Origin of the sequence: Massilia putida (assembly GCF_001941825.1) — a bacterium.
Taxonomy (GTDB): domain Bacteria; phylum Pseudomonadota; class Gammaproteobacteria; order Burkholderiales; family Burkholderiaceae_D; genus Telluria; species Telluria putida.
Window position 1 is genome coordinate 2922882 of record NZ_CP019038.1, and the last position, 230686, is coordinate 3153567.

General features: G+C 65.7%; 193 protein-coding genes and 4 tRNA genes (2 of these 197 only partly in view). 93 read left to right on the forward strand and 104 right to left on the reverse strand.

The window, feature by feature from the left end; genetic code table 11:
- Positions 1-399: the 3' portion of a 2OG-Fe dioxygenase family protein gene (locus tag BVG12_RS15205; RefSeq protein WP_075793132.1), read on the forward strand. Its footprint begins 354 nt before the window's first position; the window shows 399 of its 753 coding nt (coding positions 355-753); its start codon lies beyond the left edge, outside the window; its stop codon occupies positions 397-399.
- A 221-nt stretch (positions 400-620) separates the two neighbouring features.
- Here BVG12_RS15205 and BVG12_RS15210 read toward each other — a convergent pair whose 3' ends face one another.
- Complete coding sequence (locus BVG12_RS15210) at positions 621-1871, reverse strand: DUF1501 domain-containing protein (RefSeq protein ID WP_075793133.1); 1251 nt, start codon at positions 1869-1871, stop codon at positions 621-623.
- A gap of 19 nt (positions 1872-1890) precedes the next feature.
- A complete protein-coding gene (locus tag BVG12_RS15215; protein WP_075796382.1) occupies positions 1891-3450 on the reverse strand; it encodes a DUF1800 domain-containing protein in 1560 nt (519 codons plus the stop codon).
- 269 nt (positions 3451-3719) lie between these two features.
- Between BVG12_RS15215 and BVG12_RS15220 the strand changes: the two genes are divergently transcribed.
- Positions 3720-6125, forward strand: a complete 2406-nt coding sequence (locus BVG12_RS15220; RefSeq protein ID WP_156895648.1) for a WD40/YVTN/BNR-like repeat-containing protein — start codon at positions 3720-3722, stop codon at positions 6123-6125.
- 63 nt (positions 6126-6188) lie between these two features.
- Here BVG12_RS15220 and BVG12_RS15225 read toward each other — a convergent pair whose 3' ends face one another.
- From BVG12_RS15225 to pepN, 6 genes are all read right to left on the reverse strand, one after another.
- Positions 6189-6908: a hypothetical protein gene (locus tag BVG12_RS15225; protein WP_075793135.1), complete on the reverse strand. Its 720-nt coding sequence runs from the start codon at positions 6906-6908 to the stop codon at positions 6189-6191.
- A 250-nt stretch (positions 6909-7158) separates the two neighbouring features.
- A complete protein-coding gene (locus BVG12_RS15230) occupies positions 7159-8439 on the reverse strand; it encodes a hypothetical protein (protein ID WP_075793136.1) in 1281 nt (426 codons plus the stop codon).
- A gap of 14 nt (positions 8440-8453) precedes the next feature.
- Positions 8454-9986, reverse strand: a complete 1533-nt coding sequence (locus BVG12_RS15235) for an MBOAT family O-acyltransferase (RefSeq protein WP_075793137.1) — start codon at positions 9984-9986, stop codon at positions 8454-8456.
- A gap of 186 nt (positions 9987-10172) precedes the next feature.
- Positions 10173-10248: transfer RNA gene (locus tag BVG12_RS15240), tRNA-Thr, on the reverse strand.
- 177 nt (positions 10249-10425) lie between these two features.
- Positions 10426-11427 carry a class 1 fructose-bisphosphatase gene (locus tag BVG12_RS15245; RefSeq protein WP_075793138.1) on the reverse strand — a complete coding sequence of 334 codons (1002 nt, stop codon included), beginning with the start codon at positions 11425-11427 and terminating at the stop codon, positions 10426-10428.
- A gap of 169 nt (positions 11428-11596) precedes the next feature.
- A complete protein-coding gene (pepN, locus tag BVG12_RS15250) occupies positions 11597-14257 on the reverse strand; it encodes an aminopeptidase N (protein WP_075793139.1) in 2661 nt (886 codons plus the stop codon).
- Between the two features lie 220 nt (positions 14258-14477).
- Here pepN and BVG12_RS15255 point away from each other — a divergent pair, with 220 nt between their 5' ends.
- Positions 14478-15119 carry a DUF4136 domain-containing protein gene (locus tag BVG12_RS15255; protein ID WP_075796383.1) on the forward strand — a complete coding sequence of 214 codons (642 nt, stop codon included), beginning with the start codon at positions 14478-14480 and terminating at the stop codon, positions 15117-15119.
- Positions 15120-15237: 118 nt separating this feature from the next.
- Here BVG12_RS15255 and BVG12_RS34555 read toward each other — a convergent pair whose 3' ends face one another.
- Genes BVG12_RS34555 through BVG12_RS15270 form a run of 4 tightly spaced genes read right to left on the reverse strand, consistent with a single transcriptional unit; the run spans position 15238 to position 17717 of the window.
- Complete coding sequence (locus BVG12_RS34555; protein ID WP_169926820.1) at positions 15238-15384, reverse strand: hypothetical protein; 147 nt, start codon at positions 15382-15384, stop codon at positions 15238-15240.
- Positions 15381-16361 (reverse strand): quinone oxidoreductase family protein, encoded by a 981-nt coding sequence (locus BVG12_RS15260; protein WP_075793140.1) that lies wholly within the window; start codon positions 16359-16361, stop codon positions 15381-15383. The genes BVG12_RS34555 and BVG12_RS15260 overlap by 4 nt, the downstream gene beginning before the upstream one ends.
- Before the next feature lie 19 nt (positions 16362-16380).
- Positions 16381-16761, reverse strand: coding sequence for a methylglyoxal synthase (locus BVG12_RS15265; RefSeq protein WP_075793141.1), 381 nt, complete (start codon positions 16759-16761; stop codon positions 16381-16383).
- Between the two features lie 29 nt (positions 16762-16790).
- Positions 16791-17717, reverse strand: coding sequence for a DMT family transporter (locus tag BVG12_RS15270; RefSeq protein WP_075793142.1), 927 nt, complete (start codon positions 17715-17717; stop codon positions 16791-16793).
- Positions 17718-17885: 168 nt separating this feature from the next.
- Here BVG12_RS15270 and BVG12_RS15275 point away from each other — a divergent pair, with 168 nt between their 5' ends.
- The 3 genes from BVG12_RS15275 to purD all read left to right on the forward strand — a co-directional run bounded on the left by BVG12_RS15275 (position 17886) and on the right by purD (position 20802).
- Complete coding sequence (locus BVG12_RS15275; protein ID WP_075793143.1) at positions 17886-18665, forward strand: DUF2182 domain-containing protein; 780 nt, start codon at positions 17886-17888, stop codon at positions 18663-18665.
- 95 nt (positions 18666-18760) lie between these two features.
- Positions 18761-19486: a YebC/PmpR family DNA-binding transcriptional regulator gene (locus tag BVG12_RS15280; RefSeq protein ID WP_075793144.1), complete on the forward strand. Its 726-nt coding sequence runs from the start codon at positions 18761-18763 to the stop codon at positions 19484-19486.
- Between the two features lie 44 nt (positions 19487-19530).
- A complete protein-coding gene (gene purD / locus BVG12_RS15285; RefSeq protein WP_075793145.1) occupies positions 19531-20802 on the forward strand; it encodes a phosphoribosylamine--glycine ligase in 1272 nt (423 codons plus the stop codon).
- Positions 20803-21208: 406 nt separating this feature from the next.
- On the opposite strand, the gene BVG12_RS15290 is transcribed toward purD, so the two are convergent.
- Entirely contained in the window at positions 21209-21790 is a 582-nt protein-coding gene (locus BVG12_RS15290) for a PEP-CTERM sorting domain-containing protein (protein ID WP_075793146.1), read from the reverse strand.
- A gap of 60 nt (positions 21791-21850) precedes the next feature.
- On the reverse strand, positions 21851-24220 hold the full coding sequence (locus tag BVG12_RS15295) for a sialidase family protein (RefSeq protein ID WP_075793147.1): 2370 nt from the start codon (positions 24218-24220) through the stop codon (positions 21851-21853).
- Between the two features lie 479 nt (positions 24221-24699).
- Here BVG12_RS15295 and hemF point away from each other — a divergent pair, with 479 nt between their 5' ends.
- From hemF to BVG12_RS15330, 7 genes are all read left to right on the forward strand, one after another.
- Positions 24700-25611, forward strand: coding sequence for an oxygen-dependent coproporphyrinogen oxidase (gene hemF, locus BVG12_RS15300; RefSeq protein WP_075793148.1), 912 nt, complete (start codon positions 24700-24702; stop codon positions 25609-25611).
- On the forward strand, positions 25608-26267 hold the full coding sequence (locus BVG12_RS15305) for a nicotinate-nucleotide adenylyltransferase (RefSeq protein WP_229503890.1): 660 nt from the start codon (positions 25608-25610) through the stop codon (positions 26265-26267). Before hemF ends, BVG12_RS15305 begins: the two co-directional genes overlap by 4 nt.
- Positions 26267-26953, forward strand: a complete 687-nt coding sequence (gene rsfS / locus BVG12_RS15310; protein WP_075793149.1) for a ribosome silencing factor — start codon at positions 26267-26269, stop codon at positions 26951-26953. Before BVG12_RS15305 ends, rsfS begins: the two co-directional genes overlap by 1 nt.
- Positions 26954-26959: 6 nt before the next feature.
- The gene (rlmH, locus tag BVG12_RS15315) at positions 26960-27430 is read left to right on the forward strand and encodes a 23S rRNA (pseudouridine(1915)-N(3))-methyltransferase RlmH (protein ID WP_075793150.1); all 471 of its coding nucleotides are present in this window, start codon (positions 26960-26962) and stop codon (positions 27428-27430) included.
- Between the two features lie 4 nt (positions 27431-27434).
- A complete protein-coding gene (locus tag BVG12_RS15320) occupies positions 27435-28055 on the forward strand; it encodes a Maf family protein (protein WP_075793151.1) in 621 nt (206 codons plus the stop codon).
- 143 nt (positions 28056-28198) lie between these two features.
- Complete coding sequence (rng, locus tag BVG12_RS15325) at positions 28199-29674, forward strand: ribonuclease G (RefSeq protein WP_075793152.1); 1476 nt, start codon at positions 28199-28201, stop codon at positions 29672-29674.
- Between the two features lie 301 nt (positions 29675-29975).
- Positions 29976-31079 (forward strand): glycosyltransferase family 9 protein, encoded by a 1104-nt coding sequence (locus tag BVG12_RS15330; RefSeq protein ID WP_075793153.1) that lies wholly within the window; start codon positions 29976-29978, stop codon positions 31077-31079.
- Between the two features lie 109 nt (positions 31080-31188).
- Here the strand turns inward: BVG12_RS15330 and BVG12_RS15335 are convergent, their stop codons facing one another.
- From BVG12_RS15335 to BVG12_RS15365, 7 genes are all read right to left on the reverse strand, one after another.
- Positions 31189-31998: an ABC transporter substrate-binding protein gene (locus BVG12_RS15335; protein WP_075793154.1), complete on the reverse strand. Its 810-nt coding sequence runs from the start codon at positions 31996-31998 to the stop codon at positions 31189-31191.
- A gap of 17 nt (positions 31999-32015) precedes the next feature.
- A complete protein-coding gene (locus BVG12_RS15340; protein ID WP_083685074.1) occupies positions 32016-32747 on the reverse strand; it encodes an energy-coupling factor ABC transporter ATP-binding protein in 732 nt (243 codons plus the stop codon).
- On the reverse strand, positions 32744-33454 hold the full coding sequence (locus BVG12_RS15345) for an ABC transporter permease (RefSeq protein WP_075793155.1): 711 nt from the start codon (positions 33452-33454) through the stop codon (positions 32744-32746). Before BVG12_RS15345 ends, BVG12_RS15340 begins: the two co-directional genes overlap by 4 nt.
- Before the next feature lie 9 nt (positions 33455-33463).
- Positions 33464-34330, reverse strand: coding sequence for a formate dehydrogenase accessory sulfurtransferase FdhD (locus BVG12_RS15350; RefSeq protein WP_075793156.1), 867 nt, complete (start codon positions 34328-34330; stop codon positions 33464-33466).
- Positions 34327-37137: a formate dehydrogenase subunit alpha gene (gene fdhF / locus BVG12_RS15355; protein ID WP_075793157.1), complete on the reverse strand. Its 2811-nt coding sequence runs from the start codon at positions 37135-37137 to the stop codon at positions 34327-34329. Before fdhF ends, BVG12_RS15350 begins: the two co-directional genes overlap by 4 nt.
- The gene (locus BVG12_RS15360; protein WP_075793158.1) at positions 37134-38837 is read right to left on the reverse strand and encodes an NAD(P)H-dependent oxidoreductase subunit E; all 1704 of its coding nucleotides are present in this window, start codon (positions 38835-38837) and stop codon (positions 37134-37136) included. The genes fdhF and BVG12_RS15360 overlap by 4 nt, the downstream gene beginning before the upstream one ends.
- Before the next feature lie 98 nt (positions 38838-38935).
- A complete protein-coding gene (locus BVG12_RS15365) occupies positions 38936-40612 on the reverse strand; it encodes an OFA family MFS transporter (protein ID WP_075793159.1) in 1677 nt (558 codons plus the stop codon).
- Between the two features lie 109 nt (positions 40613-40721).
- Between BVG12_RS15365 and BVG12_RS15370 the strand changes: the two genes are divergently transcribed.
- Positions 40722-42230, forward strand: a complete 1509-nt coding sequence (locus BVG12_RS15370; protein ID WP_075793160.1) for a class I adenylate-forming enzyme family protein — start codon at positions 40722-40724, stop codon at positions 42228-42230.
- Positions 42231-42386: 156 nt separating this feature from the next.
- Here BVG12_RS15370 and BVG12_RS15375 read toward each other — a convergent pair whose 3' ends face one another.
- The gene (locus tag BVG12_RS15375) at positions 42387-42623 is read right to left on the reverse strand and encodes a hypothetical protein (RefSeq protein ID WP_075793161.1); all 237 of its coding nucleotides are present in this window, start codon (positions 42621-42623) and stop codon (positions 42387-42389) included.
- A gap of 188 nt (positions 42624-42811) precedes the next feature.
- On the opposite strand from BVG12_RS15375, the gene BVG12_RS15380 reads away from it, so the two are divergent.
- Complete coding sequence (locus BVG12_RS15380; RefSeq protein WP_075793162.1) at positions 42812-45064, forward strand: family 1 glycosylhydrolase; 2253 nt, start codon at positions 42812-42814, stop codon at positions 45062-45064.
- 232 nt (positions 45065-45296) lie between these two features.
- Complete coding sequence (locus tag BVG12_RS15385; protein ID WP_075793163.1) at positions 45297-46241, forward strand: DUF535 family protein; 945 nt, start codon at positions 45297-45299, stop codon at positions 46239-46241.
- A gap of 188 nt (positions 46242-46429) precedes the next feature.
- Here BVG12_RS15385 and waaF read toward each other — a convergent pair whose 3' ends face one another.
- The 3 genes from waaF to BVG12_RS15400 are packed head-to-tail and all read right to left on the reverse strand — an operon-like array spanning position 46430 to position 50470.
- The gene (gene waaF / locus BVG12_RS15390; protein WP_083685077.1) at positions 46430-47497 is read right to left on the reverse strand and encodes a lipopolysaccharide heptosyltransferase II; all 1068 of its coding nucleotides are present in this window, start codon (positions 47495-47497) and stop codon (positions 46430-46432) included.
- The gene (msbA, locus tag BVG12_RS15395) at positions 47494-49224 is read right to left on the reverse strand and encodes a lipid A export permease/ATP-binding protein MsbA (protein WP_229503891.1); all 1731 of its coding nucleotides are present in this window, start codon (positions 49222-49224) and stop codon (positions 47494-47496) included. Before msbA ends, waaF begins: the two co-directional genes overlap by 4 nt.
- The gene (locus BVG12_RS15400) at positions 49217-50470 is read right to left on the reverse strand and encodes an O-antigen ligase family protein (protein WP_075793166.1); all 1254 of its coding nucleotides are present in this window, start codon (positions 50468-50470) and stop codon (positions 49217-49219) included. Before BVG12_RS15400 ends, msbA begins: the two co-directional genes overlap by 8 nt.
- A gap of 178 nt (positions 50471-50648) precedes the next feature.
- On the opposite strand from BVG12_RS15400, the gene BVG12_RS15405 reads away from it, so the two are divergent.
- Positions 50649-51485, forward strand: coding sequence for a glycosyltransferase family 2 protein (locus BVG12_RS15405; protein ID WP_075793167.1), 837 nt, complete (start codon positions 50649-50651; stop codon positions 51483-51485).
- On the opposite strand, the gene BVG12_RS15410 is transcribed toward BVG12_RS15405, so the two are convergent.
- From BVG12_RS15410 to BVG12_RS15425, 4 genes are all read right to left on the reverse strand, one after another.
- Entirely contained in the window at positions 51436-53058 is a 1623-nt protein-coding gene (locus BVG12_RS15410) for a methyl-accepting chemotaxis protein (protein ID WP_083685731.1), read from the reverse strand. The two genes, BVG12_RS15405 and BVG12_RS15410, sit on opposite strands and share 50 nt — an antisense overlap.
- Before the next feature lie 194 nt (positions 53059-53252).
- Positions 53253-56747, reverse strand: coding sequence for a DNA polymerase III subunit alpha (gene dnaE / locus BVG12_RS15415; RefSeq protein WP_075793169.1), 3495 nt, complete (start codon positions 56745-56747; stop codon positions 53253-53255).
- 180 nt (positions 56748-56927) lie between these two features.
- Positions 56928-57797 (reverse strand): MipA/OmpV family protein, encoded by an 870-nt coding sequence (locus BVG12_RS15420; RefSeq protein WP_075793170.1) that lies wholly within the window; start codon positions 57795-57797, stop codon positions 56928-56930.
- Between the two features lie 155 nt (positions 57798-57952).
- On the reverse strand, positions 57953-59065 hold the full coding sequence (locus BVG12_RS15425) for an acyltransferase family protein (protein WP_075793171.1): 1113 nt from the start codon (positions 59063-59065) through the stop codon (positions 57953-57955).
- A gap of 126 nt (positions 59066-59191) precedes the next feature.
- Between BVG12_RS15425 and BVG12_RS15430 the strand changes: the two genes are divergently transcribed.
- Positions 59192-60058 carry a sulfurtransferase gene (locus BVG12_RS15430; RefSeq protein ID WP_075793172.1) on the forward strand — a complete coding sequence of 289 codons (867 nt, stop codon included), beginning with the start codon at positions 59192-59194 and terminating at the stop codon, positions 60056-60058.
- Between the two features lie 118 nt (positions 60059-60176).
- Here BVG12_RS15430 and BVG12_RS15435 read toward each other — a convergent pair whose 3' ends face one another.
- The 6 genes from BVG12_RS15435 to BVG12_RS15460 all read right to left on the reverse strand — a co-directional run bounded on the left by BVG12_RS15435 (position 60177) and on the right by BVG12_RS15460 (position 71241).
- Entirely contained in the window at positions 60177-60752 is a 576-nt protein-coding gene (locus BVG12_RS15435) for a DUF4214 domain-containing protein (protein ID WP_169926821.1), read from the reverse strand.
- Between the two features lie 200 nt (positions 60753-60952).
- Positions 60953-62299, reverse strand: coding sequence for a TolC family outer membrane protein (locus BVG12_RS15440; RefSeq protein WP_075793174.1), 1347 nt, complete (start codon positions 62297-62299; stop codon positions 60953-60955).
- A 16-nt stretch (positions 62300-62315) separates the two neighbouring features.
- On the reverse strand, positions 62316-63674 hold the full coding sequence (locus BVG12_RS15445; RefSeq protein WP_075793175.1) for an HlyD family type I secretion periplasmic adaptor subunit: 1359 nt from the start codon (positions 63672-63674) through the stop codon (positions 62316-62318).
- Positions 63674-65470 (reverse strand): type I secretion system permease/ATPase, encoded by a 1797-nt coding sequence (locus tag BVG12_RS15450; protein WP_075793176.1) that lies wholly within the window; start codon positions 65468-65470, stop codon positions 63674-63676. Before BVG12_RS15450 ends, BVG12_RS15445 begins: the two co-directional genes overlap by 1 nt.
- Positions 65471-65871: 401 nt before the next feature.
- On the reverse strand, positions 65872-69444 hold the full coding sequence (locus BVG12_RS15455) for a DUF4214 domain-containing protein (protein WP_075793177.1): 3573 nt from the start codon (positions 69442-69444) through the stop codon (positions 65872-65874).
- Between the two features lie 411 nt (positions 69445-69855).
- Positions 69856-71241: a FecR family protein gene (locus tag BVG12_RS15460; protein ID WP_229503892.1), complete on the reverse strand. Its 1386-nt coding sequence runs from the start codon at positions 71239-71241 to the stop codon at positions 69856-69858.
- Between the two features lie 284 nt (positions 71242-71525).
- On the opposite strand from BVG12_RS15460, the gene BVG12_RS15465 reads away from it, so the two are divergent.
- The 11 genes from BVG12_RS15465 to BVG12_RS15515 all read left to right on the forward strand — a co-directional run bounded on the left by BVG12_RS15465 (position 71526) and on the right by BVG12_RS15515 (position 86502).
- A complete protein-coding gene (locus BVG12_RS15465) occupies positions 71526-73280 on the forward strand; it encodes a CHASE2 domain-containing protein (RefSeq protein ID WP_229503893.1) in 1755 nt (584 codons plus the stop codon).
- A complete protein-coding gene (locus tag BVG12_RS15470; protein WP_075793179.1) occupies positions 73277-74527 on the forward strand; it encodes a tetratricopeptide repeat protein in 1251 nt (416 codons plus the stop codon). The genes BVG12_RS15465 and BVG12_RS15470 overlap by 4 nt, the downstream gene beginning before the upstream one ends.
- Position 74528: 1 nt before the next feature.
- A complete protein-coding gene (locus BVG12_RS15475) occupies positions 74529-75653 on the forward strand; it encodes an acyltransferase family protein (protein ID WP_075793180.1) in 1125 nt (374 codons plus the stop codon).
- Between the two features lie 123 nt (positions 75654-75776).
- Positions 75777-76100, forward strand: coding sequence for a VanZ family protein (locus tag BVG12_RS15480; protein WP_229503894.1), 324 nt, complete (start codon positions 75777-75779; stop codon positions 76098-76100).
- 35 nt (positions 76101-76135) lie between these two features.
- Positions 76136-76861 carry a Crp/Fnr family transcriptional regulator gene (locus BVG12_RS15485; RefSeq protein ID WP_156895649.1) on the forward strand — a complete coding sequence of 242 codons (726 nt, stop codon included), beginning with the start codon at positions 76136-76138 and terminating at the stop codon, positions 76859-76861.
- A gap of 160 nt (positions 76862-77021) precedes the next feature.
- Positions 77022-77828 (forward strand): ABC transporter permease, encoded by an 807-nt coding sequence (locus BVG12_RS15490; RefSeq protein WP_075793183.1) that lies wholly within the window; start codon positions 77022-77024, stop codon positions 77826-77828.
- Positions 77828-79048, forward strand: a complete 1221-nt coding sequence (locus BVG12_RS15495; protein WP_075793184.1) for an ABC transporter ATP-binding protein — start codon at positions 77828-77830, stop codon at positions 79046-79048. The genes BVG12_RS15490 and BVG12_RS15495 overlap by 1 nt, the downstream gene beginning before the upstream one ends.
- Entirely contained in the window at positions 79045-80292 is a 1248-nt protein-coding gene (locus BVG12_RS15500; RefSeq protein ID WP_075793185.1) for an FkbM family methyltransferase, read from the forward strand. The genes BVG12_RS15495 and BVG12_RS15500 overlap by 4 nt, the downstream gene beginning before the upstream one ends.
- A gap of 3 nt (positions 80293-80295) precedes the next feature.
- Positions 80296-83193, forward strand: coding sequence for a glycosyltransferase (locus tag BVG12_RS15505; protein ID WP_075793186.1), 2898 nt, complete (start codon positions 80296-80298; stop codon positions 83191-83193).
- 6 nt (positions 83194-83199) lie between these two features.
- A complete protein-coding gene (locus BVG12_RS15510; protein WP_075793187.1) occupies positions 83200-84720 on the forward strand; it encodes a hypothetical protein in 1521 nt (506 codons plus the stop codon).
- Positions 84721-84801: 81 nt separating this feature from the next.
- On the forward strand, positions 84802-86502 hold the full coding sequence (locus tag BVG12_RS15515) for a histidine kinase famiy protein (protein ID WP_075793188.1): 1701 nt from the start codon (positions 84802-84804) through the stop codon (positions 86500-86502).
- Between the two features lie 178 nt (positions 86503-86680).
- Here the strand turns inward: BVG12_RS15515 and BVG12_RS15520 are convergent, their stop codons facing one another.
- A complete protein-coding gene (locus BVG12_RS15520; RefSeq protein ID WP_075793189.1) occupies positions 86681-88144 on the reverse strand; it encodes a DEAD/DEAH box helicase in 1464 nt (487 codons plus the stop codon).
- Between the two features lie 363 nt (positions 88145-88507).
- Between BVG12_RS15520 and BVG12_RS15525 the strand changes: the two genes are divergently transcribed.
- Entirely contained in the window at positions 88508-89185 is a 678-nt protein-coding gene (locus BVG12_RS15525; protein ID WP_075793190.1) for an EF-hand domain-containing protein, read from the forward strand.
- A gap of 1 nt (position 89186) precedes the next feature.
- Here BVG12_RS15525 and BVG12_RS15530 read toward each other — a convergent pair whose 3' ends face one another.
- Positions 89187-89804 (reverse strand): LON peptidase substrate-binding domain-containing protein, encoded by a 618-nt coding sequence (locus tag BVG12_RS15530; protein ID WP_075793191.1) that lies wholly within the window; start codon positions 89802-89804, stop codon positions 89187-89189.
- Positions 89805-89853: 49 nt separating this feature from the next.
- Positions 89854-90303, reverse strand: a complete 450-nt coding sequence (locus BVG12_RS15535) for a cupredoxin domain-containing protein (RefSeq protein WP_156895650.1) — start codon at positions 90301-90303, stop codon at positions 89854-89856.
- 166 nt (positions 90304-90469) lie between these two features.
- Here BVG12_RS15535 and BVG12_RS15540 point away from each other — a divergent pair, with 166 nt between their 5' ends.
- Positions 90470-92743 (forward strand): CHASE domain-containing protein, encoded by a 2274-nt coding sequence (locus BVG12_RS15540; protein WP_229503895.1) that lies wholly within the window; start codon positions 90470-90472, stop codon positions 92741-92743.
- Positions 92740-94026, forward strand: a complete 1287-nt coding sequence (locus tag BVG12_RS15545) for a cytochrome P450 (RefSeq protein ID WP_083685080.1) — start codon at positions 92740-92742, stop codon at positions 94024-94026. Before BVG12_RS15540 ends, BVG12_RS15545 begins: the two co-directional genes overlap by 4 nt.
- Positions 94027-94179: 153 nt before the next feature.
- Here BVG12_RS15545 and BVG12_RS15550 read toward each other — a convergent pair whose 3' ends face one another.
- Entirely contained in the window at positions 94180-94635 is a 456-nt protein-coding gene (locus BVG12_RS15550; RefSeq protein WP_075793193.1) for a glycine zipper 2TM domain-containing protein, read from the reverse strand.
- Positions 94636-94905: 270 nt separating this feature from the next.
- On the opposite strand from BVG12_RS15550, the gene BVG12_RS15555 reads away from it, so the two are divergent.
- Genes BVG12_RS15555 through BVG12_RS15565 form a run of 3 tightly spaced genes read left to right on the forward strand, consistent with a single transcriptional unit; the run spans position 94906 to position 99283 of the window.
- On the forward strand, positions 94906-96930 hold the full coding sequence (locus tag BVG12_RS15555) for a TonB-dependent receptor plug domain-containing protein (RefSeq protein WP_075793194.1): 2025 nt from the start codon (positions 94906-94908) through the stop codon (positions 96928-96930).
- A gap of 2 nt (positions 96931-96932) precedes the next feature.
- Positions 96933-97421, forward strand: coding sequence for a YfiR family protein (locus BVG12_RS15560; protein ID WP_075793195.1), 489 nt, complete (start codon positions 96933-96935; stop codon positions 97419-97421).
- Complete coding sequence (locus BVG12_RS15565) at positions 97418-99283, forward strand: putative bifunctional diguanylate cyclase/phosphodiesterase (RefSeq protein WP_075793196.1); 1866 nt, start codon at positions 97418-97420, stop codon at positions 99281-99283. The genes BVG12_RS15560 and BVG12_RS15565 overlap by 4 nt, the downstream gene beginning before the upstream one ends.
- A 4-nt stretch (positions 99284-99287) precedes the next feature.
- Here the strand turns inward: BVG12_RS15565 and BVG12_RS15570 are convergent, their stop codons facing one another.
- Positions 99288-99671 (reverse strand): hypothetical protein, encoded by a 384-nt coding sequence (locus tag BVG12_RS15570; RefSeq protein ID WP_075793197.1) that lies wholly within the window; start codon positions 99669-99671, stop codon positions 99288-99290.
- Between the two features lie 125 nt (positions 99672-99796).
- Here BVG12_RS15570 and BVG12_RS15575 point away from each other — a divergent pair, with 125 nt between their 5' ends.
- On the forward strand, positions 99797-100378 hold the full coding sequence (locus BVG12_RS15575; RefSeq protein WP_075793198.1) for a DJ-1/PfpI family protein: 582 nt from the start codon (positions 99797-99799) through the stop codon (positions 100376-100378).
- A 37-nt stretch (positions 100379-100415) separates the two neighbouring features.
- Here BVG12_RS15575 and BVG12_RS15580 read toward each other — a convergent pair whose 3' ends face one another.
- Both BVG12_RS15580 and BVG12_RS15585 read right to left on the reverse strand, forming a co-directional pair.
- Positions 100416-102413: an alpha/beta hydrolase family protein gene (locus BVG12_RS15580; protein WP_075793199.1), complete on the reverse strand. Its 1998-nt coding sequence runs from the start codon at positions 102411-102413 to the stop codon at positions 100416-100418.
- 94 nt (positions 102414-102507) lie between these two features.
- A complete protein-coding gene (locus BVG12_RS15585) occupies positions 102508-103896 on the reverse strand; it encodes a GGDEF domain-containing protein (RefSeq protein WP_156895651.1) in 1389 nt (462 codons plus the stop codon).
- Positions 103897-104062: 166 nt separating this feature from the next.
- Between BVG12_RS15585 and BVG12_RS15595 the strand changes: the two genes are divergently transcribed.
- Entirely contained in the window at positions 104063-104728 is a 666-nt protein-coding gene (locus tag BVG12_RS15595) for an endonuclease III domain-containing protein (protein WP_075793202.1), read from the forward strand.
- Between the two features lie 157 nt (positions 104729-104885).
- On the opposite strand, the gene BVG12_RS15600 is transcribed toward BVG12_RS15595, so the two are convergent.
- Together BVG12_RS15600 and BVG12_RS15605 are read right to left on the reverse strand one after the other, a co-directional pair.
- Positions 104886-105350 carry a DUF1579 domain-containing protein gene (locus BVG12_RS15600; RefSeq protein ID WP_229503896.1) on the reverse strand — a complete coding sequence of 155 codons (465 nt, stop codon included), beginning with the start codon at positions 105348-105350 and terminating at the stop codon, positions 104886-104888.
- A gap of 10 nt (positions 105351-105360) precedes the next feature.
- Positions 105361-106065: an NIPSNAP family protein gene (locus BVG12_RS15605; RefSeq protein WP_075793204.1), complete on the reverse strand. Its 705-nt coding sequence runs from the start codon at positions 106063-106065 to the stop codon at positions 105361-105363.
- Positions 106066-106144: 79 nt separating this feature from the next.
- On the opposite strand from BVG12_RS15605, the gene BVG12_RS15610 reads away from it, so the two are divergent.
- The 3 genes from BVG12_RS15610 (at position 106145) to BVG12_RS15620 (ending at position 111536) form a co-directional block, all read left to right on the forward strand.
- Entirely contained in the window at positions 106145-107110 is a 966-nt protein-coding gene (locus BVG12_RS15610; protein ID WP_075793205.1) for a helix-turn-helix transcriptional regulator, read from the forward strand.
- Between the two features lie 326 nt (positions 107111-107436).
- Positions 107437-110079 carry a type VI secretion system Vgr family protein gene (locus tag BVG12_RS15615; RefSeq protein ID WP_075793206.1) on the forward strand — a complete coding sequence of 881 codons (2643 nt, stop codon included), beginning with the start codon at positions 107437-107439 and terminating at the stop codon, positions 110077-110079.
- Positions 110076-111536, forward strand: coding sequence for an alpha/beta hydrolase (locus BVG12_RS15620; RefSeq protein ID WP_179966270.1), 1461 nt, complete (start codon positions 110076-110078; stop codon positions 111534-111536). The genes BVG12_RS15615 and BVG12_RS15620 overlap by 4 nt, the downstream gene beginning before the upstream one ends.
- 12 nt (positions 111537-111548) lie before the next feature.
- On the opposite strand, the gene BVG12_RS15625 is transcribed toward BVG12_RS15620, so the two are convergent.
- From BVG12_RS15625 to ybiB, 9 genes are all read right to left on the reverse strand, one after another.
- On the reverse strand, positions 111549-112799 hold the full coding sequence (locus tag BVG12_RS15625; protein WP_075791135.1) for an IS256 family transposase: 1251 nt from the start codon (positions 112797-112799) through the stop codon (positions 111549-111551).
- Between the two features lie 50 nt (positions 112800-112849).
- Positions 112850-113206 carry a hypothetical protein gene (locus BVG12_RS15630; protein WP_075793207.1) on the reverse strand — a complete coding sequence of 119 codons (357 nt, stop codon included), beginning with the start codon at positions 113204-113206 and terminating at the stop codon, positions 112850-112852.
- Positions 113207-113369: 163 nt separating this feature from the next.
- A tRNA-Ile gene (locus BVG12_RS15635) sits at positions 113370-113448 on the reverse strand.
- 111 nt (positions 113449-113559) lie between these two features.
- On the reverse strand, positions 113560-115770 hold the full coding sequence (rpoD, locus tag BVG12_RS15640; RefSeq protein ID WP_075793208.1) for an RNA polymerase sigma factor RpoD: 2211 nt from the start codon (positions 115768-115770) through the stop codon (positions 113560-113562).
- Between the two features lie 269 nt (positions 115771-116039).
- The gene (gene dnaG / locus BVG12_RS15645) at positions 116040-117842 is read right to left on the reverse strand and encodes a DNA primase (protein ID WP_075793209.1); all 1803 of its coding nucleotides are present in this window, start codon (positions 117840-117842) and stop codon (positions 116040-116042) included.
- A 149-nt stretch (positions 117843-117991) separates the two neighbouring features.
- Positions 117992-118441 (reverse strand): GatB/YqeY domain-containing protein, encoded by a 450-nt coding sequence (locus tag BVG12_RS15650; RefSeq protein WP_075793210.1) that lies wholly within the window; start codon positions 118439-118441, stop codon positions 117992-117994.
- 129 nt (positions 118442-118570) lie between these two features.
- Positions 118571-118783: a 30S ribosomal protein S21 gene (gene rpsU / locus BVG12_RS15655; RefSeq protein WP_005665410.1), complete on the reverse strand. Its 213-nt coding sequence runs from the start codon at positions 118781-118783 to the stop codon at positions 118571-118573.
- Positions 118784-118889: 106 nt separating this feature from the next.
- The gene (locus BVG12_RS15660) at positions 118890-120101 is read right to left on the reverse strand and encodes a BaiN/RdsA family NAD(P)/FAD-dependent oxidoreductase (protein ID WP_075793211.1); all 1212 of its coding nucleotides are present in this window, start codon (positions 120099-120101) and stop codon (positions 118890-118892) included.
- A 56-nt stretch (positions 120102-120157) separates the two neighbouring features.
- Positions 120158-121138 (reverse strand): DNA-binding protein YbiB, encoded by a 981-nt coding sequence (ybiB, locus tag BVG12_RS15665; protein ID WP_075793212.1) that lies wholly within the window; start codon positions 121136-121138, stop codon positions 120158-120160.
- 112 nt (positions 121139-121250) lie between these two features.
- Between ybiB and BVG12_RS15670 the strand changes: the two genes are divergently transcribed.
- Together BVG12_RS15670 and tsaD are read left to right on the forward strand one after the other, a co-directional pair.
- Positions 121251-122309, forward strand: a complete 1059-nt coding sequence (locus BVG12_RS15670; protein WP_075796389.1) for a 3-deoxy-7-phosphoheptulonate synthase — start codon at positions 121251-121253, stop codon at positions 122307-122309.
- Between the two features lie 182 nt (positions 122310-122491).
- Positions 122492-123529 (forward strand): tRNA (adenosine(37)-N6)-threonylcarbamoyltransferase complex transferase subunit TsaD, encoded by a 1038-nt coding sequence (tsaD, locus tag BVG12_RS15675; protein WP_075793213.1) that lies wholly within the window; start codon positions 122492-122494, stop codon positions 123527-123529.
- A gap of 18 nt (positions 123530-123547) precedes the next feature.
- On the opposite strand, the gene BVG12_RS15680 is transcribed toward tsaD, so the two are convergent.
- The 3 genes from BVG12_RS15680 to BVG12_RS15690 are packed head-to-tail and all read right to left on the reverse strand — an operon-like array spanning position 123548 to position 126477.
- Positions 123548-124354: an ABC transporter ATP-binding protein gene (locus tag BVG12_RS15680; RefSeq protein WP_075793214.1), complete on the reverse strand. Its 807-nt coding sequence runs from the start codon at positions 124352-124354 to the stop codon at positions 123548-123550.
- Between the two features lies 1 nt (position 124355).
- Positions 124356-125219 carry a nitrate ABC transporter permease gene (ntrB, locus tag BVG12_RS15685; RefSeq protein ID WP_075793215.1) on the reverse strand — a complete coding sequence of 288 codons (864 nt, stop codon included), beginning with the start codon at positions 125217-125219 and terminating at the stop codon, positions 124356-124358.
- 31 nt (positions 125220-125250) lie between these two features.
- Positions 125251-126477 carry a CmpA/NrtA family ABC transporter substrate-binding protein gene (locus BVG12_RS15690; protein WP_075793216.1) on the reverse strand — a complete coding sequence of 409 codons (1227 nt, stop codon included), beginning with the start codon at positions 126475-126477 and terminating at the stop codon, positions 125251-125253.
- A 333-nt stretch (positions 126478-126810) separates the two neighbouring features.
- Here BVG12_RS15690 and BVG12_RS15695 point away from each other — a divergent pair, with 333 nt between their 5' ends.
- The 3 genes from BVG12_RS15695 to BVG12_RS15705 all read left to right on the forward strand — a co-directional run bounded on the left by BVG12_RS15695 (position 126811) and on the right by BVG12_RS15705 (position 130590).
- Positions 126811-128907 (forward strand): bifunctional 2',3'-cyclic-nucleotide 2'-phosphodiesterase/3'-nucleotidase, encoded by a 2097-nt coding sequence (locus BVG12_RS15695; protein WP_075793217.1) that lies wholly within the window; start codon positions 126811-126813, stop codon positions 128905-128907.
- Between the two features lie 6 nt (positions 128908-128913).
- On the forward strand, positions 128914-129624 hold the full coding sequence (locus BVG12_RS15700) for a tetratricopeptide repeat protein (RefSeq protein WP_075793218.1): 711 nt from the start codon (positions 128914-128916) through the stop codon (positions 129622-129624).
- Between the two features lie 120 nt (positions 129625-129744).
- Positions 129745-130590, forward strand: a complete 846-nt coding sequence (locus tag BVG12_RS15705) for an endonuclease/exonuclease/phosphatase family protein (protein WP_075793219.1) — start codon at positions 129745-129747, stop codon at positions 130588-130590.
- 11 nt (positions 130591-130601) lie between these two features.
- On the opposite strand, the gene BVG12_RS15710 is transcribed toward BVG12_RS15705, so the two are convergent.
- From BVG12_RS15710 to ybaK, 3 genes are all read right to left on the reverse strand, one after another.
- Positions 130602-131270 carry a DsbA family oxidoreductase gene (locus BVG12_RS15710; protein WP_075793220.1) on the reverse strand — a complete coding sequence of 223 codons (669 nt, stop codon included), beginning with the start codon at positions 131268-131270 and terminating at the stop codon, positions 130602-130604.
- Between the two features lie 137 nt (positions 131271-131407).
- Positions 131408-132049 carry a glycerol-3-phosphate 1-O-acyltransferase PlsY gene (gene plsY / locus BVG12_RS15715; RefSeq protein ID WP_075793221.1) on the reverse strand — a complete coding sequence of 214 codons (642 nt, stop codon included), beginning with the start codon at positions 132047-132049 and terminating at the stop codon, positions 131408-131410.
- A gap of 83 nt (positions 132050-132132) precedes the next feature.
- Positions 132133-132624, reverse strand: coding sequence for a Cys-tRNA(Pro) deacylase (ybaK, locus tag BVG12_RS15720; protein ID WP_075793222.1), 492 nt, complete (start codon positions 132622-132624; stop codon positions 132133-132135).
- A gap of 38 nt (positions 132625-132662) precedes the next feature.
- On the opposite strand from ybaK, the gene BVG12_RS15725 reads away from it, so the two are divergent.
- The 3 genes from BVG12_RS15725 to BVG12_RS15735 all read left to right on the forward strand — a co-directional run bounded on the left by BVG12_RS15725 (position 132663) and on the right by BVG12_RS15735 (position 138192).
- Positions 132663-133634: an endonuclease/exonuclease/phosphatase family protein gene (locus BVG12_RS15725; protein ID WP_075793223.1), complete on the forward strand. Its 972-nt coding sequence runs from the start codon at positions 132663-132665 to the stop codon at positions 133632-133634.
- Between the two features lie 232 nt (positions 133635-133866).
- Positions 133867-135072, forward strand: a complete 1206-nt coding sequence (locus BVG12_RS15730) for an efflux RND transporter periplasmic adaptor subunit (RefSeq protein WP_075793224.1) — start codon at positions 133867-133869, stop codon at positions 135070-135072.
- A gap of 3 nt (positions 135073-135075) precedes the next feature.
- Positions 135076-138192 carry an efflux RND transporter permease subunit gene (locus BVG12_RS15735; protein ID WP_075793225.1) on the forward strand — a complete coding sequence of 1039 codons (3117 nt, stop codon included), beginning with the start codon at positions 135076-135078 and terminating at the stop codon, positions 138190-138192.
- Between the two features lie 118 nt (positions 138193-138310).
- On the opposite strand, the gene BVG12_RS15740 is transcribed toward BVG12_RS15735, so the two are convergent.
- The 4 genes from BVG12_RS15740 to BVG12_RS15755 form a co-directional block, all read right to left on the reverse strand.
- Entirely contained in the window at positions 138311-138490 is a 180-nt protein-coding gene (locus BVG12_RS15740; protein ID WP_075793226.1) for a hypothetical protein, read from the reverse strand.
- A 74-nt stretch (positions 138491-138564) separates the two neighbouring features.
- Complete coding sequence (xerD, locus tag BVG12_RS15745) at positions 138565-139470, reverse strand: site-specific tyrosine recombinase XerD (protein ID WP_075793227.1); 906 nt, start codon at positions 139468-139470, stop codon at positions 138565-138567.
- Positions 139443-139973: a methylated-DNA--[protein]-cysteine S-methyltransferase gene (locus BVG12_RS15750; RefSeq protein ID WP_075793228.1), complete on the reverse strand. Its 531-nt coding sequence runs from the start codon at positions 139971-139973 to the stop codon at positions 139443-139445. Before BVG12_RS15750 ends, xerD begins: the two co-directional genes overlap by 28 nt.
- Positions 139974-140379: 406 nt before the next feature.
- The gene (locus BVG12_RS15755; protein ID WP_075793229.1) at positions 140380-141405 is read right to left on the reverse strand and encodes a TRAP transporter substrate-binding protein; all 1026 of its coding nucleotides are present in this window, start codon (positions 141403-141405) and stop codon (positions 140380-140382) included.
- A gap of 123 nt (positions 141406-141528) precedes the next feature.
- On the opposite strand from BVG12_RS15755, the gene BVG12_RS15760 reads away from it, so the two are divergent.
- The 3 genes from BVG12_RS15760 (at position 141529) to BVG12_RS15770 (ending at position 144807) form a co-directional block, all read left to right on the forward strand.
- Positions 141529-143532 carry a sensor histidine kinase gene (locus BVG12_RS15760; protein ID WP_075793230.1) on the forward strand — a complete coding sequence of 668 codons (2004 nt, stop codon included), beginning with the start codon at positions 141529-141531 and terminating at the stop codon, positions 143530-143532.
- Between the two features lie 45 nt (positions 143533-143577).
- Positions 143578-144171 (forward strand): response regulator transcription factor, encoded by a 594-nt coding sequence (locus BVG12_RS15765; RefSeq protein WP_075793231.1) that lies wholly within the window; start codon positions 143578-143580, stop codon positions 144169-144171.
- A 306-nt stretch (positions 144172-144477) separates the two neighbouring features.
- Positions 144478-144807: a DUF3052 family protein gene (locus BVG12_RS15770; RefSeq protein WP_229503898.1), complete on the forward strand. Its 330-nt coding sequence runs from the start codon at positions 144478-144480 to the stop codon at positions 144805-144807.
- Here BVG12_RS15770 and queG read toward each other — a convergent pair.
- Positions 144804-145898, reverse strand: coding sequence for a tRNA epoxyqueuosine(34) reductase QueG (gene queG, locus BVG12_RS15775; protein WP_075793233.1), 1095 nt, complete (start codon positions 145896-145898; stop codon positions 144804-144806). The two genes, BVG12_RS15770 and queG, sit on opposite strands and share 4 nt — an antisense overlap.
- A 30-nt stretch (positions 145899-145928) precedes the next feature.
- On the opposite strand from queG, the gene tsaE reads away from it, so the two are divergent.
- From tsaE to BVG12_RS15795, 4 genes are all read left to right on the forward strand, one after another.
- Complete coding sequence (gene tsaE, locus BVG12_RS15780; RefSeq protein ID WP_075793234.1) at positions 145929-146417, forward strand: tRNA (adenosine(37)-N6)-threonylcarbamoyltransferase complex ATPase subunit type 1 TsaE; 489 nt, start codon at positions 145929-145931, stop codon at positions 146415-146417.
- Complete coding sequence (locus BVG12_RS15785; RefSeq protein WP_075793235.1) at positions 146381-147787, forward strand: N-acetylmuramoyl-L-alanine amidase; 1407 nt, start codon at positions 146381-146383, stop codon at positions 147785-147787. Before tsaE ends, BVG12_RS15785 begins: the two co-directional genes overlap by 37 nt.
- Positions 147788-147821: 34 nt before the next feature.
- Positions 147822-148640: a D-hexose-6-phosphate mutarotase gene (locus tag BVG12_RS15790; RefSeq protein WP_075793236.1), complete on the forward strand. Its 819-nt coding sequence runs from the start codon at positions 147822-147824 to the stop codon at positions 148638-148640.
- Between the two features lie 104 nt (positions 148641-148744).
- Positions 148745-148978 (forward strand): hypothetical protein, encoded by a 234-nt coding sequence (locus BVG12_RS15795; protein WP_083685089.1) that lies wholly within the window; start codon positions 148745-148747, stop codon positions 148976-148978.
- 12 nt (positions 148979-148990) lie between these two features.
- On the opposite strand, the gene BVG12_RS15800 is transcribed toward BVG12_RS15795, so the two are convergent.
- Positions 148991-150046 (reverse strand): carbonic anhydrase, encoded by a 1056-nt coding sequence (locus tag BVG12_RS15800; RefSeq protein ID WP_075793237.1) that lies wholly within the window; start codon positions 150044-150046, stop codon positions 148991-148993.
- A 146-nt stretch (positions 150047-150192) separates the two neighbouring features.
- The gene (locus tag BVG12_RS15805; protein ID WP_075793238.1) at positions 150193-150837 is read right to left on the reverse strand and encodes a VTT domain-containing protein; all 645 of its coding nucleotides are present in this window, start codon (positions 150835-150837) and stop codon (positions 150193-150195) included.
- A gap of 180 nt (positions 150838-151017) precedes the next feature.
- Here BVG12_RS15805 and BVG12_RS15810 point away from each other — a divergent pair, with 180 nt between their 5' ends.
- The 6 genes from BVG12_RS15810 (at position 151018) to BVG12_RS15835 (ending at position 155836) form a co-directional block, all read left to right on the forward strand.
- The gene (locus BVG12_RS15810) at positions 151018-151938 is read left to right on the forward strand and encodes a peptidylprolyl isomerase (RefSeq protein WP_370662838.1); all 921 of its coding nucleotides are present in this window, start codon (positions 151018-151020) and stop codon (positions 151936-151938) included.
- A 16-nt stretch (positions 151939-151954) separates the two neighbouring features.
- Positions 151955-152461 carry a cupin domain-containing protein gene (locus BVG12_RS15815; protein ID WP_075793239.1) on the forward strand — a complete coding sequence of 169 codons (507 nt, stop codon included), beginning with the start codon at positions 151955-151957 and terminating at the stop codon, positions 152459-152461.
- Positions 152462-152605: 144 nt separating this feature from the next.
- On the forward strand, positions 152606-154570 hold the full coding sequence (gene mutL / locus BVG12_RS15820) for a DNA mismatch repair endonuclease MutL (RefSeq protein WP_075793240.1): 1965 nt from the start codon (positions 152606-152608) through the stop codon (positions 154568-154570).
- An 8-nt stretch (positions 154571-154578) separates the two neighbouring features.
- Entirely contained in the window at positions 154579-155532 is a 954-nt protein-coding gene (gene miaA / locus BVG12_RS15825) for a tRNA (adenosine(37)-N6)-dimethylallyltransferase MiaA (RefSeq protein ID WP_075793241.1), read from the forward strand.
- A gap of 86 nt (positions 155533-155618) precedes the next feature.
- A tRNA-Met gene (locus BVG12_RS15830) sits at positions 155619-155695 on the forward strand.
- Positions 155696-155759: 64 nt separating this feature from the next.
- Positions 155760-155836, forward strand: a tRNA-Met gene (locus BVG12_RS15835).
- Between the two features lie 72 nt (positions 155837-155908).
- On the opposite strand, the gene BVG12_RS15840 is transcribed toward BVG12_RS15835, so the two are convergent.
- The 5 genes from BVG12_RS15840 to BVG12_RS15860 are packed head-to-tail and all read right to left on the reverse strand — an operon-like array spanning position 155909 to position 161044.
- Positions 155909-156235, reverse strand: coding sequence for a putative signal transducing protein (locus tag BVG12_RS15840; protein ID WP_075793242.1), 327 nt, complete (start codon positions 156233-156235; stop codon positions 155909-155911).
- A gap of 14 nt (positions 156236-156249) precedes the next feature.
- Complete coding sequence (locus tag BVG12_RS15845) at positions 156250-157533, reverse strand: DUF445 domain-containing protein (protein WP_075796392.1); 1284 nt, start codon at positions 157531-157533, stop codon at positions 156250-156252.
- Between the two features lie 28 nt (positions 157534-157561).
- Positions 157562-158716, reverse strand: coding sequence for a CaiB/BaiF CoA transferase family protein (locus tag BVG12_RS15850; protein ID WP_075793243.1), 1155 nt, complete (start codon positions 158714-158716; stop codon positions 157562-157564).
- The gene (locus tag BVG12_RS15855; protein ID WP_229503899.1) at positions 158716-159852 is read right to left on the reverse strand and encodes an acyl-CoA dehydrogenase family protein; all 1137 of its coding nucleotides are present in this window, start codon (positions 159850-159852) and stop codon (positions 158716-158718) included. Before BVG12_RS15855 ends, BVG12_RS15850 begins: the two co-directional genes overlap by 1 nt.
- Positions 159853-159862: 10 nt before the next feature.
- On the reverse strand, positions 159863-161044 hold the full coding sequence (locus BVG12_RS15860; protein WP_075793245.1) for a lipid-transfer protein: 1182 nt from the start codon (positions 161042-161044) through the stop codon (positions 159863-159865).
- Positions 161045-161162: 118 nt separating this feature from the next.
- Between BVG12_RS15860 and BVG12_RS15865 the strand changes: the two genes are divergently transcribed.
- Together BVG12_RS15865 and BVG12_RS15870 are read left to right on the forward strand one after the other, a co-directional pair.
- Positions 161163-161798 carry a TetR/AcrR family transcriptional regulator gene (locus BVG12_RS15865; protein ID WP_075793246.1) on the forward strand — a complete coding sequence of 212 codons (636 nt, stop codon included), beginning with the start codon at positions 161163-161165 and terminating at the stop codon, positions 161796-161798.
- Positions 161799-161889: 91 nt separating this feature from the next.
- A complete protein-coding gene (locus BVG12_RS15870; RefSeq protein WP_075793247.1) occupies positions 161890-163584 on the forward strand; it encodes a cation:proton antiporter domain-containing protein in 1695 nt (564 codons plus the stop codon).
- On the opposite strand, the gene BVG12_RS15875 is transcribed toward BVG12_RS15870, so the two are convergent.
- The gene (locus BVG12_RS15875) at positions 163561-164148 is read right to left on the reverse strand and encodes a copper chaperone (RefSeq protein WP_075793248.1); all 588 of its coding nucleotides are present in this window, start codon (positions 164146-164148) and stop codon (positions 163561-163563) included. The genes BVG12_RS15870 and BVG12_RS15875 overlap by 24 nt on opposite strands.
- On the reverse strand, positions 164145-164939 hold the full coding sequence (locus BVG12_RS15880; protein ID WP_075793249.1) for a DUF899 domain-containing protein: 795 nt from the start codon (positions 164937-164939) through the stop codon (positions 164145-164147). Before BVG12_RS15880 ends, BVG12_RS15875 begins: the two co-directional genes overlap by 4 nt.
- A gap of 212 nt (positions 164940-165151) precedes the next feature.
- On the opposite strand from BVG12_RS15880, the gene BVG12_RS15885 reads away from it, so the two are divergent.
- The gene (locus tag BVG12_RS15885; RefSeq protein ID WP_075793250.1) at positions 165152-166372 is read left to right on the forward strand and encodes a helix-turn-helix domain-containing protein; all 1221 of its coding nucleotides are present in this window, start codon (positions 165152-165154) and stop codon (positions 166370-166372) included.
- 9 nt (positions 166373-166381) lie between these two features.
- Positions 166382-167011 carry a Vgb family protein gene (locus BVG12_RS15890; protein WP_075793251.1) on the forward strand — a complete coding sequence of 210 codons (630 nt, stop codon included), beginning with the start codon at positions 166382-166384 and terminating at the stop codon, positions 167009-167011.
- 93 nt (positions 167012-167104) lie between these two features.
- Here BVG12_RS15890 and BVG12_RS15895 read toward each other — a convergent pair whose 3' ends face one another.
- The gene (locus BVG12_RS15895) at positions 167105-169081 is read right to left on the reverse strand and encodes an AAA family ATPase (protein WP_075793252.1); all 1977 of its coding nucleotides are present in this window, start codon (positions 169079-169081) and stop codon (positions 167105-167107) included.
- A 518-nt stretch (positions 169082-169599) separates the two neighbouring features.
- On the opposite strand from BVG12_RS15895, the gene BVG12_RS15900 reads away from it, so the two are divergent.
- Positions 169600-169872 (forward strand): hypothetical protein, encoded by a 273-nt coding sequence (locus BVG12_RS15900; protein WP_229503900.1) that lies wholly within the window; start codon positions 169600-169602, stop codon positions 169870-169872.
- A gap of 146 nt (positions 169873-170018) precedes the next feature.
- Here the strand turns inward: BVG12_RS15900 and BVG12_RS15905 are convergent, their stop codons facing one another.
- Complete coding sequence (locus BVG12_RS15905) at positions 170019-170570, reverse strand: DUF1697 domain-containing protein (RefSeq protein ID WP_075793253.1); 552 nt, start codon at positions 170568-170570, stop codon at positions 170019-170021.
- A gap of 100 nt (positions 170571-170670) precedes the next feature.
- Here BVG12_RS15905 and BVG12_RS15910 point away from each other — a divergent pair, with 100 nt between their 5' ends.
- Together BVG12_RS15910 and BVG12_RS15915 are read left to right on the forward strand one after the other, a co-directional pair.
- A complete protein-coding gene (locus BVG12_RS15910) occupies positions 170671-171003 on the forward strand; it encodes a hypothetical protein (RefSeq protein ID WP_075793254.1) in 333 nt (110 codons plus the stop codon).
- Positions 171000-171842, forward strand: coding sequence for an HDOD domain-containing protein (locus tag BVG12_RS15915; protein ID WP_075793255.1), 843 nt, complete (start codon positions 171000-171002; stop codon positions 171840-171842). The genes BVG12_RS15910 and BVG12_RS15915 overlap by 4 nt, the downstream gene beginning before the upstream one ends.
- A gap of 110 nt (positions 171843-171952) precedes the next feature.
- Here the strand turns inward: BVG12_RS15915 and BVG12_RS15920 are convergent, their stop codons facing one another.
- Entirely contained in the window at positions 171953-172369 is a 417-nt protein-coding gene (locus BVG12_RS15920) for a hypothetical protein (RefSeq protein WP_075793256.1), read from the reverse strand.
- Between the two features lie 732 nt (positions 172370-173101).
- Here BVG12_RS15920 and miaB point away from each other — a divergent pair.
- The 3 genes from miaB to ybeY are packed head-to-tail and all read left to right on the forward strand — an operon-like array spanning position 173102 to position 176017.
- On the forward strand, positions 173102-174466 hold the full coding sequence (gene miaB / locus BVG12_RS15925) for a tRNA (N6-isopentenyl adenosine(37)-C2)-methylthiotransferase MiaB (protein WP_075793257.1): 1365 nt from the start codon (positions 173102-173104) through the stop codon (positions 174464-174466).
- On the forward strand, positions 174463-175563 hold the full coding sequence (locus BVG12_RS15930; RefSeq protein WP_075793258.1) for a PhoH family protein: 1101 nt from the start codon (positions 174463-174465) through the stop codon (positions 175561-175563). Before miaB ends, BVG12_RS15930 begins: the two co-directional genes overlap by 4 nt.
- Positions 175544-176017 carry an rRNA maturation RNase YbeY gene (ybeY, locus tag BVG12_RS15935; protein WP_075793259.1) on the forward strand — a complete coding sequence of 158 codons (474 nt, stop codon included), beginning with the start codon at positions 175544-175546 and terminating at the stop codon, positions 176015-176017. The genes BVG12_RS15930 and ybeY overlap by 20 nt, the downstream gene beginning before the upstream one ends.
- A 114-nt stretch (positions 176018-176131) precedes the next feature.
- Here the strand turns inward: ybeY and BVG12_RS15940 are convergent, their stop codons facing one another.
- Positions 176132-178384 carry a xanthine dehydrogenase family protein molybdopterin-binding subunit gene (locus BVG12_RS15940; protein ID WP_229503901.1) on the reverse strand — a complete coding sequence of 751 codons (2253 nt, stop codon included), beginning with the start codon at positions 178382-178384 and terminating at the stop codon, positions 176132-176134.
- A 14-nt stretch (positions 178385-178398) separates the two neighbouring features.
- Positions 178399-178854 carry a (2Fe-2S)-binding protein gene (locus BVG12_RS15945; protein WP_075793260.1) on the reverse strand — a complete coding sequence of 152 codons (456 nt, stop codon included), beginning with the start codon at positions 178852-178854 and terminating at the stop codon, positions 178399-178401.
- A gap of 153 nt (positions 178855-179007) precedes the next feature.
- Between BVG12_RS15945 and BVG12_RS15950 the strand changes: the two genes are divergently transcribed.
- The 7 genes from BVG12_RS15950 (at position 179008) to BVG12_RS15980 (ending at position 186955) form a co-directional block, all read left to right on the forward strand.
- A complete protein-coding gene (locus BVG12_RS15950) occupies positions 179008-179886 on the forward strand; it encodes a CorC family transporter (RefSeq protein WP_075796396.1) in 879 nt (292 codons plus the stop codon).
- 13 nt (positions 179887-179899) lie between these two features.
- On the forward strand, positions 179900-181477 hold the full coding sequence (gene lnt / locus BVG12_RS15955) for an apolipoprotein N-acyltransferase (protein WP_229503902.1): 1578 nt from the start codon (positions 179900-179902) through the stop codon (positions 181475-181477).
- A 98-nt stretch (positions 181478-181575) separates the two neighbouring features.
- The gene (gene glyQ, locus BVG12_RS15960; RefSeq protein ID WP_075793261.1) at positions 181576-182499 is read left to right on the forward strand and encodes a glycine--tRNA ligase subunit alpha; all 924 of its coding nucleotides are present in this window, start codon (positions 181576-181578) and stop codon (positions 182497-182499) included.
- A 23-nt stretch (positions 182500-182522) separates the two neighbouring features.
- Positions 182523-184619 (forward strand): glycine--tRNA ligase subunit beta, encoded by a 2097-nt coding sequence (glyS, locus tag BVG12_RS15965; protein WP_075796397.1) that lies wholly within the window; start codon positions 182523-182525, stop codon positions 184617-184619.
- Between the two features lie 23 nt (positions 184620-184642).
- Positions 184643-185206, forward strand: a complete 564-nt coding sequence (gene gmhB, locus BVG12_RS15970) for a D-glycero-beta-D-manno-heptose 1,7-bisphosphate 7-phosphatase (RefSeq protein ID WP_075793262.1) — start codon at positions 184643-184645, stop codon at positions 185204-185206.
- 10 nt (positions 185207-185216) lie between these two features.
- Entirely contained in the window at positions 185217-185999 is a 783-nt protein-coding gene (locus tag BVG12_RS15975; RefSeq protein ID WP_083685096.1) for a lysophospholipid acyltransferase family protein, read from the forward strand.
- A 44-nt stretch (positions 186000-186043) separates the two neighbouring features.
- Positions 186044-186955: a M48 family metallopeptidase gene (locus tag BVG12_RS15980; RefSeq protein ID WP_075793263.1), complete on the forward strand. Its 912-nt coding sequence runs from the start codon at positions 186044-186046 to the stop codon at positions 186953-186955.
- A 66-nt stretch (positions 186956-187021) separates the two neighbouring features.
- Here the strand turns inward: BVG12_RS15980 and BVG12_RS15985 are convergent, their stop codons facing one another.
- The 6 genes from BVG12_RS15985 to BVG12_RS16010 form a co-directional block, all read right to left on the reverse strand.
- A complete protein-coding gene (locus BVG12_RS15985) occupies positions 187022-187576 on the reverse strand; it encodes a YcxB family protein (protein ID WP_229503903.1) in 555 nt (184 codons plus the stop codon).
- A gap of 45 nt (positions 187577-187621) precedes the next feature.
- Positions 187622-188884, reverse strand: a complete 1263-nt coding sequence (waaA, locus tag BVG12_RS15990) for a lipid IV(A) 3-deoxy-D-manno-octulosonic acid transferase (protein ID WP_075793264.1) — start codon at positions 188882-188884, stop codon at positions 187622-187624.
- Positions 188884-189855: a lipopolysaccharide heptosyltransferase I gene (gene waaC, locus BVG12_RS15995; protein ID WP_075793265.1), complete on the reverse strand. Its 972-nt coding sequence runs from the start codon at positions 189853-189855 to the stop codon at positions 188884-188886. The genes waaA and waaC overlap by 1 nt, the downstream gene beginning before the upstream one ends.
- Positions 189855-191237 carry a phosphomannomutase/phosphoglucomutase gene (locus tag BVG12_RS16000; protein WP_075793266.1) on the reverse strand — a complete coding sequence of 461 codons (1383 nt, stop codon included), beginning with the start codon at positions 191235-191237 and terminating at the stop codon, positions 189855-189857. Before BVG12_RS16000 ends, waaC begins: the two co-directional genes overlap by 1 nt.
- 202 nt (positions 191238-191439) lie before the next feature.
- Positions 191440-191766: an H-NS histone family protein gene (locus BVG12_RS16005; protein ID WP_075793267.1), complete on the reverse strand. Its 327-nt coding sequence runs from the start codon at positions 191764-191766 to the stop codon at positions 191440-191442.
- Between the two features lie 86 nt (positions 191767-191852).
- Positions 191853-192947, reverse strand: a complete 1095-nt coding sequence (locus BVG12_RS16010) for an MraY family glycosyltransferase (protein ID WP_075793268.1) — start codon at positions 192945-192947, stop codon at positions 191853-191855.
- A 306-nt stretch (positions 192948-193253) separates the two neighbouring features.
- On the opposite strand from BVG12_RS16010, the gene BVG12_RS16015 reads away from it, so the two are divergent.
- Entirely contained in the window at positions 193254-194087 is an 834-nt protein-coding gene (locus BVG12_RS16015; protein ID WP_075793269.1) for a symmetrical bis(5'-nucleosyl)-tetraphosphatase, read from the forward strand.
- A gap of 101 nt (positions 194088-194188) precedes the next feature.
- On the opposite strand, the gene BVG12_RS16020 is transcribed toward BVG12_RS16015, so the two are convergent.
- From BVG12_RS16020 to BVG12_RS16045, 6 genes are all read right to left on the reverse strand, one after another.
- A complete protein-coding gene (locus BVG12_RS16020) occupies positions 194189-194959 on the reverse strand; it encodes a lysophospholipid acyltransferase family protein (protein ID WP_075793270.1) in 771 nt (256 codons plus the stop codon).
- 82 nt (positions 194960-195041) lie between these two features.
- On the reverse strand, positions 195042-196328 hold the full coding sequence (locus BVG12_RS16025) for a dihydroorotase (RefSeq protein WP_075793271.1): 1287 nt from the start codon (positions 196326-196328) through the stop codon (positions 195042-195044).
- Positions 196325-197290, reverse strand: coding sequence for an aspartate carbamoyltransferase catalytic subunit (locus tag BVG12_RS16030; protein WP_075793272.1), 966 nt, complete (start codon positions 197288-197290; stop codon positions 196325-196327). The genes BVG12_RS16025 and BVG12_RS16030 overlap by 4 nt, the downstream gene beginning before the upstream one ends.
- On the reverse strand, positions 197283-197816 hold the full coding sequence (gene pyrR / locus BVG12_RS16035) for a bifunctional pyr operon transcriptional regulator/uracil phosphoribosyltransferase PyrR (RefSeq protein WP_075793273.1): 534 nt from the start codon (positions 197814-197816) through the stop codon (positions 197283-197285). Before pyrR ends, BVG12_RS16030 begins: the two co-directional genes overlap by 8 nt.
- Positions 197800-198195, reverse strand: coding sequence for a Holliday junction resolvase RuvX (gene ruvX, locus BVG12_RS16040; protein WP_075793274.1), 396 nt, complete (start codon positions 198193-198195; stop codon positions 197800-197802). Before ruvX ends, pyrR begins: the two co-directional genes overlap by 17 nt.
- Positions 198196-198333: 138 nt before the next feature.
- Complete coding sequence (locus BVG12_RS16045; RefSeq protein ID WP_075793275.1) at positions 198334-198990, reverse strand: YqgE/AlgH family protein; 657 nt, start codon at positions 198988-198990, stop codon at positions 198334-198336.
- Between the two features lie 180 nt (positions 198991-199170).
- Here BVG12_RS16045 and BVG12_RS16050 point away from each other — a divergent pair, with 180 nt between their 5' ends.
- Positions 199171-200619: a cryptochrome/photolyase family protein gene (locus BVG12_RS16050; RefSeq protein WP_075793276.1), complete on the forward strand. Its 1449-nt coding sequence runs from the start codon at positions 199171-199173 to the stop codon at positions 200617-200619.
- A 128-nt stretch (positions 200620-200747) separates the two neighbouring features.
- Here BVG12_RS16050 and BVG12_RS16055 read toward each other — a convergent pair whose 3' ends face one another.
- The 6 genes from BVG12_RS16055 to BVG12_RS16080 form a co-directional block, all read right to left on the reverse strand.
- Entirely contained in the window at positions 200748-206318 is a 5571-nt protein-coding gene (locus tag BVG12_RS16055) for a hybrid sensor histidine kinase/response regulator (protein WP_075793277.1), read from the reverse strand.
- 20 nt (positions 206319-206338) lie between these two features.
- Positions 206339-208720: a methyl-accepting chemotaxis protein gene (locus BVG12_RS16060; protein ID WP_075793278.1), complete on the reverse strand. Its 2382-nt coding sequence runs from the start codon at positions 208718-208720 to the stop codon at positions 206339-206341.
- A 116-nt stretch (positions 208721-208836) separates the two neighbouring features.
- Entirely contained in the window at positions 208837-209364 is a 528-nt protein-coding gene (locus BVG12_RS16065; RefSeq protein ID WP_075793279.1) for a chemotaxis protein CheW, read from the reverse strand.
- 1 nt (position 209365) lies between these two features.
- A complete protein-coding gene (locus BVG12_RS16070; protein WP_075796400.1) occupies positions 209366-209734 on the reverse strand; it encodes a response regulator in 369 nt (122 codons plus the stop codon).
- Positions 209735-209756: 22 nt separating this feature from the next.
- On the reverse strand, positions 209757-210155 hold the full coding sequence (locus tag BVG12_RS16075) for a response regulator (RefSeq protein WP_075793280.1): 399 nt from the start codon (positions 210153-210155) through the stop codon (positions 209757-209759).
- Between the two features lie 163 nt (positions 210156-210318).
- On the reverse strand, positions 210319-210471 hold the full coding sequence (locus tag BVG12_RS16080; RefSeq protein WP_029755924.1) for a rubredoxin: 153 nt from the start codon (positions 210469-210471) through the stop codon (positions 210319-210321).
- 117 nt (positions 210472-210588) lie between these two features.
- Here BVG12_RS16080 and thiD point away from each other — a divergent pair, with 117 nt between their 5' ends.
- From thiD to BVG12_RS16105, 5 genes are all read left to right on the forward strand, one after another.
- Positions 210589-211410, forward strand: a complete 822-nt coding sequence (gene thiD, locus BVG12_RS16085) for a bifunctional hydroxymethylpyrimidine kinase/phosphomethylpyrimidine kinase (protein ID WP_075793281.1) — start codon at positions 210589-210591, stop codon at positions 211408-211410.
- 54 nt (positions 211411-211464) lie between these two features.
- On the forward strand, positions 211465-212763 hold the full coding sequence (gene hemL, locus BVG12_RS16090) for a glutamate-1-semialdehyde 2,1-aminomutase (protein ID WP_156895653.1): 1299 nt from the start codon (positions 211465-211467) through the stop codon (positions 212761-212763).
- A gap of 161 nt (positions 212764-212924) precedes the next feature.
- Positions 212925-214202 (forward strand): NRAMP family divalent metal transporter, encoded by a 1278-nt coding sequence (locus BVG12_RS16095; protein WP_075793283.1) that lies wholly within the window; start codon positions 212925-212927, stop codon positions 214200-214202.
- A gap of 83 nt (positions 214203-214285) precedes the next feature.
- The gene (locus tag BVG12_RS16100) at positions 214286-214699 is read left to right on the forward strand and encodes a cytochrome-c oxidase (RefSeq protein ID WP_075793284.1); all 414 of its coding nucleotides are present in this window, start codon (positions 214286-214288) and stop codon (positions 214697-214699) included.
- Positions 214700-214755: 56 nt separating this feature from the next.
- Positions 214756-215364, forward strand: coding sequence for a heme-degrading domain-containing protein (locus tag BVG12_RS16105; RefSeq protein ID WP_229503904.1), 609 nt, complete (start codon positions 214756-214758; stop codon positions 215362-215364).
- Between the two features lie 154 nt (positions 215365-215518).
- On the opposite strand, the gene corA is transcribed toward BVG12_RS16105, so the two are convergent.
- The 8 genes from corA to mpl all read right to left on the reverse strand — a co-directional run bounded on the left by corA (position 215519) and on the right by mpl (position 224086).
- Positions 215519-216484 (reverse strand): magnesium/cobalt transporter CorA, encoded by a 966-nt coding sequence (gene corA, locus BVG12_RS16110; protein ID WP_075793286.1) that lies wholly within the window; start codon positions 216482-216484, stop codon positions 215519-215521.
- Between the two features lie 326 nt (positions 216485-216810).
- Positions 216811-217551 (reverse strand): monofunctional biosynthetic peptidoglycan transglycosylase, encoded by a 741-nt coding sequence (gene mtgA, locus BVG12_RS16115; protein ID WP_075793287.1) that lies wholly within the window; start codon positions 217549-217551, stop codon positions 216811-216813.
- Complete coding sequence (gene aroE, locus BVG12_RS16120) at positions 217548-218369, reverse strand: shikimate dehydrogenase (protein WP_075793288.1); 822 nt, start codon at positions 218367-218369, stop codon at positions 217548-217550. Before aroE ends, mtgA begins: the two co-directional genes overlap by 4 nt.
- 11 nt (positions 218370-218380) lie before the next feature.
- On the reverse strand, positions 218381-219232 hold the full coding sequence (locus tag BVG12_RS16125; protein WP_075793289.1) for a TonB family protein: 852 nt from the start codon (positions 219230-219232) through the stop codon (positions 218381-218383).
- A 171-nt stretch (positions 219233-219403) separates the two neighbouring features.
- A complete protein-coding gene (locus BVG12_RS16130) occupies positions 219404-221485 on the reverse strand; it encodes a ribonuclease catalytic domain-containing protein (RefSeq protein ID WP_075793290.1) in 2082 nt (693 codons plus the stop codon).
- 2 nt (positions 221486-221487) lie between these two features.
- On the reverse strand, positions 221488-222069 hold the full coding sequence (locus BVG12_RS16135) for a chorismate--pyruvate lyase family protein (RefSeq protein WP_075793291.1): 582 nt from the start codon (positions 222067-222069) through the stop codon (positions 221488-221490).
- The gene (locus BVG12_RS16140; RefSeq protein WP_075793292.1) at positions 222066-222719 is read right to left on the reverse strand and encodes a YqiA/YcfP family alpha/beta fold hydrolase; all 654 of its coding nucleotides are present in this window, start codon (positions 222717-222719) and stop codon (positions 222066-222068) included. Before BVG12_RS16140 ends, BVG12_RS16135 begins: the two co-directional genes overlap by 4 nt.
- The gene (gene mpl / locus BVG12_RS16145) at positions 222716-224086 is read right to left on the reverse strand and encodes a UDP-N-acetylmuramate:L-alanyl-gamma-D-glutamyl-meso-diaminopimelate ligase (RefSeq protein WP_075793293.1); all 1371 of its coding nucleotides are present in this window, start codon (positions 224084-224086) and stop codon (positions 222716-222718) included. Before mpl ends, BVG12_RS16140 begins: the two co-directional genes overlap by 4 nt.
- An 88-nt stretch (positions 224087-224174) precedes the next feature.
- On the opposite strand from mpl, the gene BVG12_RS16150 reads away from it, so the two are divergent.
- The 8 genes from BVG12_RS16150 to BVG12_RS16185 all read left to right on the forward strand — a co-directional run.
- Positions 224175-224804, forward strand: a complete 630-nt coding sequence (locus BVG12_RS16150) for a hypothetical protein (RefSeq protein ID WP_075793294.1) — start codon at positions 224175-224177, stop codon at positions 224802-224804.
- Positions 224797-225351, forward strand: coding sequence for a TlpA family protein disulfide reductase (locus BVG12_RS16155; protein WP_075793295.1), 555 nt, complete (start codon positions 224797-224799; stop codon positions 225349-225351). Before BVG12_RS16150 ends, BVG12_RS16155 begins: the two co-directional genes overlap by 8 nt.
- Positions 225352-225468: 117 nt before the next feature.
- Positions 225469-225906 (forward strand): type II 3-dehydroquinate dehydratase, encoded by a 438-nt coding sequence (gene aroQ / locus BVG12_RS16160; protein ID WP_075796401.1) that lies wholly within the window; start codon positions 225469-225471, stop codon positions 225904-225906.
- An 88-nt stretch (positions 225907-225994) separates the two neighbouring features.
- Positions 225995-226456, forward strand: coding sequence for an acetyl-CoA carboxylase biotin carboxyl carrier protein (gene accB, locus BVG12_RS16165; protein WP_075793296.1), 462 nt, complete (start codon positions 225995-225997; stop codon positions 226454-226456).
- A 73-nt stretch (positions 226457-226529) separates the two neighbouring features.
- Entirely contained in the window at positions 226530-227939 is a 1410-nt protein-coding gene (gene accC / locus BVG12_RS16170; protein ID WP_075793297.1) for an acetyl-CoA carboxylase biotin carboxylase subunit, read from the forward strand.
- On the forward strand, positions 227936-228886 hold the full coding sequence (prmA, locus tag BVG12_RS16175; protein ID WP_075793298.1) for a 50S ribosomal protein L11 methyltransferase: 951 nt from the start codon (positions 227936-227938) through the stop codon (positions 228884-228886). Before accC ends, prmA begins: the two co-directional genes overlap by 4 nt.
- A gap of 3 nt (positions 228887-228889) precedes the next feature.
- Positions 228890-230308, forward strand: coding sequence for a DUF3426 domain-containing protein (locus BVG12_RS16180; RefSeq protein ID WP_075793299.1), 1419 nt, complete (start codon positions 228890-228892; stop codon positions 230306-230308).
- 8 nt (positions 230309-230316) lie between these two features.
- Positions 230317-230686 carry the 5' end (the start) of a carbohydrate kinase family protein gene (locus BVG12_RS16185; protein WP_075793300.1) on the forward strand. It continues 569 nt past the right edge of the window, so 370 of the gene's 939 nt are visible here — the first part of the coding sequence; the start codon lies at positions 230317-230319; its stop codon lies beyond the right edge, outside the window.

Sequence of the window (230686 nt, forward strand, 5' to 3'; positions counted from 1 at the left end):
AGATTGCTGCGCGCACTGGGCGCCGTGTGCTCGCAAGCGCGCGGCCCGCAGACCTGGTACGTCGAAGCGCACCAGTTCCGCATCGATACGGCCGACGGCATCGGCCGCCCGACGCCGGAAGGCGCGCACCGCGACGGCGTCGATTTCGTCGCCGTCATCCTGATCGGCCGTGAGAACATCAAAGGCGGCGAGACGCGCGTGTTCGAAGCGCACGGGCCCCGGGGCCAGCGCTTCACGATGACAGAGCCGTGGACCCTGCTGTTGCTGGACGACGCCGCCGTCATCCACGAATCGACGCCGATCCAGCCCGTGGGCCCCAACGCCCACCGCGATACGCTCGTCCTGACCTGGCGCGCCGGCGCCTTCCAGGGCGACGACGCCGAGACGACGGGCGCCTGAGCCCTCGCACCGCGCGGCCATGACGGCCGCCGTCGTGCACGCCTGCGAATGTTAGCGCCAGACACCTACAGATAAAAAAAAGCCCGCATCCTTGCGGTGCGGGCTGAATCCAGATTTTCGGAGAAAAACTGGAGGAGACAGTTCCAACTATATTCCTATTTTTTGTGCACCGCAATACAGTAGAACTACTATATGTAGAGGATGACCTCTATAGCGGGAACTTACGTACCGACGATACGAAATCCAGCACGTTTTTGCGGCATTGCGGGAAAGACCTGTTCCAGACGCTGATCGCCTAACATTAAATGTTCTTCAGAAATCTGCGCTAACACCGAACGAAAATCGGTTGTGACGGGCAAATCGCGGCCCTCGTTCAGTTTCGCGTCGCCGACCCCTTCCCACTCGCCGTACACCTTACCTCCACGCACTTTTCCGCCCAGGACCCACATCACGTTGCCGTGGCCGTGGTCGGTGCCGCCGTTACCGTTCTCGCGCGCCGTGCGGCCGAATTCCGACATCACGACGACGACCGTGTCGTCGAACAGCGGACCGAGCCGTTCGGCCAGCACCGCCAGGCCCTGCCCCAGCGGCGCGAGGCGGTTCGCCAGCTGCCCCCCCGCCGCGCCCTGGTTCGCATGTGTATCCCAGCCGCCCAGCGAGACGAACGCCAGCTGGATCTTCGGGTCGTTGCGCATCAGGCCGGCCAGGCGGGCCGCGTCGTCGGGAAAACCGTTCGGCAGCGGCGCGCCGCGGTCGGCGGCCTCCATCTCGCGTTTCATCTCTCCCTTTTCCAGCGCTTCCATGACTTCCAGGTGCGCCGCGCGCCCGTCCGCGTACGCGCGCCCGAAGCGCGGGTGATTGGCATACAGTTCGTCGAAGGCGGCCTTGACGGCCGGGCGGTCGAGCAGGTCGGCGCGCGCCGCGCCCGCGACGTTCGGCAGGTTCACGGCGGCGGCCTGGCCCGACAGGATGCGCGGCAGCACGGGGCCGATGCCCAGCAGCCGGCTGGGCGCCTGCGGGCCGGGCAGCGCGGCCACGAGGCGGTTCATCCAGCCGTCCGGCGTGCTCTTGCGGCCCGGCGTCGCCGATTCCATATAGTCCTGCGCGTCGAAGTGGGAGCGCGTCGCATCCGGCGAACCGCTGGCGTGCACGAATGCCAGCTTGCGTGCCCGCCACAGCGGCTGCAGGCTGGCCAGCGCGGGATGCAGGCCGAAATAGCCGTCCAGATCGAGCGCCCCGCCGTCCATGCCGGGCGCCGCGAGACCGATCGTCGGGCGCAGGCGCAGATAGTTCTCGTCGCCGACGGGCGCGACGACGTTCAGGCCGTCGACGGCGCCGCGCAGCATCACGACGACGAGTTTCTTGCCGGTCGGGCTGGCGGCGGGCCCGCCGACGGCCCAGGCGCTGCGCCCCACGGGCAGCAGGATGCCGGCGCCCAGCGCCAGCGCGTTGAGGAAGTGCCTGCGATGCATGTCGTTCTCCGCGGTGGAATCAGCGCTGCATGAAATCGGGACTGCCGAGCAGCATGGCCGCGCGCAGGTTGTCCGGATTGCGCTGGACGATGGCCTGCGTGCGCGCCGAGATCGATCCGGCCAGCGTCGCCTGCAGGCGGGCCGGGTCGAGCGGCACGGGCTTCGGATCGACCGGCGCCGCCACCGGCAACGGCACGACGTCGCTCCCGGCCATATTGGGCTCCATCATCGCCGGCCGCGCATCCGCCGGCAAGGTGGCCAGCGGCAGCCTGCCGCCCGCCAGCGCCGTGGCGAACGCGATGCGCCGCGTCAGCGCGTCCGGGTTGAGCCACGCGTCCTGCGTGTTCTTGTACCCGTCCGGCGTCTGGCAGCCGTACAGCGGCATGCCCAGCTGGTTCATCGTGTTCACGAGCGGTCCCACGTTCGCGACCGGGGCGCCGCTGGCCCGGACCGCCGAGACCACGTACTGGTACGGCGTCTTGAACTTGGCGCCGACGGTGCCGGCCGCCATAAATTCGCGGCTCGCGAACAGCGTCGCCAGCACGGCGCGGATGTCGCCCTGCGATGCCAGCCACGTCGCCGCCATCCGGTCGACGAGGGCTGGCGGCGGCTCGTCGCTGACGAAGTACTGGGCCAGCTCGCGGCTCACGTGGCGGGCCGTGGCCGGATGCATCGCCAGCACGTCCAGCGCGTATTCTCCTTCCTGCTGGCCGGCGGGCGCGATGGCGTGCCCGAGCCAGGTCTTGGCGCCGGCGTCGTGGCGGCCGGCGTCGAAGCGGAACGTCTCGCCCGTGCTGGCCAGACGGCGCTGGTCGAACGTCCAGCCGGTCAGCATGCGCGCCAGTTCCGTCACGTCGCGCTGCGTGTAGCCGCCGTCCGCGCCCAGCGTGTGCAGCTCCATCAGTTCGCGCGCATAGTTTTCGTTCAGGCCGCGCGCCTTGCCCTTCGGGTCCGGCCGCGGCGCCGACGACACGACGTTATCGAGGTAGAACAGCATCGCCGGATGCTTGGCCGTCGCCCCCAGCAGCGCGCGGAAGGAACCCAGCGCGTACGGGCGGATCGCGTCGCGCTCGTAGCTCGTCACGAGGGCGCGGTCGATGCCTTTGCCGGCGAACACGTTGAAATGGTTGTACCAGAAGTCGACCATGACTTCTTCCAGCTGGCGCGGACTCTCGACGGCCCGCAGCAGCCGCGCTTCGGCGGCCTGGCGCGCCACGCGCATTTCGGTCTGGCGGCGGCGCTGTTTCGCGCCCTCGTCGTCCAGCTTCACTTCGCGGCGCAACTCCAGGAATTCGGCCAGCGAGTCGCCGGCGCCACGGTTGACCGTGTCCAGCGCGGCCAGGCGCGCGCTCAGGTCGGCCGGCAGCGGGATCGTCTCGGGATGCAGCTGCTCGTCGATCCAGCGCTGCACGCCCATGTTCGCCACGCGCTCGACGTCGCCGGGACGCGGACCGAACGCCAGCCGGTTCAACACGTGCAGGGCCTGCGCCTGCGCATCCGGCGCGGGCGCGGCCGCCGATGCGGCGCCCGTCGCCATCAGGACGACAGTCAGCAGGGACAGCGTTGCGCGGTGGATCATGATGAACACTCCTCGTTGACTGACATTTAACCGTGAATGGATGAGCAAGAATATCGATACGACGTTTCAATGGTAAGGATTTGTAACGGGCTGTTCTGGCCCTGCGGTGAAATAATGCTCACAAAAAAACCACACGTGGGCATGCATCTGCATACAAATTTTGTAACAGCTGCTGACAGGCACACGAGTCAATCATAGCCTTTTGCTACGCGGATACGGCTCACCAGCTTGTCTGCGCGACAACGACAACTCACAAAGTGGGAGATATGATGACTTGGTTACGCAAGGCAACCTGGCTGGGCGGTCTGTGCGCCGCGGCCGGCACGATGTCGCTGGCCCAGGCCCAGACGGCGACTGACGACAGCGGTTATCGCAGCACCCAGACGTTTCGTTCGTTCCAGGCCGCGGGCGGCGGCGAAGAAGACCGGCCGACGGTCATGGGCCGCCTCGAATGGCTCAAGGCGCGTTACGGCGCGACCCGCCCCGCCGACTTTTCGCGCCGCATCGCGCAGGAATGGGCGAAGCAACGCAACACGTATCCCCAGCTCGCACCCGGCGCCACCCCGCCGGCCGGCGTGCCGCAATGGCAGTCGATCGGTCCGACCCGCGCCGTCAAGACCCAGAACGACATCCAGCTGAGCGTCACCGACAGCGGCCGCCTGCGCAACATCCTGCCCCACCCCTCGGACCCGAATACGGTCTACCTGCTGTCGTCGTCGGGCGGCATCTGGAAGACCAGCAATTTCGAGTCGCCCTATCCCACCTGGACCCCGATCACGGACAAGGTCATCACGACGAGCGGCGGCGCTGCGGCACTCGGCCGCAGCCCGCAGACGCTGTACTACGGCACCGGCGATCCGTTCGACGGCATCCCCCTCGTCGGCGGCGCGATGCTCAAGACGACCGACGGCGGCAACACGTGGTCGCCGTTCGTCTTCCTCGGCAATTCCGGCATCATTACGGACGTCAAGGTGGATACCCGCGGAACGACCGACGTCGTGCTGGTGTCCACCGACACGGGCGTCTATCGCTCCGCGGACGGCGGCAACACCTACACCCAGGTGCTGAACGCCGGCCGGGCCTGGAGCCTCGCGCGCACCAGCACCGGCTGGCTGGCGACGGTGGCCGCCAGCGGCTACTACAGCCCGGCCACGCTGTACTGGTCGGGCGACGGCATCACATGGTCGCCGCTGTCGGCGCCCAACCTGACCGGCGGCGCCGGCCGCATCACGCTGGCCGTCGGCGCGCCCGGCGACAGCGTCGTGTACGCGTACGCCGCCAACTCCTGCAGCGCCGGCTGCGACCAGAAGGATTTATACCGTTCGGCCGACGGCGGCTACACGTGGACGGCGCTGGGCCTGAACAGCAAGGCTCCCGTCAATCCGAACGAAGAAAATCCGACCATGGCATTGATGGGCGGCCAGGGCTTTTATAACCACATGATCGTCGTCGACCCGAGCGACCCGACGCGCAACACGGTCTACCTGGGCGGCCAGCTGAACACGGGCAAGACGACGGACGGCGGCAAGACGTGGCGCCTGATGACCAACTGGCTCGCCCAGTTCGGCCTGCCGTATGCGCACGCCGACCATCACACGGCCGTGGTCTCGACGGCGGGCGGCAAGAAGCGCGTCATGATCGGCACGGACGGCGGCCTGTTCCTCAGCTACGACGAGGGCAAGACGTGGACCGACCAGAAGAACACGGGCCTCGTCGACCACCTGATCTACTCGATGGCGACGTCGGGCTCGGATCCGAACATCGTGCTGATCGGCCTGCAGGACAACGGCACGCGCATCCGCGTGGGCACGACGAGCGTGTTCAACCAGAGCTTCGGCGGCGACGGCTTCGGTGTCGGCTGGAGCCAGTCGAGCAACGTGACGGCCCTCGGCAGCTATGTGTACGGCTACATCTATTACGCGCAGATGGATCCGAACATTCAAAAGAAATGGACCGATCCCGCGTTCGACGACGCCACCTGCACGTACAACGGCATCAATGCCTGCAACGCCTACTTCGTGACGCCGATCGCGACGCCGTCCGCCCAGGCCGACCCGGGTGGCAAGACGTATTTCACGAACACGGCGAGCCTGATCTACCGCACCGACGACGCCGGCGCCTCGTGGAAGCCCATCTTCAGCGGCAACACGACCGCGACCTACATCCGCGGCGCCTCGCACAGCGTGGCCGTCAGCCCGATCGACCTGAACCACGTGGCGGCCGTGTCGCCAGGCGGCCGGGTCCTGATCACGGCGGATGGCGGCGCGACGTGGAAGCAGCGCAGTACGCTCGTGCCGGGCCACGTCGGCTACAACAGCAGCGTTGCCTGGGCCAATAACTCGGTGCTGTACGTGGCGTCGGAAAATCCGTTCGGCCAGAGCGTGTGGGTGGTGAAATCGACGGATGGCGGCGCCACCTGGGCCGCGGCCGGCAACGGCTTGCCGAACGTGCCGATCCAGAAGCTGTTGGCGGCGCCGAACGATTTGTCGGGCAATACCGTGTACGCGGCCACCTGGCTCGGCGTGTACCGCACGACGAACGGCGGCATCAGCTGGAGCCAGTTCGGCGCCGGCCTGCCGACGGTCGAAGTGAGCGACCTGTACATGCCGGCGGACGGCAGCTTCCTGCGCGCCTCGACCTATGGCCGCGGCGTGTGGGATCTGTCGCTGCGTTGATTTTTGCTCACCCAAAAAGAAAACCGGCGCGAGCCGGTTTTCTTTTTGCGGACAGCGCCTCGATCAGTAATCGCGGCTGCGGCCACCCAGCAGCTTGGCCAGCACGAAGCCGGCGGCGGCCGCGATGGCGATGGCGGTGCCCGGTTTCTGGCGCACGTACTCGAAGCTGGCTTCCTTCCACTGGCCGTAGGCGTCGGTCAGCTGCTGCTGGCGCTGCCCCAGGTTGACGGTAGCGCCGCTCAGCATGCCCTGCAGCTTGTCCACGCCGGCGTGGGCGCTGGTGGCCAGGCGGTCGACGACCGGACGGGCCGCATCGGCGGCCTTGTCGACCATCGGGCGGGCGGCGTCGGCGGCCTTGTCGATCGACTGGTGCAGGTCCTGTGCGCGTGCGTTCACTTGCGCGCCCAGGTCTTTCGAATCGCCACCCACGCCCGAACCGGTGGCAGCGCCGGCGCTCTGGCTGTTCTGGCTGCCGCTGCCGCTCGATCCCAGCGAGCTGCCGCCGATGCTGGAGTTCGTGCCGCCGGTGGTCGAGCCCGACGCGCTCATCGAGCCCATCGAGCCCATGCCCGTCGACGACGCGGTGGCGCCGCCGGTGCTGCTGCCGGTCGTCGAGCTCTGCTGGTCTTTGCCCTGGTTCAGCGGGCTGCTCTTGCTCAGGCTGCCCGAACCGGTGGTGCTCCCCAGGTTGCCCGAGCCGCTGGCGTTCGGCAGATTGTCCTTGCCCTGGTTACCGGAACCCAGGTTGCTGCCTTTTGCTTCGCTCGACTTCTGATTATCCATGATGAATTCCTTTTGTAAGATTTTGACCAACGCGGATAGACCGATCTTCTTGACCGTGCATCCGTTCAAAAGTTCGACCGATAGCCGGTCCCTTCGCGTCGCGCAATGCGCGATGTCGGAGCGACACCGTCGGAATGCGGCGTCCCAATAAAAAAAATATAACTTTTTGTCAGGCCGGACTGTGCGCTGCATAACAAAGACAGGACAGACGGGAGATGGGACCGGCGCGGCGGCCAGTCCCCGGTGAAGATCAGGGCGAGGACGCGCGGGCGCTGGCGATCAGATCGTGCGCGCCGCCAAAGACTTGCGGATAGGCGCCGGCGCATTGCGCGCGCTCGGCGGCGATGCGCCGGCGGTTGGCGTCGAGATTGTCCGCGGCGAGACGGACACCGAACGGCGTGTCGTCGCCCAGGATGCGCTGCAGGATGCGCTCGCCCAGCGCGGACTTGAAGTGGCCCGCTTCCCAGTACCACTGCGTCGTGGTGCGTGTGTCGCCGGGGGCGGGGATGCGCTCGCAGCGCATCGTGGCGTAGCCGCTGAAGTCCCACACGCTGACGCGGGCGCCCGGGTAGCGGCCGCGCACGGCGTCGGCCTCGCGCACGAGCACGCGCTTCCATTCATCCATCGTCGGCTGCAGGCCGGCTTCATCGAACATCGCCATCATCTGCGCGTGGTACGGGTAAATCACCAGGTGCACCTCGGTGCGGTCGCGCGCCATCGTGTCCAGCAAGGCGCGCAGGCGATCGATGCTTGGCGAGCCGTCCGTGCCGGCCACGAACAGGTTGTGCGGCTTGCGCACGATATTCTTCGCGTTTTCACCGGCCTTCTGCTGGAAGATCGAGTAATAACCCTCCGCGCGCGCGTACCGGTTGTAGTCGCGCAGCGGCGTCTGGCCGCGCTGCGTCATGGTCTCCGGATCGGCGGCCTTTTGCAGGCGCACCGTGCGCAGCGCATCCGACACGGACTTGATCGAGAACAGCGTGTCGAAGCGCCATTGCCACGGCAGGGGTCCGTTCGTTGGCGCGGGGACCGGCGCGCTGTCCGGCTTGACGAGGAAATCGAGGAATTCGACGCCGATCACGGCCAGCGCGGCCGGTGCCGCATCCGTCCGCAACTTGGCGTACATGCGCTCGTTGACCGCCAGGGTCGTGCCCGCCAGTGCCATGTTGTAGGCCGTGCGGCCATGCCCGCTCAGCTGGGGACTGTCCGGATCGAGGCCGACTTCGACCCGCGAATTCCCCAGCAGGATCAGGTCGGGCCGCACGGCCGTGGCCTGCGCCAGCTTGATCTGTTCGCGGTATTGCTCCGGCAGCGGCTTCACGTGGTTCAGGCTCGTGCTGTCGACGAAGCCGTACAGGTGGTAAGGGTCGATGATGGCCACAAAGGCCGCGAGCAGCAGCGCGCCACCGCCCACGACGGCCGCGCACCATGCGGTGAAGCGCTGGTACGACACCTGCGACCGCGCCGCGTTGGCCGCATGGGCGCCGGCCGGGACGATGACCTCGTCGTCGTAACGTTCGATCTGTTCCATTGGGCTCCGCCGGATTAAAACTGGAAATACAGGAATTCGGCGGGGCGGCTGAGCGACAGCAGGCTGCCGATCAGGATCGCCCCGATATAAAGGCTCCAGCGCCGGGACGGCTGCCAGAGTTGCCAGCGGGCGGCGAGCCGCGGTCCGGCCATCGTGCCGAGCGCGGTCTCGTAGCGGCCCATGATCTGCTGGGTGTTGGGCAGGAAGAAGGCGATGCAACCGCCGATGACGACCCACTGCCATGTCTCCATGAAGCGCGAGCCGCCGCCCAGGTAGAACGATACGCCCCATTGCTCCAGCAGTCCTTTCAACGGTCCGAGCTGCAGGCCGATGGACGCCGGCAGGCCGATCCCGTCCATGCCCGCCATGCCGTGCAGGATCGTGGTCGCCTTGTCGAAGCTGGTGGCGCGGAAAAATACCCACGCCACGCACACGGCCATGAACGTCAACGCCATGCTGAACACACCCCAGACGCGGCCGCGCGGCAGGCGCAGCGTGTCCGCCACCGCGTTCCAGCCGTGGTTGATCGCCAGGTAGACGCCGTGCAGCGCGCCCCAGACGACGAAATTCAGGCCCGCGCCATGCCACAGGCCGCCCAGCAGCATCGTCAGCATCAGGTTGACGTAGCGGCGCACGGGGCCCTTGCGGTTGCCGCCCAGCGGCACGTACAGGTAGTCGCGCAGGAAGCGCGACAGCGTCATGTGCCAGCGGCGCCAGAAATCGATAATGTTGGCGGCCTTGTACGGCGAATCGAAATTCAGCGGCAGGCGGATGCCGAACAGCAGCGAGATGCCGATCGCCATGTCGGAATAGCCGGAGAAGTCGAAATACAACTGGAACGCGTACGCCAGCACGCCGCCCCACGCGCTGGCGAACGAGAGCATGTCCGATTTGTCGAACAGGAAGTTCGCGTGCGGCGCCAGGTTATCGGCAATCAGGACTTTCTTGGCCAGGCCGATCGCGAAGATGCTGAGCCCCACCGCGAGGTTCTGGTACGAGAAGCGGTAGCTGGCCGGTTTGTCGAACTGCGGCATCATTTCCGCGTGGTGCAGCACCGGGCCCGCGATCAGGTGCGGGAAATACGTGATGAACAGCACGTAGTGCAGGAAGCGCGCTTCCTTGACCTTGCCCTGGTAAGTGTCGACCAGGTAGGCGATCTGCGTGAACGTGAAGAACGAAATGCCGATCGGCAGCACGACGTGCAGCGCGGGGATGTCCGCCGCCGCCAGCCAGTTCACGCCCGAAATGAAAAAGTCCGCGTATTTGTAATAGGCGAGCAGGCCGAGGTCGATGACCACCGCCGCCGTCAGCCAGCGCTTGCGCGCCGGGCCGGCCGCCTGGCCGATGCGTTGCCCCATCCAGTAGTTGAATACGATCGAGCCGGCCAGCAGCGGAATATAAAAATAGCTCCACCAGCCATAGAACGTCAGCGACGCGAGGGCCAGCCAGCCGGCGGCCCGGACGTGGCTCCTGCGTGCCAGCAAGAAGTAGCCGATGGCCGTGATGGGCAGGAACAGGAACAGGAACGTAAAGGAATTGAAGAGCATGGCGACCGGTCGGAAACGAGGAAACGGCTGGAGATGCGATAGCCCAGGACGGTCTCATCCTTGGCCATCCCGCCAATATAACATCGTTGTCTTGCAAAAAAAACAGCGCGACGCGGCCTGACAACAAGCGAAACGGGGCCGCAAAGCAAAAAGGGCCACCCTGCTGGGTGGCCCTTCTCACTGTCTTGGTGCCGCTGACCGGAATCGAACTGGTGACCTTCGCATTACGAATGCGCTGCTCTACCGACTGAGCTACAGCGGCTAAACCGGAACAACCGTTTAACCTGTGTCCGCACTACCTGCCATCAGACTGCTGGCGGCCCGAAGGCCTTGCTGTTGCCCCGCTGAACGGGCTGCATCGCAAAGGAGCCCGCATTCTAACAACAACTTCGCAAACTTGCTAGTCCGGCTCGGCAATTTTATGCGGACACGTTAAAAATCATTCCTGGTGGTAGCTCGTCACGCGTTCCACCTCGCTCTTCGAGCCCAGGAACACGGGCACGCGCTGGTGCAGTTTCTGCGGCGCGATGTCGAGGATGCGCTGGTGGCCGTCCGTCGCGGCGCCGCCCGCCTGCTCGACGATGAAGGCCATCGGGTTCGCTTCGTACATCAGACGCAGCTTGCCCGGCTGCGACGGGTCGCGCTGGTCGGCCGGGTACATGAAGATGCCGCCGCGGTTCAGGATGCGGTGCACGTCGGCCACCATCGAGGCGATCCAGCGCATATTGAAATCCTTGCCGCGCGGACCGGTTTTACCGGCCAGCATTTCGTCGACATAGCGCGTGACGGGCGGATACCAGTGGCGCTGGTTCGACATATTGATGGCGAATTCCTTCGTCTCTTCCGGGATCTGCATGTCCTTCTGCGTCAGGACCCAGGAGCCCATCTCGCGGTCCAGGGTGAAGCAGTTGACGCCGTTGCCGGTGGTGAGCACGAGCATCGTCTGCGGGCCGTACACGGCATAGCCGGCCGCGACTTGCTGGCTGCCGGCCTGCATGAAGTCGGCTTCGGTCGGCTGCGTCATGCCTTCCGGCGCCTTCAGCACGGAGAAGATGGTGCCGATCGAGACGTTGACGTCGATGTTCGACGAGCCGTCCAGCGGATCGAACAGCAGCATGTATTCGCCCATCGGATACCGGTTCGGGATCGGGTGGATCGATTCCATTTCTTCCGATGCCATCGCCGCCAGGTGGCCGCCCCATTCATTGGCTTCGAGCAGGATCTCGTTGGAGATCACGTCGAGCTTCTTCTGGACTTCGCCCTGGATGTTCTCCGTGTTCGCGCTGCCGAGGATATCGCCGAGCGCACCCTTGCCGACCGAGTGGGAGATGGTCTTGCAGGCGCGGGCCACCACCTCGATCAGGAGGCGCAGCGATGCGGGGATGTTGCTGTGGAGACGCTGCTCCTCGACGAGGTATTGCGTCAGGCTGACACGTTTCATGGACTTCCTTCAGTTTATGAAAATTCGTTATGGCGACCAGGGCCGCCGCTTTTGTAGGGTGGGCACTCTGTGCCCACGCGTTCAACGTCCGCCAGTACGGTCACGACATACCCGATGTCGCGTACCGCCGCGTGGGCACGTGGTGCCCACCCTGCTGGCGGGCATCCCATTAATTGGCGAGGGCCTTGCTGACCACTTCGCGCACGTCGTTCGACAGCTTGGCCTGCCCCGCCACCTGCTGCAGCGCCCGCTTCATATGGGCTTGCAGGTCGGGCGTGTACCGGCGCCAGCGGTCCATCGCGCGGGCCAGGCGGCTGGCCACCTGCGGGTTCAGCGCATCCAGCGCGATCACCTGCTCGGCCCAGAACGCGTAGCCGCTGCCGTCCGGCGCGTGGAAGCCCACCGGATTGCCGGCGCAGAACGTGGACACCAGGCTGCGCGCGCGGTTCGGATTACGCAAGGTGAAGGCCTTGTGCGTCATGAGGTCGCGCACGCGGTTCACGTCCGTCGTCGGGGCCGAGGCCTGCATCGCGAACCATTTGTCCACGACCAGCGCTTCGCCCTGGAATTCGTCGTAGAAGCGCTGCAGGGCGTCGGCAGCGGCGGGCGCGCGCGCATGCACGAGGGCCGACAGGGCCGCCACGCGGTCCGTCATGTTCGTCGCCCCGTCGAACTGGCGCTGGGCCAGGGCCAGGCTGTCGTCGTCCGGTGCGGCGCACAGATAGGCCAGCGCCAGGTTTTTCAAGGCGCGCTTGCCGATCGAGCCGGCGTCCGGGCTGTATTCGCCCGGCGTCTGGTTGGCGTCGTACTGGGCCCGCAATTCGGCGCGCAGGCGGGTGCCGATATTCGCGCGCACGAACTGGCGCGCCAGGTGGATGGCGAGCGGGTCGACGACGTCCAGCTGGTCGGCGATCATCGTTTCCGACGGCAGCAGCAGCGCCTGCTCGCGGAAGGCCGGGTCGAGCGTGTCGTCCGCGAGGATCTTGCGCATCGCGTCGACGAACACGTCGTCCAGGTCCAGCTTCGCACCCGCATTGGCCGGGTCGGCGGCGACCTGGCCGGTCAGCTTCAGCAGGCGGCTCATCGCGAGGCGCTGGCCCGCTTCCCAGCGGTTGACGGGGTCGCTGTCGTGGCTGAACAGGTGCACCAGTTCGGCGTCGTTGTAGCCGTATTTCAGGATCACGGGCGCGGAGAAATCGCGCAGGATCGAGGGCGTCGGCTGTTCAAGCACGCCGGTGAAGACGAAGGTCTGGTCCGCGTCCGTCAATTCCAGCACCGCGGTCGTCCCGTGGTCTTTGCCATCGACCGTCAGCGGCAGGTCGCGGCCGTCACGGCCCAGCAGGCCGACGGCGACGGGGATGTGGAACGGCAGCTTCTCCGGCTGGCCCGGCGTCGGCGGGCACGACTGGATCAGGCGCAGCGTGTATGTCTGCGCCTGGTCGTCGTAGCGGGTCTCGGCCTGCACGACCGGCGTGCCGGCCTGGCTGTACCAGCGCTCGAACAAGGTCAGGTCGCGGCCGTTGGCGTCGGCCATCGCCATGCGGAAGTCGTCGCAGGTGACGGCCTGGCCGTCATGGCGCTCGAAGTACAGGTCCATGCCTTTGCGGAAGCCCTCGCGGCCCAGCAGCGTCTGGTACATGCGCACGACTTCGGCGCCCTTTTCGTAGACGGTGACCGTATAAAAGTTATTGATCTCGACAAAGGAGTCGGGACGGACCGGGTGGGCCATCGGGCCCGCGTCTTCCGGGAACTGGGCCTGGCGCAAGGTGCGCACCTGGTCGATGCGGGTGACGGCGCGCCCGGTATTCGTGCCGATCATGTCGGCCGAGAATTCCTGGTCGCGGAACACGGTCAGGCCTTCCTTCAGCGACAGCTGGAACCAGTCGCGGCAGGTGACGCGGTTGCCCGTCCAGTTGTGGAAGTATTCGTGGCCGACGACGGCCTCGATGCCCTGGAAGTCGACGTCCGTCGCGACGCGCGGATTGGCCAGCACGAACTTCGTGTTGAAGATGTTCAGGCCCTTGTTTTCCATCGCCCCCATGTTGAAGTCGCCCACGGCGACGATCATGAAGCGGTCGAGGTCGAGTTCGAGGTTCCAGCGTTCCTCGTCCCAGCGGATACTGTGCTTGAGCGACTGCATCGCGTAATCCGTCTTGTCGAGGTTGCCCTCTTCCACCCAGACCTGCAGCAGGGCCGTGCGGCCGTCGGCCAGTTCGAAGTCCTCTTCCTGGCACACGAGGCGCGCGGCGACGAGGGCGAACAGGTACGACGGTTTCTTGAACGGGTCTTCCCACAGCGCGTAATGGCGGCCGTCGGGCAGGTCGCCTTCCTCGACCAGGTTGCCGTTCGACAGCAGCACCGGATACTTGTCCTTGTCGGCGCGCAACATGACGGTGTAACGGGCCATGACGTCCGGACGGTCCGGGAAATAGGTGATGCGCCGGAAACCTTCGGCCTCGCATTGCGTATAAAAGCTGCCATTGGACGTGTACAGGCCGCTGAGGGTAGTATTGCTTTCGGGAATGCAAACGGTTTCGATTTCCAGCGTCGCCTCTTCCGGCGCGTTGGGGATGCGCAGCAGATTGCCCTCGACGGCGTAGTCGCCCTCGACCAGCGTCCTGCCGTTCAGGCGCAGGGCCACCAGTTCGATATCTTCGCCGTACAGCTCGATTTCGCGCTGGGCACTGGCGGGATTGCGGCGGACCGTCATCCGGTTGGCAACGACGGTGCGGGCGGGGTCGAGGTCGAAGCCGAGTTCAACGGTATCGACCAGATAACTGGGGGCGGTGTAATCCTTCCGGTAGATCGTCTGGGGCGTATCGGTGCGCATGGTCAGGTCCGCAAAGCCGTTGGTGGGATGCTTATTTTACCAACAAGCTTCGCGCCGCAATCCGTCCGACCTTTCTTTTGTATCGCCATGTATAGGCAGTAACCGCGCGTAAATATATCGACGAACATCACGCATCAGGAATAATATGGTCTCCTGAACAAGACCGATTACAGGATTTGAAATCCGACAGACAGGGAATACCGAATCGATGGAGCGCATCATGAAACGTACCATGATCACGGCGGTCGCCGCGCTGAGCCTGTTGCTGGGCGGCTGCGCGACGACGATCCGCAGTGACGTCACCACCTTCAACCAGTGGCCCGCCGAGCTGCCCGACAAGAGCTATGCGTTCGAGACGCCGCCCCCGCAGGACAATACGCTGGAGCTGCAGAGCTACGAAAACCTCGTGCGCGCCCAGCTGAGCCGCCTCGGCTTCCACGAGGCACAGCAAGCGCCCGCGCTGAAGGTATCGATGCGCTTCTCGACCATCGACGTGCCGACGCAGGTCATCTACCCGACCTTCGCGCCGATGTACGCCTACTCGCCCCGCTTCGCCTATATGGGCTGGCGCCGGCGCTACTGGGGCGGCTGGTACAGCCCGTTCTACGACCCGTTCTGGGGGCCGTACCCGGCCTATGACGTGCAGGAAGAGCACCGCTACCACCGCCAGGTGCAGATATCGATCGCGTCGGCGACGGACGGCAAGCGGTTGTTCGACGTGACGGTGCGCAACGTGAGCCGGCAGATGTCGACGCCGGCCGTGATGCCGGCCCTCGTGCAGAGCGCGTTCGAAGGGTTTCCGGGGCCGAATGGCGGCTCGCGCGTGATCGAGTTGAAGCAGGATCCGCGGCAGGACGGTTAAGAGATACCGTCGCCCCCGACCTAGCTGGCCGCCTTGGCGGGGGCCCAATTTTGCCAGCGATTCGCAGGCGCAAACAGTACTTGGGTCCCCGCCTTCGCGGGGACGACGTATTTAAGCCTCAGCTTAAATACGCCTCCGACAGAAACGTAATCCCCACAATCAAGAGCACCGCCAGCATCAGCACCACCAGCAACCGCCCGAAACGCGGCTCCGTCGCCGGTTGCGGGTCGATCGGCGGTTCGTTGTCGTCGCTGAATTCTCTCATGGCAGCAGGATCGTCTTGCCGGTCGTGCGGCGGCCTTCGAGGGCGATGTGAGCCTGGGCCGCGTCGGCCAGGGGGAAGCGCTGGTGGATCTCGATGCTCACCTGGCCGCTCGCCACCACGCCGAACAGATCGGCCGCCATCGCCTCGCGCTGCGCGCGCGTGGCCGCATACGATTGCAGGGTCGGGCGCGTGATGTACAGCGAGCCGCGCGCCGACAATTCGTTCAGCGAGAACGGCGGCACCGGCCCGGACGAGTTGCCGAAGCTGACCATCAGCCCGCGCGGCCGCAGGCAGTCCAGCGAGCGCGTGAACATGTCCTTGCCGACCGAATCGTAGACGACGGGCACCTTCTCCCCGTTCGTGATCTCTGTTACCCGCTGCACGACGTCCTCGGTGTTGTAGTTGATGACGTGGGCGGCGCCGTGGTGCCGCGCCAGCGCCGCCTTCTCGTTTGACCCCGCCGTCCCGATGAGGTTCACGCCCAGCGCGCGCGCCCACTGACACGCGATCAGGCCGACGCCGCCGGCCGCCGCGTGGAACAGGATCGTCTCGCCCGGTTTCACTGCATAGGTCTGCTTGAGGAGGTATTGCACGGTCAGGCCCTGCAGCAGCATCGCGGCGCCCGTCTCGAACGAGATGTCGTCCGGCAGGTGCACGAGGACGTCCGCCGGCATCGTGCGCAGCTGGCTGTAGGCGCCGTTCGGGCGCGCCGCATAGGCCACGCGGTCGCCCGGCCTGACGTGCGTGACGCCCTCGCCCACCGCCTCGACGACGCCCGCCGCCTCCTGGCCGAGGCCATTGGGCAGGTCGAGCGGGTACAGCCCGGAGCGGAAATACGTGTCGATGAAGTTCACGCCGATCGCGTGATTGCGCACGCGCGCCTCGCCCGGGCCGGGGTCGCCGACCTCGACGTCGACGTATTCCAGCACCTCGGGGCCGCCGGTACGCGTGAAACGGATCGCCTTTGCCGTCGTCATGGCCGACCTCCTGGATGGATCAGTTCGCCGTCGCCTGCAGTTGCGACAGCACGAGATGGGCGCTCGCCACATTGGTGGCGCACGGGATGTTGTGCACGTCGCAGGCGCGGACCAGCGCATTGATGTCCGGTTCGTGCGGCTGCGGGGTCATCGGGTCGCGCAGGAAGATCACGCAGTCGACCTCGCCGTTGACCAGCTGGGCGCCGATCTGCAGGTCGCCGCCGACGGGGCCGGAATGCATGCGCGTCACCTCGAGCCCAAGTTCGTTGATCAGGCGCCCGCCCGTGGTGCCGGTGGCCGACAGCGTGCAGCCGCGCAGGAAGTCTGCGTATTCGGCGGCGAGCGCGATCATGTCGTCTTTTTTCTTGTCGTGGGCGATCAGGGCGATGCGAGGTTTCATGTTCCGTTCCGTTCTGGCGTTCTGGTTGATCAAGGTTGTTTTTTCAGCGACAGCAGATAGATCCCGGCCAGCACCAGGCCCGTTCCGGCCAGTTGCACGGTCGTGATCGGCTCCCCCAGCATGGCCCAGCCCAGGAACAGCGTCGACACCGGACCGATCATGCCGGCCTGCGAGGCCGTCGTCGCACCGATGCGCTGGACCGCGGCCATCGTCATGAAGACAGGGAAGATGGTACAGAATATCCCATTCACGAGCGAGAGCCCGTAAACCGGCAGCGGCTGCACGAGCATGCTCGCGGGACGCAGCACGAAGAATTGCACGACGCACGCCACGCTCGACACGCACATCGCGTACGCCACCAGGCGCAGCGAGCCGATGCGGCGCACCATCTCGCCCGTGCCCAGCAGGTAGGCCGCATAGCAGGCCGCCGAACCCAGCACGAGCAGCGAGCCCGTCACGGTACTGCCGGCGCCGCCTTTGAGGTCGTGCGCGAACACGAGCACGATCCCGCAATACGACAGGCCCAGCGCGATCCATTCGGCGCGGCCGATGCGGCGCTTGAGGCCCAGCGCCGTGATCAAAAGGACGAAGGTCGGCGTGAGGAACAGGATCAGGCGCTCCAGGCCCACCGAGATGTATTGCAGGCCGAGGAAATCCAGATAGCTCGACATGTAATAGCCGATCAACCCGAGCCCGACGAGGCGCCAGCGGTCGCGCACGGACAGCGGCGGCTCGGTCCGCATCTTCCACACGGCGACGGCCGCGAACACCGGAAACGAGAACAGCATCCTGAACGCGATCAATGTGACGGCATCGATGTGGTAGCGGTACAGCAGTTTGGCGACGACCGCCTTCGTGGAAAACAGGACCGCGCCGCCGATGGCGATCGCCAGGCCGCCCAGCACGGACGGACGTGGGGTCGACGCAACGGAAATATCGCTTGCAGATGTGCTCATCCGACGATTGTACGGGGAATCCATAACGTCGGCTGAGGACGCCCCCGAACCCGGCCGGCCGCGCGCGGTCCAACTGCCATCACTGCTCAACATTGATCGGAGGATGTCCATGGCACATTGCCGTACCCGTTCGCGCCCGATGGCGCAACCGGCTGGAGGCCGCACGCGATGAGCCGCGCCAGCGGCGTCGGCCGTCCCGGTGCCGATCGCACCGTCGTCATCGCCCTGCTGGCGCTGCTCGCGGCGCTGTGCTGGGCCTGCCTGCTGTTTTTGCTGTTCCGGGCCGGCCGCCTGTCGCCGCTGGGGCTGGCTACCGGCGGGCACATCCGGGTCGGGCCGTACCACGCGGCCGACCTCGCGGGCCTGCTGGCGTTATGGATCGTCGTCATCGCCGCGATGATGCTGCCGGCCGCGGCGCCGTCCGTGCTGCTGTACGCGCGCGTCAAGCGGCTCGTGCGCGAGCGCTGGCTCTACCCGTCGACGTTCCTGTTCATGCTGGGCTATCTGTTCGTCTGGATCTGTTGCGCCGTCGCGGCCACGCTGGCCGACTGGCAGCTGCACGACGCGGGCGCGCTCGACGAGACGATGGCCATCGCGCACCCGACGGTCGGCGCCCTCGCCCTCGTCGCGGCCGGGGTCTACCAGTGGACGCCGGCCAAGCATGTGTGCCTGGACAACTGCCGCGCGCCGCTGGCGTTCGTCCTCACGCACTGGCGGCGCGGGACATGGGGCGCGTTCCGCATGGGCGTCACGGATGCGCGCTACTGCACGGGCTGCTGCTGGCTGCTGCTGGCGCTCGTGCTGCCGGCCGGCGTGCTGAACCTGCCCGTGATCGCCGGCCTGATCGCGCTGATTCTTGCCGAAAAACTGCTGCCCGGAGGTCACCTCGTGGCATGCGCGACGGGGCTGGGACTGGTCGGGCTGGGCACCGCGTTGTTGTTTCCCTGACAGTATTTAGACGGGGGTGCCTATGCTAAAATGTCGAGGATTATCATCTCCGGGGCCTCGTTTTGCCGAGGTCCTCTGCTCAAGGAAGACTCGACATGGCTGGACACAGCAAATGGGCCAACATCAAGCACAAGAAAGCCGCGACTGACGCCAAGCGCGGCAAGATCTGGACCCGACTGATCAAGGAAATCACCGTCGCCGCCCGCATGGGTGGCGGCGACGCCAATACCAACCCGCGCCTGCGCCTCGCCATCGAGAAGGCGGCGGACGCCAATATGCCGAAGGATAACGTCAACCGCGCCGTGCAGCGCGGCTCGGGCGGCCTGGAAGGCGTCAACTACGAAGAAATCCGCTATGAAGGCTATGGCATCGGCGGCGCCGCGATCATCGTCGACTGCATGACCGACAACCGCGTGCGCACCGTGGCCGAAGTCCGCCACGCGTTCAGCAAGTTCGGCGGCAATATGGGCACCGAGGGTTCCGTCTCGTTCATGTTCAAGCACGTGGGCCAGTTCCTGTTCGCGCCGGGCGTCGACGAAAACAAGCTGATGGAAGCGGCGCTGGAAGCCGGCGCCGACGACGTGATCGCGGACGACGAAGGCGGCTTCGAAGTGCTGTGCGATCCGAACGCCTTTGCCGGCGTCAAGGAAGCGCTGGAAGCGGCCGGTTTCAAGGCCGATTCCGCCGAAGTCATCATGAAGCCCGACACCGAGACGGTGTTCACCGGCGAAGACGCGCTCAAGATGCAGAAACTCCTCGACGCCCTGGAAAACCTGGACGACGTGCAGGAAGTCTATACGAACGCAGTCATCGAAGAGTAATCAAGTACGTACAAACAGGCAACGCCTGGCAGCGAAAGCAATCCATGAAAATCCTGGTAGTCGGCTCTGGCGGCCGTGAACATGCCCTGGCCTGGAAACTGGCCCAATCCGATCGCGTCCAGATGGTCTACGTCGCACCGGGCAACGGCGGCACCGCGCGCGATGCGCGCCTGGTCAACATCGACATCATCGATCCGGCCGCGCTGGCCGACTTCGTCGTCGCGGAACACGTCAACCTGACGCTCGTCGGGCCGGAGCAGCCGCTGGCGGCCGGCATCGTCAACCTGTTCCGCGCGCGCGGCCTGAAGGTCTTCGGCCCGACCAAGGAAGCGGCCCAGCTGGAAAGCTCGAAAGACTTCGCCAAGGCCTTCATGCACCGCCACGGCATCCCGACGGCGCAGTACCAGACCTTCACCGACGTCCAGCAGGCCCACGCCTACATCGACGCCCAGGGCGCGCCCATCGTCATCAAGGCCGACGGCCTCGCCGCCGGCAAGGGCGTCGTCGTCGCCATGACGCTGGAAGAAGCGCACCAGGCGGCCGACGACATGTTGTCGGGCAACCGCTTCGGCGACGCCGGTGCGCGCATCGTGATCGAGGAATTCCTGGCCGGCGAAGAAGCGAGCTTCATCGTCATGTGCGACGGCAAGAACGTCGTCGCCCTGGCCACGTCACAAGACCACAAGCGCCTCAAGGACCACGACCAGGGCCCGAACACGGGCGGCATGGGCGCGTACTCGCCGGCACCGGTCGTCACGCCGTCGATCCACGCGCGCGTGATGCGCGAGATCATCAACCCGACCATCCAGGGCATGGCCAAGGACGGCATCCCGTACAGCGGCTTCCTGTACGCGGGCCTGATGATCGACGCGGCCGGCGTACCGAAGGTCATCGAATTCAACTGCCGCATGGGCGACCCGGAAACGCAGCCGATCATGACGCGCCTGAAGAGCGACTTCGTGACGGTGCTGGAACATGCCTGCAACGGCACGCTGGACAAGGTCGAACTGGAATGGGACCGCCGCACCGCGGTGGGCGTCGTGATGGCGGCGGCCGGCTATCCGGACGCACCGGCCAAGGGCGACGTCATCGACGGCATCCCGGCCGAAACGCCGGAATGCGTCACCTTCCACGCCGGCACCCAGCTCGTCGGCGGCACCTTGCAGACGTCGGGCGGCCGCGTGCTGTGCGTCGTCGGCCTGGGCGACAGCGTCAAGATGGCGCAGAAGCAGGCATACGAGACCGTTGAGAAGATCCACTTCAACGGCGCGCAGTATCGGCGCGATATCGGGTGGCGCGGTATCAAGCAGGCGTGACGGCATAAAAAGAACGGGACAGGACCGACGACCTGATCCCGTTTTTTGTTGCCAGACACGCTTCACGAGGTCGCTCGTCACACCAACATAGAGCGTTCCGTTCAAGCCACTCGCCAGATGTCTACGTAGCTCGACTTGTCCATGTCTGAGTCCTCGATGCCGAAGGTGGCATGGTCAAGCAGTGGACTCGTTTTGCTGCTGAGATGCCGCAAAACGGTGGGTGGAGCGAAAACAGAGCGTCGTTCCCGCGCAAGCGGGATAGCGCCACCGGCGCCATCCCCCGTGCTGAGCTGCCGAAATCAGTCTATCGAGCAACGCTGCGGCACTTCAAGGATGCGGATTCTGTCACTCAGCATGGATTCCCGCTTGCGCGGGAATGACGGTTCGCGTGCGCTGGAATGACCGTTTATTGACGGCGGCGACGCGCCAACCCGCCCGCGGCCAGCCCGCCCAGCATCAACGCCAGCGTACCCGGCAGCGGCACAGCGCTCGCAGCCGCTTCCACGTCGACGTTGTCGATCTGGCCGTAGGAGCCCGAGCTCAGGCGCAGCTCGGTGATACCGGTCAGCCCCGTGGCCCACGTATTCTCGCCCACGATGGTGCCGACCAGTGTGCCGTCGGCGGACACATCGATCGCATCGGTCTTGTAATCAAAGCTGTTCAGGTTGAACTTGCCGCCGCCCACGCGGGTCAGCGTCACGAACGTGCCCGGGCCGTTGTCGATACCGTCCAGCCAGTTGTACGTCTGCGGCTCGAACGTGCCGGTGCCGATGTTCGTCATGCCGGCGCCCGCGTTCGGCGCATTCAGGGTCACTTGGAAGCCCGATGCCACATAGGTCAGGTTCGTGCCGTCATAAGCCATGTTCGTGGCCAGCGGGAAGCCGTCGCCGTACATCATCTCGGTCAGGTCGTCGAAGGTCAGGACGGTGGCGCTGGCGCTGCCTGCGGCCATGAAGGCGACGGCGGCGAGGATGGTTTTGAATTTCATTTGAGTCTCCGAAAATAGTCGATACCGCCGGCCCCGATGCGGGGGCCGGCGTTGCAGTCATCAATAGCTGAAGATCACGCCACGGCCGTTGCCGCTGGCATACACGCGTCCGGGCACGACCTGGTCGGCGGCCAGGTTGCCGATGCCGGCGTACTGGTGCTTGTCGTCGTTGATCCGGCGCCAGTGCGCGGCACCGTCATCCGAGCGGTACACGCCCCACACGCCGTTGATCACGCCCACGATGTAGATGGAAGACGAGTACGGCGCACCGACGGGCGGCTTGCCCAGCGCGATCGAGGTCGCGCTATACACTTCCGGGTACAGCCAGGTCGGGTTCTTGCCCCAGATCGGCGTCGTCGCGTTCAGGTTGGTCCAGGTCACGCCCGAGTCGGTGGAGTGCAGGACGTTGTAGCCGTCCGCCACCCAGATATCGCCTTCGGCATTCGGATTGACGGCGACCGACGAACTCCAGAAACTCGTCACGCGCGCGCCCGCGCCCACGAACGTCGTGCTTTCCGTGAACGTGTGACCGCCGTCCGTCGAGTACCAGAAGTGCGAGGTGTCCGACCACTGGTTCCACCATGCGCCGCCCGAGTTGAAGGCATACACCTTGTTCGGGTTCTTGCGGTCGGCGACGACACGGTAGGCGCGGCCGACGCCCACGCCAGACAGGGCCGGCAGGTTCGTGTACGTCCAGGTCGCGCCATTGTCGGTCGTGTAGGCCGGACGCGAATTCGACGGCGCCCAGACGGCCTTGCCCGGTGCGGTCACGGCGATGCTCGCTTCGTCCGAGCCCCCTGCCCGGGTCGTCGCATCCGGGTGTTCGCTCGCGAACTTCGTCCAGGTCACGCCGGAGTCGGTCGAATAGATGCCGTGGATGCCGGACTGGGTATAGCCGGGATTGCCGATCGCCGCGATGTAGGCCGGATTCGACCAGGCCGTATCGATGCCGACGCCGTTGGCGAACACACCGTGCGGCTCGCGCGTGGTTTTCTTGAGAAGCTCGGTCTGCACGTGCACGCCGATGTCGCCCGAGGCGTTCAGCAAGGTGTACGACGCGCCCTTGGGCGGCGTCATCAGCGCGATCGTGGCATTTTCCTCGATGCCGTTGTTGAGCTGATTCCACGACGGGGTCGGAGCCGACGCGTTCTTCGTTTCCCACAAGCCGCCGCCGGTCACGTGCATGATGTGGTCCGGATTGTTCGGGTCGATCTCGACGTCGTCGACCCAGCCGGAGAAGCCCTCGTCCGGCGTGTGCGGCATCTGCGTCGCGATCTCGCGCCACGTCTGGCCGGCATCGTCCGACATCTGGACGATCGGCAGGCCCTGCCAGTTACCCCAGGTATTCGAGATCCCCAGCGCGATGCGGGTGGTCGGCCCCGAACCGGAGACGGACAGGCCGCCGATGCCCCAGTTCGTCCATTGCCCCGGATCGTAGCTCTTCAGCAGCGTCCAGCTGGTGCCGTCGAACTTGTACAGCCGGCACGGACCGCCGGCGCCCGGCCCGATGTCCTTGGTGAACGCCACGTAGATCATGCCGTCCTTGGCGCGGACCATGTGCGGGATGTGGAAGCCCTTCTCGGGGGTCGTCACGCCGGTCCAGGTGGCGCCGCCGTCGGTCGACTTGTACATGCCGTAGTTCAGGCCGGCCGCGTTGGCGTAATCCGGCCCCACGGCCGCGTAGATGGTCTGCGTGGCCGTGCCGGTGCCCTTGGTCGACGTGTCGAACAGCACGCCTTCGATGCCGCCCGACGTGCGTCCGGGCAGGGAACCGATCTGGTCGCCCGGGTACTGGAACGACGTGAGGGACGTCACCTGGTTCCAGGTCTGGCCGTAGTCCTCGCTCTTCCACAGGCCCGACGTGCGCGTGCCGTAGTACAGGACCGACGATTTGTTCGGGTCGACCATCAGGCGCTCGCCGATGGCACGGCCCGGGTCGTTGGCACCGGTGCGGAACGGCAGGTCGACGTGCGTCCAGTTATTCCCGCGGTCCGTGGAAATATACAAGCGCCCATTGCGGCCGTCCCAGTCGTACAAGCCCGTGCTCATGTACACGCGCTGGTCGTCGTTCGGGTCCAGGGCCATGCTTTCGCTACCCATGTAGAAACCATCCGTGATGCCCAGGCCATCCGTGATCGCCACCCAGGTCGACGTCGTGGCGTCCCAGCGGTAGGCGCCGCCGATGTCCGTGCGGGCGTACAGGACGTTCGGGCTGGTCGGGTGGAAGATCAGGCCGGGGACATAGCCGCCGCCGCCATACTTCACGCTTTGCCAACGGGTGCCCGACGTCGCGACGTCGGCGCCGCCGCCGGACACGCTGCCGACCATGGCGGCAAAGGAAGGCGACCGCGAGGACGGGCTGCTGTCGCCACCGCAGGCTGCCACCATGCCGGCCACGAGGCAGGCAAGGGCGAGGGTTTGCTTCTTCATGCGTGAACTCCAAGAAAAGTGATGAATCGTTTGCTGCAGTGCATCACCCCGGCGCGCACGGCCAAAGGCTGTCCGTTCGTGCCGGAGATGTGAATCGTTGAAGGAAGAATGGGTGGCGTCGCCGCCGTCGCGCGGTGTGCGCTACGGTCGTGGCCGATGTGGGATCGTGTGCGTCATGGCGGTCTCCGGTCGATTTTTGTTATGTCTTCCCGATCCGCCGATGCGGCAGGCGAGAAATCGGTTTCATGAGCCAAGACTATTCGCAAAGAATGCGCAGTGCTTATATTTACGACTACGAAATTTAGAAATGTGCAGAAACTTCTATATGTTTACGCAGTATTGATAGAGGCACAGGGAACGATGGGATGGGACCGTGGTAGTGGTTTCCTCGCGGCAACTTACGCTGTGATCAGTCGCCTATCACGATCCATCGCATCAGTGTACAATCCTCCGTTCGCTTTTTTCTCTCACATTTCCACATGTCAACTCCGAACCCCGCCGCCGTCAAGGCCTGGCTGCTCGACCTCCAGGCGCGCATCGTGCAAGCGCTGGAAGACGTCGACGGCAAGCCCTTCCTGCGCGATACGTGGGAACGGCTCGAGGGCGGCGGCGGCGTGTCGCGCCTCGTCGAAGGCGGAAATGTGATCGAGCGTGGCGGCGTGAATTTCTCGCACGTGCGCGGCGCCAGCCTGCCGCCGTCGGCGATGGCCGCGCGGCCGGAACTCGCGGGCCGCGCGTGGGAAGCGATGGGCGTGTCGCTCGTGCTGCACCCGCACAACCCGTACGCACCCACCGTGCACATGAACGTGCGGTTTTTCGAAGCGACGGCCGAAGGCAAGGACCCCGTCTGGTGGTTCGGTGGCGGCATGGACCTCACGCCCTATTACGGCTTTGAGGCCGATGCGCGCCACTTCCACCAGGTCTGCCACGATGCGCTGGCGCCGTTCGGGGACGAGCTCCATCCGCGCTTCAAGCGCTGGTGCGACGATTATTTCTACCTGAAGCACCGCAAGGAAGCGCGCGGCGTCGGCGGCATCTTCTTCGACGACTTCAACGAACTCGGGTTCGATGCGTCGTATGCGCTGGTGCAGAGCGTCGGCAACGGCTTCCTCGACGCCTACCTGCCGATCCTGCAGCGCCGCAAGGACCAGCCCTACGGCGAACGCGAACGCGATTTCCAGGCCTACCGGCGCGGACGCTACGTCGAGTTCAACCTCGTGTGGGACCGCGGCACGCTGTTCGGCCTGCAGTCGGGCGGGCGCACGGAAGCGATCCTGATGTCGATGCCGCCGATCGTCAAATGGCGCTACGACTGGCATCCGGAACCGGGCAGCCCGGAAGCGGCCCTGTATTCCGACTTCCTTCCCCACCGGGACTGGCTGGCCCCGTGACGCGTTGTGTCGCCCTACTGGGAGGCAGTTTCGATCCGCCGCATTACGGCCACGTCGCGCTGGCCGAATTATTCGCGCGCCTGCTCCGTCCGGACGAGCTGTGCGTGATGCCGGCCGGCCAGCCGTGGCAGAAAACGAGTGGCCTGGAAGCGGGCGATGCCGACCGGGTGGCGATGCTGGAACTGGCGTTCGCGGACAGCACCGCCCCCGTGACGATCGACACGCGCGAAATCGACCGTCATGGCGCGACCTACACGGTCGAGACCTTGCGTGAAGTGCGCGCCGAGGTTGGGCCTGCCGCCTCCATCGTGTTCGTGATGGGCGCGGACCAGCTGCAAAAACTGAATACCTGGCGCGACTGGCAAGACCTGTTCGCGCTCGCCAATTTCGGCGTCGCCGCCCGCCCCGGCTACCGGCTCGACGATGCCGCGCTGCCACCCGCCGTGGCGGCGGAACTGGCGAACCGGCGCGCGTCGTTCGACGACGTGCGCGCCAGCCCGGCGGGCAAAGTCTGCCTCGCGCACACGCTGGCCGTCGACGTATCGGCGACCCAGGTGCGCGCGGCATTGCACGCGGTGCCCCGTACTGACATAAGCGCGCTCGTTGCGCCGCAAGTGCTAGACTATATTCAACAACATAACTTATACAAAAGCTAATGGATATCAAGAAACTGCAAACGCTCGTCGTCGACGCCCTCGAAGACGTCAAGGGCCAGGAGATCGTCCTGTTCGACACGACGCACCTGACCAGTCTGTTCGACCGCATCGCGGTCGTGTCGGGCACGTCGAATCGCCAGACCAAGGCGCTGGCCGCCTCGGTCCGCGACAAGGTCAAGGAAGCAGGCGGCGACGTGGTCGGCCTGGAAGGCGAAGACACGGGTGAATGGGTCCTCGTCGACCTGGGCGACATGATCGTCCACATCATGCAGCCGGCGATCCGCCAGTACTACCGTCTGGAAGAAATCTGGGGCGACAAGCCGGTGAAACTGGGCGCCGCCAAGCGCAAGTCGACGGCCGAAGGCCAGGACGCGGACGCGCCCAAGACCAAATCGAAGCACCTGGCCGCGAACCAGGAACAGGAAGAAGCCAAGCCGGTGCGCGAGCGCAAGCCGGCTGCGAAGAAATCCACCGATGCCAAGCCGGCCGCCAAGAAACCGGCCGCGAAGAAGATCCCGACGGGCGCCACCGTGAAGGTCGCCGTGTCCAAGACCGCCGCCGCCGACGCGAAGGCCGCCAAGGCAGCGAAAGCCGCCGCCGCACCGAAGCGCGCCACCAAGGCCGCGGCCGAAGGCGAAGCACCGGCCAAGAAAGTCATCCGCCGCATCAAAAAAGCCGACGAATAAGCTGCAATGCAGTTGATCATCGCCGCGGTCGGCCACAAGATGCCGGCCTGGATCGAGACCGGCTTCGCGGAGTACGTCAAGCGCATGCCGCCCGAGTTGCGCATCGTGCTCAAGGAAATCAAGCCGGTCGAGCGCTCCGGCAGCAAGACGGCGGCCACCGCGATGGCGCTCGAGCGCGAGCGCATCGAAGCCGTGCTGCCGAAAGGCGTGCGCATCATCGCCCTCGACGAGCGCGGCAAGGATCTGACCAGCGTCGGCCTGTCGCAGCAGTTGGAGGCATGGCAGCAGGACGGCCGCGACGTGGCCTTCCTGATCGGCGGGGCCGACGGCCTCGATCCGGAACTCAAGGCGCGGGCCGACGGGCTGATCCGCATTTCCAGCATGACGCTGCCGCACGGTATCGTGCGCGTGATGCTGGCGGAACAGTTATATCGTGCCTGGTCGATCACCCAAAACCATCCCTACCATCGGGTATGAGCCGATGAAACAGCTCGACAAGAAAATCTACCTCGCCTCGAAGAGCCCGCGCCGGCGCGAACTGCTGCGCCAGGTCGGCATCGACTTCGACATCCTGAGCCTCCGCACCGACCCGGCACGGGGCATCGACGTCAGCGAAGACACGTTCGCGGGCGAGCCCGCGCAAGACTATGTGGCCCGGGTGGCGCGCGAAAAAGGCGCGTTCGCGTGGAACGTGCTGCACTTGCGCCGCATGCCGCTGCGCCCCGTGCTGTCGGCCGACACGACCGTCACCATCGACGGCGAGATCCTCGGCAAGCCGACGGACCGCAAGGAAGCCATCGCCATGCTGGAACGCCTGTCGGGCCGCACGCACCAGGTGCTGACATCGGTCGCCCTGCACTACACCGACGTGTTCGAGCAGGTGACGCAGGTGTCGGACGTGCGTTTCGCGAAGCTGACCCCGGGCATGATCGAGGCATACTGCGCCACGCCCGAGCCCTACGACAAGGCGGGCGCCTACGGCATCCAGGGCTTGGCCGCCCTGTTCATCGAGCATATCGAAGGCAGCCATTCCGGCATCATGGGATTGCCCGTGTTCGAGACGGCGCAGTTATTGCAGAAAGCGGGCCTCAGCGTTTTGTAGGCATTCGAGGCCGGGGCCTCAACTCAAATGAATGCCGTTCGTTGGCGTAACGCGTGGGCACGTTCGTATGTGAGGCCACCGGCCTCACATACCCCACCCTGCGTGTATGATGTGACCCTGGACAACAATTAAAACCTGGCCACATGACCGAAGACATCCTGATCAATATCAACCCGCAAGAAACACGGGTCGCGCTGGTGGTACAGGGTGCCGTACAAGAGCTGCACATCGAGCGCACGCTCACCCGTGGCCTCGCCGGGAATGTCTATCTCGGCAAGGTCGTGCGCGTGCTGCCAGGGATGCAGTCGGCCTTCATCGACATCGGCCTGGAACGCGCCGCCTTCCTGCACGTGGCCGACATCTGGGAAGCCAAGCCGCACGACGGCAGCAATGGCGCCAGCAGCGCGTCGCCGACCCCCATCGAAAAAATCCTGTTCGACGGCCAGGTCTTGACCGTGCAGGTGATCAAGGACCCGATCGGCACGAAGGGCGCGCGCCTGTCCACGCAGATTTCCATCGCCGGCCGCATGCTCGTCTATCTGCCGCAGGATAAACACATCGGCATCTCGCAAAAGATCGAGAAGGAATCCGAGCGCGAAGCCCTGCGCGCGCGCCTCGCGGGCCTGCTGCCGCCGGACGAGAACGGCGGCTACATCGTGCGCACGCAGGCCGAGGACGCGTCCGACGCCGACCTCGCCGCCGACATCGACTACCTGCGCAAGACCTGGGGCGCGATCACGAAGGGCGCGCGCACGCGCCCCGCGACGAGCCTGCTGTACCAGGACCTGAGCCTGGCCCAGCGCGTGCTGCGCGACTTCGTCCACGACGAGACGGCCGCGATCCTCGTCGACTCGCGCGAGAACTACCTGAAGCTGGTCGAATTCGCCCAGGTGTACACGCCCAGCGTGCTGTCGCGCCTGCAGCATTACACGGGCGAGCGGCCGCTGTTCGACCTGTACGGCGTCGAAGAAGAGATCCTGCGCGCGCTGGGCCGGCGCGTGGACTTGAAATCGGGCGGCTACCTGATCGTCGACCAGACCGAGGCGATGACGACCATCGACGTCAATACGGGCGGCTTCGTCGGCGGACGCAATTTCGCCGACACGATCTTCAAGACGAACCTGGAAGCCGCGCACGCCATCGCGCGCCAGCTGCGGCTGCGCAATCTGGGCGGCATCATCATCCTCGACTTCATCGACATGGAGAACAACGAGCACCGCAACGCCGTGCTCGCGGAGCTCAAGAAAACCCTGTCGCGCGACCGCACGAAGGTGTCCGTGAGCGGGTTCTCGGCGCTGGGCCTGGTCGAAATGACACGCAAGCGCACGCGCGAATCGCTGGCCCACATCCTGTGCGAGCCCTGCCCCGCCTGCGGCGGCAAGGGCCAGGTGAAAACGAGCCGGACGATCTGCTACGAAATCCTGCGCGAGCTGCTGCGCGAGGCCAAGCAGTTCAACCCGCGCGAATTCCGCATCGTCGCGTCGCAGGAAGTGGTCGACCTGTTCCTCGAAGAAGAATCGCAGCACCTGGCCATGCTGGGCGATTTCATCGGCAAGAAGATTTCGCTGCAGGTCGAGCGGGGCTATCATCAGGAGCAGTACGACGTCATCCTGATGTGACGTCCGATGTCAATTTAATACGCCAGTTTCGCCGGCTTCCGGACAAGGATTTGTCATCCTGTTCAATAGCTGTTGCTCGCGCATGACAATGCGTCTAAAAATATGGCTGGGGGCAACGCAGCGTCCCGGTTTGGACTACAATTCGAGACAATTTATTGAAGATTTCGAGAGTTGGCGGTAGTGTGCATCCCCACCACACTTAGGATGCGCAGCCAGCCGACCGGTTAGCGCTGCTGATCGCAGACTCTGATACACCGCTGGCGGCGTCGGACAACAACTGGCAGGCGACCCGTAAGAGACAATGAACGTACCTCTCATTCCTTCCGATCTGCTGAAGACATCGGACAAGATCCTGTTCATCGCCCACCTGGCGTTGGGCGATTACACGTATTTGCAGAACTGCTTCCAGGCGTTCGCGCGCGCCTACCCGCATCTGAAACTGCACCTGTGGGTGGACGAGGTCCGCCGCACGAGCGACGCGTCGCAGTGGCCGCACCTGAAAAAGAACGTCCTGTACGACTGGCTCGACGCCTGCGACTTCATCGAGAAGGTGTACAAGCAGAATTACTCGCCCGAGCTGTTCCAGGCGTCCGTCAAGGAAGCGCAGCAGGAACACTATCCGATCGTCGTCTCGCTGGGCACCCTGCGTCCGCACTTCTACGCCGACCTCGCGCGCGAGATCAGCCCGGACGGCTTCGTGTTCGGCCTCAAGAAGCCGCTCGGCCTCCTGGGCCTGCGTCACTGGTTCAGCTTCCGCAAGCTCGACGCCAGCCTCGACCCGGACGTGGCCGACCGCACCAGTGCTCCGCACATCAGCGACGTGCATGCGGAATGGTTCCGCCAGCTGGCCGCCGTGGACATCCCGCCGGCCGAGCGCATCCCGTTCGTGCACATCCCCGAGCAATTCGCCCTTGGCGCGAAGGCGCGCCTGCGCGAGTGGGGCTTCGACGGCCGCCGGGGCAAGCTCGTCTTCATCAACCCGTTCGCCAAGACGCGCAAGCGCTGCTGGCCCGTCGAGCGCGTGGCAGAACTGATCGAGACGATGCGCGAGCAGCCGGAATGGCGCGACGCCTGCTTCATCGTCAACGCGGTGCCGCAGGAAGTCGACAACGTGAAGGCCATGCTGACGCGCCGCCAGCTGGACCGCACGGAGCTGTTCAGCGCCAACGAGAACTTCTTCCAGCTGCCCGCGATGCTGGCGCAGTGCGACCTGATCGTGTCGGTGGAAACGGCCGTGATGCACCTGGCGAACGCCGTCGGCGTGCCGGTCGTCGCGCTGATGCGCCAGAAGACGCCGGAATGGGCGCCCGTCGACAAGGCCAACAGCACCGTCATCACGGCCGATCAGCGCCGGGACTGGGTCAAGGCGATTCCGGTGGATGCGGTGATGCACGCGCTGGCGTGACGCCTGCCGTTTTTGATTCCGACAAGGCCGCATTTGCGGCCTTTTGTTTTTCGTTGAACGCGTGGACGGCCGAGCCGTCCACGCATCCGACGCACGCATGAACATGGGTTTATTTCGCGTCCGGGAAAAACAACTGCTCCCCCGCCGGCTTGAACGATGCGATTTTCGCCTGCCCCTCCGGCGACGTGATCCAGTCGATCAGCGCCTTCGCGCCCTTGTAGTTGATCCCCTTGTGCTTCGCGGGGTTCACGGCGATGATCCCGTACGGATTGAACATCCGCTTGTCGCCCTCGACGAGAACGGCCAGGCCCGTCTTGACCTTGTACGCGCCGTACGTCGCGCGGTCCGTCAGGGTGTACGCCCCCATCTCGGCCGCCATGTTCAGCACTTCGCCCATGCCCAGGCCGGCCGACACGTAGTTGGCGCCCGCCGGCCGGGTGCCGGCCTGCTCCCAGTAGCTCTTCTCCATCACGTCCGTGCCCGAATTGTCGCCGCGCGAGATGAACTTCACGTTGGCCGCCGCGATCTTCTTAAACGCGGCGATCACGTCGTGGCTGCCCTTCACGCCGGCCGGGTCGGCGGTCGGGCCCGCGACGATGAAGTCGTTGTACATCACGTCGTGGCGGTCGATGCCCCAGCCTTCGGCCACGAATTTGTCTTCCAGCTTGCGGGCGTGGACGAGCGTCACGTCGACGTCGCCGTTCTTGCCCAGCTCCAGCGCCTTGCCGGTGCCGACGGAAATCACGTTGACCTTGATGCCCGTCTTCGCTTCGAAGGCCGGCAGCAGGTAGCCCAGCAGGCCCGAGTTCTCGGTGCTGGTGGTGGTGGACAGGCGCAGCACCTTGTCGGACTGCGCTTGCGCGAACGGCGTCGCGACGGTCAAACAGGCGATAAAGCCGAGGATGGAACGGCGTTGCATGGTTTCTCCTTGTGGTATCAGCGGTATTCGAGATGCCCGTCGCGCAGCTTCAGCCGCTGCACGCCAGGCAGGTTGATCAGGTCGCGGTCGTGGCAGGCGATGACGATGCTGCTGCCCGCGTCGACCATCGTCGGGATCAGCGCGATCACCTGTTCGCGCGCGGCGCCGTCCAGGTTGGCCGTCGGCTCGTCCAGCAGCAGCAGGCGCGGTTGCAGCACCTTCGCGCGCGCCAGCGCCACGCGCTGCTTTTCGCCGCCCGACAGCTTGGTCGGATCCGTGTCGCGCAGATGCGCCACGCCGGCCCACGCCATCGCCTCGTCGACGACGGGACGCACGGCCGCGGGCGGCTCGCCGCGCACGACGAGGCCGTAGCCGATGTTGTCGGCGACGCTCGTCGAAAACAGGATCGGATGCTGGTGCACGTAGACGATGGCCCGGCGCAGCGCGCGCGGGTACGGGTGCACGCGCAGGACGTCCTCGCCGGCGAAGCGCAGGCTGTCGATCTCGGCCCGCTCCAGGCCGCCGAGCACGCGCAGCAGGGTGCTCTTGCCGGCGCCGTTCATCCCCGTCAGCACGTACGCGCTGTGCGTCGCGATCTCGAGCTGGTCGATGTCGAACAGCTTGCGCTCGCCGTGGCGCTTGCGCAGCCCGCGCACGCCCAGCAGGGCCTTGCGGCGCTCGTCGCGTTGCGGCGCGTTCGCGTTCTCGTACACGGCCGCCGTGATCTGCGCATGGATGCCGATGCTCATGCGCGCTCCCGGACCGTGTGGGCGTCGCCCTGCAGCAGCATCAGCGCGCCGTTCATCAGCAGCGCAATCGAGACCAGCACGATGCCGAGCGCGATGCCCTGGGCGAACTCGCCCTTGCTCGTCTCCAGCGCGATCGCGGTCGTGATCGTGCGCGTCTCGCCTTCGATATTCCCGCCCACCATCAGCGCGCAGCCGACTTCCGAGATCACGCGGCCGAAACCGGACAGCACGGCCGCCATCACGCCGAAGCGCGCCTCGTGCAACACGCGCACCATCACCTGCAGCGGCGACGCACCCAGCGCGATCGCGGTCTCGGCGTAGCGCGGATCGAGCCCCTGCACGGCCGCCAGCGTAAAAGCCAGCAGCACGGGCAGCGCGACGACGCACTGGCCGAACACGATGCCCGGCTGCGAGAACAGCCATTGCAGGCCGCCCAGCGGCCCGTGGCGCGACAGCAGCAGATACAGCAACAGGCCAATCAGGACGGTCGGCAGCGACAGCGCCGCCTGCGCCAGCCAGATGACGATGCGCCGTCCGGCAAAGCGCCGCATGGCGACGACGTAGCCGATCAGGATGGCGGGCGGGGTGGCCAGCAGCAGGCCGACGATGCTCGTCTTGAGCGACACCCAGACGATGCGCCACAGGCTTGGGTCGCCCGTGAACAGCAGCGCGAAGGCGCGCTGAACGGCATCCGCAATGTCATTCATAGGCGAACGTCAGGCCGTCCGCAAGGTGCGCGCCGTCTCCAGGGCGGCGAGCCAGTCCGGCTCGAACACGAGGCGCTCTTCCCCGGGCAGCAGCAGGAAGTGGTGGCCGCTGCAGCGCGCCAGCAGCGACATGCCGACCTGCTCCGCCACCGCATGCCCCATCTGCGTCGTGCCGGAGCGCGACAGCAAAAACGGGATGCCCATCTGCGCGCCCTTGATCACCATCTCGGACGTCAGGCGGCCCGTCGTATAAAAGACCTTGTCGGCGCCCTCCATCCCTTCGAGCCACATCAGGCCCGCGATGGCGTCCACGGCGTTGTGGCGGCCCACGTCCTCGATGAACCACAGCAGTTCGCCGGCGTTCGTGAACAGCGCGCAGCCGTGCACGGAGCCGGCCTGCTTGTACACCGATTGCTGGGAGCGCACCGTCTCGACGATGCGATGCACGACGGACTGTTTCAAACGCGCGTCGGGCGGCAGCACGATGCGGTCGACTTCGTCCATCAGCCCGCCGAACACGGAACCCTGGCCGCAACCCGTCGTGACGACCTTCTTCGCCGTACGCGCCTCGACATCCTGGATGCCGCCGCGTGTCACCACCGCCACGGCATCCACCGACCAGTCGACCTGCACGGATACGACGTCGTCCAGCGACCGCACGAGGCGCTGGTTGCGCAGATAGCCCAGCGTGAGCGCTTCCGGCGCCGCGCCCAGCGTCATCAAGGTGACGAGCTCGCGCTTGTCGACGTAGACCGTCAGCGGGCGCTCGGCCGGAATATGCAGCGTCTCGCGGCGCCCGCGCTCGTCGATGGCCGTCACGGGATGCGTGAGGCCGGCACTGGTCTGGGACAGCTGGGGACGATAGAAAGATGTCATGTCTGCAATTGTGCCATGTCGCCCAAAATCTGGCCGCCACCGTAGGAACCCTGGTGTGCGACATGGCCGCCCAGCTGCACGCGCACGGCGCAATACTTGAATTCCGGGATCTTGCCGAACGGGTCCAGCGCCGCATTCGTCAGCCGGTTGATCGCCGCCTCGTAATAGCAGAACGGGACGAACACGGCGCCGCGCGGCGTGCCGTCGTCGGCCCTGGCGTACAGCGCGACCTCGCCGCGGCGCGACGCGATCGTGATCACGTCGCCCGGCCTGCCACCCAACGCCTCCAGGTCGAGCGGGTGCACGAGCGCGACCGGGTCCGGTTCCAGCGCGTCCAGCACGCCGGCGCGGCGCGTCATGCTGCCCGTGTGCCAGTGCTCGAGCTGGCGGCCCGTGATCAGCACGACGGGGTATTCGGTGTCGGGCCGCTCGTCGGCCGGGATGATGTCGGCCGGGACGAAGCGCGCGCGGCCGCCTTCGCGCGGGAACGTCTCCGTGAAGACGACGGGCTCGCCCGGATCGCCCTCCGCGCGGCACGGATACGTCACAAAGCCGTCGCGCTCCAGGCGGTCCCACGTGATGCCGGCGATGCTGGGCATCAGCAGCCGCATCTCGTCGAACACGTCGGCCGGCCCGGCGTAGTCCCACGGCAGGCCGAGCTTGCGCGCCAGTTGCTGGATGATCCACAAGTCCTGGCGCGCGTCGCCGGGCGGGTCGAGCGCCTGACGGCCAAGCTGGACGACGCGGTCCGTGTTCGTGAAGCTGCCCGTCTTTTCGGCGAAGGCGGATGCGGGCAGGATCACGTCGGCCAAGTAGGCCGTCTCGGTGAGAAAAATGTCCTGCACGACGAGGTGTTCCAGCGCCGCCAAGGCTTCGCGCGCATGGTTCGCATCCGGGTCGGACATGGCCGGATTTTCGCCCATGATGTACATGCCCCGGAGTCTGTCCTCGCCGCCGGCGAGGATGTCGTCCATGATCTCGACGACCGTCAGGCCCGCTTTACCGTCCAGCTTTTGCCCCCACGCGGCCTCGAACGTCGCCCGCGCCGACGCATCGTCGACCCGGCGGTAGTCCGGATACATCATCGGGATGAGGCCCGCATCCGACGCGCCCTGCACATTGTTCTGGCCGCGCAGCGGATGCAGGCCCGTGCCGGGGCGGCCGATCTGGCCCGTCATCAGCGCGAGCGCGATCAGGCAGCGCGCATTGTCCGTGCCGTGCACGTGCTGCGACACGCCCATGCCCCACAGGATCATCGCGCCCTTGGCCGTCGCGTACAGCCGCGCCACGTAACGGATCGTCTCGGCGTCGATGCCGCAGATGGGCGCCATCGCTTCCGGGCTGTAGTGCGCGACGTTCGCGGCGAGCGCGTCGTAACCGCTCGTGCGGTCGGCGATGAACGCCGGATCGACCAGGCCCTCTTCCACGATCGTGTGCATCATCGCGTTGAGCAGCGCGACGTCCGTGTCCGGCTTGAATTGCAGGAAGCGGTGCGCGTGGCGCGCGAGGTCGGAGCGGCGCGGGTCGGCCACGATGAGTTTCACGCCCGTGCGCGCCGCGTTCTTCATCCACGTGGCGGCCACCGGGTGGTTGACGGTCGGGTTGGCGCCGATGACGAGCACCACCTCGGCCCGCGTCACGTCCATCACGGGGTTCGACACGGCACCGGAGCCGATCCCTTCCAGCAGCGCGGCCACGGACGACGCGTGGCACAGCCGCGTGCAGTGGTCGACGTTGTTGCTGCCGAAGCCCGTGCGCACGAGCTTCTGGAACAGGTACGCTTCCTCGTTGCTGCCCTTGGCCGAGCCGAAGCCGGCCAGCGCCCGGCCGCCGTGCGCGTCGCGGATGCGCGCGAGGCCGCCGCCCGCCGCGGCCAGCGCTTCTTCCCACGTCGCCTCGCGGAACACGTCCAGCACGCGGTCCGGGTCTATCGTGAAGTCGCCGCGTTTCGGCACGCCCTCGCGCCGGATCAGCGGCGTGGTCAGGCGCTGCGGGTGGTGCGCGTAGTCGTAGCCGTAGCGGCCTTTCACGCACAGGCGGCCGTGGTTCGCGGGGCCATCCCGGCCTTCGACGCGGACGATGCGGTTGTCCTTCACGTGGTACGTCAGCTGGCAACCCACGCCGCAATACGGGCAGACGGAATCGACTTGTTTGTCGGGCACGGCGAGCGCCGCGCCGCGCGCCGGCGCCAGCGCGCCCGTCGGACAGGCCTGCACGCACTCGCCGCAGGCCACGCAGGTCGAGGCGCCCATCGGATCGCCCTGGTCGAACACGATGTGGGTGTTCTCGCCGCGGCCCGCGAGGCCGATCACGTCGTTGACCTGCTCGTCGCGGCAGGCGCGCACGCAGCGTGTGCACTGGATGCACGCGTCGAGGTTCACCTCGATGGCCGCATGGCTGACGTCCGCCGGCGGCACCGCGCGCGTGGCGGGGAAGCGCGGCGTACCCACGCCCAGTTGATCGGCCCAGTACGCGACCTCGTCGTCGCGCTTGCGGCTTGTTTCCGGCAGGTCGGACAGCAGCAGTTCCACCACCATCCTGCGGGCCGCGACGGCGCGGTCGCTGTCCGTGCGCACCTTCATGCCGGGCGCCGGATGGCGGCAGCACGACGGCGCCAGCGTGCGTTCCCCAATGACTTCCACCACGCACGCGCGGCAGTTACCGGCCGGCTCCAGGCCGTCCTTGTGGCACAGGTGCGGCAATGGGATACCCGCGCGGGCGGCCGCGTCGAACAGGGTCTCGAAGGCCTTGGCCTGGACTTCGCGGCCGTCGATCTCGAAGGTCACGGTCGGCACGTTCGCGTTCATGAGGCCTCCAGCTCGTGCGGAAAGTATTGGATGACGCAATCGAATGGATTCGGCGCGGCCTGACCCAGGCCGCAGATCGACGCGTCGCGCATCACCTGCGACAGCTCGGCCAGCAGCGCCGTGTCCCAGACGTCCCGCTCCATCAGCGCGACGGCCTTCGCCGTGCCGGCGCGGCACGGCGTGCACTGGCCGCACGATTCATCGCGGAAGAAGCGCAAGGTGTTCAGCGCGGCGGCACGGGCGGTATCGCGGTCGGACAGCACGACGACGGCGGCCGAGCCGATGAAGCAACCGTAGCGCTGCAGGGTGTCGAAATCGAGCGGGATGTCGGCCATGCTTGCCGGCAGGATGCCGCCCGACGCGCCACCCGGCAGGTAGGCATAGAACGTGTGCCCGTCCTGCATGCCGCCGCAATATTCATGCAACAGTTCCTGCATCGTGATGCCGGCCGGCGCCAGCTTCACGCCCGGCTCGCGCACGCGGCCCGACACCGAGAACGAACGCAGCCCGCGCCGGCCGTGGCGGCCCTGGTTCGTGAACCATTCGGCGCCCCGTTCGAGGATGTCGCGCACCCAGTGCAAGGTCTCCAGGTTGTGTTCCAGCGTGGGCCGCCCGAACAGGCCCACTTGCGCCAGGTACGGCGGACGCAGGCGCGGCATGCCGCGCTTGCCCTCGATCGATTCGATCATCGCGGACTCTTCGCCGCAGATGTACGCGCCGGCGCCGCGGCGCAGGACGATCTCCGGCATGTCCGGCACGGGCGGATCGGCGCGCAGCCGGTCGAGCTCCTGCGCCAGCATGGCGCGCAGGCCGTGGTATTCGTCGCGCAGGTAAAGATAGATCGTTTCGATGCCGACGGCCCATGCGGCGACGAGCGCCCCTTCGAGGAAACGGTGCGGATCGCGTTCGAGATAGTGGCGGTCCTTGAACGTGCCCGGCTCGCCTTCGTCGATGTTGACGGCCATAAGGCGCGGCCCCGGTTCGTTCCTCACGATGCGCCACTTGCGCCCGGCCGGAAAGCCCGCGCCACCCAGGCCGCGCAGGCCGGACGCCATCAGGGTCACGATCACGCTCTCGGGATCGAAGCGTCCTTCGGTGCAGGCGCGCAGCAAGCGGTAGCCGCCCGCCTCGCGGTAGGCGTCGTAATCGATGTGGCCTTCGTGCCGGTCGCCGGTGGCGCGCGCGGTGACGGCGTCCCGCACCGCGTCAAGGCTGGCGTGCGTGACGGGCCGCTGCCCGACCAGCGCCGCCGGGGCCTTGTCGCAGCGGCCGATGCAGGGCGCGGCCAGCACGCGGACTTCGGTGCCGAGGATGGCCGGCAGGCGGTCCAGCAGGTCGCGCGCGCCCGCCAGTTCGCAGGACAGGCCGGCGCACACGCGCACGGTGAGCGCCGGCGGCGCATCCTCGCCGTCGCGCAGCACGTCGAAATGGTGGTAGAACGTGGCCACCTCGTAGACCTCGGACTGCGCCAGCTTCAATTCCTGCGCGAGCGCGGCGAGATGGGGCGCGGACAAGGCGCCGTAGCGGTCTTGAATCTTGTGCAGGTGCTCGATCAACAGGTCGCGCCGGCGTGGCGCCTCACCGAGCGCGGCCCGCACGTCGGCGACGGCCTGCGGGTCGACGCGCCTTCCTTTGGGTGCCTCGCGTTTGCGCTGGCGGCTCGGGGCTTGCGCGGCGATGGGGATGACGGGGTGGTTCATGGTCGATCCTGCGTTATGTTGAATGAGCGGCCGCATCGAAGCCGGTTGAACGCGTGGGCACGGGGTGCCCACGCGTTCAACCGGCATTTACACATCCATCACTTGAACAACACGATAGCCTTCTGCAGCGTGATCCACACGCCGATCAGCAACGGCACGCCGACCACGGCCCACGCCAGCATCGCGACGAGCGGGTTGCCAGTCGCGACGGGCAGCGCCACGGCCGCGCCGCCGGCGATGCCGGCCACGCCGGGTGTGCCTGCGGGGGCACGGCCGGGCGCGCCGTCGCGCTCATGCGCCAGGCGTTTTTCGTCCGCCAGCTCCTGCTCGCTCATGAAGTAGCGCGCGGCCACCGGGCCCACCATCAGGTTGCACAGGAAGCCCAGCACCAGGAGGCCGGCCAGCACATACATCACCGTATCATACGCCTGCGCCTTCGGCACGCCATGGGCGATCTGGTACTCGCGGATGTAGTTGATCAGGCTGGTGCCGACGACGCCGGCCGCGGCCCAGGCGGTCAGCAGGCGGCCGTGGATCGCGCCCACCATCTGCGTGCCGAACAGGTCGGCCAGGTAGGCCGGCACGGTCGAGAAGCCGCCGCCGTACATCGACAGGATGATGCAGAAGAAAACGACGAACAGGGCGAGGTGGCCGCCATGCGCCAGCGCGGGAATCGATGCGTAGAGCACGAAGCCCAGCACGAGGAACACGAAGTACGTGGCCTTGCGGCCGATGTAGTCCGAGCACGAGGCCCAGGCGAAGCGGCCGCCGATGTTGAAAAGAGAAAGCAGGCCCGTGAAGCCGGCCGCGATCGTCGCGATCTGCGCCTTCTGCGCCGCGTTCAGGTCATTGAAGGCGGCCGTGACGCCGATCAGGCGGCCGCCGAACACTTCCTGCAGCAGCGGCGACGCCATCGCCAGGATGCCGATGCCGGCCGAGACGTTCAGGAACAGCACCAGCCACACGAGCCAGAACTGCGGCACCGACCACACGCGGCTCACGTGCACGTGGCGGTGGGTGATCATCGCATTCGAACCCTTGGCGGCCGGCGGGGTCCAGCCTTCCGGCGTCCAGCCCGAGGCGGGCACGCGGTACGACAGCGCGCCGCCCATCATGAAGACGAAATAGATCGCGGCCAGCGCGAGGAACGTCTCCCACACCCCCACCGACGTGGCGGTGGCGAAGTGCTTCATGAGGCGGTCGGCCAGCGGCGCGCCGATCATGGCGCCGCCGCCGAAGCCCATGATGGCCATGCCGGTTGCCATGCCGCGCCGGTCGGGGAACCATTTGATGAGGGTCGAGACGGGCGAGATGTAGCCGAGTCCGAGACCGATGCCGCCGATGACGCCCGAGCCGAGCCACATCAGCCAGATCTGGTGAGAATAGATGCCCAGCGCGGAGATCACGAGGCCGCCGCACCAGCACAGGGCCGACACGACGCCGGCCTTGCGCGGCCCGGCATGTTCGAGCCAGCCGCCGAACAGCGCGGTCGACAAGCCCAGAAACACGAAGAACAGCGTGAACATCCAGCCCAGCATCGAGATCTTCCAATCGCAGGTCGTCGCGGTGATCTCGGCCAGGAAACTCATGCTGGGGGGGCAGGCGATCGATTCCTTGATGCCGACCGCCTTCGACAGCGGCAGCCAGAACACCGAGAACCCGTAGGCCATGCCGATGCACAGGTGGATCGCAAGCGCGGCGGGCGGCACGAGCCAGCGGTTGAAACCGGGCTGCGCGACGGTGTGTTCCTTGTCCAGCTTATCCAGTAAAGCCATATGTCCCCTCCGTGAATGTTGTTGTTCAGAGCGTATACTTACGGAAACTTTTACTGCAACGCGAGCGTATCATGAGTGCGCGCATTGCCAAATATTTACAAGGTTTACGATGAGCGACATCCCTTCCCTGCTGGCCGCGCTGCCCGCGCGCATCGACGCGATCCCGAGAAATGCATGCGCGCGCGCGCCGGATGCGCCGGCCCTCGTCGACGCCGGCCGCCTGCTAACCTACCGCGACCTCGTCGACCTCGTCGACCGCCGCGCCGCGCAATTGCGCGCGCACGGCGTGCGGCCGGGGGACCGCGTGCTGCTGGCGAGCGAGAATTGCGCGGACCAGGTCGCGCTGATCTTCGCCGCCGCGAGCGTCGATGCGTGGATCGTCAACGTCAACCCGCGCCTCACCGCGCCCGAGCTGGACGCGATCCGCACGCACAGCGGCGCACGCATCGCGCTGTACACGGCAGCCGTCTCGCTTGACGCGGCCGCGCACGCCGCCCGCGCGCACGCCGTGCTCGACGACGGCATCATGGTCGGTCCGCGCAACGACGACTGCGTGCCGGAACAGGACGGCGACGTCGCCGCGCTCGTCTACACGACGGGCACCACCGGCAAGCCGAAAGGCGTGATGCTGAGCCACCGCAGCCTGCTGTTCGTGGCCGCCGTCTCCAGCCGCCTGCGCGGCCTCGCCCCGGCCGACCGTGCCTGGGGCGTGCTGCCGATCTCGCACGTGTACGGCCTGACGTCCGTAATGCTGGGCACGCTCAGCGCGGGCGCCTGCCTGCACCTGGTGCCGCGCTTCACGCCCGAGGGCATGCTGTCCGCCATCCGCGACGACGGCCTGTCGATCGTACAGGGCGTGCCCGCGATGTATGCGCGGCTGCTGGAACTGGTCGGCGCCGACACCCGGCTGCCGTCGCGCCTGCGCTTCGCATACGCGGGCGGCTCGCCGCTCGATCCGGTATTGAAGGCATCCGTCGAGCGCCTGCTGGGCGTACCGCTGCACAACGGCTACGGTCTGTCCGAGGCGGCGCCGACGGTGAGCCAGACCCGGCTGGATGCGCCGCGCGCCGACACGTCCGTCGGACAACCCATCCCCGGCGTCGAGGCGCGCGTCGTCGACAAGATGGGGCGCGACCTGGCGGATGGCGAGGCGGGAGAATTGTGGGTGCGTGGACCGAACCTGATGCGGGGTTACTACCGCGACCCGGCGGCAACAAACGCGGCGCTGCGCCCCGGCGGCTGGCTGAACACGGGCGACATGGCGCGCCGCGATGGGGACGGCGCCTTATTCATCGTCGGCCGCACGAAGGAATTGATCATCCGGTCGGGTTTCAATGTGTTTCCGCTGGAAGTGGAGACGGTGCTGAACGCGCACCCGGGCGTGACGCAGTCGGCCGTCGTGGGCCGTACGGTCGCCGACGGCGACGAGGAAGTCATCGCGTTTGTCCAGCCGGACCCGCGCCGGCCGCCGCCGGAGGCCGAGCTGCGCGCCTGGGCCGCAGAACGGCTGGCGCCGTACAAGCGGCCGGCGCGGATCGTCATGATGGATGCGCTGCCGGCGGCGGCGAACGGGAAGGTGCTCAAGCATGTGCTAAAGGAAAGAGCCGCTAACCTCTGAACTCGTCGTTCCCGCGAAGGCGGATAGCGCCACCGGCGCTATCCCCATGCTGAGCAACGGCATTCGGTGCGTCGGACACTCCAGCATATTGTTTGGGGCCTGACTTCGGGGACTCAGCATGGATTCCCGCATGCGCGGGAATGACGTGGCATCCGGCTACCTCCGCCTTTTCTTCCAGTTGTACTCCGGCCCCGTCACATCCACCCCCGGATGCCCCACGACGTCCGGATGCTCCGAACACATCGTCACGAAGCGCACGCCCTCGCCTTCGCGCTGGCGCCGCCGCAGGTCTTCCATGAAGCGCATCGCCTCCACCATCTGCGTGGTCGCGAACGGTTGCGCGTGCGGGGTCTGGCGGTCCCCGTCCTCGATCGTCCAGTACACCATGTACATGTGCTTTCCTCCTGAACGCATCGTGTGGGCGCACGCGCGGCGTGTCAAGACGAGCGCGTTCCGCGTCATAGCCATTACCGATAGTACGTAGGACTTGTCCTAAATCCGGCCTATATGTTCGCCATCCCACACAAGAAGCCGGGCTCGCCGACTAGGCTTACGTCTTGGATCAACAGCGGGACAAGCACATGAATTTCAACAGTCATATCCAGCCAGCAAGCTCTCCGCTCCAACTGTGGGGCGGCCTCGAATGCACCGTCAACCGCGTACGCGATCAGTACTTCTCCCAAATGGAACGCAACGGCCATGCCGAACGGCTTCAAGACCTGGAGCGGTTCGCTTCGCTCGGTATCCGCGCCATCCGCTACCCCGTCCTGTGGGAACGGACCGCTCCCGACGGCATCGACTCTGCCGACTGGTCGTGGTCCGACGAACGCCTGCCCGTGCTGCAACAGCTGGGCGTAACGCCCATCGTCGGCCTCATCCACCACGGCAGCGGCCCGCGCCACACGAGCCTCGTCGCCCCCGACTTCGCCGAGAAACTGGCCGAGTATGCGGGCGCCGTCGCGCGCCGCTATCCGTGGGTCGAGTACTGGACGCCCGTCAACGAACCGTGCACGACGGCCCGCTTCTCCGGGCTCAACGGCGTATGGTATCCGCACGATACGAGCGAGGAAGGCTTTATCCGCGCCCTCATCAACCAATGCCGCGCCGTCGTGCTGTCGATGCGCGCGATCCGCGCCGTAAACCCGAATGCGAAGCTCGTCCAGACCGACGACTTGTCGCGCACGTACGGCACGCCTGAGATGGCGGAGATCGCGAATTTCTTCAACGAGCGCCGCTGGCTGGCGTGGGACATGTTGTGCGGGAAGATCGACCCCGGTCACGCCCTGTGGGACTATCTGCTCGACAACGGCGCCGACGCCGACGAGCTCCTGTGGTTCAAGGACAATGCCTGCCCGCCCGACATCATCGGCGTCAACTACTACATCACGAGCGAGCGCTGGCTCGACCATCGCGCGGAGCGCTATCCGGAAAGCCACCGCACCCGTTACCGCGGCATCCCGCACGCCGACATCGAATGCCCGCGCGTGCTGGCCACGCCGACGCCCGGCATCGGCCCGCTGCTGCAGGAGACGTGGGACCGCTACGGTCTGCCCGTCGCCGTCACCGAGGCGCACATCGACGCCAACCGCGAAGATCAGCTGCGCTGGCTCGTGGAAATCTGGAACGCGGCCAAGAAGGTGCAGCAGGGCGGCGCCGACATCCGCGCCGTGACCGTGTGGGCGCTGCTCGGCTCGTTCGACTGGAACTGCCTCGTCACGGAATGCCGCGGCTACTACGAGCCCGGCCCGTTCGACGTGCGCGGCCCGCAACCCCGCCCGACCGCGGTCGCGAACCTGATGCGCGAACTGGCCAGCGGCCGTCCGCTCTCGCATCCGGTGCTGCAGGGCCAGGGCTGGTGGCGCCGTCCGGGCCGTTTCCTCGCCAAGCCGGTCGCGACGCGCACGGCCGTGGCCGACATCGCCGAGCGCGGTGCGTTCCGCTCGACGTTCCCGCAGCCGATCCTGATCACGGGCGCGACGGGCACGCTGGGCCGCGCCTTCGCCCGCATCTGCGAGCGGCGCAATCTCGCGTACCACGTGCTCACGCGCCAGGAGATGGACATCGCCGATCCGGCCTCCGTCGAGGCGGCGATCGTGCGCTTCAAGCCGTGGGCCATCATCAATGCGGGCGGCTATGTGCGCGTCGACGATGCCGAGGGCGACATCGACCGCTGCATGCGCGAGAACGCCCACGGCCCGACCGTGCTGGCGCTGGCCGCCATCCGCCACGCGCTGCGCTTCATGACGTTTTCCAGCGACCTCGTGTTCGACGGTACGCTGGACCGCCCGTACGTGGAATCCGACAAGCCGGCGCCGCTGGGCGTGTACGGCCGCAGCAAGGCCGACGCGGAGCGGCGCGTGCTCGACTCCGACCCGCAAGCCCTCGTCATCCGCACGAGCGCCTTCTTCGGTCCGTGGGACCAGCACAACTTCGTCACGCAAGCCCTCGACGCGCTCGACGCGGGCCGGCCGTTCGCGGCGGCGGGCGACCAGGTCGTGTCGCCGACGTATGTGCCGGACCTCGTCAACGCCTGCCTCGACCTGCTGATCGACCGCGAATCCGGCCTCTGGCACCTGACCAACGGCGCCGCGATGAGCTGGGCCGACCTGGCCAGGTGCGCCTGCGCGGCGGCCGGGGTCGACGACGGCCGGCTGGAAGAACGCACGACCGAAGAACTCGGCCTGCGTGCGGCGCGTCCGCGCAACAGCGCCATGAGCAGCGAACGCGGCCTGCTGCTGCCGTCCTTCGACGATGCGCTGGCCCGCTACCTGCGCGAGCGCGAGACGGCGGCGGAACGGGCGGACAACGTCGAATCGGCACATTACGCCAGCTGAAAAGCCACAGCCGTGTGTTTTCCAACACGGCTGTGCTAGCGCGCCCTTAAATCTGATGCAAGCTTATTTACCGGAGGGAGTTCTTTAGATACACTACGTTACTTGGCGTTACTTTACGCAACCGTGGTGTGACCGACATGTCCGACTTCCCTTGCCAGCCGCTACCCGTGGTGTCCGGCACCTATGCTGGCTACTGCCCGCTCTTCCTTGTCGCTGCGGCCGGACGGCGGACATGAAACTCTATCGCGAAGAACATGGCTGGACCGAGCGGCTGATCGCGTCCGCCTCCCCGTCCGTGACCCTGCGCTCGGCCGTGCCGCCGCACCTGACCGGCTTCAAGTCGGTGCGCGAGCTTGCCAAGATCCAGCTGCGGGCCGTTCTGCACCCGCGCCAGACGCCGCGCTGGCTGCATCTGCTGAACTCGCACCCGGCGTTCTCGGAATATGTGCGCAACTGCCCACGCTTCCTGTACAAGGTGTACCGCCCTTACATCAGCCACGTGCTGGATGCGAACGCGCGCCTGGAAGCGATCCGCGCGCACTACGACCTGATGTTCCGGCGCGGCCTGGGCCAGACGCTGGCGCGCGCCAGCCTCGGTCCCGTCGTGCTGGCCGAGGCGGCAGGTAAAAGCGGTGTGCCCTACCAGATCCAGCTGCGCACCGTGAACATGTTCGACCGCGAGGGCGAACTGGTGCTGCAGCTGACCCAGGACGACAAGGCATTGTTCACCGTGGCGTTCACGGTGGCGCCGCGCGACGGCCGCCCGGCCGTCAGCATCGGTTGCATCCAGGGCGGCAAGACGGAAGACGCGCGCGAGGCGATCCGCACGGCCACGCGCGAACTGCACGGCATCCGCCCCAAGCAATTGATGGCGACTCTCGTGCGCCAGCTGGGACACGAATACGGCTGCGAACGCATGCTGATGGTCTCGAACCGCAACCGCGTGATCTACAAGGCGATCCGCCACGGCCGCGTGCTGGCCGATTACGACCAGCTGTGGCAAGAACTGGGCGCACGCCAACGGCAGGACGGCGACTGGGAACTCGATTGCGCGCCGGTGGCGGCGCCGGACCTGGACAGCATTCCGTCGAAGAAACGGTCGGAGGCGCGCAAGCGGCATGAGGTGGTGAGCCGGCTTGCCGACGAGGTGTGCGTGGCGTTGCGCGCGCGACCATAAACCGTCATTCCCGGCACTGTCCACCGGCGTCCGGAATAAAATTTCGAAAAAAGTTACGTCATTCCCGCGCAAACGGGAATCCATACTGCCCGATCGAAGCTGCTCAGCATGAGGGATAGCGCCGGTGGCGCTGTCCCGCTGTCCCGCTTTCGCGTGGAGTCATTTCCGGCAATGCCGGGAATGACGATTCAGGCTACCGCATCATTCCGCGCCGGCATCAGAATCGGCACCAGTTCGCTCCACACCCTTTCCACGCTCATCTTGTTCATGCAATCGTGATGCCCCAGCGGGCACTCGCGCTTGCGGCACGGCGAGCACTCCAGGCGCAGCGACACCGTCCGCGCCACTTCCGACAGCGGCGGCGCGTAATCCGGATCCGTCGAGCCGTACAAGGCCACCACGGGCCGGTTCAGCGCCGACGCGATGTGCAGCAATCCTGAATCGTTGGAGACGACCGCGCTCGCCTGCGCCAGCAGGGCGATGGCGTCGTCGAGCGATGTCTGGCCGGCCAGGTTCAGCACCGCGGAACCGGCCGCGCCGGCGTGCTGCTGCACCTGCTCGCACGCCTCGCGGTCGTTCGGGGAGCCGAGCAGCACGACCTGCACGCCCGGCACGGCGTCGACGACCTTCGCGGCAAGCAGCCCGTAATGCGCGGGCGGCCAGCGCTTGGCGATGCCGAATTCCGCACCCGGCGCGAACGCGACGAGCGGGCGCGTGAGGTCCACGCCCAGGCGTTTCCCGACCTGCTCCGTCTCTTCCCCGCCGACGACGAGATAGGGACGCGCCAGCTTGCCCGGCAGCGGCAGCTCGGGCTCGCGCGCGAGGGCCGCGTAGAACGGCACCATCGAACGGGGCGGCGTTTCGTCGTGGTGCATGACGTTGACCATCCCGTAGCGCATTTCTCCCTTGTAGCCCACGCGGCGCGGGATGCGCGCCAGCCACGGGATCAGCGCGTACTTCAGCGTGTTGGGCAGCACATAGGCGTCGCTGTAGCCGCGTTCCTTGAGCAGGCGCGCATAGCGCCAGCGCTCGCCCAGCTGCAGGGCGCGGTGGCGGAACGGCGTCACCAGGATGTCGTCCGCCTCCTGGATGCGGCGCCACACGGGCACCACCTGCGGCGGCGCCAGCACGTCGATGGCGCGCTCCGGGTGGGCCTGCTTGAGCAGGCGCAGCAGGGGCTGGGCCATCACGGCGTCGCCGATCCAGTTCGGCGAAATGACCAGGGTCCGCGCCCGCATCTCTCGTTCCCCACTCATGTTTCTTCCACCAAGGCGGAGAACTGCAGCCGGTACAGGTTGGCGTACATGCCGCTCCGGGCGAGCAATTCGTCGTGCGTGCCTTGCTCGACGATGCGGCCGTGTTCCATCACGACGATCAGGTCCGCGCCTTCGATCGTCGACAGGCGGTGCGCGATGACGAACGTGGTGCGGCCCGCCATCAGGGTATCGAGGGCGGCCTGCACGGCGCGTTCCGATTCGTTGTCCAGCGCCGACGTGGCCTCGTCCAGGATCAGGATCGGCGCATCCTTGTAGATGGCGCGCGCGATGGCCACGCGCTGGCGCTGGCCGCCGGACAGGCGCATGCCGTTCTCGCCGATCATCGTGTCGACGCCTTCCGGCAGGCGCGCGACCACGTCAATCAGGTGCGCGGCGTGGATGGCGGCGGCAAGGCGCGCCTCGTCGACGTGTTCGGCGCCGTAGGCGATGTTGGCGCGCAGCGTGTCGTCGAACAGCACGACGTTCTGGCTCACGAGCGCCAGCTGGGCGCGCAGCGACGCCAGCTTGATGTCCTGGTACGGAATGCCGTCCAGCAGGATGCGGCCGGCTTCCGGCTCGTAGAAGCGCGTGACGAGGTTCACGAACGTCGACTTGCCGCCGCCCGACATGCCGACCAGCGCGACGGTCTGGCCGGGCTTCACGTCCAGCGAAACGTCGTCCAGCGCGAGCGACTGGGCGTTCGGGTAGCGGAACTTCACGTGGTCGAAGCGCACATGGCCTTGCGCGCGCGCGAGGGTGCGCGTGCCGGGGTCGTGCTCGACGGGCGCGTCGATCAGTTCGAACACGGTTTCGGCGGCGGCGATCCCGCGCTGCATCGGGCCGTTCACTTCGGCCAGCGCCTTCAGCGGCGTCAGGAGCATCAGCATCAAGGTGACGAACTGGGTGAATTCGCCCACCGTCATGTCGGCCCGCAGCGCCAGCACCACCACGAGCGACAGCGCCAGCGACGTGGCGATCTGGGTCACGGGCGTCGTGGCCGCGAACGCCACCGTCATGCGCTGCGAAAAGCCGCGCAACGCCTCGCTGCGCAGGTAGAAGCGGCGGTTTTCGTACTTCTCGCCGGAGAACACGCGGATCACCTGGTGGCCGCGCGCCGCTTCCTCGACGACCTGGGTCATCTCGGCCGTCACGCGCTGGTTCTCGCGGTTCAGGTGGCGCAGGCGGCGGCTCGTCGTGCGCACGATCACCGCGGTCAGCGGCACGACGACGATGGCGACGAGGGTCAGCTTCCAGTTCAGCCACAGCAGCGAACCGAGCAGGCCGATGACGACCAGCACGTCGCGCACGAACGAGATGAACACGGAGTTGATCATGTCCACGACCTGGCGCACGTCGCCGACGACGGTGTTGATCACCTTGCCGGTCGACTCTTCGTGGAAGCGCGCGACCGGCAGGCGCAGCAGCCGTGCGAAGGCCTGGGCGCGCAAGTCGTTCAGGACGCGGGACAGCACCCAGTTGTTGTAATAGGCGGTGGCGAACGTGCCGATGCCGCGCAGGACGAAGATCGACACCAGCACGCCGGGGATCCACCACAAGCTGAACGGCACCTTGTTCTTGAAACCCATATCCATCAGCAGTTGCAGGGCCTTGCCCAGCAACGGCTGGGTGGCGGCCGTCAACGCCATCGCGAGCAGCGACAGGAAGGCGCGCCCGCGATAGGGTTTCAGGATCGCCCACAGGCGCTTGATGATGACACTGTTATCCAATTTTTTCTTTCGCATTCAGGCAGAAGCCCATGAGCAGGAACACCATGAGCGCATAGAACAGACTGCCCTTCATAGACCAGAAAATCACTTCCGTCAGGCCGAAGCCGACATAGCCGAGCACCACGAGCGCCCCGGCCAGCGCGACCGCGAACTGCGGCGCGCGCGCATCCTGTTCCGATTCCCGCCCCAGCCGGCGCAGGAAAAACCGCAGGGGCGCGGCCAGGGTGGCGGCCCAGATCATGAAACCGATCACACCGCCCGTCGCCAGCACCTGCAGCCCATCATTATGCAGGTGCGGCAGCTCGAGCACCATCGGATCGAGCCGGCCGGCCTGCGCATACTCGGCCAGGCGGGCGCGGCAGGCCTCGAAATCCATGCCGAACAGCGGGTGTTCGCGGATCAGCATGACGGCGCCCTTCCACAATTCCAGCCGGGTGCCGACATTGGTCCACACCGTGCCGCCCTCGTACCAGATGCGGGCGTCGTGGACGCCTTCGGCGAAGCGCTCTTGCACGCCGAGCACCGGCGTGAACCACGCCGCCGCCAGCACGGCCACGCCCACCGCCAGCAGGGCGCGCCCGCGGCGGCTGTCGATCCGGCCCACATGGCGTCCCAGCACGAGCGCCGCCAGCACCAGCGCCGCCCAGCCGCCGCGGGTGCCGGTCAGCACAGAGGCGGCGAGGCCCGCCAGCGCGCCGACGCCGGCCAGCAGCGCGTCGCGCGGACGGTCGCGCATGTCGATCGCGCCGGCCAGCGCCAGCAGCGCGAGCAGCATGGCGAGGTCGCCGAACGTGATCGAATTGATGAATCCGCCCGGCCGGTCGATGTGCAGCACGAAGCGCTGCCAGGCGATGAACGGCAGCGCCGCCACCGCGCCGGCACTCGCGCCCCACCACAGCGCCCGGCGCGGCGCGCGGCTGGCCACCACGGCGGCCAGCACGGTCACGGACAACAAGGTGCGCACAGGCTTTTCCACCACATTCATCTTGTCGCCGCGCAGCAGCGCGCAGGCGAGCACGAACAGAAAATGCAGCAGGAAGGCTAGCACGACCCAGCGCACCTCCGGCCAGTGGCGCACGAGCGCATCACGGCTCGGCTTGAGCAAAATCAAAGCGCTGACCAGGAAAAGAAAACTGGCAAGATTCACGCCGAACGAGGTGACGAGGCTCGAAAAGGGTAACAGGAAGGCCAGGGTGCCGATCCAGACCCGCATCGGCTCCCTCGTATTCGTCGGATTACTGTTCATTGATGTTCTTGTGGGATACTCATGCCCCTAAGGGCACCTCGAAAAACCCTCGCGAGCGGCGGCAATGTCGTTCGAGAAGCGCAGCTGTACGAAAGTACAGTGAGCATCGCAGGACGACAGTGCAACGCGCAGCAGGTTTTGCGACGTGCCCGGAATATAGCAGTGTACATCGGACCTTATGACGCGCGCACAGACAATCTCGGTCGTGATCACCACCTATAACCGGCCAGACGCGCTGGAAGCGGTGGTGCGGGCATGTTTTATGCAGAACGACAAGAATTTCGAAATCATTATCGCTGATGATGGCTCGACTGCCAACACACGTGCCTGCGTGGAGAGGCTGCAAGCGGCGTCACCGGTGCTTCTGCGCCACGTCTGGCAACCCGACGAAGGTTTTCGCGCCGCCATGGCACGCAATCGCGGCACCCTGGCCGCGACCGGCGAATACATCGTCTTCCTGGACGGCGACTGCATCCCGCAGCGCGATTTCATCGCCCGCCACCGCGCATTGTCGCGGCCCGGCTACCTCGTGTCGGGCAGCCGCATTCTGTTGTCGGAGGCGCTGACGCGCCGGGTTTTGGAAGAGAACATCGATCTGACCGCCACGTCCCCGCTCACGCGCCTGGGGTGGCGGTTGCGCGGCGACCTGAACAAGACCTTGCAGCCGCTGGGGTTGCGCTGGCCCGACGTGGGGCGCACGTCGCGCAAGTTTTCCTGGCGCCGCATCAAGAGCTGCAACCTGGCCGTGTGGCGCAGCGATCTTGAACGCGTGAACGGCTTCGACGAGAGTTTCACGGGCTGGGGCCACGAGGATTCCGACCTCGTCGTGCGCCTGTTCCATGCGGGGGTGCTGCGCAAGGACGGCGCCTTTGCCACGGAGGTGTTCCACTTGTGGCACCGGGAGGCACAGCGCGACCAGGAGACGAGCAACCGCAACCTCGTCCTGGAACGCGCTGCCGCCAAGGTTACGCAGGCAACGATCGGGTTGCGCGAGCACGCAAGACCGGCGACGTAACGGGCGCGCGGGCCGGAGCCGGAGCCGGGGCCGGGGCCTCGATCCGGAACACGCTGACGACCTGCGCCAGCTTCGCCGCCTGCTCCTGCATCGCTTCCGACGCGGCCGCCGCTTCCTCGACCAGCGACGCGTTCTGCTGCGTCACCTGGTCCATCTGGGTGATGGCCTGGTTGATGTGCTCGATGCCCTCGCCCTGTTCCCGGGTGGCGCTGCTGATCGCGCCGATCATCGTGCTGACCTTGTTCACGCTGGCCACGATCTCCTGCATCGTGGCGCCGGCTTCCGCCACCAGCTTCGCGCCGCTGTCCACGCGCGCGACGGAATCGCCGATCAGCGCCTTGATTTCCTTGGCCGCCGCGGCGGAACGCTGCGCCAGCGTGCGCACTTCGCCCGCCACCACGGCAAACCCCCTGCCCTGCTCGCCCGCGCGCGCCGCTTCGACCGCCGCGTTCAGCGCCAGGATATTCGTCTGGAAGGCGATGCCGTCGATGACGCTGATGATGTCGACGATCTTGCTCGACGAATCATTGATCGATGCCATCGTGTCGACGACCCGCGCCACGACCTCGCCGCCGCGGCCCGCCACCTCGGCGGCCGAATCGGCCAGCCGGCTCGCTTCGCGCGCGTTCTCGGCGCTGTGCTTCACGGTCGACGTCAGTTCTTCCATCGACGCGGCCGTCTCTTCGAGCGAGCTGGCCTGCTCTTCCGTGCGGCTCGACAGGTCGAGGTTGCCGCTGGCGATCTCGCGCGACGCGGTGGCGATCAGGTCCGTCCCCGCACGCACGTCGCCCACGATGCCGGCCAGCGCGTCGCGCATGCGTTTCATGGCGGCCATCAGGCTGGCGTCATCGCCGGCACGCACGGCGACGCTCATGCCGAGGTCGCCGGCGGCGATGCGCTGCGCCACCGCGACCGCATCCTCCGGATCTCCGCCGATCGAGCGTTCCACGCTGCGCACGACGAACCAGACCAGGGCCGTGAGCAGCGCGCCGATCACGGCCAGCCAGACGGCGGCGCCGGCCAGCTGGGCACGGAAGGCGCGGTCCAGGTCGTCGATGTACAGGCCCGTCATCAAATACCAGCCCCACGGTTGATAGGCCGCGATATAGGTCAGCTTGGGCTCCGGCTTCTGCGACCCCGGCTTCGCCCACAGATACTGGACGAAGCCGCCGCCGGCCCGGGTGGCGGCGATGCCTTCCATGTAAGGCTTGTGGCCTTCCGGATCGACGGTCTGGTCGATCGCGGTGCCGACCAGTTCCTGCTTGATCGGGTGCATCAGCACGGTCTTGTCGTCGTAGACGACGAGGTAGCCGCTCGCGCCGAAACGCAGCGCGCGGATGCGCGCGAGCGCCTGCTTCTTGGCCTCGTCGAGCGGCAGCGTGCCGGCGGCGGCGAGGGCCGCGTAGTCCTTGGCGATCGATGCGGCGATGTCGCCGGCGTTCGACAACTGGATCTGGCGCTCTTCGAGGCGCAGTGCGCGGCTCTGCATGGCGTTCACGGTGAACACGGCCAGCAGGCAGATCCAACTGAGGAAAAGGGGAAGGAAAAGTTTTTGGCGGAATGTAAGTTTCATATTGGTCAGCGCCGTCATTCAGGCGTCAAAAACGTGGATATTTTCCACAGGCCAATATTTACCGATGAGCGCCGCGCAAACTCAATGGCAGGAATGCAATTACACCTAAATATACATATTTCGACTATGAAAAAGCGGCAACGGTACAACGCAGTTGGCAAATAGTCTTGCCTTGCATGTATCCGTTGCCGCGTTCAATACTCGACCGCGACTTCTTTCGCGCCAAGGTGCAATTCGAGCGCGTATTTCAGTTCGTCCGACGGCGCCACGCGCCAGGCGTCGCCCAGCTGCAGCGTGCACGGGATGCCCTGCGGCGTCACGCGCAGGCTGACCGGCAGGCCGTTCTCGTGGCGGTAAGGCTGCAGGATCTCGGCCAGCTTCGCCGGCGCGATGGTGCAGGCCACGTCCATCTCCAGCTTGTGGCCGTACTGGATGCGCGCCGTCGCGATGTCGAACGCCTTCTCCGCCGTGATGCGCAGGCCGCCGTTGAAGCGGTCTTCCGACACCTTGCCGACGACGAGCAGGAATTCGTCTTCGCGGAAGATGTTCTTGTTCGCTTCGAACAGCTCGTTGTAGATCGTGACCTCGACGACGCCGGACTTGTCGTCCAGCGAAACGATGAGGATCTTGCCGCGCTGCGTGAGCTGCGTGCGCACGCCCGTGATCACGCCGCACAGCATGCGCGGATCGCGCGACGGTTCCAGGTCCTTCAGCTTCGTCTTGGCGAAGCGGCGCACTTCCTGCGCGTACGAGTCGAACATATGGCCCGACAGGTAGTAGCCCAGCGCGGTCTTCTCCTCGGACAGCTTCTGGCGGTCCGTCCACGGCGTCGCCTTCACGTAGTCGGGCGGCGCGACGAGGTCGGAATCGTCGCCGCCGAACAGGCTCACCTGGTTCGCGGACGCCGCGGCCTGGTCGGCCACTTCGACCGCGAACGCCACGGAGGCCAGCAGCACGGCGCGGTCGACGCCGAAGCAATCCATCGCGCCCGCGCGGATCAGCGATTCGATCGTGCGGCGGTTGATCTGCTTGCGGTCGACGCGCTTGCAGAAGTCGAACAAGTCCTTGAACTTCCCGCCCGATTCGCGCGCCGCGATGATCGCCTCGATCGCGCCCTGCCCCGCGCCTTTCACGCCGCCGAGACCGTAGCGGATGTTCTTCACGGGCTTGCCCGTGACGGACGGCGGCGGGCCTTCCGGCGTGAAGCGGAACTGCGATTCGTTGACGTCCGGCGGCAGAATCGTCAGGCCGCACATGTCGATCGAATCCTCGACCAGGATCTTGATCTTGTCCGTGTCTTCCATGGCCAGCGACATGTTGGCTGCCATGAACGCGGCGGTGTGGTGGACCTTCAGGTAGGCCGTGTGATACGACAGCAGCGCGTACGCGGCCGCGTGCGACTTGTTGAAGCCGTAGCCCGCGAACTTCTCCATCAGGTCGAAGATCTCGTCGGCCTTTTCCTGCGACAGGCCGTCCTTCGCGGCGCCGGCGCGGAAGATCTCGCGGTGCTGCGCCATCTCTTCCGGCTTTTTCTTACCCATCGCGCGGCGCAGCATGTCCGCGCCGCCCAGCGAGTAGCCGCCGACGATCTGCGCCATCTGCATCACCTGCTCCTGATAGACCATGATGCCGTAGGTCTCGGACAGGATGCTCTCTGTTCTCGGATCGGGATAGTCGAACTTCTCGCCGTGTTTCCGTTTGCAGAAGTCGGGGATCAGGTCCATCGGGCCCGGACGGTACAGCGCCACGAGCGCGATGATGTCCTCGAAGCGGTCGGGGCGCGCATCCTTCAGCATGCCCTGCATGCCGCGGCTTTCAAGCTGGAACACGGCGACGGTCTTCGCATCCGTCAGCAGTTTATAGGTCGACCGGTCCGTCAGCGGCAGCTTGGCGAGATCGAAATCCTTGTCGGCCGGATCGAGCGCACGGATGTAGTTGACGGCGCGGTCGAGGATGGTCAGCGTGGTCAGGCCCAGGAAGTCGAACTTCACCAGGCCGGCCGCTTCGACGTCGTCCTTGTCGTACTGCGACACGACGCCGGCGTCGCCGCCCTGCGTGTACAGCGGGCAGAAGTCGGTCAGCTTGCCGGGGGCGATCAGCACGCCGCCGGCGTGCATGCCGATGTTGCGGGTGATGCCCTCGACCTGCTGCGCGAGCTCGATCAGCTGCTTCACTTCTTCCTCGTTCTCGAGGCGTTCCTTGAGCATCGGCTCTTCTTCGATCGCCTCGGCGATCGACACCTGCTTGCCCGGCTTGAACGGGATCAGCTTCGAGATGCCGTCGCAGAAGTTATAACCGAAGTCGAGCACGCGGCCCACGTCGCGGATCGCGCCCTTCGCCGCCATCGTACCGAACGTGGCGATCTGCGACACCGCGTCGCGGCCATACAGATCCTTCACGTGCTGGATCACCAGTTCGCGCTTCTCCTGGCAAAAGTCGATGTCGAAGTCGGGCATCGAGACGCGTTCCGGGTTCAGGAAACGTTCGAACAGCAGGTTGTATTTCAGCGGATCGAGGTCGGTGATCTTGAGCGCGTACGCGACGAGCGAACCCGCACCGGAACCGCGGCCCGGGCCGATCGGCACGCCGTTGTTCTTGCCCCACTGGATGAACTCCGCCACGATGAGGAAGTAGCCCGGGAACTTCATCTTGATGATGGTGTCGTTCTCGAACTGCAAACGGGCTTCGTAGCGCGGCCGCTCCTTCTCGCGCTGCACCGGGTCGGGGTACAGCTCGACGAGGCGCTCTTCCAGGCCCTTCTTCGTTTCGGCGACGAGGAATTCGTCGATCGTCATGCCCGGGGTCGGGAAGTTCGGCAGCTGGGGCTTGCCGAGCGTGAGCGTCACGTTGCAGCGCTTGGCGATTTCCACGGAGTTGGCCAACACGTCCGGCAGGTCCTTGAACAGCTCCGCCATCTCGGCCTGCGACTTGAAGCACATGCCTTCGTTGAAGCGGCGCACGCGCTTGGCGTTGGCCAGCATCTCGCCCTCGGCGATACAGACGCGTGCCTCGTGGGCAATGAACTCGTCCTTGCTGATGAACTGCACCGGGTGCGTCGCGACGACGGGCAGCGCGAGCCGGTTCGCCAGCGCCACCGAGTGACGCACCTGCTGTTCCTGGTTCGGCTGGCCGGCGCGCTGGATCTCCACGTAAAAATGGCCAGGGAAAATCCGGGCCCAGCGGCGCGCGCACGCCTCGGCCTTGTCCAGGTCGCCGTTGTCGATGGCTTGGCCGATGTCGCCGAACTGCGCGCCCGACAGCACGATCAGGCCGTTCGACTGGGGCACCTCCGGCTCCAGCGTGGAGACGGACGTCGCCAGCGCTTCCAGCCACTCGATGCGCATCTCGGCCCGGCCCTTGTACTGGTTGGTGAGCCACGCCTTGGACAGCAGTTCGCACAGCTGCAGGTAGCCGGTCTTGTTCTTGCACAGGATGAGCAGGCGGAACGGCTTGTCGCGGTTCTCGTCGTTCGTGATCCAGGCGTCGACCCCGACAATCGGCTTGACGCCCTTGCCGCGCGCCGCTTTATAGAAGCGCACGAGGCAAAAGGCGTTCGCCAGGTCGGTCACACCCACCGCCGGCTGCTGGTCCTTGACGGCGGCAGCCACGAGGTCGTCGATGCGGACGAGGCCGTCGACGATCGAGTATTCGGTATGGACGCGGAGGTGGGTGAAGATCGGGGAAGTCATCCTGTCATTTTACCTCGGACGGCAGGAATGGAGGGTTGCATCCAGGCACGGTGTTTCTCTTGACAAGACCTCGATGCGTCGTTCCCGTGCAGGCGGGAATCCATACTGAGCGTCCTTGGTCGGCCCAGTATGGTCCCCGCCTGCGCGAGTCGTTTCCGGCAATGACGGAACGATGGGATGTCAGAACGTATAGTTGATGGCACCCCCGAACACCCACTGGTTCTGACTCCCGCGCCGGTCGACGATCGGACTGTCCTTCGCATCCCCCAGCAACCTTTCGTAGCGCCCGGCCAAGGTCAGGCCCCAATGCCGGTCGAACTGCGACGTCACCTGGAACGGGATCCGGATCGACGTCAGCCCGCCCTCGGGCCGGTACGGCACGGCGCCCCGCTCCGGGAACGCGGCCAGGTCGGCGCCGTTGATGCCGAAATAACGGTCCGTGAAATGATCGCTGGCGAAGAACAGGCTGAACCCCGCCGAACCGAGCAGCGGCCGCCCGCCCAGGCCTTGCGGGAACGGATAGAAATACGTCGCCTTGATGCTGCCCGTGGCGCCCGTATATAGATTGTTCGTGTTCCACGCGACGTCGCCGCTGAACACGACTTTGTGGAGCGGATCGCCGGGCAGCGGCCACTCATAACTGGCAAAGACGCCGAGCTCGGACGCGGCCGGGATCCGGCGCATCTGCCGGACGACAGGGTCCTTGACGTCCGTGTCGCGGGTCGGCCGCGCCCGGTACAGGAAACCGGCCCGCAAATTCCTGAACTGACCGTAATCGAGCGCCATGTTCGATGGCACCACGTTCAGCTTGACTTCCGGCCCGATCACCCGCAGCCACATGCCGTTGCCGAAGTTGGCGTGCAAAAATCCCTCCCCCTCGGGATGGTAATCCTCGGACCCGACAAAATCCGGCAGCCCGAACGCGCCCGCCCCCGCCATATTGACTTCCTGCGGCATCTCGACCGGGATGACTTCCTGTGCGCCGGCGCCCGCGATGACCAGCATGGCGCCGGACGCCGCGAGACCCGCCTTGAAAAACGTTAGCTTCATGACTCACCCCCTGTTGAATGATGCGAACCATCCTACGGGGAGACGTCAATACGGCTGTTTGCGGCGCCTCATATGCGTTGTCGAACTTTTATGATCCGACTTTGTCGGGCCGATCGCGACAGGAGATGTCGTGTGGCGCATCCGCCACGCGGCGGTTACCGCACGGCCACACCTGCCTGGACGGGCTTGTCGGCGCCGTAGCGGCGGCGCATGCGCAGGAACGGTTCCTCGATGCTGTTATAGCCGAGGGTCGCCAGCGCCCACGTCGCGCCATAGCTGATGGCGACCATGAGGGCGGCGTCGAGCCAGCCGCGGCCGGTCGGATGCACGAGGCCGACGCGCTGCGCCAGCAGATGCAGCAGCCCCATGTGCAGCAGATAAAAGGAAAAACTGACCTTGCCGCCATGGCACAGTACGCGCTCGACCGGGTCCGGCAGGCGCGGGCGGAACCCGACCCAGGCAATGATGAAAAACGCCCAGCCGGCGGACTCCGCCATCGACCAGAAGATCCAGAACGACGATTTCGGCGTCGCGCCGAACGGCGCCAGGCGGTGCATCGTGGCCGTGTCCCACACGACGAGCGCGGCCGCCACGACGAGCAGCCACGGCGCGTGGCGCTGCAGGCTGGCCTGGTACTGCTGGTACAGCATCGCCGCCAGCATGCCGATCAGGAACTGGTCGAAGCGGCCGACGAACGTACAGAAATACATCAGCGTGCTGTTGTCGTTGACGGTATAGGCCGCCAATTTGAAGAACGCCATCAGCGCCAGCAGTTCGACGAGGTAGCGCTTGCCCCGCTCCAGCGCGAAGCGGGCCAGGAACGGAAAGACGAGATAGAACAGGAATTCCAGGGAGATTGTCCAGGCCGCGCCCGTGATCACCGTGCCGGACGTCGGCGCATGGCCGAGGTTCGTGGCGAACAGGTACAGCAGGTCTTGCGGCTGGAACGTGTCGCGCCCGATCGACGTGGCCACGAGGAAGATCGTCAGGAACAAGGGGAAAATCCGCAGCACGCGGTTGCGCACGAAATCGCGGTAGACGATGGTTTTCTGCGCCAGCGCGATCTGCATGAACAGAAAGCCGGACAAGGTGAAGAACAGCCCGACGCCCGTATGCCCTTCCGTGACCAGGGCCGCCCAATTGCTCGTCAGCGGCGCCCCGCCCAGGCCGCGGTACTCCAGGTGGAAATGGAACAGGAACACGATGGTGGCGGCCAGCCAGCGCAACTGGTCGATGCGCGGGTTGTATTGCAGGTTCAACGATTGCATGGGAGGGCCGGAAGGCTTGCATGAAAGAAAAGCATTGTAATGCCAATTGCCGTGTATATGACGTCTTCTGGGCTCAGCTGCCTTATAATAGAAGGCTTCACTTCACGTCCCACCGCTTTAACGATCATGCACGTCAATATCGCCGCCTACAAGTTCGTCAGCCTCGACAACCTCGAAGAGATGCGCCCGCAATACCAGGCGCTGTGCAACGAGCTGGGCCTCAAGGGCACCGTCCTGCTGACGCCGGAAGGCATCAATATGTTCGTGTCCGGCCTGCGCGAGGCGATCGACCAGTACCTCGCCTGGGTGCGCAGCGACGCCCGCCTGGCCGACCTGGAGTGGAAGGAAAGCCTGTCGGCCGAACAATCGCACCGCCGCATGCTGGTCCGCATCAAGAAGGAAATCATCACGATGCGCATGCCACTGATCAAGCCGGAACTGGGCCGCGCGCCGTCCGTGGCGCCGAAGACACTCAAGCGCTGGCTCGACCAGGGCCATGACGACGACGGCGTCCCGGTCGTGATGATGGAAACGCGCAACGCATTCGAAGTCGACGTCGGCACGTTCGAGAACACGCTCGATTACCGCATCGAGAAATTCAGCGAATTCCCTGAGGTCGTCGAGAAACACAAGGACGAGTTGAAGGGCAAGACCGTCGTGACGTTCTGCACGGGCGGCATCCGCTGCGAAAAAGCGGCGATCCACATGCAAAACATCGGCTACGACCGCGTCTACCAGCTCGACGGCGGCATCCTGAAGTATTTCGAGGAAGTGGGCGGCGACCACTACACGGGCGACTGCTTCGTGTTCGACTACCGCACCGCGCTCAATCCGAAGCTGGAGCCGACGGAAACCGTGCAATGCTTCGCGTGCCGCGCCGTCGTGACGCCGCGCCAGCAGTTGTCGCCGGAGTATGTGGTGGGGAAATCGTGTCCGCATTGCGCGGGTGGCGGGCGGGCCGGCAAGCCTGTGCCGGACGAAGCCGGCGCCTGACACGCAATCCATTGATGAGGCCATGGGCGCTGCGTTGATCGCCGCGCCCATCCACCTCGTTCGCTGCTGTCCCAATCGCGAATGCGATATGAAACGTCGGTTCGTGCAACAACGTCGTTCAAGCCAGATGATGCGGTACGTCGGTGCCGGTCGGGGTGCCCACGATCTCGGCGATCTTGGCGTCGATGACACCCGGGTCGATGGCATAGGCCGAAGTCGTCAGGTCGACGATCGTCCCGATGAAGGCCTTGGCTTTCAGATTTGCCGCCGTGCCCGAATAGGCCGCGATTTCGGCCGGGGTGTCGACGTGCGCCGTGAACGAGGTGGCGACGGCCACGCGGCCGTTATAGACCAGCTTGTCGTTGCCCTGGGCGCCCGCGGCGACGGCCGTCACGACGTTGTCGATGGTGATCGTGTGATTGTTCAGCACGTTCGTCCAGTAGTCGACGCCCGCCTGCTCGCCGGCACGGCCGAACAGGTTGTGATACACGGCCTGCACGATGCTCTGGTTGTCCAGGCCGGCATACGTGTCCTTGTACTCCTGCGAGGCCGCGAAGTTCGCGGAAATCTGCTGCACTCCATTGGGATTGGTCGCCAGCACATTGTCCCAGTATGCCAGGCCATTCGGGTCCGCCGGGCGGCTGAAGTATGCAATGTACAACTGCTCGACGGTCGTTGTGTTCGTGGTTGCCATTATTACCTCCATGTGGAAATGTGAGGAAATGGTACATGAACTGACCAGATGGCGGCGCCAGCAACACAGCAGTGCGCAAGCAGATTCCGCGTGGATACTGTTTCTGGATCGAAGTGGTTACTTACTGCATTCAGGAAAATTGTTAACTAAATGCATTAAGAATATGCGCGGCGGCGCCGTATCGGCGCCGCCGGAAAGACTCAGTGGAAGTAGGCGGCGACTTCGCGCACGGCGCTGTCGTCCAATGTGCCGGCCGCCGCGCGCATGCGCAGCAAGCCGAGCAGGTACATGTAGCGGGCCTGCGCGAGGTCGCGCTGGCTCGTGTACAACTGCTGCTGCGCGTTGAGCAAGTCGAGATTGATGCGCACACCACCCTTGATGCTCTGTTCGGTGGCCTTCATCAATTCCTTGCTGGAGGCGACGGCTTTTTCCAGCGCCGTGACCTTGGCCACGCTGTTCTGCACGAGGTCGTATGCCTTGCGCAGCTCCACGACGACCTGATTGGTGCGGTGGTCGAGGTCGGCCTGGGCGCGGTTCCAGTTCGCCGCCGCCTGGCGCGTCGTCGCATTGATCGCGCCGCCCTGGTAGATCGGGATGTTCACCTGCACACCGATCGCGCGGTTGACCGAGTTCTGCTGGTAGTTCTGCAGCGAAGCCGCATCATCCCTGCTGTAGGTGCCGATGAGGTCGACGCGCGGCGCGTGTCCCGCCTTGTCGCGCAGGATTTCCAGGCGCGCCTGCTCGACCGCCAGACGCGCCGCCGCCAACTGCGGATTGCGCGCGATGGCCGTCGCGCGCCAGTCCTCGAACGACTTCGCCGGCAGATTCTGGAAATGGAAGTTGGCGCCCAGCGGATCGAGCGTGCCCGGATCCATGCCGATCACGCCGGCGAGCGTGTCGCGCATCGCCGTCGCATTGTCCTGCGCCTCGACCAGCTGGGCCTCAGCCAAGTCCAGGCGCGCCTGGGTTTCCAGCATGTCGGTCTTGGTGCCCTCGCCTTTTTCGAACAGGCGCTGGTTGACCTTCATTTGTTCCAGATACATGTCGCGCTGTACTTTGGAGAGCGCAACCTGGTCCTCGGCGAACAACGCGTCCGAGTACGCGCCGACCACGCGCAGGATCACCTGAGCGGTGTCGGACTCGAACTGTTTCGCGCCCTGCTCGGTCTGCACCTTGCCCTGGCGGTAGCGCATCCAGCCGTCCAGGTTGAGGATCGGTTGGCGCACCTGGATCATCGACGAGCGGCTGATGTAGCGCGGATGTGCCGGAAATCGGATCTTGTACTGCTCGCTGTACGTATCGGTATCGGCGATGTTGCGGTTGGCCGAATAACTCGCCGACACCTGCGGCAGCAGATTCGAGCGCCCGAGGATGCGATTCTCCTTGGCCGACTCGTTCTCGTAAAAATTCATCCGGTACTGCGGATCGTTCTTCAGCGCGGCCTCGTAGGCCTGCTGCAGGGTGATCGCACCGGCGCTCCCATTCGCGGCCAGCAGCGCCGCCGCCAAGACCAGCCCCCCCTTGCGCAGGCTTCCCAGTGATGTCATTACCTTTCTCACGCGTTCAATCCTCGCTCATCGACGAATGGGCACGGTCGAATACCGGCTTGAGCAGGTAGTTCATCATCGTACGTTCACCTGTCTTGACGAACAGTTCCACCGGCATACCGGGGCGGATGTCCATGTGGTGGGCGGCGATCATCTTTGCGCCCTCCGGCGAGACCCGCACGCGCACCTTGTAGTATGCGGCGCCGCTGCGCTCGTCGACGGTGCGGTCGGCCGACACGGTCTCGACCACACCCGGGATATGCGGCGTACGGTTCGCGTTGAAGGCCGAGAAAATCAGCTCGGTCGGCAGACCCGCCTGGACCTTGTCGACCAAGTTGACCGGCAACTGGCCTTCGACGACAAGCGGATCGTCGCTCGGCACGATATCCATCATCTTGAACCCAGGCGCGACCACCCCGCCGTTGGTGAACACGGCCAGGTTGACGACGGTGCCGTCAACCGGCGCCTTGACCTCGACGTTCGACAGCTCGAACTGCTGGGCCTGCATGCGCGCGCCCTGGGCGCCGACTTCCTTCTGGGTATCGGCCAGCAGCGTGCGCACTTCCTTCTGGTACTCGTCCATGCGCTGCGATTTGCGCAGGGTCAGCTCCATCACCTGGCGCTGGGCATGGCCGATGTTACCGATGTCTTCGGACACCGCACCCTGCAACTGGGCGTAGGTACGCTCCAGGTCGAGCAGGCGGTTGCGCGCCACATAGCCCTCCTTGGCCAGGTCGCGCATGCCGTCCAGTTGTTCCTTAAGGAAGCCGATCTGCTCCTTCTTGCTCTGGCGCGAGTCCTGCAGGCCCTGGATCTGGCTCTTCAAGCCCGCGATGTTCTCGTCCACGGTGGCCAGCTCGGTCTTCAATGCGGCGCGACGCGAGGTCAGCAACTGGGATTGCAGCGTCATCGCGTCGGCGATGGCGGGCTCGCTCGCATGCGCGGCCAGCTCGTCCGGGAAATGGATCGTCGACGCGCCGTCGCGCTCGGCCAGCAGGCGCGCCTCGGTGGCGCGCGCGGCAAGATACTGCGCCCGGGTCATGTTGTAGCCGGCCTTGGCGTTCACCGCATTCATGCGCACCAACACTTGCCCGGCCCTGACCGTGTCGCCATCCTTCACCAGGATGTCCTGGATGATGCCGCCCGTCTGGTGCTGGATCGCCTTGCGGTTCGATTCCTTGGTCACCGTGCCCGACATCGGCACGCCCTTGTCGAGCGGTGCGAAGACCGCCCAGACCAGAAAGCCGAGCACGCCCAGCACGACGACGAGCCAGCCCAGGCGGGACCAGCTACGGTCGTCCGTATTCACTTCAAGCGGCGTGACGTCATGCGCGATGACTTCGGTGGCCGCGTCTTTCTTTTGAATGAGCTTCATTACTTGATCCCTTGTTCGGTATCGGTATCCGTCCGTTCGGTCGGCGCCGGTCCCTGGGCCTGCGCCTGGGCGCGCGCCTGTGCCTGCTGCTGGGCCAGAACCGCCTTCTGGCTCGCCTCCTGCAGCGCGGCCAGCACTTGGTCGGTCGGGCCGAAAGCCTGACCGACACCGTCGCGCAACAGCAGCAGCTTGCTGGTCGCGCCGATGATGCTGGTGCGGTGCGTGATCAGGACGATGGTCTTGCCGCGCCGGCGCAGGTCGAGCACGGCCTGCACCAGCGCCTGCTCGCCCGCTTCGTCCAGGTTCGAATTCGGCTCGTCGAGCACGATCAGGGCCGGGTCGCCGTACATGGCGCGCGCCAAGCCCAGGCGCTGCTTCTGGCCGCCGGAGAGGCCGGCGCCGCCGTCGCCCAGCAGGGTGTCGTAACCCTTCGGCAGGTGCAGGATCAGATCGTGCACGCCGGCACGCTTGGCGGCCTCGACCACCTTCTGGGCGTCGATCTCGCCGAAGCGGGCGATGTTCTCGCTGACGGAGCCGCTGAACAGTTCGATGTCCTGCGGCAGGTAGCCGATGTTCGGGCCGAGTTCGCCCTTGTTCCAGCTATAGATGTCGGCGCCGTCGAGGCGCACCTTGCCTGCCAGCGCCGGCCAAACGCCGACCAGCAGGCGCGCCAGAGTCGACTTGCCCGCACCGCTGGGGCCGATCACGCCGAGCGCGTCACCCGGGGCGATCGCGAAGGAGAGGCCGCGCAAGACCTGCTGATTGGTGCCCGGCGGACCGGCGACTACACCTTCCACCGTCAGCGCGCCTTGCGGCTTGGGCAGCTCCATGCCGGCCGGGCGCGCCGGATTGGCGTCCAGCAGCGCGCTAAGGCGTTCATAGGCCATGCGGGTGCTGCTCCACGATTTCCACACCGCGATCACCTGCTGGACCGGACCCAGCGCCTTGCCGACCAGGATCGAGGCGGCGATCATCATGCCCGGGGTGATGCGGCCGTCGATCACCAACAAGGCGCCCAGGCCCAGCACGAGCGATTGCAGCGAGGTCTGGAAGAATTTGGTGACGGCGCCCACGATGCCGGCCTTCTGGCTGGCTTCCGCCTGCAGGTTGAGGAAACGGCTGTGCAGCTTGAACCATCGATTCATCAGATTGGGCAGCATGCCCATCGATTCGATGACTTCCGCGTTGCGCAGATTGTTTGTGGCCAGGGTGCCAGCGACAATGGCCATCGTGTTCGCGTTGGACAAGGGCTCGCGCGACACTTTTTCATTCACGACGGCGAGCACGATCAGGATGCCAGTGCCGAATAGCGCGAACAGGCCGAGCCAGGGCTCGAACAGGAAGATCACCAGCAGGTAGATCGGGAACCAGGGTGCGTCGAAAAACGCGAACAGCGCATTACCGGTCAGGAATTGACGCAGGCTGGTGAGATCGTTCAGCGCCTGTCCGGCGTTGCCGCCGGCCTGCTTCAGGTTCTGCTCGAACGCGGCGGTATACACACGCTTGTTGAGCGTCATGTCGAAGCGCGCGCCTACACGAATCAGTACAAAACTGCGCACCATTTCCAGTGCGGACATCAGCAAATAGGCGCCGAGCATGATTACGGTCAGCATCAACAGCGTGACTTCGTTGCGGCTCGCCAGGACGCGGTCATACACCTGCAGCATATAAAGCGAGGGCACGAGCATCAGCAGATTAATGATGGCGCTGAATGTGCCGACAGAAATGAAGGCGCGCTTGAACCCCTGCAGGGCCAGTGCGATCTCACTTTTCGGTTTCGATAATTTGTTAGTCATCAGTAGGCGTCGATAGTCCTCGTGCGGGATGCACGGCGATACAAAAACAGATGCGCTAACGCAAGACCCATTAGCGACTGCGACATTATCGCTCAAACGAATCAGAAAATGTGACGGACATCACATTTTCTTGCCTGGCTGTTGCATTTGAAGGGGAACCGATCGGACGGCTGCCGATCCGGCAAAAGAAAAGGCATGCCCTTAGACACGCCTCATGAATACGCTTTACACGGGTCGCCGTTCGCATCCCATCCGCGCTGAAACTCTGCAGGGACTTGCCTCGCATTCGACAGCACTGCGGAAACGTCATACGGCGGACCGTTTTGTTCGCGTAAAAAATGCGGCCGGGAAGGCCCGGCCGCATTGTTACCAGCCCTGGGGGGCTAGTGCCGACTCACTGATTAGTGAGTTGCCGGCGGGATGCCGAAGGCGCCGGTGACATCCAGGGTACCAACCAGCTTGACTGCAAAGTCGCTGTTGTCCAGGGTGCCGTTGTGGTTGGTGTCGGCGAACAGGTAGGTGTTGCCACCGAACTGGAACTCGACGACGTTGTTACCAGCGTGGGCAGCAGCGTCCACGAAGGCCAGGGCCAGGGTGGTGTCGCCAGCGGCCAGGGTCAGCTTGGCCAGACCAACTTCGGTCGTCGCGTTGGTAGCCAGCGCGGTCGTGCCGTTGATGGTCAGGACACCATTGGCAACGCCTGCGTTGTTGTTGGCTGCATTACCAGTGTTGTTCAGCGAAGCAGCGCTGATCACCAGGACGTCCGAGTTCGGATTCGCAGCGGTACCAGTGTTGGCCGCGTTGAAGCCGACGATGGTGTCCATCGTCTGGTAGGTCGAGTTCACCGTGATGACATCGTGGCCGCTGCCCAGGGTGATGGTCTCAGCCACTTGGTTGCTAGTGGTCATGGTCAGGCCGCCAGCGACAGCACCCTTGAGGGTACCATTGGCGATGGTGTTGCCCAGCTGCGAAGCGTCGACGCTGGTCAGAGCGGCCGAGCTCGTTGCATCGATGCTGACGTTGCCGTTGCCGGTCAGAACGATCGACTTCAGGTGCTGGTTCACGCTGGCAACGTTGATCGTGGCGCTGGCCAAGTTGTCACCAGTCGCGTTCGACGATGCATTTGCGGCGTTGGCCAGATTCACGGTCAGCGAAGTCTGCAGGTCACCATTGATCGTCGCGGCGGTGGCGGCCGAAGTCGATGCGTTGACGTTCACGGTCGCGGTATCGGCCTTCAGGGTCAGGGTTGCAGATGCCGTGTCGGTGACGTTCAGGTTGCCGGCGTATGCCGTAGCCGAGTAGCCCGAAGCCGTCGCAGTGAGGTTGCCGCCGGTCGTCAGGGCCTGGGTGGTCACGTTGGTCACAACACCGCCCTGGTCAAACTTCATACCGGTGAAAGACACTTGCGATGCATCAACGCCAAACACGTTGTTCACGAACTCGATGTTCTCGACGTTCGTCACGGTCGAGTTGAGCAGAGCGTAGTCGCCTGCGGCGAACGCGGTGGTCGTATAGCCGCTGGTCGGGGTCGTAGCGCTCAGAACCAGGGTGTCGGTGCCAACGCCGCCATCGATGGTGTTACCAGCTGCCAGTTGGCTCTGGTTGACCTTGATGATGTCGTTGCCAGCACCAGCGCTCACGGTAAAGTTACCGTTGCCGGTGACGTGGGTGAGGTCGATGGTGTCATCGCCTGCACCGGTACCCACGTTCAGGTTCACTGCAGCAACAGCCGCGGCGGTGCTGGTCGCTGCGACGGCTGCCGAGGTCACGGTGTTCAGGACCAGGGTATCGTTGCCAGCGCCGGTCATCACCGAGGTGACTTTGCTACCCAGGCCGCTCAGGCTGATCGCGCCGGTTGCAGCAGAGCCATCAAAGGTCGCCAGGTTTGCTGCGCCAGCCAAGTTCATGGTCAGGTTACCCGCGCCTGCAACGGTCACTGCGGTGTCAGCGGCTGCGTTCAGCGCAAGAGTCGAAGCCTTGGCACCCGTGGTGATGTTCACGGTCTTGACCGCGGCGTCGTTCAGGGTTGCGCCCGAAGCCAGATTGTTGATGTTCAGTGCCAGCGTGGTGGCGGTCGGCTTTGCCGAGTTGTCGGTAACGGTGACGCTTTGAGCCGAGTTAGCCAGCGACAGCGATGCCAGCGCATTCGAGTTGACGGCCGAGCCTGCACCGTAACCATCCAAGCTGACGGTCGTGATGGTGTTGGCCTTGGTGCTGTCGGTGTTCGCGCTGTTCGCGTCGGTGATCACCACCGCGCCATCCACGATACCGCCAACCGGAGCAACGGCGGTCACTGCGGCAGCGTTTGCGGTGGTCGCGGCGATCGCGTCGGTAGCGGCTGCGCTCGTGGTCGAGGTGGTAGCGGTGAACGGCGTACCTGCGGTGCTAGCGGTAAGCGTCACGGTCGAACCAGAAGTGGCCGTGGTGATGCCTGCTGCGGTGATAGCAGCCTTCAGTCCAGCAGCAACGGTAGCAGTCGTATCGCCTGCCACAGCGGTGTAGCTGTAAGCGTTACCATTGACGGTTGCGGTGAACACGTCGCCAGTCGCCACGGTGCCGGCGATGGTGATGGTGTTCACTTGCGCCACCGCAGGAGCAGCAGCGACACCAGCGACAGCAGCAACGGCAGCGGTCTGAGTCACGGTGACCGACGTGGTGTTGGCGGTGCCGGTAACGGTCACGGCTGCGCCGGTTTCCGAGAAGGCGGTGCCAACGGTGTTCGTGACGGTCGGAGCGACCAGGTTTTCGGTCACGGTCACGGTCGAGCCGCCGGTGACGTTGATGGCACCCTGCGTGGTGCTGGCGCCGGTAGCGGCTGCGTTGGTGGTCGTGATGGACACGGCGCCAGTCGGGGCGGCAGCTGCGCTACCCACGGTCACGGTACCCGTGGTGACGCCCGAAGCGGTCACGGTCACGCTGGTGCCGCCGGTAGCCGAGATCGAGCCGGCGCCCAGCGCGGTATCGGTCTCGATGATTGCGCCGGTCGCTTTGGTCAGGGCGGCGCCGCCAACGGAGGCAACGGTTTGGGTCGAACCACCGGTGACAGTGGCGGTACCCACGCTTGCGACGGACACAGCGGTCGTGCCTGCTGCGGTCACGGTTGCCGGGCCAGCAGCCGTGTTCACGGCCACTTTCGTCACGCCGGCGATTGCGGACGTGTTGATGTTGGCGCCAGCCGCTTCTGCGCTCTGGACGTTGATCGTCTGGATGTTGTTCAGCGTAACGTTAGCAGGGATGCTCGTAGCGGCACCACCTGCGGTGACGTCAGAAATGTTCAGGACGTTGGTGCCAGCACCGCCGTCGATGGAGTCGAAGGTCGACAGCGTCGGGTTAGTGCCGCCGACGGTGGCATTGAACACATCGTTACCAGCGGTACCCACCAGGGTATCCATACCCGAAGTCAGGGTAAAGGTCTGGCCGATCGAATTCAGGTAAGCGTTGACCACGCCGTTCACGGCGTTGGACAGTGCGGTCGGAGCGATGGCTGCGGCCAGCGAATTGTTGTCGGTGATGCCGGACAGGAAGGACTTGGCTTGAGCATTGGCAGCATTGCCCGAGTACGCCAGGATCTGCTGGGTCGTGGTCAGCGCGCCGGTGAAAGCGGATGCGGCCTGGACACGGTTATTGAACGTAACCAGGTCGGAGCCTTGCGCGCCCGCGGCGATGGCGGTCACGGCCTGGTCGACGGTGAACTTGCCAGCGATCAGGTTTTGTGCCCAGAAGTTCAGGCCAGGAACGTCGGCGTCATGGCCAAACAGGTTGTTGTAGACAGCGTTGACGACATGGTAGGCATCCATGTTGGCATAAGCAGCCTTGTACTCGGCCGACGCCGCGAAAGCGGCCGAAACGGCAGCAGTGTTGCCTTTGGCTTGTTCGACGACCGATTCCCAGTATTGCAGGCCAGATACGTCAGCCGGGCGATTGAAATACGCAACGTACAGTTGTTGGATGGCTGCGTAGTAGGTAGTTGCCATTATTGCTCCTAAATAGATCAAACGATCAGGGGGTTTAAATCGATCTGCAGCGACACAATCGTGACCTGCGAGTACCAACCTGCCGAATCATGACAGAGGTCTCAAGACCAGGAATGTGACCGTCATCACAAATAACAGGGTTTTTTTTCTACTGGAACTGCTGAACCAGCTACAGAATCGGCGGCCATTATCAAAGAAGACAGCTGGCAAAGCAAGCAATCGACATCGAAATAAAATCGGATCTCAACGTGAATATGCGCGAATAATCTCGGCGTGAGAATCTGAGTACTTTCTCAATACATATAGTATTAGTATTAATGGCAGCATCAGACGGCATCCGGGTTTCCAAGCAAAAATGAAAATCCCCCGTCACCGGGGAGAATCGCTGCCGGACTCGGGAATGGACAAGAATCAGCGATGCGTCCAGGAGGTCGCGCCGTTCACGGTGCGAGTGGAGTCGATATAACCGTCGAAGAGGTAGGCGGCGCTCCCTCCCCCGGCATTACTGAGTGCGCCCTGCACGTTGATATAGCCGGGGCGCGAATACGCCGGGTCGCCATACAGCCGACCATTTGCACCGACATTGCCTTGCGCCTGCAGTTTATGGATCGTCGCCCCGTCCGATAAGTCCATCGCGGTCGTAAATGCGCGGCTGCCGAAATCGACATTCAATGTGCCGTTACTCAGCTGCGCGGCCTTTGCCGAGCCCGCCGCATCGCCCGGTGTCATGATATAGGCTTCGCTATTCTTCAACGCAAAACCGACATTACCCTGGGCCGGCGACACGAATTCCTTGCCAGCAGTCCAGTACAGCACAAAATTGCCATCAATGATACGTTCGGCATTCACGGGACCGGTCAACGATATATTGGGCGCACTACCGTTGAGCAAAGTCCACCGTCCCCATTCAAGCTGCCGCTCCGGCAAGTCCGGCGTCGCCGGCTGCCCCTGCCCGCTATTGTCCGACATCACCGGAGGTGCCGTAACAGGTTTCTGGACGACGGCTTGATTGATCGTATGGGTTTTCTGCGCATCCAGCGTCGGCTCGGCCACGATATTCGAGGACCCCGCGGCGCCAGCCTTGGCGAGCGGTTCGTCCGCACGCGGCGGCGACGCCTGGTCAAGCGTAGCGATGCCTCCGGGCAACAGTAGAGGCGTACCCTGGCCGCGCTGCACCTGCAACAATAAATTACGTTGCGCGGCTGACAGCTCGCGGCTGGCCGTACCTTCACATGGCCCCGCGCCATCCGGACGACAGGCGTCAACGAAACCACTGACCACCACGCCGCCGGTCAGCACGGCGACACGCGAGATGTCCTGGTCGGTATAGACGGTGAAGTCGGTGCCGCGCACGCCAATCGCCGCAACCGGGGTATTGAAACGGAAGTTCTGTCGCGCCAACTTGACGGCCTCGCCGGACTTGCTGCGGGCAACGCCCTTGATCAGCTCCAGCTTGACCCTGGTGTTGACCGGGTTACTGGTATCGACATGGTAGGTGACGATGCGAGCTTGCGTGTTCGGGCGCAAGATGAAGAGACCATTGTCGATCGTCTTAATATATAGGAAGCCATCCGCCCCAGTGCTGAGCAGATCGCCTTCCTGTACGGCCGCGCCTTCGGCGCCGGCATGTTCGGCGATCTGGACAGCGCCCGCGGCGAAGACGACTTTGCCTGCCTCTGCGGCATGCGCCTGGGCCGCCAGGGCCAGCGTAGCAACAACAAGTAGACGACGTGGCATTGTCATTCCTCTTCTTTCGAGCATTATCGTGATCAGGCAATAGATTTCTGTGACAGCCATCACATTTTATAGCAAACTAGGCCGTTCCCCCGGGCATTAAACACCCGCGACAACCAATAATCGCTGCGATAGCTGGAACTGCCCGGCTATACTTGCTCTTTTATAGCAACATTTTTCCGACCTGCGTGACTCCGTCTTCTTCATCCGTCATCCCGCGCGCCTGGATTGGTCCGGTCACATGGGTTAATGTCTTAAGCTGGCTAATCGCGATCGCGGCCGTGTTGCCGACGCTCTGGGCAGAGTGGGGCGTACCCCCGCAAATGTCGTTTTTTGGCAACGAACAATTGCGCGATGCATTCGTCCGCGCGCAATCGACGATCGCTCCCGAGCCGCGTATCCTCGTGGTCGACATCGACGAGGCCAGCATGAAGGCGCTCGGTCCATGGCCATGGCCGCGCGCCCGCCTGGCCGATCTCGTCGAAATCTTGCTGACCCGCTATGAAGCGCGCGGCATCGCGCTCGACATTCTGTTGCCGGAAGCAGCCGACCCGCCTGGCGATACGCGTTTGGCGATGCTGGCCATGAACGGACCGCTGGTGCTTGCCCAGGCTTTCGCCTATGACCCTGCCGGGCTGCGACCAGAACCCTTGCGCAGTGGCGTACTCGCCGGCGCCACCCATTATTACCGCGGTCCCGGCGTTCTCGCCACTGGCTACCTGGCCAACCATGCGGGCTTGGCGCGCGCACCGCACGTCGGCAACATCGGTTTCATCCCCGACAACGACGGCGTGCTGCGCCGCATTCCGCTGCTGACCCGCTTCGACGGCCGCGATTACCCGGCCCTCGCCCTTGCCCTCGTCAATTGCTGCACCGGTTCCCGCCCCCTGCAATTGGGCGATCCGGGCCTGATGCGCGTGTCGTTCCGACGCGACTGGAGCGCCTTCACGATCGCAAGCGCGGCCGATATCCTGTCCGGTAGCATCGACCCGGCCAGCGCCAGCGGGCGCCTCGTGCTGGTCGGCTCTTCCTCGATGAGCCTGACCGACCGCGTGGCGACGCCGCATGACGCCAGCCGCCCTGGCCTGGACGTACAGGCCGCCGTGCTGTCCGATCTGCTCGACCACCAAGCGGGCGCCGTGCCGCCACGCTGGCCCGGGCGTGCATTGGCAACAGCCTTCGCGCTGACCGCCGCGCTACTGGCGGCGTTGGCCTTTCCGCGCCTGGCAGCGCTGTCCAGCGTGGGCCTGCTGGCAGGCCTGTCGGTGCTGTGGGTTGGCGTGGCCTACCTGACGGCACCGCATGACCCGGGCTTCAGTACGACCGGACCGCTGGCCACCAATCTTTTCCTGCTCACGTTGGCCGTGCCCTTCCACTGGCAACAATCCCAGCAGCGCTCGCGCCACCTGCTCAGCACATTGCGCCAGTACGTGGCGCCGGCCGTCGTGCAAGAGCTATTGCGGAGCAATCTGCGCGACCCGCTGTCGCCCCGCCTGCTCGACGTGACCACGCTGATCGCCGACATGGAAGGCTATACCGGCCAGGTCGAGTCGTTGTCGATGGAGCAGGCTGCCGTCCTGACGCGCGAATTCCTCGACTGCCTGACCGAGCCCGTTTTCGAGCATGGCGGCACGCTCGACAAGTACACCGGCGACGGCCTGGTCGCGTTCTGGGGCGCGCCATTGCCGGTCGAACAGCACGCCGACCTGGCACTCGACGCCGCTCGCGCGATCGTCGAGCGCGTCTCTCGCCTCAGTGATGCACGCCAAGCACTCGGCTATCCGAGCCTGCGCGTACGCATCGGCATCGAAAGCGGCCTGGCGATGGCGGGCGACTTCGGCACCTCATTGCGCAGCATTTACACGGCGGTCGGGGACAGTGTGAATACCGCGTCGCGCCTGGAACAGGCCGCGCGCGAATTCACCTACGACGTGATCGTCGGCGCCGGTACGGTCGAACGAGCGGGCCGGCATCGTTTCCTGCCGCTGGGCGAGCGTCGCTTGCGCGGCAAGGGCAAGGCCACTGTCCTGTACACGGTCATCGACGGCGCCCCCGGTATCGAACAGCCGGTCCCGGCGCCGCCCATGGAGCGCCCAGCATGACGCATCCAGAACCGCGCCGGGCGGCCCTGGCCGCCCGGCTGCTGGCCTGCACCCTGCTGCTCGTGCCCACCGTCGCACGGGCCGGCCAGGACGCGCCGCTGCAACAGGACCTGTATCAGGACGCCCTGCAGGCGATCGCCGAAGGCCGTCGCACCGACGCCTCGAATGAACTGCGCCGCCTGATCGACAAGGAGCCGCTGCATGCCGGCGCCTGGGTCGACCTGGCGATGGCCCAGTGCGCACTCGGCCACGGGGACGAGGCCGAACGCCTATTCGCCGTCATCGAGACCCGCTTCAACCCCAGCCCGGCCATGCTGCAACTGATCGCCGAGACCCGCGAAGCCGGCTGCTCCACCTGGCATGCGCAATCGACATTCACGGTGACGACGGGCCGGGGCACCGACCAGAACGTCAACCAGGGGGCCAGCGCGTCCAGCTATACCCTGGATACAGGGTCCGGACCGATCGAATACGCGTTGTCGTCCGATTTCCTGCCGCACCACGATCAGTACACGATGGCAGCAGCGGATTACACGCGCGAACTCACGCGTAACGGAACCGTCGGCTTTGCCCAGTTTCTGGGGCGACGCAACGACCACCTGCATCGGTACGACAGTGCTTCGCTGTTCGCCGGCGTCGACGCACCTTGGCGCATCGGCCGATGGGCGTTGCGCACGACAGGCACACTGGGCAACATCACGCTGGGCGGCCACGACTACCAGCATCAGGTCCAGTTGCAGGCACGCATCGACCCACCCTTGCCGCTGCCTGGCGGCGTCCAGTTCGCCCTGCTGGCCAGCGCTGTTCACACGCAATTTCTGACGCTGGCGAACTTCGATTCGAACACCTATGCATTACGGGGAATACTGACCCACCGTAAAGAGGGCCGGTACGACAGTGTCGGCATTGGCCGCCTGGATGACCGCTCCGGCGCACTGCGTCCCGGCGGCAGCCGCATCGGCTGGTATGGCAACGTGCAGACGCGACGCGCGCTGTCGACCAGGCTGAGCGGCGAACTGGCCTATACGGCACAGTCCTGGCATGGTGACCAGCCGTATTCGCCGGGTCTGATCAACGCCGTACGCCGCCAGCTTACGCAATCGCTGCGCGTCTCGCTGAGCTATCGGCTCGATGAACATCAGAGCCTGCAACTGGAAGCACGTGCGGTCCGCAACCGGGAAAATATTTCTATTTTCGAATACAACAATCACCAGCTGCAACTGAGCTGGCAATGGCAGGGTTTCTGACATGGCGCCACGCACCCTCGAGCAGGCCACGGCCTCGCACGACAACGGTTTCAACCTCGTCCGGCTAGTGTGCGCCACGCTCGTGGTCGTTTTTCACGCCTTTCCGCTGAATTCGGCGCGGCCTGGCGCGTCCGACCCCGTCAGTCCGCTGCTGGCGCCGCACACCGACCTCGGCGCGCTCGCGGTCGGCGTCTTCTTCCTGATCAGCGGCATCTTCATCAGCCAGAGCTGGGAACGCGACCCGCACCTGGGCCGCTACCTGCTGCGCCGCGTGGCGCGCATCGTACCCGGCCTGTTCGTCTGCCTGCTCCTGACGACGGCGCTCGCGGTCGGCCTGTTTTCAAGCGCAGGCTGGCGCGGCATGCTGGCGCCGGCGCCGTGGCGCTACATCGTCGACAACACCGCGCTGCACTGGCTGCGCTACATCATCCCGCCGGAACAACTGACGCTCCCGGGCGTATTGAACGGCGAGACGCTGAACGGGCCGCTATGGACCCTGTACTGGGAAGGCCGGATGTACGTAGTGGTGGCGTTGGTCGGCCTCGCCGCCGCGCTGCCGCTGCGCACGTGGATGCGTGGTGCCGCGCTGTTCCTGCTGGCGGCGGCGAACCTGTTCCCGGACGTGATCGGCGGCTATGTGTGGGAGACGCGGCTCTGGTCGCTGTTCCTGACCGGCATGCTGCTGCACACGCTGGCGCGCGACCTGCGCATCGGCTGGCGCCATGTCGCGTGCGCGCTGGCGCTGGCCGGCCTCAACTGGACACGTTGGGCCGCCTTGACGCCGAACCCGCTGACCTGGTTCGGCATCCTGCTGGTGGCGGCTACGCTCGCGCTGGCCGTCGGAAGCCTCCGGCTGCCTGTCGCCGCCCACCTGCAACGCCACGATTATTCCTACGGCATCTACATCTATCACTGGCCGGTGCTGCTGATGCTGCGTACCGCGTTCGCCCCGCTCGGCCACTGGCGGCTGCTGGCGCTGGGACTGCTCGTGACGGGCGTGCTGGCCGTGCTCAGCTGGCACCTGGTGGAAGCCCCCGCGCTGCGCACGGTGCGGCGCCTGCTGCGCCGGAACGCACGCGAAGCGCTGGCAGGCGCGACGCCCGCGCGTCCACGCGAACGCGCCTGACCTTTGCACTCTGCTAAGCTGCGAAAATGCCGCACCGGCGCGAGAATTGCGCCCCGTTGCGACCTCGACCGTATACAATCATGCCTGGTCGAAATGAGGATAGCGGAACGGATGGTTGTGGATATGCTGTTGCTGGGCCTGGCGAGCGTCGCAGTCGTTTCCGGCTGCCTGGTGCCGAACCGCTGGCTGCCGTCCTCCCTGCCCAACGATAAATTGTTGCATTTCGCGAGCTTTGCCGGCCTGAGCCTGTTGGCCCTGCGCATCGCGCACGGCCGGACCGAAGCGGCGCTGTGGCTGCTTGGCCTATTGCTCGGCGGCTGGCTGATCGAATGCCTGCAGGCGCTGCTGCCCGACCGAGGGTTTTCCTGGCGCGACATCGGCGCCAACGCGGCGGGCATCGCAACGGTCGCGCTGTGCGCCGAGTGCATCCACCTGTTTTCCAAATGAAGCCCATGACCTCCACGACGAAGGAAATGCAACGCATGGATCCCGTCCCCGCGGCTGCGCCCCCGGCCGAGGAAAGGCAGATCCAGATCCACCTGCGCAAGATCCCGCTGCTGGCGGAGCTGAACGACGAGGAAATCATCCGCGTCAAGCAAGACATGCGCATCCGCCAATACATCAAGCGCGACATCGTGCTACAGAAGGGTGGCCATGGCGACGGCCTGATGTTCCTGCTGTCCGGCCAGCTGCAGGTCATCGACGTGACGGAGGATGGCCGTGCGATCGGCCTGCGCATGCTCACGCCGGGCGACTTCTTCGGCGAAATTGCACTGATCAATAATTCGACGCGCTCTGCCTCCGTCGTCGCGATGACGGACGTGCTGGTCGGCTTCCTGCCCGCGCCCACGGCCATGCATCTGTTCGCCCACTCGCCGTCGGTGGCGCGACACATGCTCAAACACCTTGCGCAAAAGATCCAACGCGATTCCGAATTGCGTGCCCTGCTCAGCATCAACAACACGGCCAAGCGCATCTATACCTACCTGATGCAGATGCAAAAACAGCAGTCGTTGGAACCGGGTGTCCCAAGCGTCGTCGAAAACCTGCCCACCCACCAGGACATCGCGAATATGGTCAACACCAGCCGCGAGACGGTCACGCGCGCCCTGCTCACGCTCACCCAGCTGGGCATCGCGCAAAAGGATGCACACCGGTTGATCATCCGCGATCCGGAAGGCCTGAAGAAGCTGGCGCACGGCGCCTGAGGCCGGCCCGGTCCGGTGACATCCGGCCCAAACTTCGTTACAACTCTGTTAATTTGTGTGGCAGAACCGTAGAGTATAATCTTGCGCTCACTGGGCCTTGCCACTTTATGAAGAACCACCAGACGTACTCTGCCGAGGCGCCGCCTGCCGGGACCGCGCCATGATCTCTCCCCTGATGCTGCGCGGCCTCTGGGCCTACCGCGGCTTCGTGCTGGGCAGCGTCAAACGCGAATTCCAGTCGAAGTACAGCAATGCGGTGCTGGGCGCGCTGTGGTCCCTGCTCTCGCCGCTCGCGATGATCGTCGTGTACACCGTGATCTTCGCCGAGGTCATGCACAGCAAGCTGCCCGGCGCCGCGGCCGACGCGCACTACGCCTACAGCATCTGGCTGTGCGCGGGCGTCCTCACGTGGGGCCTGTTCGCCGAGATCGTCGCGCGCGCCCAGGGCATGTTCATCGAGCAGGCCAACCTCATCAAGAAGGTCAGCTTTCCTCGCATCTGCCTGCCCCTCATCATCGTGCTCTCCGCCTTGCTCAACTTCGCCATCATTTTCGGCCTGTTCACCGTTTTTCTCGTCGCCTCGGGTTCTTTCCCCGGCTGGATCTATTTTTCCATCCTGCCCGTGCTCGCCGTGCAGGTGCTGCTGGCGATCGGACTCGGCATGATCGCGGGCGTGCTGAACGTGTTCTTCCGCGACGTCGGCCAGTTCGTCACGATCGCCATGCAGTTCTGGTTCTGGCTCACGCCCATCGTGTACCCGGCCACGATCCTGCCGGCCGACGTGCGTCCGCTGCTGGACTTCAATCCGATGGCGCGGGTGATCGCCGCTTACCAGGCCGTGCTCGTGCAAGGCGCCGCGCCCGACTGGCGGTCCCTGTTCCCCGTGTTCGTGCTGGCCGTGGTCCTGTGCCTGTTCGGCCTGCGCCTGTTCCGCCGCCGCGCCGGCGAGATGGTGGATGAACTCTGATGGGCGCGATCGTCGTCAAAGGCCTGGGCAAGGCCTATAAACAATATCCGACGCGCTGGTCGCGCCTGGCGGAATGGGTATTTCCCGGCCGCCCGCGCCACAAGCTGAAATGGGTGCTGCGCGACGTCGGCTTTTCCGTCGCGCCGGGCGAAGCCGTGGGCCTCATCGGCATCAACGGCGCCGGCAAGAGCACCCTGCTCAAGCTGATCACGGGCACGACGCAGCCGACGACGGGCACCGTCTACATGGAAGGCCGCGTGGCCGCGCTGCTGGAACTGGGCATGGGCTTCCATCCCGATTTCACGGGCCGCCAGAACGTCTACATGGCGGGCCAGCTGCTCGGCATGACGGTCGACGAGATCACCGCACTGATGCCGGAAATCGAAGCGTTCGCCGAGATCGGCGACTACATGGACCAGCCCGTCCGCGTGTACTCGAGCGGCATGCAGATGCGCGTCGCGTTCTCCGTCGCCACCGCGCGCCGGCCCGACATCCTCATCGTCGACGAAGCCCTGTCCGTCGGCGACGCGTACTTCCAGCACAAGAGCTTCGACCGTATCCGCCGCTACCGCCAGCAGGGCACGACGTTATTGCTCGTCTCGCACGACAAGCAGGCGATCCAGTCCGTGTGCGACCGCGCCCTGCTGCTGGACGGCGGCCGCCTCACCAAGGAAGGCGCGCCGGAAGAGATCATGGATTACTACAACGCCCTGATCGCGGAGCGGGAAAACGCGACTGTCCGTCTGCAGGCGACCGGGACGGGCAAGGTGCAGACCGTGTCCGGCACGGGCGAGGCGACCGTCGCCGACATCGCCCTGCTCGACGAACACGGCGAGCGCGTGGAAGTCGTCGACGTCGGCGCGCCGGTCACGCTGCAGGTGACGGTGAAAACCAACGCCGCGATCCCGCGCATGGTCCTCGGCTACATGATCAAGGACCGCCTCGGCCAGCCGATGTACGGCACCAACACGCATCTGAAGGAACTGCCGCTGGACGACGTGGCGGCCTTTGAAACAGTCGTGTACCGCTTCGCCTTTCCGATGAACCTGGGACCGGGCAGCTATTCGGTGGCGACGGCCATCGTCAGCACCGAGACCCACCTCGTCAACAACTATGAATGGCGCGACCTGGCGCTCGTGTTCACGGTCGTGAACATGCGCCGTCCGTATTTCGAAGGGTCGGCCTGGCTCGACCCGGCCATCGACATCCAACGCACATGAGATTCATCTCCTACGCCCAGAACAACGAGGACGTGCTGCTGTGGCGTGCGCTCGGCCACATCCGGGACGGCTTCTACATCGACGTGGGCGCCAACGATCCGGTCGAGCATTCGGTCACCAAGGCGTTCTACGACGCCGGCTGGCGCGGCATCAACATCGAACCGCTGCCGGCCCACATCGCCGCCTTCGACGAGCAGCGCCCCGGCGACATCAACCTCGCCGTCGCCGCCGGCAGCGAGGCCGGCACGCTCACCTTGTACGACGTGCCCGCCGTGCGCGGCTGGGCCTCGCCCGAGCGCAGCGTCGCCGACCTGCACCGCGCGGAAGGCCACGCGGTAGCCGAACTCACCGTGCCCGTGCGCACTTTGACCGACGTGTGCGCAGAGCACGTGCGCGGCGACGTCCACTTTTTGAAGATCGACGTCGAAGGCTTCGAAGGCGAAGTCCTGCGCGGCATGGATTTCGAGCGCTGGCGGCCCTGGGTGCTCGTGATCGAAGCGACCCTGCCGAACAGCCGCGAGACGAACCACGCCAGCTGGGAACACCTCGTCACCAGCCGGCGCTACCGCTATGCGTGGTTCGATGGCCTGAACCGCTACTACGTGGCCGAGGAACACGCGGAATTGCTGGACAGCTTCGGCATCCAGCCGAACGTCTTCGACGACTACATCTCGCACCATCTGGACAAGGCCTGGACCGCGAACCGCACGGCCACGAAAGCCCTGGAAGCGTCGGAGCAACAGGCCGAGGCGGCACGCACCGAGCTGCACGACATGATGCAGTTCGCGGAAAACCTGGAACTGGAAAAGCAGGAGGCGTTGGCCGAAATCGCGCAGCTGCGCCACGACCTGGCCCAGGCCCACGCCAACGGCCAGCAAGCCACGCTGTGGGCGCGCGACCTCGAGCAGCGCCTGACGGCGACCTATAACAGCACGTCTTGGAAGGTGACGCGGCCGCTGCGCATGGCGGGCAGCATCGTGATCCGCCTGCGCCGGCCCGGCCTCGCGCGCCGCGTGCTTGCGCGCGTGACGAAGAACCAGCGCCTGCGCCGCGCGTTGATCCCGTTCCTGCTGCGCCATCCGGCGCTGAACCGGCGCGTGTCCGGCATGCTGCAGGCCGTCAAGGGCAGCCTGCCGCAGCCGGCGGTGAACATCGACGTCCCCGAAGAACTCAGGGGCCTGCCGGTCTCGGTCCGCAACGTGCTGGCCGACCTGCAGCGCGCCCGCAAGCACACAGGCGGTTGAACCATGCGTATCGTGATCGACTTCGACGACAGCCAGGATCGCATCGATTCGGCGGCGCTGACGCTCGCCCAGGACCTGGTGCGCACGGCCGCCGGCCATGACATCCGGGTGACCGTCTCGAACCGCTCGCACGTGGCGGTGGAGACGCTGCGCTCGGTGTTCAAGGACCGCCTGCGCGTGTTCGATTTGCCTGGCAATCCCCGCTACGCGGCCGCGGTGCGCATCCACGCCTTCGCCGGCCTTGCGCCGGACGTCGTGCTGACCTTGGCCAGAGCCGGCCGCGCCCGCGCCATGCCGGGCGCGCCGTTCGCGCACGTCGTGTCCGCGCCCGGCACCGAGAGCGCCGGCGCGCTGTGGACCCGCGTCGCCGCCAGCGCGGCCGAAAGCGCGGCGCCGCCCCTGGCGCCGCAAGGCCGCCCGAAACTGGCGTACGTGTCCCCGCTGCCGCCCGTCAAATCGGGCATCGCCGACTACAGCGCGGAACTGCTGCCGGAACTGGCGAAGCACTACGACATCGACCTCGTCGTCGACCAGGAACACGTGAACGATTCGCGCGTGGCGGGCTTCCCGCAACACAGCCCCGCCTGGCTGCGCGACAACGCGCACCTGTTCGACCGCGTGCTGTACCACTTCGGCAATTCGCACGCGCACCAGCACATGTTCGCATTGATCCGCGACGTGCCCGGCGTCGTCGTGCTGCACGACTTCTTCTTTTCGGGCGTGCTGGACAACCTGGAACGCGAAGCGTATCTGCCGCAGGCGTTCATGCAGGCGCTGTACGAATCGCACGGCTTCAGTGGCCTGCTCGACCACGCGAGGAACGGCCGCAATTCGGCCATCTGGAAGTACCCCGTCAACAAGGGCGTGCTGGATGCGGCGGCCGGCGTGATCGTGCACTCGGATTTTTCCAGAACGTTGGCAAGCGACTGGTACGGAGAACAGACGGCCGAACACTGGCGCACCATCCCGCTGCTGCGCGGCCGGCCGGAAGGCAGCATCGGGCCTGACGCGCGCGCGGCCGCCCGCACGCGCCTGGGTTTGGCGATGGACGACTACGTCGTGTGCACGTTCGGCATGCTGGGCCGCACGAAGCTGAACGCGGAATTGCTGGACGCCTTCCTCGCTTCGCCGCTCGCTCTGGATGCGCATTGCAAACTGGTGTTCGTCGGCGAGAACGACCCGGGCCTGTACGGCGGCGAGCTGCTGCGCAAGGCCGGCGCCAGCACGGCCAACGAGCGCATCCGCGTCACGGGCTTCGTCGACGCGGCCACCTACGCGGACTACCTGGCCGCCGCCGACTGCGCCGTACAGCTGCGCACGTCGACGCGCGGCGAGACGTCGGCCTCCGTGCTCGACTGCCTGTTGTATGCGCTGCCGACCATCGTCAACGCGCACGGCTCGACGGCCTCGATCGACGATCGCCTGCTCGTCAAGCTGCGCGACGAGTTCACGGTGCCGGAACTGGCCGACGCGCTGGCCCGCCTGCACGCCGATGCCGATGTGCGTACGGAGCTCGGCCAGCGCGCCCTCGCCCACATGGATGCCGAGCACGCGCCCGCGCGCGTCGGGCGGATGTACGTCGACGCGATCGAACACTTCACGCACCACGGCAGGCACGCGCTGTACCGCCAGGTCGTGCGCGCCGCCGCGCCCGTCTGCCCGGACAGCGAGTTGGCGCCGCTCGCCGCCGCCATCGCGTTCAACCGCGTGCCCGTCGCGCCGCGCCAGCTGCTGGTCGACGTGTCCGCCCTCGTGCAGTCGGACCTCAAGACGGGCATCCAGCGCGTCGTGCGCAGCGTCCTGCTGGCGATGCTGAACGATCCGCCGGCGGGCTTCCGCGTCGAGCCCGTGTTTTCCCACGGCGGCGGCAACGCCTACCGCTACGCGCGCCAGTTCGCGCTCGGCATGACCGGGACGACCGACCTCACGTTGGAAGACGCGCCCGTCGACCTGCGCCCCGGCGACGTGTTCCTCGGCCTCGACCTGTTCACGAACGGCACGTCGCAAAACGAAGCGCTGCTGCGGTCGATGGCCGACCGCGGCGTGCACATCCACTTCGTCGTGTACGACCTGCTGCCGATGCTGCGTCCGGACGTGTTCCCGTTCGGGACGGAACAGTATTTCGGCGACTTCCTGCGCACCGTGCACGCGGTGTCCGACGGCGTGATCTGCATCTCGCGCGCCGTCGCCGACGAACTGGCGGCGTGGTACGACGGCCAGGGCCTGCGCCGGCGCCTGCCGCTGCAACTGGGCTGGTTCCACCTGGGCGCCGACATCGACGCCAGCGCCCCGAGCACGGGCCTGCCGCCCGATGCCCACGTCGTGCTGGCCGCGCTCGCCGCGCGCCCCAGTTTCCTGATGGTCGGCACCGTCGAACCGCGCAAGGGCCAGGCCCAGGCGCTGGCGGCGTTCGAACAGTTGTGGGAACGGGGCGTGGACGTCAACCTCGTCATCGTCGGCAAGGAAGGCTGGATGGTCGAGCAACTCGCCGCGCGCATGGCCGATCATCCGGAGAAGGGCAAGCGCATGTTCTGGCTCGCCGGGATCTCGGACGAGATGCTGCTGAAACTGTACGCCGGCTCGTCGGCGTTGCTGGCCGCTTCGGAAGGCGAAGGCTTCGGCTTGCCGCTGATCGAGGCCGCGCAGCACGGCATCCCGATCGTCGCGCGCAGCCTGCCCGTATTCCGCGAAGTCGCGGGCGAGCACGCGTATTACTTCGACGGCCTGGCCCCCGCCGACCTGGCGCGCGCGCTCGAAGACTGGCTCGCGCTGTGGCGCGACGGGAAGGCGCCCGCCTCCACCGGCATGCCATGGCTGACGTGGGACCGCAGCGCGCGCCAGGTGGTCGACGCCGTCGTCGGCGGCAAGTGGTATCGCACGCTGCCCGGCACGGACGCTTGACCGGCGATGCGGCCCGCTGACGATCCCGCCCTGCGCCGGCTGCCCGCGGGCTGGCGCGCCTGGCGCTTTCCGCTCGCGCTGCTGGCCGCGCTGAGCATCCTGTTCGGCCTCTCCCAACCGATCCTCGGCGGCGACATGCTCGAGTACACGCTCGACACGGTCGCCATCGCGCACCACGGCACGCCCGACATCCGCCTCGCCGACATCGCCGCCGTGCGCAAGCTCGTGCCGCAACTGGGCTGGGCGTTCGATCCGCTCGAACAGGACATGCGCGAAGGCAGGCAGAACGTGTACCCCGCGTTCGCGCGCGGGCGATACGGTGACGTCTTCCCGATTCACTTCTTCGGCTATCCCGCGCTGGCGGCGCTGCCGCTGCGCGTGTTCGAGACGGTGGGCATCGCGCCGTTGAAGGCGTTCCAGGCCGCGAACTACGCGGCTGTGTTCGTGCTCGGCCTGGCGCTGCTGCGCTTTTTCCGCTCGGCCGTGCGCGCCGGCCTGGGCGTGCTGCTGTTCCTCGGCTGCGGCGGCATGCTGTACATGAACCAGACGAGCCCGGAGTGCGTCAGCGCCGCGTCGCTGCTGGCCGGCCTGCTGTTCTGGCTGGGCGGGTCGCCCGTCGCCGGCGGCATCATGGCCGGTCTCGCGGCCCAGCAGAATCCGACCATCGTGATGTTCTTCGCCTTCGCGCCGCTGCTCAAACTGTGTGCCGACTGGCGCCACGACGCAGGCTTCAAGACCAACGCGAAGGCACAGCTGACCCGCGCGAACGTCACCGGATTCGCGGCGGGCCTCGCCGTGTTCGCGCTGCCGCCGCTGTTCAACCTCGTCCAGTTCGGCGTACCCAACATCATCGCGCGCAGGTTTTCCGATCCGGGCCTCATCAGCGGCACGCGCCTCGTGTCGTTCTTCTTCGACCTGAACCAGGGCGCGATCGTCGCGCTGCCCGGCGTGGCGGCGGCGCTGCTCGTATGGGGCTGGCGCCGCAACCTGCATCTGACGGCCTTGTGCCTGGCCCTCGTGCTGGCGCTGATCCTGCCCGCGCTGGCCGTGTTGAACTGGAATTCCGGCGCGGCCGGCGTCATGCGCTATGCGTTCTGGGCCGGCATGCCGCTCGTGTTCGCGCTGCTCCTGCGCGTGCGCATGCACGGGCGCTGGCCGCCGCTGCTGGCGCTGTGGCTGGTGCTGACGCAGGGCGGCGCCATGCTCAACGCGGGCAGCTATACCTACGTGGAATTCAGTCCGCTCGCGCGCTTCGTGCTGGCCCATGCGCCGGACCACTACCATCCGGAACCGGAAATCTTCGCCGAACGCATGGCGCATAACGACGACTACATCCAGCCGGACAAGGTCTATGTGTACCGCCCGGCCGGGCTGCCGGCCAAGGCGCTGTTCAACGCCGCCAATAAAAACGCCGGCGCACAGTTGTGCGGTCCGGGCCGCACGCTGGCATCCGGCAACCGCATCGTCGAAAGCGCGCAGGGCTGGCGCTACCTCGACGGCGACCCGCTCTGCATGCCCGCGCCTTGATCGCATTAGTGCGGTCACGAACAGTGTGGCGTCGGCGACCGCCCTAGAATTTCACCATCGAGCTTCATCGGGGATCGCGCGATGGTGATGGGACCGGACAAGGAAAACGCCCTCAAGAACGGCATGGAGGAGCAAGGCGGCGGCCAGAGCTTCGGCGTGCCCGCGGCCGGCGAGATCGAGGGGAATGCCTACGAGCCGATGGGCAATCCCGGCGTCAACCACTGGCAGGCCACGTACATCAAGCGCGACGGACTGGACGATCGCGGCAACATCTTCTTCGCCGCCGTCGAGATGACGCGCATGCCGATGACCATCACCGATCCGCGCCAGCCGGACAACCCGATCGTGTTCTGCAACGGCGCCTTCCTCGACCTCACGCATTACAAGCAGGAAGACGTCATCGGCCGCAATTGCCGCTTCCTGCAGGGCCCGCAGACGGACCGCCGCACGGTGGACGAGGTGCGCAAGGCCGTCGCGGAGCAGCGCGCCGTCGCCGTCGATATCCTGAACTACAAGGCCGACGGCTCGCCGTTCTGGAACGCCCTGTTCATCGGTCCCATCTTCGACCAGGACGGCCAGCTGCTGTACTTCTTCGCATCGCAGATGGACATCTCGGAACGCCGCCTGAGCCAGGAATCCCATCTGCAGGCACAGAAGATGGAAGCGATCGGCCAGCTGACGGCCGGCATGGCGCACGACTTCAACAACCTGCTGCAGGTCATCAACGGCAATCTGGAAGTCGCCCTGATCGGCCTGGACAAGCCGGACATGGCGCGCGGCGCGCTGGAACGGGCGCAGCGCGCGGCCATGCGCGCGGGCAGACTCACCCAGCAGCTGCTGACGTTCGCGCGCAAGCAGCGGCTCGAGCCCAGGCCCGTCAACATCAACAACCTCGTCGTGGAGTTCTCCGAGATGTTGGTGCGCACGCTGGGCAACAAGATCGACCTGCGCCTCGACCTGCGTCCCGGCCTGCCGCTGTGCCATCTCGACCCGACGCACCTCGAGATGGCGCTCCTGAATGTGCTGATCAACGCGCGCGACGCGCTGCCGGAGGGCGGCGAGGTGACCGTCGCCACGGCGGTCGTGCGCGACGAGGACCGCATCAAGGCGCACAACCTCGACCCCGGCACCTACGTCGACCTGTGCGTGATCGATCACGGCATCGGCATGCCGCCCGAAGTCCTGCGCCGCGCGACCGAGCCCTTCTTCACGACCAAGGGGCCGGGCACGGGCCTCGGGCTGGCGATGGTGCACGGCTTCGTGCAGCAGTCGCACGGCCGCCTGGAAATCGACAGCACGCCGGACAAAGGCACGACGGTGCGCATGATCTTCCCGGTGGCCGACCACGGGGCCGAATCCGGCGCCGACGGCCAGGATGACGCCGCCGCGCCGGACGCCCACGACGCGGCCGGCAGCAAGCCCAGCGTCCTCGTCGTCGAGGACAACGACGATGTGCGCGAACTGGCCGAGAGCGTGCTGGGCATGGCCGGCTACGCGGTCTTGTCGGCTGCCAGCGGCGAACAGGCGCTGACCCTGCTGCGGCAAGGCGCGCGGGTCGATCTGCTGTTCACGGACGTGATCATGCCGGGCGGGATGAACGGCCTGCAGCTCGTCGACGAAGTCCGCCGCCTGCGCCCGCGGCTGCCGGTGCTCGTCACGACGGGGTATATGGATGAATTGCCGCGCCAGGGCCAGGGGCAGCGGTTGAATATCCTCGCCAAGCCGTACAAGCATGGCGACCTGCTGGCGCGGGTGGAGGCGGCGCTGGGGCGGGACGTATAAACGTCATTCCCGCGGAAGCGGGAATCCATGCCGAGTTGCCGAAGTCCGGTTGTCAGACACCTTGTCAAGCATCCCGCAGTCCGGATTCTGATGCTCGGCATGGGTCCCCGCTTGCGCGGGGACGACGGCCACTGCCAACAAAAAAGGCCTGGCGCGTCGCGTCAGGCCTTCATCTTGATTACTGCTTCGGCAATCCACCCAGCAGCGCCGCCAGCTTGGGCTTCGGCTTGCTCGAAGCGGCCGGCGCCGCCGCCGTTTCCTTGCGCGCGACCGCCGACGGTTCGTAAGGCTTCAGGAACCACGGATCGATCTTTTCACGGCGCGGCGCGTTGAAGGTACGCGGGGCACGTTCAGTGCGCTCCGCGCGCTCGCCGCGCGGGTTGTCCGACTCGCGGCGGCCGCCGCGGCGATCGCCCGTGCGCTCCGCGCCGCGCGCGTCGCGCTCGAAGCCGCGCGAAGGCGTGAAGCCGGTCAGCTCGCCGCGCGTGATGGTCTGCTTGATCAGCTTCTCGATGTCGGCCAGCAGGCGCTCGTCCTTGTCCGAATACACCGACAGCGCATCGCCCGTGGCGCCGGCGCGACCCGTGCGGCCGATGCGGTGCACGTAGTCCTCGGCGTTGTACGGCAGGTCGTAGTTGATCACGCACGGCAGGTCGGTGATGTCGAGGCCGCGGGCCGCGACGTCGGTCGCGACCAGCACGTCGATGTCGCCCTTTTTAAACGCGTCGAGCGCGGCGATGCGTTCCTGCTGGGTCTTGTCGCCGTGGATGGCGGACGCCTTGATGCCGGCCTGCTCGAGGTAGCGCGCCAGGCGCGAGGCACCGATCTTCGTGTTCGAGAACACGAGGACCTGCTTCAGGTCGCGCGCACGGATCAGGTGCTCGACGACGTTGCGCTTCTGCTCTTCGTCGACCTTGTACAGCACCTGGGTGATGGACGTGTTGGTGGCGTTGCTGCGCGCGACTTCGATCGTCAGCGGGTCGTTCAGGAAGCTGGACGCCAGCTTCTTGATCTCCGGCGAGAACGTGGCCGAGAACATCAGGTTCTGGCGCTTCTTCGGCAGCAGGTTGATGATGCGCTGCAGGTCCGGCAGGAACCCCATGTCGAGCATGCGGTCGGCCTCGTCCATCACGAGCATCTGGACCTGGGCCAGGCTGATGTTCTTCTGCTCGACGTGGTCGAGCAGGCGGCCCGGCGTGGCGATGACGATCTCGACGCCGCGGCGCAGGATCTCGGTCTGCGGCTTCATGTCCATGCCGCCGAAGACGACGGTGGAGCGCAGCGGCGTGTGCTGGGCGTAGGCCTTGACGTTCTCGGCGACCTGGATCGCCAGTTCGCGCGTCGGCGTCAGCACGAGGGCACGCACGGCATGGCGCGCGGGCGACATGCTCGTGTTGGCGTGCGGGAGCAGCAGCTGGATGATCGGCAGCGAGAAGCTCGCCGTCTTGCCGGTGCCGGTCTGGGCCGCGCCCATGACGTCGCGGCCCTGCAGGACGATGGGAATCGCCTTGGCCTGGATCGGGGTCGGGTGCACATAGCCCTGGTCCGACAGCGCACGCTGGATCTCAGGCGCCAGGCCGAAATCGGCGAAGCGCACGGTCGGTGCGCCGCCAGCTTCAATGGTGGTCGGTGTTTCAGACATGTTTTCTTTCGGGCAATGAATCGTTGCGTTCTACGGCCGGGCTGCTGCCCTGGCAGGGCCAACGCGGGAAAACCGGGGTGACGGGACGCGCCTCGCGCGGCTTGGCCGGGAGCGGCGACTTTGGCTGCCTGGTCAGCGCCACACGGCGCCGCACGGACGTAGAGAGTCTAAATCGCGCTCAAGGTTACCTCAAATCCTACCCCCTGTATATGAAATCCGCGTTTTTGACGGCAAATTACAATGTTTTAATCCCCTGCTCTTTACGTTCCTTTACCCGGCTTTACACCGTCCGGCCTGCTTCCCGGGCCGCCTTCGGCCGATAATGCATGCAGTCAACAATCCCGCTTAGCAAAGGATTCCATCATGGTTGCAAGCATCAGCAGCAATACCGGCAGTCTGTCGAACTGGGCCGATTCCGTGTTTTCCAAGCTCGACACGAAGAACCAGGGGTATATCGAAAAGAGCGATCTGCAGAGCGCGCTGTCGGCGACGGGCGATTCGAGCGCCACGCCGTCGAGCGACATCGACGACGCCTTCGGCGCCCTCGACGGCGACGGCGACGGCAAGGTCACCAAGAGCGAGCTGACGGACGCGATGACGAAGCTGTCCGACCAGCTCAATGCCCAGTTCGATGCGTCGCGCATGAACGGGGGCGGCATGCGGCCGGACGGTCCGCCGCCCGGTCCGCCGCCGGGTGGTGCGGGCGGCCCCGGTGGCGCCGGCTCGACCGCTTCGACCGGCTCGGGCAGCAGCACGAGCGGCACGACCGGGGCGGCCGACACCAACGGCGACGGCACCGTCAGCGCGGCAGAACTGGCCGCTTACGATGCGAAGCAGGCGGATTCGGCCAGCGGGTCCGGCGATTCAGGCAGCGCCGCCAGCGAAGGTTCCGCGAAGGCGCATCGTCGGCACGATCCGATGCGCGAATTCGCGCACGCGCTGAAATTGCTGAAGGCCTATGCCGACAACGGCAGCGACGGCACGTCGTCGTCGACCAGCTCGACGAGCTCGTCGAGCAGCAGCATCAGCGCCGAAGCATAAATCAGGATGTGATGAGCCCGTGCTCATCGAGCACGTCGTGCAGCAGCTCCAGCCGGATCATCGGATTGTCGAGCATGAGCATGCTCTGCTTCTGGTGATTGGGCAGCGGCAGCAGCTCGCACCAGCGGTTGGCCACCCAGCCGCAATCGTCCAGACGGAACGGGGGCTGCACGGGCCAGCGGCTCTGCGGCACGTCGTGCAGCGATGCCAGCACGCGGTCGAGCGCGTCGGCCGCGCCCTTGAGGTCGGACGGAATGCGCACGACGTGGTCGTCTTCCAGCAGTTCGGCCTCGGCCATCCACAGGCCGTTGGTGCGGCGCTCGCTGTCCAGCACGTTGAAGCGCGCACCGCCGCGGCACACCACCTGCAGCAGTCCCGGCGTAGACGCCGTCGTGTCCTGCACGGCGGCCAGCGTGCCCGCGGCCGCGAACTTTTCCTGCCCCTGCGGCGTGCGCACTTCCTGGCCGTGGGTCAGCAGCACGACGCCGAACGGTTCGTCCTCCGTCAGGCAATGGCTGATCATGTCGAGGTAGCGCACCTCGAAGATCTGTAGCGGCAGCACGCCGTCCGGGAACAGGACCGTGCTCAGCGGGAACAGGGGTAACGTGATCGTGGCCATGCGCGCATGATGACAGATTCGCCGCGCGGGACGGAGCACGATTGCACCGTCATTCGTCCCCCGGTCCTTCGATCGGCAACGTGCGTACGGCCTCGGCCAGGACGCGCAGACGCCAGCCCAGGCGCGCCCAGCCGGGGTCCGGATGATTCCCGACGCGCACCGTGACGAAGTGACCCGGCGCCGCGTCGCAGGCATACACATAGTCGCCGGCCTGCTCGAACGGCAGGCGGAACGCGTGGCCCGGCAGCACGAGCGCCTGGCCGAACACGTGCGGCGCGGCGTCGCGGTTGCGCAGCAGCAGGACGTCGCGCACGCCCAGCGTCAGGCGCACCTCGGCCGGCACCGGGCCGGCGCCGTGCGCGAACACGAAGTCGCGCTCGCGCGTGGGATAGCGCAGCGGCGCGAGCGCGGCCCACAGCACGACCGCGACCAGGGCCAGCGCGGCGCCCCAGCGCACGCGGTGCAGCAGGCTCGCGTCGGTGGAAGAATGGGAGTGCATGGGCATGGCATAAAACGCCCATTGTAGCCGCAGCCCTGTTGTGCGCCCGTTCCGTCCAACCATGCGTATCCTTACAGGACGGCGCGCTTGCCTTGCCGGCAACGGATTTTCACCCTCATCGCCTTGTCGAGTACAGCGTACAGCAGTCATGCCGCATTCAGAGCCATTGCCCACATCATCCAGACGCGCCTCGCCGCGCAGCCCAGCCCACCTTCCCCTTCTCCTGGCCGCGCTCGCGTTCCTCGCGGCGCTGATCGTGACCTATATGGTGGCCGGCAACGCGCAGCGGACGGCGGCGGGCGAACTGGCGGGGAATTTCAATTTCCGGGCACGCGAACTCGCCACCAGCATCGACCGGCGCATGGACGTCTACGAGGAAGTGCTGCTGGCCACGAGCGGCTTCCTGCGCGGCTCGGTCGACGTCGGGCGCGCCGAATTCGCCGACTACTACGCCCTGCTGCGCCTGAACGACCACTTCCCCGGCATCGAAGCGATGGGCATCGCCGCGATCATCCCGCCCGGGCGGCTGGACGCCCACGTCGCCGCCATGCGCGCCGAGGGCTTCCGCGACTACGCGATCAAGCCGCCCGGGACGCGGCCCGTGATCACGTCGGTCACCCGCATCGAACCCTTTTCGGGTCGCAATCTGCGCGCCTTCGGCTACGACATGTTCAGCGAACCGGCGCGACGCGACGCGATGGAGGCGGCGCGCGACTCGGGACACGCCACCGCCACCGGCAAGGTCGTGCTGGTGCAGGACGATAAACGCGGCGAACAGTCGGGCTTCCTGATGTACGTGCCGGTCTATCGGGCCGGCCAGGCGCACGACACGATCGCGGCCCGCCGCGCCGCCATCGTCGGCTGGGTGTATGCGCCGTTCCGCATGAACGATTTGATGCGCGGCCTGGGCGGCGAATATCCGGGCGGCCTGCAGGTCGAGATCTACGACGGCATGGCCCCCACCGCCGACGCCCTGCTGTATCGCGCCCCCGGCAACGCGCCCGCCCGCCATCGCCCCCGGCTGAGCTACCAGACGACGGTCGACAGCGCCGGCCGGGCGTGGACCGTCGTCGTGCATTCGACGCCCGGCTTCGAGGCATCGATCGACCGCCGCGCGACGGTCGCGATCGCGCTGACCGGCATCGGTCTCGGCGTGCTGCTGGCGCTGGTCGTGTGGCTGCTGGCCTCCGAACGCCGCCGCGCGCTGCAACTGGCGCAGGGGATGACGGTCGAACTGCGCGCCTCGCGCGACCGCATCGACGCCGAGCGCGAACGCGTGCGCCTGATCCTGCAGACGGCCTACGAGGCCTTCATCGCCATCGCCCCGGACGGCCGCATCACGGACTGGAACCTGCGGGCCTGCCAGCTGTTCGGCTGGCGCGAAAACGAAGCCGTCGGACGCAACGTGCTCGACCTCCTGATCCCGGCGCCGGAACGCGGCGCATGGCGCGACTGCCTGGACCGCTTCGCACACAGCGGCGACTGTCCCCGGATGACGGGTCCGACGGAAGCGACGGCGCTGACGCGCGAGGGCCAGGAGATTCCGGTGGAGATCGCGATCACGGCGCTGCCCACCCCACAGGGCTACGGCGTGACGGCGTTCGTGCGCGACATCCGCCCGCGCAAGGAAACGGCCGAACGCGAGCACCAGCGCCAGCAGCGCCTCGAGGAAGCGCGCGCGGCGCTGCTGCGCTCCCAGAAGCTGGAGGCCGTGGGCAAGCTGACGGGCGGCGTGGCGCACGACTTCAACAACATCCTGCACATCATCAGCGCCAACGTCCAGCTGATGCTGCGCGCCGAGGACAACAGCCGCAAGCGCCTCCTGAACATCCTCGACGCCGTGGAACGGGGCAAGAAGCTGACCGCCCAGCTGCTCGCCTTCGCGCGCCGCCAGCCGCTGCATCCGAGCGTCGTCAACCTCGCCCAGCTCATCGAACGCATGGACAGCCTGCTGCACCGCGCGGCCGGCGACAGCGTCGCGATCCGCATGGACATTGCGCCCGACCTGTGGAACGTCCTCGTCGACCCCAACCAGCTGGAGAACGTGCTGCTGAACCTCGTGATCAATGCGCGCGACGCGATGGAGGGCGGCGGCAGCGTCACCATCGCGCTGGCGAACACGACGATAGCGCCGGCCGACCAGCTGGCGTATTCCGGCATCCGTCCCGGCGAATTCGTCACCATCGCCGTCAGCGACACCGGCACCGGCATGCCGCCCGACGTGATGGAACGCGCCTTCGAACCGTTCTTCACGACCAAGCCGGAGGGCAAGGGCACGGGCCTCGGCTTGTCGATGGCGCACGGCTTCGTCAAGCAGAGCGGCGGCCATATCCGGCTGGCGAGCCGGCCGGGCGAAGGGACGACCGTCACGATCTACCTGCCGCGCGCCCTGCAGGACACCCCCGACCCGGCCTTCCTGCCGGTGCCGCACCGACCATGACCGCCTACCCTCGCCGCCACGCCGCCGCCATCGACGCCGCGCCGCGCGCGCCCGGCTTCGACCAATCGCTCGCCTTCCTCGCGGAAGGCTACGAATTCATGCCGCGGCGTTATGCGGCCCTGGGCGGCGACATGTTCGCGGCCCGGCTGATGCTGCGCCGCGCGCTGTGCGTGCGCGGCGAGGATGCGGCGCGCATGTTTTATCAGCCCGGCCGCTTCACGCGCCGCCACGCGCTGCCGGCGACGACGATGGCCCTGCTGCAGGACTTCGGCAGCGTGATGGCGCTGGACGGCGAGGCGCACCGCAAGCGCAAGGCCATGCTGATGTCGCTGTTCGGTCCCCTGGAGCGGCAGCGCCTCGTGGGCCTGGCGGCGGCGGAATGGCGCACGCAGTTCGCGCGCTGGGGCGCGCGACCGCACGTGGTCGTGCACGAGGCGGCGCAGGAAGTGTTGTGCCGGGCCGCGTGCCGCTGGGCGGGCATTCCCGTCAACGCGGAAGAAGCGGCCCGGCGCACCAAGGAATTCGCGCAAATGATCGCCGGCGCCGGTTCGGCCGGCCCGCGCAACTGGCGCGGCCTGCTCGTGCGCACCCGCACCGAGCACTGGGCCCGCGCCTTGGTCGACGCCGTGCGCGCCGGCCAGGTGCAGCCGCCGTTCGACAGCCCGCTGAACGTGGTCGCACGCCACCGCGACGCCGACGGGGAACTCATGAACCGCAAGCACGCGGGCGTGGAACTCATCAACCTGCTGCGGCCGACGGTGGCCGTGGCGCGCTACATCGCCTTCGCCCTGCTGGCGCTGCACGAACATCCGCTTTGCCGTACGCGCATCGCCGCCCGCGACGACGACTACATCAACTGGTTCGTGCAGGAAGTGCGCCGCTTTTACCCATTCATTCCGGCGATGGGCGGCCGTGCGCTGCACGCCTTCGACTGGCACGGACTGCATGTGAAAAAAGGGACGTGGGTGCTGTTCGACCTGTACGGCACGAACCATCACCCGGCGTTGTGGGGTGATCCGGAGGTGTTCCGGCCGGAGCGTTTCGAGCGCTGGCAAAGCAGCGGCTTCGACTACGTGCCGCACGGCGGCGGCGACCATTATTCGGGCCACCGCTGCCCGGGCGAATTCGTCACGGCCGATCTGGTGAAATCGGCGCTGCAGCTGTTCGCGGGTGAAATCGCCTACGACGTGCCGCCACAGGACTTGACGGTCGGCCTGCGCCGCATTCCGACCTTGCCGGCCAGCGGGTTCGTGATCACGAACGTGCGTGCACCGGGAACCTAAAACAACGTCGTCCCCGCGCAGGCGGGGCCCCATACTGAGGTGCAGAATGCCGAACCTCGGACACAATGGTGCTTGACGTCCGGCTTCGGGAGCTCAGTATGGGGGCAGCAGCCCAGTGGGCTGTTCCCGTTTTCACGGGAACGACGAGCCGTCTCAGCGCACCAGGCGCCCGTCCAGCACGCGCACGTGTTCACCGTTGCGGAAGCGCGCCGCGCCCTTTTCCGTGAAGGTGCGATAGCCGCCGGCGGCCATCTTCACGCGCACGTCCGTATAGGTTTCGGCCTTCATGTTGCGCTCGATGCGGTTGCCGGCATACGCGCCGCCCATCGCGCCCGCCACCGTGGCGAGGGTACGGCCGCGGCCACTGCCGACCTGGTTGCCCAGCAGGCCGCCGACGACGGCACCGCCCACGCCGCCGACGCCGCTGGCGCGCTCGGGTTCACGTTTGTACGTATGGTTCGAGACGACCGTGCCGCAGTTGCGGCACTCCGCTTCGGCACGCGGATTGTGGTCCGGTGCAGCCTGGGCCGCGAATGGCGCGGCGGCGGCGGCGAAGACTGCCGCGACCAGGGCGGCACGGGCGGTTGCGCGGATGGACGTGCGTTGCATGGTATTCCCCTTCGATATCGTTGTAGCAAACATGTGTACAGAGTAACGTCCATGCTCCACGCTGGAAAGAGTGAAAGAGTATCAATTGCAAGCGAGTGTAACTGGTCACTTTCGGTGCAATATGGAATGATTCGTACTGTAAATATGCAATTCTGTCTTTTTGATGCAACTTTCGATGCCACGCTCCAAAAAGTTTTTCTATAGTACCGACAAGTGATAATTTGAAATAATTAAACGCAACGAGCCGCGACCGTCGGCCTTCGTCATTCCATGTCCAAACGCATCCCGTCGCGCGCTGCCCTGCACGTCCTCGCCTGCACCGCCCTGCTGCATTGCGCCCAGGCGGCGCAGGCCGGCGTGGACGCCGCCGACGGCGGCAATATCCAGACGTTGAGCACCATGCCGCTCGAGGACCTGATGCAGATGCGGGTCGTGACGACCGCGTCGAAATTCGCCCAGCCGATCAGCGACGCGCCGTCGTCGGTGGTGGTGCTCACGGCCGCGGACATCCGCGACTTCGGCTGGCGCACCCTGGCCGACGCGCTGGCCACGCTGCCCGGCCTGTATGTGACGAATGACCGCAACTACGCCTACCTGGGCGCGCGCGGCTTCCTCCGTCCGGGCGACTACAACAGCCGCTTCCTGCTGCTGGTCGACGGCGTGCGCGTCAACGACACGGTATACGACCAGGCCCTCATCGGCACCGAAGGCCTGCTCGACATGGACATGGTCAAGCGCATCGAATTCGTGCCCGGTCCCGGCTCGGCCGTGTATGGCTCGAACGCCCTGTTCGGCGTGATCAACGTCGTCACGCGCGACGGCAGCGGGCTGTCCGGCCTCCAGGGCTCGCTCACCGCCGGCACCCAGCGCGAGCGCCGGGCGCGCACGAGCTACGGCTGGCACGGGCAGAACGGCGCCGACCTGTTGCTGTCCGCCAGCGCCTTCAACCGCACGGGGCGCGACCTGTATTTCCCGGAGTTCGATACGCCGGCCACCAACGGCGGCGTCGCCCGCCGCCTCGACTGGGACCGCGCGCAGAACTTCCTCGTCAAGGGCAGCGTCCAAGGCGTGACGCTGTCGGCCAGCCACGTGGCCCGCACCAAGGGCATCCCGACCGCCTCCTTCGGCGCCGTGTTCGGCGCGCCGGACCGCACGCGCGATACCCAGACGAGCATCGGCCTGACCTGGAACGCCCAGGTCGCGCCCGCGCTGGCGCTCGCGGCCCAGGTGCAATCGGGCCAGGCCGATTACGTGGGCACGGGCTGGTATCCGAGCGACACCGCCGTGCCTCGCCTGAACATCGACGGCGCCCACGCGCGCTGGTATGGTGCGAGCGTGAACGCGACGCTGACGAACCTGCCGCGCCAGAAGATCGTGCTCGGCGCCGAGCTGGGCAACGATGCGCACCGCGACCAGTACAACTACGACGCGCAGCCGTATGTGCTGCAGTTGAACGATCACCACAGCGCCATCCGCCGCGCCGTGTTCGTGGAAGACGAGATCCGCCTGCCGGCCGGCTTCCTCGTCAACGCGGGCGTGCGCTACGACGAACGCGAGACCCCGGACACGCATCGTTTCAGCCCGCGCGTGGCCATCGTGCACAAGACGACGGCCTTCGATACCGTCAAGCTGATCGTCGGCAGCGCATTCCGCACGCCGAACGCCTACGAGATGTACTACGCCACGTCGGGTCCGGACGGCCAGCTCCCGAACCTCAACCTGCAGCCGGAACGCGTCGCGACGCGCGAACTGGTGCTGGAGCACCTGCTGGCCGGCGGCGGACACGCGACGTTGTCGCTGTTCCGTTACCAGGTGCAGGACCTGATCAGCCAGCAGCACGACCCGAAGCGCGGCCTGCTCATCTTCCGCAACATCGACCATGCCGACGCCCGCGGCCTCGAAGCGGCGCTCGACCGCGACTTCGGGAACGTGCGCGTGCGCGCGAGTTATTCCTGGCAGCTGGCGCGGGGCACGGACGGCGCGCCGCTGATCGATTCGCCGCGCCACCTGGCCAAGGCCAATCTCACCGCCCCGCTGGGCTGGCGCGGCGGCCGCGTCGGCGCCGAATTGCTGTGCAGCGGCAAGCGCCTGGCCGAGCAGGGCGCGGCGGCCGGGTATTGCGTGGCCAACGTCACGCTTTCCGCGCTGCAGCTGCTGCCGCGCACGGAACTGTCGCTGAGCGCGTACAACGCCCTCGACCAGCGCTATGCCGACGTGGCCGGCCCCGCCTTCGTCCAATCGACGCTCGCGCGCGAGGGCCGGACGCTGGCCGCGAAACTGGACTGGCGGTTCTGACCATGTTCCGCGTGCTCGCCCTCCTCGCGATCGTGTCCGGCCTCGGGCTGGCGGCCGGCATGTGCCGCGCCCAGGTCGACGGCGCGGACCTCAAGTCGGCGTACATCTTCAACTTCGCCATGTTCACGACCTGGCCGGACGCGAACACGAAAGCGCCGCTGGTCGTGTGCGCGAGTCCCGACAACCCGCTCTGGCCCGGCCTGCACGCCCTGAGCGGCAAGCCCGTCAACGGCCGCCCGTGGACCGTGACGGAACTCGCGCATCCCAAGGCCCCGCGCTGCGACATCGCCGTGCTGGCGCGCACGACCGAACGCCCGGCCGCGCTGACGACGGGCGTGCTCGTCGTGCGCGACGGCGCCGGCAGCAAGGCCGCCATCACCCTCGTCGAGGACGATGAGCACATCCGCTTCGACATCGACACGCAGGAAGCGGCCAGGAGCGGCCTGCGCTTTTCGTCCCACCTGCTGCGCCTCGCGAGGAACGTGCTATGAACCCGACGACGGCGCGACGCCCCGGGGAACTGAGCCGCATGCTCGGCGTGGGCCAGCTGCTGGCCGCGGCCGCCGCGCTCGGCGTCGCCTGCTGCATCCTGCTCGCTTACCAGTTCGTCGCCCTGCGCCGCAACCTCACCGACGACCTCACGGTGCAGGCCGCGATCATCGCCGACAACGTGGCGGCCACACTGATGTTCCACGACCAGGACGCGGCGCACGAGATGCTGCGCTCGTTCCGCCACTCGTCGTTCCTGGCCGCCGCCACCGTGTATGACCGCCAGGACGTCGAATTCGCCGCCTACCGCAACGGCGCCGTCGACGAGACGCCGTCGCTGCTGCGCGACTGGACGCTGTTCGCGCCGCTCTCGGTGGCGCGGCCGATCCGCTACCGCGGCATGGCTCTGGGCCGTGTCGTGCTCACGGCCGACACGGTCGGCATCCGCAACGGCCTGCTGCGCTACGGCGCCTTGCTCGGCCTTGCGTCGCTGGGCGCGCTGGTGACGACGTCGCTGCTCACGCGTCGCACCAAGGCGCGCATGCGCCGCGCCGAGTCGCAGCTGAAGCACCTGGCCTATACGGACACCGTGACCGACCTGCCGAACCGCCGCTGCACCTATGAAGCGCTGGAGCTGGAGATCGCCATGCGCACCGAGGCGGGCGGCCGCATCGGCCTGCTGCTGATCGACCTCGACAACTTCAAGGTCGTCAACGACACGGCCGGCCACGCCGCCGGCGACCACCTGCTGCGCGAGGTCGCGAGCGTGCTGCGCACCACGGCACGCCCCAGCGACCGCATCGGCCGCATCGGCGGCGACGAATTCGCCGTCATCGTCGCGCCGCTCGAGGATGCGGCCGAACTGGAACGCGTGGGCCAGCGCATCATCGGCGGCCTGCGCCAGCCGTTGCAGGTCGAAGGCCTGGAAGTGACGCCCACCGCGAGCATCGGCGCCTGCGTGTTCCCGGACGACGCCCATACGATGAGCGAACTGCTCAGCAACGCCGACGCCGCCCTGTACCGCGCCAAGGCCAACGGCCGCGACAACGTGGCCGTGTTCGAGCGCGAGATGATCCTCGCCACCCAGCGGCGCGCGCGCCTGGACCGCGACCTGCGCCGCCATCTCGAAGCGGGCCTGCTGGAGCTGTGCTACCAGCCGCAATACGCCTGCGGCCCGCGCAAGATGGTCGGCGTGGAAGCGCTGCTGCGCTGGCCGCATCCGGACCAGGGTTATATTTCGCCGGCCGAATTCATCCCCATCGCCGAGGAGAGCGGCCTGATCGTCGAGGTGGGCAAATGGGTGCTGGAACGCGCCTGCCTGGACGCGGTCGCCCTGTACCGCCAGACCGGCACGTGGCTCAGCATGGCCGTCAACGTCTCCGCGCGCCAACTGCGCGACAAGGACTTCATCCGCGTCGTCGAGCACACGCTGGCGACGACGGGCATGCCGCCGGAGCGCCTGGAGCTGGAGCTCACCGAGAGCATGCTGATGGAAGACCTGGACGTGGCCGTCGACTTCATGCACAACGTGCGCGCGCTGGGCGTGCGCCTGTCGATCGACGACTTCGGCACCGGCTACTCGTCGCTCGCCTACCTGCAGACCTTCCCGATCAACCACCTCAAGATCGACCGCAGCTTCGTCCGCCTGCTGCCCACGTCGGGCACGACGATCGCCGGCGCCGTGATCGCCCTCGCGCACGGTTTCAACCTGACCGTGGTGGCCGAGGGCGTCGAAGAAACCGAGCAGTTCGAATGGCTGCGCCAGGCCGGCTGCGACTACGTGCAGGGCTACCTGCTAGCGCGCCCGCTGCCGCTGGCGGCCCTGCGTGCGCGCGTGCTCGAGGAACGCGTGCCGGCAGCTTGATCCGTCAGTCCGGCGCGGGCGCGTCGACGATCAGGCCTGGCGCGAGCGCCCGGATACGCGGCTCGACGTAGTACCCGCCCGCCTCCACATATCGCAAGGCGCAGCGCGCGCACACGGCGCATTGGCGTACCTCCGCGCGGTTGTACGGATAGTGGCGCGGCGCGATGGGTGCGTCTGCCGACCAGTACGTCGTGCCGTGCGGGTGATACTCGGCGAACGTCGGTTCGCCGTACGGATCGTCGACGAGCGTGCCCACCGTGCGCATGCTCTCTTCCGGAAAATCCACAGGAACGCGCGTCCATTCGCGATACGTATCGATGGCGCAGGCACAGGGGCGCGTCACGGCGGCCGATGCCTGGGCCAGCGATTTCAGTTCGTCCACGGTCATGATGACTCCATTGATGCGGGTCTGGCCCGGCAACAAAACGTGCCGAACATCAAGCCTTACGGGGCCCGCACGACGATGGTATCTTGTCGAGGCAAGTCCAGGGAACCCTTTTAGGAGAACACACGATGGCAGCGAAAAAAATCCTGTTGTTGACCGGCGATTTTGCGGAAGATTATGAAACCATGGTGCCGTTCCAGGCGCTGCAGGCGGTAGGCCACACGGTGCACGCCGTCTGCCCCGGCAAGAAGAAGGGCGACAAGGTCAAGACCGCGATCCACGATTTCGAAGGCGACCAGACCTACACCGAAAAGCCCGGCCACCAGTTCGCGCTGAACGCCGACTTCGCCGAGGCCAGCGCCGACGACTACGACGCCCTCGTCATCGCGGGCGGCCGCGCGCCCGAGTATTTGCGCCTCGACCCGCAGGTGATCGCATTGGTGCGGGGCTTTGCCCACGCCGACAAGCCGATCGCCGCCGTCTGCCACGGCGCCCAGCTGCTGGCGGCCGCCGACGTCATCCGCGGCAAGCGCGTGTCGGCCTACCCCGCGTGCGCGCCCGAGGTCCGCCTGGCGGGCGGAGAATACGCCGACATCGCGGTCGATGCGGCCGTCACGGACGGCAACCTCGTCACCGCACCGGCCTGGCCCGCGCATCCGCAATGGATCGCGCAATTCCTCAAGCGGCTCGGGACCGAGATCGCCCTGTGATCCGACCGCGTGGCGCGCCTGCGGCGCGTCACGCCTCTCAGTGCGCCAGGTTCTTGTCGAGGAAGGCTTCGACGCGCTTCCAGAAATCGATGCTGTCGTCTTCGTGGCGCCAGCCGTGGCCTTCCTCCGGATAGACGACGTACTCCACGTTGGCGTTCTTCGCCTTGACGGCGTCGTGCATCTTCGCCGCGTGCACGACGGGCACGCGGCGGTCCTGCGCGCCATGCGCCATCAGCAGCGGCTGGCGGATGCGGCCGGCCTGCGCCAGCGGCGACACGTCCGCGAAGGCCGCCGGATTCGTGAGCGCGTCGCCGATCAGCGTCTTCATGTCGTAGCGGCGCGCATCCTCGGACGCATCGCTTTCGACCGCCGTGAACAGCAGTTCGATGTCGGTCACGCCGGCCCATTCCACGCCGGCGCGGAACACGTCCGGATCGCGCACGAGGCCCATCAACGTGGCATAGCCGCCATAGCTGGCGCCCATGATGCCGATGCGCTTCGGATCGGCCCAGCCCTGCTTGACGGCCCAGGCGGCGGCGTCGGCAAGGTCGTCCTGCATCGCCCGCCCCCACTGCTGCCAGCCGGCGCGGAAATGCGCGGCCCCGAAGCCCGTGCTGCCGCGGAATTCCGGCTGCAGCACGACGTAGCCGCGCGACGCCAGGAACTGTGCCTCTTCATCCCATTCCCATGATCCGCCGCGCACATAGGGGCCGCCATGGACGAGCACGATCGCCGCGCGCGGCCCCGCGGCCTTATCCGGTGGCATCGTCACGTAAACGGGGATCTGCAGGCCGTCGCGCGCGGCATAGTGGAAGAAATCGCGCGTGCCCATCTGCTTCGGTTGGATGTCCGGATGGCTGCTGCCCAGCCCCACGATACGGCCATCGGCCGGCGTGTACAGATAATAGGTGGGCGGCGTGCGGTCGGACGTGGAGGAAACGACGACGGCCGCCGGAGTGCGGCAATCCTGTGCGCATGTGACGTGATTGATCGTGCCCGGCAATAGCGCATCGACTCTTTTCTGGATCGCCTGCATGGTCGGATCGAGCCAGGCCGTGGAAGCGGCATCGGCCTCAAAATGCACCCCGAGAATCTTCTTGGCGCCGTAATCCTGTTCCAGCGTGCCCTGGAAATCGAACCCGTCGATATCGACGAACGGCGTCTTGTCCAGCGTTTTCTTGTCCAGGTCGAAGGCGAACAGGGCCGTGCGTCCCTTGTAGCCGGCACGCACGTACAATGTGTTGCGATTGTCGAACATCAGCGGCTGGAACGCCTCGTCCTGATAGCAATCCCGATTGCTGATCTCGCTCCACGGCCCCGCGACGTCGGCGCGATAGTAGGCGATGCATCGGCCCTTGCCGCGGGCGATGGCCACGCGCGGCTGGTCGGACGCATCGAACAACCAGTGCCGCACATGCTCGGGCTGCGGCCCCTTCACCATGTCGCTCAGGATGCGCGTGCGTGTGTTCAGGCGGTACGGATGCAGGGCTTGCGGTTGCGGATCGATGTTATTCCAGCTGAGCTTTCCGACAATGATGTCGTCGGATCCATCGTGGGTCACGCCCATGAAGATGTGATCGGCCTTCAGCACCCGGTCCTTGATCAAGGTTCCCAGGCTTTCCTGTTGATGAAGCCAGTTCCCCGAAATCAGGTGCGTCAGGTGCGTACCGTCGCGGTCGACGGCGAACTGGTCGTAGTTGCCTTCGAATTCGATTTTTACATTCTTCAGCGTAAAGGTCAGACGGTTGTCGTTGACCCATCCGAGAGCCTGCAGGCGCGCGCTGTCGAACGTCGTGACGGTGGTGACCTTTTTCAGGTCCACCGTCTCGCGCACCACGAGCGCCTGCTGGCCGCCGTCCAGGCGGTTCAGGAGCGCAACATAGCGCCCGCTCGGCGACAATTTCACGAAACCAACGTCGGGATGACGGAAGAAACTCTCGACGGGGGGACGTTCGGCGGCGTGAACGCCCGCATGTGCGGTGAGCAGCGGCATCGCTGCGAGCATGGACAGCAAAAGAGATGACAGTCGATTCATGGTGGCGATTGTTGATGTAACAATCGCCCATCGTTGCCCTATCAGCAACTTTTGTCAATATGAAATCTTTGATTTATGTAAATGTAATGCGATATTAAGCTGCTTCGGCGGTAGCGCCCCTGTCCGGCGCCATGTGTGCGCACACGCGGTCGCGGCCGCCCTGCTTGGCGCGGTACAGTTCTTGGTCGGCATGCTTGATGACGACGCCGACCTCGTCGTCCTGGTGGTGTTGCGCCACGCCGAACGACGCCGTCACGCGCATTCCTGCCGGCCACGTCTGCTGGTGGAGGGCATGGCGCAGGTTTTCCGCCAAGATCTGTCCCTGGTACACATTGGTCATCGGACAGACGATCAGGAATTCCTCGCCGCCCCAGCGCACGAGCCGGTCGGACGAGCGGATGCCGGACGAGACGACGTTGGCAAACTTGCGCAGGACGTCATCGCCCACGTCATGGCCATGCATATCGTTAATGCGCTTGAAGTGGTCGATGTCGATAAAGATCACGGCCATCGGATCGCTCAGCAGGTTCGACGTGCTCATCAGCGCCGCACGCAAGCCCTGCCGGTTCAGCACGCCCGTGAGCGGATCGATATGCACCTGGCCGGCCAGGTCGCGCGCCTCGAGCTCCAGTGCCTTGTTGACCTCGCTGAGCAGCGCGATGGCCGCCTTGCTATCCTTAAGCTGCGTGCGCAATGACAACGTGAGAATCGTCATCCAGCCGACGGCGCACAGTACCCACGCTGCCACGACCCCCATCAACAAAAGGTCCCGGCTGATCATCTTGCCGTGCAGGCGCAGGCGGTGCAGGGTGAACACGCTCTCGCCTTCCTGCTCGCCACTGATCATCAACTCGGCGCGCGCGACGTTGTCGATGGCGACGGCGGAATGCTCCAGCGATGGCTTGGCCATATCCTTCCACCATTGCGCCACGCCAAACCACTTCATCGGTATCAGTAGACGGCCATCCGCCGGCAGGTCGAGCGCGTCGATCTGGTTGACCTTGTAGGTTTGCCACTGGTCGAGCTTGGTCATGCCCTCCTCGGCATTCGCGAGAACCAATCCGAAATTCGACTTCCCCGGCCCGGCATAGCTTGCGTCGATGGTCATGTAATCGAAACCGGACATGTTCATGCCCGCGCCGTCCTTGAGGAATTCGAAGGTCAGCTTGCAATAAGGCCACGAGCTCTTCCGGGAGATATGGCAATGCACGATCAGATCGTGCCCTTTCCGCTCGAGCGAGCCGACGGACGCGCCGCCGCCGCCGCGATCATCCTCGACGCTGACTGGAAAATGATCACCGGTCAACTCGACCACTTTCTCCATGCCCCAGTGCTGCCAGCTGAGCAAGACCACGGTCAAGAGCAGCAACCCGCTGAATACATAGCGGGCGTGGCCGAGTAAACGGACAAGAGGCTGGAGAGAAGAGTCTGCAGAAGACGCCGACATGATTGATCCACGTAAAGATTCCTTGTGGCATAGCAAGATACCTCACCAATTCGGGGCATGCAACACAACTGTCATACTCTGCCGCCATTTGTTGTCTTTTCGTGAAATGACGAACAAGTCTCGCTGTGCGATACAGAACGGAAGATCACGTAAAAACTGCGTATTCTTGCTCTTCTGCTAGCGGATAACGGGGACATGGTTCATGGAAAAGCAACCATTCGATATCGGCGTGGCCCTCGACCGCATCGAGCAAGCCGTACAGCCCTGGCCCAAAGCCGCCCTCTTCCAATTGGCCGAAGAAGGCTATACCTCGACCTTCGAGCAACTCCTGGCTTGCATCATCTCGATCCGCACCTATGACGAGGTGACGCTGCCGGTCTCGCGCAAGCTGTTCGCGCGGGCGCGGTTACCGGCGGAAGTCGCCCGGCTCACATGGGAAGAGCTGGACGCCCTGATCAGTCCCGGCACGTTCCATGAGCGCAAAGCGAATCAGATCCTGGCCATCGCGCGCGACGTGCACGAACGGTTCGGCGCCACGCTGCCCTGCGACCGCGATGTGCTGCTGTCCTTCGCCGGCGTCGGCCCCAAGTGCGCGAACCTGGTGCTGGGGGTCGCCTGCGGAACGCCCGTCATCAGTGTCGACATCCACGTGCATCGTGTGACAGGGCGCTGGGGATACGTCAACGCTTCCACGCCCGAAAAGACGCTGGTCGCGCTCGAAAACACGCTGCCGCAGCGGTACTGGATCGACATCAACCGGCTGCTGGTACCGTTCGGGAAGCACATCTGTACCGGAAACCGGCCGAAGTGTTCGACCTGCCCGGTACTGGACATGTGCCGGCAGGTCGGTGTCGACGAGCATCGTTGATGGGCTCGCCCCCGAAGTGGGCTGTTTCGGGGGCGGTGCCCGGCCACGGCGATGACGCCGCCGGCGGGCAGCCGGCGCAGCCCGCCCCGCCCAGCTCACGGCGCCCTCGGCGACGGACGTGATCACGCAGGGCGCCTTCGGCCTGCTGCGCGGGTATTCAAGAAGTAACGCGCTCGAACGCCATGACCCAGTTCGTCTCCCACGTCGCGCCGCCGTCCGTCGAGAACGCCTGCTGCCAGCGCGCGCTCGCGGCCGTGATATCCGTCCAGAGGAAACGCACGCGGATAGGCTGGCCGTTCAGGATGTCATCGGCAAAGAAGGTGCCGGTACCGTCCTGGAACGCGCCGACGACCGGGACGCCGAGGTTGTGGGGATGGCGGCTGTCGAGCCACCAGATGGACCATTGTCTCGTCACCGGATCGTAGGCGCGGATCGTGACCGCGCGATAGGTTCCCGACGGCAGTTCCAGCACGTTGTCGTCGACGTTCGCCTGACCGTCCAGCACCGGTCGCATGTGACATGTGCCCGGAAACTCTTCCCATTCGGTGCATCCCGCAAGCCGTTCCTTGAGGCGCCGATGGCGGACTGTCCAGAGACCGGTCAGGAAATCGAAATCGTTCATGGTGGTCTCCTCATGCATGGATGGCCGAGCGGGTTGTCGGGACGAGCTTCATGGAACGCGGCGGCTTTTTCAGCCACTGCGACAGGGCCGGCGCGAGGTCGCGCTGCCAGTTCTCGTCGATCGTATCCTCGAACACCGTCACGCCGACGAGCACGTTTTCTCCCTCGCGCACGGGCAGCCGTGGGAAATTGTTCGGGCTATGTTCGGTGACATACCAACCCTGCGTCAGCGCGCCTGCCTGACGCAACACCGACGTCATGCGCTCGCGACAGAAGTCGAGCAGCGCTTGGCTTGCGACGTCGTTCAGACTGAACACGGTCACATCGACCAGGCCCGGCGGCGCTTTGTTGGCCTCGTGCCCTCCCCTCCGTGCGGGATCGTGCGCGAGGCCGGCACCGTCCCACGCCGGCCGCAGCAGCAGGACATCGTCGGAATCGATCATGGTCGCGTTCGCCGCATCGCGATGGGCCGCCCAGATCGGTCCGCCATAGAAGCCTTGCAGCCCACGCGCACGCGACGCCATGTCGGCAAAGCCGCGCAGCCAGACGAAGCGGTCCGGATCATCCAGATCGCGGAACTGGCCCATCACGCTCATGCCTTCGGCTTCCTGCGATTCGACGAATTCCCGGTCGAACAGATCGATCAATGCGTCACGCTGTTGCGGGCGCAGCGTGTACTGGCGCAGCTCGACGATTTCCGGATTTTTGCTGGACATGACTGTCTCCTTGTTGGCTTCGGTCCATGCAGTATCGACTAGAATATCTGCCACCCCATGTCATATATTCCGCCCGATCATGCGTGCCAGCCGCCTGCTTTCCATCCAAATGATGCTCGAGACGCGCGGCCCCATGAGCGCCGCCGCACTGGCCGAGGCGCTGGAGATATCCGTGCGCACCCTGCATCGCGACATCGACCAACTCACCGCCGCCGGCGTGCCGATCTACGCGGAACGCGGCCGCACCGGCGGCTTCCGCCTGCTCGACGGCTGGAATACGCGGCTCACCGGACTGACACCCGCCGAAGCGCAAGTCGTGTTCCTCAGCGGCCTGGCCGGCCCGGCAGCCGACCTCGGCCTCGACAAGCCGCTACAGGGTGCGCAGCTCAAATTGTTGACCTCGCTGCCGGAATCGTCGCGCACGGAAGCGCAGAAGATGCAGTCGCGGTTTCATCTCGATCCGGTGGACTGGTATCGCGAGGCCGATGCGGTGCCGTACCTCGCGATCGTCGCGGAGGCTGTCTGGTCGGACAGGCAATTGAGCTTGTGCTACGAGAGTTGGCGGGACGAAGTGGAGAGGGTCGTTCATCCGCTGGGGCTGGTGCTGAAAGCGGGTGCGTGGTATCTCGTTGCTGCATCGGAGGGTAAGCCGCGTACCTATCGGATCTCGAACGTGAAGCGCGCCGCCATGCTGGAACAACGCGTGCGGCGGCCGGCACGGTTCGATTTGGCGCGGTACTGGGCGGACGCTGTTGCGCGGTTCGAGTCGGAGCTTTATACGGATTATGCGGATGTGCTGGCGACGCCGGTTGGGCTCAAGAATTTGCGTTACCTGAATGCGGCGGTTGCGCGTGCTGTCGCGGAGGCGCGGCCTTCGCGGCGGCGGGATGGGCGGGTGGCGTTGCGTATTCCTATCGAGTCGGTTGAGCATGGCGCTGGCCAGTTGTTGCGGCTGGCGCCGGAGGTCGAGGTGACGGGGCCGGTCAGGCTGAGGAAGGCGATGGTGTCGCGGCTAAGACAGGTGTCGGCGTTATATGGGTGCTGAGGGCAGGAGCAGCCACACTGCGCTATGTAGACAATATAGACTTCCCACTTTTAGCGCTTCCCCAGCATGAATCTATCAGATTTTCAGTGTGGAACAGGGTCATGAAATAATGCCGAGCTGGCTGAAGCAGCGCAAGCCGTCAGCTCGCCTTGAGATTAATCAAGCTGAGCAAGATCAGCACATGCAGCGAACATCAATTATCGTTCTGCTACCCATCAAGACAAAAGCAGAGCCCGGTTCTTGCTCGTAGTCAAGGTCACCCTAGACGTGTTGGTTATCTTAGCCGATGGAAAATCTGATACCTGATAACCCATCGGAGGCAACACATGGGCGAAAGCCAAGCGATCGCGGCGGGAGCTGCGCTGTCGGCGTTCAGTCACGATGCGCAGCACGACCGCATGATGTGCTTGGACTTCCCCCTCGGCGATGCACTGGAAGCCATCCTCCTGCAGAACCGGCTGACGGCGCACGAAGAAGTCTCCCGATGCTTCCGCTTCGAGGTCGAACTCCTGTCCGATGACGCACGGATTCCGTTGAAGGCGATGATGGCCAGGATGGTCACGCTCTCCCTGGTGCGCGAAGACGGCTCGCTATGGTACTTCAACGGCTACGTCACCGAATTCCGCTTCCTTCGCGCCGATGGCGGCTTCGCGTTCTACCTCATGGTGCTCGAACCCTGGCTGGCATTCGCCAAGCTCCGCAAGGACAACCGGTCCTTCCACGGCAAGAGCGCCCTCGAACTGACCGAGCTCACGTTTGCCCCTTACCGCCAGGCCGACTGGAATCCGGTCATCGTCGGCGACTATCCGCGGTTGACCTGCGCGAACCAGTACGGCGAGACCGACTACAACCGCCTGCACCGCTGCTGGGAAGACCTCGGGCTGCACTACTGGTACGAGCACCGGGCCGACCGGCATACGCTCTGGCTCAGCGACAAGAGCACGCTCGCGCAGCCCATCGATCCGACCGGTATTGACGATTCCGGCGAAATTCCGTTCCGTGACAAGGCCGGTTCGCTCGAAGACGACGGCATCCGCGAGTGGAGCCCCGTGCGCCGCATCGGCTCAGGCCGGACGACCCTGGCCAGCTTCGACTACAAAAACCCGGTCGCGCAACGGGCGAGTGCCGAGTCCCTGAACAACCAGGGCGACGTCTATCCCTATGAAATCTACGAAAACACGAGCTCGTACGGGTTCCGCACGCACGACGAGGGCGAACGGCTCGCGCAGCAGGGCATGGGCGAGCGCGACGCGAACGCGCAGACCTTCGAAGCGCGCTGCAACGACCGCACCGCCCAGCCAGGCCGGTGCTTCAAGCTCGGCGACCACTTCAGTGCCGAGCTGCGCTTTCCCAAGCGCGGAGAGCCCGCCCAGCCCAGCATCCGCGACCGCGACCGCGACTACCTGATCCTCTCCGTCGACCACGAAGCGAGCAACAATTATCAGGCTGGGCCAGGCGCGCCATCGAATTACGAGAACACATTCCGCTGCGTGCGGAAGGATATCCAGTGGCGCCCGGGGCGTCACTACAACAGCCAACCCTGCACCTACCCCGGCATCCAGACGGCCATCGTGGTCGGGCCCGCCGGCTCCGAGATCCACACCGATGGCTATGGACGGGTCAAGGTGCAGTTTCACTGGGACAGGCTGGGCAAACACGACGAGAACAGTTCACCCTGGCTGCGCGTGATGTCGCCGGGCGCGGGCAACGAATTCGGGAAGATCCGCCTGCCGCAGGTCGGCGAGGAAGTGGCGGTCGTCTGTCTCGACGGGAACATCGACCACCCGGTGATCCTGGGTGCGCTGTATAACTCCACTCACATGCCGCCCTGGCAGTTGTCGGAGCAGCAGGCTTTGACGGGCCTGCGCAGCCGTGAAATGCAGGCGGGTGAAGGCAGCGGGCGCGGCAATCACCTGGTGCTCGACAACACCGCAGGCAAGATCCAGGCACAGCTGAAGAGCGATCATCAGTGCAGCCAGCTGTCGCTTGAGCACATTACCCGCGTCGAAGACACGTCCGGGAGAAACGACCCACGCGGCGAAGGGTGCGAACTGGCCACCAAAGCCGTAGGCGTGGCACGTGCGAACCAAGGCATGCTCATCACCACGGAGGCGCGGCCAAACGTGGCTTCCTACATCAAGGACATGGGCGAGACGATTCAGCGGTTGTGGGCTGCCGCGGACGTGCAAGAGCAGTTGACGGGGATGGCGCAGCACTATGGCGCTCAGGAGAAGCAGGAACCCCAGCAAGCGGACGCCGTTGAGGACCTCAAGTCCCAGAACCAGGGCATCCGGGGCGGCGGCAAAGGAGAGTTCCCGGAATTGACCGAGCCGCACCTTATCGTCGCGAGCCCGGCCGGGATCGAACTCAGCTCCGCGCAATCCACCCACATCGCCAGCAGCCGTCACACCGCCATCACCAGCGGCAAAAGCCTGTCGATCGCGAGCGTCGACGGGCTTTTCGCAAGTATTGGCAAGACCTTTCGGCTATTCGTGCACAAGGCCGGCATGAAGCTGATCGCTGCCGGAGGCAAGGTGTCCGTGCAAGCGCAAGAGGATGACGTGGAGGTCATTGCCAACAAGGTCCTTGAACTACTCAGTGAGACGGATTGGGTTGATATCCGCGGCAAAAAAGGCGTGCGGCTGCATGGCGTGAACAACATGGTCGAGATCGGTGAGCAGGTCCAATTCTTCACCTCTTCACCTGTGCTATTCCACGGCAACCTGGAAACGTTGCCTGCAAAAAGCGTATCGCAGGCTTTCAATGAACGCTCGTCCGACTATCGATTTGACCAGGAGGTCAACTTCGTCAACGCGAATATGAAACCGGAGAAGAACATCGCTTACGAACTCGTGCGCGGCGATGGAACAGTCATCGACGGAAAAACCTCAGCCAGCGGCAGCACCCAAGTTCAGAAATCAGGCAGTTTCGACTCCTACACCATCCGCTACAAGGGCGAATTACCATGAGCGACCAATCCGGACTGAATGAGCGAGGAAATCACCAGGGCGAATTCACGCAGGGTGTCGGCGGATGGGCCGAATACACGGTCTACATGACGGAAACATCTGACACAATCCGCCACGATGTCAAGCTACCGCCGCGCAAAGTTCTTCCTGTGATTTTCCTGCCAGGCGTGATGGGCAGTAACCTAAGGCTAAGCAGGGAACGGCAGAAAAAGCTGGACCGACTAGACAACCGGTCGTGGCGGCCGGACGATATGGTCGGCATCGTGAACGAGGTAGGTCTTGCGGCTTTCGACACTGACATTGGCGGATGGTACAAAAACGCCACGCCGGCGCAACGGCAACTCATGCTCGATCCGAACGAGACGGAAGTCGAGTACTACCACTATACCGAGAGCAAAGGACGTTTTGATCCCGAGGGCAAGGAAACGCTGGCGGCGGACCAGCGACATCAAAATGTTCCTGACAGTCTCCAGCCCATCCCACCCTTGATGGGGCCATCGCTACGAACGGGCCACCTGCCCAATCGCCGGTCGGCTACCGCCAAGCGCGAATCCCCGGCGCAGATAGCAAGATGGCGCGGCTGGAGCGAAGTCTTGTTCAAAGGGGCTTATGGCCAGATGTTGACAACGGCTGAAAGCTATCTTAACAACATGTTCGTTCATGACCGGATCAATCCGAATTGGCAGCGAGTCCTCGCAAACCCGAGCACCTTCGGCGCCGTCGATTTTGATACTGCGTTGACCGAGAAAGATCTGCGCAAAGTCGCCGCTTGCTGGTATCCGGTCCACGCCATGGGCTACAACTACCTGAAGAGCAACGGCGAATCTGCAAAGGTAATCGCAGACCGCATCCGCGGGCTTGCCACAGGCTACCAGAAACGGGGTTTCCAATGCGACGAGGTGATTATCGTAACGCACAGCATGGGCGGTCTTCTCGCACGCGCGCTCATCCATCCGAAGTATGGAAATCTGCTCAACGACCCCAGCGTCAAGGTACTCGGCATTTACCACAATGTGATGCCGACCATGGGCGCCGCTGCGTCCTACAAGCGCACGCGATTCGGCTTCCTTGAAGGACCTGGAACGATTGCTGAAATCGGGGCACGCGTTCTCGGAATCGATGGGCAAAATGCGACCGCCATCCTGGCCAATGCACCTGCTGCCCTAGAATTGTTTCCTGGATCGGCCTACGGCAAGGCGTGGCTCAAAGTTTTGGATGGATCAGGGCGCGAGATGTGGAGTTTGCCTAGTAACGAGGAAAGCGCCTTGGAAAGCATTTATCTGCAGCCTGCAGACAAGTGGTGGCGGCTATTCAATCCGGATTGGGTCAATCCCGGGCGCGTAGATGAGAAGAAAGGTGGAGGTATCACGGCCGTTAACAGACGTCTGAAAGAAGCTGCCGCTTTTATTGAGGATATCAGTACTACTTTTCACGGGGGTGTACCAGATTCTGTGTAAACGATTCTTCGTTTAAGTCTGCGGCACCCGGTCTTCAAACTGGATGGCGAAGCGGTTTAACGCAGCTTTCCAGTCCCGTATCGGCATCGTCCACTTCTTGCTGATGTTGTTCAGGGCAAGATAAAACAGCTTGCTGACAGCTTCATCGGTCGGAAAGGAACTGCGGGCCTTGGTCACTTTTCGCAGGCTCATGTTAATCGATTCAATAGCGTTCGTGGTGTATATCACCTTTCGGATTTCCGGCGGGTAGTCGAAGAACGGTATGACGCGCGCCCAGTTACGGCGCCAGGACTGACTTATCGGTTTATACTGTTTATCCCATTTATCTTCGAATTCGGCAAGCCTGAGTTCAGCCTCGTCGGTAGTGGCTGCACTGTAAATCAACTTCAGATCGGCGGCGACTTCCTTCTGCGCTTTCCAGGGCACGAAATTCAGGCTGTTGCGCACCATGTGAACGATGCACAGCTGAACCGAGGTCTGCGGGTAGACCGCCTCGATGGCGTCCGGGAAGCCTTTCAGGCCGTCGACGCAGGCGATGAATATGTCCTGCACGCCACGATTTTTTAGCTCGGTCACGACCTGCAGCCAGAACTTCGCGCCTTCAGTTTGGGAGATCCACAGGCCCAGCACCTCCTTGTGGCCATCCATGTTGACGCCGATGGCCAGGTAGACCGCCTTGGTACGCACCGCGCCGTTGTCGCGCACCTTGACGTGAATGCAGTCGAGATAGAGGATCGGGTACACGGCGTCGAGCGGGCGGGCCTGCCAGAGCTTCACATCCTCGCTGACAGCGTCCGTGACGTTGGAAATGAGGGTCGGTGACACCTCGGTGCCGTACATCTCTTCCAGATGGCTTTGGATCTCCCGCACGCTCAGGCCACGCGCGTAGAGCGAGATGATTTTGTCGTCGAAGCCGGTCCAGCGTGTCTGATGCTTGACGACGATCTGCGGCTCGAACGTGCCCTGGCGGTCGCGAGGAACGTCAAGCGGCAGCGCGCCGAAATCGCCCTTGAGCGTCTTGATGCTATGGCCGTTGCGGGTGTTGGCAGTGCTGTTGGTCACCTCGCCGCTTTTGTCGTGGCCCAGGTGGTCGGTCATCTCGACTTCCAGCGCGCGCTCGACCAGCATCTTGGTGAGCTGCTTGAGCAGCCCATTTTCGCCGATCAGGTCCTCGGGCTTCTGGTAGTTTGCCAGCAGGCCGTCGGCAAGTTTGAGCAGTTCCGGATCGGGCTTGGCCCGCTTGTTACGCTTTACAACGGTCATCGTTTCTCCTAATGGCGGCAGTGTCCTGCCAAATGACCGTTTACACAATATTATTTACACCCTCCAAATTGAGCGCCTCTGATCCCGGTAGCGAGCAAAATCAGCTCCTTGGCCAACGTGCGGAAACACAGGTCATTTCGAAGCCAGCGATCAATGCGGCCATACTCTTGCGCCGGATGTCGCTTCTTCGCTGCAACGTCTCGCCGATATTGCCTGAGCGCCTGGCCCAATGTCATCTTCTCGGCTGCGGAGTTGTCGACGTAAATGCCGGTGTCGATTTCGGCCTCGACCCCGCGCGCCCACTTCTGAGCTTCAGCTTGTGTGTCAAAGGTGCGATAAGTAGGTTTGTAGCCCTTACGGCGCACCTCAGCACGCCAGTATTCACCACGCTTCTTGATATATGCCATTCTTGATTTCTCCAACCGTCAACGGGACGCTTGGCTCGAATCATTCCATTCCGGCAGATTTCCGGCAAAGGGCAGTTTTTGAAGCAACTTCTTGCCAAAATCGACCATGAAAAAAGCCCTTTCGATTTCTCGTAAGGGCTTGATTTCAAAGCACAACATTAATTGGTAGGCCTCCCCGGAGTCGAACCGGGCACCAACGGATTATGAGTCCGCTGCTCTAACCAGGCATGAGCTAGAGGCCCGAAACTGGTACATCCGAAGACGCTAAAAACTCGCCACTTGCGGATGACAGGCCGAAGCCTGAGCGTCCGAAGTGGCGAGAGGATATTGTGTTAGCGTAGGTCCGTCAAGCCTCAGCCGCTATTGCCTTCGAGGAAGCTCTTCAGCTTGTCGGAGCGCGACGGGTGGCGCAGCTTGCGCAGCGCTTTCGCTTCGATCTGGCGGATGCGCTCGCGGGTGACGTCGAATTGCTTGCCGACCTCTTCCAGCGTGTGATCCGTCGACATTTCGATGCCGAAGCGCATGCGCAGCACCTTGGCTTCGCGCGGCGTCAGCGAGTCGAGCACGTCCTTGACGACACCGCGCATCGAGGCATGCAGCGCGGCGTCCGAAGGCGCCAACGTGTTGTTGTCCTCGATAAAGTCGCCCAGATGCGAATCGTCGTCGTCGCCGATCGGCGTTTCCATCGAGATCGGCTCTTTCGCGATCTTCATGATCTTCCGAATCTTATCTTCCGGCATTTCCATCTTGATCGCGAGCGTCGCCGGATCCGGCTCGGCGCCTGTCTCCTGCAGGATCTGGCGCGAGATCCGGTTCATCTTGTTGATCGTTTCGATCATGTGCACCGGAATACGGATCGTGCGCGCCTGGTCTGCGATCGAGCGGGTAATGGCCTGACGGATCCACCACGTCGCATACGTCGAGAATTTATAACCGCGACGGTATTCGAACTTGTCCACCGCCTTCATCAGGCCGATATTGCCTTCCTGGATCAGGTCGAGGAATTGCAGGCCGCGGTTCGTGTACTTCTTCGCGATCGAGATGACGAGACGCAGGTTAGCTTCCGTCATTTCGCGCTTGGCCTTGCGCGCCTTCATTTCACCGGCCGCCATCTGGCGGTTGATGTTGCGCAGGTCCGGCAGCGGCAGGACGACACGGGATTGCAGGTCGATCAGGCGTTGCTGCAGTTCCTTGATCGTCGGGATATTACGGCCGAGGATGGCGCTGTAGGCGTGTCCGGCGTTCACTTCGCCGTCGACCCACTCGAGGTTCGTCTCGTTGCCTGGGAAGACCTTGATGAAGTGGGCGCGCGGCATGCCGCAGCGGTTCACGGCCACGTCCAGGATCTGCTTCTCGATGTGGCGTACTTCGTCGACTTGGCCGCGCAGGGTGTCGCACAGCTTTTCGACGACCTTGGCGGTGAAGCGGATGCCGAGCAGTTCGTTCGAGATCGCTTCCTGCGCCTTGATGTAGCCGTCCGAGTTGTAGCCCTGCTTTTCGTAGGCCTTGCGCATCTTGTCGAACTGCTGCTCGATGATGCTGAATTTTTCGAGGGCCGAGTTCTTCAGCTGCTCGAGCTGTTCGGCGGAATAGCCGGCGGCACCGGAACTCGCGGCCGCCTCTTCTTCCTCTTCCTCTTCTTCCTCTTCCTCGTCGTCTTCCTCGTCGTCGTCGGACTCGGTCGCAGCCGGGGCGACGGCGGTCGGCGACGTCGCTTCGTCTTCGTCCGGGTCGACCATGCCGTCGACGATTTCGTCGATCTTGATCTCGTCCTGCTCTATGCGGCGGGCGGCGTCGATGATTTCGGCGATCGTCACCGGGCAGGCGGAGATCGCCTGGATCATGTCGCGCAGGCCGTCTTCGATGCGTTTGGCGATCTCGATCTCGCCTTCGCGGGTCAGCAGTTCGACGGAACCCATTTCGCGCATGTACATGCGGACGGGGTCGGTGGTGCGGCCGAAATCGGAGTCGACGGTCGACAGCGCCGCTTCGGCGGCAGCCTCGGCTTCGTCGTCGCTCGTGACGGTGGCGACATTATCGGACAGCAGCAGCGTTTCGGCATCGGGCGCGTGCTCGTAGACGGCAATGCCCATGTCGTTGAACGTGCCGATGATGCCTTCGATCGCTTCCGGATCGACGATATTGTCCGGCAGATGGTCGTTGATCTCGGAATACGTGAGGAAGCCGCGCTCCTTGCCCGACTTGATCAGGGCCTTGAGCTTCTGGCGGCGGATTTCCAGTTCCTCTTCGCTCGCTTCCGTGTCCGAGGAGAACGCATCTTTCAGCAGCGCTTTTTCCTTGGCCTTGCGGTCCTTGGCCTTGGCCTTGTCGACCGCTTTCAGCTCGGCGCGCTCGACCGCGTTCAGCGCGGCGACTTCGTCGTTCTCGGGCGTGAATTCCTTGGGCTTGCGGCCGCGCCGGCCCGGCACCTTGACGGCCGGCAGCACGTAGCCGGACGTGTCGATCGCGGCGAGGGCTTCCGCGTCGGTCGTCTGGCTGACAGGCGCAACACCCGCAACGCGAGCTTCCGCCTTGTCTTGCGAATTGTCCACTTTAGCGGACATCCTGGTGGATTTGGTAGCCACTTTGGTTTCGGGTTTCTTGGTTGGCACAGGCGCTTTCGAAGTCACAACGACCACTTTACTATGGTTAAAGATAAAGTTTTGTTACCTTACATCACGCTGCAGGCACACTCGGTTGCCCTGCTAACTGAAACAACCCCGCCCGGATTGACACGAAAAATCGTTTCAATGCTTGCAATAGTTAGCGTTTTATTATAGCACGCGCCCCTGTTCTTTCCAGTCAAGAACGCCGCCTTGGCGACCGTCCTTCATCAGGCGAATTTCGCAGGGGTTTCGTTTGCTGCCTCCCGGGCCAAGAGGTCCTGCTGAGCTGTGATTTCGCGATAGCGGGCACTCACCTGATCTGGGGTCAATCCGGAAGAAAACAACTGGTTCAACTCCTGTTTCAATACGTCCATCTTGACTTGCCTCACCGCACTTGTCAGCCATACACGATCGGCTTCGCTATCCGATTCGGGTTCGACGGCGATGGCCGCGATCAGGTTGTCGTATTCGCTGCTCGTCTCCTTCAATTGCTCGGACAACGCGGCGAACGTACCGTTCGCCCCCAATGCCTGGGCCATCGCGACGAGCTGGCGCAAGCGCTCGGCTTGCTCGACGCCGAAATGGTCGAAAGCGCGCAATGCTGATTCATCCAGGCCCAGCGCCAGCGCCGGATGGGCGACGAGGATGCGCGACATCTGCAATTCCAGGCCAACCGGCTCCGGGCGCCCCTGGCGCGGCGGGGCTTTGCGCGCCACCGCAACCGGCTTGGACAACTCGAACAACGCTTCGATCTCCGCCGGCGTTGACTCGGTCAGGTTCGCCAGCCCGCGCACGATCTGCAGGCGCAGGGCCGTCGGCGTCATGGCTTGCAGCAGCGGTTTCGCATCGAACTGGACGCGCGCCCGGCCTTCCGGCGTGTCGAGATCGTGTTCCGTCGTCACTTCGCGCAGCAGGAATTGCGACAGCGGCATCGCTTCGTTGATTTCCCGTGCGAACGCTTCCGCGCCGAATTCGCGCACATAGCTGTCCGGATCGTGTTCTTGTGGCAAGAACAGGAACTTGATCGTCTTGTTGTCCGTGACCTGGGGCAAACAGGCTTCCAGCGCACGGCGGGCGGCGCGGCGGCCGGCCTTGTCGCCGTCGAAACTGAAGATGACGTTGTCGGTCTGGCGCAGCAGCTTTTGCACGTGGGTACTGGTACACGCCGTGCCGAGCGTTGCCACGGCTTGCGGGAAGCCGAGCTGGGCCAAGGCGACGACGTCCATATAGCCCTCCGTCACCAGCACATAACCGGCGTCGCGGATCGCCTGGCGCGCCTCGAACAGCCCATATAACTCATGACCTTTCTGGAACAGCGGCGTTTCCGGCGAGTTCAGGTATTTCGGTTCGCCGCCGTCGAGCACGCGGCCGCCGAAGCCGATCACCTGCCCTTTCGTGTTCCGGATCGGGAACATGATGCGTTCGCGGAATCGGTCGTAGCGTTTTTTATTGCCGCCATCCTCATCCACTTTATCGATGACGAGGCCGGATTCGACGAGCGCCAGCGCGTCGTAATCGGGGAAGACGGAGCGCAGGTTGTCCCAGCCGCCGGGCGCGTAGCCGAGGCCGAAGCGGGCCGCGACTTCTCCCGTCAAGCCGCGGCCTTTTAAATAGGCAATGGCGTTTGGCGCCGTGCGCAATTGGGCACGATAAAAATCGCAGGCCTGGTTCAGCGCATCCGACAAGGCCAGCGTCTGCGCCTGCTGGGCGGCGCGCTGGGCCGGCGGAATCTTGTCGTCGGCCTGGGGCACGATCATGCCGACGCTTTGCGCCAAGTCCTTGACGGCGTCGACGAAGCCCATGCCCGAGTATTCGATCATGAAGCCGATGGCGGTGCCGTGGGCGCCGCAGCCGAAGCAGTGATAGAACTGCTTGGTCGGGCTGACGGTAAAGCTGGGGGACTTTTCGTTGTGAAACGGACAGAGCCCCATGTAATTGGCGCCGCCCTTTTTCAGCTGCACATAACGTCCCACCACGTCGACGATGTCAACGCGATTGAGCAAGTCGGTAATGAATGATTGCGGAATCACTTGATCTAACAGGTATTTGTCTCAGGTCAGACTATACCGCAGGGCTCGTTACAAGTTGATTTGCAACAATGCAACATGGCGTTGCCGCTCCGGTGCATCAAAAACAGACACGGCCGTAGTGTCGTTGCCGCAGCCGTGTCGCGCCAGGCTCAAGCGCCTGCGAGGGCTTTCTTCACCTGGGCCGACACCGCCGTCATGTCGGCACGGCCAGCCAGTTTCGGTTTCAGGATGCCCATCACCTTACCCATGTCCTGCGGACCGGCGGCGCCCGATGCGGCAACCGCGGCGGCCACTTCGGCGGCGACTTCCTCATCCGACAGGCCGGCCGGCATGTATGCCGTCAGCACGGCCAACTCGGACTTTTCCTTATCAGCCAGATCCTGGCGGCCACCACTTTCGAACTGGGTGATCGAATCCTTGCGCTGCTTGATCATCTTTTCGACGACAGCCAGCACCTGCGCATCGTTCAGCTCGACCCGTTCGTCCACTTCCTTGCGCTTGATCTCGGCGATCAAGAGACGGATGGTCGAGAGGCGCTCGCTGTCCTTGGCGCGCATGGCGGCTTTCATGTCGTCGGTGATTTGGTCTTTCAAGCTCATGGAGACTCCATTCGATGGGGGCAAAAGGCAAAACCCGCTGCGGCACAACCGGAGCGGGCTTCGTCGGATTCAGGCCTTGCAAAGCCGGGACTGGCAATCGGCCGTCACCGGATCAGGCGTGAATGTAAATCAGTACAGCTTCTTCGGCAGTTGCTGGCTGCGGATGCGCTTGTAGTGACGCTTCACGGCAGCGGCCAGCTTGCGCTTGCGCTCTGCAGTCGGCTTCTCGTAGAACTCGCGTGCGCGCAGTTCCGTCAGCAGACCGGTTTTTTCGATAGTGCGCTTGAAGCGACGCATAGCGACTTCGAACGGCTCGTTTTCTTTAAGGCGGATAGTGGTCATGTAAAAATGAAACCGTTGGATTTAGGGAAGAACGAAATTCTAACAGCTTTTCAAGCTCTGTGCGATGTTTTTCATCAGTGTGCAAAGTTGCCACATCGCAGCGGTTTCACTCGATCGCCCCGCCCGCCGCGACGCCGGAAGCCCATGCCCACTGGAAGTTATAGCCGCCGAGCCAGCCCGTGACGTCGACCGTCTCGCCGATGAAATACAGGCCGGGGACATTGTTCGCCATCATCGTCTGCTGCGACAGTTCGCGCGTATCGACGCCGCCCAGCGTCACCTCCGCCTTCTTATAACCTTCCGATCCGGTCGGCACGATGGCCCAGCGGTTGATCGCATCGCCCAGCTTGCGCAATTTCGCATCTGCCATGTCCGGCAAGCGCGCATCCAGCGCGAAACCGTTACCGAGCAAGAGACCTTCTGCAAGGCGGGTAGGCAGCCACTGCGACAAGACATTTCCCAACTGCTTTTTGATCGTCGTCTTCATACCGATCAGTTCTTCCGCCACGTCGATCTCCGGCAGCAGATTCAACAGGATGGCCGTGCCCGGCTGCCAGTAGCTGGAAATCTGCAGGATGGCCGGGCCGGACAGGCCGCGGTGCGTGAACAATAAATCTTCCCGGAAATAGCCGTACTTTGCATTCTTGCCCTTTTTCGACCCCGTCTCGACGTCGACTTCGAGCGCGATGCCGGCCAGCGGCACGAACGGTTGCCAGCTGGGGCCGTCAAAGGTCAGGGGCACGAGACCAGGGCGCGTCTCGACGATCTTGATATCGAAGTGCTTCGCGATGCGGTAGCCCAGGTCGGTGGCGCCGATCTTCGGGATCGACAGGCCGCCCGTTGCGACCACGACATTGGCGGCGAGGATGGGTTCACCGTCCGTGTCGATGCGGAACCCATCCGCATGCTTCGAGACCCCGGCCACCTTGCACGGCATGCGCCACTGCACGCCGCCCGCGTCGCATTCGGCCTTGAGCATGGCGATGATCTGTTCGGACGAGTCGTCGCAGAACAGCTGGCCGCGGTGCTTTTCGTGGTACGCGATGCGGTGTTTCTTGACGAGCGCGAGGAAATCCTGGGGCGTGTAGCGCGACAAGGCGCTGCGGCAGAAATGCGGATTCTCGGACAGGAAATTCTGCGGGCCGGCGTTGATGTTGGTGAAGTTGCAGCGGCCGCCGCCCGAGATGCGGATTTTTTCGGCCAGCTTGCCGGCGTGGTCGACCAGCAGGACGCGCTTGCCGCGCTGGGCCGCGGTGGCGGCGCACATCATGCCGGCCGCGCCGGCGCCGATGATCGCCACGTCGTAGTGTTTTGCCATGCCTCTTCCGTGAATGCTGCGCGCAAAAGGCGTGATTGTACGGGAAGGAAGGCGGATCAGACAGCCGTACGTAAAGCCCGCGCCACCTGCACGCACTGCGCCACCTGCGCCGCGATCGGCGGCGGCACGGGCTGTTCGCCGCGCAGCGCGCGCGCGATCCAGTCGGCGGTGGCGGCCGCGTCGCGGCCTTCCGGCGCGGGCGCCAGCGCGTCGGCCGGGGCGTCGCGCTCGATCAGCAGGGTCTTTTGTCCGGCGTGGAACCAGTTGATTTCCTGGGCGCGGTTCGCGTTCGCCACCGTCTCGCCTTCGGTGCCGCGCATGAGGAAGGCGTCGCCGCGGGCGTGCGGGGCGGCCGTTTCAAAATATTCGGTCAGCATCGCCAGGTATTCCGGATGCGTGTACGACACGAGGCGCAGCGCCGGGCCCTCGAACGGCTGCAGGATCTTGACGAGGGTGTGCGTGGAATTGCGCACGCCGAGGATGCGGCGCAGCGACAGCTGGTGCGCCAGCTCCGGCGCCAGCCGCTCGATCGGCATGAAGCACGGTCTTTGGTCCGCAAAAACGTCCAGCATGTCGGCCGTGGAGCCGACGGGGCCGATGCCCATCTCGGCGAAGATCTCGGCCGTCGTCACGCGGCCCGGATCTTCCTGGACGCCGTGCACCAGCACCGGCACGCCCTCGCGCGCGAGCAGCAGCGCCAGCAGCGGCGTCAGGTTGGCCAGCTTGCGCGCCCCGTTATAGCTGGGGATCAGCACGGGCGCGAAGTCGCCGGGCGGCGCGGGCAGCGGCGCGAACGACGCTTCGGCCGCGTCCATGAAGCCGGCGATTTCCTCGACGGATTCGCCCTTGATGCGCATCGCGAGCAGGATGCCGCCCAGTTCCAGGTCGGACACGCGCCCGTCGAGCATGGCGGCGTAGAGCAGCTTGGCGTCCTCGCGCGACATGCTGCGCGCGCCTTTCACGCCGCGGCCGATCTCCTTGATGAAGCGGGCGGCCGGGAAGGATGCGGGGTTCTGGGGTGCGTGATTGGTATCCATCGCGACAGCATACCATCCCCTCGCGGATGCGAGTTTTTTGAGCAAGAGGGTGCAGGATGCGCGATTTCAGGCTAGACTCATTGATCCCTCAGGAACAAACACGAATGCCATGCTGATCACGCCCGATATCGAAAATACCAACGTCACCTCGTTCGCGACCATGCCGACGCCCAGCGAACTGCATAAAAAGCTGCCGCTGACGGACAAGGCCTTCACCACCGTGATGAAGGGCCGCGAGACCCTGCGCAACATCCTCGACCGCAAGGACAAGCGCCTGTTCGTCGTCGTCGGCCCCTGCTCGATCCACGATCCGGTCGCGGGCCTCGACTATGCGCGCCGCCTGAAGGCGCTGCAGGCCGAGGTGCAGGACACGATGGTGCTGGTGATGCGGGTGTATTTCGAAAAGCCGCGCACGACCACCGGCTGGAAGGGCTATATCAACGATCCGTTCATGGACGACTCGTTCCGCGTCGACGTCGGCATGGAACGCGCGCGCCAGTTCCTGCTCGACGTGTGCGAGCTGGGCCTGCCGACCGCCACCGAGGCGCTCGATCCGATTTCTCCGCAATACCTGGGCGACCTGATCGCCTGGACCGCGATCGGCGCGCGCACGACGGAATCGCAGACGCACCGCGAGATGTCGTCCGGCCTGTCGACGCCCGTCGGCTTCAAGAACGGCACCGACGGCGACGTCAGCATCGCCGTCAACGCCGTGCTGTCGTCGTCCAGCCCGCACTCCTTCCTGGGCATCAACGACCAGGGCAGCGTGTCGATCGTGCGCACCCGCGGCAACGCCTACGGCCACGTCGTGCTGCGCGGCGGCGGCGGGCGTCCGAACTACGATTCCGTGTCCGTCGCGATCGCCGAACAGGCCCTCACGAAGGCCGGCCTGCCCGCGAACCTCGTCGTCGACTGCTCGCACGCGAACAGCTACAAGAAGCCGGAACTGCAGCCGCTCGTCATGTCGGACGTGATCCAGCAGATCAAGCACGGCAACCGGTCGCTCGTCGGCGTGATGATCGAATCGAACATCGTCAGCGGCAGCCAGCCGATTCCGAGCGACCTGTCGCAGCTGAAATACGGCTGCTCCGTCACCGACGGCTGCATCGGCTGGGACGACACCGAAGCCATGCTGCGCAGCGCGCACAAGGAATTGCTGCAGCGGGCGTAACGTCCGGCGCCGCGCAGGCGGTTCGCATCTTCCTCCGGACGCGTGGACGGCGCACGGGCCGCCGCGGCATCGCTGCCGCGGCGCAGCCGGCTGCGCGCCCCGAACCACCCTACGGTACAATGGCGGATTGCGCGGCGCCCTGGGCGCCCATCTTGTCTTCCTCATACTGTTCCTGCTTGCCCATGATTGTCCTCGGCGTCGAATCCTCCTGCGATGAAACCGGCCTGGCTCTGTACGACACGGAGCGCGGCCTGCTGGCCCACGCACTGCACTCGCAGGTCGCGATGCACGAGGAGTACGGCGGCGTCGTGCCGGAACTGGCGTCGCGCGACCATATCCGGCGCGCGCTGCCGCTGCTGGAACAGGTGCTCGCGCAGGCCGACCTGCCGATGGAGCGCATCGACGCCATCGCCTACACGCAGGGTCCGGGCCTCGCCGGCGCGCTGCTGGTCGGATCGTCCGTCGCGTGCAGCCTGGCGCTCGCGCTCGATAAGCCCGTGCTGGGCGTGCACCACCTCGAAGGTCACCTGCTGTCGCCGCTGCTCGCGAGCGAGCGGCCGGAATTCCCGTTCGTCGCCCTGCTCGTCTCCGGCGGCCACACGCAGCTGATGCGCGTCGATGGCGTCGGCCGCTACACGCTGCTGGGCGAGACCCTGGACGACGCCGCCGGCGAAGCGTTCGACAAGTCGGCCAAGCTGCTGGGCCTTGGCTATCCGGGCGGCCCGGCCATTTCGCGCCTGGCGGAATTCGGCGATCCGGAAGCGTATAAATTGCCGCGTCCGATGCTGCACTCGAAGGATTTCAATTTCAGCTTCTCGGGACTGAAGACGGCCGTGCTGACGGTCGTGAAGAACAACGCGGCGGACGTGGCCAACGTCTGCGAGCAGGACAAGGCCAACATCGCGCGCGGGTTCGTCGATGCCATCGTCGACGTGCTGACCGCCAAATGCGTGCTGGCGCTGAAGCACACGGGCCTCAAGCGCCTCGTGATCGCGGGCGGCGTGGGCGCGAACCGCCAGTTGCGCGCATCGCTGAACGCGGCGGCGGCGAAGAAGCGGTTCAAGGTCTATTACCCGGAACTGGAATTCTGCACCGACAACGGCGCGATGATCGCGTTCGCGGGCGCGCTGCGGCTGGAGCGCAATCCGGAAGCGGCGCAGCGCGATTACGCGTTCAACGTGCGCCCGCGCTGGCCGCTGGACGAGATCGAGCCGGCCTGATTTTCGCCGACCTGACCGTCAGGCCGCTTCCTTCGCCGGCCTTGCCTGCCGGTGATACAGGAACTCCAGCACCCTCGTCCGATACTCGTTGTAGAGCGCATCGTGCGCCAGCGCGACGCGCTCGCGCGGGCGCGCCAGACGCACGTCCACGATCTCGCCGATGGTCGCGGCCGGGCCGTTGGTCATCATCACGATGCGGTCCGACAGCAGCACCGCCTCGTCCACGTCGTGCGTGACCATCACGACCGTGGAGCCGGTCTGGGCGACGATGCGCAGCAGTTCGTTCTGCAGGTGGGCGCGGGTCAGCGCGTCCAGGGCGCCGAACGGTTCGTCCATCAGCAGCACCTTCGGCTCCATCGACAGCGCGCGCGCGATGCCGACCCGTTGCTTCATGCCGCCCGAGATCTCGCTGGGCCGCTTCTGCGCCGCGTGCGTCAGCCCCACGAGCGCCAGCGCATCGGTCGTGCGCGCACGCAGCTTGTCCTTCGGTTCGCGGTCGCCGAACACGCGCTCGACGGCCAGGTAGACGTTCTCGAAACAGGTCAGCCAGGGCAGCAGCGAATGGTTCTGGAACACCACCGCACGCTCCGGCGACGGTCCGGCGATCTCGCGGCCGGCGCAGATCAGGACGCCCTCGGTGGCACGCGTCAGGCCCGCCAGCAGGTTCAGCAAGGTCGACTTGCCGCAGCCCGAGTGGCCGATCAAGGTGATGAACTCGCCGCGCGCCACCTTCAGGTTGACGTCGGCAAGGGCGTGGAACGAGCCCTTGCGGGTGTCGAACAACATCTCGACCTGCTGCACTTCGATGAATTTCGGCTCGCTCATATCAACTCCCGGATTCTTCGTAGGTGACGGCGCGGGCCAACGCGACCAGCGCCTGTTCCAGCACCAGCCCGACCACGCCGATGACGACGATGGCGATGATGATGTGGGGGACGTTCAGGTTGTTCCACTCGTCCCAGACCCAGAAGCCGATGCCCACGCCTCCGGTCAGCATTTCGGCGGCGACGATCACCAGCCAGGCCGTGCCGATCGCCAGGCGCACACCGGTCAGCATATAGGGCAGGACCGAGGGCAGCAGGATCGTCGTGAAGATCTTCCACTCCGACAGGTTGAGCACGCGCGCCACGTTCATGTAGTCCTGCGGCACGCGCTGCACGCCGACGGCCGTGTTGATGATCATCGGCCAGATCGAGCAGATGAAGATGGCCCAGATGGCGGCCGGATTGGCGGCCTTGAACACCAGGAGCCCGATCGGCAGCCAGGCCAGCGGCGAGACCGGGCGCAGCAGGCTGACGATGGGATTGCACATGCCGGCCAGGAAGCGCGAGCGCCCGATCAGGAAGCCGAGCGGGATGCCCGCTAGCGCGGCCAGGCCGAAGCCCAGCGCCACCCGCTTGAGCGACGCCAGGATGTTCCAGCCGATGCCCTGGTCGTTCGGCCCGTTGCTGTAGAACGGGTCGGCGAACAGCTTGACGGCCGCATCCCACGTCACAAAGGGCGATGGGAAGTTGCCGTTGCTGGCCGAGACGAGCTGCCACACCAGCACCAGCAGCCCCAGGCCCAGCAGCGGCGGCAGCAGCGCCAGCAACACGGCGCGGCCATTCGGCGCGCGCAGCGCCAGGGCGCGCCAGCCGGGCGCCGCCGGCTTGGCGCGCGCGCCGGATGTCGAATCCACGATTGCGTTCATGATGTCCTCACTATGGTCGATGGATGCACGATCACGCCTTGATCTTGAACGCGGCGGCATAGCCGGCCGGATTCTTCCCGTCCCACACGGTGCCGTCGATGAGCTTTGCGGAACGCATGGGCGACTTCGGCACCTCGGCCTTGGCCATGGCGGCCGCTTCCCGGTACAGGCCGACCTGGTTGACGCTCGAGGCCACGGCCAGGTAGTCGGGATCGGACTTCAGCAGGCCCCAGCGGCGGTGCTGGGTCATGAACCACATGCCGTCCGACAGGTAGGGGAAATTGACCGTGCCGTCGTTGTAGAACTTCATGTAGTTCGGATCGTCCCAGGTCTTGCCCAGGCCGTTCTGGTAGCGGCCCAGGATGCGCTGGTTGATCACGTCCACCGAGGTGTTGACGTACGATTTGTCGGCGATCGTCTCGGCCATTTTCACCTTGTTGGACATGCTCGCGTCGATCCACCGGCTCGCCTCCAGCACCGCGGCCACGAGGGCGCGCGCCGTGTTCGGATACTTCCTGACCCACTCGAGCGAGGTGCCGAGGGTCTTTTCCGGATGGTCCTTCCAGATCTCCTGGGTCGTCGCGGCGGTGATGCCGACGCCGTCGGCGATGGCGCGGTGGTTCCACGGCTCGCCCACGCAGAAGCCGTCCATATTCCCGACCCGCATGTTCGCCACCATCTGCGGCGGCGGCACGGTGATCACCTTCGCATCCCTCATCGGATTGATCCCGTAGCTGGCCAGCCAGTAGTACAGCCACATCGCATGGGTGCCGGTCGGGAAGGTCTGCGCGAAGCTGTAGTCGCGCTTGTCCGTGCTCATCACCTTGGCCAACGACGGGCCGTCCACCGCATGGGCGTCGGCCAGCTTCTTCGACAGGGTGATGGCCTGGCCGTTGTGGTTCAGGTTCATCAGCACCGCCATGTCCTTCTTCGGGCCGCCGATGCCCATCTGTACGCCGTAGATGAGGCCATACAGCACATGGGCGGCATCCAGTTCGCCGTTGACCAGCTTGTCGCGCACACTGGCCCAGGACGATTCCTTGCTGGGCACGATCTTGATGCCGTACTTCTTGTCGAAGCCCAGCACCGACGCCATCACCACGGAAGCGCAGTCGGTCAGGGGGATGAAGCCGACCTTGACTTCCGTTTTCTCGGGTTTGTCGGAACCGGCGGCGAAGACCCCGCCGGAGACGAGTCCGGTGAGCGAGGCCGTGGCGGCCAGCAGGCGGCGGCGGGTCTGATTGGTTGTATCGGTCATGTTGGTCCTTGTAGACGGCAAACGAAAGAAAGAGACAACGTCGGCGGCGGGCGGAGTGGCCGGCTCCGGCGCCCTCGCAGTCAATACAGCAAGTGCCGTGCCAACACTCGAAACATCGCGCCGGCACCGTGGTTGTGCCGACGCACCAACAAAAACGGGGACGCACACCGATTGCGTGCGGCCGTGCAGGCCGGCGTGCCAGAGCACGGCGCACGCGCGTCCGGAACCGTGCAGCGTGCGTCGGCGTGGCGCATGGGCCTGTCATATCGTTGTCATCTGATCAAGATAGAGTGCGCCCGGTTTACATCACAACATCACAACGGACCCACGATCTTGAAACGCAACCACGTACTGCTCGCGGCCCTTGCCGCCGCCGGCCTGACAGGCTGCGGCGAGCCGTCCACGCCCGCCAACGTCATCCCCGAAGGCACGACCGTCACCCTCGCCCTGCTCGAGACCACCGACATCCACTCGAACGTCCTCGGCTACAACTATTACTCGCTCGCCGACGATGCCACGCTGGGCCTCGACCGCACGTCCACGCTGATCCAGCAGGCGCGCGCCGAGACGCCGAACAATCTGCTGTTCGACGACGGCGACGTCATCCAGGGCACCTTGCTGGCCGACCTGCAGGCCGTCACCTCGCCCGTGAAATGTTCGGACACGCTCGCCGTGCACAAGGCGATGAACGCGCTGAAGTACGACGCGGGCGGCCTGGGCAACCACGAATTCAACTACGGCCTGCCGTTCCTCAGCCAGGTCACGAACACCGACTTCGGCATCCCGGGCGTGACGAAACCGGCCGGCACGTGCGGCGGGCCGAACTTCCCGCTCGTGCTGTCGAACGTGACGGCAGTCGCCACGGGTAAAACGATCTACGAACCGTACCGCATCCTCGCGCGCAACTTCACGGCGACGAAGCCGAACGGCGAGACGATGCCGGTCACCGTCAATGTGGGCGTGATGAGCTTCGTGCCGCCGCAGATCCTCGACTGGGACCAGAAGAACCTGGCCGGCAAGGTGGCCGTCGGCGGCGCCGTCGAAGCGGCGAAACAGTATGTGCCGGAGATGCGCGGCAAAGGCGCGGACCTCGTCGTCGCGCTGTCGCACGGTGGCTTGGACACGAGCACGTACAGCCCGAAGATGGAAAACCAGAGCTATCACCTGAGCACGACCGGCATCGATGCCCTCTTGATCGGCCACTCGCACCTCATCTTCCCGAAGGGGAAAGAAACGGGTGCGCCCGCGCTGGATCCGTCGTTCGCCGCGATTCCCGCCTCGGCCAAGGTCGATGCGGTGGGCGGCTTCGTCAACGGCGTGCCGACCGTGATGGCGCAGAGCTGGGGACGGCGTCTCGGCGTCGTCAAGATGACGCTCGCCTACCAGGGCGGAAAATGGATCGTGCAGCCGGCGAAGACGACCGTCGAATCGCGCGGCTACAAATACAAGGACGGCACCACCCCCGTGACCGCCGACCCGGCCATCGCCGCTGCCGTGCAGACGGAACACCAGGCCACGATCGCCTATGCGAAGCAGCCGCTGGGCGTGTCGACGGACTTCGAGATGTCCTCGTACTTCGCGCTCGCGGGCGACGTATCGGCCATCCAGCTCGTGAACCAGGCGCAGATCGATTACGTGAAGAACGCCATCGCGACGAGCACGGACGCCACCCTCTCGAGCTACAAGACCATCCCCGTGATCTCGTGCAGCGCGCCGTTCAAGGCGGGCCGCAACGGGCCGTCCGACTTCACGGACGTGGCCCCTGGCGCGACGCCCGCGGCGCCGATCGGCCTGCAGGTCCGCAATCCGGGCGACCTTTACCTGTACAGCAACAACAACCTGCAGGCCGTGAAGATCAAGGGATCGGACCTCAAGAACTGGCTGGAGACGGCCGCGAAACAGTTCGCGCGGATCGATCCGGCGGTCACAAGCGAGCAGGACCTCGTCCCGTCGTACGGCACGATCTATAACTACGACGTGTTCTACGCCGAGAACAACGCGCTGCAGTACCAGGTCGACGTCACGAAGCCGGTCGGCAGCCGCGTCGTCAACCTGACGTACCAGGGCAAGCCGGTGGCGGACACGGACGACTTCATCGTGGCCACCAACGACTACCGCGCCGGCGGCGGCGGCAACTTCCCCGGCATCGACGGCAGCAAGACGATCATCAAGTCGCCGGACGCGAACCAGGCCGTCGTCAGCAATTACCTGCAGAAGATCGGCGCGGCGAGCGGCAAAGTCACCCTGGCGGCGAACGGCGGCGCGAAGAGCTGGAGCTTCGTGAAGACCGCGACCGCCGGCCCCGTGATCCTGCGCTCGGCCCCAGGCCATCTCGCGCTGGCGAAGGCGGCGGGCCTCTCCGCCGTCACGGCCGAGGGCGGGCTGGACGCGAGCGGCTTCGCCAAGTACGCGATCGACCTGTCGAAGTAAGCCGGCATGCGTATCCGTATCACTCAAGCGCTGCTGCTCGTCCTCCTCGCCGGCTGCGCACGCGCCCCGCTGCCGGCCGAGATCGAGGCCGTCGCCATGGACGCGTCCCAGCGCGGCGACGCGGCCGCCGAGCAGCGCCTGCGGGCCTGGGCCGACGACGGCCTGGCGGTGGCCGAGCGCGAACTCGCCCTGCTCTACCAGAAGCGTCATCGCGAGGACCAGGCGCGCGCCCTGTTCCTGCGCGCGGCGCGCCAGGGCGATACGGAAAGCGCATGGCAGCTGGGCGAGCTGGAACGCGAGCACACGCAGGACAGCGGCGCGAACGCGCGCGCCGCGCGATGGTACCGCCAGGCGGCGCAGCAGGGTCACGCCAAGGCCGCGCTGGGGCTCGCGCTGCTGCTCAAGAACGGCGACGGCGTCCCGGTCGACAAGGCCGCCGCCGCGCACTGGCTGGCCGTGGCCGCGCAGGCGGGCGATGCGCATGCGATGTTCCTGCTGTCGAACGCGTATGCGGACGGCGACGGCGTGGCGCCTGACCCGCGCCGCGCGCGCGACCTGCTGGAGCGCGCCGCGGACCGCGAGTACCCGGCCGCGATCCAGGAGCTGGCCCTCGTCAAGCAGACGGGCGACGACCTCACGCCCAAGGACGCCGCCGAGGCGGAGCAGTTGCTGAAAGAAGGTGCCGAACACAGGCGCAGCAACGCAAGCCGCTTCTGAAACGCGGCCGTTCCAGACACTGTTCTGGTGAACTTGTTAGCTTGACATCGATCCTACCGTGTGACCGCCATTCTCCAAAGAATGGCAAACTCTGGCAGTTGAGTTTTACGGAGGTATCGAATGCGCGTGGTTAGCTGGAATATTCATTGGGGCTGTGGGAGGGACGGGCGCATCCGCATCCACGCAATCATCGATGTGCTGCGCAAGCTGAATCCCGACGTGATCTGCCTGCAGGAAGTGGCGGCCAACCATCCCGAACTGGAGGGCAGCGCCAGCGCGAGCCAGTTCAAGCAGCTCGCCGGCGCCTTCGGTGGCTACCACATGATCGAGCACGCACCGAGCGAAATCTATCGCAACAATCTGCCTCGGCAGTTCGGCAATATCCTGTTGTCCAAATTCCGCATCACCCAGGCGCAGCGCCACATGCTGCCGTGGCCCGTCGATCCGGAACACCCGGCCGGCATGCCGCGCGGGATGATCGAGACCGTGCTGGAAGCGCCCGGCGGCAAGCTGCGCCTGCTGACGACCCACCTCGAATATTACTCGCCGGTACAGCGCGGGGCGCAGGTGCGCCGCATCCGCGAACTGCACGAGGAGGCCTGCGCCAGGGCCGCCGTCTACCAGCCCGAGCCCGATCTCGAGCCGCCGTTCCAGCTCGGTTTCCGGCCCGGCACGGCCATCTACTGCGGCGACTTCAATTTCGGACCGGACTCGGAAGACTACCGGGCCATGCTGGCGCCCGCGCCGGCCGGCTCGCTGGCCTTGCTGGATGCCTGGCGGGTGCGCCACGGCGACATGGCGCGCGCACCGACGGCCGGCCTGCACGGCTTCAAGTGGCCGGAAAAGCCCGACTGCTACGATTATTTTTTCGTCACCGAGGACTTGGCCGGACGCGTCGCCGACGTCTCCGTGCAGTCCGAGACGTCGGCCTCGGACCACCAGCCCATCGTGCTCGACCTGAGCTGAACCGGCGGCCTTTACGCGGCCGGTTCCTCGTCCTGCTCGAGTTCCTCGTCCTGCTGCGCGATCTGGCGCAGCGCCTGCTCGAACACCTCGGGCGGCTGGCCACCCGAGATCAGGTGGCGCTGGTTGATCACGATGGCGGGCACCGAGCGGATGCCGGCACGCTGCCAGTAGTACTCGAGCTGGCGCACCTCGTCGGCGTACGCGTTCGATTCCAGCACCTGGCGCGCGGCCTCCACGTCGAGGCCGACCTCGCCCGCCGCGCGCAGCAGCACGTCGTGCGCGCCCGGGTTGTCGCCTTGCGTGAAATACACCTCGAACAGCTTTTCCTTCAGTGCCTGCTGGCGGCCCTGGCCTTCCGCCCAGTGCAGCAGGCGGTGCGCGTCGAAGGTGTTGTAGATGCGGCCGCGCTTGCTCATATCGAACGTGAAGCCGACGGCCTCGCCGCGTTGGCGGATCATCTCGCGCGATTGTTCCTGCTGGGCCGGCGTTGAGCCGTATTTCTCGGTGATGTGCTCGAAGATATCCTGGCCCTCGGGCCCCATGCCGGGGTTCAGCTCGAAGGGCTGGAAGTGCATGTCGACCGTAATTTCATCGGACACCCGGTCCAGCGCCTGCTCGAGCGATTTCAGACCGATCGCACACCACGGGCACGACACATCCGACACGAAATCGATTCTCATCTGCTTATTCACGTTTCACCGCCTTCCAATTGTTTTCACTAACGCCGATGGCATATGGTGACACATCGAACGAAAGGGAGCAGCGCGCCAAACAAATTCGGCAAATCGACAATCCGGGGTCAGACCCCGGTTTTGGGCTATTTCTTTCGAGGCGCTGCTTTGGCCGCTGCGGCCGCCTTGGACTTGCTGCCGATCCGGGATTCCTTGCCGGCCAGGAGATTGCTGATGTTGCTGCTATGGCGGTACAGCAGCAGCAGGCTCATCGCGATAACGGCGAACAGTTTTTCGTCGGCGCCGAACAAAAGGCCGTAGTAGAACGGCGCGAAGATCGCGGCCACCAGCGCGGCCAGCGACGAGTAGCGGAACGCGTAGGCGACGACGAGCCACGTCACCAACGTCGCCAGGCCGAGCCAGACGTTCAGGCCCAGCAGCACACCCAGCGCGGTCGCCACGCCCTTGCCGCCGACGAAGCGGAAGAACACGGGCCACAGGTGGCCCAGGAAGACCGCGATGGCCACGAGAGCCACGCCGCCATCCTCGACGCCGAACCGCTCGCCGAAATGGATCGCGAGCCACACGGCCAGCCAGCCCTTGGCGCAGTCGCCGACGAGGGTCGCGATGGCCGCCTTCTTGCTGCCCGAACGCAGGACGTTGGTGGCGCCCGGGTTCTTCGACCCGTAGGTGCGTGGATCGGCCAGGCCGAACAGGCGGCTCGCCACGACGGCGAAGGAAATCGAGCCGATCAGGTAGGCTGCGATGGTGAACAGAATTGTGTACATGAGTCTCTTTTCTTCATCCCCGGCCAGGAATCTGGCGCGCGTGAAATATACACCATCGGCCGAGGCCGGCGATAGTCGGGCGATCAGTCCGCCAGCGCGCAGTGCACGGGCCGGGCTTTCAGTACGTCGACGAGCACGCCGGGCGCGATACCGACGAGGAAGCCGCGCCGTCCGCCATTGATATAGATCTTGTCCAGCTGCAGGATGCTTTCCTCGACATAGACCGGCATCGCCTTGCGCACGCCGAACGGCGACGTGCCGCCGACCAGGTAGCCGGAATGGCGCTGGGCGACGTCCGGCTTGCACGGTTCGACGGATTTGCAAGGAATCACGCGCGCCAGGTTCTTCGTCGAGACCTTGCAGTCGCCATGCATCAGCACGATCAACGGCTTGGCCGCCTCGTCCTGCATCACGAGGGTTTTCACGACGGCGTGTTCCTCCACGCCCAGTTCGCGCGCCGACACGGCCGTGCCGCCATGCTCCTCGTACTCGTAAGGGTGCTCCGAGAACGCGACCCCATGCTTGCGCAGGAACTGTGTTGCCGGGGTTTCGGAGATATGCTCTTTCTTGGCCATGCGTGTTACGCTAAATGCAAACGGAGGAGTTGCTTATTATGCAGCAAGAGATTCGCTTTGCCACCTTCAACGTGTGTAACCTCGCCCCGCCGGGCGCCAGGCTGTACGACAACCTGGAACCGAGCACGCCCGAGGAATACGAAGCGAAGATCGCCTGGACCGCGCACCAGATCGACATGCTCGGCGCCGACGTCATCGGTTTCCAGGAAGTGTTCTCCCAGGCCGCGCTGGCCGAGGCGCTGTCGCGCACGCGGCGCTTCCGCGATGCCGTCCACGTCGGCTTCGATCCCGACCCGGACGCCGAAAAACTCACGCCCAGCGTCGCCCTCGCCTCGCGCCTGGCGCTGGCCGATGCGCCCCGGCAGCTGCCCTATTTCCCGCCCGGGATTGCGATGCCGCCCGGCAATCGCGATCCGGAACGCTTCACGCGCGCGCCGCTGCACGCGGCGATCCAGCTGACGCCGGATCTCGTCGCCGACGTGGTGGTCGTGCACCTCAAGTCGCGCCGCCCCGACTACCGCGCGGGCGACACGGGCGACGATCCGCAACTGTACGCGCTGGCGTCGCTGCGCTCGCTGATCCGGCGCGGCACGGAGGCGGCCGCGCTGCGCGTGCTGCTGACCCAGATCGGCCGCGAGAACCACCGGCCGCGCATCGTGCTGGGCGACTTCAACGACGTGGCCGACGCGGTCACGACCGGCATCGTGCTGGGCCTCGGCGCGCCCAGCGGCGACCGTTTATATGACGCCTGCCAGCTGCAGGGCCGCCAGGACCTCCTGCGCCATGTCGGTTTTTCCAACGTGCATGACGGCTATCACTCGACCATCGACCACATCCTCGTGTCGGCGGAATTCAATCGCGACGTGCCGGGGGCGCTGGGCGAAGTGGTCGACGTCGTCTATCTGAACGACCATCTCGACCTCGGGTTGCCGGAGGCGTCCGATCACGGGCAGGTGCTGGCGCGGGTGCGTCTGTTCGGGCAGGCCGGGACGCCGGCCGGCGACGGTTGACGTCAGCACGTCATTCCCGCTTTCGCGGGGACGACGTTGTGCGGCACGCCACGTCCGTCCCGGATTTTGCGCAGTTCAGCGTCCCTTTTACACCGCTCGTCGCATTCCGATAGCGGTTCATCATGCTCACACCTACCATGCTCTCATGCGCTGGGAGCTCCATCCCGCCGTCGCAGGACGGAGCACTTGCGCTCTCCTTTCCGCTCGCGCTCACCACACATAAAGAACAACCATGAAGATCGAGTCCCTGCCCCTGTCCGCCGAACAGCCCACCCCGCCGCGCCGGCGCACCAAGGTCGTCGCGCTCACGCTGCTGGCCGTCGCGCTGGCGGGTGCCGGCGCCTACGCGCTGACGCACCGCGCCGCGCCCCCCGCGCCGGCGGCCGCGGCACCGGCGGCAACGGCGCCGGTGCACGAGTTGTCGGTGCGCGACATCGCCCGCATCGAGGCACGGCCGCTGGCCGTCACGCTGCCCGTCACGGGCTCGCTCATGCCGCTGTCGCAGGCCACCGTCAAGTCGAAGGTGTCGGGCATCGTGCTGTCGACGGCCGTGCAGGAAGGCATGGACGTCAAGGCCGGCCAGGTGATCGCGCAACTCGACCCCGCCGAGGCGAGAGCCCGCGTGGCCCAGCAGCAGGCCCTGCTGGCCGAGGCGCAGGCGCGCCTGGCGCTGGCCAAGAAAAACATGAGCAACAGCGCGTCGCTGCTCAAGCAGAATTTCATCGCGCAGAACGCGTACGACACGTCCGCGAACGCCGTCGATCTCGCCCAGGCCGCCGTCGATTCCGCGCGCGCCCAGCTCGACCTCGCGCGCATCGCGCTGGCCGACACGACGATCCACGCGCCTCTCTCAGGCGTCGTCAGCAAGCGCCTCGCGCAAGCCGGCGAGAAGCTGTCGCCGGATAGCCCCGTGTTCGCCATCGTCGACCTGAAGCACCTGACGCTCGACGCCCAGGTGCCGGCCTCCGACATCCCCCGCATCCACGTGGGCCAGGACGTGCAATTCCACGTCGACGGCTTCGACGGCCGCAACTTCACGGGCAAGGTCGCGCGCATCAACCCGGCCACGGAAACGGGCTCGCGCGCCATGATCGTGTACGTGGACGTGGCGAATCCGGACGGCCTGCTGCGCGCCGGCATGTTCGCCAAGGGCACCATCGTCACCGAGAAATCGGCACCGCATCCGCTGCTGCCGATCGGTGCCATCCGCCAGGAAAACGGCCGCGACGTCGTCTACCGCGTCGACGGCGGCAAGGTCGTCGTGCAGCCCGTGACGCTGGGCCTGCGCAACCAGGACGCGGGCCTCGTCGAAGCGCTCGACGGCGCCGCGGCCGGCATGACCGTGCTCGCGGTGCCGCTGGACGGCATCAAGCCGGGCAGCCTGGTCAAGCTGCCCGACGCCGCAACCGCAGCCGCGACGCCGGCACCGAAAGGCTGAACCATGTGGATCACCCGTACCAGTATCAAATATCCCGTCTTCGCCACGATGGTGATGGTCGGCCTGATGGTGCTCGGCGTGTTCGCGTACCGCGGCCTCGGCGTGGAGAGCATGCCGAACATCGAGATCCCGGCCGTCTTCATCGAGACGCAGTATCCGGGCGCGTCGCCGGAACAGGTCGAGAATGACGTCACGCGCCCGATCGAGGAAGCGGCCAATACGGTCGGCGGCATCAAGACCATCCGCGCCACGTCGTGGGAAGGCCGCTCCGGCGTCGGCATCGAATTCCAGCTGACCGTCGACATGAACCGCGCCGTGCAGGATCTGCGCGACCGCATCAGCACCGTGCGCGGCCGCTTCCCGCGCGAAGTGAAGGAACCGGTCGTGTTCCGCGAGGAAGGCGAGAACACGCAGCCCGTGATCCTGCTGTCGCTGACGTCGAAGGAGCGCAGCCTGCGCGACCTGTCGATGCTGACCGACCAGGTGATCGTCAAGCGGATCCAGGCCGTCGCCGGCGTGGGGCAGGTCCGCGTCAACGGCAAGCAGGACCGCCAGGTGCTCATCGACATCCGTCCGGACCAGCTGAAGAGCCTGAACGTCGGCATCGACGAGGTGATGAACGCCATCACGGCGACCAACGCCAACCTGCCGGCCGGGCGCATCAGCCGCGGCGCGCGCGAGAACCTCGTGCGCATCGAAGGCAAGATGAAGGAAGCGGCCGACTTCAAGCGCATCGTCGTCGCCAACCGCGTGGGCGGTCCGGTCTACCTGAGCCAGGTGGCCGACATCTCGGACGGCGCCGCGGAAGAACAATCGATCTCGCGCGTGAACGGCGAGCGCGCCGTCACGCTGGAGATCGCGAAGGTCCAGGACGCCAACACCGTCGAGGTGGGCACCGGCGTGCGGGCCGCGATCGAAGCGATGAAGACCACCCTGCCCAAGGACGTCGAATTCCGCATCCTGGACGACAAGGCCAAGAACGTGCAGGGCCAGGTCGACAACGTCAAGGAAACCATCGTCGAAGGCGCGCTGCTGACGATGGTGATCGTGTTCCTGTTCCTGCACTCGTGGCGCAGCACCATCATCACGGGCCTGACGTTGCCGATCTCCGTGCTGGCCAGCTTCATCGCCATGAAGTACTTCGGCTTCACGCTGAACTTCCTCACGCTGATGGCGCTGTCGCTGTGCATCGGCCTCTTGATCGACGACGCCATCGTCGTGCGCGAAAACATCGTGCGCCACCTCGGCATGGGCAAGAACCATGTGCGCGCCGCCGAAGACGGCACCAACGAGATCGGCCTTGCCGTGATGGCGACGACGTTCGCCATCGTCGCCGTGTTCGTGCCGATCGCGTTCATGAAGGGCATCATCGGCCGCTTCTTCCTGCAGTTCGGGATCACGGTCGCGGTGGCCGTGCTGGTGTCGCTGTTCGTCAGCTTCACGCTCGACCCGATGCTGTCGTCCGTGTGGCCCGATCCGGTCAAGGACCGCTTCAAGTACGTGCCCTGGCTGGGCCGCCTGATGGCGCGCATCGAGGTCGGCATCGAGTGGCTGCACGGCGTGTACGCGAAGGTGCTGTCGTTGGCGCTCGGCTGGCGCAAGTCGACGTTGTTGCTGGCCGTCGCGCTGTTCGCCGGCAGCCTGATGCTGGTGCCGAAGATCGGCGGCGAATTCGTGCCGCAGGTCGACGACGGCTTCATCCAGCTGCGCCTGAAGACGCCGATCGGCTCCAGCCTGGAATACTCGGATGCGAAACTGCGCCAGGCCGAGGCCGCGCTGGCCGAGTTCAAGGAAATCGACAGCGTCTCGACCATCGTCGGTTCGTGGGAAGGCCGCAACTACTCGCAGGTGAACCTCAAGCTGACGGACGTGCACAAGACGCACCGCCGCTCGCAGCAGGAAATGGAAAAGGTCATCCGCGACCGCCTGGAAAAGATCGCCGGCATCTCGCTGACGGTCGGCCAGCGCCCCATCTACATCGCCATCCTGGGCAACGACGAAGCGAAGCTGGACGTCGTGGCCCACACGCTGATGGACAAGATGCGCAAGATCCGCGGCGTGGCCGACATCGAGTACAGCCAGGAAGGCGCGAACCCGGCGACCATCGTCAAGATCAATCACGAGCTGGCGTCCGACCTGGGCCTCACGGTACAGCAGATCGGCACGGCGCTGCGTCCGTTCGTCGCCGGCGACCAGACCAACCGCTGGCTCGCGCCGGATGGCCAGAACTACGAGGTCAACGTGCAGCTGCCGAAGTCGGGCCGCGAGAAGGTGGCCGACCTGGCCGACCTGTCGGTCGCGTCGTCGAAGACGGATGCGATGGGCAACCCGATCATGGTTCCGCTGCGCCAGGTCGTGCAATTCGTCCCGTCGACGAGCCCGCAGATGCTCAAGCGCCAGGCCCTGCAGCGCCGCGTGGCGGTCTTCGCCGGTCTCAACGGCCGTCCGCTGGGCGACGTGATGGGCGAGGTGAACAAGGCAATGAAGGCCATGCAGCTGCCGGACGGCGTGCGCTTCGACGTCGGCGGCGACGCCCAGCAGATGGACGAGACGATGGCCGGCTTCGGCGTCGCTTTAGGCATCGCGGTGATCTTCATCTACCTCGTGCTGGCGTCGCAGTTCGGCAGCTTCCTGCAGCCGATCGCGATCATGGTGTCGCTGCCGCTTTCCTTGATCGGCGTGCTGGTCGCGCTGCTCATCACGAAGACGACGCTGAACATCTTTTCCATCATCGGCGTCGTGATGCTGATGGGCCTCGTGACAAAGAACGCGATCCTGCTGGTGGACTTCGCCAACCACGGCCAGCGCGAAGGCCGCACCCAGTTCGACGCGCTGATGGAAGCGGGCCAGGTACGCCTGCGCCCGATCCTGATGACGACGCTCGCGATGATCTTCGGCATGCTGCCGATGGCGATCGGCATGGGCCAAGGCGGAGAAACCCAGGCGCCGATGGGCCGCGCCGTGATCGGCGGCGTGATCACGTCGACGTTGCTCACGCTGGTCGTGGTGCCGGTGGCGTACACCTATCTCGACAGCCTGGGCAAGCGGGTGGCGGCGTGGTTCAAGCGGGGGCATGAAGAACACGCGGTGGATGACACGGCGAAGGAGCAGACTGCGTAACGTCGTGCTCCGTCGGCCCCGCGAAAGCGGGGACCCATGCTGAGCTTGCTTAAACCGACCGCCTCGACTCGTGATGCTCTGTATGGGTTCCCGCTGCCGCGGGAACGACGTCTCGTGGTCAGGCGGGGTCATGCTCCTGCTGCGCTTCCTCGCCGGAATCCTCGTCCAGCACCGGCGCCTCCTCCCCTTCGCCTTTGTGCTGCTTGGCTTCCTGCTTCTTGCGCGCTTTTTCTTCCGCCTTGCGCTTCTTCTCCAACTCCCGCTGCCGTTTTTCGTACTGGAAATTCGTCTTGGCCATGCTTACCTCGAGACTGTCGTTGGAAAGGTCGTACCGGTCCATTATGGACCAGTCATCGCATGTCGTCTTGAGAATTAACCACGCGGGTGGTGCTGCGCATGCAGCCCCTTCAGGCGTTCGCGTGCGACGTGGGTATAGATTTGAGTCGTGGAAATGTCGGAATGGCCAAGAAGCAATTGCACCACGCGAAGGTCGGCGCCATGGTTCAGCAGATGCGTGGCGAACGCGTGACGCAGCGTGTGGGGCGACAGCGGCGCCGTGATGCCCGCCTTCGCCGCATGCTTCTTGATGACGACCCAGAACATCTGGCGCGTCATGGGGCCGCCGCGGTGCGTGACGAACAGCGCGTCGTCGATCTGGCCGTCCAGGATGACGCCGCGCGCCTCTTTCATATAGCGCTCCAGCCAGAATCGCGCCTGCTCGCCGAACGGCACGAGGCGCGTCTTGCTGCCCTTGCCCGTGATGCGCAGCACGCCGTCGTTCAGGCTCAGCTCGACCAGTTTCAAGGCGACGAGCTCCGACACGCGCAGGCCGCTCGCGTACATCAGTTCGAGCATCGTGCGCTCGCGCAGGCCGAGCGGCGTCGCCACGTCCGGCGCCGCCAAGAGCGCATCCACCTGGGCTTCCGTCAGCGTGTGCACGAAGCGCTGCGGCTGCTTCGCGGACGCCATCTTCAGGCACGGGTCGACCTCGATACGGCGGTCGCGCAACGCCAGCTGATAAAAGCGCTTCAGCACGGACAGGCGGCGGTTGGCGGAACTGGGCTTCGTGTCCGCGTGGCGTTCGGCGAAATAGGCGGCGATGTCCTGCGGCTCGACGGCGTACAGGTCGCGCCGGCCGGGGCGCTTGACTTCGAGCCAGCGCGCGAACAGGCGCAGGTCGCGCCGGTAGGCGTCGAGGGAATTCTTCGCCAGTCCGTGCTCGAGCCAGAGCGTGTCGCAGAACGCGTCGATCAGGGGAAGATTGACTGCTGCTGCCATGGCATCTCGAGCGCCAGCGCGCCTTCGTGGCGCAGCAGCCAACGCTTGATCCCGAGCTGGAATCCGTGTTCGTCGTCGCTGCTGGAAAAACCGCCCAGGCCGCCGGACGCGGTCACGCGGTGGCAGGGAATCACGAGCGGGAACCAGTTGGCGCCGCAGGCCTGGCCGACGGCGCGCGGTGCGGATTCGAGCTGCTTGGCGATCTGGCCGTACGTACGCACGTTGCCGCGCGGGATGGCGCAAATGGTGTCCCAGACGCGGCGCTGGAACGCGCTGCCGGCCTCTTTCAACGGCAGGTCGAAGCGGAAATCGGGGTCCTCGAAATAGCGCGCCACCTGGACGGCGGCCTGCTCGGCGACGGCATCCTGCGCCGGTTTTTCCTCGTAATGCGGCGGCAGGTAGACCAGTTCGCGCAGCCGTCCGTCTTCGGTACGGATGCCCATCGCTCCAAACGGCGCCGCGATGATGGCGCTGAAAATCTCGCTGCCTTGTTGTGTGTTCATCGATGCAGTGTAAGACCCGGCACGCCCGATCGCAAGTCCCCGCGCGGAGGCAAAAAAAAACGCACCCGGGGGTGCGTTTCTAATTTGGTCACGTTTTCGGCTGCCTGGTCATTGCCGGCTGCATCATGTAAAACGTGTGTCTCCTCCTAACTGTTTTCCGGTAAAGTTTGTACTTACCGCTTTCTTTTCCCTCTCCCAAATCGTATTCGGTTCGCTTTATCGCACCAGGTTGGTGCCAAAAGGTGCCCCATCATAACGCAACCGCATAAGAAAAGCGTAGTTTTTTATATACATTCACGAAATATATTTCGGTCATAAGCCTACCCGACATGTCAAAAAACGGGTAAGCACCTCGTCCCATTGATTGCAGACAACTAATATTCGGTGGCGCACTGAATCCGGGCAGTCAGCGCTTGGCCGTCATGGGCGCCGCGGTGCGGGACGTCGTCTGGTTGATCGCATCGATGAGGTCCTTGCCGATGCGGCCTTCCACCTGTTTCTGCACGGGCAACAGCGCCTGGCGCCACTCGGCCTGTTCCTGCGGAGTCAGCGTATAGATCTTCGTCTTGCCCGTCTTGCGGATCGCATCCAGGGCCGCGTCGTTGTCGCGCTGGGCGATGGTTTTTTCGTAGGCCGTGGCGTCGCGCATCGCCTGCTCCAGCTCTTCGCGGATGTCGCGCGGCAAGCCGTCCCAGAATTTCTTGTTGACGATGACGGCGTAGCCGAGATAGCCGTGGTTCGACACCGTCACGTATTTCTGCACCTCGTGCATCTTTTGCGTGTACATATTCGACGGCGGATTCTCGGTGCCGTCCACGACGTGGGCCTGCAGGGCCGGATAGACTTCGGAAAACGCCAGCACCTGGGGAATCGCGCCGAGCGCGCGCATCTGCGCGTCGAGCACCTTCGACCCCTGGATGCGCATCCGGAGGCCGTGGAAATCGCCCGGATTGTGCAGCGGACGATTCGCCGACATCACCTTGAAACCGTTGTCCCAGTAGGCCAGGCCCGTGATGCCCTTGGATTCCAGCTTCTGCAGCAGGTTCTTGCCGATCGGGCCTTCCGTCACGGCATACAGCGCCGCCTTCGTCGGGAAGATATAAGGCAAATCGAAGGCTTCGAATTCCTTCACGCCCAGCGGCGCGAACTTGGCCAGCGACGGCGCCAGCATCTGCACGGCGCCGAGCTGCAGCGCTTCCAGTTCTTCCTTGTCCTTGTACAGCTGGCTGTTGGGATAGACCTCGACGCGGACCCGGCCGTGCGTCAGCTGTTCGGCCAGCACGCGGAAGCGTTCGGCCGCCAGCCCCTTGGGCGCGTCCGGCGCGACGACGTGGCTGAACTTGATGATGATGGGGGCCTGGGCCCGGACGCCGCCGGCGGCGCCGAGGCCGGCCAGGACGGCGAACGCGGCCAGCGTGGCTTTGATGCGCATAGATTTCCTCTTCCCCCGGTGTATATTCGGGTACCGACCGCCAGTGTGCCGCTTACCTCACGGCGCCGCTATCGTGGAAAACCACGACTGGTCGGCAGCTGGCAAAAGATGAAACGTTATCACATGAGAACTTCCTTTACCCTGCCCCGCCCCGTCCCGGAAGGCCCGTGGCGCTGGCTGGTGCCCGTGCTGCTGGTGCTGCTGTTCCTGCTCGTGCTGCTGTGGCTGCCATGGCAGGCGCGCCAGATGGAAAGCAACGAGCGCCAGGAACAACTGATCGCCGACACCCTGTGGGTCGAGCAGACCCTGCGTTTCGAACTGGCCCGCAGCGAGGAAGCGCTGGCCGCGCTGGGCGCCGACCTGGCCATCGAGACGCCGCAACCGGCCGCGCTGCAGACGCGCCTCGCGCAGATGTTCAAGAACGGCCACGAACTCCAGCGCATCATCTGGTACGACGCGCACGGCCAGGTCAAGGCGGGCCGCGGGCTGGAACTGCCGCCCGAAGGCCTCACGCAATCGTCGCGCGACGCCGCCGCGATGTCGCGCAGCACCCGCCTGGGCCGCTACAGCGAACCGTATGGCGCCAAGGGCCTCGTGCACGGCCTGATCGACTTCCACCTGCCGCTGTACCACGCCGGCAAATACATGGGCAGCCTCGTCGCCACGTACAACCTGCAGACGCTGCTGGACGAGAACGTGCCGTGGTGGTTCGCCCAGGACAACGCGCTGTCGCTGCTCGACCGCGACGACCGCGTGGTGGCGCAGCGCGCCGCCGGCGGCCCGGGCCGCGGCGTCTACACGCACAAGCGCGCGCTCGACCTGCCGGGATCGCAGATCGTGCTCGCCACCGACAGCGTCAAGGGCGCGCCCAAGCTGCTGCCGAACCTGCTGGTGGGGTCCGTGATCGTGCTGGCGCTGGGCCTCGTGATCTCACTCGTCGCGCTGTGGCGCCACATCGCGCGCACGATCGCGGCGGAAAACGCGCTGCGCCAGCAGATGGCGTTCCGCACGGCGATGGAAGATTCGCTGCTCACGGGCCTGCGCGCGCGCGACCTCGAAGGCCGCGTCACCTACGTCAACCCGGCATTCTGCCGCATGGTCGGCCTGCCGCCGGAAGACCTGCTGGGCAAGACGCCGCCGATGCCCTACTGGGCGCCGGAAGCGATGTCCGAGTACGAAACCCGCTTCCGCAAAGTGCTGTCGGGCCAGGTCACGCCGCAGTTCGAGACTGTGTTCCAGCGCTCGGACGGCGTGCGTGTGCCCGTGCTCGTGTTCGAAGCGCCCCTCGTCGACGCCAACGGCCGCCACACGGGCTGGATGAGCTCCATCCTCGACATCACCGACCGCAAGCGCGCCGAGGAACTCAATCGCCAGCAGCAGGAAAAGCTGGAGACGAGCGCGCGCCTGGCGACGATGGGCGAGATCTCGTCGATGCTGGCACATGAACTGAACCAGCCGCTGGCCGCCATCTCCAGCTACACGGCGGGCGCGCTCAACGTGCTCGCGCGCGCGGGCGACGGCGCCGACGGGACCAAACCGCCGCTCGACGCCGGCATGCTGAAGCGCGCGCTGGAGCAGGCGAACACGCAGGCGCGCCGGGCCGGCCAGATCATCCGCAGCGTGCACGAATTCGTCAAAAAGCGCGAGCCGCGCCGCGAGACCGTCGCCATTCCCAACGTCGTCGACGGCATCCACGCCCTCGTCGAACTGCAGGCGCGCCAGAGCTACGTCGTGCTGCAGGTCGACGTTCCGCCCGACCTGCCGCCCGTGCTCGCGGACCGCGTGCTGATCGAACAGGTGCTGCTGAACCTGACGCGCAATGCGATCGAGGCGATGCAGGAGATCGACCCGGAGCGGCGTGTACTACGCATCGCCGCGCACACCGGCGCGCAGGGGCAAGTGGCCGTGTCCGTGATCGACAACGGCCACGGCATCGCGCCGGAAGTGGCCGAGCGCCTGTTCTCGCCGTTCTTTTCGACGAAGGCGGAAGGCATGGGCATGGGCCTGTCGATCTGCCGCACGGCCATCGAATTCCACGGCGGCACGCTCACCCACGCGGACAATCCGGGCGGCGGCACCGTGTTTACGTTCACGTTGCAGCAGGCCCAGGAAGCGCCCGTCACCTGATTCGTGCTTTACAATACGCGCAAAACAGGAGACCCCGGAGCCACCATGCTGCACATCGTCGACGACGAAGACGTCATCCGCGACGCCCTCGAATGGCTGGCGCAATCGCGTGGGCTGCCGGCACGCGGCTATGCGGGGGGCCAGGCCTTTCTCGACGCTTTGGGCGACCGGTTCGCGGCCGACGCCGCCCACGGCGACTGTGTGCTGCTGGACGTGCGCATGCCCGGCATGAACGGCATCGCCGTGTTCGACCAGCTGGTGGCGCGCGGCCTGCTGGCGCGCCTGCCCGTGATCTTCCTGACCGGCCACGGCGACGTGCCGATGGCCGTCGATTCCCTCAAGCGCGGCGCCTTCGATTTCTTCGAAAAACCCTTCAACGACAACCAGCTAATGGACCGCGTCGAGGAAGCGCTGGCCGCGTCGCGCAAGGCCGCGTCGAGCGACGCCATCCGCGCCCGCCTCGCCACGTTGTCGGCACGCGAACGCGAGGTCCTCGACCTCATCCTGGCCGGCAATATGAACAAGGTCGTCGCCGACAAGCTCGGCATCAGCATGCGCACGGTCGAGGTGCACCGCGCGCACATCTTCGACAAGATGCAGGTCAAGACAGCCGTCGAGCTGGCGGGGTTATTGAAATAGCCAACGCCGTCATTCCCGCGCATGCGGGAATCCATGCCGAGGCTCCGGCAATCGTAAATGTGATTTTTACGCGACCAGTCTCTGAACTTCAGTATGGGTCCCCGCTTTCGCGGGGACGACGCTCAGCACTTGCTATCCGTAACTGCGCGCACGGCTGCCCGCGCGTCGCCGCGCCGCGCGGGGTTCGCTTGTAAAATCAATCTGAACATGGAGTGGTCGAACTCACCACGTCGAAAAATTCTTTAGGGAACGCAGATGAGCGAGAAGACGATAGCCGACAAAATGTTCTTGAGGAGCGCGAAATCGATGCTGATCCTGAACGGGAACGTTCACCCCGGCATGGTGTCGCAGATACCGCCTAACCTGATCAAGCCGGATCAGGACAAAGTGGACGTCGTGTTGCTGTTCGCAATGAACCGCAAGGAACTCGAACAATTCTTCCCCATCGCCAAAGAACGCCTCGGCGACAAGGGCTCGCTGTGGGTCGCCTATCTGAAACAGACCGCCTCCAAGGCCACCGACATCAATCGCGATTCGATCAACGCCTATGCCAAGGAAAACGGCATCACGGGCGTCGCCATGATTTCCATCGACGGCGACTGGTCCGCCCTGCGCATGAAGCGCATCGAAGTCTAAACCTGCTCCCCGTGGCGCGCGAGCGCCCACGCGACGTGCTCGCGCACGAGCCCCGACGGGTGGTCCGCGCGGGTACGCAGCGCGGCGACGATGGCGTCCGACGTCGTGGCGTTGCCGAGGCCGACCGCCAGATTGCGCAGCCAGCGCTCGTGCCCGATGCGGCGGATCGGGCTGCCTTCGAGGCGGCGGTTGAAGTCGTCCTCGCTCCACCCGAACAACTCGATCAGCCCCGCCGTGCCCAGGCCGTTTCTCTCGTCAAAGTCAGGCACCGTCGCACGCTGCGCGAACTTGTTCCACGGGCACGCGAGCTGGCAATCGTCGCAGCCGTAGATGCGGTTGCCGATCAGCGGACGCAGCGCTTCCGGGATCGCCCCCTTGAGCTCGATCGTCAGGTAAGAGATGCAGCGGCGCGCATCCAGCCGGCCCGGGCCGAGGATGGCGCCCGTCGGGCACACGTCGATGCAGGCGCTGCACTGGCCGCAGTGGGCGCCGGTCGGCGCGTCGACCGGGAGCGGCAGATCGACGAGGATCTCGCCGATGAAGAAGGTCGAACCGGCCTCGCGGCTCAGCAGCAGCGTATGCTTGCCGCGCCAGCCGAGGCCGGCCTTCTGCGCCAGCGGCAGCTCCATCACGGGCGCGGAATCCGTGAACACGCGGTAGCCGTACTCGCCGACGGCGGCACGGATGCGCTCCGCGAGTTGCTGCAGGCGGTTGCGCAACACCTTGTGGTAGTCGCGACCGCGCGCATAGATCGACACGACGGCCGCGTCCGGATCTTCCTGGCGCAGGCGTTCTCGCGCGCGCCAGTCGGCCGGTGTTGCCATCGGCAGATAATCCATGCGCGCGCTGATCACGCGCACCGTGCCGGGCACCAGCTCGGCCGGCCGGGCGCGCTTCATGCCGTGGCTTGCCATATAATCCATCTCGCCGTGATGGCCCGCGTCCAGCCAGGCCTGCAGGCCCGCTTCCTGGTCCGCGAGATCGATGTCGGCGATGCGCACGTCGGCGAAGCCCAGCTCCACACCCCACGCCTTGATGGCCTGGACGAGTGCGGGAAGATCGGGCTGTTCGGAAGACGGGATGGCGGACATGGCTGACCTACAAACCTCATATTCTATTCGATGCAGCAGCAACTGAAAGCTTATCTTCCCGACGAATCGGCCACGCAAGCCCTGGGTGCCGCCCTCGCGCGCGCGCTGCGTCCGGGCCTTGTCATCTATCTCCACGGCGACCTCGGCGCCGGCAAGACGGCGCTCACGCGCGCGCTGCTGCACGCGGCCGGCCACAAAGGCGCCGTCAAGAGCCCGACCTATACGCTGTCCGAGCCGTACCGCATCGACCTGGATGGCCAGAAAGTCAACCTGATCCACTACGATCTGTACCGCATGTCCAGCCCGGAGGAATTCCTCGACGCGGGCTTCCGCGAAGATTTCGACGGCAACAACATCTGCATCGTGGAATGGCCGGAAAAAGGCGAACCGGTGTTGCCGCCGCCCGACGTTAAAGTGTTGCTTAAGGTCAGCGGTCCTGGGCGTGAGGTAGAATTGAAGGCGTTGTCCGACTTGGGCCTGCTATGCCTCGAACGCCTGCACTACCCCCCGACTCCCTGATTCCCGGTTCCCTGAAGCGACGCACGATCCTCAAGGCCGGCGGCACGCTGCTGCTGTCCGTCGTCGCGCCGCTGACGGCCTCCGCCGCCCAGATCATGGCCGTGCGCGTGTGGCCGGCGGACGAGTACACCCGCGTCACGCTGGAAAACGACGGCGAGCTCAAGACCACGCACTTCATGGTGCCCGATCCGCCGCGCCTCGTCGTCGACATCGACGGCCTCGCGCTGAACGACACGCTGAAAAGCCTCGTCGCCAAGATCGAATCGAACGACCCGTACATCAAGCAGGTGCGCGTGGGCCAGAACCGGCCGAACGTCGTGCGCCTCGTATTCGACCTCAAGGAAGAGGTCAAGCCGCAGGTGTTCAGCCTGGCACCTGTCGCCGGTTATCACCATCGCCTGATTTTCGACCTGTATCCCGTCAAGGCCGTCGACCCCCTCGCGAACATGATCGCCAAGGAAAACTGGAGCACGGACGCGGCTCCGGCCACGCCGACGCCGGCCGTGCAGCCGGGCGAGCCGACCGTCGGCCAGGCCGGCCCTGACGCCATCGCCAAGCTCGAAGCGGACGCGGCGCGCGCGGGTTCTTCTCCGGCGCAACCGCAGCCGACGACGCCCCAGCCGGCCACGCCGGCCAAGGCCGCGCCGGGCCAGAAGGTGATGCGCATGGTGACGATCGCCCTCGACCCCGGCCACGGCGGCGAAGACCCGGGCGCGACCGGCGCCACGGGCGTGCACGAGAAGGACATCGTGCTGGCGGTGGCGAAACGCTTAAAAGCCAAGCTGGAAGACTTGCCGAACACGCGCGTGATGCTGACGCGCGACGCCGACTTTTTCGTGCCCCTCGGCCAGCGCGTGGAAAAGGCGAGAAAGGTGCAGGCCGACCTGTTCGTGTCGATCCACGCGGACGCGTTCGTCGAACGGACGGCGCGCGGTTCCTCCGTATTCGTGCTGTCGGAAAAAGGCGCCAGCTCGAGCGCGGCCCGCTGGCTGGCAAACGACCAGAACAAGGCCGACCTGATCGGCGGCGTGAATCTCGGCACGCACGACCGCGAACTGGCCAGCGTGCTGATCGACCTGTCGCAGACGGCCCAGATCAACGACAGCATGAAGCTGGGCAAGGCCGTGCTGACGGAGATCGGCGGCATCAACCGCCTGCACCGCGGCGTCGTCGAACAGGCCGGCTTCGCCGTGCTGAAGGCGCCGGACATCCCCTCGATCCTCGTCGAGACCGCATTCATCTCCAACCCGGACGAAGAGGCGCGGCTCAAGGACGACGCCTACCAGAACCAGCTGGCCGACGCGATCACGAAAGGCATCAAGCGCTACTTCGCGTACAATCCGCCGCTGGCGAAGAGCCGCATGACTTAACGGGCGCCCGCGGGCGTCCCATAAGGAGATTCTCGTGAGCGCAACGACCATCCAATTCGGGCAATTGCCCGCCCTGCAACTTCGCGCGCCGGACGGCGCCGAGGCGACCATCACGCTGTACGGCGCGCACCTCGTGTCGTGGAAGGCCGTGACCACGGCCGATACGCCGGGCCAGGAGCGCCTGTTCCTCAGCAGCCTGTCGGCGCTGGACGGCCGGAAGGCGATCCGCGGCGGCGTCCCCGTCATCTTTCCCCAGTTCGCCGAGCGCGGCAACGGCATGCGCCACGGCTTCGCGCGCGTCGCCACGTGGCGCGTCGTCGACCAGGGCGAGCAGGACGGGGCCGCGTTCGCGGTGCTGGCACTGAATCAAGCGGACCTGCCGCAACAGATCGCGGCGGCCTGGCCCTACGCCTTCGAACTGCAGCTGCGCGTGGCCGTGCACGGCGCCCAGCTCGACATGTCGCTCGAGGTCCGTAACACGGGCACGCAAGCCTTCCCGTTCGCCGCCGCGCTGCACACCTATCACCTGGTCGACGACGTGGACGCCGTGCGCATCGACGGCGTGCAAGCCGACACGCTCGCGCTGACCGACAAGCTCGACCAGGTGTTCGAGCGCATCCCCGGCGCGATCACGTTCGACTCGGGCGCCGACAAGGTGACGTTGGAACAGACGGGCTTCACGGACGCCGTCGTGTGGAACCCGGGCGCGGCCGACGCGGCGGCGCTGTCCGACATGGACGACGAGGAATACCGCCGCTTCGTCTGCATCGAACCGGCCCTGCTGGGGCCGCAGCAGCTGGAGCCGGGCGGGATCTGGCGCGGGACGTACCGCGCGACGGTACAGGCAGGGTAAAACAGGAACGCCGGCTCTTGCCGGCGTTTCATTTTGTAGCAAAAAGAACGGCAAACCTCGCCGGCCGGCCTAGACTGCAGAAGGCAAGCATACGAGGTGACGCGATGACTACCCACAAATCCGGCTGGGGGAAACGCCTGGCGGTGGTACTGGCGGCAGGTGGCGCCTTGTCGGGCTGCGCCGTCTATGCGCCGCCGTACGCGGCCTATGACGCGCCCTACTATCCTTATTACGGTTATGGACCGGCCTACGTCGGGCCGCCCGTCTCGCTCGACTTCAGCTACCACGAATATCGTGGAGGCCGTGGGCGCGGATGGGGTCACCGCGGCTGGCATTGACCATGCCGTCGCTCAGTTCGACTCCTTGACCATGCGGCCCGCGGTCGGCTGCACCGGCCGCGCATTCAGCGGATACAGGCGCGAGAACAACGCCATCTGCGCCGGCGACGCCTGCATCGGCTGCTTGAACACCATCCACAGCACGCCTTCCGTGCACGGCGGCTCCGTCAGCGACCCCATGTAGGTGAAGTACTCGCGACGCTCCGGCAGCGCGTCGGTCGGGTCGAGCACGATCGCCGGCGACACGACTTCCTGTTTTTCGAGCGGCAAATTGTCCCAGATGGTTTGCATCAGGCGGTGCGGCTGGCCGCGTTCCAGCAGCACGGCGATGATCGCGACCTTGCCTTCGGCGCTACGGTGCACGAGGTGGATCACCATTTCCGTCCCTTTGCCGTTGATCTTTTCCTCGGACGGACGGTGGAAATGGAATTCCTGCAGCTCGTACGCCGTGTTGCCGATGGTAATGAAATTGCCGCCGCCCACTGTCACCTGGACCGTGTGGCCATTGTTGACTTCGCTGAACGACGACGGGTGGTAGTCGAAGCTGATCTGTTCGAGGTTGACCTTGATGCCGTCGCGCAGGTCGATCGGCGACTGGCGGTTGCCGGTGCCGCACTTGGCCCAGTCGGAATTGATCTTCGACCAGTTGGCCGGGCCCGTCTCGCCCTCGTACGACCACACGGTGCCGTGCCTGGGCGCGGCGGCGATGGCGGCGGCGACAGCGGCGGCCTGCTCGTCCTGTTTGCGCCTGGCATCGGCGAGTTTCCTGGCGCGCGCGGCGGCCGTGGCGCGCGCCTGCTGGCGCTCGCGCAAGGCGGCCAGGCGCTGGGCGATCTTGGCCGACAATTCGACCTCGGCTTCTTCCTCGTTCCCTGCCGGCTCGGCCTTCTCGGCCTTCTTGACCTCCGGCTCGGCCTTCTTGGGCACCGGCGACGACGGCACCATGGCCGATGCCGGTTTGGAAACGGAAGCCGCCAGTTTGGCTGCCGCGGCGGCTGCGGGATCGTTCGCGGCGCTTGCGGTCACGACGACGCAGCTGCAGGCGAAGAAGGCGATCAGGTTACGCATGGGAATCCAGTAGTATTGCTCTTCCCTGCCTTATCGGCGTGACCGACAGTAAACTTGAGCCCCGGGAACAATTCCGTGCGTCAAGATGTCGTAAACGCACAGCGCGCCGTCGGGCGGCGCGCTGCAGGGAGACGATATGGCAGGGTTCAGCGGCTCATCATGCGCCGGCCCACCTTGTACAAGCCGCCCAGCGCCAGCGGCACGATGGCCGCGCCGACGCCGACCAGCACGATGACCGTCAGGTGATCGCGGACCACGGGGATATTGCCGAAGAAGTAACCGCCGGTCACCAGGCTGATTACCCACGCCGCGGCGCCCGTCACGTTATACATCTGGAAGCGGGCATGGGTCATGTCCGAGATGCCCGCGACGAACGGCGCGAACGTGCGGACGACGGGCACGAAGCGGGCGAGGATGATCGTCTTGCCGCCGTGGCGTTCGAAGAATTCGTGCGTGCGGTGCAGCGCGTCCTTGTTCAGCCAGCGGTAGTCGTGCGTGAAGACGCGATGCCCGATCGCGCCGCCGATGTAATAATTGAGGGTATTGCCCGTCACCGCCGCCACGATCAACAAGGTCGTCAGCAGGGGATAACTCATCTCGCCGGTGGCGCAGAAGGCGCCGGCAATGAACAGCAGGGTGTCGCCGGGGAAGAAGAACAGAACCACGAGGCCGGTTTCGCAGAACACGATGGCGAACAGCACGGCATACACATAAACCCCGTATTGCGCCAGCAGTGTGCCCAGGGTTTTATCGACATGGAGGATCATGTCGATGAATTGCATCAGATCCATAATTTTCCTAAATGGTAGCGCCGAATCATACCACCAGTCCGCCCCCCGAAATGGGTCCCGGCTCATCTTGGCAGCGAATTTTCTTGATTGCCAAATGGTTTCTTTTTCATTAATTCCCATATTACAATCGTCGGCACACCCACCATGACCGGGCCCGCCACAAGCGGCCAAGGAGACGACTTGAAGGCTTACCAGACCCTCCGGCGCACGATCCTCGTCGCCGCCTGCACCCTGCCCGCGGCACACGCCGCCGCCACGAAGGAATTGCCGCCGAAACCCAGCGTGGCCGACATCGTCAAGGCGTCGACACCGTCCGACTGGCGCCCGCTCGATCCGGACAACACGCTGTACATGGAACTGCCGTTCGGCCGCGTCGTCATCGAGCTGGCTCCCGCGTTCGCGCCGAACCACGTGAAGAACATCAAGGCCCTCGTGCGCGAGCATTATTTCGACGGCCTGGCCATCGTGCGCGTGCAGGACAACTGGGTCGTGCAATGGGGCGACCCGAACGAGGACAACGACAAGGCGAGGGCCGTCAAGGGCGCGCAGAAGACGTTGAAGGCCGAGTTCACCGTGCCCATCAAGAACGACACGCATTTCACGCGCCTGCCGGATGCCGACGGCTACGCGCGGGAGGTCGGCCATTCGAACGGCTTTCCCGTCGGGCGCGATCCGAAGACGGGCGAGACCTGGCTGGCGCATTGCTACGGCATGGTCGGCGTGGGCCGCGACAACGACGCCGACAGCGGCGGCGGCACGTCGCTGTACGCGGTGATCGGTCCGGCGCGTCACCTCGACCGCAACATCACGGTGGTCGGCCGCGTGATCTCCGGCATGCCGCAACTGGCCGCCCTGCCGCGCGGCCCGGCACCGATGGGGTTCTACGACAAGCCGGAGATGAACGTGCCGATCAGCGCCGTCAAGGTCGCGGCCGACGTCCCGGCCAACCAGCGCAGCCGCTTCGAAGTGATGCGCACCGACAGCGCCACGTACCAGGCCGTCCTCGACGCCCAGCGCAACCGCGGCGGCCCATGGACCAAGGTCGCGGCGGGCCACCTCGACCTGTGCGCGGCGCCGATACCGGTACGGGAGCAACACTAACCTTCAGGAGACCGCCATGGACAAACCGATCATCAATATCGACGACGTCACGCTGGAACCGCGCCCGCCGGGCATGTCGCCCGAGGGCGAGGCGGCCGACCGGTACGACGCGAAAATGGGTTTCATCGGCACGCGCATCGGCGCCCGCAAGCTGGGCTACAACCTGACGGCGGTGCCGCCGGGCAAGCGCGCGTTCCCCTTGCATAACCATCACGTCAACGAAGAAATGTTCTTCATCCTGCAAGGCAGCGGCGAACTGCGCCTGGGCGACGCCGTCCACCCGATCCGCGCGGGCGACATCATCGCCTGTCCACCCGGCGGCAAGGAGGTGGCGCACCAGATCGTGAACACGGGCACCGAAGAACTGCGCTACCTGGCCGTCAGCACGAAAGAGTCGCCGGAACTCGTCGACTACCCGGATTCCGGCAAGTTCGGCATCCTGGCCGAGCGCCCCGGCACGGGCGAACGCTTCGCATTCATCGGCCGGGCGGACCAGTCGCTCGACTATTGGGAAGGCAATTAACCAAAACCGGGGTCAGATCCCGTTTTTTGGCAACTTCTTCAAAGACATTTTGTCAATCAATATCCTCAAACCGGGGTCTGACCCCGGTTTGGCAAAAATCAAACAGCCACGGTTTCGGGGCTTGCCGCGAGCTATAATTTACGGATGAACGCCCCGGCCCCCACCCACCGCCCCATCCAGCAGCTTCCCGACCAGCTCATCTCGCAGATCGCCGCCGGCGAGGTCGTCGAGCGGCCATCCGCCGTGGTGAAAGAGCTTCTGGAAAACGCGCTCGACGCCGGCGCCACGCAGATCATGGTCCGGCTCGAAGAAGGCGGCGTCAAGCGCATCGCCATCACCGACAACGGCCGCGGCATCCCGCCCGAGGAATTGCCGCTCGCGCTGGCGCGCCATGCGACGTCGAAGATCGCGTCGCTGACCGACCTCGAAAACGTCAACACGCTCGGCTTCCGCGGCGAGGCGCTGGCGTCGATCGCGTCCGTCGCCGCCGTGTGCATCACGTCGCGCACGCCGGGCGCGCCGCACGCGTGGGAAATCGTCGGCTCGCACCAGGGCACGGTCTCGCCCTCGTCCGGCCCGTTCGGCACGACGATCGACGTGCAGGACCTGTATTTCAATACGCCCGCGCGGCGCAAATTCTTGAAGTCGGAGCAGACGGAATACGGCCACTGCGCCGAGGTCGTGCGCCGCATCGCGCTGGCGCGGCCGGACGTGTCGTTCAGCCTGACGCACAACGGCCGCACGATCGACCACTGGAACACGAGCGAGGCCGCGAAGCGCAGTGCGCAGATCCTCGGCGGCGACTTCGCCGAAGCCCGCCTGCATCTGGATGAAAGCGCCGGCCCGCTGCGCCTGCATGGCTACGTCGGCCTGCCGACGGCATCGAAGGCGCGCGCCGACAGCCAGTATTTCTATGTCAACGGCCGCTTCGTGCGCGACAAGCTGCTCGTCCACGCCGTGAAGGCCGCGTACGAGGACGTGCTCCACGGCGACCGCTTCCCGTCCTACGTGCTGGCGCTCGAACTCGACCCGGCGATGGTCGACGTGAACGTGCACCCGTCGAAGATCGAAGTGCGCTTCCGCGACAGCCGCGCCGTCCACCAGTTCGTGTTCCACGCCGTGCAGCGCGCGCTGGCCCAGACGTCGGCGACGGCGCACGGCAACGCGCCCGCGCCCGTGAGCGCGGCCGAGATCACGCCGTCGTCCACCTCGCTGGGCGACACGGCCTGGCGCCGTCCGCACGAGCAGACGTCGTTCGGATCGCAGCTCGCGTCGCCCGCCTGGACCTCGGGTTCCGGCACGGGTGGTGGTGGCGGCGGTTCGCGCGCCTCGTCGACGTTCTCGCCCTCCCCGTTCCCGGCCGGCAGCCGCTGGGATGCGCCGGCGGGTGCCGGCATCCCGCAACGCACCGAGAGCTATGGCGCGCTGTTCACCGGCGCGCCGAAAGCATCGCAGCCCCCGGGCGTAGAGGAAACACCGCTGCCGGAGACGACGAAGCCCGCGTCCGACGACGACTTCCCGCTCGGCTTCGCGCTGGCCCAGCTGCACGGCATCTACGTGCTGGCGCAGAACCGCAAGGGCCTCGTGCTCGTCGACATGCACGCCGCGCACGAACGCATCCTGTACGAGCAGCTGAAGAACGCGCTCGACGCCCAGGCCGGCGGCGAGCAGATGCAGGTGCAGCAGATGCTGATCCCCGTGACGTTCTTCGCCGACGCCATCGAAATGGGCACCGCGCAGGAAGAACAGGAGACGCTGAAGGCCCTCGGCTTCGACATCGCGGCCGTGTCGCCGACGACGCTCGCCGTGCGCGCCGTGCCCACCCTGCTGAAGAACGCCGACGCCCAGACGCTCGCGCGTGACGTGCTGCGCGACGTGCGCGAGTTCGGCGGCTCGCGCGTGCTGATCGAGCGCCGCAACGAACTGCTCGGCACCCTCGCCTGCCACACGGCCGTGCGCGCGAACCGCATCCTCACGCTGCCCGAGATGAACGCCCTGCTGCGCCAGATGGAAGCGACGGAACGCGCCGACCAGTGCAACCACGGCCGCCCGACCTGGGTTCAATTGGAGATCGCCGCCCTCGACAAGCTGTTCCTGCGCGGCCAGTAAAGACACGAATGACTTCGCATCAAAAACCGCTGGCCGTGGCCATCATGGGCCCGACCGCGTCCGGCAAGACGGCGGCCGCACTCGCCATCGCGCAAGAGATTCCCGTCGAGATCATCTCGGTCGACTCCGCCCTGGTCTACCGCGGCATGGACATCGGCACCGCGAAACCGTCCGCCGAGGAACTGGCGAGCGCGCCGCATCATCTCATCGACATCATCGATCCGCTCGACGCCTACTCCGTCGCGCAGTTCCGCGCCGACGCGATCCGGCTCGTGGCCGAGATCCAGGCGCGCGGCCGGCTGCCGCTGCTCGTCGGCGGCACGATGATGTACTTTAAAGGGCTGAACGACGGCCTGGACGACCTGCCCACGGCCGACGCCGACGTGCGCGCCCGCCTCGACGCGGAAGCGGCGCGCATCGGCTGGCCCGGCATGCACGCGAAGCTGCGCGAGGTCGACCCGGTCACCGCGGACCGCCTGGCGCCGAACGACGCCCAGCGCATCAACCGCGCGCTCGAAATTTATGAACTGTCGGGCAAGCCGATGTCGGCCCTGCTGGCGCGGCGCGACAAGCCCGAGCTGCCGTTCGACCTCGTGCCGTTCGCGCTGGAGCCGCTCGATCGCGCCGTGCTGCACGCGCGCATCGCGCTGCGCTTCGACCAGATGCTGGGCACGAGCGACGACACGGGCATCGTGGCCGAGGTCGCGGGCCTGCGCGCGCGCGGCTACCTGCATCCGAATCTGCCGTCGATGCGCTGCGTCGGCTACCGCCAGGCGTGGGAATACCTCGACGGCAGTATCGACCGCGCGCAGCTGCGCGAGACGGGCATCGTCGCCACGCGCCAGCTGGCCAAGCGCCAGCTGACCTGGCTGCGGTCGATGCCGGAGCGGATCGTGATCGATTGCCTGGGGCCGGATCCGGCGCGGCAGATGCTTGCTCATCTGGCCACGTTGCGGGCATGAGACGATTGGAACAAGGCTGGACAGGGTGATCCGGAGCGGGTAGCCTTGACACTTCCGGGGCCGAACGGCATAATGCTCCCCGTTCTGGTGATATAGCTCAGTTGGTTAGAGCATAGCATTCATAATGCTAGGGTCGGTGGTTCAAGTCCACCTATCACCACCACAGGATTCAAGCGAGATGGCTTGGCACTCAGCTGAGCCATTTTGTTTTAGCAGCGTTACAAGCTGGTGATATAGCTCAGTTGGTTAGAGCATAGCATTCATAATGCTAGGGTCGGTGGTTCAAGTCCACCTATCACCACCAGATTCGAAAAGCCGCCGGTTCGCAAGAGCCGGCGGCTTTTTTCTTTCGCGCGCCCGTGCTGTTGAAATTAGGTCAACCGTCGCCGACGTCCGCATCTTCTCCCAACGCGAACTCACCCCGCGCGAACGCCGCCAGCACGGCCTGCGCCTGCTGCAGATGATCCTGCGGGACGAGGATGCGCACGCCGCCGAGCGCAGGCGCCAGCAGCAGGTCCGTCTGCACGAGGTGGGCGTCGGCCAGCACCGCCGGGATGCCGGACGCGGCGAGGCAGCCCTGCACGAGGTTCGCTTCCAGCGGGATCAGGTAGCGCGCCACCTCGACCAGGTCGCGGCCCGGCAGGCGCGCCAGTTCGGGGGCGCCGGTCAGCGCCGCGTTCAGCATGTCGCTCGATATGTGCATGACGATCCTCCGTTTTATCCCAGCCAGCCCGGCAGCGCGGACAGCAGGTACAGCACGACGCCGATCAGGCCGCCCACGAGGGTGCCGTTGATGCGGATGTATTGCAGGTCCTTGCCGATGTTGATCTCGACCTGGTGCGACATCTCGCCACTGTCCCAATGCTTCACCGTGTCGGCGATATGGCGCGTCAAGAAGCCCGCGAATTCGGGCGCGGCGCCGCGCGCGGCCAGTTCCAGGTTCTCGTTCAGCGCGGTGCGCAGCACCGGGTCCTCGGCAAGTGTACGTCCGATCCAGGCGCCGGTGGCGACGATCCGGCGATGCAGCACAGAGTCGTCCTTGTGCAGGTCGGCCTTGAGCCAGCCTTTCAGGTCGCCCCACAGCGACCCGATGTAGCCGTTCACGCCGGCGTCGCCGAGCAGGTGGCGCTTGATGTCCTCACCCTTGTCGATGAACGCCGGATCGGTCTTCAGGCGTTCGATGAAGTCGTGCGTGAACACGTCGAAGCGGCGGCGCAGCGGGTGGTCCGGGTCGTCGCTCACGCGCTTGAGGATGCCGGCCGCGAGCCGCACGGAGATGTCCGCCCCCTTGCGGCCGATGAGTTCCGACGGCAGCATCTTTTCCATGAACGCGTATTCGTCGCGCAGCCAGTCGACGATGCCTTGCGCGATGAAGTCCTGCGTCTCCGGGTTCGCCAGCAGGTTCGCGAGCTGGTTGATGCCCTCGTCGAGGATCTGCTGGTGGCGGCCGTCGCGCGTCAGGCTTTCCAGGATCGTGCCCGCCGTCTGCGACAAATCGACGCTCCTGACCATGCCGTGCACGGCGCGCCGGATGAAGTCCTGCACGGCAGCGTCCTCGATGACGTCGAGCGCGAAGCCGGCGATGCGCACGAGGGTGTCGCCCAGGCGTTCCGTGTTCTCGGGTTTCGTGAGCCAGTCGGCCACCTTCTGCGCCGGGTCGTGGCGCTGGATCAGGCGCACGATGGAATCCGTGTCGAGGAATTTGTCGCGCACGAACGCGGCCAGGTTGTCCGCGATGCGCTCCTTGTTGGCGGGGATGATCTCCGTATGGCGCGACACGAACGGGATCGGAATCCGCTTGAACAGCGCGACGACGGCGAACCAGTCGGCCAGCGCGCCCACCATCGCCGCCTCGGCGAACGCCTTCAACAGGCCGATCCAAACGTTGCCGGGCCAGCGGGCGATCAAACCCAACGACACGACGAACAGCGTCGCTGCGCCGACGAAAAAGCCCAGCGCCAGGCGCTTGGACTGGCGCAGCTCGAGTTCCTTGTGCGGCATGGTTTCCATGCCGTCATCGTAGCCCAGCCTACACGATATTGTCGCGCCGCAGCGTGGCGATGGCGTCCTGGTCCCAGCCCCAGTCGGCCAGGATCGCGGGCCCGTCCGGTGCGGCGACCGGCCCGGCATGGCCCGGCGTGCGCGAGAAGCGCGGTGCCGGCGCCGGCTGGGTCACGCCGTCGACGTCGACGAAGGTCGCGCGTGCCGCGTTATGCGGGTGTTGTGGCGCCTCGTCCATGTCGAGCACGGGCGCGAAGCACACGTCCGTGCCCTCCAGCAGCGCGCACCACGCGTCGCGCGTGCGCGTGGCGAACAGCGCCGCGAATTTTTCCTTGAGTGCCGGCCAGTCGTCCTGGCGCCGCTGCGGCACGAACGCCGGGTCGGCGGCGCCCGTCAGCACCAGCAGTTGCGCGTAGAACTGCGGTTCGATGGCGCCCACGGCGATGAACCTGCCGTCCGCGCAGGCGTAGGTGGCGTAGAACGGCGCGCCGCCGTCGAGCAGGTTCGCCCCGCGCTCGGACGACCACGAACCGTGCGCGCGCAGACCGTACATCATGGCGCCCAGCAGCGCGGCGCCGTCCGTCATCGCGGCGTCGACGACCTGTCCGCGCCCCGACGCGCGCGCTTCCAGCATGGCGCAGACGACACCGAACGCCAGCATCATGCCCCCGCCGCCGAAGTCGCCGACGAGGTTCAGCGGCGGAGCGGGCGGCCGGTCCGCCTCGCCCATCGCATGCAGCATGCCGGACAGCGCCACGTAGTTCAGGTCGTGCCCGGCCGCGTGCGCGAGCGGGCCGGTCTGGCCCCAGCCGGTGACGCGGCCGTACACCAGCTTCGGATTGCGCTCGCTGCACACGTCCGGGCCGAGGCCCAGTCTCTCCATCACGCCGGGCCGGAAGCCTTCGACGAGCGCGTCGGCCTTGGCCACGAGGTCGAGCAGCAGGTGGCGCGCGCGCGGGCGCTTGAGGTCCAGCGCCAGCGAGCGCCGGCCGCGCGCCATCACGTCGTACTTGGTGCCCAGCGACGGGTAAGGATTGGGTAGAGCGGGATCGAGCTTGCGCTCGATGCGGATCACGTCCGCGCCCATATCGGCCAGCATCATCGCGGCGAACGGGCACGGGCCGATGCCGACCATTTCGATCACGCGCAGGCCTGTGAGAGGTCCGTTCCGTCCGTTGCTCATCACAGCGAGCGGGCGATGATTTCTTTCATGATCTCGTTCGCCCCGCCGTAGATGCGCTGCACGCGGGCGTCCAGGTACATCTGCGTGATGGGGTATTCGAGCATGTAGCCGTAGCCGCCGAACAGCTGCAGGCAACGGTCGACGATCTTGCACTGCAAATCCGTGATCCAGTACTTGGCCATCGACGCGCGCACGGTGTCCATGCGGCCGGCGACGAGGTCTTCGATGCAGCGGTCGATGAAGACGCGCGCCACCGTCGCTTCCGTCTTGCACTCGGCCAGCACGAAGCGCGTGTTTTGCATCTCGATGAGGGCCTGGCCGAACGCACGGCGCTCGCGCGCGTGCGTGACCGTGAGTTCCAGCGCCCGTTCGATGCAGGCGACGCCCGCCACGCCGACGATCGTGCGTTCGTACGGCAGTTCCGCCATCAGCTGGGCGAAGCCGTGGCCTTCTTCGCCACCGAGCACGCTCGAGAGCGGGACGATGGCATCGTCGAAGAACAGCTCGCACGTGTCCTGGCCTTTCTGCCCCATCTTCTCGAGGATGCGGCCGACGCGGAAGCCCGGATTGTTCGCCGTCTCCAGCAGCATCAGCGAGATGCCCTTGGCGCCGGCGGCGGGGTCGGTCTTCGCGACGACGAGGACCAGGTCGGCCAGGAAGCCGTTCGAGATGAAGGTCTTGGAACCGTTCAGGCGGTAGCCCAGGTCCGTGCGCACGGCCGTCGTGCGGATGCCCTTCAGGTCGGAGCCGGCGCCCGGCTCGGACATCGCGATGGCCGCGATCAATTCCCCGCTCGCGAGCCGCGGCAGGTATTTGTACTTCTGCTCTTCCGTCCCGTTGTTGAGGAGGTAGTGCGCCACGATCGCATGCACGTGCAGGCCGAACGCGGTGTCGCCGGCCAGTGCCAGTTCCTCGAACACGACGGCCTGGTGGGCGAACGTGCCGCCCGATCCGCCGAAATCGTCGGGCACGTCCGCGAGCAGCAGACCCAGTTCGCCGGCCTTTCGCCACAGCGCGCGGTCGACGTGCTGCTGTTCGCGCCAGCGCTGCTGGTGCGGCACGACCTCGCTCGCCACGAAACGGCGCACGGCGTCGCGGAAGGTTTCCAGCTCGGGCGTCATCCAGGGTGATGTCATGGTCGTCTCCTCACACCTGATACAGCGTGACGACGCACGCGCCGCCCAGCCCCAGATTGTGCTGCAGCGCCGTGCGCGCGCCTTCGACCTGGCGCGCGCCCGCGGTGCCGCGCAGCTGGTGCGTCAGTTCGAAGCATTGGGCGAGACCCGTCGCGCCGAGCGGGTGCCCCTTCGACAGCAGGCCGCCGGACGGATTCGTGACGACTTTACCGCCGTATGTGTTGTCGCCGTCGCGGATGAATTTGTCGGCACCGCCTTCCGGGCACAGGCCCAGCGCCTCGTAGGTGATCAACTCGTTGTGCGCGAAGCAGTCGTGCAGTTCGACGACGTCCAGGTCGTCGGGGCCGATGCCCGCCTGCTCGTAGACTTTATTCGCGGCTCCCCGGCTCATGTCGTAGCCGACGAGGCGCATCATGTCGTTCGAGTCGAACGTGCCGGGACGGTCCGTCGTCATCGCCTGCGCGGCGATGTGGACGTCGGCGCGCAGGCCGCGCTTCTTCGCGAAGTCCTCCGACACCAGCACGGCCGCGGCGGCGCCGCAGGTGGGCGGACAAGCCATCAGCCGGGTCATCACGCCGGGCCAGATCGCGGGGGCATCCAGCACGTCCTGGCTGCTCACCTCCTTGCGGAACAGGGCCAGCGGATTGTTCACGGCGTGCCGGCTGGCCTTGGCGCGGATGCGCGCGAAGGCTTCCAATGGCGTGCCGTATTTTTCCATGTGCGCGAGGCCGGCGCCGCCGAAGTAGCGCAGCGCCAGCGGGATCTCGGGCTTGCCGACGAGGCGGTCGGTGACGGCGTCGAAGTCGTCGAACGGCGCGGGACGGTCGGTGAACACGGACGCCAGCGCGCCGGGGCTCATCTGCTCGAAGCCCAGCACGAGCACGCAGTCGGCCGCCCCGCCCTGCACGGCCTGGCGCGCGAGATACAGCGCGGTGGAGCCCGTGGAGCAGTTGTTGTTGACGTTGACGATCGGGATGCCCGTCATGCCGACGCCGTACAAGGCTTTCTGGCCGCAGGTGGAATCACCGTAGACATAGCCGGCATAGGCCTGCTCGACCTCGGTCCAGGCGATGCCCGCATCTTCCAGCGCGGCGCGCGCGGCCAGCGCGCCCATCTCGTGGTACGGGGCGCTCGCCCCCGGTTTGGCGAACGGGATCATCCCGACACCGGTCACATGGACTTTGCGGCTCATCGTCGTCTCCTCGAGCACATGCTCTGTTATGGTCTGCAAACTAGGTCACTCGACCTGCTCAACCGATTATAGGTCAGACGACCTGTTTTTCAAAGCGTGCCGTGCGATAATCGTGTCCATGACTCCCACGCTCGACCAGACCCTGCGCAACAAGTCTTCCCTCACGACCGAAAAAGGCTGGGAGCGCGTGCACGCGATCCTGCAGGCCGCGCGTCGGCTGCTTGCCGCGGACGGCTATGCCGGCCTGTCGATGCGCAAGGTGGCCGCCGAGGCGGGCATGACCCTGTCGAACGTCCAGCACTATTACAACAGTAAAGAGGTCTTGCTGGAGGCCGTGCTGCTGTCCACGATGGACGAATTCCAGGCCAAGATGGACCGCATCTCGGCCGAGATGAGCGACCGCCCGCGCCTGGACCAGTTCCTGTCGACGGCGGACATGTTCCTGGAAGAGATCACGGACCCGGTCACGCACGCGCTGTTCTTCGAGATCTGGGCGCTGGCGTCGCGCAACGCGTTCGCCTCCAGCCTCATGGACCGTATGCTGGGGCGCGAGCGCAAGACCGTCTACAACCTGATCCGCGGGATGAATCCGACCATCTCCGACGAGGAATACATGCAGCGCGCGATCCTGATGGTGGCGCAGATCGAAGGGCTGATGCTGTTCCGCCTGGACCGCGAATCGCGCGGCGCGCAGTTCCTGGCCGTGCGGGCGGCGGTGCGCAAGGCGTTGCTCAACCTCGCCACCGTCCCGTAATGGACGTAGGGTGGACGGCGGCGCCGTCCACCCTACCGGACGCGCCCCGATTGTCGAATATACTGGTCCGGTTCAAGATAAGGGAGCCCGGATGGACCACGACATCAGCCTGATCACCACCATCGCCGCCGCCCTCGGTCTCGGCCTGCTGTTCGGCATGCTCGCCGTGCGCCTGCGCCTGCCGGCCCTGGTCGGCTATCTGGCCGCCGGCGTCATCATCGGCCCCGCCACGCCCGGCTTCGTCGCCGACGTGCATCTCGCCTCGCAGCTGGCCGAGATCGGCGTGATGCTGCTGATGTTCGGCGTCGGGCTGCATTTCTCGCTGGACGACCTGCTCGAAGTGAAAGGCATCGCGCTGCCCGGCGCCGTGCTGCAGATCGCGGTGGCGACCCTGCTCGGCATCGGCCTCACGCATCTGTGGGGCTGGGACCTCGGGGCCGGCCTCGTGTTCGGCCTCGCGCTGTCCGTCGCGAGCACGGTGGTGCTGCTGCGCGCGCTGGAAGACCGCGGCCAGCTCGATTCCTTCAACGGCCGCATCGCCGTCGGCTGGCTCGTCGTGGAAGACCTCGTGACGGTGCTCGTGCTCGTGCTGCTGCCCGCGCTCGCGGGACCGCTGGGCGGCAAGGGCGACAGCGGCGGTTCGCTGTGGCTCTCGCTCGGCAAGACCTTGCTGCAGGTCGGCGCGTTCGTCGCCTTCATGCTGATCGTGGGCCGCAAGCTCTTCCCGTGGTTCCTGTGGCGCGTAGCGAAGACCGGCTCGCGCGAGCTGTTCACGCTGGCCGTGATCGCGGCGGCCGTCGGCATTGCCTACGGCTCGTCGCATTTGTTCGGCGTATCGTTCGCGCTGGGCGCCTTCTTCGCCGGCATGGTGTTGCGCGAGTCGGAGCTGAGCCACCGCGCGGCGGAAGAAACGCTGCCGCTGCGCGACGCGTTCTCCGTGCTGTTCTTCGTCTCCGTCGGCATGCTGTTCGATCCGCGCGTGCTGGTCGAGAGCCCGCTGGAAGTACTGGGCGTCGTCGCCATCATCCTCGTCGGCAAATCGCTGGCCGCGTTCCTTCTCGTGCTGGCGCTGCGCTATCCGGTCAATACGGCGATCACGGTGTCCGCGAGCCTCGCGCAGATCGGCGAATTCTCGTTCATCCTGGCCGCCCTCGGCATCTCGCTCGGCCTGCTGCCGGAAATGGGCCAGAACCTGATCCTCGCGGGCGCCATCATCTCGATCGCCGTGAATCCGCTGATGTTCAAGCTGGCCGGCCCGCTGCAAAACTGGTTGCGCGAAAAATCCGAACACGCCCGCAAGCTGGAGCGCTCGCCCGATCCGCTGGCCGAGCTGCCGATGACGGTCACGCACGAGCGCCTGACGGGCCAGGTGGTGCTGGTCGGCTACGGCCGCGTGGGCAAGCGCATCGCGCAAGAGCTGGACAGCCAGGGCGTGCATTACGTGGTGGCCGAGCAGAACCGCGACATCGTCGACGCCCTGCGCCGGCGCGACCAGCCGGCCGTGGCGGGCAACGCGGCGGAGCCGGGCGTGCTGATCCAGGCCCATATCGCGCGCGCCGCCATGCTCGTGATCGCGACGCCGGACACGTTCCACGTGCGCGCGATGGTGGAGACGGCCAAGGCCCTCAACCCCGCCATCCGCTGCGTGGTCCGCACGCACAACGAGGAAGAGGCGCGCCTGCTGCGCGAGGAAACGGGCGGCACGGTCCTCGTCGGCGAACACGAACTGGCGCGCAGCATGACGCGCCACGTGCTGGACGGGTTAGCGCTCGCGCAGGCACACTGATTCCGTGACCACGACGGCGATGGCGCAGATCATCGTGCTTCGCTCCATGATGCCGGCGGCCAGCAATACGACGGTGAGACCCGCGCACCGCCGGACGCAATGGCCGCCCAGGCGCGCGCCCCGCAGCAGCGCCGCGGTGCAGACGGGCGGACCAGGCGGGACCGGATGCGCCGGACGAGGGCGCAACGCTGCAACGTGCCAGGCGGCGCCCGCCACGCCGGCCGCCGCCGCCAGCGCGGGCATCATCCGCGCCAGCGCGGGCATGGTCAGCAGCAGCTGCGCGACGGCCGCGCCGGCCAGGTACACGGGCAGGCCGGACGCCGTCCAGGCCGCGGCCCAGGCCACGCCGGCGGCCGCGGTGAGCAGGAACGCCCTTCCCGTCCCGACAAGTGCGGCCCGGTAGCGCCGCAACGGCGCCACGGCGAGCGGCAGCATCATCGGCACCATCATCAGCGCCCACATCCGCGTAAAGCCGGCCGCGGCACCGATCCACGACTGGCCGCACATCGGCAGCCACATGGCCGACATGGTCCACCCGCCGGGCATCGGTATGCTGCCCATCATCGCACGGGGTATTCGTCGTGCCGCCGCCACCAGACGCCGCTCTCGTTGCGGCCTTTAGGCGCGCGGTCCAGCCACGGGTACATGCCCCACAGCGCGTCGAGGCCGCGCGCGTAGGTCGAGTACGTGTGATACACGACGCCGTCCTCCTGCACGAACGCGCTCAGGCCCGGCCGCTCGCGCGTGTAGGTGGCGAGGTCGGTGCCGGTCGATGCGGCCTGCAGCGCCGCCGGACTGGCGCTGTCCTGCATCGTCCACTGGGTCTTGACGGATGACTGCATCGGCGGCTCGCGGCGGTAGTTGTACTCGATGCCGCCTTCGCGCTGCTGCGCCTCGCTGAACCAGACGTTGAAGTCGGCGTTGAAGTCCGCTGCGCCGCCCTGGTGCGAGGTCGCCCACGGGAACGTCCATCCCATGCGCTCCTTGTAGGCGCGCAGCTTGGCTTGCGGCGCGCGCGACACCGCCATCAGCATCACGTCGTGGTTGGCCAGGTGCGTGGCGATGCCGTTGAAGCCGTCGGCGATCGCCGAGCAGGACGGGCAGCCCGCGGTGTAGTCGACGCCGAACATGAAGTGGTAGACAAGCAGTTGCGAACGGCCCTGGAACAGGTCGGCCAGCGATGCGGTGCCGCCCTCGGTGTCGAAGCGGTAATCCTTGTCGATGCGGACCCAGGGCAGTGCCTGCCGCTGGCGCGCCAGCTCGTCGCCGCGGTGCGTGAGCTCGCGCTCCGCCTCCCACAGCCACAGCCGCGCGGCCAGCCATTCGTCCCGGGTTCCCGTCTGATGTGTGGTCATGGTCTTTCCTTTGGTGGTTGGGAACGTCGAAAAACCTGCTGCGCGTTTGCAGATTTGACCCGCGATGCTCGCTGTGCTTCTCGTACAGCTGCGCTTCTCGGTCAAATCTGCTGCCGCTCGCAACGGTTTTTCGAGGTCCCCGGTTGAAGGTGCGGTGTTATATTAGGAGCGGCACAACACACGACGGGAGTGACAAGTTTGGCGCGATTCCGATGGACTCGATGATCACGGCAGCCGCCCTGTCCCTGGCGCGCGGCGACCCGCTCGGCGCGCTGGACCGCGTCGCCTTGCGTGACGATGCGCCCGCGCTCGCATTGCGCGGCATCGCGATGGCGCAGCTGGGCGATCTCGCGCGCGCCCGCCAGCTGGTGCGCCGCGCCGCCCGCGCCTTCGGTGCGAAAGAAGCCGTCGCGCGCGCACGTTGCCTGCTCGCCGAGGCCGAGATCGCGCTCGCCGTGCGCGACCTCGACCCATGTGCAGTGCTCCTCGCCGACGCGCACCGCACGCTGGACGAGCACGGCGACCACGCCAATGCCGCGCACGCCCGCTACCTGGATATCCGCCGCCTGCTGCTGATGGGCCGCCTCGACGATGCCGAACAGCGCCTGGCCGCGCTGGACCCGGCCGGCATGCCGCGCGCCCTGCGCGCCGCGCACGAGCTGACCGCGGCCGGCATCGCGATGCGCCGCATGCGCTCACAGGCGGCGCGTGCGGCGCTCGCCCGCGCGGGCGCCCATGCGCGCGCCGCCGGCATCGCCGCCCTCGGCGCCGAGATCGGCTGGGCGGAGCGCCTGCTCGATGCGCCGGCAGCCAGGCTCATCACGCCGATCGGGGCGCGCGACGTGCTGCTCGATGAGGTGGAGAGGCTGATGTCATCCACGGCGCTGGTGGTCAACGGCTGCCTGCATGCCGTGCACCACCTCGCCCTGGAAATCCCGCTGGCCCGGCGGCCGGTCCTGTTCGCGCTGGTCCGTACGCTGGCCGAGGCCTGGCCGCAGGACGCACCGCGCGAAACGCTGATCCTGGCCGCGTTCCGCATCCGCCATCCCGACGAGACGGACCGCGCCCGCCTGCGCGTCGAGATGGGCCGCCTGCGAACCGTGCTGCGCGGCGCGGCAAGCGTGCGCGCCACGCCGCGCGGCTTCCAGCTGGTGCCGCGCGACGGCCATGAAGTCGCCGTGCTCGCCCGGCCCGTGGACGACGACCACGCACCCGTGCTGGCGTTGCTGGCGGACGGCGAGGCGTGGTCCAGCTCCGCGCTCGCGCTGGCATTGGGAACCAGCCAGCGCACCATTCAGCGCTCCCTGGAAGCGCTGGCGGCGGCCGGCAAGATCCAGGCGTTCGGACAGGGCCGCGCGCGCCGCTGGTCGATGTTGCCCTTGCCCGGTTTCGCGACAAACTTGTTACTCCCGACCGCGCTGGGCGTTCAATAAAATGACGGCATGAAAACGACACCTGCCCACATCGTCCGCGAATACGGACCCTTCGACGACAAGCCCGGCGTGCATGGCGTCTCCTTCGACGGCAAGCAGCTCTGGTTCGCATCCGGCGACCACGTGAATGCGGTCGATCCCGACAGCGGCCGGCTGCGCCGCTCCCTCGCCGTCCAGGCCCATGCGGGGACGGCCTTCGACGGCCGTTACCTGTACCAGATCGCGGACAGCCGCATCCAGAAGATCGACCCGGACACGGGCGCGGTCCTGTCGAGCATCCCGACACCGGAAGGCGGCGGTGCCGGCCTGACGTGGGCCGAAGGCTCGCTGTGGATCGGCCAGCACCGCGCCCGCAAGATCCACCGTCTCGACCCGGAGACCGGGGCGATCCTGAATACGATCGAATCGAAGCGCTTCGTCACCGGCGTGACGTGGTTGAACGGCGAGCTGTGGCACGCCACCTGGGAAAACGAACAGAGCGATTTGCGCCAGGTCGATCCGCGCACCGGCGACGTGCTGCAAAGCGTCGAGATGCCGCCCGGCGTGCTGGTATCCGGTCTCGAATCCGACGGCGCGGACCGCTTCTTCTGCGGCGGTGGCGGCAGCGGCAAGATCCGCGTCGTGCGGCGCCCGGAATAAAAGTAAAAGGCGAAAAAAAACGGCGGACATCGCTGTCCGCCGCATTAACTTGAGTGCTACCTCAAGACCATCAAACAACCACCAAACTTTATCTCAGGCCACCGCCGCCTCTTCGGCACACAGCTTCAGGTTGGCGTGGCGCGGTGCCGAATTTGCCGCACTCAGGCCGGCCATCAGGGCGTCCTTGTGCTGTTCCAGCAGGTCGAACACGGCGTCTTTCGACAGCACGTACTGGTCGAGCAGCGTGTCCTTGATCGAGACGATCACCTCTTCGTAGTCGCGGATCGCATTCAGCGTGTAGTTGTACAGCTCGTCCGATTTCTCCTCGACCTGGCGCAGCGTGTGCTCGCCGGACGCGTCGTTCTGCAACTGGCTGTAGTCGATCTTGGCGCGCGAATACATGGAGAGGCGGCCGACCATCAGGTTCAGCATCTTCGTGATCTTTTCGATGTCGTTCTGGCTGCCCACCGAGATGCCGCGTGCGCCATAGAACAATTCTTCCGCCGCGACGCCGCCGTACAGGCCGATCACGTCGCGCTCGAGCTCTTCCAGCGTGCGCAGCGACATGTCTTCACCGGACTGCAGCACATAACCCAGCGCACCGATCTTGGACACCGCTTCCGTGCTGATCTTCAGCAGATGCGACTTTTCCTTGACCTCCGCCAAACTCATGCCGGCGCGCAGGAACGGGTCGATCTGCATGAAGAAGTGACCCAGCTCGTGCACGGCGATGCGCTCGCGCTGCTTGAGCTTCTCGGCCGTCGTGGCGCGGTCCGTCAGGCCGATCGTGGCGCGCTCGTAGGCGCGGAACAGCAGGTCGGTATTGATGATCGTTTTTTCCTGGATCGAGATCATCGATGCGCGCTCGACCACGGTTTCCAGCAGGGCCGGGCTCAGGTTCTGGGTGATTTCCGCGACCTGGTCCAAGTCGAGGTCGTTCCAATCCACGAGCCCCTCTTTCTTGCGCGACAGGAAGCTGCGCAGGAGTTCCTTGCGCTCGGCCTTGTTCGGCAGGCGGAAATTGATCTTCACGGAGAAACGGCGCAGCATCGCTTCGTCCATTTCCGTCGACGCATCGTCGAAGTTCGAGGCGACGACCCAGATCACGCCCTGGCCCTTGTCGCTCTTGACGCCGTCCAGCAGACCCAGCAGGGTGTTGGCCGTGTCGTCTTCCCATTTCTTTTCGCTGCGGCCGCGCGGCATGAACAGGCTTTGCGCTTCATCCAGGAAGATGATGCAGCGGCCCTTGCCCGACGCCTTGCGGTACAGGGCGTTCAGCGCCTTCGAACCGCCGCCGACATAACCCGATTCCAGCGCCGAACCGGACGCCTGGATCAGCGGGATGTCGAGGCGCTTGGCCAGGTAACCCACCAGCTTCGTCTTGCCCGTACCGGCCGGGCCCGTCAGCATGACGTTGAACGGCTTGTCGATGTTGTGCTCTTTATACAACTCGCGGTTGCGGATCATGTCTTCCAGGTGCAGCACTTCCTGCTTGATGTCTTCCATGCCGATCAGGTCGTCCAGGCTGCCCTTGAGCTTGTCGGGCGTGATCAGCTGGCTGCTCATGCCCATGCCCGGGATGCCGAATTTCATGGCGTACAGGATCACCAGCAGCACGGTCAGGTCGAGCGCGTGGCGCTTCAGGAAATCGACGGTGTCGGCGCCGAAGCCTTCGCCCTCGTCCTGCATGACGGCCTTGTGCGACGCCAGGTATTCGTCCTTGGCGATGGAATACGGGATCGCGTTCTTGAGCAGCACTTCACGCTCCAGCGACAAGTGCGACGTGCTGGGCACCTTCACCACGTGCAATTGCGGCGCGTCCTTGAACTTATAGATATAGCGCGGTGAATCGGACAGCGGCTTTGCGACGATCAAATAGTCGAGGCGATCCTTCTCGGCGGCCAGCTGGGTGATTTCGGAAATATTTTGCGAGTAGACGACCGGCGACGGATCCTGCGGGATATCGGCCTTGTAGATTGCCCAGCCCGTCAGCACGCCAAGCATCACGGCGGTCAGAATCCGGACATAAACATTCTTAAAGGCAATTTGAAGTCGGGCAAAATTGGGCATATCGGTACTCTTACAAAGTCGAAGGTGCGTGACACTGCGGATATTGCGTGCCTTTCGAAGTGCCGAGTGGACGCGAAAGGCGGCGGTGCGGGGACCGCGGGGTCTTCAAACGTGTGCGTTTGATATTGTTTTGATGCCCGAAGGCAATGGGGATATGGAGACTATACTCGCAAAGAAAAGCGACGTGTATACCGTACGTGGAAAAAATTTGGAATCGCAACAGGGCTGATCAAAATGACATCAGTTTTCATTGTCCACCTCACACATCCATTACATGAACCGCAATAAACGCACTTGCATTTAGCTTTTTATCAATAGCCAATCGATTAATTTATTGCATTTGTTTTATTTAAAAAATGATTAACTTTGCCATCTGTTTATCATGCTTTAACTGCACGTAACGGACGCAATGCACAGCGCATTTTTGCTATGCTGGGATACATCCGCATGGCACCGCTATCGGTTCCCGGCGCGGATGACGTGAACCACCGTCAGACGTTGGTAAGCATTGATAAGGAATGACCGTGAAACGATACGCACTTGTCGCAACGCTCAGTCTCCTGCTGAGCGGCGCCGTCCAGGCTGCCGCCATTGACCTCGACAACGGCCACACCGTGCTTCGCATGCGCGGCGCGGCCGATCTGTCGACGGTAAATCACAACGAAGTGGTGGCACCGCCATCCCCTTCGATGTCCGAACTTCCGGAACCGGAAGTGTTTGCCATGATGCTGGTCGGCCTGATCCTGATCGGTTATCGGGCCAGCCGCGACAGCAGCGAGAAATTTAAATAAGGATCGAATCCTGAACTGTTCCGCAAGACGCGGAAAGTGCGGCGCCGCAAGGCGCCGTTTTCTTTTGTTGTATGCCTTTGAGAAAGGCCGGATGCCTCGGCATCAAGAAAATTATATGGGAACGAAATAGCCGATTTCAAGGGCAATTAAGCCGGCAATTCCTGGCACAGTGCGTGCAATTTACTCAAGGTCGCCCAATTGCGCGCCGTCGTCGCATCCCCTAACTGCTTGCCCAGCGCCGCGGCGGCCGTGCTGTCGAGGATACCGCCGGGGCACCACACATAGACGGCCCGACCGCCCAATGCCACCGCCCCGGGGTGCCAGTCCTGGCCGCACAAGGCTTCGATAGCATCGGGCGGATGGGTGCCGGCGAGGATGAAGGTCAGCAGGCGGCTATGGTCGGTCGCCAGTTCCAGCAAGGGATTGGAAGATATGATCTCGTCCAGCTCGGTGCACCCGAGCACGAGGGTGCGAGAGGCGACGCCCAGCTTGAGCACGAGCGCCTCCTCGATCTCGGCCGCCACCGCGTCATGCGCCTTGGCCGGACCGGTGAACACGACGTTTCCGCTGTTCAGCAGGCTGCGCACATCGTCGTAGCCGAGATCCCCGATCAGTTTGCGCAGGTCGGCCATGGCGATGCGTTTCGCCCGTCCGACATTTACGCCTCTCAATAGTGCAATATAGCGTTTTCTGGTCATCCGGGGATGCTAACTTGTCCGGATTAAGAAAGCATTAAGGCGGCACGCCCGCCTTACCCGATGGTAATATAATTACATTACAAAACACAAAGAGGGAAGCATGAGCGGTCCTTTCCAGCTGACGCTGCTGGCCGAGACCCGTCCGGGGATGGTGTTGTCCGACGTCGTACGCGACGGCAAGGGGAACGTGTTGCTGGCGCAGGGTGTCGTCCTGACGGAATCCATGCTCGCCTCGCTGGGCCGGCATGGCATCGACATGCTGCCCATCCTCCAGGCTGTCGCGGCACCGCCGCCTATCGATCCGGAAGCGATCCAGGCGCGGCTCGACCACGTGTTCCGCAAGCACGACCGCGACGATCTCGGCGACTGGGCCACCGGCATCCTGCGCCGCTTCGTGGAAGACTACCGCCTGCAGCGCGAGGTGACCCCATGAACCGCCTGACACCCGAACAGCTCGCGGCCGGCGTGCAAGACCTGCCCTCGCTGCCCGCCGTCGTCATGGAATTGCTCAGCAGCATAGAGCAGGAAGACATCGACATCTCCGTGCTGGCGAAAAAAGTGTCGTACGACCAAGCCCTGACGGCAAAAACCCTGCGCCTGGCGAATTCGTCGTCGTACGGTCTGCAAGTCAAAGTCACGACGATCCAGCAAGCCATTACGTTTCTTGGCTTCCAGACGACGCGCAACCTGATCACGGCGGCCGCCATCACCGGTTGCTTTCCGAGCGGACGTTGCGCCGGATTTCATGACAAGTCGTTCTGGCGCCATTCGATCGCGACGGCGGCGTGCGCACGCGCGCTGGCGCGCCGGATGCGCTTCAATCAAGACATCGCCTTCACGGCTGGCTTGCTGCACGACATCGGCCGGCTCGTGCTGGTGACGGGCCATCCGGACGCCTATGACCAGGTCGTGGCCTGGCACGGGCAACACGGCGGCGACTGGCAGGAGGCCGAACGGGCCGTGCTGGGCATCGACCACGTCGACGCCGGGGTCGCGCTGGCCGAGCACTGGAATTTCTCGGACACCATGCGTCATGCGATCGCCTACCACCATGCGCCCGACACGCAAGGCGCGGGATTCCTGGCTGCGATCGTGCACGTGGCTAATGCCATTGTCCACGCGCTCGATCTCGCCGGTGAAGACGATGAACTGGTGCCGCGCGTATCCAGCGTGGCCTGGGATGCGATGGGATTGAATGAAGAAGCCTATTTGCATCTGTTCCGTGAGACGGAATTGCAGTTCGGCGAGATGTCGACCATCCTGATGGCTTGAAAGAGGCCGTTCAAGCCCAGGACGGCCGGCGATAATGACGGCAGCGAAAGCCTGCTTCGCTGCCGGGTCGCACCGTAGGCATGACAGGACCGACTGTCATGCCCACGGCATCAGTGCGCATAGTTGCCCGACGGCTTGGACGAGGGTTCGTTCGATTGCGGTTGTTGAGCCGATTGTGCTTGCGGCTGACCTTGTTGCTGTTGCGCAGCCTGCTGAGCGGCTTGCTGTGCAGCTTTTTCCTCAGGCTTCGGGCGGCCTTGGGCATCGGACAGACGATATTTGGTGCGGCGGTCGCCCATCAGGTCACGCAAGTCGCGGATGCTCATGCCGGTCACTTCATGCATGCGAATCAGCAGCGAGGCGCCGACCGGCAGGCGATGGTGACGGATCTTGCTGATCACCGGCGGTGCGACCTCCAGCATGCGCGACAGCGCAGCATCGTTCTTCAACTGCATCTTGCCGAGCAGAATATCCAGCAAGTGGTTCGGGTTGTAGCTTTCCTGTGATGACAAAGCGTGATGTGCCATGATGACCTCGTGAATGGTTAAAATAGTTCTTTTTACGAACTGCGTTTAATGACTGAATTTCATCAACATAAGTTCCCGGATCGCGTTTCCGACTGACCAGGCATCCACCTGACATGCCGGCGACGTTACCGGACTGCGTGCGCTCCCTTGGCGGGAAGCGCGAAAAACCCATGCAGCGTCGGAACCCTTCCGGGCGCCGCGACCGGACTGCGGTCGCCGCTGCGGTTTTTGCACTCCCCGCTTCCCACATGCACTTGTTTTTCGGACAAATTATCAAACTCATATGCCGAGTTCACACTCGACCTGAGCACGAAATTCATTGGCCGAAATCAAGCTAACCGGTGGAAAGCTTGTCACATAGTCATTTCAGCACATGGTGACAAATTGTGGCGCACGCAAGTGTTTTTTTGGACTAATTTTGCAATTGCCGAGCTACACGAACTGGTTGATTCACAAAGAGAAATACATTCGAGTCGGCCCGGCAACTTTAAAGATAACAGCTGGCAAGGAAAATTCAAGATTTAACAATGTAACCGACTGTACAGAATTTAATGTTGGGAAAGTTCCAATTCCGCGTAGCATGGAATACCGGCGCGCACGACCGCACGCACCCGCTTTTCCGGCCCGTATTGCGATTTACGGTAAACTGGACGTCCACTTGTCAAGCATCAGGGAACGTCGTAAAACCGACGACGGTTTTTCGAGGTCCCCATCAGCACTCAGAAGCATTCCATGCAGAAAAAAGTATTCATCAAGACCTTCGGTTGCCAAATGAACGAGTACGACTCGGACAAGATGGCGGACGTGCTGGGCGCGTCCGACGGGCTCGTACGCACCGACACGCCGGACGACGCCGACGTGATCCTGTTCAACACCTGTTCCGTGCGCGAAAAGGCGCAGGAAAAAGTGTTTTCCGATCTGGGACGCCTCAAGGAACTCAAGCGCGCCAAGCCCGACCTGATCATTGGCGTGGGCGGCTGCGTCGCGTCGCAGGAAGGTGAGGCGATCGTCAAGCGCGCGCCGCACGTGGACATGGTGTTCGGCCCGCAGACGCTGCACCGGCTGCCGCAGATGATCCAGCTGCGCCGTCACACGGGCGCCGCCCAGGTGGACATCAGCTTTCCGGAAATCGAAAAGTTCGACCACCTGCCCCCGGCCAAGGTCGAGGGTCCGGTCGCCTACGTGTCGATCATGGAGGGCTGCAGTAAATATTGCAGCTACTGCGTCGTGCCCTATACCCGCGGCGAGGAAGTCTCGCGCCGCTTCGAGGACGTGCTGACGGAAGTCGCCGGCCTGGCCGCGCAGGGCGTCAAGGAAATCATGCTGCTGGGGCAGAACGTGAACGCCTATCGCGGCGCCATGGAGTCCGGTGAAATTGCGGACTTCGCCCTGCTGCTGGAATACGTGGCCGAGATTCCCGGCATCGAACGCCTGCGCTTCGTCACGAGCCACCCGAAAGAATTCACCCAGCGCCTGATCGACGCGTACGCGAAGATCCCGCAGCTGGTCAACCACCTGTACCTGCCGGTGCAGCACGGCTCCGACCGCATCCTGCAGGCGATGAAGCGCGGCTACACGGGCCTGGAATACAAATCGATCATCCGCCGCATCAAGGCCGTGCGCCCGGACATCTCGATCTCGTCCGACTTCATCGTCGGCTTCCCGGGCGAGACGGACGCCGATTTCGAAGCGATGATGAAACTCGTGGACGATGTCGGCTTCGACAACAGCTTTTCCTTCATCTTCAGCAAGCGCCCGGGCACGCCGGCCGCCAACCTGGAAGACGATACCCCGCACGAGGTCAAGCTCGCGCGCCTGCAGCGCCTGCAGGCGCAAATCGATGCCAACACCCGCAAGACCAGTGCAGGCATGGTCGGCACCGTGCAGCGCATCCTGGTGGAAGGCCCCTCCAAAAAAGGCGGCGGCGAACTCCAGGGGCGTACCGAGAACAACCGCGTCGTCAACTTTTTCCCGGGCGCCGCAAGTAGCGACACGCTCGTCGGCCAGCTGGTCGACGTGCGCATCACCGAGAGCCTGGATTACACCCTGCGCGGCGACCTGGTCGCCAGCATTGATACGATTGCCAAAGCCAGTTGAAAACGCCCACCCAGCCTTCGTACTTCATTCCCGAGCCGCTCGATAACACGCGGCTCGCCCACCTCTGCGGACCGCTCGACGAGAACCTGCGCCAGATTTCGGCCGCGCTCGACGTGACCATCTTCCGGCGCGGAGAGAAATTCATCGTCAGCGGGACGAACGCCCAGCGCGCCGTCGAACTGCTCGAACGCTTCTATGCCGTGGCCGACAAGGTCGTGCCGATCGAGGAAGTGCAGCTGGCGCTCGTCGAACAGCGCGCCGGCCTGAAACCCAAGACGGCCGACGCCGAGGCATCGCCCAAGGAGCCGGGCGCCGCGGTCACCGAGGAAGTCGACAAGATCGATGGAGAAGCCGACGACGAGGAACTCGTCAGCCCGATGCTCAAGACGCGCCGCCACGACCTGCGCGGCCGCACGCCGCACCAGATCCAGTACCTGAAGGCCGTGCTCGAACACGACATCAGCTTCGGCATCGGCCCGGCCGGCACCGGCAAGACCTATCTCGCCGTCGCCTGCGCCGTCGACGCCCTCGAGCGCGACGCCGTCAAGCGCATCATCCTCACGCGCCCCGCCGTGGAAGCGGGCGAGCGCCTGGGCTTCCTCCCGGGCGACTTCGCGCAGAAGGTCGACCCGTACCTGCGACCGCTGTACGACGCGCTGTACGACCTGCTCGGCTTCGACCGCACGCAAAAGCTGTTCGAGAAGCAGGTGATCGAGATCGCCCCGCTCGCGTTCATGCGCGGCCGCACGCTGAACCACGCGTTCGTGATCCTGGACGAGGCCCAGAACACGACGGCCGAACAGATGAAGATGTTCCTGACCCGGATCGGCTTCGGCAGCAAGGCCGTCGTCACGGGCGACGTCACCCAGGTCGACCTGCACAAGACGCAGCGGAGCGGCCTCGTCGACGCCATGCACGTGCTGAAGGACGTGCGCGGCATCGCCTTCACCCAGTTCTCCAGCGCCGACGTCGTGCGCCATCCGATGGTGGCCCGCATCGTCGACGCCTACGAGAAGGCCGCGTCGATGCAGGAACTCGGCGCGCTCCCCGGCACTTTGAACAAACCAGCGACCCGCCATGTCCGTAAAAAAGCATAACCTCGAACTGGACGTCCAGTACCCCGACACCCGCCTGGAAGCCTCCCTCACGCCCGAGATGGTCGAGCGCTGGGTACAGGCCTCGCTCCTCGGCCCGGCCGAGCTGGCGATCCGTTTCGTCGACGCGGAGGAAGGCCGGACCCTGAACCGCGAATACCGCGGCAAGGACTACGCCACCAATGTGCTGACCTTCGCCTACAACGAGGGCGCGGAAATCGACGACGACGAACCGACGCAGGCCGACATCGTCCTGTGCACGGACGTCCTGCAGCGCGAAGCGGATGAGCAGAAGAAGACGGTCGAAGAACACGCGGCACACCTCGTCGTGCACGGCGTGCTGCACGCCCAGGGCTTCGACCACGAGACGGACGAGGAAGCGGAAGAGATGGAACAGCTCGAGCGCGACATCATGGAAGTGCTCGGGTACCCGGATCCGTACGCGGAGAACGAATAAAAATTTCCGTCGTTCCCGGCATTGCCGGAAACGACTTCTCGCGGAAGCGGGAACCCATGCTGAGCCAATGTGGACGCGACGTATGGGTTCCCGCTTGCGCGGGAACGACGGGCCTCACGCTTTCTTGAGCTGCTCCCCGATCGGCAACTTGCGCACCCGCTTGCCCGTAGCCGCGAACACCGCATTCGCCAACGCCGGCGCGATGCCCGCCGTCCCCGGCTCGCCGATCCCGCCCGGATCGTCGTGGCTGTTCACGATATAGACCTCCACGGCCGGCGCCTCCGGCATGCGCATCACGCGGTAGTCGGAGAAGTTCGTCTGCTGCACCCGCCCCTTCTCGACCGTCACCTCGTCCCACAGCGCCGCGCTGGCGCCGAACACGATGCCGCCTTCCATCTGCGCGACGATGGTGTCCGGATTGACGTTCTGGCCGCAATCCAGGGCGCACACGACGCGGTGCACGCGCACGTCGCCATCCGGCCCCACCGACACTTCCGCCACCTGCGCCATATAAGTGCCGAAGGCAAACTGCGTGGAGACACCGCGTCCCAGCTTGCGCCCCGCGATCGGTTTCAGCGGCTTGCCCCATCCGGCCTTCTCGGCCGCCAGGTTCAGTACCGCCAAGGTGCGCGGGGATTTCTGCAGCAGCGAGCGGCGGAACGCGACGGGGTCGGTCTTGCTCGCATACGCCAGCTCGTCGATGAAGCTCTCGACGACGAAGACGTTGTGCGTGGGCCCGACGCCGCGCCAGAACGCCGTCGGCAGGCCGGGCGGCTCGTGGCGCATGTATTCGACGCGGATGGCGGGAATCGCATACTGCAGGTCGGCCGCCACTTCCACCGCGTCCGGATCGACGCCGTTCTTGACCATCGGCGGCGCGAAGCGCGACATGATCGACGATCCCGTCACCCGGTGGAACCAGGCCACGGGCATGCCCTTGTCGTCGATGCGCGCCGACATGCGGTCGACGTAGTACGGGCGGTACATATCGTGCTGGATGTCTTCCTCGCGGGTCCAGATGATCTTGATCGGTCCCTTGGCCAGCTTGGCGAATTCCACCGCCTGGATCACGTTGTCGACCTCGAGCCGGCGCCCGAAGCCGCCGCCGATATAATGGTTGTGCACGCGGACCTTCTCCAGCGGCAGCCCGGTGATCTTGGCGGCCGCGCCCTGCGCCAGCGCCGGCACCTGCGTGCCGACCCAGATGTCGCAGCCGTCCGGCTTCAGGTCGACCGTGCAGTTCATCGGCTCCATCGTCGCGTGCGCGAGGAACGGGACTTCGTAGATGACGTCGATGCGGCGGCCCGGGCCGGCATCCAGCGCCTTGAGCGCGTCGCCCTTGTCCGTGGCGACGGCGCCCGTGTTCTGCGACACCTTCATCATGTCCGCGACGATGCCGGCCAGGCTGACGTTGGCGTTGGTACCGTCGTCGAAGCGCGGCGCGGCCGCCGCCAGGCCCTGTTTCGCGGCCCAGAAATGTTCGGCCACGACGGCCACGGCGCCTTCGATGCGCAGCACCTGGCGCACGCCTTTCACGGCCATCGCCTTCTGCTCGTCGACGGCCGCGACCTTCCCCCCCAGGACAGGGGATGCCGCCACGGCAGCGATCCCCATGTTGGGCAGGCGAGCATCGATGCCGAATTGCGCGGACCCGTTGACCTTCGCCGGCGAATCCAGCCGCTTGACCGCCTTGCCGACCAAGGCGAACTGGGACGGGTCCTTGAGCTTGACCTCGGCCGGAAACTTCAGCTGCGACGCCGCGTCCACGACTTCGCCGAAGTGCACGGCACGGTTCGACGCCTCGTGGCGGATCGTTCCGGCCACGACCTTGACATCGCCCGGTTCGACGTTCCAAGTCTTGGCCGCCGCCTGCACGAGCACCGTGCGGACCTTCGCCCCGGCCTCGCGCAGCGGTTTATAGGTGGCGCGGATCGACGTCGAGCCGCCCGTCACCTGGCCGCCCAGCAGCGCGTCGGCGTACAGCGAATTGTTGGCGGGCGCCTGCTCCAGCTTCACCTTCGAGAGATCGGCGCCCAGTTCCTCGGCCAGCAGCATCGGCAGCGACGTGAACGTGCCCTGCCCCATCTCGACCTTGTGGATGATGAGGGTGACGATGCCGTCGCGGTCGATGCGGATGAAGGCGTCGTGCGCGAGGCCCGGCGCCTCGTTGGTCATGGCGGTCGAGGCCTGGCCGACGGCCTTTTCGGAGGGCGGCTCCTTGCGGTCGCCGGACGGCGCCTCGCCCTGCCGCGGCTTTTGGCAGCCGAACAGCGAGAAACCGAACAGCAGGCTGCCGCCGCCGGCCGCACCGGCTTTCAGCAACTGGCGGCGTTTATTCGAAACGGGTTCCTTGGTCATCTGGTCCATGTGGTCGTCCCCTTTCACGCCTGGCCAGACGCGATCTTGATCGCCTTGCGGATGCGGTTGTACGTCCCACAGCGGCAGATATTGCCGGCCATGGCGTTGTCGATGTCGGCGTCGCCCGGTTTCGGGGTCGCGTGCAGCAGCGCGGTGGCGGACATGATCTGGCCGGACTGGCAGTAACCGCACTGGACGACGTCGATCTTGCGCCACGCCTCCTGCACCTTGGCCCCGACCGGGTCGTTGCCGATCGCCTCGATGGTCGTGATCTTCTTGCCGGCCGCCGCCGACACGGGCGTCACGCAGGAGCGGATGGCCTGGCCGTCCAGGTGCACGGTGCACGCGCCGCACAGGGCGGCACCGCAGCCGAACTTGGTGCCGGTCAGGCCGAGCACGTCGCGGATGGCCCACAGCAAGGGCATGTCGTCGGGGATATCGAGGTTGGTGGCGGTGCCGTTGACGTTCAAGGCGGGCATGGGGGTTCCTTTCCTTAGCGAATGATCAACTATAGGATGAAGACTGGCAGCAACGGCGCACGCCTGCTTGAGCCTGGATGTCTGCATAAAAATCAGGCATTCGGGCTTTTGGTGTATCCTATGGCCCATCGCAACAACGGCTTCACGCCAACTATGCCTGAGCACCCTGCTGACGTCCGTTCGGACGTTAAAACCCACCGGTCGCTGTTCGAACGGTTGACCGCACTGATTTCCCCCGAGCCCGAAAACCGCGCCGAGCTGCTCGAAGTGCTGCACGACGCCCACGAACGCAACCTCATCGACGCCGACGCCCTTTCCATGATCGAGGGCGTGTTCCAGGTCTCCGACCTGTCGGTGCGCGACATCATGGTCCCGCGCTCCCAGATGGACGTGATCGACATCACGAAGCCCATCGAGGAATGGCTGCCGATCGTGCTGGAGACGGCTCACTCGCGCTTCCCCGCCATCGAGGGCGAGCGCGACAAGGTGGTCGGCATCCTGCTCGCCAAGGACCTGCTGCGCTACTACGCGGAAGAATCGTTCGACGTGCGCGACATGCTGCGCCCGGCGATCTTCATCCCGGAATCGAAGCGCCTGAACGTATTGCTGCGCGACTTCCGCGCGAACCACAACCACATGGCCATCGTCGTCGACGAGTACAGCGGCGTGGCCGGCCTGATCACCATCGAAGACGTGCTGGAACAGATCGTCGGCGACATCGAGGACGAGTACGACTTCGACGAGGAAGAGGACAACATCCTCTCCATCAAGGAGGGCCAGCTCGGCCCGCGCTGGCGCGTGAAGGCGCTGACGGAGATCGAGCAGTTCAACGAAGAAATCGGCGTCGACCTGCCCGAGGACGACGTCGACACCATCGGCGGCCTCGTCGCGAGCCACCTGGGCCGCATGCCGCACAAGGGCGAAGTCTTCGACCTCGAGAACCTGCGCTTCGAAGTGCTGCGCGCCGACGCCCGCCAGATCCACGTACTGCTGGTCGAGAAACTCCCGGCCAACGACGACGATCACGATTGACGCGGGACCCGTAGTGTTGGAAACCAGTCTGAACCTGCGGCGGCGCCGCAAGCCCGCCGTGGCGCCCGATCCCGCGCTGCGCGGCACGCGGCCGAGTGCCATGGGCCTCGTCGTCGCGGCGCTCGTCGGCTTTGCCACCCTGTTCTCGTTCGACCCGTTCGGCTGGTGGCCCGTCCAGTTCCTGTCCCTCGCCTATTTGTTCTACCAGGTCGGCATGGGCAGTTCGACCCGCCGCGCCGTGCTGCTTGGCTGGGCGTTCGGCTTCGGCTGGTCGGTCGCCGGCATGCACTGGCTCTATATTGCGCTGAACCGCTTCGGCGACCTGCCGGCCGTGCTGTCCGCGATCGCCATCGCGCTGCTGGGACTTTATATGGGCCTGTTCGGCGCGCTCGCCTCGGGCGTTTCATCCTGGCTGCGCAAGCGCTGGTCGCTGCCGGTTCCCGCCTTCCTGCTGCTCGTCTTCCCCGTCTGCTGGGGCGTGTCGGAATGGATGCGCGGCTGGGTGTTCACCGGATTTCCCTGGGCGGCCTCCGGCTATGCGCACGTGACGGCCCCCCTTAGCGGCTTCGCGCCCATCCTCGGCGTGTACGGCATCGGCGTGCTGGTGGGCGTGTGCTCGGCCTGCATCGTGATGCTGACCCAGCGCCGCAAGCTGCCGGCCGTCGGCCTGTTCGCCGCGCTGCTGCTGGCCGGCTGGGGCCTGAAACACATCGCGTGGACCGAACCCGCCGGCAAACCGCTCACCGTGCGCCTCGTGCAGGGGAACATCCGCCAGGACGAAAAATTCAGCGCCGAGCACCTGGGCGACATCCTCGTGCGCTACCGCGACATGATGACGGCCGCGCCGGCCGACCTGATCGCGGCGCCGGAGACGGCGATCCCCGTGTTCCCGAACCAGCTGCCGCCCGGCTACCTGCAAACGTTCCGCGACTATGCGGCGCGCACCGGCAGCGCGTTCATGTTCGGCATCCCGCTGGCCACAAGCATGACGGTCTATGCGAACAGCGTGGCCGGCATCGGCCCGCAAGGGCAGTCCTACCGCTACGACAAGCAACACCTCGTGCCGTTCGGCGAATTCATCCCGACGGGCTTCCGCTGGTTCACGGACCTGATGCAGATCCCGCTGGGCGATTTCACGCGCGGCCCGGACGTGCAGGCGCCGTTCGCCGTGAAGGACCAGCGGGTGCTGCCGAACGTCTGCTACGAGGACGTGTTCGGCGAAGAGATCGCGAAGAACCTGCGCGCGGAAGCGCAACCGGCCACCGTGCTGTTGAACGTGTCGAACCTGGCGTGGTACGGCGAATCGGTGGCGATCCCGCAGCACCTGCAGATCTCGCGCATGCGCACGCTCGAGACGGGCCGCCCGATGCTGCGCGCGACGAACAACGGCGCCACCGCCGTCATCGACGGCCGCGGCAACGTCGCCGCGCTGCTCCCGTTCTACAGCCAAGGCACGCTGGCGGCGACGGTGCAGGGCATGGCCGGCACCACGCCGTACATCCGCTTCGGCAACCTGCTGTTCCTGGCCCTGGGCGCCCTGCTGCTGGGCGGCGCCTGGTTCGCCGGGCGGCGGCGGCAGGCGAACGGATAAAATAGCGATTCACTTCAAGCCAATCAGTAAAACCCGCTAGAATTGGTGTTTTAGCAAACCCACCGTGTTCGCGCCCCCGTGCGCGCGAAGCCTACAAGATGCTCACATTCCAACAAATTATTCTGACTCTGCAAACCTACTGGGACAAGCAGGGTTGCGCCCTGCTCCAGCCGTACGACATGGAAGTCGGCGCGGGCACCTTCCACACCGGCACCTTCCTGCGCGCGATCGGACCGGAACCCTGGCGCGCCGCGTACGTGCAGCCGTCGCGCCGCCCCAAGGATGGCCGCTACGGCGAGAACCCGAACCGCCTGCAGCACTATTATCAGTACCAGGTCGTGCTGAAACCGGCGCCGGAAAACATCCTCGACCTGTATCTCGGTTCGCTGGAAGCGTTGGGCCTGGACCTGAAAAAGAACGACGTGCGCTTCGTCGAGGACGACTGGGAAAGCCCGACCCTGGGCGCCTGGGGCCTCGGCTGGGAAGTCTGGCTGAACGGCATGGAAGTCACGCAGTTCACCTACTTCCAGCAGGTCGGCGGCCTCGATTGCAAGCCCGTGCTGGGCGAGATCACGTACGGCATCGAGCGCCTGGCCATGTACCTGCAGGGGGTCGAGAACGTCTACGACCTCGTGTGGACGGAGTGGGAAGAGAATGGCGTTAAGAAGACGCTCAGCTACGGCGACGTCTTCCACCAGAACGAAGTCGAACAGTCGACCTACAACTTCGAGCATTCGAACACGGAACTGCTGTTCCAGGCCTTCGCCAACCACGAGAGCGAAGCCAAGCGCCTGATCGAACTGGCGCTCACGCTGCCCGCGTACGAGCAGATCATGAAGGCCTCGCACAGCTTCAATTTGCTGGATGCGCGCGGCGCCATCTCCGTCACCGAGCGCGCCGCCTACATCGGCCGCGTGCGCACCCTGTCGCGCCTCGTCGCCCAGGCTTATTACGATTCGCGCGAGAAACTGGGCTTCCCGATGCTGCCGAAGACCGCTGACGACGCAAAAGCCGCCGCCTGAGTCCAGAATAGAACACACAAATGATGAATCAAACACTACTCGTCGAACTGCAGACCGAAGAACTGCCGCCGAAGGCGCTCGTGAAACTGGGCGCCGCGTTCGCCAACGGCATCGCGAACGGCCTGAAAGCCCGTGATTTCCTCGACGCCGACAGCGTCGTCACGTCCTACGCCACGCCGCGCCGCCTGGCCGTCTCCATCACGAACGTGCACGGCACGTCGCCGGACAAGGCCATCCGCGAAAAAATCCTGCCGGTGACCGTCGCCCTCGACAAGGACGGCAACCCGACCGCGCCGCTGGCCAAGAAGCTGGCCGCCCTCGGCTTCCCCGACCTGAAGATCAGCGACCTGGAACGCGCCCCGGACGGCAAGGCCGACAGCTTCTTCTACACGTACACGGCGCCGGGCAGCGGGCTCGCCGAGGGCCTGCAGCCGGTGCTGGAAGAGACGGTCGCCAAGCTGCCGATCCCGAAGGTGATGAGCTACCAGCGTCCGGACGGCGCGACCGTGCAGTTCGTGCGCCCCGTGCACTCGCTGCTGGCGCTGCACGGCGAGACTGTCGTGCCGTTGTCCCTGCTGGGCCTAGCGGCCGGCCGCAGCACGCTCGGCCACCGCTTCCTGTCGAACGGCCATCCGTTCGATATCGTCCATGCGGACGCCTACAATGAACTGCTCAAGGTCTTCGGCAAGGTCGTCGCGAATGCCGAGGAACGCAAGGAATCGATCCGCACCCAGCTGCTGGCCAAGGCCGGCGCCGACCAGGTCCTGATGCCGGAATCGCTGCTCGACGAAGTCGCTGCGCTGGTCGAATGGCCCGTCGTCTACGAATGCCATTTCGAAGACGCCTTCCTGGCCGTGCCGCAGGAATGCCTGATCCTGACCATGCAGACGAACCAGAAATACTTCGCGCTGACGGATTCGGCTGGCCGCCTGCGCTCGCGCTTCCTGATCGTGTCGAACCTCGCGACCGACGATCCGTCCGCCATCATCGGCGGCAACGAGCGCGTCGTGCGCCCGCGCCTGTCGGATGCCAAGTTCTTCTTCGAGCAGGACAAGAAGAAGTCGCTGGAATCGCGCCTGCCGCTGCTGGCCAACGTCGTCTACCACAACAAGCTGGGCACGCAGCTTGATCGTACGCAGCGCGTCACGCGCCTGGCCGGCGCCATCGCGCGCCGCCTCGGCTACGACGTGCTGCTGGCCGAACGCGGCGCGCAGCTGGCGAAGGCCGACCTGCTGACCGACATGGTCGGCGAGTTCCCGGAACTGCAAGGCATCATGGGCACGTACTACGCCCGCAACGACGGCGAGCACGAGGAAGTGGCGCTGGCCGCATCCGAACACTACCAGCCGCGCTTCTCCGGCGACGCGCTGCCGTCCACGAACACGGGCCTCACGGTCGCGCTGGCCGACAAGCTGGAAACGCTGGTGGGCATCTGGTCGATCGGCCTGCAGCCGACCGGCGAGAAGGACCCGTTCGCGCTGCGCCGCCACGCACTGGGCGTGATGCGCATGCTGGTCGAGAAGCGCCTTCCGCTCGCGCTGTCCGACCTGCTCAAGGATGCCGCCGGCGTGTTCGACTACATGCCGACCTTCAAGGATCCGACGCTTGACGTCACGGCGTTCATGCTGGACCGCCTGCGCGGCCTGCTGCGCGACCGCGGCTTCGCGCCGAACGAGGTCGAAGCGGTGCTGGCGCAGAACCCGGACCGCGTGGACGATGTCGTGCAGCGCCTGGAGGCGGTGCAGGCCTTCGCGGCGCTGCCGGAAAGCGCGTCGCTCGCTGCCGCCAACAAGCGCATCTCGAACATCCTCAAGAAGAACGAGGAGGCACTGGCCCAGGCCGGCAGCGTCGATGCAGCCGTGCTGCAGGATGCCGCGGAAAAGACGCTGTACGCGAGCGTGCAGCGCGTGCAGCCGGACGTCGACGCAGCCTTCGAGCGCGGCGATTTCACCGGCACCTTGAAGACGCTGGCGCAGCTGCGCGACGACGTCGACGCGTTCTTCAACGACGTGATGGTGATGGCGGACGACGTCGCCTTGCGCAACAACCGCCTGGCCCTGCTGTCCATCCTGCACCGCATGATGAACCGCGTGGCCGACATCTCGAAGCTGGCGGTATAAGAGGAAACGAGGCGAAACGCACCATGAAGCTGATCATCCTCGACCGGGATGGGGTCATCAACGAGGACTCCCCCGATTTCATCAAGTCGCCCGCCGAATGGATCCCGATCCCGGGTTCGCTGGAGGCGATCGCGCGCCTGAACCAGGCCGGCTACCGCGTCGTCATCGCGTCGAACCAGTCGGGCATCGCGCGCGAGCTGTTCGACATCGCGACCCTGAACGCGATCCACCAGAAGCTGCACGCGAGCGCGCAACTGGTGGGCGCGGACATCGACGCGATCTTCTTTTGCCCGCACGCGGCGATCGACAACTGCGACTGCCGCAAGCCGAAGGCCGGGATGTTCGAGGAGATCAGCAAGCGCTTCAAGGTCAGTCTCAAGGGCGTGCCCACGGTGGGCGATTCGCTGCGCGACCTGCAGGCCGGCTTCATCTGCGGCTGCGTGCCCTACCTGGTCCTGACCGGCAAGGGCGAGAAGACCTACGCGACGGGCGGCCTGCCGCCCGGCACGCAAGTCTTCCCCGACCTCGCCTCCATGGTCGACGCCTTCCTCAAGACCGCGTCCACGCCAACACCCGCCAACGCATGATCGTCAACGAATGATCGCCACTACCGCCACACCCGCCACGGAGACCACGCCTTTGCGTACCGCCGCCCTGTTCCTGCGTTCCCTGCTCTTCGCGATCGTCATGACGGTCGCCACCGTCGTCTGGGCCTGCGTCTGTTTTCTGGCGGCGCCGTTCCCGTACAAGACCCGCTTCTTCGTCACCTCGCGCTGGAACGTATTCATCATCTGGTGCGCCCGCGTCATCTGCGGCGTCCGCTACCAGGTGAAGGGCTACGAGAACCTGCCTGACCAACCGGTGATCCTCCTGTCGAAGCACCAGTCGGCATGGGAGACGATCTTCATGCTGCCGAATATGAAGCGGCCGCTCGTCTATGTCTTCAAGAAGGAAATCCTGTACATCCCGTTCTTCGGCTGGGGCATGGCGCTGCTGCGCATGATCCCGATCGACCGCAGCAAGGGCAAGCGCGCGTTCGCGCACGTCGTCAAGATCGGCAAGGCGCGCCTTGCGGATGGCCAGTCGATCATCATGTTCCCCGAAGGGACGCGCATCCCCGTTGGCCAGAAAGGACAGTACAAAAGCGGCGGCACGCGCCTGGCGATAGAAACACGTGCGATGGTCGTGCCGATCGCGCATAATTCAGGTGAGTGCTGGCCCAAGAACTCGTTCATCAAGCGGCCCGGCCTCATCACCGTCTCGATCGGCAAGCCGATATCGCCGGAAAACCACACTGCCGACAGTCTGATGCAAGAGGTCGAAAATTGGATAGAATCGGAAATGCGCGTCATTTCGCCCCACGCCTATTCAGGTACCTGAACGAACTGGGCGCGCAGACCAAAGCACCATCGAAGCCGCCCACCATGACCTCCCCCAAGATCGACGCGAACCAGCTGGAGCTGTTTGCCCAGGAACTCGTCGCGACGCTCAAGCCATCGCCCGTGCCTGCGGCGAAACCGGCGCCACCGGTCCCGCTGTTCAAGGCACCGCCGGCGCCGACGCGCACCCTGCCCATTCCGCCCGTCGGCCCGAACGACCCGCCGCTGCGGCGCATCCAGCTCGGATCGCACACCGTGCACTACGTCCTGCGCCGCTCCGCGCGCCGTTCGCACGGCTTCATGGTCTGCGACGAGGGCCTGTTCGTGACGTCGCCGAACCGCGCGCCGCTGGACGACATCGAGCGCGCCATCCGCGCCAAGCAGCGCTGGATCCTCACCAAGCTGTTCGAACGGGGCGAGCGCCGCGCCCAGCGCGCCGAACGCGCCCCCGTGGAATGGGTCGACGGCGCGCAACTGCCCTACCTGGGCAACGACATCACGTTGCGCCTGGAGCCGGCCGCGCGCAGCCACTGCGTCTACGATGCCGACACGCGCACGCTGCACCTGGGCGTGACGCCAGGCCTGGAGACGTGGCAGATCCGCGAGCGCGTGAAGCTGTGGTTCCAGGACGAGGCGAAACGGCTGTTCGGCGAACGCCTGGACCTGTACGCGCCGCGCGTGGGCGTGACCTATCACTCGTTCGCGATCTCGTCGGCCGGGACGCGCTGGGGCTCGTGCACGGTGGCGGGGAATATCCGCCTGAACTGGAAGCTGGTGCACTATCCGCTCGCGCTGCTGGACTACGTCGTCGTGCACGAACTGGCGCACCTGCGCGAGATGAACCACAGCCCGGCATTCTGGGCCGTCGTCGGCGAGGTGTTCCCGGATTACGATGGCGCCAAGGCGGCGCTCAAGAAGCGGTCGGTGGAGATGCCGGTTTTATTTCCCGACGAATGATGCAATAGTGGGCACGTTTCATTTGAGGCCCCGGCCTCAAATGAAACGTGCCCGCCAAGCGTAGGTTCAAGAGGCGCGGAACTGCAGCTCGCCCGTCGCACGCGCCTCGACGATGCCGCGCATCGCGCTGACCTCGTCCTTGTTCAGGCACCGGAACGGAATGGGCAGGGTGCCCCGCTTCAGGACCATCATGAAGCCGCTCGAATACGTGCGGATGCGCTGCACGTCGTCCCAGCCGATCAGGCTCACGCCGGTGTCGCTGGTGCGCACGATGCCGTGCTGGTCGATCTGGAATTCGTAGGTGCGCTTCCCGCGCCGCAGGAGCACGAAGTGCGCGGCCGCCGACAGCGTGCTTTTCAGGCGCAGGTAGAGGCCCATCGGCCAGCGGATGTGGCGGCGGCGGATCAGATAGCCGCCGTGCTCCCACATGAAGCGCACGTATTCGGCGAACGAGTAGCGTACCCAGAAATGCAGGCTGTAACGCTCCGCCGGCGGATGCACGGTCGGAATCGTGGCCGCCGGCATCGCGTCGGCGCCAAGATCCTCGGTGTCAGGCTGGTCCAGAAGCGCGGCCCCGCCATCCACGTTGCCGGCCGCTCGCGAGCGATTTGACCACAACATGTGCATCCCCTTTCATTTTCTAATTAAAGAGAATGGTAGCAAAAGCTAGGCGATAATTTGTTGCAAGAGTTCAACAGTGCGCACTGTCGCGCCCCGGTGGCGCGCTGCGAAGGCCAGCGCCCGCGCGCCCATCGCGGCACGACGGCCGTCGTCGTCGAGCAGGGCGGCGGCCGTGCGCATCAACGCGGGGGCATCGACTACGCGCAGCGCGGCGCCCGCGGCGACGGCTTCCTCGGTCGCCTGCAGGAAGTTGAAGGTATGCTCGCCCACCAGCACCGGCTTGGCCAATGCACAGGCTTCGATCAGGTTCTGGCCGCCCAGCGGCAGCAGGCTGCCGCCGATGAAGGCACAATCGCAGGCCGCGTAGTAGGCGAACATCTCGCCCATCGAATCGCCCAGCAGCACGTCGGTGTCCACCTGCTGCGGCAGTGCCGATCGGCGCGCCAGGGTCAGGCCGCGCTCTTCGGCCATGCGCGCCACCTCGTCGAAGCGCTGCGGATGACGGGGCACCAGCACGAGCAGCATGCCGGCCGGGCGCCTGTCCATGGCCTTGTACGCGTCGAGGATGAGCGCCTCTTCTCCTTCGCGCGTGGAGGCGCACAACAGCACGGGGCGATGCGCGAAGCGCGCGCGCAGCATGGCGCCCGTGTCCAGCGCGGCCTGCGGCGGCACGACGTCGAACTTGATGCTGCCCGTGACGGCGACGTTCGGCGCACCCAGCGATGCGATGCGTTCGGCGTCCGCCTCCGTCTGCGCGGCCACCAAGGCGATCGCGCGGGCCGCATCCGTCATCAGGCCACCGATCTTGCGGCCGCGGCGCAGCGAACGTTCCGACAGGCGCGCATTCACGAGCGCCACCGGGACCCCTTGCGCGGCGCAGCCGTGGATCAGGTTCGGCCACACTTCCGTCTCCATCAGGATGCACAGCGCGGGCTCGAAGTGACGCAGGAAGCGGCCGACCATGAAGCCGGTGTCGTAGGGCAGGAACGACTGGACGACGCGGTCGCCGTGCTTGGCGAACAGCGCGCGGCCCGTGGCGCGGCCCGTCGGCGTCATGTGCGTGAGCAGGATGCGGCAATCGGGACGCGCGGCCAGCAGGGCTTCGATAAGGGGCTCGGCCGCGCGCGTCTCGCCGACGGAGACGGCGTGCACCATGATGGTCGGGCGTTGTTCGAGCCGGCGGCCGTAGAAACCGAGGCGCTCGCCCAGGTGCGTGCGGTAGCCGGGTTCGCGCCGCCCGCGCCACCACAGACGGCCCAGCACGAGCGGCAACGCCAGCCACCACATCAGCGAATACAGCACACGCATCAGCGGTTCTCCAGCAAGCGCCGCGTGGCCGCCACGACCTCGTCGACCGACGGCGGCGAGCCCGTGTCGCCCAGGTTGACGATACGCGGCGACCAGTTGCCTTCGGTCTTCCAGCGCGGCGAGTCGGCATAGATCTCGACCGTCGGCCGCACGAAAGCGGCGGCGATGTGCGTGAGGCCCGTGTCGACGCCCACCGCGAGCGCCGCGTGGCGCGCCAGTTCCACCGCGTCCATCATCGACAGTTGCGGCAGCACGCGCGCGTCCAGCAGTGCCGCCGCGAGTCGTTCGGCTTCTTCCTTCTCGCGCGGCGAGCCCCATGGCAGAAGTATCGTCATCGGCGCCAGTGCCTGGCCGAGCGCGATCCAGTGCGCGGCAGGCCATTTTTTCGCGTCGCGCGCCGTCCCGTGGAAGAACACGGCGTAGTCGCCGGGCGGCATCCAGGCTGGGCGCGTGCTGCCTTCGGGCGGCGGCAGGCCGAAATCGGGCGGCGTGTCGACGGCATAGCCGAGCGCCGCGGCCACGACCTGGCGCCCGCGCGCCACCGCGTGCGTGCGCAGGGCGACCGGGATGCTGCGGCTGTGGAAGATGCGCGAGATGCCTTCGTAGCCCGAGTCCTCGGTGCCGTTGGCCATGCCGATCTTCTGGCCGCCGCGGGCACAGGCCATCACGATACCCGTCTTGATCAGGCCCTGCGTGTCGAACACGTAGTCGTACCGCTCCGCGCGCAGGTCGCGGAAGAAGCCGCGCAATTCCGCGCGCACGGCGGCATGCTTGAGCCCTTTGCGCCAGCGCCGCAGCGCGAACGGGATCACCTTGCGCACGAGCGGATTGAGTTTCACGAGGCTGACGTAGCCCTCTTCCACCACCCAGTCCACCTGGGCATCCGGAAAGTGGCGCCGGATGTCGGCCACGATCGGGAGATTGTGCAGGACGTCGCCCAGCGACGAGACCCGCACCAGCAGGATCTTCATCAGAACGGCAGCTTTGCGTCGGGCTTGGCGGCCAGGATCACGCGCGCGAATTCTTTCTGGATGCGGTCCAGTGCTGCCGGGTTCTCGCCTTCGAAACGCAGCACGACGACGGGCGTCGTGTTCGAACCGCGCGCCAGGCCGAAGCCGTCCGGGTATTCCACGCGCAGGCCGTCGATGTCGACAATGCGGTCGGCGCCCGGGAATTGCGCTTCGGCGCGCAGCTTGTCGATCAGCGCGAAGTTCTCGCCTTCCTTCAGGTGCAGGTGCAGTTCGGGCGTGCTGGACGCGATCGGCAGGCCGTTCAGCAGCGCCGACGGATCGAGCTCGCGCGTGAGGATCTCGAGCAGGCGCGCGCCCGTGTACAGGCCGTCGTCGAAGCCGAACCAGCGGTCCTTCCAGAAGATATGGCCGCTCATTTCGCCGCCCAGCGGCGCGCCCGTTTCCTTCAGCTTGGCCTTGACGAGCGAGTGCCCGGTCTTCCACATCAGCGGACGGCCGCCGTGCTGCTCGATCCACGGGCCCAGGTGGCGCGTGCATTTGACGTCATACAGGATCTCGGCGCCCGGGTTGCGCGACAGGACGTCCTGCGAGAACAGCATCATCTGGCGGTCCGGGAAAATGATCTGGCCATCCTTGGTGACGACGCCCAGGCGGTCGCCGTCGCCGTCGAACGCCAGGCCGATCTCGGCGTCCGACGTTTTCAGGCAGTCGATCAGATCCTGCAGGTTTTCCGGATGCGCCGGGTCCGGGTGGTGGTTCGGGAAGTGGCCGTCCACGTCGCAGAACAATTCGATCACGTCGCAGCCCATGGCGCGGAACAGGTCACCCGCGACCATGCCGGCCACGCCGTTGCCGCAGTCGACCGCGATCTTGACCGGACGCGCGATCTTGACGTCGGCGACGATGCGTTCGACGTAGGCGGCCTTGATGTCGTGGGTCGAGTAGCCGCCCTGCTTGGCGGCCGGCTGGAAGTCGTCGCGCTCGATGGCCTGATACAGGGCCTGGATGGCGTCGCCGTAGATCGCCTCGCCGGCGAGGACCATCTTGAAGCCGTTGTAGTCCGGCGGATTGTGGCTGCCCGTGACCATGATGCCCGAACGCGCACCCAGCACGTTGGTGGCGAAATAAACCATCGGCGTCGCGACCATGCCCAGATCGATGACGTCCACGCCCGCGGCCTGCAGGCCCGCGGCCAGCGCCTGCGCCAGCTCCGGACCGGACAGGCGGCCGTCGCGGCCGATGATCACGGTACGCTCTCCCTTGGCCAGCGCGGCGGCGCCGAACGCCTGGCCGATGCGCCGCGCAATCCCTGCGTCGAGCGTGCTGCCGATCACGCCGCGGATGTCATAAGCCTTGAAGATCGTTTTCGAGAGAGGAACCATGGATTATCTACCTTGCTGGACTGGGCACCGAATGCGCGCACGCGGGCATAGCGATCGCCGATTGGATCGGATGACGGAAAAAGGGATATTGTAACGGCAAGCAGGGAGACGCGGATGACGATCCGGTGAAACGTGAGCATTTACAGGGAGATCCGCGGACGCGAATGCTCCCTGTAAAAGAGGATGCGGGGAACGCGCGGAATCAGACGCGCAGTTTGTCCAGCGATTTACCGCCCTCGACCCATTCCTTGACCCATTTCGGCTGGCGGCCGCGGCCGGTCCACTGTTGCGACGCATTGTCCGGATTGCGATAACGGACGGCCACGGTGCCGACATTCGCGCCTGCCGATTTGCCGCCACGGCCGCTGGTGCTGATCAGGTCTTTCAAAGGCACACCTACGCTCTGTGCGATGGCCATGATCTGCTCGCGCGCCTTTTGTACTTCCTGAACCTCGCGTTTCTTCATTTCCTGCTTGATCTGCTCCTGCAGGTTGCGCAAATCGCCCAAGGACAAATTAGACAGATCCATCTTGATTCCTTATAAGTAGAGTCTAGGTGTAAGGGATTTTATCGAATATTCACCAATTCTCGCAATATACTACAACTGAAATTTCTTCAGTGTTTTTTGTGCCAAATCAGCCAGCGCGGGGACTTGAATCTCACGATACGCGCGTACAACCATACGTAGCTGATAATGAACAACAAGCAGAAGAATATCAAAATTCCCGTATTCCGCCAGAACACGGTTGCCGGGATAACGGCGGTGAGGGAAAACAACCACAGGTATGGCGACGTCCGCGCATTCCTTTTCATCAGCGCACGGGCTTCTTTGCGGCCGACGGTCCATTGCACGATGCGCCGGAAAATCAGACTGTGCAGGTGGATTCCGTCCGGCATCGTAGGCGATTTCCCACGCACAAACATTCGGCGATAAACGGAAAAGACGGTTTCGAATGTCGGATAAATCAGCAGCAATGCCGCATACCACGTCGATACCTGGGGATTGCGCATCACCAGCAGCAAAGCCAGTTCGCCCAGCATGAATCCGATGAAATAAGCGCCGCCGTCGCCGAGGAAGATGAGACCGACGGGGTAATTCCAGACGAGGAAGCCGGCCGTCGCGCCGGCCACCGTCAATGCGGAAACCAGCACGAACATGTCGCCCACCTGCCAGCCCACGTACGCGAGCGACAGCAGCATGAAGATCGTGACCACGCTGGCCAGGCCATTGAAGCCGTCGATGATATTCACCGCATTCGCAATACCGGCAACGGCCAGTACGGTCAGCGGCAATACCAGCCACAGCGAATCCAGGCTCCAGCTGACGAAAGGCATATCCAGGCGCGCGATTTTCGCATCCAGCACCACATAGCCGAGCAGCGCCGCCGTCATCGTCAATATCAGGCGGCGCGAGGGACGCACCGTACCCGTATAGTCTTCGACGATACCGCCGGCGAATGCGATCGCCGAACAACCCAGCAATGCCACCAGCCAAAAACCCAGGGCCGGTACCCGCCATACGGAAATGCCGGCGCTCAGGGCAACGGCCAGGAAGATCGGCAATCCGCCAATGCGCGCCACCGCGTGTTGATGGACCTTCTGCACGCCCTTGAAATTATCGTCGAGCGCCGGGCCGTGCAATTTCGAATGCTTGACGATCAGGAGCGTCAGCAGCGCGGACACAACAAAACTTACGAAGAAAGAAAACATTATTATTTTTCAGATGCAACCCGGCGGATGACGGTCATCGGCGCGGAGAAATGGGACGGTCATGCGCGATTCGATTCCGGCTCCCGCCCTGGTGAAGACGAGCCATTGTACCGGATTGGCACTCGGCAATCCGGACCTCAGCAGTGTACGCGCGCATGTGCCGTTCCGATTGAGAAAATACGAAATACCGAAACTTTGACGAAGCAACAAGACAATTTACAATCGGTAATGCATCCGGACGGGCTCGTACACGAAACCCGGATAAATCCTTTAGTATCGATACTGAAAAAACGAAATGAATCCGAAATGAAGACCTATGTGATCGGCGACCTGCAAGGGTGCGCCCACGAAGCCGGCCTGCTGCTGGAACAAATCGAGCCGGGCGCCCGCATCCTGTTCGTCGGTGACCTGATCAACCGCGGTCCCGATTCGCTGGGCGCGCTGCGCCGCGTGAAGGCGTTGTCGGACGCGAGCGATTGTCGCGTCGACGCGCTGCTCGGCAACCACGACCTGCACCTCCTGGCCGTCGCCGTTGGCGCCCAGAAGATGAGCCGTTCGGACACGCTGGACGAGATCCTGGCCGCCCCCGACCGCGATGCGCTGATCGACTGGCTGCGCCGTCGTCCGCTCGCGATGTTCGTCGACGCGCACCTGCTGGTTCACGCCGGCGTGCCGCCGCAGTGGACGGCGGCGCAGACGATGGCGCTCGCGGCCGAAGTCGAGTCGGTGTTGCGCGGCGACCACTGGATCGAGTTCCTCGGCCAGATGTACGGCAACGAACCGGATCGCTGGGACGACGGCCTGACGGGCATCGCCCGCCTGCGCTGCATCGTCAACGCGCTCACGCGTATGCGCCTGTGCTGGCCGGACGGGCGCATGGACTTCGCCCACAAGGAAAGCGACAAGGGTCCGGACGGGTCCGATCTGCGGCCGTGGTTCGATTTGCCCGAACGCCGCACGGCCGACGTCACCGTCGTGTTCGGGCACTGGTCGGCGCTGGGCCTCGTGCTGCGGCCCAACCTCGTGGGCCTGGACAGCGGCTGCGTATGGGGCGGCAAGCTGACGGCCGTGTGCCTGGACGACCGCTCGCTGCTGCAGGTGGATTGTCCCGAGTATCGGGAACACAGCGGCAAAAAGTAGAAAAGGAAACGTCATCCCGGCGGATGCGGGGATCCATACTGAATTTCCGAAGTCGGAAACTGAATGCAGCACGACACGTCGCCCGAGCCGAATCCAGTACTTCAGTATGGGGTCCCGCTTTCGCGGGAACGACGTGGCCGGGTTTGCCCCAGCGCCTCCGCAATCGCATCATGCGCCGCCTGCGCCAGTTCGCGCCGGTGCGCGCCCGCCGCCGGGATCGGCGCCAGGCAGGCCAGCCGCGCGACGACCGGCTCGCCCCCGAGGATGCGCACGATGCTGTCGACGAACGTCGTCTCGCCCGTGTAGTCGACGGACGGATGCCAGGCGCCGTTGCCGTCGACATAGGCCAGCGCGACCGGCTGCACGGGCACGGCGGCGTCGATGGCCGCTTCGAACAGATTGGCGTGGAACGGCAGCAGCATGCCTTGGCTGGCCGTCGTCCCTTCCGGGAAGAAGGCCACGCGGCGGCGTTCGGCCAGCGCGTCCACGAGCCCTTTGAAAATGTGGCGCAGGTCGCGGCGGTTGCCGCGCGCGATGAACACGGTGCCGGCCTGCGCGACGAGCCAGCCCACGACGGGCCAGGCGCGGATCTCGGCCTTGGCCACGAAGCGGCAGGGATGCACGGCATTGATGACGAAGATGTCGAGCCACGAAATGTGGTTCGCCACGATGAGCGCATGCGCGAGCGAATCTTCTCCCGCCACGCATTCGAGACGCACGCGGCAGACACCCAGCAGGCGCGCGGACCAGCGCCGGATCAGGCGCTCGCGCAGAGCGCCGCTCGCCCACGGAAACACGAGGGCGCAGGTGGCCAAGCCCTGGACGAGATGGAGGACGACGCGCGCGAGGCGCAACGCAAGCTTGATCTTCAATGGAGGCTCGAAGGAAACGCCGCGCAGGCCGCGGCCGCAGCGATTGTACCGCTGCGGCCGCGGCTTGCGCTCAACCTTCGGATCAGCGTTCGAACGCGACGTGGCCGGCGACGATCGTCGCCTTCACCTGGCCCGTCAGTTCGTAGCCGAGGAAAGGCGTGTGCTTGCCCTGGCTGGCGAGGGCGGCGGCGTTGACGGTCCAGCGCGCGCCAGGGTCGAACAGCACGACGTCCGCGCTGGCTCCCTTCGCCAGCGTGCCGGCGGACAGGCCCGCCATGCGCGCCGGGTCGCTCGTGATCTTCGCCAGCGCCGTCGACAGCGCCTTGCCGTCGTTACCCTGTTCCGCCGCCCATTTCAGCATCAAGGACAGCAGCAGCTCGAGACCGGTGGCGCCGGGCGACGCCTCGGCGAACGGCAGCAGTTTCTCGTCGTCGTCGACGGGGGTGTGGTCCGAGCAGACGGCATCCACGGTGCCGTCCAGGACGGCCGCGCGGATCGCGTCGCGGTCGCGCTGGCTGCGCAGCGGCGGCGTGAGGCGCGCGTTGGAATCGAAAAAGCCGATGTCGGCGTCCGTCATGTGCAGGTGGTGCACGCCGACGTCGCACGTGACCGGCAAGCCTTCCTTCTTCGCGGCGCGGATCAGGTCCAGGGCGGCGGCGGACGAGATGCGGCACAGGTGCACGCGTGCGCCCGATGCGCGCATCAGTTCGAAGATCGTGTGCAGCGCGATCGTCTCGGACATCACGGGCACGCCGGACAGGCCCAGGCGCGACGCCAGCGGGCCGCTGTGGGCGATGCCGCCGCGGCCGATGTGCGGGTCCTGCGGACGCAGCCAGACGGTGTAGCCGAACGTCTTCGCGTACTGCATGGCGCGCAGCAGCACGGTCGTGTCCTCGATCGGTTCCTCGGCCTGGGCGAAGCCGATGCAGCCGGCTTCCGTGAGCTCGGCCATCTCCGTCAGCGCTTTCCCTTTGAGGCCGACGGTCAGCGCGCCGAGCGGATGCACGTGGGCCTGGTTCAGCAGGCGCGCGCGGTGCTTGAGCATTTCGACGAGGCCCGGCTCGTCCAGCACGGGGTCGGTGTCGGGCGGGCAGACGAGCGTCGTCACGCCGCCCTGCACGGCCGCCTGCATTTCCGATTCCAGCGTGGCCTTGTATTCGTAGCCCGGCTCGCGCAGGCGCGCGGAGAGGTCCACGAGGCCCGGCGCGACGACGAGTCCCGCGGCATCGAATGTGCGCGCGGCCGTGAAGCCGGCGGGCGCGCTGCCGATGGCGGCGACTTTGCCGTCGGCGATGAAGAGGTCCTGGACGGCGTCGATGCCGCCCGCCGGGTCGATCAGGCGCCCGTTCTTGATATGCAAATTCGTCATGCGTGACTTCCAGCCAAAATACTCATAACCGCCATGCGAACGGCGATACCGAAGGTGACCTGCGGGAGGATCACGGCCTGGGCGCCGTCCGCCACGGCCGAGTCGATCTCCACGCCGCGGTTCATCGGGCCCGGGTGCATCACGATGGCGTCCGGCTTGGCGAGCGCCAGGCGCTCGGGCGTCAGGCCGTAGCTCTTGAAGTACTCGCCGGCCGACGGCAGCAGCGCGCCCGACATGCGCTCGTTCTGCAGGCGCAGCATGATGATGACGTCGACGTCCTTCAGGCCTTCATCGATGTTCGTGAAGACGCGCACGCCCATCTGCTCCAGGCCGCCCGGCAGCAGCGTGTGCGGGCCGATGGCGCGCACTTCCGGCACGCCCAGCGTGGTCAGCGCGTGGATGTCCGAGCGCGCCACGCGGCTGTGCAGGATGTCGCCGACGATGGCCACGCGCAGGTTCGTGAAATCCTTCTTGTAGTGACGGATCGTGTACATGTCGAGCAGGCCCTGCGTCGGGTGCGCGTGGCGGCCGTCGCCCGCGTTCACCACGTGCACGTGGTTCTGCTTCGTGTCGTTCAGGTGCTTGGCGATCAGGTACGGCGCGCCCGACTGCGCGTGGCGCACGACGAACATGTCGGCGTGCATGGCCGACAGGTTGTCGATCGTGTCCAGCAGCGACTCGCCCTTGCTCGTCGAGGACGCGGCGATGTTCAGGTTGATGACGTCGGCCGACAGGCGCTTCGACGCGATCTCGAACGTCGTGCGCGTGCGCGTCGAGTTTTCGAAGAACAGGTTGAAGACGCTTTTCCCGCGCATCAGCGGCACCTTCTTGACCTCGCGGTCGGAGATGCTCACGAAGCTCGAGGCGGTGTCGAGGATGTGATTGATGATGGCCTTGGGCAGCCCCTCGATGGTGAGGAGGTGCTGCAGCTCGCCGTTCTTGTTCAGTTGCGGGTTATGCATTGTCGTCTTCGATCTTGAGCGAAAGTTGGCCGGATGCGTCGCGCGACAGCGCGAGCGAGCGGCCCGGCGCCAGCCGCGCGTAGGCGCCCACGAAATCGGCGGCCACCGGGAGTTCGCGGCCGCCGCGGTCCGCCAGCGCGGCCAGCATGATACGCTGCGGGCGGCCAAAGTCGAACAGCACGTTGATCGCCGCGCGCACCGTGCGGCCGGTGTACAACACGTCGTCGACGAGCACGATGGTCGCGCCGTCGACGTTGAATTCGATCCGGGTCGGCTTCACGTCCGGATGCAGGCCCTTGCGGGCGTAATCGTCGCGGTAGAACGAGACGTCGATGAAGCCCAGGCGCGCCTGCAGGCCCAGGTCGGCGGCAAGCCGCTCGGCCAGCCACGCGCCGCCCGAGTGGATGCCGACGATGGCGGCATCCGGCACGTCGGACAAACCGGCGCGCACCTGCGCGAGCAGGTCGCGGTACAGGGCTTCCGCGTCGAAGCCTGCTGGTTCCGAGTCGTTAATATGAGTTGGCATGATCGTCAAAGTATTGTTGCAAAATGATGGCGGCGGCCTTGGCGTCGATGATCTCGCCCCGCTTGGCGGTAATGACGGCCGACGAATAGCGTTCGTCGACGAGTTCCACGGGCAGGTTGAACCGGCCGTTCAGCTGATTGGCGAAGCGGCGCGCGCGCAGGGTCATCTCGTGCTCCGCGCCGTCCGGATGGCGCGGCTCGCCCACGACGAGGCGCGCGGGGCGCCATTGTTCGATCAGGTCGCCGATGACCTTGAAGCGGGTCGCATTGTCGACCGCCTTGATGACGGACAGCGGCTGCGCCTGTCCCGTCAATGTATTCCCCATGGCGATGCCGATGCGCTTGATGCCGAAGTCGAAGCCCAGAACGATGTCGACCATTACCTGCGCCGACTCCGGACAAATACGCATCCAGGAACCCATTCCAGTAGGGTGGGCACGCCGTGCCCACGCGCGACGTTTGCGTCATGCTGGCGCTCGCGCGGGCACAGGGGTGCCCACCCTACCAGTGTGCAACCGTCAGGCATGACCGGCCTCCGATGCGAGCATCAGCGGGTCGATGCCCAGCAGCTTGATGGCGGCGTTGTAGCGCTCCTCGATCGGCAGGTCGAACAGCACGTGCGCGTCGGCACCCACCGTGAGCCAGCCGTTGCGGGCGATTTCCTCTTCGAGCTGGCCCGGGCTCCAGCCGGCATAGCCGATGGAGACGAGCATGCGGCGCGGGCCGGAGCCGTTGGCGACGGCTTCCAGCACGTCGATCGACGTGGTGAACGCGACGTCGTCGGTGACGCTCAGCGACGAGGAATAGCGGCCGCCCGGCGAATGCAGCACGAAGCCGCGGTCGTCCTGGACGGGGCCGCCGAACATGATCGGTTCGTTGACGACGCTCGGACGCAGGCCTTCGGCCACTTTCAGGTCGATGCGGTCGAACAGCACGTCCATGGTCATGTCCGTCGGCTTGTTGATGACGACGCCGAGCACGCCTTTGTCGTTGTGTTCACAGATATACACGACGGCGCCGCCGAAGATCGGGTCATTCATCGACGGCATGGCAATCAGGAAATGATTAGCCAGGTTCAGCTGTGAGGCAGATGCGCCCGCCGTGCCCATATGAAGGGTGTCTTCCTGGGGCATCCCGGGCATGGTTAGAGGCTTGCCGACCTTACTTTTTTTCATGCTCATACTCTCTGTTGGCTCACTCTCTGGGGTTACCGCGGCATTTCTAGGCTGAAAAGCTGGACTTTTCGCTAGTTTACACCGAATTGCCCGACCAGCCATGGAAGCCGCCCGGCCGGGCCAACCCTGAGAGATGGTAGACAGTAAAATTCTGGACCGCATTGACTCCGCACACAGAAGATGACTTTAAGAAACTCCCTGGTCTGGTTCCGGCGCGATTTGCGTGTGGACGACCATGCCGCGCTGCATCATGCTCTGCTCTCCTCACGCCGTGTGTTCGGCGTGTTCGTGTTCGATACCGACATCCTGGCCGGCCTGCCGGCCGACGACCGGCGCGTTCAATTTCTGGTGGACAGCGCGCGCGAGCTGGATGCGCGCTTGCGTGCAATGGGAGGTTATCTCATCGTGCGGCACGGGCGCGCCACGCAGGTGATCCCCGAACTTGCTGCCGGGCTGGATGCGGAATCCGTCTTCGCCAACCGCGACTACGAGCCGCAGGCGCGCGCGCGCGACCGCGCCGTGCAGGACGCCCTGCGCGCCGCCGGCCGCAGCCTGCAGACGTTCAAGGACCAGGTGATTTTCGAGCAGGACGAGGTCTTGACCCTGGCCGGCGGCCCGTATTCCGTCTTTACGCCCTACAGGAACGCGTGGCTGAAACGCCTCGCGCGCGAGCCGGAGGCGCTGCGGCCGTTCGAGACGGCGCCGCACGCCGCCGCATTCGCGCCACCGTCCACCGATCACGTCCTGCCGACTTTGGAAGAGCTCGGCTTCGTACCGAACGCCGCGCCCATCGCGCATCCCGGCGTGGCGGGCGCCGAGCAGTTGCTGGCGCAATTCGAGCGACGCCTCGCGCGCTACGACCACGACCGCGATTACCCGGCACTGGACGCGACGTCGCGCCTGTCGGTCCACCTGCGCTTCGGCACATTGAGCGTGCGGCGGCTCGTCGCCATGCTGCAGGCGCGCATCGCCGATGGCAGCGGCGGCGCCGGCGCGCCGGTGTGGCTGTCGGAACTCATCTGGCGCGAGTTCTACATGATGATCCTGGCGCGCCATCCGCGCGTCGTCGCGCATGCGTTCAAGCCCGCCTTCGATGCAGTCGCGTGGGACGAAGGCCCGATTGCTGCCGGGCTGTTCGCCGCCTGGTGCGCCGGCCGCACGGGCTACCCGCTCGTCGACGCCGCCATGCTGCAGCTCGAACGGACGGGCTTCATGCACAACCGCCTGCGCATGGTGACGGCCAGCTTTCTCACGAAGGACCTCGGCATCGATTGGCGCCGCGGCGAGCGCTGGTTCGCGCAGAAGCTGAACGATTACGAACTGGCGTCGAACAACGGCGGGTGGCAGTGGGCGGCATCGATGGGATGCGATGCGCAACCCTGGTTCCGCATCTTCAATCCCGTGACGCAGTCGCGCCGGTTCGATCCGGACGGGGATTTTATTCGGCAGTACCTGCCGCAACTGGCCGGGCTGACGGGAGCGGCGATTCATGCGCCGTGGCTGGCGAAGCCGGAAGCGCTGGAGAAGGCCGGGATCGTGCTGGGGCGGGATTATCCGCTGCCGGTGGTGGATCACGAGGAAGCGCGGGAGAAGACGCTGGCACGGTTCAAGGCGGTGCGCGACGCGTAACGTCGGTCCCGGCACTGCCGGAAACGACTCCCCGCGAAAGCGGGAATAGTGCCCCGCACTATTCCCGCTATGCTGAGCGTCCACCGTCGGTAACGTCAGCGCACTGCCAACCGAACGACTTCGGTAACTCAGTATGGGTTCCCGCTTTCGCGGGAACGACGGCTGTCGAGCAATCCGTTAATCGCCGCCAGCAACGCCTCCTCCTGGAACGGCTTGCCGAAATACGCATCGACGCCGAGCCCCAGCGCGACATTGCGGTGCTTGTCCGCCGTGCGCGACGTGATCATGATGATCGGCAGCTCGCTTGTCGCGGCATCGCCACGCACGTGGCGCGTGAGGTCGAAGCCGTCCATGCGCGGCATTTCGATATCGACCAGCATCAGGTCGGGCCGCGCCTCCTGCATCTGTTCGAGCGCATCGACGCCGTCCTTGGCCAGCAGCACGCGATAGCCTTCGCGCTCCAGCAGGCGCTGGGTGACCTTGCGCACGGTGAGCGAATCGTCCACGACCATGATCGTCGCGATGCGCGCCGGCGCCGGCACGGGTTCCGCCTGCGCGGCGGGCGCGCGGCCCGGACGCACGTCCTGCCCGGCCAGCTGCACCGGATCGAGGATCAGCACGATCTCGCCCGAACCGAGCACGGTGGCGCCGGCGATGCCCCGCATATGCGCCAGTTGCGGCCCGATGTTCTTGATGACGACTTCGCGGTTGCCCAGCACCTCGTCCACCCGCACGGCGACGCGCGTGTTGCCGCTCCTGAGGACCAGCACGGGCGACGAGCGTTGGCCGCCCGCCCCACCCGGTTCGTGCAGCAACACCGGCAGATAGTGCAGCGGGATGCTCTCGCCGTGGACGCCGATCGATCCGGCGCTTTCGGCCGCCTGCAGATCGGTGTCGCGCACCTGCAGCACCTGTTCGACCAGCACGGCCGGCAGCGCGTGCGTGCGCGTGCCGCTGGCCACGAGCACGACCTGCGTGACGGCCAGCGTCAGCGGCAGGTGGATGGTGAAGGCGGCGCCGCGGCCCGGCGTCGTCTCGACGTCGACGCGGCCGCCCAGCGCGCGCGCTTCCGAGCGCACCACGTCCATGCCGACGCCGCGGCCGGCCAGTTCCGTCAGCGTGTCCGCCGTCGAAAAGCCCGGCTCGAACACCAGTTCGGCGGCATCCTGGTCGGACACTTCTTCGCCCTCGGCCAGCAGGCCGGACGCGGCCGCCTTGGCGCGGATGCGGACCAGATCGAGGCCGGCACCGTCGTCGGCGAAACGGATCTCGACCTCGTTGCCCTGCTGGCTCACCTGCACGAGCAGTTCGCCGGTTTCCGGCTTGCCGGCGGCGAGGCGCGTGTCGCGCGCTTCGATGCCGTGCACGATGGCGTTGCGCAGCAGGTGTTCGAACGGCGCGGCCATGCGTTCCAGCACGCTGCGGTCGATCTCGACGCCGCCGCCGCGGATGTCCAGGTTGACGCGTTTATCGGTTTCCTTCGCGGTCTGGCGCGCCACGCGGAACAGGCGCTCGGACAAGCTCGCGAACGGCACCATCCGCACCCGCATCAGGTCGCGCTGCAGCTCGCGCGTGAGGCGCGATTGCGCGGTCAGGTCGTCGGCCGCCGCTTCCACCGTGCGCGCGAAACCGTCGTGGAACGAACCGACGTCGTTCACGCTCTCGGCCATCATGCGCGTCAGTTCCTGCAGGCGCGTGAAGCGGTCGAATTCGAGCGGGTCGAATCCGCGCTCGCCGGCAATCGACAGGCGCGACGCGATCTGCGACTCGGCCTGCACCTCCACCTCGCGCAACTGGCGGCGCAGGTTGGCGAGATTGTCGGCGAAGTCGGACAGCATGCCTTTCAGCGCGCCCACCTGCGTTTCCAGTTTTGAGCGCGTGATCGACACCTCGCCGGCCTGGTTGACGAGGCGGTCGAGGATGTCGGCGCGCACGCGCACGAGCGGCGCGCGCGCAGCCTGCTCGTCCGCCGTCGGCACAACCACCGGCCGCGCGCCCGCGGGTTCCGGTGCGGCGGTTTCCGCGGCCTGTGCCGGCGCGGCCGACGCCCCGTGTAGCGTCGGCCCGGCGGGCTGCTGCAACTGTTCGAACAGCAGCTGCGCCTGGTCGTAGTTGGCGAGCAGTTCGTCGAAGGCGGCCGGATTCGTCGTCCCGGCGTGCAGCATGTTCTCGATCTGCGTTTCCAGCGCGTGCGTGTGCTGGCCGAGGCGCATCGCGCCGGCCATGCGCGCGCTGCCCTTGACCGTGTGCAGGGCGCGCAGCAGGCCTTGCGCGACGGCCGCATCGGCCGGATTCTGCTGCCACTGGCGCAGGCCGTTGCCGATCTGCGGCAGCAGGTCCGCCGCTTCTTCCATGAAGACGGGCAGCAGGTCCGGGTCGAGTTCGTCGACGAAGACCGGTTCGGCGGCCAGGGCGTTGTCGGACTCGGGTTCGGGCTCGGGTTCGAACTCCGGTTCGGGTTCGGGTTCGGACTCAGGTTCCGGCTGCGGCTCTGGTTCCGGCTGCGGCTCTGGCTCGGGCACGGCGTCCGGTACGTCGAACAGCGCATCGACGTCGATGACGTCGCCGGCCTCCGGTTGCGCGGGGGCGGGCGCGGGTTCGGCCTGTTCCAGCGTGGGCACCGCGAACGGGTCGTCGAAATACGAATCGAACAGGTCGTCGACGGCGCTGACGGCCGAATCGTCCTGGTGCGGTGCCGGCGCGCGCGGCGCCAGTTCCGTGCTGGCGGGCAGTGCCGGCGCGCTGGCGGCCAGCGACGGATCGGCCAGGATGCTGGCATAGGTGGCGGCGAACAGCGCGTCCAGGCGCTGCGCCAGCTCCGGGTCGGCGTCGTCGAACACGGCATCGGCGCGGACCTTTCCCAACTCGTCGCGCAGCGCTTCCAGGCGTGCCAGCAATTCCGGCTGCGCGGGCGCCAGTTCTCCCAGCGCGAACACCTGCAGCATCACGCGCACGCGCTCGACCGTCTCGTCCAGCAGGTCGAACTGTGCGCCGCTCAAAGGCGGCACGGCGACCTGCAGCGCTGCTTCCAGCGCCACGGCCAGTTCGCGCAGCGCATTGAAGCCGACAGTGGCCGACGTGCCGCCCAGCGTGTGCGCGGCCTTCAGTGCCTGCGGCGTCACGGCGCGCAGCGGTTCCGCGCGCCAGGTGGCGAAGTCGCCCGCCAAGGTGCGCACCAGCTCCTCGGTCTCGCCGAGGTAGATGTTATACAGCTGCAGCGGGATTTCCAGATCGCCCACATGCCGCACGTTCGATTCCGACACGGGAAAGGCCAGCACATTGTCCGGCAGCTCTTCGGTCGACAGGGCCGGCAGCGGCGCGGGCGCCTCGTCCGGCGCGACGTCGAAGCCGGCCGCGGGTGCGACCGGTTCCAGGTTTGCCGCCACAGGCGCCGCATCGTCTTCCGTCAGCCCGGCCGCGGCCGTGGCGTCGAGCGCACCGACCGTTTCCGGCGCCAGTTCGGCCGGCGCGTCGACCGCCGGCACATACGGCGCCGACACGAGCGGCGCGGGCGCTTCCGGCACGGTGAACGTTCCGCCCTCCTGCACGCTGGCGGCGGCGCGCACGAGCGCCTCGCCGTCGCGCTGCGATCCGCCGGCCGCCAGCTCGTCGACCCACGCCGACAACTCGGCATGCGCATGTGCGAGCAACGCCAGCAGATCGGGTGTCGCGGCGCGCGCTTCGGCCAGCCACAGGTTCATGACTTTTTCGATGGCGGCGGCCGCCGCCGCGAACTGCTCGAGGCCGACCATGCGGCTGCTGCCCTTGAGCGTGTGGAAGCCGCGGCGCAGGCGCGTCAAGGTGTCCTGGTCGGCCGAATTGGCTTGCGTGGCCGGCAGCGCGCCGCCGACGACGTCCAGCACGTCGCGCGCTTCGCCGATGAAGATCTCCAGCAGCTCGGCGTCGACGGCGCCGACTTCCGGCGCCGGCGCGGGTTCGGATACCGGCGCAGGTTCGGCCGGCGCAGCGCCCGCCTGTCCTTCGAACGGCAGTTCGTGGAACAGACCGGCGGCGGCATCGAAGCGGAAGCGCTTGCGCGCGCCGTCCACGTTCTGCGCCAGCGCGTCCGTGAAGAAGCCGAGCGCGCCGATGTTGCGGGCCAGGTTGTCCAGCAGCGCGCCGCGCGTCGCGGCATCGGGCTGCGTGTCGATGAGCGTGCGCACCTGGGCACGCACGTGGTCGACGGCCTGCGTGGCGGGGTCCTGGTCGAGGATGGCCAGCGCGCCCCGCAGCTGATGCAGCAGCGGGTCGACCTGCTCGAGCGAGGCGATGCGCGCCGGGTCTTCGTAGTAGTCGTCGATGAGCTTTTCGACCTGGCGCAGGCCCGTGCGGATTTCGCCCGCCAGCACGGCCACGGTCTGGCCCTGCTGCAGCTCGCGCGCCATCTCGCCGTGCCAGGCCGGGGCGTCAGGCGGGGTCTCGCCGTGCGCCAGCGCGAGCAGGCGCTGGCCGACGGCCTCGGCATGCTGGCCGAAGTCGTCGGGCAGCTGGCGCACCTGGTCCAGGCCGTGTTCGACGAACAGCATGGCCTCGGCCATCTCGAGGCTGAACTGGTCGCTGCGGTCGCCCTTCATCGATTCGCTGGCGGCCTGGCCCAGCTCGCGCAGCAGGTTCGCCAGCGCCGGTGCGCCCAGTTTCTCGCTGGCGCCCGCCAGTTTCGACAAGGCGTCGTTGAAGCCGCCGCCCGTGACGTCGCCGCCTTCGGTGGCGACGCGGTCCCAGCCCTGCTTGGTCTCGATCAGCGCTTCCTTGGCATCCTTGAGCGCCTCCGGATCGACGCGGCCGTAGCGGCGCTCCAGATAATCCGCCGGCACCTGGCCGCCGACATGGTACGCGTCGCGCAGCTGGCGGGCGTCAGGCGTCGGTTCGGGCGCGGCGGCGATGAAGAACAATGCGTCGCGCAGCAGCGCTTCCGGCAGCTCGGTATGGCCTTGCGCCTTGCGGCGCAGTTGCAGGTTGACCTGGCCGAACAGCTGCTTCACGTACAGGTCGGGCGCCACCTGGCCATGTGCGACGAGGTCGGCGACGGCCTGCAACGACAGCCAGAACGCGTGCGCTTCCGCCTGCGGCTGGCCGTGCACGACGTTCGCCAACGCATCGCGCATGGCCGCCGCCTGGGCGCGCTGGGCGTCGGCGTCGGCGCTGCGCAGGAACAGCAGCAGGGCCTTTTCGAATTGCGCGCGGCTCGCGGCGTAGTCCGGCATCGGGCCGGCGCCGCCGTCCGGCAGCAGGGCCGGTGCCAGGTCCAGCACGAGCATCTGGCCCGGATGCACCCGTTCGACACCCAGCAATTCCTGCAGCGCGCGGTAGTACGGGAACAGCCGCACGGGTTGCGGCGCGGCGCCGTCCAGCAATTCTTCCAGGTATTCGACGAGCGCCCGGTAGGCTTCGCCCACCGCACCGGCCCGGTCGGCGTTCAGCGCCAGGGCGCCGTCCTTGAAGCGGTCGATGACCTGCTCGGCCGCTTCGCTCAGGCGTTCGACGCCGGCGACGTCGACCATCTGCAGCGCGCCATGGGCCTGATGCAGGTGCGATTTGGCGTGCAGCAGCAGGGTCGGCTGCGCGTCAAGACTGCGGCCGGCCGCGTCCTGCAGCGCCTTGGCGGAGCGCCCGAGGGCATCGCGGATTTCCCCGATGACCCAGGAGAGAGGGCCGGTGTCGAAAGGCGGTGCGGCGGACGCGTGCGAATACTGGTTCATGTGGGGCGGACGTTAGGGACTCAAGCGGCGACGCGGAAGCGCGACACCGAATTCTTCAGTTCCTGCGCGAGCTCCGCCAGCTGCCGGATCGACTGCGCCGTCTGCTGCGTGCCGCCCTGTGCCTGTTCGGTGATCGCGAGGATGTGCTGCATATTATGCGCCACACCGTTCGCGGACGTCGCCTGCAGGCCTGCCGCGACCGCCATCCCCTGGATCAGTTCAGCGAGACGGTTCGACACGCGCGAGATGTCGGCCAGTGCCGCGCCGGCCGCGTCGGTCACGCGCGCGCCCTCGACGACGCCCTGCGTCGACTTTTCCATCGCCGCCACCGCGTCGTGCGTGTCGGTCTGGATGGTGCGCACCAGCGCGCCGATCTGCTTGGCTGCTTCGGCCGACCGTTCCGCCAGCCGCTGCACTTCTTCCGCCACGACGGAGAAGCCGCGCCCCGCCTCGCCGGCCGATGCGGCCTGGATCGCGGCGTTCAGCGCCAGCACGTTGGTCTGTTCCGTGATGTCGGAAATAAGCTCGGTGATCTCGCCGATCTCCTGCGACGACTCGCCCAGGCGCTTGATGCGCTTGGACGTTTCCTGGATCTGCTCGCGGATCTCGCCCATGCCGCGGATGGCGTTCTGCACGGCGGTCGCGCCCTGCTCCGCCGCCGCCACCGACTGGCGCGCCACCTCGGCCGATTCCTTCGCGGAGCTGGACACGTCCGTGATCTCGCCCGCCATCCGGAGCATCGTGGCCGACGTATCCTGGATCTCGCGCGCCTGCTGGCCCGCCGCGACGAGCAGGCTGCTCGACACCTGCTGCGCGTCGTTCGACGCCTGCGTCACTTTTTCCGCCGTGGCGATCACGCGCACGACGAGGCCGCGCAATTCTTCCACCGTGTAGTTCACGGAGTCGGCGATGGCACCGGTGATGTCTTCGGACACGGTGGCGTACACGGTCAGGTCGCCGTCCGCCACTTCCTGCAATTCGTTCATCAGGCGCAGGATCGCGGCCTGGTTCTGGTCGTTGGTCGCCTTGGCTTCCTCTTCCTTGGCCTGGGCCAGCAGGCGCATCGCATCCGCCTCCTGGCGGCGCGCGTCGGCGCCGCGGGTGCGGTTGCGCGAATCCTGCAGCATCACGCGCGAAATGCTGCCCGCGGTGACGAGCGTGAAGATCGACGCCGCGATGAGCAGCCAGAACCAGCCGTCCGTGCTGCCTTCGCCGGCGCGGTACGACGCCTGCAGGTCCGTCAGCTGGCGGCGCAGCGCCTCGTTGTCGCCGAAGATGGTCTGCTCGGCGGCCTTGGCGGCCGTCATGTCGGACAGTTTATCCAGGAAGGTCGAGATCAGTTTCTGGCAGATGTCGAATTTCGACCGCACCTCCTCGAGCTTGGCGCGCAGGTCGGCGTCGCGCAGCGGGGCCAGGCCCAGCGTCGCGCTGCCGTTCAGCAGGCCGTCGACGATGGCGCGGAACGTGGTTGTGTCGCGCCCCATCTGGAAGGCGGTCTCGGGGCGGATGCCGCCCGAGGTGAGGAATTCGCCGGCGCTGCGCGACAGGCGCTGCGTCAGCATCATCATGCGGCCCAGTGCCGCCAGTTCGCGCGCGCCGCCACCGTGCGCCGTGCGCTCGGTGAGGATCTCTTCGGTCAGCGCCAGCATTTCGGGCGCCAGGACGTCGAGCCGCTTGAGGTTCTTGTCGAAAGCGACGAGCTCCGGCTTCATCTTGAGGATGCTGGCGGAGGCCGAGTCCGACACGTTCCACTTCTTGCGCACCGTGGCCAGCTGCGAAGCCAGGTCGCCGCTCGACGCCGGGATCGCATTGCCGTTGAAATCGCCGCCCTTGGCCAGCAGGTCGAGGTCGCGCGACAGGGCCATGCGGCTGTCCTGCAGCTGCGTAAAGGCGTCCGGCACGCCCTGCATCGCGTTCGGCGCGGCCTTGCCCACGCGCTGCGAGTGCATCAGCGCTTCGCTCGCGATCTGGGTCTGGGCGCTGGCGATCGCGCCGCTGCCGGCATTGCGCCACAGCGCCAGCAAGGTCAGGAGGATGCCGACGACGAAGGCCACGAGCAGAATGCGCAGCTGGCGCGGCAGCGATAAATGGCCGATCAGCGGCAGGCGCAGTTCGTCGTCGCCCCCGCCGGCCGCGGCGTTCGCCGCAGCGGCGGCGGTGCGCTGCTTGCGTCGCGCGAGCTGGCCCAGGCGCAGCGCGGCGTCATCCGCGGAACCCGTCGCCGCCGTGCCGCTGACGGGGCCGACCGGGACCGACGGCGGCACCGCCGCCGGCAGCGTGCCGACGCCGAACTGCGTGTCCGGCGACGCCAGCACGGTGCCGGTTTCGCCGTCGCGCGCCGGCGCGTCGCCGCCCCCGTTCTTGGGGAAGAAATTCATCGACAGTTTGGATGCGAATCCCATTCCAGCTCCAATGCAAAAAATACTTAGTGCCTATCCCGGCAGGGCACCCTGTGCCCACCAAACGTCCGATCATGCGAACGTCAAGGGTGGGCACGGGTGCCCGCCCTACGGCGTTCCTAGCGTGCGACCTGCAAAAACCGTTCCTCGCGCGCGAGGGCGGCCAGCGACAGCGGCGTCCATTCGCCCCCTTCGGCGTCGCGCAGGCGGCCGCCCTGCGATTCCATGTCGGCCGCGTGGCGCAGGCCGACGACGCGCCCGACCAGCAGCGCGCACGGAAAAGCCAGGCTTGGTGCGAACGTCACGAGGCGCGCGCCCGCGGCCGGCACGGCGGCCGGCGCGGCCTCGGGATCGAGGTAGCGCGCCAGGTCGACGACGCCCACCAGGCTGCCGCGGACGTTCGCGAGGCCGAGGTACCACGGCTGCGTGAGCGGCACGGCGGCCAGCGGCGGCAGCGGCACGATTTCTCCGGCTTCGACGAGGTCCAGCAGATAGCGCACGCCGCCGATCTCCACGCCCAACTGGTGCGCGCGCGCGCCGCTGCTCGTGCGCGCGGCCTGCATGCGCTCGAGCAGCTGTTCCTGGTACTTGCGCAGGCGGGCGCGCCGCGCCGCGCCTTTCTGTCCGCCGGCGTCGCTGGCGCCCATGTCAGGCGCCGAGCGTGGCGATCGTGGCCAGCAGCTTGGCCGCGTCGACCGGCTTGACGAAATAATCCTTCGCGCCCTGGCGCATGCCCCAGATGCGGTCGGTTTCCTGGTTCTTGCTGCTGCAGATGATGACGGGGACGGACGCCAGTTCCGGATCGCGCGCGATCGAGCGCGTCACCTGGAAGCCGTTCGCGCCGGGCATCACCACGTCCATCAGGATCAGTTCCGGACGGTCGGCGCGGATCTTGGCCAGCGCCTCCTCGCCGTTGTCGGCGGTGGTCACGGTGAAGCCGTTGCGCACGAGGATGTCGGTCAGGTAGTAACGTTCCGTCGGGGAGTCGTCGACGATCAGGATTTTTTGTATGGCCACGGTGGGCTCCGCATCGTTGGGGTCAGGCAGCATCGGCGGTGCCCTGCGCATGGTCGCGCACGGCCGCCAGCAGGCTGTCTTTGGAAAAAGGCTTGGTCAGGTAGGCGCTCGAGCCCACCATCGCGCCGCGCGCACGGTCGAACAGGCCGTCCTTGGACGACAGCATGATGACCGGCGTGGCATGGAATTTCGCGCTCTTCTTGATCAGGGCGCAGGTCTGGTAGCCGTCGAGGCGCGGCATCAGGATGTCGCAGAACACCAGCGCCGGCTGGTGGTCGTTGATCTTGGCCAGCGCGTCGAAGCCGTCCTCCGCCAGCACCACCCGGTAGCCGGCCTGTGTCAGGAAAATCTCGGCGGACCGACGGATCGTGCTGCTGTCGTCGATCACCATGATCGTCAAGCCTGTCGGTTGCGTCGTCATATTCGTTTCACTTCAGCATGATCCAGCAAGATAGCATAGGGTCTGGGCCTTGTGCATGAAGTGTTGCGATACGTCAACTCACGGATCTGTGCTTTATTGAAGGGATGGCATGAAACATTGGCGGGACGCTATCGCCCGTTGATGGAATGGCAAATGAAACGGCTTATATGGCGGTCATTTCAAAGTCGTCCTTGCGCGCGCCGCATTCCGGACACGTCCAGTTCATGGGCACGTCGGCCCAGCGGGTGCCCGGTGCAATGCCGTCGTCCGGGGCGCCGGCGGCTTCGTCGTAGACCCAGCCGCAAATCAGGCACATCCAGGTCTGATACACCTGTGTTTCAGTACTCACGTTCGATTCCTCTTTTCAGTTCAGTGTTAGCCTAACGGTCCCCATCAGATAAAATGGGGGGAGAGATATCTTAATCTACCCGCTGTGCAAAACCAACAGTCTCCACTCATCCTCACGTTCGGCCCCGCCGATCCGGTCGGGGCGCTGGGCATCCAGTGCGACGTGACCGTCTTCGCCATGCATGGCTGCCACGCCCTGTCGGTCGTGACCGGCCTGCTCGTGGCCGATTCCGCGCGCGTGGACGACATCCAGCCCACCGACCATTCCTTCGTCGTGGAACAGGCGCGCATGCTCCTCGAGGACATGCCGGTGGCCGCCATCAAGATCGGGACGATGGCCAGCCTGGAACAGATCGCCGCGATCGCGGAAATCGTGTCCGACTACGCCGAGGTGCCTCTCGTGCTCGATCCGTTCACGTCGTCGCTGCCCGATTGCGGCACGCGCGACGACGACATGATGACGCTCATTCATCAATTGCTCGTGCCGCAGGCCAGCATGTTCGTGCTGTCACAACAGGAACTGGCGCGCTTCGCCGACTGCTGGCGCGACCCGGCCAGCACCGCCACCGTCGCCGAGGATGCGGCGGATCTGACGGGCATCGGCTGCGGCCACGTGCTCGTGACGGGCGTCGGCGGCGGCGACGGCACCCGCTGCAACGAGTTGTACGATCCGGACGGCCTGGCCACCGGCCTGCCCTGGTCGCAACACCTGCCCGGCCCGTTCGTCGGCGCCGGCAACACGATGTCGGCCGCGCTGGCGGCACGCATGGCCCGCGGCGCCTCCGCCCAGGATGCCCTGGCCGGCGCCCAGGACTACGTCAACGGCGCCCTCGCCAACGCCTGCCGCTTCGGCATGGGCCGGCTCATTCCCAACAAGATCTTCCGCGCACCGAGCGCGGCCTGCTAACCCAGACGGCGCCGGCCCTTCGCGGGCATGGCGCCGGATTCACCCAAGAAGACCATGACCGCTACGTCCGCCACTTCCCAGAACGACATCCTGTTCGCCCGCGCCCAGCAGACCACGCCGGGCGGCGTGAACTCGCCCGTGCGCGCCTTCCGCTCCGTCGGCGGCACGCCGCGCTTCATCACCCGCGCCGAAGGACCGTATTTCTGGGACGCCGACGGCAAGCGCTACATCGACTACATCGGTTCCTGGGGGCCGGCCATCGTCGGCCACACCCACCCGCAAGTCGTGAAGGCCGTGCAGGATGCGGCCGCGCGCGGCCTGTCGTTCGGCGCGCCGACCGAGGGCGAGATCGAGATCGCCGAGGAAATCTGCCGCCTCGTGCCGTCGATCGAGCAGGTGCGCCTGGTCTCGTCCGGCACGGAAGCGACGATGAGCGCGCTGCGCCTCGCGCGCGGGGCCACGGGCCGCGACAAGATCGTCAAGTTCGAAGGCTGCTACCACGGCCACGCCGATTCGCTGCTCGTGAAGGCCGGTTCGGGCCTGCTCACGTTCGGCAACCCGACGTCGGCCGGCGTGCCGGAAGACTTCGTCAAGCACACGCTCGTCCTCGACTACAACAACATCCCGCAGCTGGAAGACGCGTTCGAGTCGATGGGCGACACGATCGCCTGCGTGATCGTGGAAGCCGTGGCCGGCAACATGAACCTGATCCGCGCGACGCCGGAATTCCTGCAACGCATGCGCGAACTGTGCACCGAACATGGCGCCGTGCTGATCTTCGACGAGGTGATGTCCGGCTTCCGCGTCGGCATTGGCGGCGCGCAGGCGCTGTACGGCATCACGCCCGACCTGACGGCGCTCGGTAAAGTCATCGGCGGCGGCATGCCGGTGGCCGCGTTCGGCGGCCGCGCCGACCTGATGCAGAAGATGGCCCCGATCGGCCCCGTCTACCAGGCCGGCACGCTGTCCGGCAACCCGGTCGCCGTCGCCGCCGGCATGACGACCCTGAAACTGATCCAGCAGCCGGGCTTCTACGAGCACCTGACGGCACAGACGAAGAAACTGGTCGACGGCCTCGCCGCCGCCGCGAAGGAAGCGGGCATCGCGTTCTGCGCCGATGCCGTCGGCGGCATGTTCGGCATGTATTTCGCGGACACGATCCCGTCCACCTACGGCCAGATGATGGCCGGCGACAAGGAGCGCTTCAACCGCTTCTTCCACGGCATGCTGGACGAAGGCGTGTACTTCGCCCCGGCCATGTTCGAAGCGGGCTTCGTGTCGGCCGCGCACGACGACGGCGTGATCGACGAGACGGTCGCCGCTGCCCGCCGCGTGTTCGCGCGCCTGGCTTAAACCGGGCTTATTTCTCTCTTTTGTTACCAGGGGAACACGTTCGAATCGTGCTCCCCATGCTACACTGCGCGCCAATCATGGACCTTCCCTCTACTAATCCGATCGCCCCGGCGCGCTGATCTTTCCGGCTGCGCGCCTGTGTTCATTCGCGCGAGCCTCACATGCCGTTCAAGCTTTTCCGCCGCCTCACCGACAACGCCACCCTGAAATCGCTCGGCCCCGGCCTCATCACCGGCGCGGCCGACGACGATCCGTCCGGCATCGCGACGTATTCTCAGGCCGGCGCGCAATTCGGCTTCAACACGTTGTGGACGCTCGTGCTGACGTACCCGTTCATGGTCGGCATCCAGCTCGTGTCGGCGCGCATCGGCCGCGTGACGGGGCGCGGGCTGGCGGCCAACATCCGCCGCGCGTACTCGCCCTGGCTGCTGTACGTCATCGTCGCGCTCCTGCTGATCGCGAACGTGATCAACATCGCGGCCGACATCGCCGCCATGGGCGAAGCGCTGCACCTCGTGACGGGCGTCGGTTCCAGCCATCTCTACGCGCTCGGTTTCGGCGTGCTGTGCCTCGTGCTGCAGGTGTTCCTGCCGTACGCCACCTACGTGCGCTACCTGAAATGGCTGACGCTGGGTCTCCTGGCCTATGTCGCGACGGCGTTCGCCGTGCACATGCCGTGGACGGAAGTGTTCGCGCGCACCGTCTGGCCCCACTTCACGTTCACGAAGGATTCCGTCGCCCTCATCGTCGCCGTGTTCGGCACGACGATCAGCCCGTACCTGTTCTTCTGGCAGGCGTCGCAGGAAGTCGAGGAAATCCGCAACGACCGGCACACGCGCGCCCTGCGCACCCGCCCGCGCGACGCCGCCGCCCAGCTCAAGCGCATCAAGTCCGACACCCTGATCGGCATGGGCTTTTCCAACCTCGTCGCCTTCTTCATCATGCTGACGACGGCCGTCACGCTCGGCGCGCACGGCATCACGGACATCCAGTCTTCAAGCCAGGCGGCCGAGGCGCTGCGGCCGGTCGCGGGCGAATTCGCGTTCCTCGCGTTCGCGCTGGGCATCATCGGCACGGGCATGCTGGCCGTGCCCGTGCTGGCCGGGTCGGCCGCGTACGCCGTCACCGAGAGCTTCCGCTGGCGCAACGGCATGGACTTGAAAGTCGTGGAGGCGCGCGAGTTCTACGGCATCATCGCCCTCGCGACCCTGGGCGGCGTGCTGCTCGACTTCGCCCCGGTCGACCCGATCGCGGCACTGGTGCTGTCCGCGCAGATCAACGGCGTGATCGCCGTGCCCATCATGGCCGTCATGATGCTGCTCGCGCATAACCGCAAGATCATGGGCGGCTACACCCTGTCGACGCGCCACACCGTCATCGGCTGGGCCGGCGTGGCGATCATGCTGGTGGCGGTGGTGGCGATGTTCGCGACGCTGTGATCCCCCACGCGTGGGGCTGCACCGGCGCGGCCCCGCAGCATACGATGCGCTCCTCAATGCACACACCGTTCAGGAGCCGCATCATGCAAACCACGACCGCCACTTCCCTCCAGCAACCGCAGTTCTCGCGCGCCGGCATCATCTGGCTCAAGCTGGCCGTGCTCTACCTCATCCTCGGCATCTCGCTCGGCATCGCGATGGGCGCCAGCCAGAACTTCACGCTGCGCCCCGTGCACGCGCACATCAACCTGCTGGGCTGGACGACGATGGCGCTGGCCGGCCTCATCTACAGCGTATTTCCCAAGGCGGGCGAAAGCGTCCTGGCGCGCCTGCACTTCTGGCTGCTGAACCTGGCCCTGCCCGTGATGATGGGCGCGCTCTCCATGCTGCTGCTGGGCCATGTCGCCATCGCGCCCGTCCTCGCGATTTCGGAAATCATCGGCGCGCTGGCCATCCTGGCGTTCGCGGCGAATCTGTTCCTGAATCTGAAGCAGTAAGCGCGGCCTCTCCGGTTATACTTGCCTGAATAATAAAACCGGAAGAGGCACACCGCATGGCTGTTCGTCCCGTTCGATTTTCCTGCGCCGCGCTGGCCGCGGCGGGTCTGTTCGCCGTCGCGTTGCCCACGACCGGGGCGCCGGACCGCGCCGCCACGACCAACCCAGGAGCCAGCATGGAAAAGAAAACCGTCCCGCTCGACACCATCCAGCGCCAGGAGCAGGCACTGCAATTTGCCGCCTTCGACAACGACGCGGCGCTCGCGATCGGCAACAAGATCGTCGAGATGGCCAAGGCCGACAAGGTCGCCGTCACGGTCGACGTCACCGTCAACCGCAATCCGCTGTTCTTCCATGCGATGGCGGGCACGAGCCCGAACAACGTCGACTGGATCCGCCGCAAGAGCAACCTCGTGAACCGCACGGGCCACGCGTCGTTCTTCATGCACACGCAGGCCGTCGAACGCGGCCAGGACTTCGACAACCTGCCGACCTTCGACAGCAAGGATTACGCGGCCCACGGCGGCTCGTTCCCCATCGTCGTCAAGGGCACGGGGCAGATCGGCACCATCACCGTCTCAGGCCTCGCGGGCGTGGACGACCACGCGATGGTCGTGCGCGCGTTGAAGTGGTATCTGAAGGCGGACGACGTCCCGCTGCTTTAATCCCCACGGCACTTCGAAAAACCGTCGCGGGCGGCAGCAATGGCGTTCGAGAAGCGCAGCTGCGCGCGTGGTACGGCCGGTCCGCCGTCGCGGCGCATCGCAGCCTGCGCGGCCCGGTCCGCAGTGCAACCCGCAGCAGGCTTGGCGACGAGCCCTATTTCAGCCAGCCGCGGTGGCGGAAGTAGAGAAAGGGCGCGATCGCGCTGATCACCATCAGGCCGATCGACCAGCCGTAGCCGACGCGCCAGTGCAGCTCGGGCATGAACTCGAAGTTCATGCCGTAGATGCTGGCGATCAGCGTCGGCGGCAGGAACGCCACCGAGGCCACGGAGAAGATCTTGATGATCTTGTTCTGGTTGATGTTGATGAAGCCGACGGTGGCGTCCATCAGGAAGTTGATTTTGTCGAAAAGGAATGAGGTGTGGCCATCCAGCGATTCGATGTCGCGCAGGATCTGGCGCGCTTCCTCGAACTGGTCCGTGTTCAGCAGGCGGCCGCGCATCAGGAAGCTGACGGCACGGCGCGTGTCCATCATGTTGCGGCGGATGCGGCCGTTCAAGTCTTCCTCGTGGGCGATCGCATTCAGCGCGGACGCCGCATCCTGGTCGGTGAATTCCTTCTGCAGCACGCGCTGGCTGACGTCTTCCAGGCTTTCGTAGATGCCTTCCAGCGCGTCGGCCGAGTACTCGGCGTCGGTCGCGTACAGGTCCAGCAGCACGTCCATATAGTCTTCGATCGAACCGGGCCGCGAGCGCGCACGCAGGCGCACGAGGCGGAACACGGGCAGATCGTCCGTGTGGACCGAGAACAGGATTTTCTTGGCCAGGATGAACGCGACCGTCACGATGCGCGACGGGCCATCCTCTTCCTCGCGCAGGAAATCGGTGCGCAGGTGCAGGTCGCCGTTTTCCGCCTCGTAGTACCGGGCCGAGGCCTCGATGTCCTGGACTTCGTCCTCACCCGGCAGGATCACGTCATAGGTCGCCTTGACCAGTGCGCGCTCTTCGTCCGTGGGATCGGTCAGGTCGACCCAGACGGCAGGCACGTTCTCCAGATCGGTGCGCGACGCGATAGGTACCTGATTCAGTCGGCCATTTTGTAGAACAAATACGTTGATCATGCGCTGCTTTCTCGGCCGGATTCGGAAACAGCGCAAGTGTACCTGTTAGCCCTGAGCCCGGCCAGTGCGCAGGCGCACGTTTTCCCGAGCAAATGCCCAATTCGGGGTCGGGTCCAATTTCGCTGCAAATTCGAGGTCAGAGCCCTTTTTGGAGCAACGTCCAACCGGATTTTTTGAGCGGCCGCGCTACGAAAACGTCATGAGACAGGTGCACGAGCGGCAAAGTTGAGACCGAGTTCCACGTGCCGGCAGGTGCTCTGCCCTGAATGACGGGAAAAACGTGCTCTGCCCCCCGGATTTAACCCTGCCCCGATGTAACCTCGGATTTATGGCAGCTCGGCCGCGCTCATGCGGCGCTGGATGACCGCCGTGCGGCGCGCCAGGTAGTTCGTGTCGCGGTGGCGGTCGTAGAAGCGCGGGTTCGGCAGCATCACGGCCAGGCGTGCGCCCTGGGCCGGCGTCAGGTTCGCGGCCGACGTGTGGAAATAGTGGCGCGCCGCCGCTTCGGCGCCGAACACGCCGCGGCCGAATTCGACCACGTTCAGGTAGATCTCCAGGATGCGTTCCTTGTCCATCACCGCTTCCAGCATGTAGGCGATGATCAGTTCCTGGCCCTTGCGCAGGTAGTTGCGCGAGCCGGACAGGAACAGGTTCTTGGCCAGCTGCTGGGTGATCGTCGAGCCGCCGCCCACGACCTTGTGCTTCTTGTTGTTGCGCTCGTACGCCTTTTCCAGCGCGTCCCAGTCGACGCCGTCGTGGTCGACGAAATTGGCGTCCTCGGATGCGATCACGGCCCGCTTCAGGTTGTCCGAGATGCGGGAATACGGCACCCACACCTGTTCCAGCTTCGCGTTCGGGTTCTGCTCGCGCAGCGCCGCCAGCTGCTGGCGCATCATGCTCGTGGACGAAGGATTGAACTGGGTCCACCAGCACACCATCGCAAAGAAGTACAGCTGCAGCAGGACGACGAGCAGCAACGGCCCGAGGATGACCCATTTCAGCCAGCGCCGGCCGCCGGTCTTCGCGCGCGCCGGGGCGCCCGCCTTGAGCGTGCCGATGCCGCTCATGATGCGCGCATGCGGGCCAGCAGGGCCGACGTCTCCGGGCGCACGCCGCGCCAGATGGCGAACGCTTCGGCGGCCTGTTCGACCAGCATGCCGAGACCGTCGCGCACGATCGCGCCGTGCATCGCCGCGAACTGCATGAACGGCGTGGGCGCCTTCCCGTACATCATGTCCAGCGCCAGCGTGCCCGCACGGAATGCCGACGCGGGCACGGGCGGCAGGTCGGCCGACAGGCTCGCCGACGTGGCGTTGACGACGACGTCGAACGGACCCGCGATATCACCGAACCCGCAGGCGCCGAGCTGCCCCGGATACGCCACGTGACCGGCAAAGTGAGAGACCAGCGCATCGGCCGTCGCGCGCGTGCGGTTGGCGATGATGATCGATTCCGGCTGTTCGCGCAAAAAAGGCAGGATCACGCCGCGCGCCGCGCCGCCCGCGCCCAGCAGCAGGATGCGCTTGCCGGCCAGGGGCACGCCGGCGTTCTTCACGATGTCGGCCACGAGGCCCGGACCGTCCGTGTTGTCGCCGACGATCTCGCCGTCGTCGAAGCGCAGCGTGTTGACGGCGCCGGCCAGGCGGGCGCGCTCCTCGAGCCGGGTGGCCAGCGCGGCCGCTTCCAGCTTGAACGGCACCGTCACGTTGGCGCCGCGATAACCCTGCGCGATCAGGTCGCGGACCGTGTCCGCGAAGCCGTCCAGCGGCGCCAGGCAGCGTTCGTACGCGATGTCCTGGCCGGTCGCGGCCGCGAAGGCGGCGTGGATGTCCGGCGATTTGCTGTGGGCGATCGGGTTGCCGATCACGCAATATTTATCGGTCATTCTGTCTCCTGTTAGCCATCCCCGCGCAATTCCGCCTGGAGTTTTTCTTCGCGTGTGAATTTGAAGCGGGTGACGACGATCCACAGATCGTCCTTGTCGCTCGACCGCATATTGGCGGGGAACTTGCCGAACGGCGCGGCGCGGCGCACGATCGCCAGCGCGGCCTTGTCCAGCGCCGGATTGCCGGAGCTGCGTTCGATGCGCGGCCCGCCTTCCTTGTCGTACAGCGTGCCGTCCTGGAAGATCGGGATATAGACGACCAGTTCGCCGTACAGCTTGTGCCCGTTCTGCTGCGGGAAATTCAGCGTGCCGACTTCCTCCACGCGCTTCTGCATCGCCTTGTAGTACATGGCATAGCCGACTTCGCGCGTGCTGGGGCTGATGAACGTTTTTTTCGGCCGCTTGTTCTCGTCGGCGATGCGCTGCGTGATCTCGGCCGTCATGCGCGCGATGGCCTTGGTGGAGTCAAGATTGTCCTCGCCCGTGCGGCTGGGGTCGGGCTTGGCCTGGTCGGCGACCGGCGTGCGGTTGAACTGCGACCGGTGCATCTTCGTCAGCACGCTGTTCTGTTGTTGTTCCAGTTCGGCGATGCGGCGCTGCAGGGCGCGGATAGCGTCGCCGTTCTCGACCTTGCGCAGGTCGGGCAGCGGGGACTGGGCGCGGCCGGTATCGGCATTGCCGCCGCCGTCCAGATTGGCCTGGGCCAGCGCGTCGGCCTTGACCGGCGCGCGCGCATGCTTGGCGTTGACGAGGATGACCTCCAGCCCCGGATCGGCCGGCTGCAACCGGAACGCGTCCGGCGCGGCGAAGCGGATCGCCAGCAGGGAGGCGTGCGCCAGCACCGAAGAGGCGATGGCGATCATCAGGGGACGGTTGTGTCGGAGGGTCTTCACGCGCTGCGGGGTGGGACGGTTGGGGTCACGGAACTCCCCATTCTACCGTGCAGGCTGGCCGTGTGCGAGCCTTGTGGAAAGTCCCGATCGTTGAAGCAACAGGATATTGTCGACGTTTCAACGACCGGTATCAGCCATACATCACGCGGCCTGCTGCGGTTCCTCCGGCCCGGCCTGTTCGCCCGCCACGTCGGTCTGCGTCTCCGGATCGGTGACCGCGACGGCGCCCTCGGCTTCGGCCGCTTCCGCCGCCGCCGCTTCGCCCGTGTCGGTGCCCTCCTCCTCCTCGTCCAGGCCCAGCTCGGCCGCCGCTTCCGGCGCCACGGCCGCCACTTCGAGCAGGCGCGCTTCCAGCGCCAGGTCGACCTCGTCCCAGCGCACGATGTCCAGGCGGACCTGGGCGCCGCGCGCCGCCTGCGGCATGCCCGGCAGGCGGATCACGAGCGGGATCTCGACGAGGCGCAGCACCTCGTCCTTCAACACGACGGCATCGACCTGCTTGGCGTTTTCCTGCGCCAGCCAGCGCAGGCACCAGTAACGCTCCATGTTCTGCTGGAAGTCGTTGTAGGCGGAGTACGCGGCGTCGAAGGCGGAGACGATCGAGAACAGCGTCGCGTCGCGGTGCTTGAACGGGGCGACGAGCGGCGCCGTCACGCCGTTCGACGCGCAGGCCAGAATCTGCCACTGGTTCACGAGGTCCGTATAGCGGCGCAGCGGCGACGTCGACCACGCATATTGATCGACGCCCAGCCCTTGGTGCGGCGCCGCGTGCGTGACCATGCGCACCTGCATCTTGGCGGCCCAGCCGCCGGCGCCCGGCCCCTGCGAGCGGTAGATGCCGGGCACGCCGCAGTCGTGCAGCAGCTTGCCCCACGTGCTGTTGGCGAAGATCATGAGCTCGGCCACGATCTTGTCCAGCGGCGCGCCGCGCTTGCGGCGCACGATCGTGACGACGTCGTCCTCGACATAGAAATTGAAGTCGACGCGGTTCGCCTGCTCCGGCTTCAGCCCGAACGCCTCCCGCTTCTTCATGCGGCCCGCTTCCAGCTGCAGCGCCCATTGCCACAGCAGCCCCAGTTCGGTCTTGTGCGGGTAATCGCCCGCGCCATTGTTCAGCGTCTCTTCGTTGACGACGTCGTCCAGGTCGTTGTGGCGCAGATTGTTCTTGATCGGCACGCGCTCGGCGCGGGTCGTCGTCGAGACCACGGACCACGTGGCCGGGTCCAGCACGGCATACAGCGACAGCGCCGGGCAGTCGTTGCCCTCGGCCAGCGTGTAGGCGTTCACGACTTCGTCCGGCAGCATCGTGATCTTGTCGCCCGGCATATACACGGTCGACATGCGCGCGCGGGCGATCTTGTCGATGGCGTCGTCCGGACGGATGCCCAGGCCCGGCGCGGCGATGTGGATGCCCACGCGGACGGTGCCGTCAGGCAGCGTCTCGACGGAGAATGCGTCGTCGATCTCGGTCGTCGTCACGTCGTCGATCGAGAACGCGGCCACGTTCGCCAGCGGCAGGTCGGCGGGCGGCGCGGGCACGGCCACGGGCGGGAAGCCGGCGCCGCGCGGGAAGTGCTCGAACAGGAAGCGTCCCATGTGCAGCTCTTTCGCCGACGCGATGCCGCCCGTGGACAGCATCAGGCGCGGGGCCGTCGTCTGCAATTCGTCGGCGGCCGTCTCGAGCGCCTTGTATTCGATGCTGTTCTTGTCCGGCTTGAACAGCAGTTGCTGGACGAGCGGCTGCATCGCCTGCGGCAGCGTGCCGGCCTTCAGTTCCTCGACATAAGCGGCCTGGACGACGGCCTGCTGCTTCTTCTTTTCGATGCCGGCCAGGGCCGCGCGCAACGACTGTTCCGGCGCCGCCTTGTAGCGGCCGCGGCCCTTCTTGTAGAAATAGATGGGCGCGCCGTGCAAGGCCAGCACGAGGCCGGCCGCTTCGAACGGCAGCGGCGCATGGCCGAAGTATTCGGCGCCCAGTTCCGCGAACCCGAATTCTTCCTGGCCCGCGACTTCCCACAGGAATTCCAGGTCGACGTCCGCCGCGACGGCCTTGGCCTGCTCCAGCAGGGCGGCGGGATCGGGCTTGTCGAACTGCAGCAGCACGTCGCGCGCCTTAACCTTGGTTCGCTTCCCGCTCGGCATTTCGACCTGATAAGCCTCGCCCGCCTGCGACAGCACGGTGCCGACCTTGAAATCGCCGGACTCTTCGAAAAATAAGTTCATGTTTATTTCGTATTCATGTTGGTTGCGGCCAGGTCGAGCACCTCGGGCAGAAACACCTCGGTGACCAGCAGCAGGCCCTGGCGGCGGCGATAGACGCAACGCCGCGCAAAATAAGTCTCTTGCGCCGGGCCATCGCGGCCGAGCGTGGCTTGCACGCGCGCCAGCAGCGGATGGCCGGGACGCAGCCGCGCGAATTCAAGCTCGCCGCGCGTGACCCTCGGGTCGTAAAACAGCGTGGTGCCGAGCGACCGCTCGCCCAGCGCCGAAAACAATGGCCAGTCGCTCGCGCTCGCGCTCATCGGCACGACGGTGTGGCCGTACACGACCGGTCGGCCGTCGCAGCGCAGCAGCACCTCGCGTTCCCACACGCGCCGGGGCCGCGCCAGGCCGATGGCACCGGCCTCGTCCGCCAGGCACACATTGCCCGCCTGGCGCAGTTTCTGTACGCGAAAATGGCGGCTGTGCGCGATCAGGCGCGCCGTCAGCGAGCCGGGCGTCGTCAGCCAGTCGCGCATGGCGGCCGGCGCATGCACGCCGTCCGCATGCGCCAGCCAGCGGGCCCGGCGCAGCGATGCCGGCCTCACCTTGCCGGGTCCGATCCGGCGCCGCCTTGCAAGGAATCACGCAGACAAAACGCCAGCACCTCGTCGACATACTGCTCGAATTCCGATACGGCGTGGTCGCTGCCCTGGATGACGTGCTGGTGCGCGCCCGGGTAATGCGCAACCATGTCGCGGTAGTCCAACACCTCGTCGCCGGTTGCGGCCAGCAGGAAATAGCGCTCGGGCCGCGTGATGGTGCCGACCTTCAATGCGGCCAGCTCGGCGATGTACTCGCGCTTGAATTCGAACGGCTCGCCGGTATGCCATTCCGTCGTGATGCCGACGTGCTTGTCGAGATCCTGCAAAGGGTCGACGGCCGGATTGATCAGGACCGCGCGGCAGCCGAAGCGCTCCGCGAGCCACGTCGCGTAGAAGCCGCCCAGCGAGGAGCCGATGATGGCGAGATTGTCCGCATGACGCTGGACGAGCGTGAGCACGAGTTCCATCGCGGCCTTCGGCGATGGCGGCAGCTGCGGACAGGTCAGGTTGCCGGCCAGGCCGGCCGCCTGCATCCGCTGCTGCACGACGCGCGCCTTGAACGAGCGCGGCGACGAACGGAAGCCGTGCAGATAAAGAAGGTGGGCGCGCGCGCCCTCGCGGGCGTCTGCGGAAAAACCTGGTGACCCGCTCATACCGCCAGCGCCTCCAGCAGCTTCTGGTGGACGCCGCCGAAGCCGCCATTGCTCATCACGAGAATATGGTCGCCCGGCTGCGCAGCCTGGACGATCGCCTGGACCATGTAGTCGAGCTGGTCGAAGCTGTGCGCATTGGCGCCCAGCGGCTTCAACGCATCGGCCAGCGACCAGCCCAGCGCCTGCTGGCTGCCGAAGCCGAACACGAGGTCGGCATCCTTGAGGCTGCCCGGCAGCGCATCCTTCATGGCCCCCAGCTTCATGGTATTCGAACGCGGCTCCAGCACGGCCAGAATGCGGCCGCTGGCGCCGATTTTCTGACGCAGGCCGCCGACCGTTGTCGCGATCGCGGTCGGATGGTGCGCGAAATCGTCGTAGACGGTCACGCCCTTGACCTTGCCGCGCACTTCCATGCGCCGCTTGACGCTCTGGAAGCGCGCCAGCGAATCGATCGCCTGGGCGGGCGGCACGCCGACGTGGCGGGCGGCAGCGATGGCGGCCAGCGCGTTGCTGCGGTTGTGGTGGCCGGTCAGGTCCCAGTGGACGGTTCCTTGTTGTTCACCATTGAACAGCACGTCGAAGCTGGAACCGCCCGGATGCTCGACGATGCTCCAGTTCACGCCGTCGGAACTGCCGAAACTTTCCTTCTCGCTCCAGCAGCCGCGCTTGAGCACGCGCGCCAGCGAGGCCTCGTCGCCGTTCACGACGATGCGGCCGACGCCCGGCACCGTCCGCACGAGGTGGTGGAATTGCGTCTCGATGGCGCCGATATCGGGGAAGATGTCGGCGTGATCGTATTCCAGATTGTTCAATACGGCCGTCTTCGCGTGGTAGTGCACGAATTTCGAGCGCTTGTCGAAGAAGGCGGTGTCGTACTCGTCCGCCTCGATGACGAAGAAGTCGGACTCCGTCTCGCCGGACAGGCGCGCCGACACGCCGAAGTTCAGCGGCACGCCGCCGATCAGGAAGCCCGGCGAATAACCGGCATCTTCCAGGATCCACGCCAGCATCGACGACGTCGTCGTCTTGCCGTGCGTCCCCGCGACGGCGAGCACCCATTTATTACGGAGAATATGGTCGCCGATCCATTGCGGACCTGATACGTACGGCAGGCTGCGGTTCAGGATTTCCTCGACGAGCGGATTCCCGCGCGTCATGACGTTGCCGACGACGTACAAGTCCGGGTTCAGGTTCACCTGTTCGGGCCCGTAACCCTGGATCAGTTCGATGCCCTGGGCTTCGAGCTGGGTGCTCATCGGAGGGTAAACGTTGGCGTCGCACCCGGTGACGCGGTGGCCGGCCTCTTTGGCCAACACCGCGAGGCCGCCCATGAAGGTGCCGCAGATGCCGAGAATATGGATGTGCATGACGTGCCGAAATAATGAAGTCGGTTGAGCGAATACGCGATTCTACCCGACGCGATGCCATTTTCCTTTCAAGAGTATGATCTCGGACATGATGCCCAATTCAAATGACGACCTCCAACAGGTGCGTGCACGCATCGCCGCGACGGCCGCCCGCATGATTGCCCAGGATGGGGCGGACTATTCCACGGCCAAGACGAAGGCGGCGCGCCAGGTGCTCGGCGTGGACCGCCCTTCTCCGAATTACTTGCCTGACAATATACAGGTCGAAGACGAAGTGCGTCGCTACCAGACGCTGTTCCTGGGTCCCGCCCAGGCCGCGCGCGTCCGGCATATGCGCGGCGCGGCCCTCGACGTGATGGAACTGCTGGCCGAATTCCGCCCGTATCTCACGGGCCCCATATTGAATGGAACGGCAGGCGAACATGACGAGATCCACCTGCAATTGTTTGCTGATAGCGCTAAGGAAGTCGAGATCTGGCTGTTGAACCGCAACGTCAATATCGAGATTTCGGAAACGCCCCATTTCAAGGGCGGGCGCCACGATCCGGTGGAAACGGTCAGTTTCATGTGGCAAAAAGAAATGGTGCACGCGGAGCTGTACGAAATGAACGACCTGCGGGGCGCGTTGAAGCCCCGCGCGGACGGCCGCCTGCACCGCGCCGACGCCGCCACCCTGCGCACCCTGATGACCAATGACTCCCCCGAACAAGATGAATAAAAAACACTTGGCCGGCTATGTGCTCCTGGCCACCGCCTTCACGGTGCTCGGCGCCATCGCCGGCGTCAAGCAGGACGCCAAGGGCCCGCTGACGACCAGCTATACGCCCACGGACGGCCGTCCGCACACGGCCGTGACGAACCTGTATGCATCGTCGCTGAACGACCTCGCCGGCAAGCCGCAGCCGCTCGGCCAGTGGAAGGGCAAGCCGCTGCTCGTGAACTTCTGGGCCTCGTGGTGCGCGCCGTGCGTGTCGGAGATGCCGGAATTGTCCGACCTCGCGGCCAAGGACGGCGGCAAGCATTTCAATGTGATCGGTATCGGCATCGATTCCCCCACGAACCTCGCCGAGTTTGCCCGCAAAATCAAGATTTCTTACCCATTGTACGTAGGCGGCATGGGTGGCACGGACCTGGCGCGCGGCCTCGGCAATGCCCAGGGCGGGTTGCCGTTTACCGTGCTGATCGGCGCAGATGGACAGGTCCGCAAGACTTACCTGGGCCGCCTCAAGTTCGATCAGTTACGCGCCGACCTGGCCAAGTTGTAGGCGCCAGCCGTCGTCCGCGAACGATCGTGCACTTATTTTCCGACTTCTTTTTATCGCTTGCCAACACGTAACGTTGGCGGCAAAATGCCTGTCTTTCGGGCAAACAGACGGTTCAACATGGCGAAAAAGCTACTGCTGCTCAATGGCCCCAACCTCAATTTGCTGGGGACACGTGAGCCTGCGGTGTATGGCGCGACAACGCTGGCCGACATCGAGCAGGCCGCCACCGCCCAGGCGCAAGCGGCCGGGGCGGAGATCGCCTGTTTCCAGAGCAACCATGAAGGGGCGCTGATCGACCGTATTCACGCTGCCCGCCAGGAAAGCGTGGACGCGATCGTCATCAACCCGGGCGCATTGACCCATACCAGCGTCGCACTGCGCGATGCGCTGGCGGGGGTGGAGATTCCGTTTGTGGAAGTACACATCTCTAATATTTACAAGCGCGAGGAGTTCCGGCACCACTCGTTTTTGTCGGCGATCGCGCAAGGCACGATCTGCGGGCTGGGAGCTGATGGATATCGCTTTGCCATCGACTTCGCGCTGAAACAGCGTTAATCTACGTCAACTTCACGCATTCCGCGCGTAAGTGCGTATCACCCGACGCGCCGTATGCTCTTAAACAAATAATTCCAAGGGGTTTCACATGGATCTAAGAAAACTCAAGACACTGATCGACCTCGTCGCGGAGTCGGATATCGCCGAACTCGAAGTGACCGAAGGCGAAAGCAAGGTCCGCATCGTCAAGTCCTCGGCAATCCCGCAGAATCAGATGGTCATGGTCCCGCAGCAAGGCGTCCAGCAATACTCGGCACCGGCCATGCCCGCCCCGGCCGCACCCGCCGCAGCCCCGGCCGCGCCAAGCGAACCGACCGGCCACGTCGTCAAGTCGCCGATGGTCGGCACCTTCTACCGCTCCTCGGCACCGGGCGCCCCGGCATTCGTCGAAGTCGGCGCGACCGTGAAGGAAGGCGATACCCTGTGCATCATCGAAGCGATGAAGCTCCTGAATGAAATCGATGCCGACGCCTCCGGCACCATCACCAAGATCCTGGTGGAAAACGGTCAGCCCGTCGAATTCGGTCAGCCGCTGTTCGTGATCGGCTAACGTCTCCCGGCGCGGTCGTCCGACCGCGCCCTCCCGGCATGCCGCCGGCACTCAAAGAAACACCGAACTTACCATGTTTGAAAAAATTCTTATCGCCAACCGTGGTGAAATCGCGTTGCGTATCCAGCGCGCTTGCCGCGAGATGGGCATCAAGACGGTCGTCGTGCACTCCGAGGCGGATAAGGACGCCAAGTACGTGAAGCTGGCGGACGAGTCCGTTTGCATCGGTCCGGCGCCGTCCGCGCAGAGCTACCTGAGCATGCCGGCGATCATCAGCGCGGCCGAAGTCACGGACGCCGAGGCGATCCACCCGGGCTACGGCTTCCTGTCCGAGAACGCCGACTTCGCGGAACGCGTCGAAAAATCGGGCTTCGTGTTCATCGGCCCGCGTCCGGAATCGATCCGCCTGATGGGCGACAAGGTCTCGGCCAAGCAAGCCATGATCCGCGCCGGCGTGCCCTGCGTGCCGGGTTCGGACGGCGCCCTGCCCGACGATCCGAAAGAGATCATCCAGACCGCGCGCCGCGTGGGCTACCCGGTCATCATCAAGGCCGCCGGCGGCGGCGGCGGCCGCGGCATGCGCGTCGTGCACACGGAAGCCGCGCTGCTGAACGCCGTCACGATGACCAAGGCCGAAGCCGGCACCGCGTTCGGCAATCCGGAAGTCTATATGGAGAAATACCTGGAGAATCCGCGCCACGTGGAAATCCAGGTCCTCGCCGACGAGCACAAGCAGGCCGTCTGGCTGGGCGAGCGCGACTGCTCCATGCAGCGCCGCCACCAGAAAGTGATCGAGGAAGCGCCGGCACCGGGCATCCCGCGCAAGCTGATCGAGAAGATCGGCGACCGCTGCGCCGAAGCCTGCCGCAAGATCGGCTACCGCGGCGCCGGCACGTTCGAATTCCTGTACGAGAACGGCGAGTTCTACTTCATCGAGATGAACACCCGCGTGCAGGTCGAACACCCGGTCACCGAAATGATCACCGGCATCGACATCGTGCAGGAACAGATCCGCATCGCCTGCGGCGAAAAGCTGCGCTTCCGCCAGCGCGACATCATGCTGTCGGGTCACGCCATCGAGTGCCGCATCAACGCCGAAGACCCGTTCAAGTTCACCCCGTCGCCGGGCCGCATCACCGGCTGGCATCCGCCGGGCGGCCCCGGCATCCGCGTCGATTCGCATGCGTACGCCGGCTACTACGTCCCGCCGAATTACGATTCGATGGTCGGTAAGGTGATTGCCTACGGCGCCACGCGCGACCAGGCGATCCGCCGCATGCAGATCGCGTTGTCGGAAATGGTGGTCGAGGGTATCCTGACCAACATCCCGCTGCACCGCGAACTGATGGTCGACGCCCGCTTCATCGAGGGCGGCACCAACATCCACTACCTGGAGCAGAAGCTGGCCCACAAGCCGGACCTGCCGAAGGATGGCGCGATCGGCGCCAAATCCGAGGCCGCAGACGCAAAGGCTGATCAATGAGTTGGACTGAAGTCATCATCGAGATCGCACGCGAGCACGCCGAAGGGCTGTCCGACGCCCTGATGGAAGCGGGCGCGCTGTCGGTCTCTGTGGAAGACGCGGACGAAGGCACCGACGCGGAAAAACCCCTGTTCGGCGAGCCGGGCATGGTGCCGAAAGAGGCCGCCTGGGACCACAGCCGCGTCGTCGCATTGACGGACGAGGATGCCGACCAGGCCGCGATCGTGGCCGAGGCAGCAAGCGCCATCGGCTTGCAGGAAGCACCCGCGTTCACGACGCGCCCCGTCGCCGACGCCGACTGGGTGCGCCTGACGCAATCGCAGTTCGAACCCATCCACATCGGCAAGAACATCTGGGTCGTGCCGAGCTGGCACGAAGCGCCCGATCCGGACGCGCTCATTCTCGAAGTCGACCCGGGCCTCGCGTTCGGCACGGGCAGCCACCCGACCACGCGCCTGTGCATGGAATGGCTGGAAGCCCATCCGGCACCGGGCAAATCGGTGCTGGACTACGGCTGCGGCTCGGGCATCCTGGCGATGGTCGCGAAAAAACTCGGCGCGGCCGACGTCACCGGCGTCGACATCGACGAGCAGGCGATCGAATCCGCCAGGCTGAACGCGGAACGCAACCGCTGCGAGATCGATTTCTACGTGCCGGACGACTTCGTCGCGTCGAAGCACGGCGGCGAACGCTTCGACATCGTCGTCGCGAACATCCTGTCGAGCCCATTGAAGCTGATGGCGCCGATGCTCTCGAGCCGCGTGGCCGACGGCGGTTTCTTGATCCTGTCGGGCGTGCTGGCGCGCCAGGCCGAGGAAGTGGCGGCCGCGTACGCACCTTTCATCAAGCTGGGCGTCTGGGCCGAGCAGGACGGCTGGGTCGCTCTGCACGGGCAGCTTGGCGCAGCGAATGCACCGGAGCCACGTGCTACCGACGGCAGCAAATAAGGCATGGCGCTCGCCACCCAGTGCCCGCATTGCCACACCACGTTCCGCGTCGCCGCGGACCAGCTCAAGCTCCGCGGCGGCATCGTCCGCTGCGGGTCTTGCCAGCGCATCTTTGACGGCAACGCCCACCTGATCGACCTGGACAAGCCGGCAGCGAAGGCCCCGTCCGACACCCCACCCGCACCGCCCTCCGCCGATTTCGACGCGCTGCCGGTCTACACCCTCGATTTCGACCACACGTTCGATCCGCTCGGCATCCTCCCCAAAGTGGAAGCGCCGGACGAGGTGCAGCCACCGGCACCGCGCGCGCACGTCTGGCGCACGGGCAGCGCGTCCGCGCGCGAGCCCGGGCCCGAGGCCGAGGAAGCGCCGGCCGCGGAGGAACCTGTCGCGGCACCGCCCGCGCCGAACTATGCGCCCGCCGGACGCGTCGAGCCGCGCCTGGAGCCGGTCGTCGATGCCGCCCCCGACGCGGCCGCAGTCCCCGCCGAGGAACCGCCCGCGGAGACGGAACCGGCACCGGCCAACGCCTACGCGCCCGCCGGCCGCATCGAACCGGACTTCGGCCTGCCGGTCGACGAGGAGATCGTCGCCCAGCCGCTGCCCGACTTCGAACCGGAACCGGAGCCACCGCCGCCCGAAGCCGAACCGGAGCACGAGCCGGAGCCGCCCGCAGCGGCCGTCCCCACCCCGCCGGCCGACGACGCCCCGCCCGCCTTTCTCCCGCTGCGCGCATCGGCGGACAGCGAACCGCCCGCACCGGCACCCGCGATGATCCCGCCCGTGCTGCCGGCGCGCAGCAAAGCCGTCCGTGCGTCCGAGGCGCGCACCCGCCGCTCCAAGCTGACGCCGACGAAGATCGAACCGCCCAAGCTGCGCCTGGCGCCGGACGGCGACGCCGACGAACCGGAGTTCGTCAAGCGCAGCCGCCGCCAGGAACGCATGGGCCGCACGCAGCGCATGCTGATGGCCGCGGGCACCGTCGTGCTGCTGCTCGTCCTGCTGGCTCAGACGGTGCTGGGATTCCGCAACGTGCTGGCGGCGCAGCATCCGGGCATGAAGCCGGTCCTGATGGCCGCCTGCGTCGTGCTGGGCTGCCGCGTGGAGCTGCCCGCGCTGGCCGAGAACCTCGTCATCGAGACGGGCGAACTGACCTCGCTGGGCCCGGACACTTACGCGCTCAATACGCTGCTGCGCAACCAGGGTAACCTCGTGCTGGCCTGGCCCAGCATCGAGCTCGAGCTGACCGACGCCAACGACAAGCCGGTGCTGCGCCGGGTCCTGGCGCCCGCCGACTATCTGCCGAAGGGTACGCCGGCGGCCAGCGGTTTCGGCCCGCACTCGGAGCAGCCGGTCACACTGCATTTCACGCTGGCCGGCCTGCGGCCGTCCAGCTATCACACTTTCGTTTTCTATCCTTGAGGCTTCCAATGACCAAGACCTCGCTGATCTGCGGCTCGATCGCCTTCGACAAGATCATGCAATACCACGGCCGTTTCGGCGAAACGCTGCTGGCCGACCAGCTGCACCGCGTGAACGTGTCGTTCCTCGTGCCGACCCTGCGCACCGAATACGGCGGCTGCGCCGTCAACATCGCCTACAACCTCAAGCTGCTGGGCGGCGAGCCGCTCATCATGGGCACCATCGGCCAGGACGGCGGCGACTACCTCGACCGCATGGCGCAGCAAGGCCTCGCCACCAACGCGATCCGCACGATCGCCCATGCGTACACGGCCCAGTGCTTCGTCACGGCCGACCTGGACAACAACCAGATCAACGCCTTCCACCCGGGCGCGATGC

Excerpts from the sequence above, each read along its gene's own strand:
- BVG12_RS15210 (WP_075793133.1), bottom strand. The coding sequence starts at position 1,871 with ATGCATCGCAGGCACTTCCTCAACGCGCTGGCGCTGGGCGCCGGCATC.
- BVG12_RS15215 (WP_075796382.1), bottom strand. The coding sequence starts at position 3,450 with ATGATCCACCGCGCAACGCTGTCCCTGCTGACTGTCGTCCTGATGGCG.
- BVG12_RS15220 (WP_156895648.1), top strand. The coding sequence starts at position 3,720 with ATGACTTGGTTACGCAAGGCAACCTGGCTGGGCGGTCTGTGCGCCGCG.
- BVG12_RS15225 (WP_075793135.1), bottom strand. The coding sequence starts at position 6,908 with ATGGATAATCAGAAGTCGAGCGAAGCAAAAGGCAGCAACCTGGGTTCC.
- BVG12_RS15230 (WP_075793136.1), bottom strand. The coding sequence starts at position 8,439 with ATGGAACAGATCGAACGTTACGACGACGAGGTCATCGTCCCGGCCGGC.
- BVG12_RS15235 (WP_075793137.1), bottom strand. The coding sequence starts at position 9,986 with ATGCTCTTCAATTCCTTTACGTTCCTGTTCCTGTTCCTGCCCATCACG.
- BVG12_RS15245 (WP_075793138.1), bottom strand. The coding sequence starts at position 11,427 with ATGAAACGTGTCAGCCTGACGCAATACCTCGTCGAGGAGCAGCGTCTC.
- pepN (WP_075793139.1), bottom strand. The coding sequence starts at position 14,257 with ATGCGCACCGATACGCCCCAGACGATCTACCGGAAGGATTACACCGCC.
- BVG12_RS15255 (WP_075796383.1), top strand. The coding sequence starts at position 14,478 with ATGAAACGTACCATGATCACGGCGGTCGCCGCGCTGAGCCTGTTGCTG.
- BVG12_RS34555 (WP_169926820.1), bottom strand. The coding sequence starts at position 15,384 with ATGAGAGAATTCAGCGACGACAACGAACCGCCGATCGACCCGCAACCG.
- BVG12_RS15260 (WP_075793140.1), bottom strand. The coding sequence starts at position 16,361 with ATGACGACGGCAAAGGCGATCCGTTTCACGCGTACCGGCGGCCCCGAG.
- BVG12_RS15265 (WP_075793141.1), bottom strand. The coding sequence starts at position 16,761 with ATGAAACCTCGCATCGCCCTGATCGCCCACGACAAGAAAAAAGACGAC.
- BVG12_RS15270 (WP_075793142.1), bottom strand. The coding sequence starts at position 17,717 with ATGAGCACATCTGCAAGCGATATTTCCGTTGCGTCGACCCCACGTCCG.
- BVG12_RS15275 (WP_075793143.1), top strand. The coding sequence starts at position 17,886 with ATGAGCCGCGCCAGCGGCGTCGGCCGTCCCGGTGCCGATCGCACCGTC.
- BVG12_RS15280 (WP_075793144.1), top strand. The coding sequence starts at position 18,761 with ATGGCTGGACACAGCAAATGGGCCAACATCAAGCACAAGAAAGCCGCG.
- purD (WP_075793145.1), top strand. The coding sequence starts at position 19,531 with ATGAAAATCCTGGTAGTCGGCTCTGGCGGCCGTGAACATGCCCTGGCC.
- BVG12_RS15290 (WP_075793146.1), bottom strand. The coding sequence starts at position 21,790 with ATGAAATTCAAAACCATCCTCGCCGCCGTCGCCTTCATGGCCGCAGGC.
- BVG12_RS15295 (WP_075793147.1), bottom strand. The coding sequence starts at position 24,220 with ATGAAGAAGCAAACCCTCGCCCTTGCCTGCCTCGTGGCCGGCATGGTG.
- hemF (WP_075793148.1), top strand. The coding sequence starts at position 24,700 with ATGTCAACTCCGAACCCCGCCGCCGTCAAGGCCTGGCTGCTCGACCTC.
- rsfS (WP_075793149.1), top strand. The coding sequence starts at position 26,267 with ATGGATATCAAGAAACTGCAAACGCTCGTCGTCGACGCCCTCGAAGAC.
- rlmH (WP_075793150.1), top strand. The coding sequence starts at position 26,960 with ATGCAGTTGATCATCGCCGCGGTCGGCCACAAGATGCCGGCCTGGATC.
- BVG12_RS15320 (WP_075793151.1), top strand. The coding sequence starts at position 27,435 with ATGAAACAGCTCGACAAGAAAATCTACCTCGCCTCGAAGAGCCCGCGC.
- rng (WP_075793152.1), top strand. The coding sequence starts at position 28,199 with ATGACCGAAGACATCCTGATCAATATCAACCCGCAAGAAACACGGGTC.
- BVG12_RS15330 (WP_075793153.1), top strand. The coding sequence starts at position 29,976 with ATGAACGTACCTCTCATTCCTTCCGATCTGCTGAAGACATCGGACAAG.
- BVG12_RS15335 (WP_075793154.1), bottom strand. The coding sequence starts at position 31,998 with ATGCAACGCCGTTCCATCCTCGGCTTTATCGCCTGTTTGACCGTCGCG.
- BVG12_RS15340 (WP_083685074.1), bottom strand. The coding sequence starts at position 32,747 with ATGAGCATCGGCATCCATGCGCAGATCACGGCGGCCGTGTACGAGAAC.
- BVG12_RS15345 (WP_075793155.1), bottom strand. The coding sequence starts at position 33,454 with ATGAATGACATTGCGGATGCCGTTCAGCGCGCCTTCGCGCTGCTGTTC.
- BVG12_RS15350 (WP_075793156.1), bottom strand. The coding sequence starts at position 34,330 with ATGACATCTTTCTATCGTCCCCAGCTGTCCCAGACCAGTGCCGGCCTC.
- fdhF (WP_075793157.1), bottom strand. The coding sequence starts at position 37,137 with ATGAACGCGAACGTGCCGACCGTGACCTTCGAGATCGACGGCCGCGAA.
- BVG12_RS15360 (WP_075793158.1), bottom strand. The coding sequence starts at position 38,837 with ATGAACCACCCCGTCATCCCCATCGCCGCGCAAGCCCCGAGCCGCCAG.
- BVG12_RS15365 (WP_075793159.1), bottom strand. The coding sequence starts at position 40,612 with ATGGCTTTACTGGATAAGCTGGACAAGGAACACACCGTCGCGCAGCCC.
- BVG12_RS15370 (WP_075793160.1), top strand. The coding sequence starts at position 40,722 with ATGAGCGACATCCCTTCCCTGCTGGCCGCGCTGCCCGCGCGCATCGAC.
- BVG12_RS15375 (WP_075793161.1), bottom strand. The coding sequence starts at position 42,623 with ATGTACATGGTGTACTGGACGATCGAGGACGGGGACCGCCAGACCCCG.
- BVG12_RS15380 (WP_075793162.1), top strand. The coding sequence starts at position 42,812 with ATGAATTTCAACAGTCATATCCAGCCAGCAAGCTCTCCGCTCCAACTG.
- BVG12_RS15385 (WP_075793163.1), top strand. The coding sequence starts at position 45,297 with ATGAAACTCTATCGCGAAGAACATGGCTGGACCGAGCGGCTGATCGCG.
- waaF (WP_083685077.1), bottom strand. The coding sequence starts at position 47,497 with ATGAGTGGGGAACGAGAGATGCGGGCGCGGACCCTGGTCATTTCGCCG.
- BVG12_RS15400 (WP_075793166.1), bottom strand. The coding sequence starts at position 50,470 with ATGAACAGTAATCCGACGAATACGAGGGAGCCGATGCGGGTCTGGATC.
- BVG12_RS15405 (WP_075793167.1), top strand. The coding sequence starts at position 50,649 with ATGACGCGCGCACAGACAATCTCGGTCGTGATCACCACCTATAACCGG.
- BVG12_RS15410 (WP_083685731.1), bottom strand. The coding sequence starts at position 53,058 with ATGAAACTTACATTCCGCCAAAAACTTTTCCTTCCCCTTTTCCTCAGT.
- dnaE (WP_075793169.1), bottom strand. The coding sequence starts at position 56,747 with ATGACTTCCCCGATCTTCACCCACCTCCGCGTCCATACCGAATACTCG.
- BVG12_RS15420 (WP_075793170.1), bottom strand. The coding sequence starts at position 57,797 with ATGAAGCTAACGTTTTTCAAGGCGGGTCTCGCGGCGTCCGGCGCCATG.
- BVG12_RS15425 (WP_075793171.1), bottom strand. The coding sequence starts at position 59,065 with ATGCAATCGTTGAACCTGCAATACAACCCGCGCATCGACCAGTTGCGC.
- BVG12_RS15430 (WP_075793172.1), top strand. The coding sequence starts at position 59,192 with ATGCACGTCAATATCGCCGCCTACAAGTTCGTCAGCCTCGACAACCTC.
- BVG12_RS15435 (WP_169926821.1), bottom strand. The coding sequence starts at position 60,752 with ATGGCAACCACGAACACAACGACCGTCGAGCAGTTGTACATTGCATAC.
- BVG12_RS15440 (WP_075793174.1), bottom strand. The coding sequence starts at position 62,299 with ATGACATCACTGGGAAGCCTGCGCAAGGGGGGGCTGGTCTTGGCGGCG.
- BVG12_RS15445 (WP_075793175.1), bottom strand. The coding sequence starts at position 63,674 with ATGAAGCTCATTCAAAAGAAAGACGCGGCCACCGAAGTCATCGCGCAT.
- BVG12_RS15450 (WP_075793176.1), bottom strand. The coding sequence starts at position 65,470 with ATGACTAACAAATTATCGAAACCGAAAAGTGAGATCGCACTGGCCCTG.
- BVG12_RS15455 (WP_075793177.1), bottom strand. The coding sequence starts at position 69,444 with ATGGCAACTACCTACTACGCAGCCATCCAACAACTGTACGTTGCGTAT.
- BVG12_RS15460 (WP_229503892.1), bottom strand. The coding sequence starts at position 71,241 with ATGGCTGTCACAGAAATCTATTGCCTGATCACGATAATGCTCGAAAGA.
- BVG12_RS15470 (WP_075793179.1), top strand. The coding sequence starts at position 73,277 with ATGACGCATCCAGAACCGCGCCGGGCGGCCCTGGCCGCCCGGCTGCTG.
- BVG12_RS15475 (WP_075793180.1), top strand. The coding sequence starts at position 74,529 with ATGGCGCCACGCACCCTCGAGCAGGCCACGGCCTCGCACGACAACGGT.
- BVG12_RS15480 (WP_229503894.1), top strand. The coding sequence starts at position 75,777 with ATGCTGTTGCTGGGCCTGGCGAGCGTCGCAGTCGTTTCCGGCTGCCTG.
- BVG12_RS15485 (WP_156895649.1), top strand. The coding sequence starts at position 76,136 with ATGGATCCCGTCCCCGCGGCTGCGCCCCCGGCCGAGGAAAGGCAGATC.
- BVG12_RS15490 (WP_075793183.1), top strand. The coding sequence starts at position 77,022 with ATGATCTCTCCCCTGATGCTGCGCGGCCTCTGGGCCTACCGCGGCTTC.
- BVG12_RS15495 (WP_075793184.1), top strand. The coding sequence starts at position 77,828 with ATGGGCGCGATCGTCGTCAAAGGCCTGGGCAAGGCCTATAAACAATAT.
- BVG12_RS15500 (WP_075793185.1), top strand. The coding sequence starts at position 79,045 with ATGAGATTCATCTCCTACGCCCAGAACAACGAGGACGTGCTGCTGTGG.
- BVG12_RS15505 (WP_075793186.1), top strand. The coding sequence starts at position 80,296 with ATGCGTATCGTGATCGACTTCGACGACAGCCAGGATCGCATCGATTCG.
- BVG12_RS15510 (WP_075793187.1), top strand. The coding sequence starts at position 83,200 with ATGCGGCCCGCTGACGATCCCGCCCTGCGCCGGCTGCCCGCGGGCTGG.
- BVG12_RS15515 (WP_075793188.1), top strand. The coding sequence starts at position 84,802 with ATGGTGATGGGACCGGACAAGGAAAACGCCCTCAAGAACGGCATGGAG.
- BVG12_RS15520 (WP_075793189.1), bottom strand. The coding sequence starts at position 88,144 with ATGTCTGAAACACCGACCACCATTGAAGCTGGCGGCGCACCGACCGTG.
- BVG12_RS15525 (WP_075793190.1), top strand. The coding sequence starts at position 88,508 with ATGGTTGCAAGCATCAGCAGCAATACCGGCAGTCTGTCGAACTGGGCC.
- BVG12_RS15530 (WP_075793191.1), bottom strand. The coding sequence starts at position 89,804 with ATGGCCACGATCACGTTACCCCTGTTCCCGCTGAGCACGGTCCTGTTC.
- BVG12_RS15535 (WP_156895650.1), bottom strand. The coding sequence starts at position 90,303 with ATGCACTCCCATTCTTCCACCGACGCGAGCCTGCTGCACCGCGTGCGC.
- BVG12_RS15545 (WP_083685080.1), top strand. The coding sequence starts at position 92,740 with ATGACCGCCTACCCTCGCCGCCACGCCGCCGCCATCGACGCCGCGCCG.
- BVG12_RS15550 (WP_075793193.1), bottom strand. The coding sequence starts at position 94,635 with ATGCAACGCACGTCCATCCGCGCAACCGCCCGTGCCGCCCTGGTCGCG.
- BVG12_RS15555 (WP_075793194.1), top strand. The coding sequence starts at position 94,906 with ATGTCCAAACGCATCCCGTCGCGCGCTGCCCTGCACGTCCTCGCCTGC.
- BVG12_RS15560 (WP_075793195.1), top strand. The coding sequence starts at position 96,933 with ATGTTCCGCGTGCTCGCCCTCCTCGCGATCGTGTCCGGCCTCGGGCTG.
- BVG12_RS15565 (WP_075793196.1), top strand. The coding sequence starts at position 97,418 with ATGAACCCGACGACGGCGCGACGCCCCGGGGAACTGAGCCGCATGCTC.
- BVG12_RS15570 (WP_075793197.1), bottom strand. The coding sequence starts at position 99,671 with ATGACCGTGGACGAACTGAAATCGCTGGCCCAGGCATCGGCCGCCGTG.
- BVG12_RS15575 (WP_075793198.1), top strand. The coding sequence starts at position 99,797 with ATGGCAGCGAAAAAAATCCTGTTGTTGACCGGCGATTTTGCGGAAGAT.
- BVG12_RS15580 (WP_075793199.1), bottom strand. The coding sequence starts at position 102,413 with ATGAATCGACTGTCATCTCTTTTGCTGTCCATGCTCGCAGCGATGCCG.
- BVG12_RS15595 (WP_075793202.1), top strand. The coding sequence starts at position 104,063 with ATGGAAAAGCAACCATTCGATATCGGCGTGGCCCTCGACCGCATCGAG.
- BVG12_RS15600 (WP_229503896.1), bottom strand. The coding sequence starts at position 105,350 with ATGAACGATTTCGATTTCCTGACCGGTCTCTGGACAGTCCGCCATCGG.
- BVG12_RS15605 (WP_075793204.1), bottom strand. The coding sequence starts at position 106,065 with ATGTCCAGCAAAAATCCGGAAATCGTCGAGCTGCGCCAGTACACGCTG.
- BVG12_RS15610 (WP_075793205.1), top strand. The coding sequence starts at position 106,145 with ATGCGTGCCAGCCGCCTGCTTTCCATCCAAATGATGCTCGAGACGCGC.
- BVG12_RS15615 (WP_075793206.1), top strand. The coding sequence starts at position 107,437 with ATGGGCGAAAGCCAAGCGATCGCGGCGGGAGCTGCGCTGTCGGCGTTC.
- BVG12_RS15620 (WP_179966270.1), top strand. The coding sequence starts at position 110,076 with ATGAGCGACCAATCCGGACTGAATGAGCGAGGAAATCACCAGGGCGAA.
- BVG12_RS15625 (WP_075791135.1), bottom strand. The coding sequence starts at position 112,799 with ATGACCGTTGTAAAGCGTAACAAGCGGGCCAAGCCCGATCCGGAACTG.
- BVG12_RS15630 (WP_075793207.1), bottom strand. The coding sequence starts at position 113,206 with ATGGCATATATCAAGAAGCGTGGTGAATACTGGCGTGCTGAGGTGCGC.
- rpoD (WP_075793208.1), bottom strand. The coding sequence starts at position 115,770 with ATGTCCGCTAAAGTGGACAATTCGCAAGACAAGGCGGAAGCTCGCGTT.
- BVG12_RS15650 (WP_075793210.1), bottom strand. The coding sequence starts at position 118,441 with ATGAGCTTGAAAGACCAAATCACCGACGACATGAAAGCCGCCATGCGC.
- rpsU (WP_005665410.1), bottom strand. The coding sequence starts at position 118,783 with ATGACCACTATCCGCCTTAAAGAAAACGAGCCGTTCGAAGTCGCTATG.
- BVG12_RS15660 (WP_075793211.1), bottom strand. The coding sequence starts at position 120,101 with ATGGCAAAACACTACGACGTGGCGATCATCGGCGCCGGCGCGGCCGGC.
- ybiB (WP_075793212.1), bottom strand. The coding sequence starts at position 121,138 with ATGGATACCAATCACGCACCCCAGAACCCCGCATCCTTCCCGGCCGCC.
- tsaD (WP_075793213.1), top strand. The coding sequence starts at position 122,492 with ATGATTGTCCTCGGCGTCGAATCCTCCTGCGATGAAACCGGCCTGGCT.
- BVG12_RS15680 (WP_075793214.1), bottom strand. The coding sequence starts at position 124,354 with ATGAGCGAGCCGAAATTCATCGAAGTGCAGCAGGTCGAGATGTTGTTC.
- ntrB (WP_075793215.1), bottom strand. The coding sequence starts at position 125,219 with ATGAACGCAATCGTGGATTCGACATCCGGCGCGCGCGCCAAGCCGGCG.
- BVG12_RS15690 (WP_075793216.1), bottom strand. The coding sequence starts at position 126,477 with ATGACCGATACAACCAATCAGACCCGCCGCCGCCTGCTGGCCGCCACG.
- BVG12_RS15700 (WP_075793218.1), top strand. The coding sequence starts at position 128,914 with ATGCGTATCCGTATCACTCAAGCGCTGCTGCTCGTCCTCCTCGCCGGC.
- BVG12_RS15705 (WP_075793219.1), top strand. The coding sequence starts at position 129,745 with ATGCGCGTGGTTAGCTGGAATATTCATTGGGGCTGTGGGAGGGACGGG.
- BVG12_RS15710 (WP_075793220.1), bottom strand. The coding sequence starts at position 131,270 with ATGAGAATCGATTTCGTGTCGGATGTGTCGTGCCCGTGGTGTGCGATC.
- plsY (WP_075793221.1), bottom strand. The coding sequence starts at position 132,049 with ATGTACACAATTCTGTTCACCATCGCAGCCTACCTGATCGGCTCGATT.
- ybaK (WP_075793222.1), bottom strand. The coding sequence starts at position 132,624 with ATGGCCAAGAAAGAGCATATCTCCGAAACCCCGGCAACACAGTTCCTG.
- BVG12_RS15725 (WP_075793223.1), top strand. The coding sequence starts at position 132,663 with ATGCAGCAAGAGATTCGCTTTGCCACCTTCAACGTGTGTAACCTCGCC.
- BVG12_RS15730 (WP_075793224.1), top strand. The coding sequence starts at position 133,867 with ATGAAGATCGAGTCCCTGCCCCTGTCCGCCGAACAGCCCACCCCGCCG.
- BVG12_RS15735 (WP_075793225.1), top strand. The coding sequence starts at position 135,076 with ATGTGGATCACCCGTACCAGTATCAAATATCCCGTCTTCGCCACGATG.
- BVG12_RS15740 (WP_075793226.1), bottom strand. The coding sequence starts at position 138,490 with ATGGCCAAGACGAATTTCCAGTACGAAAAACGGCAGCGGGAGTTGGAG.
- xerD (WP_075793227.1), bottom strand. The coding sequence starts at position 139,470 with ATGGCAGCAGCAGTCAATCTTCCCCTGATCGACGCGTTCTGCGACACG.
- BVG12_RS15750 (WP_075793228.1), bottom strand. The coding sequence starts at position 139,973 with ATGAACACACAACAAGGCAGCGAGATTTTCAGCGCCATCATCGCGGCG.
- BVG12_RS15755 (WP_075793229.1), bottom strand. The coding sequence starts at position 141,405 with ATGCGCATCAAAGCCACGCTGGCCGCGTTCGCCGTCCTGGCCGGCCTC.
- BVG12_RS15760 (WP_075793230.1), top strand. The coding sequence starts at position 141,529 with ATGAGAACTTCCTTTACCCTGCCCCGCCCCGTCCCGGAAGGCCCGTGG.
- BVG12_RS15765 (WP_075793231.1), top strand. The coding sequence starts at position 143,578 with ATGCTGCACATCGTCGACGACGAAGACGTCATCCGCGACGCCCTCGAA.
- BVG12_RS15770 (WP_229503898.1), top strand. The coding sequence starts at position 144,478 with ATGCTGATCCTGAACGGGAACGTTCACCCCGGCATGGTGTCGCAGATA.
- queG (WP_075793233.1), bottom strand. The coding sequence starts at position 145,898 with ATGTCCGCCATCCCGTCTTCCGAACAGCCCGATCTTCCCGCACTCGTC.
- tsaE (WP_075793234.1), top strand. The coding sequence starts at position 145,929 with ATGCAGCAGCAACTGAAAGCTTATCTTCCCGACGAATCGGCCACGCAA.
- BVG12_RS15785 (WP_075793235.1), top strand. The coding sequence starts at position 146,381 with ATGCCTCGAACGCCTGCACTACCCCCCGACTCCCTGATTCCCGGTTCC.
- BVG12_RS15795 (WP_083685089.1), top strand. The coding sequence starts at position 148,745 with ATGACTACCCACAAATCCGGCTGGGGGAAACGCCTGGCGGTGGTACTG.
- BVG12_RS15800 (WP_075793237.1), bottom strand. The coding sequence starts at position 150,046 with ATGCGTAACCTGATCGCCTTCTTCGCCTGCAGCTGCGTCGTCGTGACC.
- BVG12_RS15805 (WP_075793238.1), bottom strand. The coding sequence starts at position 150,837 with ATGGATCTGATGCAATTCATCGACATGATCCTCCATGTCGATAAAACC.
- BVG12_RS15815 (WP_075793239.1), top strand. The coding sequence starts at position 151,955 with ATGGACAAACCGATCATCAATATCGACGACGTCACGCTGGAACCGCGC.
- mutL (WP_075793240.1), top strand. The coding sequence starts at position 152,606 with ATGAACGCCCCGGCCCCCACCCACCGCCCCATCCAGCAGCTTCCCGAC.
- miaA (WP_075793241.1), top strand. The coding sequence starts at position 154,579 with ATGACTTCGCATCAAAAACCGCTGGCCGTGGCCATCATGGGCCCGACC.
- BVG12_RS15840 (WP_075793242.1), bottom strand. The coding sequence starts at position 156,235 with ATGCACATATCGAGCGACATGCTGAACGCGGCGCTGACCGGCGCCCCC.
- BVG12_RS15845 (WP_075796392.1), bottom strand. The coding sequence starts at position 157,533 with ATGCCGCACAAGGAACTCGAGCTGCGCCAGTCCAAGCGCCTGGCGCTG.
- BVG12_RS15850 (WP_075793243.1), bottom strand. The coding sequence starts at position 158,716 with ATGAGCAACGGACGGAACGGACCTCTCACAGGCCTGCGCGTGATCGAA.
- BVG12_RS15855 (WP_229503899.1), bottom strand. The coding sequence starts at position 159,852 with ATGACATCACCCTGGATGACGCCCGAGCTGGAAACCTTCCGCGACGCC.
- BVG12_RS15860 (WP_075793245.1), bottom strand. The coding sequence starts at position 161,044 with ATGAGCCGCAAAGTCCATGTGACCGGTGTCGGGATGATCCCGTTCGCC.
- BVG12_RS15865 (WP_075793246.1), top strand. The coding sequence starts at position 161,163 with ATGACTCCCACGCTCGACCAGACCCTGCGCAACAAGTCTTCCCTCACG.
- BVG12_RS15870 (WP_075793247.1), top strand. The coding sequence starts at position 161,890 with ATGGACCACGACATCAGCCTGATCACCACCATCGCCGCCGCCCTCGGT.
- BVG12_RS15875 (WP_075793248.1), bottom strand. The coding sequence starts at position 164,148 with ATGATGGGCAGCATACCGATGCCCGGCGGGTGGACCATGTCGGCCATG.
- BVG12_RS15880 (WP_075793249.1), bottom strand. The coding sequence starts at position 164,939 with ATGACCACACATCAGACGGGAACCCGGGACGAATGGCTGGCCGCGCGG.
- BVG12_RS15885 (WP_075793250.1), top strand. The coding sequence starts at position 165,152 with ATGGACTCGATGATCACGGCAGCCGCCCTGTCCCTGGCGCGCGGCGAC.
- BVG12_RS15890 (WP_075793251.1), top strand. The coding sequence starts at position 166,382 with ATGAAAACGACACCTGCCCACATCGTCCGCGAATACGGACCCTTCGAC.
- BVG12_RS15895 (WP_075793252.1), bottom strand. The coding sequence starts at position 169,081 with ATGCCCAATTTTGCCCGACTTCAAATTGCCTTTAAGAATGTTTATGTC.
- BVG12_RS15900 (WP_229503900.1), top strand. The coding sequence starts at position 169,600 with ATGACCGTGAAACGATACGCACTTGTCGCAACGCTCAGTCTCCTGCTG.
- BVG12_RS15905 (WP_075793253.1), bottom strand. The coding sequence starts at position 170,570 with ATGACCAGAAAACGCTATATTGCACTATTGAGAGGCGTAAATGTCGGA.
- BVG12_RS15910 (WP_075793254.1), top strand. The coding sequence starts at position 170,671 with ATGAGCGGTCCTTTCCAGCTGACGCTGCTGGCCGAGACCCGTCCGGGG.
- BVG12_RS15915 (WP_075793255.1), top strand. The coding sequence starts at position 171,000 with ATGAACCGCCTGACACCCGAACAGCTCGCGGCCGGCGTGCAAGACCTG.
- BVG12_RS15920 (WP_075793256.1), bottom strand. The coding sequence starts at position 172,369 with ATGGCACATCACGCTTTGTCATCACAGGAAAGCTACAACCCGAACCAC.
- miaB (WP_075793257.1), top strand. The coding sequence starts at position 173,102 with ATGCAGAAAAAAGTATTCATCAAGACCTTCGGTTGCCAAATGAACGAG.
- ybeY (WP_075793259.1), top strand. The coding sequence starts at position 175,544 with ATGTCCGTAAAAAAGCATAACCTCGAACTGGACGTCCAGTACCCCGAC.
- BVG12_RS15940 (WP_229503901.1), bottom strand. The coding sequence starts at position 178,384 with ATGGACCAGATGACCAAGGAACCCGTTTCGAATAAACGCCGCCAGTTG.
- BVG12_RS15945 (WP_075793260.1), bottom strand. The coding sequence starts at position 178,854 with ATGCCCGCCTTGAACGTCAACGGCACCGCCACCAACCTCGATATCCCC.
- BVG12_RS15950 (WP_075796396.1), top strand. The coding sequence starts at position 179,008 with ATGCCTGAGCACCCTGCTGACGTCCGTTCGGACGTTAAAACCCACCGG.
- glyQ (WP_075793261.1), top strand. The coding sequence starts at position 181,576 with ATGCTCACATTCCAACAAATTATTCTGACTCTGCAAACCTACTGGGAC.
- glyS (WP_075796397.1), top strand. The coding sequence starts at position 182,523 with ATGAATCAAACACTACTCGTCGAACTGCAGACCGAAGAACTGCCGCCG.
- gmhB (WP_075793262.1), top strand. The coding sequence starts at position 184,643 with ATGAAGCTGATCATCCTCGACCGGGATGGGGTCATCAACGAGGACTCC.
- BVG12_RS15975 (WP_083685096.1), top strand. The coding sequence starts at position 185,217 with ATGATCGCCACTACCGCCACACCCGCCACGGAGACCACGCCTTTGCGT.
- BVG12_RS15980 (WP_075793263.1), top strand. The coding sequence starts at position 186,044 with ATGACCTCCCCCAAGATCGACGCGAACCAGCTGGAGCTGTTTGCCCAG.
- BVG12_RS15985 (WP_229503903.1), bottom strand. The coding sequence starts at position 187,576 with ATGTTGTGGTCAAATCGCTCGCGAGCGGCCGGCAACGTGGATGGCGGG.
- waaA (WP_075793264.1), bottom strand. The coding sequence starts at position 188,884 with ATGCGTGTGCTGTATTCGCTGATGTGGTGGCTGGCGTTGCCGCTCGTG.
- waaC (WP_075793265.1), bottom strand. The coding sequence starts at position 189,855 with ATGAAGATCCTGCTGGTGCGGGTCTCGTCGCTGGGCGACGTCCTGCAC.
- BVG12_RS16000 (WP_075793266.1), bottom strand. The coding sequence starts at position 191,237 with ATGGTTCCTCTCTCGAAAACGATCTTCAAGGCTTATGACATCCGCGGC.
- BVG12_RS16005 (WP_075793267.1), bottom strand. The coding sequence starts at position 191,766 with ATGGATCTGTCTAATTTGTCCTTGGGCGATTTGCGCAACCTGCAGGAG.
- BVG12_RS16010 (WP_075793268.1), bottom strand. The coding sequence starts at position 192,947 with ATGTTTTCTTTCTTCGTAAGTTTTGTTGTGTCCGCGCTGCTGACGCTC.
- BVG12_RS16015 (WP_075793269.1), top strand. The coding sequence starts at position 193,254 with ATGAAGACCTATGTGATCGGCGACCTGCAAGGGTGCGCCCACGAAGCC.
- BVG12_RS16025 (WP_075793271.1), bottom strand. The coding sequence starts at position 196,328 with ATGACGAATTTGCATATCAAGAACGGGCGCCTGATCGACCCGGCGGGC.
- BVG12_RS16030 (WP_075793272.1), bottom strand. The coding sequence starts at position 197,290 with ATGCATAACCCGCAACTGAACAAGAACGGCGAGCTGCAGCACCTCCTC.
- pyrR (WP_075793273.1), bottom strand. The coding sequence starts at position 197,816 with ATGCCAACTCATATTAACGACTCGGAACCAGCAGGCTTCGACGCGGAA.
- ruvX (WP_075793274.1), bottom strand. The coding sequence starts at position 198,195 with ATGGTCGACATCGTTCTGGGCTTCGACTTCGGCATCAAGCGCATCGGC.
- BVG12_RS16045 (WP_075793275.1), bottom strand. The coding sequence starts at position 198,990 with ATGAAAAAAAGTAAGGTCGGCAAGCCTCTAACCATGCCCGGGATGCCC.
- BVG12_RS16050 (WP_075793276.1), top strand. The coding sequence starts at position 199,171 with ATGACTTTAAGAAACTCCCTGGTCTGGTTCCGGCGCGATTTGCGTGTG.
- BVG12_RS16055 (WP_075793277.1), bottom strand. The coding sequence starts at position 206,318 with ATGAACCAGTATTCGCACGCGTCCGCCGCACCGCCTTTCGACACCGGC.
- BVG12_RS16060 (WP_075793278.1), bottom strand. The coding sequence starts at position 208,720 with ATGGGATTCGCATCCAAACTGTCGATGAATTTCTTCCCCAAGAACGGG.
- BVG12_RS16065 (WP_075793279.1), bottom strand. The coding sequence starts at position 209,364 with ATGGGCGCCAGCGACGCCGGCGGACAGAAAGGCGCGGCGCGGCGCGCC.
- BVG12_RS16075 (WP_075793280.1), bottom strand. The coding sequence starts at position 210,155 with ATGACGACGCAACCGACAGGCTTGACGATCATGGTGATCGACGACAGC.
- BVG12_RS16080 (WP_029755924.1), bottom strand. The coding sequence starts at position 210,471 with ATGTGCCTGATTTGCGGCTGGGTCTACGACGAAGCCGCCGGCGCCCCG.
- hemL (WP_156895653.1), top strand. The coding sequence starts at position 211,465 with ATGACCGCTACGTCCGCCACTTCCCAGAACGACATCCTGTTCGCCCGC.
- BVG12_RS16095 (WP_075793283.1), top strand. The coding sequence starts at position 212,925 with ATGCCGTTCAAGCTTTTCCGCCGCCTCACCGACAACGCCACCCTGAAA.
- BVG12_RS16100 (WP_075793284.1), top strand. The coding sequence starts at position 214,286 with ATGCAAACCACGACCGCCACTTCCCTCCAGCAACCGCAGTTCTCGCGC.
- BVG12_RS16105 (WP_229503904.1), top strand. The coding sequence starts at position 214,756 with ATGGCTGTTCGTCCCGTTCGATTTTCCTGCGCCGCGCTGGCCGCGGCG.
- corA (WP_075793286.1), bottom strand. The coding sequence starts at position 216,484 with ATGATCAACGTATTTGTTCTACAAAATGGCCGACTGAATCAGGTACCT.
- mtgA (WP_075793287.1), bottom strand. The coding sequence starts at position 217,551 with ATGAGCGGCATCGGCACGCTCAAGGCGGGCGCCCCGGCGCGCGCGAAG.
- aroE (WP_075793288.1), bottom strand. The coding sequence starts at position 218,369 with ATGACCGATAAATATTGCGTGATCGGCAACCCGATCGCCCACAGCAAA.
- BVG12_RS16125 (WP_075793289.1), bottom strand. The coding sequence starts at position 219,232 with ATGATCGCCATCGCCTCTTCGGTGCTGGCGCACGCCTCCCTGCTGGCG.
- BVG12_RS16130 (WP_075793290.1), bottom strand. The coding sequence starts at position 221,485 with ATGAACTTATTTTTCGAAGAGTCCGGCGATTTCAAGGTCGGCACCGTG.
- BVG12_RS16140 (WP_075793292.1), bottom strand. The coding sequence starts at position 222,719 with ATGAGCGGGTCACCAGGTTTTTCCGCAGACGCCCGCGAGGGCGCGCGC.
- mpl (WP_075793293.1), bottom strand. The coding sequence starts at position 224,086 with ATGCACATCCATATTCTCGGCATCTGCGGCACCTTCATGGGCGGCCTC.
- BVG12_RS16150 (WP_075793294.1), top strand. The coding sequence starts at position 224,175 with ATGATGCCCAATTCAAATGACGACCTCCAACAGGTGCGTGCACGCATC.
- BVG12_RS16155 (WP_075793295.1), top strand. The coding sequence starts at position 224,797 with ATGAATAAAAAACACTTGGCCGGCTATGTGCTCCTGGCCACCGCCTTC.
- aroQ (WP_075796401.1), top strand. The coding sequence starts at position 225,469 with ATGGCGAAAAAGCTACTGCTGCTCAATGGCCCCAACCTCAATTTGCTG.
- accB (WP_075793296.1), top strand. The coding sequence starts at position 225,995 with ATGGATCTAAGAAAACTCAAGACACTGATCGACCTCGTCGCGGAGTCG.
- accC (WP_075793297.1), top strand. The coding sequence starts at position 226,530 with ATGTTTGAAAAAATTCTTATCGCCAACCGTGGTGAAATCGCGTTGCGT.
- prmA (WP_075793298.1), top strand. The coding sequence starts at position 227,936 with ATGAGTTGGACTGAAGTCATCATCGAGATCGCACGCGAGCACGCCGAA.
- BVG12_RS16180 (WP_075793299.1), top strand. The coding sequence starts at position 228,890 with ATGGCGCTCGCCACCCAGTGCCCGCATTGCCACACCACGTTCCGCGTC.